The sequence below is a fragment of the Methylomonas sp. Uni0009 genome (assembly GCF_054188105.3).
Genome location: NZ_JBTAFN010000001.1, coordinates 2,755,400 through 2,986,085 on the forward strand (window position 1 = coordinate 2,755,400; position 230,686 = coordinate 2,986,085).

Sequence of the window (230,686 nt, forward strand, 5' to 3'; positions counted from 1 at the left end):
TTGAACTGCCGAGTAGTTTCGTCGAGCCGTTCATTGCCGCGACGATTATCTACGTGGGTATGGAAAACATCATCCGCGGCGACCATCCCAAAGGGCGGCATTGGCTGACTTTCGGATTTGGCTTGATCCACGGTTTTGGGTTTGCCGGGGTTTTGCAGGAAATGGATATTTCGTCCGGCGATACCGGGATTTTGTTGCCCTTATTGTCGTTCAACTTGGGCATAGAAACCGGGCAAATCGCCGTCGCGGCTATCGTGTTGCCGATGATCTGGTGGCTAAATAATAAGATAGAGACGGCCGAGAAGTTTTTGAAAGCCGGTTCGATTGCGGTCAGTTTGATGGGCGCATTCTGGTTGGTGGAGAGAACCATGCTGTAAAGAAAGCCCAAGGCGGGAGGCTAACCCGCAATAACTGGCACAAGGCCGGCTCCCGCTGGCCTGATCAATCCTTATCAAAAAAACGGTTCATAAGAGCCACGGATTGCTATTGCCTGTCGTTTGGGTAAACCGGTGATGGGGCTTTGGGTAAGTGCTTGAGAAAAATAGATTTTTTAATAAAACAACAACAATTTTATAGAGGAGGAAGGCCGTGGAACTCACCCATACGCTAGAACAAATTCTTTACATGATCTCGTCGTCGCTCTACTTGCCGGTATTGCTGATCGTCACCTTGCTGGCAGCGTATTCGATCTACACCTGTGGTCGTCTGGCCCAGGAATGGCTCGAGCGGCGCCAGGCCGGATCGCGTACCGTGCGCTTATTTAATCTCGATCTGGCCGTCGCGCTGGGGCGCCAGCAACGCGCCAATGCCGCGCCGCTGGATGTGGAATTGGAGTTGCTGTTGCAAACCCACGAACATCGGCAATTAATCAAACTGGATCAGGTGCGTTTCGTCATTAAATTGGGGCCAGCGCTGGGCTTGATGGGTACTTTGATTCCGATGGGGATTTCGCTGGCGGCCTTGGCGCAAGGCAACATTCCCAGCATGGCTGGCAGCATGGTCACTGCGTTTACCGCCACCGTCACCGGCTTGGGCTGCGGCGTGATCACCTATCTGGTGGCTTTGGTGCGCGAGCAATGGCTGCGCGCCGATTTCGCGGCTATGCGCCATCAAGCCGAGCTGGCCGCCAGCCGGACTCTGGACGCGCCGGATTTGACAATCGAGGAGGACGGCCATGCGCTATCTGAGACGCTCTAGTCTGCATCGTAACAGCGAGCCGCTGGAAGATCCGATTGCCGGCGTCGCCAATCTGTTCGACGCCAGCGTGGTGTTCATCGTCAGCATGATGGTGGCCTTATTCATGGCCTACAACATGCTGGATTTGATGAATCCGGAATCCACCGTGACGATGACCAAGGAAAACGCCGACGGCACCATGGAAATCGTCAGCAAGAAAGGCTCGCAAATCAAAGTGTCCAAAGTCACCGACCGCAAACTTAGCGGTTCCGGCGAACGATTAGGTACTGCGTACCGCTTGAACGACGGTAAGGTGGTTTATGTACCGGAATAAGTGCTGGCTTTGGCTGCCGGCTCTGCTGCTATGGCTGGCCGCAAGCAGCGCTTTCGCCGAAACGCCGCTCAACCTTAGCCTGATTCTCGGCGATCTGGACTCACAAACCGCTGTCGCCGCCACCGCTAAACTGCAAAATGATCCGCTGTTGCAAGGCGTCAAGTTGCGGGTGTATTCCAGCTCCAAATTGGCGCAAGCCGATCAGGCCGAATTGCAACAATCCAATCTGGTGCTGGCGCAAATCACCGGCCGCGGCATTCTGCGCGAGGGCGGCGAGGTGTTTAAACAGATCGCCGCGCATGGCGGCAAGCTGTACGCGGTGGGTTTGAGTTACGACGCCGATTTCGCCGATTACGGCCTGCAACTGGATAAGGACCTGCAAGCCTATATGTCGGCCGGCGGCGCCGACAATGCCGCCAATATGATCCGGCTGGCCTTGGCCAAATTCAAAAACGTCCAGGCCGACATTGCGCCGCCGCAAGCCCAACCGGAGATCGGCGCCTTCGATGTGCGCAGTAATAAGCTGTTTGCCGATTTCGACAGCTATCAAAAAGCTTACGCGGGTTTCAAAGCAGGCCAACCGTGGATAGCCATTTTGTTTTACCGTTCCTCGGCGCTGTCCGGCCAGACCGATACGGTAAAAACTCTTGCCGAAAATCTGGAGGCCAAGGGCTACAACGTGTTGCCGGCGTTCGGTTATCCCTACGACAAAACCCTGGAAAAAATGCTGGTCGACGGCAACGGCAAATCCCGCGTCGAAGCCATCGCCGCGTTGGCTCTTAAAATCGGTGCCAGCCCGGACAAAACCGTGCCGACCTTGACCCGCTTGGGCGTGCCGGTATTGAACGGCATCGCCTTGAACAGCCAAAGCCAGGCGCAATGGACCGAATCGGCCACCGGCCTGGATGTGATGGAACGGGCTTGGCAAGTGGCCTTGCCGGAATTTGCCGGCGAAATCGCCCCGACCGTAGTCGCCAGCAAAGAAAGCGTGCACGATAAAGCCACCGGCCAGGATTTCGTCCGGGAAACGCCGATTCCGGAACGCATCTCCCGTTATGCCGACCGCCTGGATAAATGGGCGAAGTTGCGGCATACCGCCAACGCCGACAAAAAAGTCGCGCTGCTGTATTACAACTACCCGCCCGGCAAGGAAAACATCGGCGCCTCGTATTTGAACGTGCTGCCTGAATCGCTGTTGAACATCATGCAGCGCATGCGTCAGGAAGGTTACCAATTGGGTGATGCGCCGACAGACGGCGCAGCCTTGAAAGCCGCCGTGAAGAACCACGGTATCAATCTGGGTAACTGGGAGCCGGGCGCGATTGCCGAAGCCGCCGCCAGCGGCCGCGCGGTGTTGTTGCCGATCGAAGATTACCAAAAATGGTTCGCCACGTTGCCGGAAACCTTTAAAGCCGCCATGCTCAAGTCTTGGGGCAAACCGGAAGACAGCAAAATCGGCGCCTGGACCGATACTAAAGGTAAACACTTTTTGATCCTGCCTGCGCTGCAATACGGCAACTTGCTGCTGGCACCGCAACCGTCGCGCGGCTGGGAGCAGGACGTCAAAAAGCTGTATCACGACGTGACCATGCCGCCGCACCATCAATACGTAGCGTTTTATCTGTGGTTGCAAAAAGGCTACCGCGCCGACGCGATGATCCACCTGGGCACTCACGCCACCCACGAATGGCTGTCCGGCAAGGAAGTCGGATTCACCGCCGCCGATCCCGGCGAAATTTTGATGGCCGACGTGCCGCAAATTTACCCCTACATCATGGACGACGTCGGCGAAGCTTTGCAGGCCAAGCGCCGAGCGATGGCCACCATCATTTCGCATATGACGCCGCCGCTGGACAAGGCCGACTTGAATCCGGAGCTGGCCAAACTGGCCGGCTTATTGGACGACTACAATGTCGCTGCGCAAAAAAGCGAGCAACTGGCGAAGATTCGTTTGGACGAGATCAATCAAATCGCCGCCAAGGCCGGCTTGTTGAAGGACCTGAAAATGGAGCGAGCCGAAGACGAGGAGCAACTGGAAGAACTGGAGCATTATTTAAAGGAAATCCGCGAAAAGAAAGTGCCGATGGGTTTGCATACTTTTGGCAAAGCGCCGGACGAAGCGGCCAGGCAGCGTTTCGCCGAAGCCATCGTCGCCCGCGATCCGAAATTGAAAGGCGAGGCTTTAAAGCAAAAAATCCAGGCTACCGCCAAACTGATTGCCGATAGCGCCAACGCCGAAATGAACGCGCTGATGGATGCGCTGGCCGGCCGCTACATCCCCGCTGGCAGTGGCGGCGACCCGTTGCGCAACCCGGACGCCTTGCCGACCGGTAAGGATTTGTACGGTTTCGATCCGTCGCGGATTCCCAGCGAAGCGGTTTACAACGAAGGCGCGCGGCTAGCCGAGCAAGTGGTCGCCGACTTTAAAAAGCAGCACGGCCACTATCCCGAGCGCTTGGTGTTCAATTTGTGGGGCGTGGAAAGCTCGCGCCATGAAGGCGTGATGGAAGCCGAAATCATGCATCTTCTCGGCGTCAAACCGCACTGGGACGAACGCGGCCGTACCCAGGGCGTGGACGTGATTGCTCGCGACAAACTGGGCCGGCCTCGCGTCGATGTCACCATCATCCCGTCCGGCTTGTACCGGGATTTGTTTGCCTCGGTGATCAAACTACTGGATCAAGCCGAAACCGCCGCCCAAGCCCAGGACGAGCCGGATAATCCGTTACGCCGGCATATCCAGGAAACCCAGGCCGAATTGGTCAAGCGCGGCTTGAAGCCGGAGGAAGCGCTAGACATGGCCTCGGCCCGCTTGTTCAGCGTGCCGTCCGGCGCTTACGGCACCAATCTGGACCGAGCGATTCCGTTGTCCAATACCTGGACCGACGAAAAGCAACTGGCCGACGTGTTCTTTAACCGCATGCACCACGTCTACGGCCGCGGTCATTGGGGCGAAGCAGCCAGCAAGGACGCGACGCTGGCGGTGGACTTGTTCAAATTGTCGTTGAAGGATACCGATGCGGTGATCCACAGCCGCTCCAGCAACGTCTACGCCACACTGGACGGTGACGACTTCTTCCAATATCTGGGCGGTACCGCGATGGCGGCAAGGCAAGTGAACGGCAAAACCCCGGAAGTGTTGGTCGCCGATCTGGCTGACCCAACTGCGGCCAAGACCATGAGTTTGGAGCGTTATCAGGGGCGGGAGATGCAGAGTCGCTACCTGAACCCGAAGTGGATAGAGTCGATGTTGAAGGAAGGTTACGCCGGCGCCCGCTTCATCAATATGGTCGCGGAAAACCTGTGGGGCTGGCAGGTGACGGTGCCGGAAGCGGTTGGCGCCGAAAAATGGCAAGCCATGTACGAGACCTATGTCGAGGACAAATACCAGCTCGACATCCAGAAAAAGTTCGAGCAAGCCGACAACTTGCTGGCTTATCAGGCCATGGTGGATCGGATGCTGGTAGCGATCAACAAAGGTTATTGGCAGGCCGATCCGGCGGTGAAAGCCAAGCTGGAGCAGGTTAACCGGGAAGTCATCGCCAAGGCCGGCGTGGCCTGCAACAAGGACACCTGCAGCAGCCCGGAGATCACCAAGCTGGCCGAGCAACAGGATGCGGCCAAAGCCGCCAAAGCCGCCAAAGCCGCCGCGCCCGGTGCGCAAGCGCAGCCACCGGCACCCGTAGCGGCTCAAACGCCACCGCAGCCTACTCAATCTCAACAGCCGCCAGCCGCTCAGCAACCGCAGGCTCAAGCACAAGCCGCGCCGGATGCCGCCAAGCCTCTGGAAGGTTATGAGATGGAAGAGAAAAAAGCCGCCAGCGAAAGCACTGAACAGCAACAAACCTTGAGTTCGGCGCAGAGCTGGTGGTTGAGTTTTGCGATCTTGCTGTTGTTTGTTGCCGGTTATTGGCACGGCAGTTGGGAACAGCGGAAGGACAAAGCCTAGCGCTTGGCTGGAAAAACCCTGGCCTCCTTGTTACAGCGAGGGCGGTAACTCAGGAAATTCGGCAGCCATCATCCCCGTTTTCGTTGGGATGATGGCCACAGGGATTTTAGGGGGCTCACGTAGGCTCGATATGAATAGTAGCGTGGCGCCTCAGGGGGGAAATTCAAGTAGGGGCCTGTTCTTGATGTAAGAAGAATTAAAAATAAATCTAACATGACCATGAAGCGCCGTTTTTTAAAGGTGCATTACCGGAGGAATCAACTTTGTCTCGTTTACACGTAATAACGCTGTTGGCCCTGGCCAATTTGGCTTACAGCAATCAAATCCTGGCAGAAGATAGCGATCAAAGCGCCGTGGGGCCAGCCGAAACCGCTAAGACCGACAATCCGGCCAGCAACGATGAGTCGCTGGGCACGATGGTGGTGACCGCCACGCGCTCGGAAATCAGTGCATCGATGGCGCCGGCCAATGTCAGTGTCATCACCACCGAAAATACCGAAAACCGCCTGACCCAACGGATTGGTGATGCGTTGAAGGACGTGCCGGGGATATATTTGCGGGGTAGTGCTTATGGTACGAGTATGCCAGGCTCCAGCTTAAGTTCCTCAGCATTTCATGGTGTCAGTGGTACCAATCGATCACTGTTCCTGGTTGACGGCTTGCCGGTGAATCTGCCCAATAATGGCAGCGTCGATTGGAACATTCTGAATATGGACGACGCTCAGCAAGTGGAATATGTCCCTGGACCCTTTTCAGCGCTGTACGGTAGTGGCGCGATGGGCGGTGTACTGAATGTGATCTCCAAAGTCCCCACTAAGCGCGAAGGGCTTCTGTCCTTTGGTGCCGGTGGCGCGGCTGTTGATCAATGGGGCATCAAAGGCCGTTACCGGGATCGTTTTGAAAACGGCGTGGGGATTTCCGTGACCTTCAACCACATGGATAGCGATAACTGGGCGGTGTCGGATTACGTGACGGCTTCGCCGGCCAGCTTTACGCCATCGGCTACAGCGATACCGAATGCGGTAGTCAGAGCGAACACGGCTACCGCGTTAAGAAACGCCTCGACACCGGTATTCGGTGCCATTCCGACCGCAACCACCCAAGGTGGCTCGACCTACATCATAGGTGATAAAGGGGATCGCCCTTGGGAGCAGAACACCGCTTCCTTGCATCTATATTACGATTTGACTGATAGCACCGAGATTGATGGCGGGATGAGCTGGAGCCGCAGCGAAACCAGCGCAGGGACGTTTAACAGTTATTTGACCACTGCCGGAGGCTCGCCAATAGCAATCGCTACCGGAAACCCCACTGTCAATTCAGTCGCCAGCGTGGCCGGCCTGGCACAAAGCAACAACCTTAATCTAAATGGGCAGCGACTGAATGTCTACGAGCAGCAATTTCTGCATTTTTTGCCGTCAGTAGAAGACACTCGCCGCTATTTTGCCCACCTGAAACATGATTTTGGGCATGACGTGAAATTGAATGTTGATTTTCAATACATGGATCACGAGACTTATTCGCCTAGCCCAAACAGTGCGGCGTTCGACGATACCTTAAGCGGCGGTAGAGGCCAGCTAACCGTTACGCCTAGCCAACGGATTGACGGTAACGTGGCATTGCGCTTCCCGTTTTTGTGGGATCAACGTAACTTTGTCACGGTCGGTTTTGGTGCTAACCACAATAATTTAGAAGGTCAAAAACGTTTGGCCTTGAGTAATTGGCAAGATTGGTCCTCAGTGACGAATACTGTTTACGATGGCAAGGGCGAGTCGAGTATTTACTCCGCCTTTATTCAGGACGAAATTTGGTTGCGTAAAAACTTGATTGCTCATCTTGGCGTGCGTTACGACGACTGGTCAACTTCCGGTTCCATCGTACAAAAGGCTACCGTCACTTCCACGGGTACCACCACTAACCTGACGCAAACTTACAGCGAACGTTCCGTGTCGCAATTCAATCCCAAATTTAGTTTGACCTGGTTGCCGGCGGATGGCTACAAGCTGTTTGCTTCAACCGGTTGGGCATTCCGTCCACCCACCAACTCGGATTTGTATTCGACATCGCAAACGGCTAGCGGCAGTGTTTTTACCTTGACGCAAGCCGGGCCGAATTTAAAACCGGAAACCATGTATTCATGGGAAGTTGGTGGAGAGGCCACCCCTATTGAGGGTACAACGATTGCCGCGACTTATTTTCATCACTACATTTCTGATTTGATTTACCGCAAAGATACGACATTAAGCGCAACCAATCGACTTCAGGAGCGGCAAAATGCGGGTGAAGCGGAGGTTGAAGGCGTGGAGGCCAAATTAAGGCAGAAATTGTATTGGGACTGGCTGCATTTTACGGGAACCTACACCTTAAACGACTCGATAATTACCAAGAACGAGGCGAATCCACTGTCGGTTGGCAAGCAGATGGTGTTGTTGCCGGAGACCATGTTCAGTGGCGGCTTGGATGTCAAATATGAGCAGTGGAGCGGTGGCATTATTGGGCGCTATGTCAGCCAGCAGTATACGAACGACCAAAATCTGGATCAAAGGGCCGGCGTCCCCGGCAGTTACGACCCTTATTTTCTGGTCGATACCCGTATTGCTTATCAAGCGACGAAAAATATCGATCTGTCGTTTTCGGTGAATAATCTGTTGGATCGGGAATATTCCTCTTTTTATCAACAAGCCGGCCGCACCGTTTATGGGGAAGTGTCTTACAGCTTTTAATGTGTGTGACTGTCGCTCCAGGTGCAATCTGCTCCGGATATTCGCAAAGCGAAGATCCGGAGTAATGGCTGTTGGCAGTTTATAGCCCTCGCTTAGCGTGCACAGTTCACAAAAATTGGCAATGTAAGCGCCGACTTTGTTGTCTTCATCTGTTCTTAATCTTTTCCTAATCAAGACTTAAACATTGCTCTCTAGAATCAACTCATAGATAAATTATTCTCGATAAAGGGGATTTATGTTTAGAGTGGCAAGTGTCGTTGTAATTAGTCTGTTGGTTTCGCCGTTAGCGATGGCAGATGGGCATGGACGAGGTCATCACAAACATCACCACCATGACCGGTACGTCGAGGTCGAGCGGGTGTATGTACCGGGGAGGGTTACGCAGTACGTCCCGGCACCGCCGCCCGCACCGCGCTACAACAGTTACGACCAACGCTCCACTCAGGGCTTGGTAGGCGGCGCGTTAGGCAGTGCGGCGGGTTACGAGATGAGTAGAGGCGACCCGTTGGGAGCCGGCATCGGTGCCGCCGCCGGCGCCTGGATCGGCAACAGTATGAGCCGTTAATCAGCTACCGCCAATCAATTAACCGGTTTTGAATTTTTGGATGACTCATGCGACAGGAGGACAAAATGAGAATAAAAAATGGTAAAAAATATCAACAAGAGCAATACAGCAGAGTAGAAAAGTTATTGAATGTATTGTTGTTTTTTGTCGTTGCCTACTATAGCTACTATGTGTTGTCTTTCTCCCAAATGGGGGCTTGAGACCACTGGCGGTTGCGGTTTATTGGCCGTTTGCGTTCCTGCCATACAGTCCGGATAAGCAAACGCTAGATCGAATTAGAACCCTGCAAGTCCCAGACTTGCAGGGTTTTTTATTGCCGGTTGTTGGGCAATATCGAAGATACATCTAAAAATCGTAATTCCTGAACAAACTGCCCATCGATCCGTTCTCCACGACACGGGGGCTTCGGATATTCAATCCCAGCCCTTGATTGTGCTGGCTGCGCTTAGTTTATTCATAACCTGTTCAAGCCGTTGACAAGGCCGAACCCAGCTGATAGCTTTGCTGTCTGGCACTCACCAATATCGAGTGCTAACGGAATTTGGGGGATGACGTGGCTGGCGGACAAGATTTAAACGAAAGATCGCTGTATTTATTAAAAACCTTGGTTGAGCGTTATATTCAGGACGGTCAGCCTGTTGGTTCGCGTTTGTTATCTAAAGATCCGCAGTTAAAGCTGAGCCCCGCCAGCATTCGCAATGTGATGGCGGATCTGGAAGAGATGGGTTTGATCCATTCCCCGCACACATCCGCCGGCCGAGTCCCGACCGTGAGCGGCTATCGTTTATTTGTCGACAGTTTGTTAACCGTCAAGCCGCTGGCATCCAGCGAATTGGATCAACTGCAACATGGCCTGAAAGGCGAGGCGGATAAAGCCAGCGACGTGTTGAGCAAGGCTTCTAAATTGCTGTCAGACGTGACGAGGATGGCCGGCGTGGTGACTTTGCCGCGCCGAGAAAGCGTCACATTGCGGCATATCGAATTCCTGCCGATGTCCAATACCCGAGTGTTGGTGATTTTCGTCACTGACGACCAGGAAGTGCACAATAAAATTATTCATACCCACAAGCAATTCAGTCCTGCGGAATTACAACAGGCTGCCAACTATTTGAATTCGGTTTATTCCGGCCGCAGCTTGGCGAAAATTCGCGATTTGGTGGTGCGGGAGATGGAGCTCGATCAGCGGCAGGTCAATCAAGGCATGATGGACGCGGTGAACATGGCGCAGCTGACCTTCAGCGAACAACCCAACGACGACTATGTGTTGAGCGGCGAAACCAATCTAATGGGCTTTTCCGAGTTGTCGGATATGGAACGACTCAAACAGTTGTTCGAAGCTTTTAGCCAAAAGCGCGGCGTCATTCATTTATTGGATCAGTGTCTACAGGCCGAAGGCGTGCAGATTTTTATCGGTGAAGAGTCCGGCTATAGCGCATTCGATCATTGCAGCCTGGTGACGGCGCCTTATTCAGTGAATGACGAAGTGGTGGGGGTGTTGGGCGTGATCGGCCCCACCCGAATGGCGTATGAAAAAGTGATTCCGTTCGTGGATGTGACGGCAAAATTATTGGGCGCGGCCTTGAATCCGAAATAAATGGCCCTATCGTTAGGCCAACTAAAAAATTTAGAACCATGGAGTAAGTAATGAGTCATCAGCAATCTAGCCACGAACCCCAATCGGATAGCGATTTGATCGCCGAAGTTTTGGAACAAACCAAGCCAATCGACGCCGACGAACAGTCAACCGAAGCCTCTGGTGCCGCCCCAGTCACTGTGGAAGCCTTGCAGGAACAATTGGAGCAGGCTCAGCAACAAGCTGCTGCGAATCTGGATAAAGCCATCCGCACGATGGCCGAGATGGAAAATTTAAAAAAGCGCGTGCAAAAAGACTTGGACGACGAACGCAAATACGGTCTGGCCAAATTTGCGAAAGAATTGCTGAGTGTTCTGGATAGTTTGGAATTAGGCCTGCAAGCGGCAACCGGCGATAGCCCGGAGATAGTGAAACTACGCGAAGGCAGTGAATTGACCATCAAACAATTCGAGTCGGTATTTGCCAAATTTAATATCGAAACCGTCGACCCCATCGGTCAAGCATTCAATCCGGAATTGCACCAAGCGATGGTCATGCAGCCAAGTGCCACCGCCCAACCCAATACCGTATTAAACGTCTTCCAAAAAGGCTATGTGTTGAACGGCCGTTTATTGCGCCCTGCCATGGTGGTGGTGGCGAAAGCCGAGGACAAACCAGCCGATAGCGCAAAAATCGATGAGCAGGCTTGAAATTAAGACGATCAACCGCATATCGCTAACAACTTTTTAATTTATTACCAATTCAAGTCTGGAGAATATCAATGGGCAAAATGATCGGCATCGATTTAGGAACCACCAACTCCTGCGTCGCAGTCCTGGAAAACGGCACCGCGCGGGTTATCGAAAACAGCGAAGGCGCGCGCACCACGCCTTCCATCATCGCTTTCACCGGCGACAACGAAGTGTTGGTCGGTCAGTCCGCCAAGCGTCAGGCGGTGACCAACCCTGAAAATACCTTGTTCGCGATCAAACGCTTGATCGGCCGCCGTTTTAAAGAAGACGCGGTACAAAAAGACATCAAAATGGTGCCTTATAAAATTATGGAAGCCAATAACGGTGACGCCTGGGTGGAATGTCACGGTAAAAAAATGGCGCCGCCGGAAGTATCATCACGGGTGCTGATGAAACTGAAAAAAGACGCGGAAGCGTTTTTGGGCGAAGAAGTCACCGAAGCGGTCATCACCGTGCCTGCGTACTTCAACGACTCGCAACGTCAAGCGACTAAAGACGCCGGCCGTATCGCCGGTCTTGATGTGAAACGTATTATCAACGAGCCGACTGCGGCGGCGCTGGCGTTCGGTATGGACAAACCGAAAGGCGACACTACCATTGCGGTCTATGACCTAGGCGGCGGTACTTTCGATATTTCCATCATCGAAATTGCCGAAATCGAAGGCGAACACCAGTTCGAAGTATTGGCCACCAACGGCGATACTTTCCTGGGCGGTGAGGACTTTGACTTGCGGATCATCGATTTCCTGGCTGGCGAATTTAAACGCGATAGCGGCATCGATCTGCACAACGATCCATTGGCGCTGCAACGTCTGAAAGAAGCTGCGGAAAAAGCCAAAATTGAGTTGTCATCAGCTGAACAAACTGACATCAATCTGCCGTACATCACCGCCGATGCGTCCGGTCCGAAACATTTGAATGTGAAACTGACCCGCGCCAAACTGGAATCGCTGGTGGACGAGCTGATCGAAAGAACCAAAGGTCCCTGCTTGCAAGCGATTAAAGATGCCGGTATTTCGACATCTAAAATCAACGACGTGATCTTGGTCGGCGGTCAAACCCGGATGCCGAAAGTGCAAGCCTTCGTTAAAGAGTTGTTTGGTAAAGAGCCGCGCAAAGACGTTAACCCTGACGAAGCGGTAGCTCTGGGTGCGGCAATTCAAGCCGGCGTATTGGGCGGCGACGTAAAAGACGTATTGTTGCTGGACGTTACGCCACTGTCTTTGGGTATCGAAACCCTGGGCGGTGTAATGACCAAGTTGATCGAGAAAAACACCACGATCCCGACCAATGCTTCGCAAACCTTCTCGACTGCGGACGACAACCAAACTGCGGTCACCGTGCACGTGTTGCAAGGTGAGCGGGAAGTTGCTGCGGGTAATAAATCTTTGGGTCGTTTTGACTTGCAGGATATTCCGCCAGCGCCGCGCGGCATTCCGCAAATCGAAGTGTCGTTCGACATCGACGCCAACGGTATCTTGAACGTATCGGCGAAAGACAAAGCTACCGGCAAAAAACAATCCATCGTGATTAAAGCCTCCAGCGGTTTGTCGGACGACGAAGTCGAACGCATGATCAAGGACGCCGAAGCGCACGCGGACGAAGACCGCAAACTGAAAGAACTGGTGTCCGCGCGTAACTCCGCTGAAGGCATGATTCACGCCACCGAAAAGTCGCTGAAAGAACTGGGCGATCAAGTAGCCGGCGACGAAAAATCGGCCATCGAATCGGCGATCAAAGACCTGCAAGCAGTGCTCAAATCCGACGACAAAGATGCAATTGAAGCCAAAACCCATGCCTTGACCGAGTTGTCCGGCAAATTGGCGGAGCGCGTTTACGCACAGAAAGGTGCGGAAGGCGGTGCTGAGGGCGGTCATGCCGCAGGCGCGGCGGAAGCTGCCGCGGAGCATGACCACAACGTGGTCGATGCGGAATTTGAAGAAGTTAAGGACGATAAGAAATAAGGTGTAGGGCGGATGGCTGTCAGTCAAGCCATAAGTTGTAAACATAAGCGGAATGCTTAGTAGCTTCCGCTTTATGTGTGTACCAATATAACTGAATATTAACGAAATGAATTCAGAAGTTGAAATCAATGGAAGATTGGAAAAATGTGAGTTTATTTTTTCCAGGAAATCGCCGATTGCAATAACTGGCCCGGGTGGACCGGAGTCTTGGCAACAGAATAATTACGATGCGAGAGTCATTTCGCCAAATGTAAGAGCCCCTGGGAAATACACTATTTATCACAACGGAAAGCGCTTGGTTTTCGAGGCCGTACGACCTTATATACCCGATGGAATGTTAGGTTATGTTTTGGAGTCGACAGACTAGTCCGGTAGGGCGCAATAACCAACGGGCATTGCGCCGTATTAAGCCCTCTTAGGTCAGATTAGTCATGTAGGGTACTCACACCGCGGACCTTTTGCAAACGATGGGCTTCCTGGCGTCAGCCCATCCTACATTGAATAAACCGAATTCGGCAGAAATACAGGCAAGACCGGCAATGCCAAAACTATACGAATATTTCGGTTTAATTGTGATGTTTTATGCCAATGAACACGAACCCGTTCATGTTCACGGCAAATGTCAGGGGCGGGAAGCGAAGGCCGAAATTATTCTGGTAGTTTTGTAGGGTACGCACCGCGTACCTTTTTGACTGTCGGTTGCGAACGAAGGGTTTTGTGACGTCTCGACAATCGAAAGTGAAGCCTGCGTAGGTCCGTTACGCTATCGCTAATCGGAGCTACCTTGATTCCAAATTGGTTGGTATAAATCGATTCGGTGAGAACGCATTTACACGAGGTTGGATGAATCGAAGTATTAATATTTTTAGTGACGTAGGATACGCACCGCGTACTTTTTTGTTTTTGCGAGGTAGATATGCAAACTGCTGTTACGGAAGTCAAAGAATTATTGAATAGGCTGCCCGAAGAAAGCAGTTATGAAGATATTCAATACCATTTGTATGTCATCGCTAAAATCCAACAGGGAATAACTAGGGCAGAAACCGAAGGCGTTATCCCTCATGACGAAGTCGAAAAGCAGTTTGAAAAATGGCTCGAAGATTAAGCTGGTCTCCGGAAGCTATCGAAGATTTAAATTCTATTAGAGACTATATAGCCAGGGATTCCTTGTTTTATGCCCGTTCGGTTGTCCGTAAGGTATTGGGTACTGCAAAGCGAATTCCAGCGGCAGTGGAAACAGGCAGAATTGTGCCTGAAGTTGGCGATAAAAATATCAGAGAACGGTTTGTATACAGCTATCGGCTGGTTTATAAGATTGATGAAATGCAAATTACCGTCGTCGCTGTGATTCATGGTAAACGATTGTTGGAAAATATCTCTGAACGTTTTAACTGATTGAATAATGTTCAATAAAAAGTAATAAAAACTCACTAATTAAAATGGCCGCAAAAGAAGATTTTTACAAACTGCTGGAACTGGATCGCAACGCGAGCGAAGCCGAAATCAAGAAGAGCTATCGCAAGATGGCGATGAAATTTCATCCCGACAGAAACAAGGATAATCCGGAAGAAGCAGAGAAGAAATTCAAGCTGGTTAAGGAAGCATACGAGATTTTATCCGACCCAAAAAAACGCGCGGCTTATGATCAATTTGGCCATGCTGGCGTCGATTCTTCGATGGGTGGTGGTCGAGGCGGCTTCAGTGGCGCGGAAAACTTTAGCGATATCTTCGGGGATGTGTTCGGCGATATTTTCGGTGGCGGTCGGCAGCAGCGCAGCAGTGTGCAACGCGGCGCCGATTTGCGTTACAACCTGGAACTGACTCTGGAAGAAGCGGTTGGCGGGACCGAAGCCACAGTCAAGGTACCGGTATTGGTGGCTTGCACCGAGTGTAACGGCAGCGGCGCTAAAAAAGGTAGCAGCCCGGTCACCTGTAACACCTGTCATGGTCACGGCCAAGTCAGGATGCAACAAGGCTTTTTCTCGGTGCAACAAACCTGTCCGACCTGCCGCGGTACTGGCAAGCAGATCAAGGATCCTTGTCCAAAATGCTATGGTCAAGGCCGCGTGCAGGAAACCAAAACCCTCAACGTCAAAGTGCCGGCCGGCGTGGATACCGGCGACCGGATTCGTTTGGCCGGCGAGGGCGAGGCGGGTGCGAACGGTGGACCAGCCGGGGACTTATATGTACAAGTGCAGGTCAAGGATCATCCTATCTTCACCCGCGACGGTGCCAATTTGTATTGCGAAGTGCCGATCAGTTTCCCGATGGCCTGTTTGGGTGGCGAACTTGAAGTACCTACGCTGGACGGCAAGGTCATGTTGAAAATTCCGCCGGAAACCCAAACCGGACGCATGTTCCGTTTGCGCGGCAAAGGTGTGAAGCCGGTTAGGGGCGGCGCGGTCGGTGATTTGTTGTGCAAGGTGCAACTGGAAACCCCGGTACATCTGACCAAAGATCAAAAAGCCATGATCGAGAAGTTGGGCGAATCCTTATCCGGCGGCGGCAAACACCACAGTCCGCAAGAGCATGGCTGGATGGATGGCGTGAAAAACTTCTTCGACAAATTAACAGGGTAAGCCATGGTGCGGATCGCGATAGTGGGCGCTTCCGGGCGCATGGGTCTGTGCTTGCTCAAAGCCGCGCTGGCGGCGGAAAATGCTGAGTTGACGGTAGCGGTATCCCGCCCCGATAGCTTGGCACTGGGCAAGGATGCCGGCGAACTGGCCGGTGTGTCAGCGGCAGGTATTAAAGTCTGCGACGACTTGGCTGCTCTGACTAATAAATTTGACGTATTGATCGACTTCACCCGGCCCGATGCGTCGATGGATTACGTCGAAATCTGTCGGCAGGCCGGCAAAAAAATAGTGATAGGGACGACCGGCTATAGCGAGGCGCAAAAAGCCGCGATTGCTGAGGCTGCCCAGGATGTGGCAATAGTCATCGCACCCAATTTCAGCGTCGGCGTCAATCTGTCCTTAAAGTTGCTGGAAATGACCGCCAAGGTGATGGGTGATTACACCGACATCGAAGTAATTGAGGCACATCACCGCCACAAGGTCGATGCGCCGTCCGGTACCGCGTTGCGGATGGGCGAGGTAGTTGCCGCAGCCTTGGGGCGCGATTTGAAAGACTGTGCCATCTATGGCCGCGAAGGCGATACCGGCGCTCGCGACCGCAAAACCATCGGCTTTTCCACTATCCGGGCCGGCGATATAGTCGGTGAGCATACCGTGATGTTTGCCGATGAAGGTGAACGAGTGGAAATTACCCATAAAGCCACCAGCCGTATGACCTTCGCCAATGGCGCGGTAAGAGCCGCGGCTTGGTTGGCGGACAAACAAAGCGGCCTGTTCGATATGCAGGATGTGTTGGGTCTGAAAGGCTGATCAGGTCTTAAACATTGTCTGCACGCCGCTGAATCAGCTAAGACTTATATTCGTAGAGGCGTTACCTCGCCAGTCAGTTTATAATGCCGGTAATCCGCGATAACCTGAGCGTGATCGAAAGCCAGCAGGCTGGGCAGATTGTCGAAGTTGAATAAACCAAAGTTTTTAGCATCGTCGGCCGCCATCGGTGTGCCATGCGCTTGCGCCAGGTAGACAGCGGTGACGGTGTGGTTGCGTGGGTCGCGTTGTGGATTGGAGTAAAGGCCCAGCAGTACGGTTAGTTGTGCATCCAGACAGGTTTCTTCCTTAGCTTCGCGGATGGCCGCGTGCTCAATCGTTTCGCCGACATCGACAAACCCGCCGGGTACTGCCCAGCCATAGGGTGGATATTTTCGCTCTATCAACACGAAGGGACGCTGGGGATGGTCGATCAGTTCGATCAAAATATCGGCGGCTAACAAGGGGGTGACGGGCTTTGCCATGGCATTCCTGAAAATGATGAGTTTTAGTGCATTGAAAATAGGCGTGTTCTGCTAAATTTAACCATGTTTTCAAGCGTTGCTGAAATTCTCGATGTTTTTTCCTCGACCAATTAATCATGAATTAATCGGCTTTTCATATCATCCCAGCCGCTTTACACGGCGCTTTTAAAGTCGAATCAAATTTCCAAGAATCTAAACATGAATGAGTTTATTCCCGGCCAACGCTGGATTAGTAATACCGAATCGGAACTCGGTTTGGGTATGGTCATAGACACCGAGTTTAACCGCGTCACCGTGCTATTTTTAGCGACCGGCGACCGCCGGGTTTACGCCAGAGATAACGCGCCGTTGACCCGGGTGCAGTTCAATGAGGGCGACATGATCGAATCGGCGGATTACGCCAAGATTAGCGTGCAGCAGGTGCAACAACACAATGGCTTGTTAACTTACATCGGTATCGATGAAGACGGTCAGCTGCAGCAAATCGACGAGATGGAGCTTAACCATCATATTCAGTTTAACAAACCGCAAGATCGTTTATTTACCGGCCAGTTCGACCCGACGGCCTGGTTTTTATTGCGCTACGAAACCTGGCGGCGCCAGCAACAGCACCAACAAGCCGCGACCAAAGGTTTGAAGGGCGCACGGGCTTCGCTGATTCCGCATCAGCTGTATATCGCCCATCAAGCCGCCAGTCGCGCCTTGCCGCGGATTATGCTGGCCGACGAAGTGGGTTTGGGTAAAACCATCGAAGCCGGTTTAATCATCCAGCATCGCTTGATTAACGGCTTAAGCAAGCGGGTGTTGATTTTGGTACCGGAAAGCCTGTTGCATCAATGGTTGGTGGAGATGCTGCGCCGCTTCAATCTGCGTTTCAGCATTTTCGACGAAAGCCGTTGCTTTGCCAGTCCCGACGAGAACCCGTTTCTCAGCGAACAATTAGTGCTGTGCAGCCAGCGCTTCTTTGCCGATTCTCCGCATCGCCAGCAACAAGCTTTGGATGCAGGTTGGGATCTGGTGGTAGTTGACGAAGCACATCATCTGGAATGGAGCGAAGACGCACCCAGTGCCGACTATTTATTTGTCGAGCAATTGGCATTGGCATCTCCCGGCCTGATTCTGTTGACCGCTACGCCCGAGCAATTAGGTAAGGAAAGTCATTTTGCGCGTTTGCGCTTGCTCGATCCGGATCGCTTTTACCGTTTTGAAGAATTCCTGCGCGAAGAAAGCCAGTTTGAGCCGGTAGCCAGACTGGCGAATTTGCTGATTTCCGGCGAAGCGCTGGATGCCGAACATCAGGAGCAATTGAAAGTTTTATTAAAACAGGACAATGTCGACAAACTGCTGCAACAGGTTAACGACAGCGAAGCGAATGCACGGGAAGAGTTGATCAAGTTGTTGCTCGATCATCATGGCACCGGCCGGATTTTGTTCAGAAACTCACGGCAAACCGTGCAGGGCTTTCCGGACCGGCAACGCCATGCTTATCCGCTGCAAGGTGAGGACACGGCGTACTTAGCCAACAGCCCTTATCTGCATTGGCTGGTTGGGCAGTTGAAGGCCTTGGGCGACGAAAAGGCCTTATTAATCTGCAAACGCGCGGAAACCGCGATCCAGCTGGAGCAATTATTACGGCAGCACGTCGGGCATACCGCCGCAGTGTTTCATGAAGGCATGAGTATCGTCGAGCGGGATAGGGCGGCGGCATTTTTCGCCGATGAAGAGAGCCGCGCGCAAGTGTTGATTTGTTCCGAGATCGGCAGTGAAGGGCGCAATTTTCAATTCGTGCGGCATCTGTTTTTGTTTGATTTGCCGGAAAATCCGGATTTGTTGCAGCAGCGCATCGGTCGTCTGGATCGAATCGGCCAGAAGCATGTGATTCAAATTCATATCCCTTATCTGCTCGATAGTGCTCAGCACGTATTATTCCGTTGGTACGACGAGGGTCTGGACGCATTCCGGCATAATTGTTCGGGTGCCGCACAAGTCTTGAAGTTGCTCGGCGATGCTCGTGACAGCGCATTGCTCAGCCGCGATGTGGCGGTAGTAGACGCTTTGATCGCCCGCACCAAGGCTCTGAACAGCCAAGTTGAAGAGGAATTGCATAAAGGCCGCGATTTGCTGCTGGAACTGAATTCTTGCCGCCCGCAAGAAGCCGCACGCCTGGTGGAAGAGATCAGTGCCGGCGAACGCGACGGTAGTTTGTGGCCGTTTATGGAAGCGATGTTCGACTGTTATGGCGTCGATGTTGAAGACCATTCGCGCGATTGTCATATCCTCTGGCCCAGCGAAAATCTGCGCATCGCCCATTTTCCGATGCTGCAGGACGACGGCCTGACGGTAACGATCAACCGAGACATCGCGTTGGCCAGGGAAGACATGCAATTTTTGACCGCCGAACATCCTATGGTGTTGTCGGCCATGGATTTGGTGCTATCCAGCGAGACCGGCAATGCCGCGGTCAGCGTGGTCAAACATCCAAAACTGAAAGCCGGTCAATTCCTGCTGGAGTTGTTGTTTGTTGCGGAATGCAGCGCGCCCGCCGAATTGCAAATCGGCCGATTTTTACCGCACACGCCGCTGCGCGTTTTGGTCGATCAAAATAAAAAGGATCTAACGGCTGTTATTAGCCACGACAGCTTGGTCGAGACCGGCGATAGCTTTGATAAGGCGCAAATCAGCCAGTTTTTGAACAGTCAACGCCAGCATATTCAGGATATGATCAAAGTCGCGGAGCAGTTGGTGGGCGCGCAAATGCAGAAGTTGATAGCGGAAAGCAGTAATCTGATGATAGCCACGCTAACCGGGGAAATCAAACGACTGGTGCGGCTGAAAAAGATCAATCCCGGCATCAAGGAGCAGGAAATAGAGCAACTCAAGGAGACGACCATGCTCTCGCACGAAAGCATACAGGAAACTCAGTTGCGGCTGGATGCGGTGCGGTTTGTGATTACCAGCTAACTTGCCGACAGCGATTTACGGCGAGCAGGTGCTGTTTTGTGCCGGGATGACGATTAAGCGGTTTTGATCAGCACGGTGGTGTCGTCCAGTTCCACGCATTCAAACATCAGATCGTCGATAGAACCTTCGACGTGGTCTACGTAGTGTAAGCCGCATTCCGAATCGACATGTTGATGTTTCAGAATGCCGTGTACACTGAACGGCGTTCCGGATTCAGGCAATACCATGGTGATTTTAACTTTGCCGGCAACATCGGGACTGATGGGGTCTTGAAGCTTAACCCGGATGCCGCTATAGCTGATGTCCAGAATTTCCGCATTCAGCGAAATTTCCCGGGGTGTTCTGCTATTGAAAATAATGCCGGCCTGCAGGCCTCTAGGTTTTACTCTACGGTGAATTCGTTTTTCGAAACTCATGTGTTGTGGCCTCTGCTGAAGAATTGCGGTAATGCTATTGAGGATTTAGTGTAGGTGCAAAGTCAGTTTTTGCTACTGTGGCGTGCCCATCATGCCATATCTTTTCTATTCATACACCCGTTAATTGCGGGCATAAAATAAGGTTATTGCATGTTATTTTCAGAATTGGGTTTGTCCGAGCAGCTTCTTAAGGCGGTTGCCGAACAAGGCTATGAAACTCCCACACCGATTCAGGCGCAGGCTATTCCGGTCATTTTGCAAGGCCGCGATGTGCTGGCCGGGGCGCAAACCGGCACCGGCAAAACTGCCGGATTTACCTTGCCTCTCCTGCAGCTGTTGCAAGCACAACCGGTTCCGCAGAAGCCGCGTCCGGTTCGGGTCTTGATTTTAACGCCGACCCGCGAATTGGCGATGCAGGTTTATGAAAGCGTCAGAACCTATGGCAAGCATTTACCTTTTTTTGCCGAGGCGATTTTTGGCGGCGTCAGTATCAACCCGCAGATTCAGAAGATCCAGCGCGGCACCGATATTGTCGTCGCCACGCCCGGCCGTTTGCTGGATTTGATTCAGCAACAACATCTGGATTTGTCGAAGGTCGAGCATTTCGTACTCGATGAAGCCGACCGAATGCTGGATATGGGTTTTATCCGCGATATTCGTCGAATCATCGCTTTGCTGCCCAATAAACGCCAGAACCTGCTGTTCTCGGCGACCTATGCCCCGGAAATTAGCGCGCTGGCCGAACAAATACTCACCGATCCAGTTGAAATCGCTGTCGCAAAACGTAATGCCGCCGCCGATACCGTCTCGCAGTTGGTCTACGGCATTCAGCGCGAATATAAACGCGAATTGCTGTCCTACCTGATAGGCAACGGCCATTGGCAGCAGGTGTTGGTGTTCGTCCGCACCAAGCATGGCGCGGATCGTTTGGCCAAGCAGTTGATCAAGGATGGCATCCGTTGCGCGGCCTTGCACGGAGATAAAAGCCAGGGGGCCAGGGTGAGGGCGCTTGAAGATTTTAAAAGCGGTTCCATTACCGCGTTGATTGCCACCGACATTGCCGCGCGCGGCCTGGACATCGATCAATTACCGCATGTGGTGAACTTCGATTTGCCGCAAGTTGCGGAAGATTATGTGCATCGTATCGGCCGTACCGGCCGAGCTGGCGCTGAAGGGCAGGCAATTTCGCTGGTTGATCCGGAAGAGGCGTACTTGTTGGCTGCCATCGAAAAACTGTTGAAAAGGCAGATTCCGCGAGTCGACGATACCGGCTATCCGAGGGTATCTTTGGCTGTGACCAATAGCAAGCCGCAGCCGAAACCGGCTCAGCCGAACAAGCCGGCGGCCAGACGGCCGCATAATGGCCGGGCAGGGGAGTCGGCTAAACGAGCGCCGAATTCGCGCAAACCGCGTGCGCAAACGGCCAAGCCCCGCAAATCAATTTGATTTGTCGTGACCGGTCATGGGCACGGCATTCGTCTCTCCCCGAATGCCGGTTTATTCCGCGACCGGCTCTGCGAACATATGGATTGCCAGCCATATCGACTCAATGTCCGGATGGGTCCAATCCACCCTATGCCGGCAATGCGCTGGAATCAGCAGATAGTCGCCGGGCTTAAGATCGACTGGTGCGGATTGGGCAAATGTCAGTCTGGCTTCGCCTTGTAACAATATTACCCACTCGTCCTGATTTTGATCGTACCACTCGTTTTCGGGGCTGCAATGACCCTTGGAAACGATGCGTTCAATGCGAATAGTAGGCTTGCTAAACAAGGTTTGGCATAATTCTATTGGCAACTGAGCTGGAATGTCTGTAAAAATGCACGAACTGCTAATGTTCATAAAAGCGGGTACATAATAAAAAATTGGGGGAGGGGAATGAAAATGAATAATACGTCTTTTACTGCGTTAATGGCGGTGGTTATCGATAAGCTACCGGGGATTATGCAACTGTCGCAACGCAGTTGCGATACTGCTAAATGCGTGGACTTTTTGGCGCCGCTGTTGCTGCGGCTGTATTTGGCGCCGGTATTTTGGATGGCGGGTACCAAAAAATTTGCCAATTTTTCCGACACGGCCGAGTGGTTTGGTAATGCTGAATGGGGCTTGGGTTTGCCGGCGCCGTATGTGTTGGTGTTTCTGGTCGCGCTATTTGAAATCGTCGGCGCCTTGTTTTTACTGTTAGGTTTTGCCACCCGGCCTATCACTTTGCCATTGATGATCATCATGGTGGTCGCAGCGGTCAGCGCGCATCTCCAAAACGGCTGGTTGGCCATTGCGGCCGGTAGCGGCATTTTTGCCACCGAGCGCACGATAGGCGCGATTGAGCGACTGGAGCGGGCCAAGGAAATTTTACAGGTGCAGGGCGACTATCAATGGCTGACCGAGAACGGCGCCTTGGTGATACTGAATAACGGGATAGAGTTTGCCGCCACCTATTTCGTCATGTTGTTGGCTTTGTTTTTCCTGGGCGGCGGCCGGTTTGTCAGTGTGGATTACTGGCTGGCGCGCAAGTATTTGCCTGAACTAACACCCAGGGCCTGACCACCACAGCCCACACCGAACTGTTGGCACTGATCCATTCGCCGGCCTGTCGATCCGAAACATGACCGATTAGGCCGGCTTCCAGCCATTGCTCAACTTGCGCCTTGTTGTCGCGCGAGAACTGATAAGCCACTTCTACCAGATCCAGATCCTTTGCAACCGAGATTGCCAGGCCGGCCGCGAAAAATCGTTGCAACTCGGCCCAGGGAATGGACGAGGTTTCCAAATTCACCTTGGCTTTTTCCAGATCGGGGAGAGAGTCGTTCATTAACATTTTCCGGTTGGGATGTTGTAGTATGCCCAGCTATTTTATCGTAACCCGGTTTATAAAACAGAAGTGAGGATTCATCGATGTCGCTATTGAGTTCATTTAAAAAGCGTTCCACCCTGGACGCGGCGATCAAGCAAGTTGCCCAGGCCCGTAAAAGCGAAGGCAGCAAAGCCGAGCAACTATACAAGGGTGCGTATCAAGGCTTTGCTAATGTCATCGCCGACCATTTGATTGTTTCCGAAGCGCTGTATCACTGGGGTTTTGGTTTATTGCACGAGGCCCGGACTCAGGAGCCGAAAGCCGCTATTGAAATTTACGAAGACGCCATTTCCAAGTTTTCTTTTTGCTTGCTGATTTCGCCTAACTATTTAGGGGCGGCGATAGACGGCGGCGTAGCGTTTATGGAATTGGCTCGCATTAGCTCGGAAGCAGCCAAACCCGATCTATACGAGTTGGCGGAAGATTTTTTCGAAAAGGCCTGTGCTATTCAAAAAGGCAGTGCGGCTTATAATTTGGCCTGCGTTTATGCGTTGCGCGGCGATAACGATGCCTGCTTGGCTGCGTTGCAAACCGCCAGGGACTTTGGCAGTTTGCCCGACGAACAAAATATATTGCAAGACGACGATATGGCCGGCGTGATTAATGCCCCTTGGTTCAAGGCGTTTATGGAGGAGGTACGCGCTACGCCGGCCCCGGAAAAAACCAAACTCAAGGATATTGAAATCAATGTCGAGCCGGGCTTCAAGATAGAGAAAAAAGAGGATTTTGATTACTACTCATAAGTTATTAGGCCATTCAAACTTGAATACCCTTGCGGGCCAAGGCTTAGCGGGGTTTTAGGTCTGAATGAGCCAGATTGACCATCTGCGCGGTTTTCCATATAGCCAATCCGTTTTTGTCCGCGGATAGGGGACGAAAGCAAGCTATTTGATGCACGTTGGCATTAATCGGGTTTTTCCGTCCAGGTTGTTTGTTGTGCCGGAAATATGAACATTGCTATGTCTTTCAGGATTTAGCTGATAGCGAATGCGCTTTGGTTTCCATGGCAGGCTTGGCGTCGCCGACATCCTTGTAGCGCTGAGCGGTTTCATCGAATGCCTCGGCGATAGCCAAAAAGGCATCGGTGACATCCGGATCGAAGTGCGTTCCCCGGCCTTTAGCGATCAGCCGCACCGCTTCTTCGTGGGGATACGCTTCTTTATAAACCCGTTTGCTGATCAGAGCGTCGTAAACGTCGGCGACTGCCATCAAACGGGCGCTCAGCGGGATTTGCTCTCCGGAAAGCCCTTGCGGATAACCGGCGCCATCCCACCTTTCATGGTGGCAATAAGCGATCTCCACCGCGTAATTTAAAAATGACCAGTCGCTGTCGCCAAAATCCCGCGCCGCCGACAAGATGGCAGACCTTCCCTCCGCGCAGTGCGTTTTCATAATCGTCCATTCATCCGGTGATAGTTTTCCCGGCTTAAGCAGTATCGCATCGGGAATGGCAACCTTGCCGATGTCGTGCAGAGGCGCGGATTTAAACAACAGTTCGATGTCGCCATCGGTGAGACTATAGCGAGCATTGGTGCGCAACCGTTCGGCCAACAACTGCACGTATCGTTGGGTACGGCGTATATGGTTGCCGGTCTCGTTGTCCCTGACCTCCGCCAAGGCACAAAAAGCCGCGATGATGGAGCTTTGCGCGGCGATCAGCTGCCGATCTTTGCGGAACAACTCTGCCGTGCGCTCGGCCACCAATTGCTCAAGATTGTCGTTATGCTGTTTCAGCTCGCGCCTGGTGGTGGCCAGGGCCAGATGATTACGGACCCGGGCCAACACCACCGGCGCGGATGCCGGTTTGTGAATAAAATCCTCGGCGCCCAGTGACAGACCGCACTCCTCGTCCACGGCGCTATCCAAGCTGGTCAGAAAAATCACCGGAATATCACGAGTCGCGAGGTTGGCTTTAAGTTGCTTACAAACCTCGAAGCCGTCGATACCCGGCATGACGACATCCAGTAATATCAGGTCCGGCGCGTCGCGGCCGATCAGCGCCAAAGCCTCGGAGCCATCGCTGGCAAAGCGGGTGCTGTATCCCTTGCCCAAGATGTTGCTCAACACCTCGATGTTATTTAAGGAGTCGTCTACGATCAGTATTTTCGGTCGTTTATCTTGGCTATTCATGGTCTGTCCAGCTATTGCCCTCTAAGAGTTTCTCTAATGCAATCAATGCTGCATCGTAGCGCAATTCTTGTGTCGCTTGCGCAATTTCCGCAAATTCCAAGGCGAGTTCATGATCGCCTATCTTGTGGGCGAGATCGGTGACCGAATACCGGGCATCCAGATTCTTAGTTTTCAATTGGCGAAGCAATTTCTGTAGGTCGGGCAGCAGATTGGCATGTTTAAACTGTTTTTCTGAATTAACCGATAAGGCAAGCCGCCTATCGTCAGCATCTTCTAAGGATTGACTCAATAACAGGAGTGCCGCCTCGCATTCCTGTGCAAGTAGTTCCGTTTGCGCCGTCAAATTCCTCTCCTCTCCGCCTTTGAGCATGCGGCACAGTCGGTCGGCCGAGGCTTGAAGCGCGCCGAGGCCTAAATTGCCGGCCTCGCCTTTCAGGCTGTGAGCGAGTAAAAACAGTTGCTCCGAATCGCCATCGGCAAGCCGTTGGTGCAATAGCGTTGCAGCGTTCCGATGCTGCTCGGCAAACGCCAGCAATAGGCGCCGGTAAAGGGCGATGTTGCCTCCCAGTCGGGCCAAAGCCGCTTGCACCGCCACGCCTGGCAGATTGCTCTCGAGTTTGGCAATTGCCTCGGTATCCGGGCAAATCTCGACAGCTTTTTCCTGTTGCGCCGCAGCGGATTTGGGTTTGATCCACCTCGCCAATGCATTGGCAAGTTCTTCCGGTTCGACAGGTTTGGCGATGTGGTCATTCATGCCGGCCGCAAAGCAGGCCTCTTTATCCTGATTCATCGCCGCCGCGGTCATCGCGATGATGGGTAATTCCTTTAACGCCGCCGATTGGCGAATCCTACGGGCGGCCTCCAGGCCGTCAAGCACCGGCATATGCAGGTCCATCAACACCGCATCGAAATTGGATTTCTCCAGCCAATCCAAGGCCTCCAGGCCATTGTTGGCAGTCGTGACCTCCAATCCGCCTTTAATGAGAAATTCCTGTGCCACCTGTTGATTGAGTTTATTATCCTCGACCAGCAAGATCCGAGCGCTACGGATGGCTGCTAGCGTGGTTCGGGTGGCGTTGAAAACTTCGGCGACGGGAACAGGCTGGCTGGTTTCGTTTCGTTGCAGTTGAACCAGGGTGTTGAGCAGGCTGGAGGGAGTGACCGGCTTGGCGATGATCGCATCCACCCGAATGTTGCCGGCCGACTTGGCCAGCGCCTCGTGCTCATAAGCCGTGATCATGATGGATATTGGCGGCCGGCTGTTATGCTCGCTATCGGCTATGGTCTCGGCCAGTTCCAGACCGTTCATGCCGGGCATTTTCCAATCCAATAACAACAGCTCGAAGGGTTTGCCGGATCGCGCCGCTTCGGTGAACAAGCGCAAACCTGTTTCGCCCGACCGGGCCGTCGCCACCTCGAACTGCCACGCTTCCAAAATCGAGCGCAGTATCGTCAGCGAGGTTTCCTGATCGTCGACTACCAGGGTGCGCATGGGGTGTAAATCCTGCAAACGCCGGCCCGGTGTCTGCACGCTTGACGAAATGCCGGCCGGTAGGCCTAGTCGAACCGTAAAGGCAAAGGTACTGCCGGATTCGGGTTCGCTCTCCAGGGTGATTTCTCCCTCCATCAATTCCACCAGGCGTTTCGAGATCGTCAGCCCCAAGCCGGTGCCGCCGAATTTGCGGGTGATACTGGCGTCGGCCTGCGCGAAAGGCTGAAACAGCTGACCGGCTTGTTCGGCCGTGATGCCGATGCCGGTATCTCTCACCGCAAAACGCAGGCGTATGGCATCGTCCGTCCTTTCCTGTGCCTCGACGCGAAGGTGGACTTCGCCATGTTGCGTGAATTTAATGGCATTGCCGACCAGGTTGTTAATGATCTGGCTGAGGCGGAGCGGGTCGCCCAGCAGCTGATCGGGCACATCTAACGCCATATCGATGAACAGCTCGAGGCCTTTTTCATCGGCACGTAGGGAGAACAAGTCTGCCGTCGCCCGTAGTATTTCTTCCAAGTTGAATTCGATGGCCTCGATGTCTATGCGCCCGGCTTCGATTTTCGAGTAATCGAGAATGTCATTGAGAATACCCAGCAAGGCTCGCGACGAATTCAATACCTTGCCGAGGTAATCGCGTTGCTTCTGGTTCAGCTCGGTATCCAGCGCCAGTTGCGTCAGGCCGATGATGGCGTTCATCGGGGTACGTATTTCGTGGCTCATGTTCGCCAAGAAATCGGATTTGGCCAGGTTGGCATTGTCGGCTTGTTTTCTGGCGTCCAACAACTCCGTCGTGCGCTCATTTACCAAGTGTTCGAGATGATTTTTGTAGTGCTCCAATTCGACTTCGTAGCGTTTGCGGTCGGTGATGTCCATGCGTATGCCCAGGATGCGGGTGACCATGTCGTCTTCGCCTCGCTGCACGCAGAACGCTTTAACACTTATCCAGCGATAGGTGCCGTTGGCATGGCGCATCCTGGCTTCGTAACTGTAGGCATTGGCCCGTTTCGACAGTACGGCACCAATTTTTTCGGCGATGTCGGCCCTGTCGTCCGGATGGAGCCGCTCCAGCCATTCGTTACGATCACCCGGACCGGGTTTCGCCTGGTAGCCTAGCATCGTGAAATAAATCGGTGACACCTCGAAACTGTCTTTTTTGACATCCCAATCGAAAACGCCGATTTGTGCCACATCCATCGTCAAACGCAGACGCTCTTCCGATGTTTTGAGCTGTTCTTCGACTTGCTTGCGTTCGGTAATGTCGAGTGTAAAACCGTTGATCTGTCCGCTTTCTTCATCCAGGTAGGCGGACATCGAGAACCATTTGGTTTGCCCGGTTATGAGCACCGCTTGCGCTTCAAAGCCGCGTACCTCTTTATTTGTCTGCAGCAACTGATAAAACAACTTCAATTGATTGAGATCGGCCCACAGCTTCTCGGCCGGAACATAACGTTGCAGAAAGGTATCGACGGAGTCGCATTCCAATTGGCGTGCCAAAGTGAGATTTAGAAAGCTAAACTGACCTTCAAAATTTCTCTGAAAAATGCCGACCGGTGCATTCTCGATGATGTAGCGGTAATTCCTTTCGTTGTTCTGCCATTTCAAGCGGCTGTGTCGCGCAACCAAGGCCAACACTAACGAAGCGATCAAGATGACGAGTCCGGCCGTGCCGTACCAAACCAAATGTTTTCGCCACTCGGCCAGATAATCCTGTTCGGCGATGGCGGCCAACACGTACAAGGGATAATCGCCGACCCGCCGAAAACTATAGAGGCGTTTGACGCCATCGCCAGGGCCGGGCTGTAGATAGGAGCCGTGGGTCATACCCTGGGCGATGTATTGGTGCAGGGGGTGGTTAGGCATGGTTTTGCCTAGATTGGCTTCCAGATGCGGATGGCGTGCCCAAAGCCTCATCTGTTCGTCGCGGAGTAACACCGCACCTTGCTCGCCAAGGTTCAACGTCGCGTAAAAACTTTCGAACGAACTCAATTGCACGATGACGTTAACGTATCCGGCAAAGCCGCCGTCGGGAAAATCGATACGCCGGGTCAGGGAGATATGCCAGATGCCCAGAGTACGCGATATTTCCGGCGGGGAAATGTGTAAGCCAGTCTGGCGATGATCCCTATGAAATTGAAAGCTTTCTTTGTCGGCGACATTGATGGCTGGCTGAGCATCGATAGAACTGTAGATACAATCGCCGTTGGTATTGAATATCTGGATTCCGCCGATCTCGATCACCGCCGCTTGCTGAATATCGTCGGCCTTTTCCTGCAGTAAGGCTTGCATAGCATGGTTTTCAACGGCGTTATCGAATTGGCTGCTGCGCATATCCTCGGGTCGAATATGCCCCTGAATATCTTTCAGAATCAGATCGATTTTTTGTAGGGTGGCCAGCGCATGCCCCTCCAGAACCAGAGCGATATTTGCTGTTTCGATACGCGCGTGTTCTATGTGGTTATCGCGCTCTTGCTGCAGGCTCAAGCCCATCAGCGCCACAAATCCCAAGATACCGACCAAGCCAGCGGCGATTGCCAACCCAAATGCCGATATTCTTGGAAAACGTTGTTTCATGTGCCCACTCCCGGCTATAAATTATCACCTAAATTCGGCAATTGCTAAAAAGCCGAGGACTCAAAGTGAGCCGTTGAGATGGCCGCGCATAAACCGGCGCGAGTCGAGTTCCCTCGTGAACGGCTCTATGCAATCCTGACGTAACAACAATTCGAAAGACTTATTTTGCGCCGCCTTGCCATATCAGAACTCGGCTAATCTTGAAACGAGAAAACCGAACGCATACGGGTAAAGGTTTTCGCTACTGTTGGTAGCAGGCATTGACAATCGCCCGCAATTTTTCCAGACCCAATTCGCGGGTCAGCGCAATATTTCGGTCTGGAATACCCTCCGGGTCGGGATGGCTGGCGACGGCTTTTTCGATGCTGTTTTCGCGAATCAGATGCAGCATGGGGTAGGGGGAACGGTTGGTGTAATTGCTGGGGTCGTTTGTCGGCGTTTGCGCAAAGCAATAGTCCGGGTGAAAACTAGCCAATTGGTAGATGCCTTCGTAGCCTTGATCAATCAGCAATTGCTCCGCGATAGCCAGCAAATCCAGGAAATCTTCGAAGTCGGCAAACGCCTCATTAAATATCAGCAAGGTGGTTTCGGTGTCGGGCTCGGAATCGAGATGCTCGCACTCGGCAATGACCGCTTCCAGGCTATCCTCAATGCTGTTGCTCGACACGACTTGATAGCGAATACTGCCTTTCTCCTGTTCGCGGCGGGCAAACGGGCAAATATTGTATTCAATAACAAAAGTTTTTAGCCAGGCCTGCGTAGCGGCGATAATCTGTTGGTTAGTCATGGTGATCGAAAAAAATGAAGAAAAGCACTAAACACTGTCTCTGGCTGTTGGCGATATTGCCGGCTTTAGTAAACGCTGAAGTCTATCAGTGGACCGATCCGCAAGGTCGTCGCCATTATGCCGACCATGGCAATGAAAACGCCAAAGTCTTAAGCATCGATCCCGGCGTCGCCTTTTATCGGGTAGAAAAGGTGTTCGATGGCGATACTATCTTATTAAGCGACGGCCAGAAAGTCCGTTTTTTGGGGATCAATACCCCGGAGGTTGCCGGCCGTAACAAGTCAGCAGAAGCCGGCGGCGAGCAGGCCAAGGCCTGGTTGAAGCAAAAGTTGGAGCATCAGAAGGTATTCCTGCAAGGCGATGTGGAAAAACAGGACAAATATCAGCGCACTTTGGCCTACGTGTTTACCGAGGACAAGGAGCATATCAATCTGGAACTGGTGAAACGCGGATTGGCCACGGTGAATATTTTTCCGCCGAATTTCAAATATCTCGACAGCTTGTTGGCGGCTCAGCGCAGTGCCGAGCAAGCCAGGCTAGGGATTTGGGGTGAACAGGCCTATGCGCCACTGGCGGCGGAACTGCTCGATGAGGGTAATTACCAGGGTTGGAAGCGCTTAACCGGACGCATCCTCGCGCTCAAAAACACAGCGAAGCACAGCTACCTGCAATTCTCCGATGCGGTATCCATCAGTGTCGAGCCAATATCGGCCGGCTTGTTTCCGCCGCTGGAAACCTATGTGGGTAAGGATGTGGAAGTGCGGGGGTGGGTGCGGCGCTCGAAACAGCGTTTTGCCGTGCAGGTGCGGCATCCGGCGGACATCGTGTTGCGTTGATGCCGGCCGCCGGGCCGCTTACTCTTCTTCGGCGAATAACGCTTGGATCATTTGCTTTTCCTCGTCGTCGAGGATGTGCTCTGCGGAAAACCAGCGAGTGCGTTGAAACGGGATTTCTCGCTCCGCGTCGCGCAGTCCGGCGCGACGATCAATCTCGCGGCGCTCGGCCCGCCGGCGATCCAAAACCCGCCGGTCTTGTTTTGGCCACAGCACATATTGTTGCTGAACGAAAGCGATCCACTCCGCTGAGTTGAAGGCGAACGGATTAGTCCGGCGTTCTTGCTGACGGCGCGCCCCTCGGCGGCGTGCCGAATCATCGCTAGTCATCATAGTGGCTACCACTGACCTATGCCGCCGCATACACGCATGCTGTAGAGGACAACCGGCGAATTGATGTAAAAAAAATACGACCTAAATAACATTCGACCAAAATAATAAGCTTCTCAAGAAAATCTGAGTATCTAGGTAGGGATTTTAAATGTACCGGCCCAAATGCTCAATCAAACTTAGTTTTCGGATGTCATTTTACTGGACAAAGTTCCCGGTAACCGCGGAAGTTGATCAGTCATCACCAGCATTTGGACGGCGATCCAAAAATCCGGGAGACATTATTGGCTATGTCTTATTCGCCGGACAACGCAGGCCTGCAAGCGCTTTTTATTGTTTTGGCGGCTAGGGCGCTATGCGCCATTCGCACCTGGACAGCTCAGGGAACAATGTATTGATTAATAGCCGCGAATCGACCAAGCCTTTTTTCATCAGCGCAATCAATGTTTTATTAGTGGATCCAACCGGTACGACAGCCCATTCCTTAGGGCATTTATTCAGCAGATTTATTTGAGCAGTAGTCAGTTTTTCTCTAGCCATCGTTACACCTATTTTCGGATTTGGTATTGCTAACGGGTCTTGTATATGGGGTTTTACTTGACGCCGGCATACGGTAAGTCAAAAAACAGGATTTGTTAAATTAGTAATATTCATCAGCTCTATTAATAACGTGCATTTGGGGCTATCGGCCTTCCGCCGGCATAGAAACAAGGGTAGTGAAGGGCGGGGTAACGAGCTAGAGACACTCAAAGCCGGCAGGCCGCATAGATGCGGGCGAGTTCCAGCAGATTCGGCGCGCCGGTTTTCTCCATCACCTTGGCGCGGTGGATTTCAACAGTGCGGTGACTAATCCCCAAACGCCTGGCTATTTCTTTGTTGGTTAGACCAGCCACCACCATCCCCATAATCTCAAGTTCGCGTGACGTCAGCCCGCTTAGCCGATTACACTGCGCTTGCCCTTTTATGGCCTGTGCGTGAGTGTTGACTTCAAGCTGTAGCGCGGCCTGTACTCTGTCGAGCAATAGTTCGGTGCTGACCGGTTTGGTCAGAAAATCAACAGCTCCCGCTTTCATCGCGCGCACTGTCATCGGTATGTCGCCATAGGCGGTCAGGAAAATAATGGGAAGGTGGATGTGGCGGCGGATAAGTTCGGCTTGCAGTTCGTGACCATCCAGACCCGGCATGTTGACATCCAGCACCAGACAGCCTGGCTGCTCCGGAGAATAGCTTTCGAGAAAGCACTCGGCACTGGCAAATGTTTGATACGCAAGGCCCGCGGTTTCAAATACCAAACCCAAGCTGTCGCGGACTGCATCATCGTCGTCCACCACGAATACGCAGGGCTGAGTATTCATTTCGCAAACGGTAAGGTAAAGAACAGGCTAAGGCCGTCGCCGACATTCCGTTCCGCCCACATATTCCCGCCGTGGGCCTGAATTAGGGCTCGGCTGATGGCCAAGCCCATTCCCAGTCCCGCGGGTTTAGTCGAGTAAAAGGGTTGAAACAGCATTTTCAGGGCAGTGGCGTCCGTCAGGCCTTTGCCGCTGTCACAAACACAGACTACTGCCATATCAGGATCGTCGGCGTATCGGCCGGTGGTAATGCGCAATACCTCGGCGAGCTTACCGTGTTCCTGCATCGCTTCCAGACCATTAATGATCAGATTGACCAGCACCTTTTGAATTTGCAGCGCATTGACCGTGGTCTGCGGTAAGTCGGCGGCAAGGTCCAGTTCTATGTTTAAAGTGTCTAGGGTTTTGTCGTTTTTTATAAACGCGCAGGCTTCTGTCACGAGAAAGTTAATATCGACCCGTTCACCGACGGCCTCGGTTTTATTCAAATGGCTAAATAATTGTCTGATGACTTCGCCGGCACGCTGAGCTTGTTGCACACAGGCTTCCAGTACATGGTTGAGTTTTTGGGAATCCGGTTTTTCCGATTGGTAGAGGCGCAACGCCACGTCGGCATAAGAGGAAATAGCGGCCAGGGGTTGGTTTAATTCGTGGGCAATCGCCGCTATCGTCTGCGTCGCCAACGATACTCGAAATGACTGTTCCATCCGATTTCGGCGTTCGCTCAATTCCCGGGTCAGTTTATAGTCGGTGATGTCGAAATTGATGCCCAGCAATCGATAAGGCCGATTATTTTTATCATTCAATAAGCTGCCGCGCGAATGTATCCAGCGGTAGGAGCCATTCTTGTGGCGTAAGCGGAATTCCAGTTCGTAAGCGGATACATGCCCGGACAGGTAGTTTTTGGTGCTTGCCAGGACCCATGCCCGATCATCCGGATGCAATCGAGATTCCCATTCCTCCCAGCGGTTCTGCATCTCATGGTCGTCAAAACCGATTTGCCGTTTCCATTCCGGCGAGAGAAATAAGGTTTGCGAGACCAAATCCCAGTCCCAATAACCGGCGTTCACTTCGTCGATGATCAGTGCCAGGCGGGTCTCGGTATGCCGCAATTCCGCGTGGGTGCGTTTCAGTTCGGTAATGTCTACATGGGTAATAATCATGCCCTGGAAACCTTGGGTAATGCGTTTGGCGTGCATCATAAACCAAAGCTCGCCCAGCGCGGTTCGACAGGGATATTCCATCATAAATTCCTGTTGATGGCCCGCTATCAGGCTTTCAAGGCCGGTCAAAGCCTTCTGTGCGTCCCGGTCGCCTCCCGCCGACGAGCGGCGGCAAACTTCAAGGTAGTTGGCGCCCTCCGACAATTGACTGGACGAACCGCCGTTCTCGATAGCAAAGCAATCCCAGGGCGCGTTGACCGTCGTCACCAAGCCGCTATCATCCAGTACTGCCACATGCGCGGGCAGCGAATTCAGAACGCAGCGTACGAAAGCCTCGTTACGGCGCAGGGCGTCATCAGCGACTTTCAGCGGTGTAATGTCCAAAAATGCGCCAACGGCCCCGCGCGGCTGCCCATTATTGTCCAGCAAGGGCGATGCATTGGACACCACGGTAATCACTTTCCCGTCCGGGCGGACTATATCCAGCGTCTCGTCGCTCACCACTTCTCCCCGGCAAGCACGCTGAATCGGCAGATCTTCAGCGGCCAGCGGATAGCCGTTTTGCAATACTGTGATGGCCGGCGGGGTTGGGCTCGATAGTGAAAGTTCCGAGGTGGGGGGCAGGCCCAGCATCTGCTCATTCGCCCGATTTCCGCGGATATGTTGTCCGCTATTGTCATTGGCGATGGCGAGTCCAATGGGTACCGTGTTGTAAATAACCTGCATTTCCTCCAGACGGCGTTCCAAGCGTTGGTTCAATAGGGCAATTTTCTGCTCGGACAGTTTGCGCTCTTCGATGTCGATCACATGCACCACAATACCTTTCAACCTGCCGGCTTCATCGGCATTGGGAATATAGGTCGCATGCACCCAGCGGGGTTTGCCGTTGCCATAAGGAATTTGCTGGTCAAAACTAACCGGCTCGCCCGCCAAAGCCCGCTCCAGATAAGGGCGGACTATGTCCCAGGCCGCGCCACCCAGAATTTCCGGCACGGTGCGGCCGATAACCTGTTCCGGAGAGATGCCGAACCAGTGTTCATATGTCGCATTTACCCGTACATAGCGAAAATCGACATCCAAATAGGCGATCAGCGCCGGCGTGGCATCCATGATCAGTTGTAGTTCCCTATCCTGGTCGCGATAGACCGATTCAGCCTGTTTTCGCGCGGTAATATCTTGGAGATAGCCATGCCACAAAATACTGCCGCCCTGTTCCCGCATCGGCATGGAATGACCTTCTATCCAGATTTCGCCTTTACTAGGGTGTTGGTAGCGAAAGGTGTCGCGCCAAGGCGTCAGGCTGCGCGCCGATTCGCTGATGGTTTCGTTGATCAGTTTGATGTCGTCGGGATGCACCCTGGCAAATACCGGACTAAAGTCCTCGGCTACCGCTGCGGGCGGCAGTCCGTACAAAGATTCAAGCGCCTGACTGGCATAAGGCATGCTGGCTGAGCCATCCGCAGCCAAACGAAAAGAGCAAATAACGCCGGGTACGGAAGCCGCCACTTTGGACAGCTGATCCTGTAAATGATGTTCGGCTGGTAGTGGGCTGCGTCCGTCTGCATCGCGCAGGACAAGGGAATACAAGGTTTGCTCGCCAATGTCTATCTCGGAAATGATAGCTTCCATTAGAAATTCTTCGCCGTTAGCGCGCACACCGGTCACTGTGCGAAGTTCGTTCGCCTGATGATCGCTATCGCCTTCTGGCTTTGGCGCTGAATAAATGGCCGGAAAACCAGCCGGAATAAAGTGTTCGATCGCGTTGCCAATGGCTTGATCCGCGCGGCAGCCGAACAGCTTGCCGGCTGCGGGATTGCATAATACGACACGGTGTTTTGCGTCTATGCAGACAATGGCATCCCGCGCGGCTTGTATAAGTGCCGCGCACAGCGCCGGGCCTTGCTCCTGCACCGAGGATTCTGCTTGTGTTTGTCGAGTGAGGTCGGTGAGGGTAATGTGCAGTTCCGGCTGGTCGGCGAGACCGGTGAGCATCAGGCAGTCGAGTCTGGCAGGAAATGCAGCGTTATCGTCACGCAGCATTGGCAATTCGCAAGGCTGAATTTCGCTACGTTGCTGAATCTGCGATAAATGCCGTTGCCAAAAGTCGCGGCTTTGATCGGCAATCAAGCTTGAAAAATGACGGCCAATTAAGTGTTGACGCTCACCACCCAATAAGGCGGCGGCCGCAAAGTTGATGGTAGATATTCGCTGGTCCGGGCTGAGTGTGAGGCAGGCGTGCGGGGCGAAATCGTAAAGATGCTGGAAGCGGTCTCGCGCCTGAATCAGCGATTGATTTTGGGTTTCTAATTCAAGCAGACGTACTTGCTGCTCATGCAAAATTTTCTCCGGAGCATCCAGGGAACAGTTGGTTTTGCTTGAGTTTGGGTGTCTGTTCTGAGCTTCTTGTCGAACAGTATTGTCAGGGTGTGCAGACTTACAGCGCTCGTCAGTCATGAGACATCTTCTATTTTGGACAGAATTTAGACCGCTTCAGGCATTCTTTCGATGGTTGTAACACAAGCCCTGTTATACGGATGTGGCTAGCCGAGAAGCCCTGTTTCGGCAACAGCGGGAGGCGGCAACCGGATCTTAACCCGGGCATAAGCCGAAATAGCCGGCCTTAGTTTGTGAAAAGCTATGCCTAGAGTTGGCTTCTTGCCCCAGTTCGCGCGGAAGTATGCTGGCGAAAAATTAGCCCTGTCAAACTTATCTTCAATCTAAGTAGCAGTACGTATTTTTAGCGGATAGCGGCTGTGTTAAAACGCGCTATGTTGGTATGGCTTTACCGTTTCAGCAATATGAATACTTGATTTACCCCTCGCCAAACAATCCGGAAATAACTGATGAGTGAATTGGACCATCCAAGACAAAACCAGCTTCTCGCTATGCTGCCTGAACCCGAGTATGCCCGTGTTTCAAGTTTACTGGAACGGGTTGAAATGGAGTGTGGCGACGCGCTTTGTGAACCGGATGAGTCTTTGCGTTATGTCTACTTCCCTGTGACCGGCGTGATAGCGGAGCTTTACTTTGCTGAGAATGGAGCCTCCCGCGAACTGGCTTTGATTGGTAACGAAGGCATGCTGGGTATATCGCTGTTCATGGGCGGTGAATCCATACCGTATCAAGCCTTAGTAGTGATGCCGGGCTACGCCTATCGTTTGCGCAGGAGTCTGGTTGATGAGGAAATTGGGCGGATAGGCGGACAGCACAGTGGGCTGCAAGGTGTGTTACTCCGCTATACCCAGGCACTACTGACGCATATGACGCAAATAGCGGCTTGCAAGCGGCATCATTCCATTGAACAACAATTCTCGCGTTGGCTGTTGATGATCCTGGACCGGCAGAGCGGGAGCGAGATCGCAATAACGCAGCAATCCATCGCCAGTCTGTTGGGCGTGCGCCGCGAAGGCATCACCGAGGTTGCCGGGAAATTACAGCAAGCCGGGGTAATTCGGTATTGCCGTGGTCAAATCAGCGTGCTGGAGCGCGCCGGCCTGGAAGCGCAAAGTTGCGAGTGTTACCCGATCATCAAAAACGAGTTTGCTCGGCTGCTTGCTGTCAGTGCCAATCCGTCGCCGCTGTCCAAACCCATTACCGCCATTACCACTTATGGACATGCCAAAGATCTCAGGAGACGCTACGCATTTGGCTGATCAAGTCTACCGGCGCTGAAATATCGCCCCGTGGTTTTATCTGGTCAGTTCGGCTATTGAAACCCAGTCACCGTAGGGGGCGATTTTATGAACACTGCATCAGCCAAAGCCCATAGCTGCTCACTTGTTATAGACCACGATCCAGCCAGCCGGATGGCGAACAAACACTCCCTGGCGGCGTTTCGGGATCATGATGCGGCGTTTTGCGAGGGAGAACCCAGTCATCACGGTCTTAAACTCGCCGAAGACCGCCAGCCCGAACAAGTGCGCGGGAATTGGCAATCACCGGATATCCTGGATGCCGGCTACATCGCCAATCAAGTGGAAACGGTCGAGCAGGCGAATGTCTCCATCCTGATGCCGATAGAATGCGATGATGCGGCCTTTGTCACGGTCCACTCTAACAACTGCGCCAGCAACGCGGACGCCGCATCGTCCACTGAAGTCAGCCGAGAGTTGCAGGGACAGCACCTGCTGGCGGAGAAAACCGAAACCCTGGCGCAATTGCGTGAGGCGGAAGCTAAGTACCGGGCCTTGGTGGAACAAATGCCGGTGATCACTTATGTCGCATCGTTGGAAACGCCGGTAAAGCTGTTATATGTCAGTCCGCAAATTGCTCAATTGGGCTTGCCCGAACAAGATTGGCTTGATGACCCGCAAGGTATACTGAAGCGGGTGCACCCGGACGATCTGGCAGTGGCGGTAGAAGCCTATGCCTATACCTATAAACATCATGCGCCTCTGAGGTGCGAATACCGATTACGTAAACAGGATGGAAGCCATCGCTGGTTTCTCGACGAAGCCAACGTAGTGCGGAATGAAGCCGGCGAAAGTTTGTTTTTGCAAGGTGTCCTGATTGATATTACCAAAGACAAAGAAACCGAACAGGAGCTGAGCTATTACCGGCAACGTTTGGAGGAGTTGGTATTTAAGCGTACGGAACAACTGGAAAAACAATGCGCCATCCTCAAGTCCGCCAATGCCAGTCTTGACACCACTTTGGTAAAGCTCAAACACGCCAATACCGAGGCTCGCAACAGCGAGAGGCGCTTTCGCTTACTGCTGGATTCTGCCGGCGAAGGTATTGTCGGTCTTGATGTGGATGGCCGTTGCAGCTTCGTTAACCGGGCCGCGTTGCAGGTTTTGGGTTACGCCGAGATAGACGTGCTGGGACAGGACATCGTTGCCATGATAGCCGGGGATTTGATCTTAGCGCTGGAAGCGCTCAAGTTGCCTGATATGGCCCGCGACATCATCGCTCAGCGTAGTACCGCTAATTTTAAACGCAAGGATGGCCGGTCATTTCCGGTCGAATATTCGTTTTATCCGGTCGCGTTGGATGGATTTGTCGATAGCTTGGTACTGGTGTTTTGGGATATGTCGGCATCTCAAACCAAACGGCAGAGTTTGGCCTATCAGGCCAGTCACGACCCCTTGACCGGGCTGGTTAATCGGACAGCTTTTGAACAACGGGTGGCAAGGGTATTGGCTAGCGCCCGCCCCGGCTATTTTCACCATGCGCTTTGTTATCTCGATCTGGATCATTTTAAGCAGGTCAACGATACCTGTGGACAAGCGGCAGGGGATGAATTACTGCGTAGAATCAGTAGCGTTTTGTCCTCCAAACTGCGGCAACGCGACACGCTGGCCCGATTGGGCGGTGACGAGTTCGCGTTGTTGCTGGAACACACCACACTTGATCAAGCGCGAAATATCGCCCATGAACTATGCAATAGCCTGCGCAATTTCAAATTTAACTGGGGTGATGCTGAATTTACCGTGAGCGCCAGCATTGGAGTGGCTGCGGTGACGTGTACGGTTCGGGATGTCGGGGAGTTTTTAAGTAACGCCGATAGCGCGTGCTACAGAGCCAAGGAAAAAGGCCGGAACCAGGTGCATGTGTTTTTACCTGATAACGTCGAGCGCCTCGATCAATTCCTGCAATGGAAAGCTTGAGGATTTTGCTAAAACGTATTTTGTGTATGAAGAACGGAGCCAGCGCATCACTGAGTGGCAAATCCGGCTCTATTGATTACCGGCTTCCCGCTCCGGCTATGTTTGTCGAAGCCAATTAGGGTGCTTCGCCAACAGGTCCGGAGCGAAAGGTATTAATCGACCGGATAAAAAACTCAGTGTTCAGGATGAATGTCAATCTACTCGGAGTATCGCCATGAAACACTACCTATTGATAATACTGGGTATTTTACAATGCCTGATCGTCGTGCAAGCTATTGAGCATGCGCCTGCCAAACCCATCAATCAAGAACAGTTACAGACAATAGTGCCTTACGCGGTGCAGGGGACGGTACAAACCTTTACCAAAACGGTGCACGGCGGTGTCCAGCATGTGGTGATCAAATCCGCGGACAATGCCTCGCAAATCAAATTAATTCAGGGGCATTTGCAAAAAAGGGCGGAACAATACCAGGCGGGCAATTATGCGGCGACGGAACGTTTGCATGGTGCGGAAATGCCGGGGCTGGCTCAGTTAAAAAAGGCAAAAGTCGATGATATTAAAGTTCAATATCAAGCTTTGGATAACGGCGGACAGATTCATTTTTCTACCGAATACCCTCAATTCGTTCAGGCCCTGCACGAATGGTTCGATGCCCAAGCCGAGGACCACGGCAATCCAGGCATACCTGATCACGATAGCCATCATTCGCCAGCTGCTGAATGATGGCGGAGGCGTGTCTGTTCCGGGCATCCCAGGCGCGCTATAGGGCTTAATGAGTCGGCTCGGTTCGTTGAGCGGTATGAGCCGCGGAGCCTCCGCTCTCCGGACTGGCGACTGCTACTCTTTCAGCGGCGTGTTAGGTCTTTTTACTATCAAAAACAAACCTCTGCGTGTCGGGGCTATAGCTTCGCTTCAATCAGCATCCCGCTGCCAATCCGCAAACCACTCCGGCAATTCGCGCGACTCGCCTAGAGCAAGTAACCGATGATCAATCCCGTCATGGTTGCCCCACACCACTTCGCTCAGCGCACCATCACTTACGCGCGCTTCGATGTCTTTACAGTACAGCCCCTGATCGCGCTGAACATAAAAACCGTAAGTTCGGCAAGCGATAGGGCGGTGTGCATAGACCAGGCAAGCGCCATTGGCTTTGTCCAGCAGCGGGCAGATGACTGGGCGCGCTATTTGGCCGGCCAGAGCGGCTATCTCCCCACTGATTTGCTGAAATTGCTCCGGCGGTAAGGCCATCAGGCCTTGTTGCAGACAATGCCATTCGTCCGCGGTGATCTTGGGTACTGCGGCAAGCCTGCGGCAACAGCCGTCGCAACCCTGGCGGCATAGCCAATCGGGTTGGTTGTCGCGGATGATTTTTACCCGCGTGTCGATATCTGCATGGAGTTGGGTGAGGGTTTTCATTGGAACATACTGCCTGTTTAAGCGGGTTTTGCAAAGCCTTTCCGAACATGACGCCGATTCGTGCGTGCTGAGCAGCCGGCGGCGTTTTAACCGGATTCTAATCAAAGCTTAAGTAGATTTTAAGTCGCCAAACTTAGAATTTTTCGTAAGTGAACAACTTACGGAGTGATTATGTGCGACTCGAATACCGCTATAAATCAACAGCTTGGCGAAAAACACATCGGCGGCGGCATCTATGTTGCCATTGACGGTCTTTTAAAACACTGCATCACCGCGCCCCTACTCGAGCTGCCGATAGATTTTAAGGAATGGTACATACCCTTCGGCAGCAATATCTCGCAACTTTATCCACTCTAATGCGTGCCGGAGCAATCCTCCGCAGCACCAGTCGCTCAATATCTCAACCAGCAATGATGAGATTTTAGCTAACAATTTAAACATGCCTTTTGGAGGAAAAATGACACAAAAATATTTCGGCAGTATGTTGCTACTTGCCACATTAACCAGCGGCTGCGCATCCATGAGTGGCTGGCATCCGATCATCGACCCGCGCTTGGACCAACAGCCGCAAACCACGCAACGCGACATGGTCGAGTGTAAGTCTCTTGCGGAACAAGCGTCGGATATTACCAAGGAAATCGGCATGGGTGCCGGTGTCGGTGCGGTTACCGGTGCCGCGGGCGGCGCGGCAGTCGGTGCGATAGCCGGCAGCGCCGCCACCGGCGCAGCCGGTGGTGCAATATTGGCTATCCCCGCGGGGTTGTGGGAAGGCTATAAAGCGAACGAGAGCTTTAAACGGGCATTTAAAACCTGCATGCGTCAACGCGGCCATACCCTGGTTAACTGAAGAAAATTTCTGAAAATGCCTGATTTTCACCATGGAAGGCGAGGATATTTAAAGGCCGGTTCAATGGTCCATATACTATAAATATCCTTTATCAGGCATGGGCTTGATAATATATCGCCTGGATATTTATCGAACTTAGTTAGAACCGACGATGCGTGAATTAACCGACCGAGAGCTGTATCAGGCCCTGCAATACGCCAAAAGCCAGGATGAAAATGCCGGCCGCAGCATACTTCAGCAATTCCAAGCCGAGCAGGGCGCGTTGGCGCAAACGATCTTTGGCGTGTTTTCGGCTTTGATTGCCGACAAGGATAAAGATTTGGCAAATCTGTTCATGGATCTTTGTTTCGATGTGATTTGTGTATTCCGGCATGCCTTCGGCGATTTGCCGGACCAAAGGGTATTGAACATGGAATGGTTACAGAATACGGCCGCCTTACTCGATGCGGAATTGCAGGCATTCATGCCTGGCAACAAGATGGATACGAAATTTCGCGACAAATTTCAGAATCGATTTACCGAGCGCCTGACCGAGAGCGATTCGCAAGCCGGCTTGGTTAAATTCATGGATGATGCCATCAGCGCCTATGTTGCCGACAGCCCGGCGGAGCCTGATGCGGTTCGTACTGCCAGAACCATGATTTATGTCGTTATTCAGCTATTTGGCGCGATGTACGATCAGGCTGAACGCCAAGCGACGGCTTCATGATTCCGGAGATTTAGAAAAATATTAGACTTTAGCTTGTCGCTTCGCGCCGAGTTGAAAAATCTGAACTCGGCGCTCTGTGTCACGGTTAATGCAGGGCGGCCAAGGCGCTGACGTAGTCAGGCTCGTCCGCAATTTCGCTGACCAACTGGGTGTAGATCACTTTATCGTTTTCGTCGATGATGACGATAGCGCGGGCGGTCAAGCCTGCCAGGATGCTGTCCAACAGCTCGACGCCGTAATCGTGGGCGAAGCTGGAACGGAAGGTCGAGAGCGGCACGACGTGTTTGATGCCTTCGACTTCACAAAACCGCACTTGCGCGAAGGGTAGGTCAGCCGATACCACCAACACCACGGTATTATGCAAATGCGCGGCTTTTTCGTTGAATTTGCGGGTCGAGGTAGCGCAGGTCGGCGTATCCAGGCTGGGGACTATGTTCAACACTTTACGTTTGCCGGCAAATTCAGCCAAACCCACGTCCTGCATTTTACGATTGGTTAATTGAAAATCCGGCGCTTGCGTACCTACCGCCGGTAAATCGCCGATAGTGTTGATCGGTTTGCCTTGGAAAGTGATGGTTGCCATGTGTTGCTCTCTGGGTGTTTTTATTTTTTGCGTTTGCTGAAATCGATCAGGCGCTTGCGTTTTTTCATCTGGCGGTCGCTTAGCGGGTTTTTCTGGCCTTGAAACGGGTTCTCCGGCGATTTGAATACCAAGCGTATCGGCGTGCCTGTCAGCCGCAACTGATCGCGGAAATAATTCATCAAATAGCGTTTGTACGCACCGGGCAGGGCATCGGTCTGGGTGCCGTGGATCACGACAACCGGTGGATTGCGGCCGCCCTGGTGCGCGTACTTCAATTTGATGCGGCGACCACCGACCAGCGGCGGCTGATGCGCGGCCAGCGCGTCGGTCAAAATCCGGGTCAGCAAGGGCGTTGACATGTCGGTCATAGCCGAGTCGTACAGGGTATGCACCACGTCGAACAACTTGCCGACGCCGCTGCCGTGCAGCGCGGAGATCGGATGCTTTTCGGCAAAATCCAAAAACGACAATTTGATCTCGATTTGCTTTTTCACGAAATCGCGGTGTTCGGCGTTCAGGCCGTCCCATTTGTTCAAACCAATAATCAAAGCCCGGCCGGCTTCCAACACCAAGCCCAAAATGTGCGCATCCTGATCGGTGACACCCTCGCGGGCGTCGATCAAATAAATCACCACATGGGCTTTTTCGATGGCTTGCAGCGATTTAATGATGCTGAATTTTTCCACGGTCAGCGATACCCGGGAGCGGCGGCGCATACCGGCGGTATCGATTAAGGTAAATTTCTGGCCGTTGCGTTCGAACGGAATATAGATACTGTCGCGGGTCGTGCCGGCTTCGTCGAACACCACCACGCGCTCTTCGCCGAGCAGCCGATTCACTAAGGTCGATTTGCCGACGTTAGGACGGCCGACGATGGCAATGGCGATACCCGGATCCTGCTCTTCGAATTCGTCCTCGACTACCGGCAATAACTCGTCAATACGATCCAGTAAGTCGTGGACATTGCGGCCGTGGGTAGCGGCAATCCCGATGGGTTCGCCGAGTGCCAGGCTATAAAAATCGTTGGTCACGGTATTGCTGTCGATGCCGTCGACTTTATTCACCACTAGCACTACCGGTTTGCCCAGCTTGCGCAGCATATCGGCAATCGCTTCGTCGGTGGCGTTCAAACCGTCGCGGGCGTCGACCAGGAAGAACACCACGTCGGCTTCCTGCAGCGCAATTTCCACCTGCTTTTTGGCGAAGACGTCTATGCCTTCCTGTTCGTCTGTGATACCGCCGGTATCGACTACCAGACAGTCGCGCTCGCCGCGTTTGACCCGACCGTACTGGCGGTCGCGGGTCAGGCCGGGATAATCGGCAACTAATGCTTCGCGACTGCGCGTCAAGTAATTAAATAGCGTAGATTTGCCCACATTGGGGCGGCCCACCAGGGCGATAACAGGTAACATGAATTTATTTTGCTCTCAAAGCGGCCAGGGTGCCGTCTTTGGCGTAAATGAAAACCGTATCGTCCACGACTACCGGCTTGGCTTCTATTGCCGCTTTACTGACCTGAATCCGGCCCAATTGGCGGCCGTCGCTATTGGACAGCCAATGTACATAACCTTCGAAATCGCCGACTACGACATAATTTTGATAAACCACCGCCGCCGTCAATTGGCGGTTGTGTAAGTCTTTTTGTTTCCACAGCGAGGCGCCGCTACGTTGATCGAGTTGCCAGACATGGCTTTGGGTATCGCTGACATAAAGGTAACGGTAATCCAGACTCAGGCCGGTGTAGGAAGACACCGCTTCGTTGCGCCACAGCACATCGCCGTCCACTTCGGATACCGAAGATGCGCCGCCGGTGAAGCCGGCAATATAAATGGCGCCGCGTGCCGCGACCGGATCGACATCGAGATCGACCAAGCGTTCGACTTCGGACCGACCGCTGGGTATCGCGATAGTGGCTTCCCAGATGGATTTGCCGTCTTTCAATTGCAGGGCTTCCAGCTTGCCATTGGCCGAGCCGGCGATCACGTTGTCGTCGACAATGATGGGCGCACCGGTGCCGCGGATGCTCAGGGCCGGTACGCTGTGTTCGAAGGTCCAGAGTTGCGCGCCATTATCTTCTTTGAGGCCGATGATTTTGCCGTCGGTGGTACGGACGATGACAATACCGTGACTTACCACCGGAGCCGCCAATACTTCGCTGGGTACATCGATTTTCCAGCGCTGTTCGCCGTTGGCTTTGTCAAAACCTATGACTTCGCCGGTACTGGTACCCATCACCACAGTGTGGACACCCAATCCGGGACCGGCTGAGAAGCTGTAATCGGTGTTGTTTTCCCAGCTCAGACTACCGTTGCCGGCGCCACGCGCCTGCAAATGGCCTTTGTTGTCGCCGACGTATACAGTGCCTTCGGCGACTGCCGGTATCAGTTTCAGATATTTTTCATCCGCGCCATTACCGATTGATTCCTTCCACAGCACCTCAAGCTGTACTTCCGGGGTATATTCCTGCAAGGCGGCCGGTGGATCGGCATTGTCGTCGTCGCCGGTGATATATTCCGTTAAGCCCGAGATAAAGTCGCGTCCGGCATCCAAGCCCGCGCAGCCGGCTAGCATCGGCAGGCAGGCAAGCAGCGGGAGAAGTGAGCGGTATCTGATGTTCCTGATTAACATGCTAAAGCGTGTATCCGTTGGCGTGGGCTTAATTGGCAGTCGCCGTGGCAGCGTTGCCAGGCGTTGCGACGTCGTCCAGCTTGAACTGCGTCAGCGGGGTGGCTTGACCGGTTCTGATCGCGCTTTGGTACGCGCTACGGGCTTCGTCCAAGCGGTCCAGTGCGACGTACAGGTCGCCCTGCAATTCGTCGTAACTGGCGGAAAAGCCTTCGGATTTAGCCGGATCGACCGCGGCGATCAGTTGCAAACCTTGTTCGTATTGGCCGGTAGCCAGCATCAGTTGAATCAGGCGTAGACGGGCAACATGTCTTAATTCATCGCTGTCGGCTTCTTTGATGGATTTTTCCAGAATCGCTTTAGCGCCTTCCAGATCGCCTTTTTGCACTTTGCTTTTGGCCAATTGCAGGCCGGCATAGTGGGCGTAAGCGGTGCCCGGAAATTCGATAGGCAAGCGTTCCGCCAGTTTTTCGGTGGATTCGCTGTTGTCCTTGGCCGCGCTATCCAACAATTGTTGGTACATCTGCGAGGCTTGGGCGCGTTTTTCCAGTTGGTGGTTTTGCCAGAGATTCCAGCCGCTCACCAATACTATTGCGGTGACAACACCGGCGATCAATGAAGTCTGATTGGCTTCCCACCATTTTTTCAACTGTTCCAGCTGTTCTTCTTCGGTATCGTAAATTGCCACGCTAGTTCTCTTCTATTATCAGGTTATAAGGGATTATTGGCCGTGCCAGTCTTGCAGGGTTTGCAGGAGTTGGTCGTGATTGTGTGTGCTTTGCTCAGCGTCGATGCGCAAGGGTTTCAAGGCCACTTCGCCGCGGTGGGCTTCGTCGTCGCCGATGATGATGGCGTACTCGGCACCGGACTTATCGGCTTTTTTAAACTGGCTCTTGAAGCTGCCGCCGCCGCAATTGACTTGCAATTTCAGGCCCGGAATCGCATCGCGGATACGTTCGGCTAAGCGCATGCCGACGGCTTCTGCGTTAGTGCCGACGCGAATCATGTAGACATCCGTGGTATTGGCGACCGGTACATTATCCAGCAACTCGAGTAGCGCCAGGATGCGCTCCATGCCCATCGCAAAGCCGATGGCGTGATTCGCCTTGCCGCCCAGTTGTTCGATCAATCCGTCATAGCGGCCGCCAGCGCAGATGGTGCCTTGCGAGCCTAAGTGCTCGGTGACCCATTCGAATACGGTTTTGCCGTAATAATCCAGGCCGCGCACCAAGCGAGTATTCAGTTGGTAGGTAATACCCAGATCGTCCAGCGTGGCTTTCAGGCTATTGAAATGTGCCAGACTTTCTTCTCCAAGATGCTCAAGTAGTACCGGGGCCTGTTGCAACATAGCCTGCATATCCGGATTTTTACTATCCAGGATGCGTAGCGGATTGGTTTCCAGGCGGCGCAAGCTGTCTTCGTCTAAAACTGCCAGATGTTGTTGGAAATATTCGACCAGTTTGCCGCGATAAGCCAGACGTTCTTCGCTGGTACCCAGGGAATTGATTTGCAGCTCGACTTTATCGCGGATGCCCAGTTGCTTCCAGAGCCGGTCGGTCAGCGCGATGATTTCCGCGTCGATGTCCGGGCCGGGCATGCCGTAGGTTTCCACACCCAGTTGGTAGAACTGCCGGTAACGGCCTTTCTGTGGGCGTTCGTGGCGGAACATGGGGCCGTAATACCACAAACGGTGGCTTTGATTGTGCAATAAACCGTGTTCCAGGCAGGCGCGCAAACAGCCGGCGGTGCCTTCGGGGCGGAGGGTTAACGAATCGCCGTTGCGGTCGTCGAAGGTATACATTTCTTTTTCGACGATGTCAGTGACTTCACCGATCGAACGCTTGAACAGTTCGGTCTTTTCGACGATAGGCAATCTGATTTCCTGATAGCCGTAGGCGCTCAATACCTGTTTGGCCTGGCTTTCCAGCCATTGCCATAGAGGCGATTGTTCAGGAAGGATGTCGTGCATGCCGCGGATGGCTTGGATAGCCTGTTGTTGTTTTGCCATGATCTTGTTTGTTGCCGGATTATTTGCTGATCGCGGTTTTGACTTGTTGTGCTTCTTTGGAAGCAGGAAAAGAGCTAATCAATTGCTCGCGGTATTCTTCGGATATTTTGCTGTTACCCAGCGCCCGTTCGGTTTGAAACGCGATCCACAGCGTTTCCGGGGTATGTTTAGCGACGCCCAGGTAGCGCTCCAGAAACGCCCTGGCCGACATGAACTGACCATTCTGGTAACTGATGCGTTGCATCTCCTGCAAGGCCGGCGAGTAATCGGGCTGAGATTGCAAGGCTTGGCGAAAATACTCTTCGGCGCGCTGCATGTCGTTCTGCTTAACGTAACAAACGCCCAGATTGGTTAATGCAAACCAGGGCCGGTTGTTCATTGGCGATGCCATCGAATCTTGCAGCAAGGCTATGCCTTTATCGAATTTGCCTTGCTCGCACAAGAAGCGGCCATAGTTATTCTTGATGCTGAAATTATCCGAATCTTTATTCAAGGCGGTTTGATAGCTGTCGCTGGCTGCTTCGGTTTGTTTGATGCGCTCATAGAAGACGGCCAGGGCGTTATGGGTTTCCGGGTTGCTGGAATCCAGCCGTACGGCGTTTTCCAGTTTTTCCTTGGCGACGTCGAGCATGCCCATGTCCAGATAACGCGCGCCCATTTGTAGATTGAGCTTGGCTTTTTCGGCATTGCTCATCGTCTCGCGGGTGTCCGGCAGCAGGCCGCAAGCGCCTAGCAATAGGCTCATCAGCACTAATCCGCGAGCGGCTTGCCTATTGGCCATGCGAGAGTCCTTGTGCTTGCAGTTTTAAATGTCTGCGGCTTTTATCTTGTACTTGACCGACCAATTGCCCGCAGGCTGCATCAATGTCCTCGCCGCGGGTCTTGCGAACGGTGGTGACGATGCCGGCATTATGCAGAATATCCCGAAATTTCAGGATGGCGGCGTTACTGGAGCAACGGTAAGGCGATTGCGGAAACGGATTGAACGGAATCAGATTTAGCTTGGACGGCACGGTTTTCAATAGCTTGACTAAGGTGCGCGCGTCTTCAGGGCTGTCGTTGATGCCGTCCAGCATCACGTATTCAAACGTAATATGCTTGCGCGGGCCGGTCTTGGCGTATTCGCGGCAGGCTTCCATCAATTCCTTCAGCGGATATTTGACGTTGATCGGTACGATTTGGTCGCGCAAGGCGTCGTTGGGGGCGTGCAGCGAGACCGCCACGCTGACATCGCAAACTTCGTTCAGGCGTTTCATGGCTGGCACTATGCCGGAGGTGCTGATCGTGACGCGGCGTTTGGACAAGCCATAACCGAAGTCGTCCATCATTAAATTCATTGCCGCCACGACATTATCGAAGTTCAGCAAGGGTTCGCCCATGCCCATCATCACCACGTTGGTGATGCGGCGTTCCGGTCCTAGTCTTTGTTGTGCCAGATACAGCTGGCCGATGATTTCGGCGGTGGACAGGTTGCGGTTGAAGCCTTGTTTGGCGGTCGAGCAAAAGGTGCAGGCCAACGCGCAGCCCACTTGCGAGGAGATGCACAAGGTGGCGCGGCGTTCTTCCGGGATGTAAACGGTCTCCACCCGATTGCCGCAGTGCATCTGCACCGCCCACTTGCAAGTGCCGTCGGACGCCAATTGTTCGGCGACGATTTCCGGGACTTTGATCTGGCAGTGTTCTTTTAAATGACTGCGTAGCGATTTGCTCAGGTTGGTCATCTCGTCGAAATCCGAGATGCCTTCCTGATAAATCCATTTCAACACCTGGGTGGCGCGAAACGGTTTTTCGCCGAGCTCGACAAAAAAGGCTTGCAAGCCTTTTCTGTCGAAATCCAGCAGATTAATCAATGCTGGTTTAGCGGATACGGTCGCAGAGTTCATTAGCAGAGAAGAAGTAAGCGATTTCTCTCGCGGCAGATTCCGGCGCATCGGAGCCGTGCACGGCGTTTTCGTCGATGCTGACCGCGAAGTCGGCGCGGATCGTGCCTGGCGCAGCTTCTTTCGGGTTGGTGGCACCCATCAGTTCGCGGTTTTTCAATACCGCATTTTCGCCTTCCAACACTTGGACAACGACAGGGCCTGAAGTCATGAAGCTGACCAAATCTTTGAAAAAGCCACGTTCTTTATGCTCGGCGTAAAAACCTTCGGCTTGATCTTGGGTCAGTTGCAGCATTTTGGATGCGACGATGCGCAGGCCGTTTTTTTCGAAGCGGCTGACAATTTCCCCAATCACATTTTTAGCGACTGCATCAGGCTTGATGATTGAGAAAGTACGTTCGATTGCCATTGTGTAACTCCAGTGAGGATGTTGATTGAAAAATTAATTGCGCATTATAGCGTGTCAGGCAGGACGTTGAAAAACGCCCTGCCGAATAGTGTGTTTCCGAAGCCGTTGAAGCGGCCCGGTTTGTGCTGAGCCGAGACCAAATTTTGGCTAAATGGAAATTTTATCGCTGCGGTGATCGTTGCCGTAAAACCAGTTAACCAACATCCGGGTGCCGGTGACCGCGGTAAATACCGAAGTGGCAATCCCAATCATCAAGACCAGCGCGAAACCCTTAACCGGGCCGGTGCCAAAGCCGAACAACAATACGGCGACGATGAAGTGGGTAACGTTGGAGTCGAGAATGGTGGCAAAGGCTTTTTCGTAACCGACGTATATGCTGGCCTGCCGGCTCAAGCCATTACGCAGTTCCTCGCGGATCCGTTCGTTGATCAATACGTTGGCGTCCACCGCCATGCCCACAGTCAAGACGATACCGGCCATGCCTGGCAGGGTCAGGGTGGCTTGCAACACGGACATGATGGAGATCAGCAGTACGACGTTGAACAACAAAGCAAAGTTGGCGATCAAGCCGAACGCGCGGTAATAAGCGACCATGAAAAACACGACCAGCAGGAAGCCGGCGGTAATCGACATCATGCCTTGATCGATATTTTCCTGGCCCAAACTGGGGCCGACGGTGCGTTCTTCGACGATTTCAACCGGAGCAGCCAAAGCGCCCGCTCTGAGTAATAAGGCCAAGGTGCGGGCTTCTTCAGGGCTGTCCAGGCCGGTGGTTTGGAAGCGTTTGCTGAAACTGTCACGAATGGTGGCGACGCTGATGACTTTTTCGACTTTTTCCTTATGTTGGACTTTCTCGCCGTTAACGACCCGGGTTTCGGATTTGTATTCGATGAACACCACAGCCATCGGTTTGCCGATATTTTCCTGGGTCATCTTGCCCATTTTCTTAGCACCGACGCCATCCAATGTAATGAATACCGCAGGTGAGCCGTCTTGATCCAAGCCCGATGACGCATCGGTGATTTGGTCGCCCGTAACGATAACCGCGCGTTTCAACAGTACCGGCGCGCCGTTTTTGTCTTTATATAAGCGGCTGCCGATAGGTTCGTGACCGCCCAGGGCCGATTGCACATCATGCTCCACGTCAACCAAACGGTATTCCAGTGTGGCGGTGGTGCCTAACAATTCTTTTGCGCGGGTGGTGTCTTGCACGCCGGGCAGTTGTACGACAATGCGGCTGTCGCCTTGTTGCTGAATGATAGGCTCGGCGACACCCAGTTCGTTGACCCGGTTGCGCAGCGTGGTAATGTTTTGGCCCAGCGCCGATTTCTTGATTTCGCGCAGGTTGCGTTCGGGGATGTTTAACGTAAATTCATTCGGACCGCTTTCCACTAAATCCAGACCGCGGAAGTCTTTATTGAGTACTTCTGTGGCGGCAACTCTGGATTCTTCGTTAGGCAGCACGACTTTGATGCCGCCCGCTTCCTTCGAAACGGATTGATAGCGAACTTTTGCATCGCGGAAGGCCGAGCGAATGTCGTTGGTGTAGCGTTCTTCGGCTTGTTTCAGCGCGGAGTCCATGTCAACTTCCAACAGGAAGTGCACCCCGCCGCGCAAGTCTAAGCCCAGATGCATAGGGTTTGCACCGAAAGCGCGTAGCCAAGCAGGGGTAGCGGGCGCTAAATTCAAGGCAACTGTCGCTTTACCGGCCATTTGTTCGCGCAACAGGTCTGCCGCTTTCATTTGCTCGTCGGTATTATTGAACCGCGCCAGGATTTTGCCGTCGGCAAATTCAAAGCTTTTCAACGTGAAACCTGCGTTTTTGATGCTGGCGGCGACTGCGTCAGCCTGAGACTGCTGCAATGGCGTCGGGCTAGACGAAGCCAATTGCACTGCCGGGTCGTTGCCATAAAGATTAGGCAGCGCGTAAATCGTACCGACTAACAGCACGAAAATTACTAGGATGTTTTTCCAGACAGGGAAATGATTTTGCATGGTTATTCCATTAAAAGCAGTGACAGCCAGGCTGTTGCGAATAAAAGCGGGGTATATCGCAGGGTTAAAGCAAACTTATTCTTTGGTTTTTTTGCTGTTCAAGGTTTTGTAGGTACCTTTAGGCATCATGTTGGCGATGGCGTGACGTTGGACCTGAATAAAGCTGTTGTCAGAGACTTCCAGTTTGACGAAGTTGTCGTCCAGCTCGGCCACTTTACCCAAAATACCGCCGGTGGTGACCACTTCGGCGCCTTTACCCAACGCAGCCAGCATTTGTTTTTGTTCCTTGTTGCGCTTGGATTGTGGGCGGATGAACAGGAAATAGAAAAATATCAGAATACCCAATGGGAACAGCATGCCTTCAAAGCCGGGTTGTACGGCGGAGGGCGCTGTTTGGGCCAGCGCATCGGAAATCAAGAAACTCATGGTAATCCTCTTATTGTTATCGTCGTTTTAATGGTCCGGCCGGGCGGACAGGCGCGCATTATGCCACACTAGCAGTGCTTATCACATTACGCTGTCAATTTGTCCGGTTTATGCTAGCGTTCGGCCAATCGCCTCGCCCAGTTGTACCGCTCTGCCGCTGGAGAAGTCATCGTTCCAAGCTATTTTTTCTTTACCGAACAGGACGATAATCGTCGAGCCCATATTGAATCTGCCCATTTCCATGCCTTTTTCAATAATCGGCGCGTCTTTTTCATAGCGCCAAGTCCTGGGAGCACTGATGCTCGGTGGCGTGACGACGCCGTGCCAGACGGTTTCGACGCTGGACACGAAAATTGCGCCGACCAGAATCAAAGCCATCGGACCGGCGGCCGTGTCAAAAATACAGGCTACGCGCTCGTTGCGCGCGAACAGATTCGGCACGGCGCCAACGGTAGTGTTATTCACGCTAAACAGGCGGCCGGGAATATGTACCATTTCTTTCAAAGTGCCGGTCAGCGGCATATGCAGGCGGTGGTAATCCTTGGGTGATAAGTAAATAGTGGCGAAAGAGCCATCTTCAAAGGCCTGCGCCCGTTCGGCGTCACCGCCCAGTAATTCCAAGGCGCTGTAGTCGTGGCCCTTGGCTTGAAAAATTCGGCCGTTGCTGATCGATCCGGCTTGGCTGACCGCACCGTCCGCCGGACAGGCTATGGCGTCGGCGGCGGAGTCAATCTGTCTGGCGCCGTCTATTAATTCTCGGGTAAAGAAATCATTAAAGCTGGCGTAGTGATCCAGTTCTTGAAACTTGGCTTCCTGCATATTTACCCCGTACAACTGCACGATGGATTTGATAAACAGGTTTTTCCAGGCTTTGTTTTGGCAGTGAGTCAGTTTGGACATCACCCCGGAGAGTGCGTGATGCGGCAATGCGTATTGCGGCAACACGGTAAACGTTTCTTTTAAATTCATGATTCGGAATCAGGGGTTTTGCCGCTGATGAAATACGCAAAGGCGATGACTTCGGCGACGGCAATATAAAGTTGTTGGGGGATTTCCTCACCGAGCGGGACTTGCGCCAAAATTCGCGCCAGCTCTGGCTCGTTTTGCAGTGGAACACCGTGTTTTTCGGCGATGGCCAGAATTTGCTGAGCGGTAAAACCTTCGCCTTTGGCGGTTACTTTCGGCGCATTTTTGCCATCATATTGCAGGGCGACGGCAATGTCGCTGTTGTAGAAGGTTCTGCCACTCACGTTGCTTTACGGCAGATTGACCAGTTCAGGCGCTTGCCAGCTTGGGTCGCGATGTTCGGCGATTACCGTGGTGTAAATGCCGCCACGCACATTGAATTCGGCGCGCAGGCGCATAAAATTGGGCGAAATTGCCGCGACGATATGATCCAAAATTTCGTTGGTAACAGCCTCATGAAAGGCGCCACGCTCGCGGAAAGTCCACATATACAGCTTCAAAGACTTGAGTTCCACGCATAATTTATTGGGTACATACTCCAGAACCAATTTGGCAAAGTCGGGCTGGCCGGTCATCGGGCACAAACAGGTAAATTCCGGGATGTCGATGCGAATCGTAAAGTCGCGCGCCGGCCTGGGGTTTTCGAAAGTGGTGAGGTCTGCGCTGGGTTTTGTAGTCATTACTTGATTTGGGTTGTTAGGGATTCCGGAGTGGCGAATGGGATGTCCGCCGGTTAAGTCCGGCAATATTTTACCAGCTAAGATGCGATAACGTATTAAGCATTTAAACTCAATGAGTTATCTTGTTATTTTTGCGTTGGCGGTTGTGTGTGGTTTCGGTTTTGGTTCTCCTGAATCGGCCGAAACAATTAACGGGTGGAATTGTCAACAACTTACGGCGAATGATGTAAACTAGTCGTTAAGGCGAATCGTAAAAACCGTTAAGATGTAAGTCCAACTTGCAGGGGAGTCGACGATGGAAATCAACACTACATACCCAAACCCAAATTCCTTGGCTAGCCAAGGTGTATCCAAAGATCAAAAAGCCGGCGGGATTGAAGCGTTAGCCGAACGCAGAAAGGCGGCCAATTCGCAAAATCAGGCTGAGAGACCCGAGCCCAGCCCAAGTGACACGGTTAGTTTGTCACAGGAGTCTTTGAAATTGGCGCAGGCTGCCAGCGGACAAAATAGTGACAGTCAGGCCAGAATCAATAGCCCTGAGCAGGCGCAACAGGTGCTTGGAAGGTTGATCTCGGATATCCAAAACAATCCCGGTCAAGCGCAATCCGCTGTCGCCAATCGGCGGCCTAACAACTTAGGCGCATTGTTGAATTAGCTGCGGGCCTTTTTAGGCCTGGGCATAGACGACTAGAGCCAGTCTTGATGGATTGGCTCGCTTCTTCCTAATCCGTTAAAACCACGCGGTTTTCCAGAACCAAATACCTGACACGGCCATTTCGAAAGGAATTCACCGTAACAGGCTTCTCGATTAGTTTTTAGATTCCTAGAATCTTGGACTCCCACCTCGACAGGCCAGCACCGGGTGCAGTCAACAGTTTAGAGAGAACCGCTGTTACAGGCTGGGTCAAACTCTAATCGTCATCGTTAACCGCCATGCGATACCCCACCCCCACTTCGGTCAGCAAATAACGGGGCCGCGCCGGATTGACTTCCAGTTTGTGGCGCAATTGCCCCATGTAAATGCGCAGATAATGTTGATCGTGTATGTGTTCCGCACCCCAAACCTCTTGAAGCAGTTGGCGATGGGTCACGACCACCCCGGCATGACGGATTAGAATGCCGAGTAGCCTAAATTCGATAGGGGTGATGCGCACTTCGTGATCGGCAACAAATACTTTGCGCCGCGTCAGATCGACTTTTAACTGACCGGTTTCAAAAGTCTCTTGATTGCTCAGGCTGCGTGCAACCCTGCGCATTAAAGCTTGTAGCCGAGCATGCAATTCGCCGCTGCCAAAGGGTTTGGTCAAGTAATCGTCGGCCCCGGCATCCAGCGCCAAGATCTTGTTTTGTTCCTGGCTGCGCGCCGACAATATCAGAATGGGCAGGTCAGACAATTGCCGCAAGCGTCGGGTCACAGCGATCCCGTCCATGTCAGGTAAGCCCAGATCCAAGATTACCAAGTCGGGATTGGCATTGCTCAGCATCGCCAGGCCGGATTTGCCGCAGTCGGTTTCGATCATGGACCAGCCGCGAAGGCTGAGGCTGGTTTTTAGAAAACGTCGGGTTTGCGCGTCGTCTTCTATTAATAAAATTAAAGGCGCGGTAGTCATGCCAGGCCTCCAAGCGCTTCCGATTCGGCCAGTGGTGGCGGTTCGTGCAGCGGCAGTTCGATAAGAAACTCCGCGCCCTTACCGATGCGGTTTTTCACATAAATCATCCCACCATGTGCCTCGATAATCGCCTTGCACAATGCGAGTCCCAGTCCGACCCCGTTTTGTCCGGTTTCGGTGGTGCCACGATAAAACTTTTCGAAAATCCGAATTTGTTGGTTCTTGGCGATGCCCGGACCGTAATCCGCTACGGTTAAGCGGAATTGATCGCGCAGCGATACGGCCTCAATGTCAATCGGGCTGCCTGGCGACGTGTACTTAACCGCGTTTTCGATTAGATTGACCAACACCTGTTCTATCAGCACCGCATCTATCCAAACTAGCGGCAAGCTATCAGGCAGCAGGGTGCGGACCGGTCTGTCCTGTAATTGTCTATCCAAACGGTTCAGAGCACTGCCGACGATTTCCTCAATGGTGTTCCAGCTTCTGTGCAAAATGATTTGACCGCTACTTAAGCGAGCCATGTCCAGAATTTTGCCGGTCAACTCCGACATGCGTTGCGCTTCTTCCAATACCGATTGATTCAGGTCCTGGCGTTCCGGGGCTGATAATCCGGCATCATTCTCGATAGCGGTGCCGACCGCGCCGATGATGCGGGTCAAAGGCGTGCGCAAGTCATGGGATATGGAGCTTAACAGGGCGTTGCGCAAGGCTTCGGTTTCGGCTTGCAGATTGGCCTCTCGGGCCTGCGCGGCGAGTTGAAATCGTTCCAAGGTTTGCGCGATTAAATGGCAGAAGGTGTTTACTTCCGGCGTTTGTCTAGCCAATGCTTCGGTTTGTAGGACGGCTAGAACTCCTTGCGCAGCGCTAGATCCTTGCAGTGGGTAATAGCTTAATAGGGGCTGAAGTCTGGCTTCACCTGTCTCGAAGGCTTGCTGTGCCAGGGTATGGTCGAGGCTTTGCAATGAAATGGGCAATGCTTGATTCGTTTGAATTTGCAGGCCGTTTTCGGTATTGGCAATCAGCAGAACCGAATCGGTACCAAATTCATTGTCGATATGTTCGGCCGCGATACGTGCTACGGCGTTATGATCCTGTGCCGCCGCCAGGTCGCGACTCAATCGATAGAGCGCATTGGTATGCGATTCACGCTGTTTGGCTAACTCGGCTTGCATGCGCGATTTTTCAAGCAGACTGCCGGTGACATTCGCGACGATGATCATCACCGCCAAGCCGACGATATTTTCCAAGTCGCTAATCGCAAAGGAGAATATGGGGCGGGCAAAATAAAAGGCAAAAGTTGGTGCGCTGAGTAGCGATGCGACGATGGATGCGCTACGGCCGTAGCGGCTGGCGACCAGAAATACGCCCAGTAAATAAGTCATCAGGATGCTGGCCGGTCCCAACAGATCGCGCAAAGGCCAATCGATCAACGTGCAAATGAAGGGGGCGGCGACGCCCCAGGCATGGCCGAGGAAGCGCTCGCGCTTTTGCGGGGATAGCCAAGCTTCGGATAGTGTCATTGGGGCGTCGATATTAGCGCGTGGGGTGCGGTTGTTAGCCATTCGACCGGTCAGAAAGACCCGGCATTGAACAGCATATGCGTACCGATACTGGCGAAGTAAGCCAACAGGATGACCGGGCACCATTTCATGTGGCTAGCAAAGGTGTATTGCCCCTTGGCTTGCCCCATCAAACCGATGCCCGGGGCCGAGCCGATGGCCAGCAGGCTGCCGCCGACACCGAGGGTCAAGGTCAGCAACAACCATTGGCCTTGCGGAATATCCGGGTGCATGGTTAGCACGGCAAACATAAGCGTACCGTTGTCGACGAATGCCGACGATAAACCGATCATCACATTCGCCAGAGTCGGGCTGAATTGTCCGTATAACACCTGAGAAATGGCATCAAGATAACCGATAAAGCCCAAGCCGCCAATTCCCATCATCGCGCCGTAGAAAAACAGTAAGGTATCCCATTCCAGTCGGCCCACTTTATCGAAAATATCCAGGCGCTTGGCTTCGTTAGTCATCAAGTTCACGTCGCCGCCGCCGAAAAATAGGGAAAACTCCGACTGTTGCGGACTGCTCGGTTTATCGGATTTTTGGAGATAGAAATAAAAGAATTGCAACAAGGATAGGCCTGCCATCATGCCGGCCGCCGCCGGTAATCCCAAGGCCATGTCAAAACCAACTGCCAAGCTGATGGTGGCGCCGAACAAGAACAGGATGCGCTTGGCGCCGCGCGGTAACGAAATTTGCTCGGCGTCGACGATGGGTTTGTCTTTGGGCAAGGCAAAATGCATGGCTGCCGCCGGGACTAGAAAATTGACCAGGCAAGGTACGAACAATTTAAAAAACTCGGTAAACCCCAGGATGCCATGCTGCCAAACAAACAGTGTCGATATGCCGCCCAGTGGGCTAAATGTGCCGCCGGCATTCGTGGCAATCACGATGTTCAAGCAGCCCAGCGAGACAAAACGCGGGCTGTTTTTGCCAACGGCTACCACGACAGCGCCCATCAACAAGCCAGCGGTCAAGCCGTTGACGATACAGGAAATGAGAAAAACTAAAAATCCTGTTATCCAAAATAGTCGGCGATAGCTGAGGTCTTTACTGACCAGCCAGATCTTCAGCGCATTAAAAATGCCCATGTCCTCCATCGCATTCAAGTAGGTCATCGAAACCATGATGAACAGCAACAATTCTATATACGCCTGCAAGTTACCTTTAAATGCTGTGGTTGCCGGTAAGCTGTGGCCGTGCTGTTGATATGCCAGGACGATGACGAACCAGATCAATGCCGCCGCCAGCAGCATCGGTTTGGATTTGCGAAGATGGGTTGCATCTTCGAGCATTGCCGAAATATAGGCAACGATCATCACGACCAGCGAAAAGTAGCCAACCCAATGTTGGGTAAGGTCAAGGTGAAAGGTCTGTGGCGCTGCTGGCGCCGATTCGGCAGATACGAGTTCCGGAAAAATCAGTGATACCAATCCAAACAGATAAATGATCCGCAGCATGCGTTCTCCGGCTAACGAGATTAATTAAATGCCGCAAAATTGCTTGGTTTTCGGCAACTTTTGGCTATCTGCGGATTTTATTTTTAGCCGTGTAAAAAAGGCGTAAAGAGCGGATGTTTGTGGGCAATGCCAATGTATGCGCAAAGCTGGCGTCGACTGCAATATCGGGCGGTTTTCGGTTGCTGGATTTGGCAGTCTGACTTTTAGGTCGGCTTGGTCAAGCGATACCCGCAATCTGATTAAGTATTGATTTTCGAGACGAAATCCTGCTTTTGGTTTGAGGCCCTGTGTTAAGCCGATTTAAATTCCATTCGAATCGAAACGGCATTTCGACGATAATAGCGGGCTTTGTAAACGGTCTTGAGCGTCATAAATCAGGCATGAAGCTGGAAAAAATCAAACTTTCGGGTTTCAAATCCTTTGTCGATCCCACCACGATACCGATCAACGGCAATTTGACTGCGATCGTCGGTCCGAACGGTTGCGGCAAATCCAATATCATCGACGCGGTACGTTGGGTGATGGGCGAGAGCTCGGCTAAGCATTTGCGCGGCGGTAATATGGCCGATGTGATTTTCAATGGCTCGTCGGGCCGCAAGCCGGTCAGTATGGCGTCAGTCGAACTGGTATTCGACAACAGCGAGGGCAAGGCCGGCGGTGAGTATTCGCAGTACGCCACCATTTCCATCAAGCGCCAAGTCAGCCGCGACGGCCAATCGCTGTTCATGCTCAACGGCTCCAAATGTCGGCGTAAAGATATTACCGATCTGTTCTTGGGCACCGGTCTTGGTTCGCGCAGCTATGCGATCATCGAACAGGGCACGATTTCCCGAATGGTCGAAGCCAAGCCCGAAGATTTGCGGGTGCATATCGAGGAGGCGGCCGGTGTATCGAAGTATAAGGAACGGCGTTCGGAAACTGAAACCCGCATGCGCCATACCCGCGAGAATCTCGAGCGCTTGAACGATTTGCGCGACGAAGTCGAAAAGCAAATCAAGAATTTGGCCAAGCAGGCCGAGAAAGCCGAGAAATACACGGAACTGAAAAAGCAGGAACGCCAGTACAAACAAGAGTTGCTGGCGATGCGCTGGCAAAATTTTCAGCGTTCCGCACAGAAGCTGGAGGAAAAACTGCAAAGTATCGCCGCCGAGCACAATCGTTTGTTCGTGTTGCTGCGCGATACCGAAAAAGCCATGGAACTTAAACGCGGTGAACAAAAAGCCCAGCAGCAGCATTTGGATAGTACCCAAGCCGAATATTATGCGGTGGTCGCCGAAGTCAGTCGGCTGGAGCAGGCCATCAAGCACAACCAAAAAAGCCACGAGGAAACCCTGGTCGAAATCAATCGCTTGAAACTGCAAGCTGAGCAGGCGCAATCCGAATGCGAGCAGGACCGGCAGCAATTGGAGGAAATCCGTCAGACCTTGCTGGAAGCTGAAGAAACCATGATCGTTGCCCGCGAGCGTGAGGAAGACTTGCTGGGCATTCAGCAAGACGCGCATCTGCAAAAGCAGCAATGGCAGCAGCAGTGGGAAGCTTTTTTGGCGGAAAACGCCGGCTACCGCGAACAAGCCGAAGTACAGCGGACCAAGCTGGTGCAGCTGGAAAACCAGAATCGGCAGTTGCAGACCCGACTGGATAAATTACAGGGTGAGCGCGGTGGTTTGGCCGATACACAGTTGCAACTGGAATTAGAAACCCTGGATAGCAGTATCGAATTGATTGAAGCCGAACGCGAACAGTTGCAGCAGCAACTGGAAGTCGTGCTGCTACGCATCGCCGAACTAAGGCCGGCCATCAAACAACTTCACGACAGCCTGCACGCCAATCGCGCCGAGTTGCAGAAGGTCAACGGTAAGATCAGTTCCTTGGAATTGTTGCAGCAGCATGCGATGGGTAAGGACAAAAAGGAGTTGGGAGTCTGGCTGGAGCAGGTGGGCTTGGAGCAACAACCGCGCTTGGCCGAATTTCTCGATGCGGAAGAAGGCTGGGAAACCGCCGTGGAAACCGTACTGGGTAGTTATCTAGAGGCGATCTGTGTGGATAGCGCGGACTCAATTTTGGGTGAGCTGCAGGATTTGACCAAACAGTCCTTGGTGGTATTTGAGACACATGCAAATCTGGCTGGCGCGAGTGCCGATCCAGTGGCTTTGGCCAGTAAGCTGCGCAGTCGCTGGGATTTATCCAGTCTGTTAAGCGGAATCTATTGCGCGGAAACAATGACTCAAGCTCGGCAAATGAATTTGCAGGCGCATGAGTCGGTGGTATTAGCCGACGGGACTTGGTTGGGCAAGGACTGGATCAAAATCAGCCGGGGCAGCGACAGCAAGGCCGGGGTATTGCATAGGGAAAAAGAATTACGCGAACTGAAGCAGCGGCAAAGCGAATTGCAAATGATGATTGCTGAAGACGAAGAGCAATTGGCCAACTCCGAACAGGAGTTGAAGGCCGCCGAAAGCAATCGCGAGCACTATCAACAAAAGGAAAAGTTGCTCAGCGCCGAGTTTTCCGCGAAGAGCGCCGAATACAGCGCGCAGTCGGCGCGTTTCGAGCAGCAAAAGCGCCGTCTGGAACAGCTTGATCACGAGATCGAAGAAATCAGCCTGCATCTGGCGGAAAATGCCGAAAGCATTTCCGAAGCGGAAATGATCAAGCAGGACGCCGAGCAGGCCTTGGGCGATTTGGGCGACAAGAAAACCGAATTGGAGCAATTGAATCAACAGATTCAAGCGCAACAGCAAAACACCGATGCCTCGGTCGATGAAGCGCGCCGGCACTTGCACCGCTTGCATGCGCAGATCGAATCGCTGAAGTCTTCGGAAGTGCTGACCGCCAAACAGATTGAGCGTTTGCAATTGCAACATCAGCAATCGGCTGACCGTATCGCCGAGCTGGAAAACAAATTGCATTTTTCATTAGCGCCGCTGGACGACGAGAAAATGCAGTTGGAAGAATTGTTGGAGAGAAAAGCCGAATTCGAGGACAACCTGCAGTCCGAGCGCCAGGCTCAGCAGGCTAGCGAGCAGACGGTCAGTCAGTTGGCCGAGCAATATTCACAGACTCAGCGTTCCTTGGAAAAGCAAAAAGAAGCCTTGGATCAGGTGCGTTTCGAGCAACAGGATAGCCGGGTGCGACAGCAAACGATTGCGGAGCAATTGACCGAGGTTGATGCCGATCCGGAGGCTATTCTAACTAATCTAACCGAAGGCGCGAGCGAAACGAAGTGGAAAAATGCCGTCGACGAGCTGACTGATCAAATCGAGCGGCTGGGATCCATCAATCTGACTGCCATCGAAGAGTTCAAAACCCAATCCGAACGGATGAAATTTTTAAACGAGCAGCATGACGATTTGGTCGATGCCTTAAATACTTTGGATCAGGCCATCAGTAAGATCGACAAGGAAAGCCGCCAACGCTTTAAAGAGACTTTCGACAAGATCAATAGTGGCTTGAAAGAAAAATTTCCGCGTTTGTTCGGCGGTGGCCAGGCTTATCTGGAGCTCACCGAAGACGATTTGCTGGAAGCCGGCGTCAACATCATTGCCCGGCCGCCCGGCAAGCGCAACAGCTCGATTCATTTGTTGTCCGGCGGAGAGAAGGCGCTGACTGCGGTGGCCCTGGTGTTCTCGATTTTTGAACTGAATCCGGCGCCATTCTGTTTGCTGGATGAAGTGGACGCGCCGCTCGACGATGCTAATGTCGTGCGCTTTTCGCAGATGGTGGAAGACATGTCGGCAACCGTACAGTTTTTGTATATTTCGCACAACAAAGTCACAATGGAAATTGCAAAACATCTGGCAGGTGTTACCATGAAGGAGCCTGGAGTATCCAGAATGGTGGCGGTTGATATTGATGAAGCAGTGAGCATGGCAGAAAGCTAATGGATAAAGAATTATTAAGAGTCGTGATTATTTTGATCGGCGTGCTGGTGATGATCGGCATGGTGTTGTGGCATTTCGTCAAGTCGTTGCGAGAAAGACGCACCCCTGACGATTATTACGACGAGGACTCTTACGACGACCGAGTGGTTGACGAGTTTTCGGTCGAGGAAGACGACGATGAGATGGATGTATTTGCGTTAGGCAACGAGTTGGTTGATGGAGATGCTCTGTTAGACGATCAAGCCATCAAGCCCAGCCCAAAACCTTCTGCCGATGCTTTGCGCAAGGATGTCGAGAAAAAACAAGCCGCAACCTTGGCTAATTCGCGGCGTTTGGAATTGCCGGCTTTGATCGAGTTCAGCATCGTTGCTCGGGCGGATCAAGGCTTTAATGGCGAAGATCTGTTCGAGGCTTTCGAACGTGTGGGCTTGCGCTATGGCAGTGTGCGGGTATTCGAGCGGGTGGATGCCAATCGCATGGTCGATTTCGCAGTCGCCAGCATGGTTGACCCTGGTACTTTCCCGGACACCGGGCTACAAGATTTTTATTGCCCTGGCATCGTGTTTTTTATGCAACCGCGCGAGGTCGATGCGCCCTTGGCGGTATTCGACGATTTCATGGAAACCATCGATACGTTGGCCGACGAACTTGACGGCGTGGTCTGGGACAACCAGCGGCAACCGCTGACTGCAGAAACCGTCGCGCAATTCAGACAAATACTGGCCAAGGCCGCCTAAAGCAGTACCTCGCGGGGGCAGGGCCGCCGCCGCATTTATTCTGTAAACCTAACGAATTAACTAGAAGCTAAGTGGATCAAAAAAATATCAGAAATTTCTCCATCATTGCCCATATCGATCACGGGAAATCGACATTGGCAGACCGATTCATTCAAATTTGTGGCGGCTTAAGCGACCGGGAAATGGAGGCGCAGGTACTCGATTCCATGGATCTGGAACGGGAACGCGGCATTACCATCAAGGCGCAAAGCGTCACCCTGGATTACAAGGCCAGTGACGGCGTCACCTATCAGCTGAACTTTATCGACACGCCAGGCCACGTGGATTTTTCCTATGAAGTTTCGCGTTCGCTGGCGGCTTGCGAGGGCGCCTTGCTGGTCGTCGATGCGGCTCAAGGCGTCGAAGCGCAAAGCGTCGCTAACTGCTACACCGCCATCGAACAAGGTTTGGAAGTCGTGCCGGTCTTGAACAAGATCGATTTGCCGTCAGCTGAGCCCGAGCGGGTGATGGAAGAAATCGAGAATGTGATCGGCATTCCGGCCGATGAAGCTTTGAAGATCAGCGCGAAGACCGGCATTGGTGTCGAAGCCGTGCTGGATCAACTGATTCAAAAGATTCCGCCGCCAGCGGGTGATGAAAATGCGCCGTTACAGGCTTTAATCATCGATTCCTGGTTCGACAACTATCTGGGCGTGGTGTCCTTGGTGCGCATCGTCAACGGTAGTTTGCGGAAAAAGCAAAAAATTACCGTCATGTCGACCGGAAAGTCATTTCTGGTTGATAAATTGGGCGTTTATACCCCCAAACAATTGGAAAAGCAGCAACTCAACACCGGTGAGGTGGGATTCATTGTCGCCGGCATCAAGGACATTTTCGGCGCGCCGGTCGGAGACACCATTACGGCTACCGACAATCCCGCCAGCGAAGTACTGCCGGGGTTTGAAAAAGTCCAGCCGCGGGTGTTTGCTGGTTTGTATCCGGTCAGTTCCGACGATTTCGGCGCTATGCGCGAAGCGTTGGATAAATTGCGCCTGAACGACTCGGCACTCAATTACGAGCCGGAAACCTCGCAAGCGCTGGGTTTTGGCTTTCGTTGCGGCTTCCTAGGCATGTTGCATATGGAGATCGTCCAGGAACGGCTGGAGCGCGAATACAACATCGATCTGATTACCACCGCGCCGACTGTTATTTACGAAGTGGAAACCCATGGCGGCGAGGTCGTTATGGTCGACAATCCGGCTAAGCTGCCGGACGTCGGCACCATTGTCGAGATTCGCGAACCGATTATTCAGGCCAATATTCTGGTGCCGCAGGCCTACTTGGGTAACGTGATCAATCTGTGTATCGAAAAACGCGGTATCCAAAAAAACATGCAATACGCCGGTAGCCAGGTCTCCTTGAGCTACGAACTACCGATGAGCGAAGTGGTACTGGACTTTTTTGACCGTTTGAAATCCTGCAGCCGCGGCTATGCGTCTTTCGATTACGAATTTTTGCGCTTCGAGCCTGCGCCGCTGGTTAAGCTGGACGTTTTGATCAACGGCGACAAAGTCGATGCCTTGTCTATTATTGTGCATCGGGATTTGAGTCAGAACCGTGGTCGAGATTTAGTCGATAAGATGAAAGATCTGATTCCGCGGCAGATGTACGAAGTGGCGATCCAGGCGGCCATTGGCGCAAAAGTCATCGCCCGCTCTACGGTCAAAGCCATGCGCAAAAATGTCACAGCCAAATGTTATGGTGGAGACATTACCCGCAAGAAAAAGCTGCTGGAAAAACAGAAAGCCGGTAAGAAACGCATGAAGCAGGTGGGTAGTATCGAGATTCCACAGGAAGCCTTCCTGGCGGTGTTGCAGGTCAATAAAGAGTAATAACGATCAATTATGGATTACGATTTTTCATTTTTTCTGGTGGTAGCCAGTTTTGTCACCGGCGTAGTCTGGGGTGGCTATAGCTTATATCTGAAGCGGGCCAATCTGCCTTATCCTACTGAGAACGAGCCGCTACTGGTCGAATATGCCCGTTCGTTTTTTCCGGTAGTGTTGATCGTATTGTTGCTGCGCTCGTTTCTGTTCGAACCTTTCCGGATTCCCTCGGGATCGATGATGCCGACATTGTTGGTCGGTGATTTTATTTTGGTGAATAAATTCAGTTATGGGGTGCGCTTACCGGTGCTGAACACCAAGGTTATAGAAATGGGTGAGCCCAAGCGCGGCGATATCGTGGTGTTCAGGTTTCCGAAACAGCCGGAAGTCGATTACATCAAACGAGTGATAGGTTTGCCGGGCGACCGCGTCGCTTACTTTGACAAAAAGCTTTACGTCAACGGCGTACCCGCCAAGCAAGTGTCGCTTGGGCGTTATCAAGGCGTCGGGCAGGGCAGCAATATGAGCGGTGCCGAGCGGCTGGAAGAGGATTTGTTGGGGGTTGAGCATTCCATCCTGGTAAGTCACGGGGCTTCGTCCGTAGAGGATGTGTTCGTCGTGCCGCAGGGTCAGTATTTCGTCATGGGCGATAACCGCGATAACAGTAATGACAGTCGTTATTGGGGTACGGTACCGGAAGCTAATCTGGTTGGTAGAGCCTTTTTTATCTGGATGAATTGGGACTGGCAAAATAACGGTATTGCTTTCGACCGGCTAGGCACAGTGCTGCGTTGAGCGGTTTGCTGCAAGATAATCCGAAAAAACAATGCTTATTGCGGTGGACTCTCAACAGTCGTCGGTTTATTTCTAATTTTTCTCGGGGGTAGTGTTATGCCGTCATCATTAAAAAAACAACGCGGTTTAACCTTTCTGTCCATTGCCTTTATTTTGGCGTTAATTGGTTTTTTTACCTTATTGATTCTAAAAATAGCGCCGATTTACATCAATCATAGCCGGGTGGTAAACGCCTTGAAAGCGGTGGAAAACACTACCGATATAGTGACTAAAACTAAGTCTGATATAAAGGGTAGCTTGGAAAAACGCTTTGATATGAATTATGTAGAGCACGTCACCAATGACAATATCAAAATTGTCGCGCAACCCGGCTATGTACGGGTTGACATAGACTATGAGCGTGTAGAACCCATCATGGGGAATTTGAGTGTGTTGGTTGAGTTCCACGAGGGATTCGAAGCTGGCAACAAGTGATTAAGAAACCTGAAATTCTTGCCGGCAAGTTGGGTTTAAGGTTTAACGATCCCAGCTTATTTACGATGGCTTTGACTCATCGCAGCATGGGGGCCAGAAACAACGAGCGTCTCGAATATTTGGGCGATTCCGTGCTGGGCTTCGTGATCGCCCAAAAACTATACGAACTGTTCCCCGAGGCGGGAGAGGGCGCCTTAAGTCGGCTGCGGGCCAGTTTGGTCAATCAGAATTCGCTGGCGGAAGTGGCCAGGCAGCACAATATCGGTGATTATCTGATTCTCGGTTCCGGCGAACTGAAAAGCGGCGGTTTCCGTAGAGATTCGATTTTGTCGGATGCGTTGGAAGCCATCATGGGGGCCTTGCTGAAAGACCAAGGCGTTGAGGTTTGTCAGCAGTGGATATTGCGATTATTCGATGACAAGCTGGCCGCGCTGAAAGTAGACGATTGGACCAAAGACCCGAAAACTCGTTTGCAGGAGTTGATGCAAGCCAGCCGTAAACCCTTGCCGATTTACGAATTGGTCAGCATGTCCGGCGCGGATCATGCCCAAACCTTTGAAGTGAAATGCACCATCGCATTAACACCGGAAACGCGCAACGGCGTGGGTATTTCCAGAAAAAAGGCCGAGCAGGCTGCTGCCGAAAATATGTTAAATTTTTTACAATCCAGGGATAAATGAACTGCGGATATGTTGCTTTAATCGGTAGGCCCAATGTCGGCAAATCGACGCTGATGAATCATTTACTGGGTCAGAAACTCAGTATCACCTCAAGAAAACCGCAAACTACCCGGCACCGAATTCTGGGTATCAAGACGACAGCCGCTGGTCAAGCCATCTTCATGGACACACCGGGCATGCACAGCGACGAAAAAAAGGTATTGAATCGTTATCTGAATAAGACTGCGGACAGCACCTTGCTGGGAGTCGATGTCGTGATTTGGTTGTTGGACGGCTTGTATTGGCACGACTACGACGAGAAGATTTTCAAAAAACTCGAGCAAGCCGGACTGCCGGTTATCTTGGCGATCAACAAGGTCGATAAAATCAAGGATAAGGATGCGGTGCTGAAGTTCTTCGCCGAGGCCCAGCAAAAATATCCGTTTCAGCATATCGTGCCGGTTTCGGCCTTGAAAAATACCAATCTTGAGCTGCTGGAACAGCACATTATGGCGTTGCTGCCCGAGGCCGAGCTCATTTATCCGGAAGATCAAATCACCGACAGGCCGGAGCGCTTTTTTGCCGCTGAAATTATTCGCGAAAAACTGACCCGGCGTTTGGGTGACGAATTACCTTATGCACTGACCGTGGAAATCGAACGCTACGAGGAGTTTCCGGAGCTTTGCAAAATATACGCGGCGATTTTGGTAGAGCGGGACAGCCAAAAAAGCATCGTCATCGGTAAACAAGGCGAAATGCTTAAAAAAGTCGGTAGCGAAGCGCGAGTCGATATTGAAAAATTGATCGCCCAAAAAGTCTATCTGGAATTGTGGGTTAAAGTGAAAAAGGGTTGGTCGGATAACGAGCGCGCCTTACAGAGTTTAGGTTTTAGCGATTTTGGCCATTAATGAGCGGCTTGGCCGTTTATTTACAGCCGGGTTTTGTTCTGCAGCATCGGCCATACCGGGAAACCAGTGTATTGTTAGAGGTTTTCACGCGGGATTTTGGCGTGATGTCCATGCTTGCCAAGGGTGTGCGTAAGGAAAAGTCGAAAATAGCCGGATTATTATTGCCTTTCAGTGCCTTGCGGCTGTCGTTTATCGATAAAAACGAACTAAAAATTCTGTCCCAGGTGGAATACGTCGACAGCTACCCTTTAGAGCGCTTGGCGCTTTACTGCGGATTTTATGTGAACGAGCTGGTGCAACTATTCGTGCACAAAGACGATCCCCAGCCCGAGATATTTAGCTGCTACGAGCGCTGCTTGAGTGGTTTATTGCTTGGTGAATGTATCGAGCAGACTCTGCGTTATTTTGAACTGGATTTATTGCAAGAAGCTGGCTACGCCGTTGCGATGGATTCGGAAGCTAACGGTAATCCCATCAAGATAGGTCAGCGCTACAATTTTTTAGCTGATTTCGGCATGGTCGCGGATAACGAAGGTTTGATTGGTGGTGAAACCTTGTCAATATTGGCCGCAAGGGCTCCGTTGGAAGGCCGCGCGCTGCTCGAAGCCAAGCTGCTCTTCAGAAAAATGCTGGATGGACATTTGCAAGGCAGACAGCTGAAAAGCAGGGATGTCCTGGCAAAAATTATTAAGTATTTATAGGCGAAAGACAAAGGTCAGGATGGATTGACCGTCTTTCATCCCTCTTTCTCATCCGCTTGCGGACTCATATTCAATGGAAAAACAAATCATCTTATTAGGTGTCAACATCGACCATGTTGCGACCTTGCGCCAGGCTAGAGGTACTCGTTATCCCGAGCCTGTGCAGGCTGCGCTGATCGCCGAGCAAGCCGGTGCCGACGGTATTACCGCGCATTTGCGCGAAGACAGGCGGCATATTCAGGACAGAGATATTTATTTGTTAAAGGATATGTTGCACACCCGGTTGAATCTGGAGATGGCCGTGACAGAAGCCATGTTGGCGTTTGCGGTTAAAGTAGAGCCGCAAGCTTGTTGTTTGGTACCGGAGCGCCGAGAGGAATTGACGACTGAAGGTGGTCTGGATGTGGCGGGCGCTGCGGATAAGATGCGTTCTGCCTGCCAACAATTGGCGGATGCGAATATAGAAGTCTCCTTGTTTATCGATCCGGATTGTCGGCAAATCGATGCGGCGGTTCAGGTGGGGGCGCCGGTGGTGGAGTTACATACCGGCCGCTATGCCGATGCTGCAAGTAAACTAGAGCGGGAGCAAGAATTGCAACGAATCCGCACGGCTGCGGCTTACGCGCACCAAGCAGGATTGCAAGTGAATGCCGGCCACGGCTTGAATATCGCCAATGTGGAGGCTATTTGCCGGATTGAGCAGATTGTTGAGCTAAATATTGGTCATTCCTTGATTGCGCAAGCGTTGTTTTCCGGCTTGGGTAGCGCGGTCAGGGATATGAAGCGCGTCATGCGGGAGTCGCGTTTACACGGTTGATGTAATGCAGAACGAACTCGAGTTTTATCAATTAACTTCGATAGGCAATCGCGAGGTCAATCAGGATTGCATGGCGCACCGGGTGTGCGCTGATTACGCATTATTTGTGGTCGCTGACGGATTAGGCGGACATTACTCCGGCGAAAAAGCGTCACAATTTTTTTGCCGTAGCTTGATTGCTCTGGCGGAAAAATATCATGCTCATATAGCCTCAGTGAAGGCAGAAACGGTCATGGCTGCTTGGATTGCGGAAGCTGTTAGGAATATGAGTGAACTATTTGCCGACGATCCGTTTGCAAGCGATGCCCACACCACCTGCGCAATTCTGTATCTGGACCAGGAGCGAGCGATAGTGGCGCATTGCGGAGATTCGCGAGTTTATCGGATCAATTCCGAGCAAGTCCTATGGCGTACAAAAGATCATTCGGTGCCCCAACAACTGTTTAACGAGGGAAAAATCAGCGAATGGGAGATGGGGGTTCATCCCGACCAGCATAAGCTCACGCGAAGCATCAATGTGTTGAGTACGCCTGCGGTGGATATTGCCTGTTTCCCACCGATGAAATGCGGCGAAACCTTTCTGCTCTGTAGCGACGGTTTTTGGGAGTTTGTAAAGGAACAGGAATTGTTGGCGTTATCGCAAGAGCGCAGCGGAAAGCCGGAGTTGCAGAAGATGGCAAAAATGGCGGTATTACGCGCTCAAGGTAAAAGCGATAATGTTACTGTGCAGTGGGTCAGGCGGCGAGCTGTTTAAGTGCAGGTTGGGGCTGAACCATGCAGCCCCCGGTAAACCGTATGGCTTAGTGTGTTGCCAAGCCGTGCTTTTGAATCCGGTAAAGCAAGGTGTCTCTGGAAATGCCCAATAAGCGCGCCGATTTGCTGCGATTGCCCTTGGTTCTGTTCAAAGCTTGCAGAATCATATCTGCTTCCAGTGCATCTAGTTGTAGACCCAACTCCGGCAAAGTAAAGTCCGAGCTGACTGTTATTGCGCTGCGGTTAAATTCGTGGGGCAGATTTTCCGGCTCGATTACTTTGCCCGCCAGCAGAATACTTAGTCTTTCGCAAAGATTGCGCAATTCACGTACATTGCCCGGCCATTTGTAGCTGCGCAGCGTTTTTATGGCTTGTCTACTGAAAGTAGGGGGTTCCAGGGAATGTGCGGCCGAGAAGTGTGTGAAAAAGTGTTTCGCCAGTATTTCTATATCTTCGGTGCGCTGATGCAATGCCGGCAATTCCAGCGGCACTACATTTAAGCGGAAATACAAGTCCTGACGAAATTGACCGTTTTCTATCAGCTTGGTGAGGTCGGCATTGGAGGCAGCAATCACGCGCACATTCACCATGTAGGGTTTGGTGCCGCCAACGGGTAAACATTCTCCCGACTCCAGAAAGCGCAAAAGTTTCGCCTGGATTCCCAAGGGTAAAGAATTGATTTCGTCCAGAAACAATGTGCCGCCATCGGCTGCCTGAAACAAACCTTGCTTGTCCGATACTGCGCCGGTAAAAGCGCCTTTCTTATGGCCGAATATTTCTGATTCAACCAGACCCTCAGGGAGTGCTGCGCAATTTAAGGCAATGAAAGGTTTATTTGCGCGCGGGCTATCCTTTTGAATGGCCGTTGCCAGTACTTCTTTTCCCGTGCCGGTTTCGCCTTTGATCAGCACGGTAACGTCGGTCGCCGCAACGATACGAGCGCTGCGAATCAATGCTTCGATTGCGGGAGATTGTCCAATAATAGGATCGAAGTTATCCACTGTAAAACCTCTCAAAACGTCATGATGTGTTCAACGCGCATCGGATAGAGCCATGGGAAGGCTGCCAATAGCGCAAAGATAATAAACAAGGCTGCCACCGCGTGTTTAAAGTGCCGGATTTTCGAAAGCCTCGCCAGTAATGAGGTCATTATACCGACACCCATTACGGCAGGTAAAGTGCCCAATCCAAATGCTAACATCGTGAGCGCGCTGTGGGTAATGCTCCCCGTGGTAACTGCTAGTGCCAATGCCGTATAAATCAGGCCACAGGGTAGCCAGCCCCACACCATACCAAACAATAAAGCTTGGGTGCGGTTTTGTACCGGAATCAATCGGCGGCCGAATGGTTCGATCAGTTTCCAGAAGCGCGCGCCCATTTTTTCTATATAGGCAAAGTACGGAAACCAGCCGCCAAGGTAAAGCCCTGCACCCGCCATCACCACGGCGGAGAGGAGTTGCAAAAATCTGTGCGCTTGACCTTGAGCAAAAGGTAAAGTTAAGAAGGCCTCTAGCACGCCAACCAAGGCACCGGCCATCGCGTAGCTGAGAACCCGGCCGATGTTGTAATTGAGCACGATGCCGAACAGACGGCGCTTATCGTTACGAAGTTCGGGTTTCAGGCTGTAAGTCAGGGTACCGATAATGGAGCCGCACATGCCTATGCAATGCAGGCTGCTGAATAAACCCATTACAAACGCGGCAAGATAGGAAGCATTAAAGTCGAGGTAAAGATGCATAAACAAAAAGCCGAGGTAATAAGGTATCGAGTGTATTAGCGGGGATTATAGACGCTTTCCGAAACGGGAACGACGCGCAGATCTCTAAACTACCTGCCGTTGGACAAGTTATTCGCGCAGATACGATTCCGCCCTTGATGCTTGGCCTGATATAACGCATCGTCCGCTGCTTTCAATAAACTGGCAACGTCGTCGAACGTGTGGGCCTGTAGCGTCGCAACCCCGAGGGATATGGTCACGAAATTGTTGGGATTGTTCTGTGTGTGCCGTATTTTCAGATTCTCTATGGCTTCGCGGTACTGCTCGGCACGCATCAGGGCGCCTATGCTGTCGGTGTTGGGAAGCAGGATGGCGAACTCTTCACCGCCCAATCTGGCTACCAAGTCTTCGGGTCTGTGGGTAATTGTTTGCAAGGCACGCGCCACCCGTTTCAGGCACTCGTCGCCCATAGGGTGGCCAAAGTAGTCGTTAAATTGTTTGAAATTGTCAATATCGGCAATTAACAACGAGAGCGGCATGCCGGTGCGTTTGGACTGGTTCCATTGGCGTTCCAGGGCGGCGTCAAACGCTCTGCGGTTGGGTATCTCGGTCAGTCCATCCAACGATGCCAGTTTTTCCAATAAATCGGATTTAGTTTTTAGCTGTATTTGAGTGCGTACTCTTGCTAAAACAATCGATGGCGAAAACGGTTTGGTGATGTAGTCGCTACCGCCGATTCGAAAACCGTGCACCTCATCTTCTTCCGAATGTTTGGCGGTCAGAAAAATAATCGGAATATTGCGGGTTTTATCCGATGACTTGAGCTGATGGCATATTTCATAACCATCCATGTCGTCCAGCATGATGTCCAGTAGGATCAGATCGGGAAGCTGGCTGGTGGCGATATGTAACGCCAGTTCGCTATGCACGGCTACTTTTACCGTGTAATGGGGTTCGAGAATATTCTTGATAAGATCCAGATTTTCCGGGCTATCATCCACGGCCAGAATGGTATGCGTGTTTCTACTTTCCATTTTCCTATATCCGATGTTCCAGTATGTGGTTGAGAGCTTGCGCGGCATCTACAAACTGGTAATTGGCAATTTGTTTTTTGATGGGCAATAAGATTTGCAGCAGAGCTTTATCATCGATATGGCGCATAATCCGCTCAAGTTGCTGGTCCGAGTCGGAATCGAAGGTTTGCAGTTTATCAATCAATATGGCCAGCTGTTGCCGAGTTTCCAGTGTCGAGTAGCGCAGTTCACCGTCGCTGTGGCTTTCGCTGTTGGCCAAATTACTGTTGATACTGCTGATAACCTTGCTCATCTCCAGTGTGGTGGCGGCAATATTACTATCGATATACGGGACGTCGGCAATATTGGCGCGGAAATCGATTAGCGACTCTTCCAGTCGTACTAAGTGGCTTTGCAATTGTAACGCTCCGAGGGAGCCGACTAAGCCTTTCAAAGTATGGACTAATTGATAGGCCTTGTCGTGCTGGTTATGTATGAAGGCTTGGCCGATTTCGTTCATGGTATCCGCATGGTTTTCAGCAAATTTTAGTAACACTTTTCGATAGACGGCAAGATTCCCGGCCGTATGTTGTAAGCCGGCCGAGGTGTCTATGCCATACAGATAAGGAAGCGGATTGCTTTCCAACTGTTCGCTGTTGGGATCGGTCTGGGGTATCCCGTCGGCTCGCGGTTTAATCCATTTTGCCAGCGTGGCGTAAAGCGTTTCCGGTAATATCGGTTTGCTGATGAAATCGTCCATATCGGCTTGAAAGCATTTGTTGCGATCATTACTCATCGCGTTAGCGGTCATCGCTATGACCGGCAAGGTTTGACAGCCGGGGAGTGTTCGTAGTTGTTTGGTGGTTTGATAGCCATCCATCACCGGCATTTGCACATCCATTAGCACGCAGTCGTAAGTGGTTTGTTGCAGTTTGCCCAAGGCGATTTCGCCGTTTTCGGCCACGTCGACTTGCAAATGTGCTTGTTCCAGCAACTCGATGGCCACAATTCGATTCACTTCGTTGTCTTCAACCAGCAATACTCGGGCGCCGCTGATATGTTGCAATTTCCCCGTATCGAGGGGGAGCTTTTGTTGGTATTGCGCGTTGCGTATCGAAGCAAGGCTGGTAATGCCCAGTTTGACGCTAAAGGCAAATGTCGAGCCCAGGTTTTCTTGGCTGGCGACGCTTATGGTTCCGCCCATTTGTTCAACCAATTGTTTGGAGATGATCAGGCCCAAGCCCGTGCCGCCGTAATGACGTGTGACGCTACTGTCGCCTTGGCTGAACGCCTGGAATAGTTTGGCTTGTTTTTCTGCATTCATGCCGATGCCGGTATCGCTGATACTAAACTGCAAACAAGTCTGTTGCGCAGAGCGCTTAAGTTCGGTGAGCGTGACTCTTACCTCTCCATGTTCGGTAAATTTGATCGCATTCCCGATCAGATTGATAAAAATTTGCCTTAGCCGTTGCGGGTCGCCGATCACCGGGAGAAAAGTTAGCGTCTTAGGTGGGCGAATCAAGGCTATGCCTTTGCTGGCGCAAAGTTCCGACATCGTGGAAAACACCTTGTCCAGCATTTCTTCCAATAGAAAGGGTACGGATTCCAGTTGCATTTTTCCGGCTTCCATTTTGGAAAAGTCCAGAATGTCGTCAATGATGGTCATCAACGAGCGTGACGCGGTTTCCACTCTTTCCAGGTAGTCGCGCTGTTTGGCGGAGATGCTGCTGTTCAGACATAATTCAACCAAGCCGATAATGGCATTCATCGGCGTGCGGATTTCGTGGCTCATATTGGCGAGAAATTCCGATTTTACCCGTGTTGCCTGTTCTGCCTGCTGCTTGGCTTCCAAAAGCCGTTGCTCGGTTTGCAGTCGGTCGGTGATGTCTTGCATGGTGCCTTGAACGCCAGTGGGTTTGTCATTAACGTCGCGAATAACTTGTCCGCGTTGGTGGACATGACGAATTTGGTCGTTACCGAGCACTATCCGATGTCTGAAATCGAGACTGCCGCTACTGATCGCGTTTTGCATCGATGTTTTGAAAAAACTTTGGTCGTCCGGGTGAACCAGCGTGCTTAAAAGGCTGGAAAAGGTGGGAGTAAAAACAGCTTTACTGGTTGCGGTGATCCGATACATTTCGTCCGACCAGCTAAAGTGATTGCCCGGCAAATGCCAATGCCAATCGCCGATATGGGAAATGCTTTGCGCATCCAGTAAGCGCTGTTTTTGGTCTTGCAGGGCATTGATGGCGCGGCTGCGTTCCAGTTCGGCGGTAATTTGCAACGCGAATAATTTCAGGGTGTCTGTGGCAAAGATAGTATCGGGAATGGGCCGACAGTAGGATACCGAGATAAATCCGAAACTATTTTGTTGTTTGTCGTGTAATGGAATGCCCAGATAGCCTTGAATTTGTTGGCGTCGCAGCCAGTCGGCGTCGGGGAATCGTTCCGCTGCATTATGTTCGACACAACAAATAGAGCCCGCGGCCACCTCGCGGCAAGGCGAGTTATCCAGGCTGAATTCGCGGTTACCGACAATTTTGCCTTTTGCGCAAAGCGATAGGCTACGGGCACGCCCATTGCCTGTTGTTTCGGCAATTAATGCAAAATCGGCTCCCAGGGTTTCCGCGGTCAATAGCGTCAGATTATCCAGCAGCGACGTGGCACTTTGCGGCAGGTTGCTGGAGACGATATTCCTAATCACACTGGATTGCTGACGCTGCTGAGTGATGTCACTCACCAGACCCTGATAGTCGATAATCTTGCCTTGCTCGTTGCGCACTACCATCTTGCGGTCTTGCACCCATTTTATGCCGCCGTTTTGGGCGACGATCCGATAGGGTTGATGCGCTATTTCGGAACAGTCCGGATCGTTGCGGCAGGTGGCGATCTCGCGAAGGAAAACCCCGACATCGTCGGGATGGATCAGGTTGAGATAAAACAGATTGCCGGTAATCAATTGTTCGACGCTGTAGCCGAATAGCTGGCGGGCGTTCTCAGTGGCGAATTCTATCGGTAATCCTTCGGAATTATTCCATTTCAATACCACTGCCGCGCTCTGGCTGATAATTTGATACGCGCGTTGCAGATTATGCTCCGACTGCTTCCGCACGCTGATGTCTTGGTGCGTGCCACATAGCCGACTTGGACCACCGCTGACCGGATCGTACGCGACAACGGCGCCGGAACCTTGTATCCATACCCAATGGCCGAGTTTATGGCGCATGCGAAATTCCACGACATAGGGGCGGTCGGAGGCTATATGTTTGGCAACGAACTGTTTCACTCGTTGTCTGTCGTCCGGATGCAGGCGTTTGTCCCAGTCGCTGACATAGTTATCCAATTCGTCATGACTTAGTCCCAACATGTCCAGCCAACGTTGATTCACTGAATGTTCGCCGCTTAGATAATTCCAATCCCAGTAGCCTAGCTGGGCGCCGTCTATGACCAGGGCCAATTGTTCTTCAATTTGTTTTCGCGGCGTGATGTCGATATGGAACTGAATTAATTCGCTGGTGTTCTGCGTGGACAGGCGGGTAAGCGAGATTTGCTGCCATGTTTGATTTGGAAAGGCAAAGTCGCTGGCCTGCATAGCCTTGCCGGCCATGATATGTTGGCATAAGGGGCACTCTGTTTCAGCATGGCTGGTCGGGTGAAACCAGGCGTGTATGGCTTGTCCGGCTAATTCCGCCGGGGACTTGCCCACCGACAAAGCGGCTGCCTGGTTGGCATGGCGAATAATCCCCTGATTATCGACCACGATGGCGGATTGGGCGAGATGGTCGTAAAAGTCGCCGATGGGTGCCAGTCCGGAGGATAAATGTTGCCGATTTGACAGCAGTTCGCTAAAAATCAACAAGACAGCCAGTCCGGGCAGCAAAACTATCAGTATTTTGGTCAGCTCACTCGTGCCGTTTATGTTTTGATAGAGCACAACGGTAATCTCACCTATCAACAGTAAACACACTGCGACCAGCACGAACCGGCGTATCTGATTGGCAGTATTGGCGAGTTTATCTGTCATAGTTTGCTGATGTCGGGGATCTGGCCGGGAGGGACGGGAAAAATCTTAGACCGGGTATCGGTAAATGTGAATCCGTGTCACCGGAAAACTGTCCGGTGCTCAGCAAATTGGGATTTTATAGGCTGCTCCGGCCTGTTCTTTAACCAGCTTGGGAACCAGATAACCGGGTAGATGGCTTTGCATATCTTCGAGCAATTGCCGGGCGGCGATTTCGGATACTTCAAAATGACCGGTGCCGCTGGCGTGGTCCAACAAATGCAGGTAGTAAGGCAAAATCCCCAGATCAAATAGCTTTTCGCTCAGTTCGCAGAGAGTGTGGCCGGCATCGTTAACTCCCTTTAGCAGAACGCTTTGGTTCAATAAAGTGATGCCGTGGCGGCGTAAATCGCCGCAAATAGCTCCAACGGCAGCACTCAGCTCATTCGCATGATTGGCGTGAAATACCATCACAACTTGTTGCGACAGGCTGGAAAAAGAGTTGAGCAGTGGTTGGGTGATGCGCATCGGTAACACGATGGGCACTCGGCTATGAATGCGAATACGTTTGATATGTTCAATGTCACCTAACCGTGCCAACAGCTGGCCGAGTTTTTCGTCATTTAGCAGCAAGGGGTCACCGCCACTGAGGATGACTTCGCTGATTTCCGGATGGCTAATGATGTAGCTAAGCGCTTGTTGAATTTTTTGCGTTGACAACTGCAACTCCGCATAAGGGAAATTGCGCCGAAAACAATACCGGCAGTGCACTGCGCAAGCGCCGGTGCTGATCAACAATACCCGGCCATAATATTTATGAATGATGCCTGCTTCGGCGACCGCGCCAAGGTCGCCTACCGGATCATGGCTGTAGCCCGGATAGTCGATCAGTTCGTTCTGAGTCGGCAGCACTTGTCTCAGCAAGGGGTCATTTGGATCGCCGCGGCGCATGCAATCAGCAAAGCCGCGCGGCACACGGAGCGGAAAGGCTTTGAAATCCGGCAGCAATGCCATGCTGTCTGTTGAAATATTCAAATAGTCACAAAGGGCCTCGACGCTGGTAAATGCGTCGGCCAGCGCTTGTTGCCAGCCGGCGGTTTGGGTGTTCAATGCTGCTCCAGTTTCCGATTAAAAATCTTATCCATTATAATCGTCCGACTATTATTTGTTTCACGAGGAAAAAATGGCGACTTTTAGCACCAACGAGTTCAAGGGCGGTTTGAAAATCATGCTGGACAACGACCCTTGTTCGATTATCGAAAACGAGTTTGTGAAGCCGGGTAAGGGGCAGGCGTTTAATCGGGTCAGGATCAGAAATCTGAAAACCGGCCGGGTGATCGAGCGTACCTTCAAATCCGGCGATACCGTCGAAGGTGCGGACGTCGTTGATAAAGAAATGCAGTATCTGTATAGCGATGGCGAATTCTGGCATTTCATGGTGCCGGATACATTTGAGCAGTATCAAGCCGATAAAAATGCGGTGTCCGATGCCATTAAATGGCTGAAAGAGCAAGACATCTGCACGATGACCTTGTGGAACGACTCACCGTTATCGGTTACCCCGCCCAATTTTGTAGAATTGGCCATCACCGAAACCGATCCCGGTCTGAAGGGCGATACATCTGGCGGCGGCGGCAAACCGGCAACCCTGGAATCCGGTGCCGTGGTGCGCGTACCCTTGTTTGTGCAAATCGGCGAAGTGATTAAAGTCGACACCCGTACCGGCGAGTACGTGTCCCGCGTTAAAGAGTGACGGTAAGCTGGCAGCCTAGCTGCCCAATTGAACATTTGCGCACTCGCGCGCAAATGCTGGCAGCGATACGGCGTTTTTTCGAGGCACGGGATGTGTTGGAAGTCGAGACGCCGCTATTGTGCCCAGCCACCGGTACCGATCCGCAGCTGGATTTTTTCAGCAGTCAGTTTAACTTCCCCCCCAGTCGACCCACCCTGTTTCTGCAAACCTCACCTGAGTTTGCGATGAAACGGCTGTTGGCCGCCGGCAGCGGCAGTATTTATCAGATCTGCAAGGCCTTTAGGAACGGCGAAGCCGGGCGCTACCACAATCCGGAATTCACGATTTTGGAATGGTACCGGGTTGGCTACGATTTGCGGCAATTGATGGCGGAAGTCGCCGAATTAATGTTGCAGCTATTGCAACCTTTTCAGGCGGTATTGCCAACCAAACAAATCAGCTACCAACAACTATTTTTGGACGCCACCGGCTTGGATCCCTTGGCATTTTGCAGCAGCGATTATCAGGCTTATGCGGCTGCGCATGCGCTTCCGGAGGCTGTCGACCTATGCGGCGACGATCATGCCTTGTGGCTGGATTTTATTTTTAGCCATTGTGTCCAGCGGACGATGGATAAAGATACGATTTATTTGCTACATAGCTATCCGGCGATACAGTCTTCGTTGGCGCGTCTGCATGCCGATGACTCTCGGCTCAGTGAGCGTTTTGAAGTGTTCATCAACGGTGTGGAGTTGGGCAACGGCTTTTATGAGCTGGCCGATCCTGTTGAACAGGAGGCGCGTTTTGATAAGGAAATTGCTTATCGGCTAAGCCATGACTTGCCGGTAGTTAGCAAAGATGAAGCATTTTTGCAGGCATTGAAATTCGGTTTGCCGGATTGCAGCGGGGTAGCAATTGGTTTGGATCGGCTGCTGATGATTGCTTTGGGCAGCGAGTCTATCAGTGATGTGCTGGCTTTTCCGGTCCGCGTTTGAGGCTCAATGTTGAAAGGCTTGAAAAAACTCCCCCTTCGCCGAAGGGGGATGTAGTCGGTAGGTGTCCCTAAAAACGATTAATCGATTTGTTTAGTAGGGCCAGCTGAGCGAGCTTTTTTGCTGGTCCGGATGGTCTGCAGCATCTAGCGCTGTTTGTATGTCGTCTACGAAAAAGCGTCTAAGGCCGCGGCCAAGGCGATGGGCTAGCACCGGCAGAGCTTGATCTTTGTCTAGGTAGGCCACGGGTTCGCGACCCTTGCGGTAATGGTGTAGCGCTCTTCTGACTGCGCCGCACAGATAGCACTCTGCACCCTCAGGAAGAGTGGCGTTCAAATCGCGAAGTAGATGTGGAGTTATTTTATTCATAGCATCCCCCTCCTCATTCGGAGTGTTGGGCGGTAATCCTTATGCCATGCGAAGATCCGCAACCAGGATCTGTTATTTAATAAAAATAACGTGATTAACTTATCAATTTGGCAAAAAAAGTCAACGAGTATTTGGTGGGATTTTTTGACGTATATCAATACCTTGGATGACTGCTTCCCAAGGTATCCGGTGGTAAGCTTAGCAAGAACAAAGGGCGGACAAGACAGTCCGCCCTCAGATTTACCTTAATCCTGCTTTTCGGTTTTGCCGGCAGGGGTACGCAGTCTGATACCCAATTCTTTCAATTGTTCTTCGCTGACCAATGCCGGCGCATTGAATAATGGGCAAGCGGCAGTCTGGGTTTTCGGGAACGCTATGACGTCGCGGATCGAGCTGGCGCCGGTCATTAACATCACCAGACGGTCCAAGCCAAAGGCGATACCGCCATGCGGAGGCGCGCCGTATTTCAAGGCATCCAGCAGGAAGCCGAATTTTTCGCGGGCTTCTTCGTGGCCGATACCCAGAATGTCGAATACGGTTTGTTGCATCGCAGTGCGGTTGATCCGGATCGAGCCGCCGCCGACTTCGGTGCCGTTCAACACCAGGTCATAAGCGCGAGACAGCGCGGTGCCGGGGTTGGCGACCAATTCTTCCACCGAGCAGCTCGGTGCGGTAAACGGATGGTGAATTGCGGTGTAGCGTTGGGCTTTTTCGTCCCAGGCGAACATCGGGAAGTCCACGACCCAAAGCGGTTTCCAGGGGCCGGTCAACAAATTGCGATCCAGGCCGAGCTTAACGCGCAGAGCGCCCATGGCTTCGTTGACGATGCCGGCTTTGTCGGCACCAAAGAAAATCAGGTCGCCGTTCTGCGCGCCGACTTTTTCCATTACCTTGGCCCAGACATCAGCCGGAGCGAATTTGACGATAGGCGACTGCAAGCCTTCGACGCCGGCCGCCAAGTCGTTGACTTTGATATAAGCCAAGCCTTTTGCGCCGTAAATGCCGACAAATTTGGTGAGTTCGTCGATCACGCTACGGCTCAAGTCGCCGCCTTCCGGCAATTTCATTGCCACGACGCGGCCGTTTGGATCGTTGGCGGGGCCGGAGAAGACTTTGAAATCCACGCCTTTCATTTCTTCGGCAATGTCTACCAGTTCCAGCGGGATACGCAGGTCCGGGCGGTCCGAACCGTAACGATTCATGGCTTCGGCATAACTCATGACCGGGAATTGGTCGCCCAAATCCACGTCGATAATGTCCTTGAACAAGCGGCGGATCATTTCTTCCATCACCGCCATGATCTCTTGTTCATTCATGAACGAGGTTTCGATATCCAGCTGGGTAAATTCCGGCTGGCGATCAGCTCGCAAATCCTCGTCGCGGAAGCAACGCACGACTTGATAATAACGGTCCATGCCGGCAATCATCAGCAACTGTTTGTAGAGCTGCGGCGATTGCGGTAAAGCAAAGAACGAATTTTGGTGGGTACGGCTGGGTACGATGTAATCGCGCGCGCCTTCCGGCGTAGCCTTGGTCAGATACGGTGTTTCGATTTCGAAAAATTCGTGGTCGTCCAAATATTGGCGCAGGTTGCGGGTCACATCGCGGCGTACTTTCATTTTTTGCTGCATCGCGGTGCGGCGCAAGTCGATGTAACGGAAACGCAGGCGGGTTTCTTCGTTGACTTCGATGTCGCTTTCCAGCGGGAATGGCGGAGTTTCCGCTTCGTTGAGTACCTCTATGTGCTTGCCTAATATTTCAATTTGGCCGGTGGACATATTGGGATTATGCGTGCCTTCAGGCCGGTCGCGGACGATACCTTCGATACGCAGCACATATTCACTGCGCACGTGTTCGGCAATCGCAAAGCTTTCGGCCATATCGGGATCGAACACCACTTGCACCAAGCCGGCGCGGTCTCTCAAGTCGATAAAAATAACGCCGCCGTGGTCACGGCGACGATGAACCCAGCCGCACAGGGCAACGGTTTGACCTAGATGTTGGGTGTTCAATTCTCCACACTTGTGGCTACGCATAGTTGTTCTCGGGTTAATCAAAATACGGGGGTAGGTAAAAATTAGGAAGTGCCAGTCATTTTACAAAAACTGGCAGCTACCAAGGGTTTCCTAATGGTTATGGTTCGGGCAGCCGCTGCAACTGCTGGCTTTTTCCGGGGCTTTGCTTTCGCCGGCGACGTTTTTCTTGTTGCCGCTTTTAAAATCGGTTTCGTACCAGCCGCCGCCTTTCAAACGAAATCCCGCTGCGGAAATTTTCTTTTTTAATTCCGCTTCATTACAGGCCGGGCAAACGATTAAGGGCTCTGCACCCAGTTTTTGCAGGGCTTCGTGTTCATGTCCGCAAGCATTGCATTGGTATTCGTAAATAGGCATCTGCTTCTCCAGTTGAAAGTGTTTAAATCGGCTTACTAAGGGCGGGGTTTTAAATTTTCAAGGCCCTTAATGTTAGAATAACTAGCTATTTTAAATGAAAACGCCCGGAGATTATGGATAAATTGACCATTCGCCAACCTGATGATTGGCATTTGCACGTCAGAACCGGCAGTATTTTAAAAACGGTGATCGGGCATACTGCCAGGCAGTTCGGTCGCGCCATTATCATGCCGAATTTAAAACCCCCGGTCACCACGGTCGCGCAGGCTTTGCTTTACAGGCAGGAAATTTTGGCCGCTTTGCCGCCAGACTCCACGTTTCAGCCTTTGATGACTTTGTATCTAACGGCAAGTACCTCCGTTGAGGAAATCAAAAAGGTGGCCGATGCCGAGCATGTTCATGCCTTCAAGCTATATCCGGCCGGTGCAACCACCAATTCCGATGCCGGTGTCGCCGACATTGAAGCGGCTTATCCTTTATTTGCGGCGATGGAGCAACACGGCGTACCGCTGTTAATCCACGGTGAAGTGACGGATGCGGAATACGATATTTTTGATCGCGAAAAACTGTTTATCGATAACAAGTTAAGCAAGCTCACCCGGCAATTTCCGGCACTACGCATCGTTGTAGAGCATCTGACGACCCAGGAAGCGGTGCAATTTGTCGAAGCTGTATCCGAGAATATCGCCGCGACTATTACCCCACAGCATTTGCTCTATAACCGCAATGCCATTTTGGCGGGCGGTATCCGGCCGCATTACTATTGTTTGCCCATTTTAAAGCGCGAGCATCATCGCCAAGCCTTGATAAAAGCGGCTACCAGCGGTAATCCCAAATTTTTCCTTGGTACCGATAGCGCGCCGCATTTGACCGGCTTGAAAGAAAATAGCTGCGGTTGCGCCGGTTGTTACAGCGCGCATGCGGCATTGGAATTGTATGCCGAAGCTTTCGAACAGGTTGGCGCACTGGACAAGCTGGAAGGCTTCGCCAGTTTTTATGGTGCGGATTTTTATGGTTTGCCGCGCAACTCTGCGAGCGTTACGTTGGAAAAACAAGCCTGGATCGTGCCGGAAGCCTATGCCAATACCGATGACACTATTACCCCATTACGGGCTGGAGAGAGTTTGCCATGGCGCTTAGTGGCCGCCTGATCCCTTGTGATGAGTGGGGCAATTCAACCCGCTTAACGGTTTGTTTCAACCGATCCTCTCGGCCTTTTGATGTCGGCTTGAGATGTCTCGGGCTTTGTCGGCTGTAATAGTGTTGGCATGAAATTGGCTTAAGCTTTTGTCATAACGCTGGCGTGATTCTGGTCGCTTGGATGTCCCATGCCCCGAATCGATATTTTCTCGAAAAATGACCATACCCGATAAACTGATTTACCGCTGGGGCATCCTGCCGCTTTGGCTGCTGTTGTCCGCAAGCGTTTATTTTCGCTCGACCATTCCCATCGATGAAACGCGCTATCTCAGTGTGGCTTGGGAGATGTGGCTGCGCGGCGACTTCCTGGTGCCGTATTTGAATGGCGAAACCTACAGCCATAAACCGCCTTTATTATTTTGGCTGATTCACGCCGGGTGGTGGATATTCGGCGTTAATCAGTGGTGGCCGAGTTTGGTCGGGCCGTTGGCTGCTTTGGCAAATCTGTTGCTGACGCGAAAATTGGCGGAAAAACTTTGGCCGGAGCAAACTGCGGTAGCAATGGCTGCGCCGTGGGTCTTGATTGCAACCTTGCTGTGGACCTTATTCGCCACGTCTATCATGTTTGATATTCTGCTGACTAGCTGGGTGCTGTTGGGAATGCTCGGCTTGCTGGAGGTTGTGCAAGGCGATGAGCGCAAGGGTTGGGTGCTGGTTGCGGCAGCAGTGGGGTTCGGTATTCTAAGTAAAGGGCCTGTGGTTTTTTTGCATCTAATCCCTACCGCAATTTTGGTTGCTGTTTGGGCTCCGCGTTCGATTGTGTTCAGTCGCTGGAGTGCTGGTTTGTTGATCGCGGCCTTGATTGGAGTTTCGATAGCCCTGGTTTGGGCGATTCCGGCTGCCATTGCCGGTGGTGAGCAATACGCCAACGCGATATTGTGGCATCAGACCGCTGATCGCGCAGTCAGCACCAAAATCCATACCCGTTCGCTGTTTTGGTATCTGCCTTTTTTACCGATGTTTTTGTTCCCCTGGTTGTTCTGGCCGCATTTCTGGGGCATTTTGCGCGGCAGCCGATTTTTTAATGATCGCGGTCTACGTTTCTGTCTGGTGTGGCTGGTATCAACCTTTGTGGTGTTCTCGCTGTTGCCCAGCAAGCAGATTCATTATTTGATTCCGATGTTGCCGGCGTTTGCGTTGTTGGTAGCCAGGGTGGTGGCGAATACCCAAAAGCCGAGATTGGGCGGCGAGTGGTTGCTGCCATTGCTGTTCGGCGCAATCGGGGTGTTTTTAGTTTATCTGCCCAAGGTACCGGGTTTGTCGAAATTGAACTGGGTTCAGACTGTGCAGCCGGCATGGGGTTTGAGTGTGTTGGCTATTGCCATGATGTTGGCGCTATTGGTTTGGATTAAGCGCACGTTGTCGGTTGCGGCAATCTCGACTGCGTTGGTGGCGGCAATTTTTGTCGGATTTATATTTTTCTTTCGTTATGCCGGCCCGGCATACGACCTGCAACCCGCTGCGTTAAAAGTGAAAAGCTTTAACGATCAGCATATTCCTTATGTCTATGTTGGCAATTACCAAGGGCAATTCAATTTCTTGGGGCGATTAATCCAGCCACTGCTGGTTTTATCTGCTGAACGGCTTGCCGATTGGGCGGCACAGCATGCGGACGGTTATTTGATTTCCCTGGAAAAAAACCAGCCTAGCGACGTCGTATATCTACTGCCGCATCGGGAATATTGGCTGGTATTTCGGCGCGCGGGGCAGGCTGCTGATGTCAAGCCCCTATAACTCAAACCTGTACAAAATTCTTATCCGTGTATAAGCGTTTGATACAATTCACAACTTTTTCAACTTTTACCAAGATATGAAGATTTCCGTAGTAGTCCCCGTTCACAATGAAACGGACAATGTCGAATTGCTGATCGAGGAAATCCATCGTGCGCTGGGCGATGGGGAAACCTATGAAATGATTTTTGTGGACGACGGTAGTACCGATAACACCGGCCTAAAACTGCAAGGTGCAATGCAGCAATATCCGACTCTGCGCGTGCTGACGCATCAACGCAGTTGCGGACAAAGCCGTGCAGTGCACACCGGGGTGTCGGCGGCGCGTTACCCATGGATTGCCACCTTGGACGGCGACGGCCAGAACGATCCGGCCGATATACCCCATCTGGTCGCGGCCTGGCGCGAGCAAAACGACAGCCAATTGTGGATGCTGGCCGGCTTTCGGCATAAGCGCAACGATACCGGTTGGCGCAAGTTTTCCTCTAAATTTGCCAATGCGGTGCGGCAGTCAATTTTGCATGACGCCACGCCGGATACCGGTTGCGGCTTGAAGTTATTTCTGCGCGATAAGTTTTTGGCCTTGCCTTATTTTGATCATATTCACCGTTTCTTGCCGGCGTTAATCCGGATGGCGGGCGGGAATGTCATTTCCGTAAAAGTAAATCATAGGCCGAGAAATTTTGGCACATCGAAGTACGGAACCTTGGATCGGGCGCTGGTTGGCATCGTCGACTTGCTAGGCGTGGTTTGGTTGAAAAAACGCCATAGCCTGCCGATTGTCAGCGAGATTCAGCGTGGCTAGTTGCTGGTTCAACCCGTTTGTTCCGGAGTATTTTAGGAGTCGTTAACATGGAAAATGGAATCGTTTATTTTTTTACGCATTTGGCGGATAAATGGCAGCACCACTTATCCATCATGGACTCGAATGACATCATTTGGCTCAGCATCGGTTTGGTGGGCCAGACCTTGTTCATGATGCGTTTTATCGTGCAATGGATACACAGCGAGCGGCACCAGAAGAGCATGATTCCGGTAAGTTTTTGGTATTTCAGTTTGTCGGGCGGGGTCATCGTATTGGCTTACGGTATTCACCGAGTGGATCCCGTGATTATTCTGGGTCAATTGCCCGGTACTTTTGTGTATGCCAGAAACCTAATATTAATTCGCCGCGAACATCGCGATGCGTTGGCGGAGATGACCGAGCAAGATCTGGGGACCTAATCGATTTGACTAGCCGGATAACGACATAAGCTATTTTGGCGCAAGGATTTTTCCTAACTATTGAAAACAGACTGAATTTTTACCCTAAACTATGGCCCGTGCAAATGGCGTTTTGGCGAGGTGTGCGATGAGGGTGTTAATTATGCTGGCGATGGTTCTGAGTTATCACTCGGCAAGCGCGGAAGTATTTAAATGTATCGGCAAGGACGGCAAAACCATTTATCAAGCCAAGCCTTGCCAAACCAGCGATAAGACCGTGCAGTTGGATATTCAAGCCAATGAAGCGCAAGAGGCAGCGGCCAAAGCCAAGCTGGAAGCCCTGCAAAACGAACAGGAAGCTGCCAAAGCCGCCAAACTGGAAGCTGAAAGACGCGATGCGATACTGAAAAACCAAACCGAATCGACAAATGCCCTAAAGCAAAGTGCGATTGCTCAGCAGCAGCAAGTTGAAGCGGAACAACGTCAAGCGGCAGCTTTGGAAAGACAAGCGCAACAAAACAGTAATCGGGTGTTGATTGTCGCGCCTCCCACCGCGTTACCGGGCATGCCCGCGCCGGTGACCACCGAAATTTTACGTTAGTCAGTCTCGGGAACCTCATGCTCTGGTTAAAAGCCTTACATTTGATTTTTATGGTGACCTGGTTTGCCGGCTTGTTTTATTTGCCCAGGTTATTTGTTTATCACGCAATGAGCGACGACAGTATCAGCAACGAGCGCTTCAAAGTCATGGAACGCAAACTGTACTACGGCATCATGACGCCGGGCATGATTTGTACCTTTATCTTTGGTGTGTGGATGTTGGGCGATTATGCCTGGATGCTATATGCCGGCAGCGGTTGGCTACATCTAAAGTTGGGTTTGTTGGGCTTGCTGGTGGTTTACCATGTGTTTTGCGGCAAATGGCTGCTGGATTTCAAGCATGATCGCAACCGGCATTCGCATGTGTATTTCCGCTGGATCAACGAGATTCCGGTATTGTTTTTAGTCGCCATAATTTTGCTGGCCGTCGTCAAACCTTTCTAATACATGCCATCCGCGGCATGTCGGCCCCTGAGGCGTGAATGATGCTCACTCAGCTCTGCCAAGCGTTCCGGTGTGCCTATGTCCATCCACAGGCCGGAAAACTTCTCGCCGCTAATCCGCTGTTGTTGCATGGCAAGGTTTAACACCGGTCTCAGTTTTAACGGGGCGACCGGGATGTTGGCAAACAACTTGGGGTGATAAACGCCGATGCCGCTGAAGGTGAGTTTGTTTAAACCTTGTTCCGACAATACACCGTCGGCATTCAGCGAAAAGTCACCTTCCGGGTGATGCGGCGGATTATTGATCATCACCAAATGAGCCAGATCAATGGCTTGGGTTCGCAAGTTGGCCAAGGGATAATCGCAAATAATGTCGGCGTTAAGCACCAGGAACGGCTCATTGCCCAGTAAAGGCAGGGCCTTGGCAATGCCTCCGGCGGTTTCCAGCGCGGTTTCGCCTTCATCTGAATACTCAATCGAAACATTCCAGCGCTTACCATCTCCACAATAGTCTTTAATCTGCGCGCCTAGATGGGCGATGTTGATGACGATTTCGGTAAAGCCGGCGTGTGCCAGGTTTTCCAGGGTGTATTCAATCAGCGCCTTACCGGCGGCTTTCAATAAGGGTTTGGGGGTGTGGTCGGTCAAGGGCCGCATTCTTTCGCCGCGCCCGGCCGCTAAAATCATTGCCTTCATGCAGATGCCTCGACACGCGGCAGCACCTGTTCTTGCAGAAACCGCTGCATCTCGGTTAACTCGGGATAGAGCCCGCAAACCCTGGTGATATAAGCCAAGGTGCGTGGAATGTCGGCCAAATAATCGGATTTTCCATCGCGCAGATGCAGTCTGGCGAAAATACCAACGGCTTTCAGGTGGCGTTGCATGCCCATCAGATCGAACCAGCGTTTGAATTGATTGAAATCGGCTTTCAGCAGTCCGGCTGACAACAGGCGTTGATGATATTGCTGGGCCCAGCTGATGACTTGCTGTTCGGGCCAAGCGATGTAACAGTCGCGCAGCAGCGACACCAAATCGTAGCTGATAGGGCCGACGACGGCGTCTTGAAAGTCGATAACGCCCGGTGAGTTGTGTTCCAGCACCATCAGGTTGCGCGAGTGGAAGTCGCGGTGCACGCAGACTTGCGGCTGTTCAAGTGCCGAATCGATCAAGATAGCGTTGAGAGATGTCGCGAGCGTATGGGGAATCGTAATGCCCAATAGTTTTTCCAAAAACCATTCGTAAAAAATACCGAGTTCCCGCAGTAGCAGAGCGCTGTCGTAAACCGGCAAGCCGCAATCGAGCGGATTTACGCCGGTTTGCAATTTGAACAAGCTGTCCATGGCTTGTCGATACAACAGTTCTGCATCGCCGGTTTGTAAGCGGTCGAGAAAGCTTGTGGAGCCTAAGTCTTCCAGCAACAGAAAACCTTGTCGGCTATTCTGTTGATAGATATTCGGGATATGAATATCGCTCGGTTTCAGCAATCCGGCGATGCGTACGAACGGTTCGGTATTTTCCTTGTCCGGTGGTGCATCCATGGCAATGTGGCAGCCGTCCCGGTGCTCAACTCGGAAATATCGCCTAAAGCTAGCGTCGCTGGAAGCCGGGGTGATTTGTTGTATATCGAGAGCGACGTCGTTATTGAGCCAATCGACAAGCTCCGCCAAGCGGCGGTCTGAGCTGGAAACGTACATTTTTATTAATTGCGGGTCAACCTAAGGTAAAATGATGACAAGCATTTTATTCGATTTCCATTCCGCTAAGTCAATTTAGCCGCATTCGCCAAGACATGAATTATCGGTTTTATACAATTTCTTCAGCATTATTGTTTTTTACGGGCGTCGCCTCTGCTGCCAATAATGCGGCGTGGAATTGTGAGCAAACCAAAAATGGCGAATGGACTTGTCTAAATCAAACACCTGCTGGCAACGAGCCAACTGCTCAGCCGCAAGTGATTAAACCCACCCCGCCCGCCCAAACCCAGCCGGAAACAGTCGCGCAGCCGCCTGTTCCCGTCGTGCCTGCGCCGGTTCAGCAAGCGATCAAACCGGAATCGGAGCCGGAAAAAGTTAAGGTGGTTGAAAAGGCGGTGGAAAAAGCTGTTGCCGAGCCACAAAAGTTGCGGGTTAAAGTCACTGAAAATCAAAAACCGGTGCTGGAAAAAGTCGAGCCCAAAACCGAGACAGCCAATGCCAACACCGGCAAAGTGCCCGGTTGGACTTGCAAAACCGGTGATGATAAGAGCGGTTGGAACTGTAATCTGGTGGGTGCCGATCCGAAAGGCGAGGCCCATGTCGTAGCCGAAGGCAGCGGCAGTGATGAGTCCGGTTCGTCTTGGCTTACGCCGACCTTTGATCGCAAACAAGAGCGGGATTTTCAAACCTTACGGGCCGAGTTTGATAAAGATCCTTGGCAAAGCTGTGAAGTGTGGGGCGCTAAAAAGCGCAAAATCAGAGCCACCTCCGCCGAGGTCCGCGATGCAGCAACTACCGATATTAATGCCGATTTTTCGGAAGTGTTCGACGGCGAAGTGCTTAATTTTGCCGGTAATGTGGATATGGTGCGCGCGGATCAGCATTTGGTTGCCGACAAGGCCAGTTACGATACGGTTGCCGAAACCTTGGACGCACAAGGTAGCGTGTTATACAGCGAAGACCAGCTGGCTTTTTCCAGCGAGACCGCCTCGTTGAGCCTGGGTAAAGACGAAGCACGCTTGCGCAAGGCGCAATTTATCGTCGCGGAGGCGCCGTTTCGCGGCAATGCCGAAGTGGTTTATCGCGAGAGTAAAGGCTTGTCGCGTTATAACGATGCCGCGTTTACCAGTTGTGCGCCGGGCAACCAGGACTGGATTGTGCATGCGTCGCGGATGAAAATTAACCGGGACAGCGGACAAGGTTCAGCGAAAAACGCCTGGCTGGAATTTAAAGGCGTACCGGTGCTGTACACGCCTTATATTTCCTTTCCTACCGACAATCGCCGCCTGTCGGGCCTATTGGCGCCAACTTGGGGTAACACACAGCGGAACGGTTTTGACGTTTCCGTGCCGTTTTATTGGAATATCGCCCCCAACTTCGACGATATCGTCACGCCGCGTTACATGACCAAGCGTGGCGAGCAATTACGTAATAAATTCCGCTATCTGACCGATATATCCAGAGGTACGTTTTCTGCGGAATATATGCCCAACGATCAATTGGTCAACAAGGCCCGTTACTCGGCAAGCTGGAAGGATCAAACCAGTTTGCTACCCGGTTTAAATTCCTTGTTGGATTTGAATTATGTGTCCGACAAAACCTATTTCAACGACTTGAACAATGCCTTGGGTTTCCAAAATACCAGTTATTTGCCCAGTACCGCATTACTGAGTTACGGCGGGGCTGTTGCCGGCACCGCTCTAGGTTTGTCGGTGGGGGCATATCATTATCAATCGGTGGATAAAACCATTCCCGATGCCGCGATGCCCTACGATATGCTGCCTCGCGTCAATTTCAACGTGGCGCATGCGTTTGAAGGTTTGCCGGTTACGCTGGCGATGAATAACGAGTTCACCCATTTTTATCACACCGATCTGGTTAACGGTCAGCGGATTAATATTGCCCCGTCACTCAGCTTGCCATTGGAAAGTAGCGCCGGGTATTTCATCCCGAGAATCACAGGGCAATACACGCAGTATCAATTGAGCAACCAAACCTTAGCCGGGCAGCCCAGTACTATTAGCCGGACCTTGCCGATCTTCTCGGTTAGCAGCGGTATGAATTTCGAAAAAGACCTTAATTTCGGTGGTTCGCAGTATCTGCACACCTTGGAGCCGCAGGCCTTTTACCTGTATATCCCGCGCAAGGATCAAAGCAATATTCCGGTCTTCGATACCGCTCTGTACGATACCAATTTTTACAGCTTGTTCCGGGAAAACCGTTTCGCTGGTGGGGACAGGATTCAGGACGCCAATCAGATCACGCTGGCCACCGTTTCGCGGTTTATCGATTCCAATACCGGTTTGGAGCCTTTAAAAGTCAGTCTGGGACAGATTATGTATTTCCAGGACAGAACCGTGACGATGCCTGGCCAGCCGATTGAGACCAGTAATACCTCCAATTTCGTTGGAGAACTGAGTGGCCAATTCAGTAAACATTGGTCGTATATGACCGGTACCCAGTGGGATCCGGAAGCCAACGGCTTCGCGCGCGGTCAGGTGGCGTTAAAATACAATATGCAACCGAACCAGATTGTGAACCTCGGCTATCGGTACCGTCGTAACCCCTTGGACAGCTTACAAACCATCTCGCAAACCGACGTATCGTTCCGCTTACCTTTGTTTGGCGAATGGTACGGCTTCGGTCGCTGGCAGTACTCTTTGAATTTCGATAAAACCACGGAAAGTTTCATTGGCGTGGAGCGGGAAAACTGTTGCTGGCGCTTCCGTATTCTGGGCAGGCGCTTTATCAACGGTGCCAATACCATCGCCTTTATCGATCCTAGCACCAAACCGGAAACGGCGTTTTTCGTACAGTTGGAACTGAAAGGTCTGTCCAGCTTCGGTGACAATGTCGATACCTTCCTGCAAACCAACCTGAAAGGCTATCGCAAAGCCAGCTATTTTGAGTAAGCAACGCATGATAAAAAATTGGTTAGTGATTTTCTGTTTGCTCCTGTGTGCTTACATGGCTCCGGGTCAGGCCCAGGTGTTGGACCGGATAGTGGCGGTGGTGGAAGAAGATGTGATTCTGGAACGCGAACTGAATAACGAAGTTGGGGCCATCGTCAGTAAATTGCGGAGTAACAATGTAACGATGCCTCCCGAATATGTGCTGCGCAAACAGGTGTTGGAACGCATGGTGGTCGACAAGTTGCAACGGCAACTGGCGGCTAAATCGGGCGTACAGGTCAGCGACGAAATGCTCAGCACTTCAGTTGCTGATATAGCCAGCCGGAACGGCCTGTCTGTTGAAAGTTTTCGTAACGAGTTGGCCAAGCAAGGCATGGACTACAAAGCGTTCGAAGATAATCTCCGCAACGAAATCATCATCAACCAGCTACGTGGTCGGGAAATCGGTTCGCGGGTCAAAGTTACAGATGCCGAAGTGTTGCATTACATGGAAACGCAGAGCAAAGCCGGCCAGAGCAATTCCCAGTATCATTTGGGGCATATTCTGATTGCGGTGTCGGAAGCGGCTTCGGCCTCCGCGATTCAAAAAGCTAAGGACAAGGCCGATCAAGTCATCGCCGATTTACGCGGCGGCAAGGATTTCAAACAAGTTGCGGTTAGTGTCTCCGACGACGATAACGCCTTGAAGGGCGGTGACTTGGGTTGGCGCAGCATCGGCCAGATTCCATCCCTGTTCACGGAAGTCGTGACGACGATGAATCAAGGCGATGTCTCGGAAGCGATCCGCAGTCCCAGCGGTTTTCATATCATTAAAATGCTGGAAACTGAGGGTGCCGGACAGCATATCGTTACCAAAACCAAGGTCAGGCACATTCTGATCAAGACCAATGAATTGGTGGACGACGCCGAAGCGCAGAAGCGTTTGATAGCGCTGAGAGAACGGATCAATGACGGCGACGATTTTGCCAATTTGGCGCGCGCGCATTCCGACGACAAAGGCTCGGCGATTAACGGCGGTTCGCTGGATTGGGTGGGTCCGGGTGCATTAGTGCCGCCTTTTGAGGAAGCGATGAACAAGTTGGCGATTAACGAGATTAGCCAGCCGGTGCAAACCCAGTTCGGTTGGCACATGATCCAGGTCTTGGGGCGCGAAAATCAGGACAACAGCGAGCAATTCAAAAAAGACAAGATTCGCGAGGAAATCCGTAAACGTAAAATCGAGGAAGAAACCGAATTATGGTTGCGGCGCTTGCGCGACGAGGCTTTTGTGGAAATCGATCTGGATAGATTGTAAGGCCCTATGAACGCTTTCTCTGCCGAAAGTCGTAAGGAAGATAAGTTTAAAAGGCGCTTGCAGCGCATAGTCAGCGAAGAAGACCTGACCCAGCAACGGGAGCTGATTCAGCGTACCGCGGCCGAATTGGATATAGACCTATTGACTTGCGCCGCGGCCTTGGTTTACCTAAGCCAACCAAACCTGTATCCCGCGCATACTCAGCAGCCCAGGTTGTTGGTTCCTCTACCGCAACCTCACAGTCGCGGTTCGCATGCAAACGGCAAAATGGTACGTTATCGCCTGGCCGTCGGCAGCCAGCACCAAATCAGTCGCGACGATATTCAAGCGGTATTGGTCGAAGAGTCCGGCGTCGATAAAAAGCGCATTGGCAGGATCGACATTCGCGATACGTATACGTTGGTGGAGTTACCGGACGGCATGCCGGCGGATATTTTTCAGTTATTGACCGAAGCGTCCATAGGACCGCATCGCCTCAACATCAAACGCATCAAACCGAATAAATTCAGGCAAACCCGTAACAACAATCAGCTGGACGAGGAAAACGGCTAATTTCAGCCGTTTTCCTCGTCCAGGTTTGGACTACATCGTCAGGCGAATGCCTATCCAAGCGGCGCGCGGTGCGCCGACCCCAACGAAGCGGCTTTGTTGGTCGCCTGGCAATCCCACGCCGTCAAGTACATCCCCGGTATTGCCCCAGGTGCCGAAATTGGCATATTGGCGGTCGAACAAATTGCTCACTTTACCGAACAGCGCGACGTTTTTGTTGAAGCGGTATTCGCTACGCAAATTAAATACGACGAATCCCGGCAGCTTGGCCGTCAAATTGGCTTCGTCGCCGCGCAGATATTGCGAGCTGTTGTAATTCATATCCATTCCCAGAGTCCAGGCGGAGACGATGTCGAATTCGGTGCTGAACTTGAACTGATGGGCTGGGATGCCGGGTAGCTTGTCGCCGGCCTGTACCTGGATATTGCCGTCGCCATCCGCCAGCGGATTGTTGGGGCTGCTGCCCAGAAACGGCGTTTCGAAGCTGGCATCGATATAGGTGTAATGGCTAGACCAGCGCCAGCGCTCGTAAAAATTACCCGCCAATCCCACTTCTACACCTTGGCGTAAGGTAGAGCCGACATTGTCGAAATAACCGACATTGCTGCCGACACCGCCGGTGCTCTTGAAGATGATGTCGTTATTGTTGATGGTGCGGAATAAAGCCAAATTCCAGTCCATGTAGCCGGGCAGCAAGTTTTTCAACCGGCCGCGCACCCCGGTTTCGAAGGTATTGGCGACTACTTGCTTGAGAGGCGGATCGGATACGAAAGCATTCGGCAAACGGCAAGGGTCGTCCGGGTTGGCGCAGCTTAACTCCATCGGTGTCGGCACCCGCGACGATTCGCTGTAGTTACCGAAAAAGGTCAATTCCGGCATGAAGGCGTAGGTCAGACCCGCCGCCGGATTGAAGCGGTCGAATGAGTGCGAGCCGTTCAGGTCGTCGCCGACATGGTCGCGCAGTTTAATATGGGATTGGTTGTAACGGCCGGAGACGGTCAGATCCAGTTTGTCGGTCAAGGAATAGGTGTCGGTCAAAAATACACCGTAATGATCGGTCTCGGTAGTCAGGCGGACATGGGCGTCTTGCAACGATACCCCGCCCCCGGACACCCCGCGATCAGCGGTTAACGAACCCAGCTGGGTGTCGGCGTGATAGCGGGCGTTGCCGTGGTCGAAACTGGCCCCGCCTACCAGATGGTTGTTGCGGCCGAATATTTTGTGGTCGAAAGCGTTTTGCAAGGCGAAGCCGAACGATTGCTGTAGCGTGCTGGAAGTGTTGATGGTGCCGCCCTCGACCGCTGGTGAGGCAGCTATATTACTGCCGCCTAGATCGAACAAGCCCTCATCGTCCAACTCGCCGCCGGATTCGGCGCACAAAAAGTTGTCCTCGCCAGCGCCTTCATCAATACATTCGCCAAATTCGCTACCATCGCCGTTATAGGTGCCGATCTTATTCCGGCGGTAGTACATCGTACCGGATAATTGATTGTGGTCGTTCAGCCAGGTATCGCCGGCCAGCGACACCAGCATCATCCGGTTGCGGGTAATGTCGGGATGCGTAAATACTTGATCACGGCCGAATGCCAGCATTTCCTGGGGAAGGGCGCCGTTGCCGCGCAAGGTGTTGTCGCTGCCGGCGATGCTTAAGTCCAGGCCGGATTTGACTCCGCGCCAACTCAGGGTGCCGAAGCCTTGTTTGGCTTCGCTCGGGGAGTGGGCGCGCCAGCCTTTTTCGTTGAAATACTTGGCATCAAGGAAATAGCCCCAGGTGCCGTTGTTCCAACCGCTGGTGAGTTCTTCGGAATGGCGGTCCCAGGAGCCGCCTTGGGCTTCGAAACTGTGGCCGGGTGCCGAGAAACCGGTCTTGGTGTTGATGTTGATCGAGCCGCCCAGCGCATTCAAACCAAACGCCGGGTTCGATGCCGGTTGCAGGCTCATATTCTGTATAGCGCCGTTAGGGATTAAGTCCCAGTTGATCATATCGCCGAACGGTTCATTGAAACGAATACCGTTGACATACGTTGCCAGGCCTTGCGGCAAGCCCATCAGCGGGGACGCGCTGAAGCCGCGGTATTGCACATCGGGTTGCAGGGGGTTGTTTTGCGCATCGTTGATGTTGACGCTGCCGAGATAGCGGTTCATATAGTCCGCCAGAGACAGGGCTTGGGCTTCCTGCAATTTTTCGGCTGACACTGTTTGCACATTCGCCGGAATTTTATTGATATCGACGCCGCCGAATTGTAAAGGCGTTACCGCCACAACTTCCACTTCCTCCAGATTGGTCGCAACTTCCGCGGCTATGGCTTCGGCTAAGGGCAGCATGCTGAACAATGGCAGCACGCTGAGCGCAACTTTTTTCATAAATTTACCTGAGAATACAAAACAAAAGCGGCATGGTAAACAAGCAGGGCCGGGGGTTCCATTGTCGGCAATAAAAAGGAAAAATTCCTGATTTGCATCGGGTCGGCCAATGCCGGAATATTTCAGTCAATCACGCCCCGACGGGGTAAAATACGCAGTCACGCCGTTTTTCGGCAAGCCCTGTTAATTGCCATAGCGACTATGACTATTCAATATATCAACCGCCCGGATCAACTCGATAGCCTTTGCCAACTGATCAGCCAGGAGCCCTGGATCGCCCTGGATACCGAATTTCTTCGCGAGAAAACCTATTACCCCAAGTTTTGTTTACTGCAAATAGCCGCGCCGGGCTGGGTGGCTTGTGTCGATCCGTTAGCGATTGCCAATTTAACGCCGCTGTTAGAGGCGATTTACAATCCCAATATTGTCAAAGTGTTGCATTCCTGCCGGCAGGATCTGGAAATTTTTTACCAGATTACCGGCAAAATTCCGGGCCCGATTTTCGATACGCAGATTGCCGCGCCGCTGCTGGGTTTTCAGGAAAATCCGGGTTATGCGATGCTGGTATCCAGCTTTTTAAACGTCAATCTCAGCAAGGCGCATACTCGTACCGACTGGTCGGAGCGGCCCTTGAGCCAGGACCAAATTCAGTATGCCGCCGACGATGTGATTTACCTGTGCAAGATTTACAAAATCATGTGCGAGCAATTGGATAAGTTAGGGCGTGCAAATTGGCTGGAGAGTGATTTTGCGCTGTTGAACGATCCGGAGCTGTACCAACTCTCGCCGGAAAATGCCTGGTTGAAGATTCGTGGCAAAAACAAGCTGACCGGTAAGCAATTGTCTATCATGCAAAGCCTTACCGAATGGCGCGAACGTACCGCCCAGCAAGAAAACAAACCGCGCAGTTGGTTGTTGCAGGACGATTTGCTGCTGGAACTGGGCAAATTACAACCCGTGACCTTGGCCGATCTAGCCAAGATCCGCAACATCAACGACCGTACCGTCAATCGTTACGGCAAAACGATTTGCGAATTGATCGACAGTGCCAAACAACGTCCGCCCAAACCCTTGGCCGAAAAGGATCAAGCCGGCAAGAAAACTCAACAGCATGAAGCGATATTGGATGTACTCAGCGCGGTGGTCAGGATCCGTGCTGAGGAAAACTCACTGAATCCCATTATTTTGGCTACCCGCAAGGATCTGGAACAATTATTGTCCGGCGATGAGGATTGCTTGTTGTTGCACGGCTGGCGTTACAACATGGCTGGCCGGGAGTTGCAGGGCCTATTGCGCGGTGACTTGACCTTGAGTTTGCAGTCGGATGGCGTAGTGATTAGTCCTGTTTAGTATGCAGCGGCCTGTCATACCTCAGCGATACTGCTGATTTATCAACCCGGCTACAAAATCTTGGTGGCCGGCATTTCCGTATAAGCCCGTGTCTCGATTAACAGCCATTGCGGCTACTGCGCTGTCGCCTGTGCGGCAGCGAGTGCGATAACAAAGATAACTGCATCGGCGGCGGGGCGCGGGAGAGTCCGCTATGCTGATTTACCGAATTGTTGTTCAAATGTTGCCGCCGGCAGCGGTTTGGCAAACAGATAACCCTGACCGTAATCGCAGCCGATAGCGGTCAGCAAATCGCGTTGCTGCTCGGTTTCCACACCTTCTGCTATGACTTTCAAGCCCAATTTATGCGCCATCACGATGATGGCTTCGCAAAGTACGAAGTCGTTCGAATCCTCCGTTAAATTGCGCACGAACGACTGGTCTATTTTCAAATAATCAATGTCGAATTTTTTCAGATAAGACAATGCGGAATACCCGGTGCCGAAGTCATCTATAGCGACTTGCATGCCGGCGTCGCGGAACGCCATCAAATGATTGTGTACAGACAGATTGGCGTCCAACAGCAAGCCTTCGGTGATTTCCACCACAATACTTTGGCCAGACAATCCCAGTCGATTCAAATAGTTGAACCAGTCTTGAGGGGCATGCTCGGGGCTTTGAAATTGTACCGGCGATTTGTTGACGCTGATTTGAAATTCGGGATTGATAGTGGTACGCCAGGTTTGTACTTGCCGTGCCGCGGTTTCGAATACCCAATCGCCAATTTCTCTGATTAGACCGGTTTCTTCCGCTAGCGGTATAAATTCTGCCGGGTTAATCAAGCCACGTTTTGGGTGATGCCAGCGCAGCAAGGCTTCCGCTTTATGCACTTCGCCGCTCAGCAAGTCGACGATGGGTTGATAGCACAGCAAAAATTGCGTATTGGCCAGCGCGGTACGTAAGTCGCCGAGCATTGCGGCGCGGGCTTCCAGCGCGTCCTGTAAGGCTTGGGTAAAGAAATGGTAGTTGTTACGGCCCTGGTTTTTAGCAGCGTACATGGCCTGATCGGCATTCTTTTGTAATTGGCTTAAGTCGGTGCTGTCGTTTGGATAAAACGTGATGCCGATACTCGCAGAGACATAAGCCAGTTCGCCGTCCAAGCTAAACGGTGCACTGAGTTTTTGCAGCAGGTTTTTAGCTATCGGTTCGGACACTTCGATACAGTCCAACTCGCTCAAGATAATTGTGAATTCGTCGCCCCCCAAGCGCGCCACGGTATCGGACTCCCGCACGCAGGTCTGTAAACGCCGCGCGGTTTCCTTCAGTAAGTTGTCGCCCATATCGTGGCCCAGCGTATCGTTGATTTCCTTGAAGCGGTCCAGGTCGATAAACAACAGTGCAAACAATTGGCCCATGCGGTGGGCTTTTTTGATTTCCAGTTCCAGGCGGTCGCGGAACATCCGCCGATTAGGCAGACCGGTGAGCGGGTCGAAGTTGGCTTGTCGCCAAATTTGTTCCTCGGACTGTTTACGCTGAGTGATGTCGGAAAACAGGGCGACCCGGCGTAGCGGCTTGCCTTCCGCATCATAAATGGTGTTGATGGCTAGCTCTTCGACAAACAAGTGACCATCCTTACAGCGATTTTTTATTTCTCCGCGCCACGCACCGGTCGTTTGCAGCGTGGTCCATAATTCTCGGTAAAACCCCGTATCATGTTCGCCGGAACTGAGAATATGGGGATTTTTACCGACAACTTCAGCCTCCGTATACCCAGTCATCTTGGTAAATGCGGGGTTGACGCTGAGGATGGTGTTATCGCTATCCACCACTATCATCGCTTCACTGCTGTTGTGATAAACCAGGGCCGCCAGCCGCAGGTTCTCTTCGGTTTTGCGCAACTCGCTGATGTCGCGGGCAAAACCAACCGTACCCAGTAACTGACCTTGCTCATCCATTACAGGCGCTTTATAGGTCTCGAACCATTTGCGCACGCCGCGATCGACAATTTCCTCTTCGACAATCAATTTGTCTCGCAAAGCCATCACGCGCCGGTCATCGGCGACGTAGCTTTCGGCCAGTTGCGGCGGGGCAATGTCGAAATCGTTTTTGCCCGCCAGCGCCTCCGGGTTGACGGCGGAAAATACGTTGGCGAACTCCTGGTTGACGGCCAGCAGGCGGCTATCGGTATCTTTTAGCCAAATCGCATGCGGAATGTTATCCAGCAATGCGCGTTGATAGTATTCTTTCTTTTGCAGCGCTTGTTCCGTACGATGTTGATTACTGATGTCGCGAAAACTCCAGACGCGGCCGACAATTTTGTCGGCGATACTTTGTGGCTTGGAATAGCGTTCAAAAATCCGGCCATCGGTAAACTCGATCAGATCGTAGCTTTCTGCCGCGGGGTGATTGTAAAGAGCCTGAACTTTGTCGAAAAACGCATCGGGATTTTTTAGCTGCTTAACGGCTAAATGCAAAAGTTTTATATCGTCTTTATCTTCTCCAACAGCCGTGCTGGGCAGCTGCCACAGTTCAAAAAAACGCTGATTGTAAGTAACGATCTGACCTTGCAGGCTGACCACCAAAATGCCGTCGGCCGTGGCTTCCAGCGTAGCCTTTAGCAAGGAAACCGATTGGGCTAAAGCGTCTTCGCGAACTTTGTTTTCGGTAATGTCTTCGTAGATCCCCAAAATGCCGATCATTGCATGATCGGAATTGCGCAAAGGTATTTTCGAGGTGCGTAGCCAAATGGTATTGCCGGCAGGTGTGGTTTGGGGTTCTTCATACGCCAGTTTGCCTACCCCCGATGTTATCACCTGGCGATCATCTGCTTGGTAACTTGCGGCTTGATCTCGCCAATTCAGTTGACTGTCGTCCTTGCCGATTAAATCGCTGGAACTGGATTGTCCGGCATCGCCGGCAAATAGCGCGTTACAGCCCAAATAGCGAGAATTCAGGTCTTTCCAGAATACACGGATTGGTAAGGTTTCCAGGATGGTCTGCAACAGTAAATGGGATTCGGTCAGCGCTTTTTCGGATTTTAGTTGCTCGGTAATATCGAACAAAATGGCCAGATTGTCTCCGACATACGATTCGCCCAGGGATACCGAACCGGCGAGCACCGTGCGCCGTTCGCCGTGTTTGCAATGAATTTCCGCTTGGAGGGTTTCGAAACTTTGCACGCGACGGGATTTATCAGTCAACTCCAGCCAGGTTTCCATAATGTTCTGGCGGTAGGCTGGGTCGGGATAGGCTTTGGGCCACCATTCGTCAAGCGTTTCAATGTCTTCCAAGGTGTAACCGAAAGCTTTGCTGAAAGCCGGATTTAGCAATGTGAACTTGCCTTCGGCGTTGTAAATGGCCTGGGGTACTGGCGAGTAGTCGATGATAGCCTTCAAACGTTTTTCGCTATCGCTCAGTCCTGAGGTAATCAGCTGCTGCTTGTGCAGAGTAAGTGCCAAAGTGGTGCCGGTCCAGGACAGTACCAATATATAAAACCAAAGATTCAGCAATTCGCTTTTCTCAAAATCGTCGCCGAAAAAGCCTAGATGATGTGCGGCACCGAATAGCGCTTGGATGGTAATCAAGCCGGAAATCAGGGTCACGCCATGACGATTGAAACGGAGGGCGGCCCAAATGGCAAACAGAAACATCCAGTAACCGCGGGCGATTTTGCCAAAGACAGGCTGGAAAGCTTCGAGGAATACTACTTGGCCGGCGAACAGGGCAACAATGATCAGCAGCAACGCTTCCAGGCCGCGCTTTTCAGCAAACCATTGCTTTGGCCAATTTCGCCAAACCAATAATATCGGCGTAGTCGTGACAATACCGAAAGCATCCGCCATCCACCAATGTAAAATCGCTTGCGGCATAGCCGCTAGCGGTATGAAGCCGGCCTGATGTAAAGCCAAAGGGCCAATGCCTGCACTGATCAACGAGCAAGCGGAGCCGGTCAGGGTTAGCCAGATAAAGTGGCCTGGCTCGGTTAAGTCTAAAGAAAAACGCTGTTGGTGTTTTAGCAGGTAGGCGGCTGTCACCGATTCCAGTGTGTTGCCCGTTGCAATGGCAAAAGACAGTGGGAGCGAGTCGTCTACCATCAAGCCGGCGGCGAACGCGCCCAGAAATATGCCTGGCCAATAGCGAAGGCCTTTCAGCAATAAGGCGGCCAATCCCAATCCGCCGGAAAACCACACCAGGGTGATGTTACCGGTCTCTGAGAAATAAGACAGTACAATTTTGGCTAATAGGCAATATAGCCCCGCCAAGCCGAGTATTGCCGCAACGTCTAGCCAGCGGTAATTGGGAAATGCCATGAATCGCTGCAAGTCTGGAATTTGGTTAAAGTTGGGAGAGCAAACCCGCAGCCAGCAAGCTTTCGTAGGCTTTATAAGCCGCAACTGCCGATAAAATCAGGAAAAACACGCCGCTGGCTTTATGCAGCAAGGACAAGGGGATTTTCTGCAACACGGTGCGGCCAGCCAGCACGCCCAGCGCGGACGTAAACGCCAGCGCCAACGTTGAGCCCAGCCACACTGCAATCGGTTGCGCGGTACTGCTGAATGCAACGACAGCCAATTGAGTTTTATCGCCAAATTCGGCGACGGTGATTAATAAAAAGGTCGTAAAGAAAATGCCGTGGCCACTTTTCTCGACGATTTCTTCGTTGTCATCGTCTTCGTCGTGGTTGAGCAAAGCATGCAGACCGAATGCGGCAAACAGCAGGGCGACGGTGGCCGCGACCAGATATTCCGGTAACCATTTTGCAATCGCCGCACCAAAAACCACCGCCAAAGTGTTCAGCAGCGCGAACGCGGCAATCGCTCCTAATAACACCGGAGTCGGTCTGTGCTTGGAGGCCAGGGTCATGCATACCAGTTGGCTTTTATCGCCAATTTCTGCGGCGGCTATCAGTGCAAAACTGGTGCCGCCGGTCGCGAGCAATTCCGCAAAGTTTAAGGTGCTTATTTGGGTGATGAATGCGGTTAGGTATTCCATTCGGCACTGAGGAGTTTGATCGGAAGATAAAACACCCAAAAAGCTGCTGCTTTTTGGGTGGCGCACTTGGTTTAGGCGGTGTTTATGTCAGTATTTTGTCCAGGATCATCATGATGATGAAACCGGCCATTAATGAAAATGTCGCGATGCGCGAGCGGCCTTTGGCGTGCGTCTCCGGGATGATTTCTTCGCTGATGACGAACAACATCGCACCGGCTGCAAACCCCATGGCAATCGGCAATATCGACGAAAACACCGTGACCATGGTAATGCCCAATAGGCCGCCCACCGGTTCCACCAAGCCTGTCAACGTGGCGATGGCGACGGCTTTCCATTTGTTGTAACCCAGGCCGACCAGGGGCAGGGCGACAGCCAGGCCTTCCGGCAAATTTTGCAAGGCAATGGCAATAGACAACACCAAGCCATTGTTCATATCGCCGGAGCCAAAGCTGACGCCGACCGACATGCCTTCCGGGAAGTTGTGGATGGTAATGGCGATGATGAATAAAGAGATTTTTTGCAGCGAATCCAGGGAATGATCGCTGACTGAATCAAAATGCAGATGCGGCAATCGGCTGTCGGCAAAATGTAAAAACAGCGCGCCTATCAGCATGCCGGCCGATACGATCCATAAGCCTTTGCCGGGCCAGATTTGCTCACCGTAATCCAAGCCGGGCACCAGTAGCGAAAACGCGGTGGCCGCCAGCATTACGCCCGCTGCGGCGCCCAGCAAGCCGTTGAATAACCGGTCGGAAATATTTTTAAAGAACAAGGCCGGCAAGGCGCCGATGCCGGTAGCCAATCCCGCCAGGACGCTGGCCAGAAAGCCGATCACCACTACTTTGTCAAAAATAAGGTACAGGCTGCCGAATACCAGGATTTGCGAGAGCAAAAACAAGCCGATAAACACGCCCCAGCGTTGCATCAGTGGTAGGGTCATCACATGCAGGTATTTAGGATGGGCTTGCAAGCGAAGATAATAGTCTTCGAGCGTTTTTTGAATATTCAGCATATTTTTACCTTTATTGTTCTTGTGGCTAAAGCCAGGATTATACTGAATTCATGCGAATTGCCGATTTTTACCCACAATGTTTGCGGGGAGTTTCTCGGTTATCGGTAGATAACACGCCGTCTTTGCACAGGACGCCGCGGCTGTCCGCCTGCGGCGATAAAAGAGCCCAGGTTGTATCCTGGACCGGTTTCGATTTACAGTGCCGGTTTGGGCGGCCATGATGTGGCTTGGTCCGGTATTTCGGCGTTTTTCAGGAGTTCGACAGAATGAAGGTTTTGCAAGGTTTTACAGCAGTCGGTGTTCTCGCGGTCATCAGCGCTTGCGCACCGGTGCAACAGCAGGTGTCAGATCAGACTTTTGCCTTGGGCGGGTCGCCAGCCGTCTATGGTGCAGCAGGTTCTATCGCCGGTGCGGTGGGGCAGGCCAACCAACTAGGGTTAATCGATATTCTGGTTGGGCAATTGGGCATCAGCCCGCAGCAAGCGCTGGGTGGCGTGGGGTCAATTTTTTCAGTGGCGCAGCAACGCATGAATCCCGGTGACTTTTCGCAATTGAGCAATGCCGTACCGGACATGGACCGCTATTTGTCCTCGGTACCGCAACAGGTTTCCAATTCCGGCTCGCAATCGTTGCTGGGCGCTGCGGGCGGCTTAATGGGCGGGCAACTCGGCAGTCTGGCGAATTTAGCCGGATCGTTTCAATCTTTGGGTATGAATCCGTCCATGGTCAGCCAGTTTGTGCCGGTGGTTTTACAATATGTACAAAACCAAAGCGGTGCTGGGGCTATGAGTTTGCTTCAGCACGCTTTATATTGAACAGCGCGCCCACTTTCCGGTTTGGGCCCCGCTTCTCCGCCCGCGAATATCGTCGTTTGCGCTCAGGCGGGATTGACGACACCAGAAGATATAAGGGCCTGGTGAATGAAATGGCGTGGACCTCAATCTAATTTTTACAATCACAGACTAAAAAATCATGGAAATATTATTGATAGGCGCCGTTTTGATGATCTTCGCCATTTTGTTATCCGCATGGCTGATGACTTTTGCCAAATGGTTTCCGATCAAAGGCATAGACGGCGAGTTTTTAAAAGACTACAAAACCCTGATTCGGGCGCATGTGGACTTTGCGTTGATGGCGCTGTTTTGCCTGGGCTTTTACGGCACAAAAGTGCCGTTGCCGGTCACCGCTTGTTGGTTGGTCGTGATCGGCGGCTTGACCAATCCCGGCGTGTTTGTGGTGGCGGCATTCGATCCGGATTTTTGGTCCAAGCCGATATGGCGGATCTATTCCGCTTTGAGTTTTGTCGTCACCACCCTTGGTTTTGGCTGGATTGGCCTCACTTTACTCAATCATGCTTTGTCGGCATGACCCATGGAGCCGGCTGTAAAAAGCCGGGCCTAAGTTTTCGAAATTCTCGCTTTTTGTTTTCAGGTTAAAAAATGACTGCAGCCTTACCCATACATGATTACGCCCTGCTCGATGATGCCGAATGTGCCGCGCGCATAGAAGCCGCCAAAGCCAAACTCGGCAAACGCTGCATTATTCTGGGCCATCATTACCAACGCGACGAAGTATTCAAACATGCGGATATATTCGGGGACTCATTGAAATTGTCGCGGGAAGCGGCACAATCCGAAGCCGAATACATCGTCTTTTGTGGCGTGCATTTCATGGCGGAAGTGGCGGATATTTTGTCGCGGCCGGAGCAAATCGCGATTTTGCCGGATTTGGCGGCCGGTTGTTCGATGGCCGACATGGCTAATAAGGTCAAAGTCCAACAATGCTGGGACGAGTTGGCGAAAGTGATTGATGTGGAAAATATCGTCACCCCGGTGACTTACATCAATTCCGCCGCCGATTTAAAAGCGTTTTGCGGGCAGCATGACGGTATTGTCTGTACCTCTTCCAACGCCGAAAAAATCCTCAACTGGAGCTTTGCCAAACGCGAAAAAGTTTTGTTTTTCCCGGATCAGCATTTGGGCCGCAACACCGGCTACCGGATGGGCATCCCGCTGGAACACATGGTGACCTGGGATTTCAATAAGCCGCAGGGCGGTTTGACCGAACAGCAAATCCGCGATGCCAAGATTATTCTTTGGAAGGGTCATTGTTCCGTACATCAAGCCTTCCAGCCGGAGCAAATCGACAATTTTAAGGAAAAATACCCGGAAACCCTCGTCATATCTCACCCGGAAGCCTGTTTTGAAGTGTGCGAAAAATCCGATTACATCGGTTCCACTGAAATGATTTTGAAAATCGTCCGCGAAGCCGAAGCCAATACCCGTTGGTTGGTGGCGACCGAGCTGAATCTGGTTAATCGCCTGAATCAGGAATGCAAGGCACAAGGCAAAAGCGTGCATTTCATGGCGCCCACTTTAAGCATGTGCTCGACGATGTTCCGCACTGACCCGCAGCATCTGTGTTGGGTGCTGGAAAATCTGGCGGCCGGGCATGTGGTCAACCAAGTCTCCGTGCCTGCCGAGCAGGCGGCGCTGGCGAAAAAGACTTTGGATAATATGCTGCTGGCGTCTTAACGCCTTCTAAGCTTGCGCTCGCTGGCGGTGCTGGCGAGTACAAGCAGGTTAATAATCTGAATGCAGTGCAGGCTGTAACAGAATTTTTCTGACGCCGGCTTGGGCGGCGTGATCGAATGCGGCAAGTCCATCGCTCAGTGGGTATTGGCCGTCTATCATGGTTTCCACGGGTAGCTTGTTTTCTGTCAGCAGCGCTAATGCGTCTGCGAAGTGGCCGCAGCGGGAGCCGATGATGTTGATTTCGTAAACCACCACTTTGCTTAAATCCAGCGCCGCGTTGGCTGCAAAGGTGCTTTTTAATACCAAGGTGCCGCGCGGTTTGACGATGCGTAAGGCCTGCGCAAAACCTGAGGCTTGGCCGCTGGCGTCGACAACGCAGCCGAAGCTGTTGTCTGGAATCTCGTTAGTCAAGCCGGTCGCCAGTTGCCACTGTTTAGGTAATGCCAAGGATGCCGCCGACCGGCCCAACACCGTGACTTGGTAGCCGGCCAGACTTAACACCTTGGCGATCAACAAACCCAAGCGCCCAGGGCCGACCACCGCGATGTCGGTGATGGGTAGTGCGGCTATTTGTTTCACTACTCGTCGCGCAGCGGCCAGCGGCTCGGTAAACACGGCGGCTTCGTCAGTCACTGCGTCGGGGACGGCGTACAAGTTGGCAACCGGCAGGCTGAAATAATCGGCAAATACCCCCTCCTTGCCGCGTATTCCCAGCACTTTGCGATTCAAGCAATGTGCGGGGCCGTCGCGTCGGCACACTTCGCAGACGTTGCAGCCGATATTGATGGAACCGACCACTCGCCGGTTCAGCCAGTCGCGGTGTTTGTCGTCGGCAACGGCGCTTACCGTGCCGACAAATTCATGGCCGAGGATGCCGGAAAATCCGGCATAACCCTTCACCAGTTCCAGGTCGGTGGCACAAATGCCGGCCAGGCGCAGTTCAATCAAAGCTTCGCCGGCAGCTAATTCGGGTATCGGCATATCGTTGCGGTAGGATAATGACTTGTCTAATCTCAATGCTTGCATCGGTATGGGCATGGTGTTGTGCAGAGTTAACTTTTTACCAGACATTCAGCCCAAGAATATACCTTTAGTGTTTTCCCAGCATTTTTCAGGTGGTTTGCGATGAGCTATTTACCAACGACGTCTTCTGCGGCAGCATTTCAGTATTTTCTGTCCACGCCATTGGATACCTTGCTTAACAAGCATCAAGCGCTTAATCCGCAGCAAAAAATGCTGGCGTTATTTCAGCGCTGCGCGGCAGAGGTTCCCGCTTATCGGCAGTTTTTGCAAGCCCAGCAAATCGATCCCGTGCAGATTAATAATTACGCGGATTTTCAAAAGCTGCCGTTAATCAGCAAAGCTAACTATATGCAAGCCTACCCGTTGCCGGCGCGTTGCTTCGGCGGTAGTTTAATCGGTGCGGATAGGGTTGCGGTGTCGTCAGGCTCGACCGGCGTGCCAACTTTCTGGCCGCGTTCGGCGGCATATGAGTTGGATGTGGCGCTGCGCTTCGAGCAGGTGTTCAAGGACAGTTTCCAGGCCGATAAACGCACTACTTTGGCGGTGGTATGTTTTGCCTTGGGCAATTGGGTGGGCGGCCTGTTCACGACCTCCTGTTGCTGGCATCTGGCGCATAAGGGCTATCCCTTGCTGGTGGCAACGCCGGGCAATAACAAAGCCGAGATTTTTCGGGTGGTGCGCGAACTGGCGCCGCACTTTGAGCAAACCGTGCTGTTGGGGTATCCGCCGTTTGTGAAGGACGTGATCAATGCCGGCGCCGCCGAGGGCATAGACTGGGCGCAATTCAAACCCAAACTGGTGTTTGCCGGCGAGGTGTTTAGCGAGGAATGGCGCAGCTTGCTGTCCGAGCGTATCGGCTCGCAGTCGGTTTGTTTCGATTCCGCATCGTTATACGGTACCGCTGATGGTGGCGTACTGGGTAACGAAACGCCGCTTAGCATTGCCATTCGCCGTTGGCTGGCGCAACGACCGGAAGCGGCCCGAGCTTTGTTCGGCGAATCGCGGCTGCCCACCCTGGTGCAATACGATCCGTATAGCCGATTCTTTGAAGTACACGAGGGAACGCTGGTGGTCTCCGGCGAGAACAGCGTACCTCTGCTGCGCTATCACATCGCCGACAAGGGCGGGGTGTTGAGCTATGCGCAAATGTGGGATTTTTTGCGCGAGCACGGTGTGCATGCAGTCGAGGATTTAGGCCTGGATGCGCGTTATCAAGCTCGCCAATTGCCTTTTGTGTATGTGTTCGGCCGCGCGGATTTTACTGTGTCGTTTTACGGTGCCAATATCTATCCGGAAAACGTCACGGTAGGGCTGGAACAGCCGGAGATCATGGCTTGGGTGACCGGGAAATTTGTTCTGCAAACCCCGGAAAACGCGGAGGGCGATAAGCATCTGCATATTGCCGTGGAATTATTGCCGGGCGTGGTGGCGGAAGCGGAGATGGCGTCGACGATAGCCGTTGCCATCCGCACGCAACTGCTGCGCCTGAACAGCGAGTTTGCTAATTACACCCCAGCCGAGAAACAACTGCCGATGATTAGCTTACATAGTTTTGCGGATGCTGATTATTTCCCCGCTGGGGTAAAACACCGTTATACCCGGCGCTAAATAGTATATTTGTCGGCGGCGGGTGCTGGGGCTCTAATAGTGAGAGCCCCAAAACTGCCAGGGTTGTGAAGTTGCTGGCCCCGGAATTAACGTTTTTCGTCAACCTCTTCGCCGATTTCCCATTCCTCGGTGGCGGTTTCGATGATTTTGCCGCTGGCGGCATCCACTTCGATTTTGGTTTCTAAGCCTTTGTCATTCACGATGTCGAATTCGTAAGACGAGCCGCCGTTTTCCTCCACTTCGTATTCGACTTCCTCAATCTTGCCGGGGTTGGCTTTTAACGCAATTGCCGCGGCATCTTCCTCGGTGACTTTGACATTCTTTTTGAATGCCTGGCTATTTGGGTCGGCTACTTCAGCTTCTTTTTCAGTCAGCTTGCCGCTGTCGGCATCGCACATGTATTCCCATTCCTGGCGGTTGTTGTCGCGCAGTTCCAGTTCATAGGCGCCTTTACCGGCTACGTTGAGCTTTTCCAGTTTGACCAGCTCGCCTGCCTTTTCTTTTTTGACGGCCTGGATGCAATTTTCCAAGCCTTGATCGGCTGCTAAGGCACTAGCGGATAACACGCCCAAACCGGCTAATACAGATAATGCTAACACTGACTTTTTCATAAACCACCTCGCAAAAATAGGAAAAATTCCCGAATATCGGGAATCATACGCCTTTATGCATAATCAAGCCATGGCTATTGGCAAATTTTGTCAGTGTGTCCCGACTGTCGATAGCCAGTTTCAGCTTGATTTGAGTTTGGCAATTGGAGACCGTTTTACTGCTGATACCGAGTTGCGCGGCTATCGTTTGCAATGAGCAACCTTCGGCTAACAGGCAAAACACATCAAACTCGCGGGAGCTCAGAGAAGCAAAGGGTTCTAACTGTTGTTTGATTTGCCGCATGGCCAGCAATTGGGCAATCTCTTGGTCCAGGTAATATTCACCCTGCACAATCGTGCGGATGATCTCAGCCAACTTGGCCGCGTCGGGAAACCATCGCAGCAATCCGGTCACTCCAACCTGCATATAGGTCAGGGCGTGGGCGCTGGAATGGCGAAACAGGACTGTAAACTTACAGGATGGAGCAATGGTTTTTATTTGATCTATCAGCCTCAGATTGTCATGCAACGCTGTATCACCATCGATCAGGACGACGTCTAAAGCCAAAAAATTCATTGGTTTCGGAGTATTTGGCTCGATTGTTAAGACCGCAATGCCCTGGTTTTCCAATTCTTTAGGATTAAGGCTAATTTCTGCAAACCCTTGCGCGGGTAGCAATAACCTGATGACTGACACGATATATTGCCTATTGTCTAAACGGGTGGAATGGCAAACCTAGGACCTTTTGGTAAATAAGGTATTGCCGTTTTTGGTTTGAGCCTAGCTAAACTTGGAGATTAACGGAAACCGGGCGGTTTAGCGCCGATTCAATGACTCTCGATGTTTTTCAGCATCCGTTCGATAGATTGCATGTAGATCTGCACACTGCTCTCAAAAGTCGGCGAAATGGCGGTAAATTGAAAACCTATGCGATGCGCGGTGGTTATCGTATTGGTTTTGACGTCGATGCTGTATTTGGCCTGCATTCCGATGTCGGCGTGATGATGTTCATTGTCGTGCAGAAACAGCATGCCACTAGCGGCTTCAGTGCTAAGCAATTCCTGCTGCAAATTATGATCAGGATTCAATAAAGCCAGTCCACACAAGCCAATATCCATCAGTTTGAAGGTTTTAACGACAGATGTTTGTTTGCCATCCGCACCGCTTAGCTTAAAACCGAATTGGCAATACGTGCCGGCATGCGACTGCGGCACTTTCACCCGGTAATAATTGCGCCGTTGCCGCCAGTACAGCCTATCGGGCAAGGGCATGGTCAGTACCGCACCATGCGTGCTTTGCGCCAGTTTGATGTTCACCCCTTGAAAAGCCGCATCAATCCCATCCACCTGTGTGAAGAAATGCGCGCGCTTGCTCAGTAACAAACGGTCCGTCAATTCCTGGGTGGGCGCAATGTCTATCGCCAAGGTATTGTGTTTAGGGTCGATTTGCACAATCGCAGTTAAAAACGCCTGATTATCCGCGCCATAGCGAGCCGACAAAATGCAATTACGCTGCTGGATCTCCGTTAAATAATTGACAATCTGTTTCGGGCTAAAAATCGCGTAGTCGTTTTCCATTGCTAGTGATCATCGGTTTTGCAAATATGCGGAAAATATACGTTAAAAACCGGATTGTTGCCTTGTTGGAAATAAGGAGGGGCTTAAGCTTTTTAGGGCGGGGACGTTTAGGTCTAGTGGGTGTGACGCTGGAGCAATGAGTGAGTGACTATGTGACAAAGCCAGGCTAAGTTGTCAGGGAAGCATAGCGCGCACCTTGATCTATCTAGCTTTGGTATTGACATCTGCCGGGGAGCGGTAAAGGTATTTGAAGGCGGGGATCGACTGCCTGATGCGGAAAACAGTCTGACCGGTGGTAAGACGAGGTGACGGGCGTAATCCCGTCACTCCAATTCAATCTTTACAGCATCTCCGCGATCTGAACCGCCGCTCGCTTAACATCAAGAAATATCAAGCCCAATTTGGCCGATGACTTGGTTAAAACGGTGAGAACACCCTCAGAACCGGCATAGGTCATTAACACATAGCCGGCCTTGCCTTTGATCAGCACTTGCTCCAACTCGCCTCTCGCCAGCTCTTGCGCAGTCCGGTCACCCAATGACAACATGGCGGCGCTCATCGCACCTACCCGGTCTTCGTCCATGGAAGCCGGTAATACCGAGGCCATCATTAAACCATCAGTCGATATCACGCCACTGGCTTCGATGTCGGCCGATGAACCATTCAATTCCGTCAAAACAGATATTAATAAATCCGCGCGCATAGTGATCTCCTTATTTGTCTCTGTAGGCCAAGGCCAGATTGGTGAATAACGTGCGGCTCATGCCGGAAATTTTCAAAAACTTTTCCAGTTCTTCCGCCAGGCTCGAGGCTTGATAGGATTGCTGCATCACCAGCAATGAAAAGCCGGTTACCGAGTTAACTGCGGCAATCGTCCGAGCGCAATATTGCTTATCGTCACCAAAGGTTTCAACTATCAGCGTGAAAAGACGGTTATTGATCAAAGTCATCGCTCCGGCCATGAATTCGACAGGCAATTTAACCTTGACATGCACATCACCGACCTTGAACATCTGTGCGGTAAAGTCTTTATCATAGGGGCCTGTGAATAGCCCTTCCATCCATAGGCGGTGGGTTTTTTTCAAACCCTCGACTCGTCCTTCCAGAAACGAAGCCGTTTCCGGTATGGTGGCCAACTGTTGATAAAATTCGTCGGTTACCGCCGCCAGATACGGCTTAATTTGCGACCCAACCTCTAGCAACAAAGCTTCCTTATCGGGGGTAAACCCGCTAAACGATTTGCCGTATACGGTCAGCTTTTCGAAATCCAGTGACATTAAACACTCTCCTCGTGAACTAAAAAAAATGCAACCGACTTTGTGGGGGTGTTTTTAGTGCGGCCGCATGGTCTTGCTAGTTAGACTCAGCGAGGAAAGCATATACCAGGTTTTTTTTTGGGTATTTTTCTGCGTTGCTTATTTGCGGTTTATGAGAATTGGCTCGCAAACCATAATGTTATTAATTTTTCGAGCGTCTATCGCCAAAGCATTGTGCTTAAGGTCAATTTGTACCATTGCGGTTAAAACCGCTTGATCATTAACCGCATAGCGAGCGGACAAAATGCAATGACGCCGCGGGATTCCCGTTAGGTAATTGATAATGTGTTTTGGGCTGGAAATCGCGTAATTGTCTTCCATTGATAGTGATCGCCGGTTTTGCAAATATGCGGAAAAAATACGTTAAAGACCGGATTGTTGCTGGCTGGAAACAAGTGATGTCTAGGGCGGGTTGGCGATAGTGGTTGCGTGACAAATCGAAGCTAAATTGTTAGGGGACACTTTCGCGCACTCAGGCCTAAAGGGCTGTGAGGGGATCTAAGCCGACATCGCGCGCGCGTTTGTTTGATGAATTGGATTCCTTGAGGCGTTAACTGCATGGCTTTTGCTCAGTTGTAGGTCACGGCAGCTTATTCGCACAACTTAGCGCCAGCGGCAAGCGGATCGAATCCTTCCGGCCATTTACTCTTAACGTCGAAACACAGGCCTGTAAGCTTCGCTTCTTCCAGATTCGCCGAGGAAAAATCCACCTCTCTCAGCTTTGCGTTGGATAAATCGGCATGGGCAAACGAAGCTTCGGTAAAATTCACTGCCGTAAAATGGGCATTGGTGAGATTGGTGTACTCGAAGTTAGCCTTATTGTAGCTGCCACCTTGAATATCCAAGCCGATCAGCGTGGCATGAGAAAAATCACTGTTATCGAAATTGGATTGCCAGAACCAGAACCCCGAAAACTCTTGATTTGCAAAGAAGGAGTTCTGTGCATTCAGATTTTGCACTATCGGCCCTCTCCGAAAGGGATACCCGCCAAGTGATTTCGTTTTCGGAGGCATTCCTTCGCAATTGGTCCAAACCGGAAAAACCGGCAAACTGGTCAAATCTAAATTGCTAGGCAGTTTGGTGCGACAATCAGCAATAACAGCCACACCCCAATCAACATGACTAAGGTTTGCTTCCGATAAGTCTACGCCTTGTAGATTAGTCATTTCCCCTGACATGATGCTGTTAATATTTGATGCCGCAACTCCGAAAGCCGTGCCGTCGATATTAGTGCTGCGGAATGTCGAGCCACGCAAATCAGCGCCTCTCAAGTCCATGCCCGATAGATCTTGATTCAAGAATCGTAGGTTTCGAAGCTTGGCTTGTATTAAACTCTTACCGTTTAGTTTCGCGTTTTTGATTGAAGCACCTTCAAAGGAGGCGTGTTCCATATTGGCTTCTGAAAAATTGGCATTATCAAGGATGGCGTTGTCGAAGTTGGCTAAAACCAAGTCGGCTTCGCTAAAGTCGGTATGCTCAAGATCGGCGTGATTGAACTGTGTTTCATATGCGCTTTTCAGGTTACGGAATTTCGCACGGCTGAGTTTCGCCCCTATGAAACTACAGTTACGAATATCGGCTTCTGAAAAATCCGAGTTTGTTAAGTCGGCGCTTGAAAAATCGATTCCCTTGAGCTTGGCTCCGCGAAAATTCGCACCAACCAGGTTTAGGCCTACAAAAGACGGATGTTCTGACTTGTTTTCGTATCCGCTAAAGTCCCTGTCATCGCCAAGTTCTTGAGTTCTGCCAAGTTTTAACAATGCCAGAGTTTTTCCATGTCTAGCAGCATTATTCTGTTTATCCAGCTTTTGGATAGACTGATAGTCTGACAAAGCAAGCTCATATAGCGCTTGTTTATACCGAGCATCGGCACGGCCCTCCAAAGCTTTCAGGTCTTTGGGCCTAAGCTGGAGTAAACGACTAAACGCAGCCTCCGCTGCGTCGTAATCCTGGTAATGCACAAGGAATGTCTTTTATTACGATAAGCTTCAATCGCATCCTGAAAGCGTGTATCGCCATTGCCAATAGCAGATGCGTACGGAATCATGCTGCACATGCCGGTTCCGAAACCATCCCGAACATTGCCGCCAGCAAACACAGTGACTTCTTGACCGACCGTAAACCCCCAGCCGCAATTCACTCCATCACTTGGCCTGTACTCAATATCCACCTCAATGACCTCCGGTCCTTTATACGAGGTCGTCAGCCTGAATTTCGCTCGTCTTGAGAAATACTGTTCTGGGAGTGTGGCAATATCGTATTCGTTCGCCAACGTATTCGGCACGACTTTCTCAGTCGACACTACCGTGCCTTTAAAAATCAATGCACTGGCTTGAAGATATTCTTCCGGCTGCGGATGCCAACAACTGCAAGCTAGTGCCGGAGTTGGTATTGTCGCCAAACCCAAAACCCATGCCCCAAGGATCATATTTGCCAGCTTGCCATGCTTGTCTGATCTTAGGATACGAATATTCTTTATTGCCATTGCGGCTTTTAGCTGACGGACATAGAAATTGATGGCTGCAATTGTCGATGTATTCATTTTTCTTCCATTTGGTAGTCAGAATTCAGGAGTTTGGAATGATGATCAGACAAAGGTAAATCGGTCGTCGATTGCGCTGTTTCTCAATCACTTGCCGACAAATTCAACACCGCCTCAGCCCCGCCGCCCGCGACATTGCAGACTTTGATCTCGCCGCCATGCAACAAAGCCACTTCCTTAACGAAGGCCAAGCCTAACCCGGTGCTCTTTTGGCCAGTGTTGGGGCGCGGTAGTGAGTAGAAGCGTTCGAACACTCGCGCTAGCGCGTAGTCGGGGATACCTGGACCGTGGTCGCGGATGCTTAAGGTGATTTGCTTGTCGTCGTGGTGGCCGTCGATTTCGATTGTGGACTTGGCAGGCGCAAAGGCCATTGCGTTATCCAATAAATTGGAGATGGCTTGCCGCAATAAAAACTCTTCCGCCAGCACTGGTAGCGGTTCGTCTAGCGACACGGCGGTTTGCAAATGCAGTTGCAGCAATTGCGGGGCTTTTTCCGCCAGGACGCTATTGACAATCTCACCTAAATCCAATAGTTGTGGATCCGATAATTGCTGACGCTGCTCTAACTCCGCCAGTCCCAATAGCCGTTCGATTAACTGGTCCAGGCGTTCGGCTTGTTCGCGGGCGTTGCCGGCGAAGCGGCGGCGGTCGGCATCCGGCAGCGGTTCCTCCAGCAATTCCGCCGCGCCGCGAATGGCGGCCAACGGGCTTTTCATTTCATGAGTCAAGGTTTGTACGTATCGTTCGACGTATTGTTTGCCTTCCAATTCCTGGCGCATGCTTTCCAGTGCGTGCGCCAGTGTGGAGAGTTCGACGCTGCGCAATTTGGGTGGGCTGGCTTTGCCGCCGGACGCGACGCTGCGGGCGTATCCGACCAGTAAATCGATGGCGCGGGTCAAGCGCCAGTTGAATATCGCGCCGAATAGCATAGCGCCGCCGAACAGCCAGAAGGCCCCGCGTCGTATGGCATTCTTGCTGGCGTCGACGATGGGTTGCAGCAGGGCGGTGGGGTAGGCGACGGTGACCACACCTATCAATTTATCGCCGTCGCGCACCGGTGCCGCGACATGCATGGTCGAACTGGTCTTGTCGCCGGGATTGGCCTGCGAGGAGCGCGCGCCGTATTGGCCTTGCAGAGTCAGATAAACATCGTTCCAGCGCGAGTAGTTTTCGCCGATTGCCGTTCCCGCCGAGTCGAAACGGACGATGCCGGCCGCGTCGGTGACGTAAACCCGGTAATCCAGGCTTTGTTTCGGAAACCCGAAAATACTCGCCGATACCGGCCGCTTGCTGTAGCGTTTGACCGCTTGAGCGAAATGGCCGTCGGCGATGCTGCCTTGCCGTAAATCCGGTGCGGCCAGTTCGGCCAGCAGGTTGGCGGTATCGACCAGGCTGGCTTCCAGCGCGGTACGCACGCCTGGGCCGATTTGTTTTACCACCAGCATTAACACCAGTTGCCCGGTTACGGCCACCAGCAGGAAGTAGCCCAGAAATAAACGTACCGAGAGTTTCATCGGCTTTGCAAGCTATAACCCAGGCCGCGATGAGTGCGTATCGGATCTTGATCGGCGGCGGCCGAGCGCAGTTTGGCACGCAGGGTTTTGATGTGGGTATCGACGGTGCGGTCGAACACATCGCCGGGGTCTTGCCAGATTCTTTCCAGCAGTTGTTCGCGGGAGAAAATCCGCTCGGGGTGTTCGATGAATAGTTTCAGCAACAAAAATTCGTAACGGGTCAAATCCAGCAATTGTCCGTAATAGCGGATGCGGCCGGCTTGGCTGTCCAAATCAAACTGGGTGTTAGGCGGCGCTGCTGGCTTATTAGTATCCGCTGTACCAAGTCGGCGCAGAATTACGCCAACTCTGGCCGCCACTTCGCGCGGACTAAACGGCTTGGTCACATAGTCGTCGGCGCCGATTTCCAAACCGACGATGCGGTCGATTTCGTCGCCGTGAGCGGTCAGAAAAATCACCGGAATATCCGAGAATCGGCGGAGCTGTCGGCACAAGTCAAAACCGTTGCCGTCCGGCAGGCCGACATCGAGAATAGCCAAAGAGAACTCGGCGGATTGTAGTCTGGTCAAGGCAGTTTGCAGCAAACCGACGTGCTCGGTTTGGTAACCGCTTTGATTCAGCACATAAATCAAGGTGTCGGCAATCGCCGGTTCGTCTTCGACGATTAAGATGCGTTTGCTGGAATTCACGGCGTCAATAGGTCATGCAAGCCGCGCTTAACAAGCCCGCCGCCAAAGCAAAACCTGCCAGCATGATGGCTGGCCCCAGTTCGTCGGCGGCGATGCGTTTGCACAGGTCCGCGAAAGCCAGCCGCAGCCCAACAAACACCAGCACCTGCAAAAATAAAGCGATGCCGGCCCAGATCAACATATCGATAAACGACACGCTGTTGGCGACGGCTCCGGACAGCGCCAATACAAAGCCCAGCAGCGCCGCGCTAAACGCCACGGCCGGGGCGGTTTTGCCCTCGCGGATCAGTTTGAATTCCGCGTAGGGCGTAATCCACAGATAACAGAAAGCAAACGCGCCGGTTAGCGCGGCGGCCGCGACGAAGTGCAGAAAAAAGCCGTTGGCGCCGGCCAGGATGTGAGAGAGGTCTAGCGATTCCATAGTCAATTTTCGACGAAATAATGCGGGATGAAGCGGCTATTGTTGCCGGTGATTTCGGTTTTGTCTTCCCGGATGCCGATGCCGGCCGGTTGATCGGCGATGATCCAGGAGCCGATCACCGGGAAATTGCCGGCAAACTCGGGCAGCGGGGTATAGCGTTGATAAATGCAGGCCTCGCCGCCGTAACTGCCGCCGGTTTCGACGAGGCTGGCGCCGTGGCGAATCTGAATATTGGCGCCTTCGCGGGAATACAGCGGCTTGCGCACGTAATTGCCCAACAAGGGTTTATCGGCGAAGCTGGCCTCCAGCAAATTGGGGTGCTCGGGAAACAGCTCCCACAAAATCGGCAACAGGCCTTTGTTACTGAGCAGTATTTTCCAGGGCGGTTCCAGCATCGCCGGTTGGGCTTGCGGCAGGTAAGGTCCAAACTCTTCTTGCAACAGCCATTCCCAGGGATAGAGTTTGAACAGCGCATCAATGGGGTTATTGCGCAGATCGACAAAGCGTTGCCGGCTGGGGTCCCAGCCGATTTGTTCGATAGCCAGACGTTGGGTTTGCAGGCCGGCTTGTACAGCGGTATCGCGCAGATATTCCAGATTGCCGCTGTCTTCGTCGCTGCTATCAACGCCGGCAAAATGCAGGCTGGGCTGGCGCTGCCGGTACAGTTGCCAAAAGACCAGCAGTTTTTCGTGTATCGAATTGAATTGATCGGCATCCGGATTGCAATCCCGCAACCAGAACCATTGCACTACTGCCGCTTCCAGTAGCGCGGTGGGTGTGTCGGCGTTGTATTCCAGCAGTTTGGGTTGGCCGATACCGTCCCAGGCCAGATCGAAGCGGCCGTAAACGTTGGGTTCGCGGCGTTCCCAGGAGTCGACAATATAGGGCACGACCCAGTCCGGAATTAGCAGTTTGTTGAACAGATTGCGGTCGATGATGGCTTGCACGGCTTGTAGACACAGTGTATGCAATTCGGCGGTGGCATCATCGAGAGTATCGATCTCGCTGGCCGTGAAGCGGTAGCAGGCCGATTCGTCCCAATAAACATCGCCGTCCAGGGTGTGATAATTCATCCCCACGGCTTCGACCCGCTGTTGCCAATCGGCGCGGGGCCTTATCTCGATCCGTTGCATGCTTAGCCGCCGAAGGAACTGTGCGAACCGCCGAAGAAGCCAAAGCCGCCGCGTCTAACCGAACTATGGCTGTCCGCGCTGCCATTGCCGCTATAACGGGAGCTCGAGCCGCCGCCGTGGCCACCGCTGCTTCGGCATTCAATCGGGTTGCCCTGGTCGTCGACGCAATCTTGTTGGCGGATCCGAAAATCGTCGGGGTTGGCGTGATAATTGGCTAACGATAAGCCGCCCAACAAAGCCAGTGACACCTGCATGGAACGCCGAGGGACTGCCGCTTGCACCGGCCGGGTTTCCGGTGCGGCTTGCAACACGCTTTCCCAGGTGGATAGCCGGGGATAGAAGTCGTAGTGATAAAGCGCGCCTATCGACAACAGCAGATAAAAGTCCAGCCTGTTTCCGCACAGCAGAAACAGCGGTAAGCCCAACCAGGCCACGCCATTGGCGATTAATGCGGAGCGGAAGGCTCGTTGCTGGGCCAGCGCCACGCGCACCGTATAGTTCGAAACGCCGATGGGCGGCTTGGCCAGCGTTTGCAATAACGGATAGGCCGCCAAGGCGATGGCAACAAACAACAAGCGCACCGGCCAGGCCGGCAATTGGGGCGCGTAACCGGCAAATAGCGGATATTGCCAGTGCAGCATCGTTGCATAAATCACGTACACCAGCAGATAGACGCCGGTCTGCACGGCCATGAAACGAAAGGACGACACCGCTTTATCGAACTCCACGCAGACAGCGCTGTTGCTACTCAGCGGGCTGCTGGAAAAGCTGCCGAGCCGATAGATGTTACGTCGATACGAATCCACCCATAGTCGCAGCTCCGCCGACAAAAAATTGCCTGCTATTTGAATGGACTCACGTTGGTTTTTGTTGGAGCCGTGAAAAAAGCGCCAGGATTTCGCATTTCCTTGATCTTGGCTATCAGCCACCAGCAAGGCATGGGTTGGAATAGTAGTTTGGCCGAGCCAGCTGTGTTTGACGATTTTGTCGGGATACAGCGTAATCGATTGAGTCGAGATGATGCCAAGCAGCGCCCAAGCAGCATACGCGCCGAATAAAATAAAAATAACTTCGACGATGAAAAAGTTACTTAGAAATCCCGCCCAAGCCATTAGGAAGGCCAGCGCTAATCCCAGTAGCGCAAGTAGTTGTCTCCAAGCGCTGTAAGTAAGAACCAGTTTTTTATTAAGCGACGACGATGGCATGGGCTCGGCTAAATAGGGCGATGGAATTAGATGCTGGATAATCGTCGGCGAAGCATAGCCGCTACTCGGTGTTTTTGCTGAAAATAGCCGCAAGGGGCCGGTTGCTGGAAGCTGATTGCTGGCATTGGCTTCGCATCTGTCTTCGGGCTTGTCTCAGATTGGTGTTTTCCTGTTTTGGTGCGGTGGCAGTCCGTTTTGGTGCGCGATGCTGATTTAGCTTGCTGAGGTTGGCAGCGCAAAGCTTGGTTGGGCTGCATTCAAAGCGCTGGCACAATCCGTGCTGCAATTTTCCCGGTGCAATGGCGCACCCTCGGTTCCCTTCAACAACGGCGTTGAAACGTTGCTGGTTTTATAACCCGCAATACTGTTTGCTCGGCCGTTGTCCTGCTTTTATCCCTTCAGGACTTTCGCTGACCACAAACACGCCGTTTCCAAGGGAGCTTTAGCTTGCGCATACAGGCTTAATCAAACGAATGTCGGTGCTTGATAACCACCGACATTCAAGTCGTTCCCACAATTTAAAGGTGAGTTATGTCCTATCTGATCCCTTCGGAATTCGTCACAAAAATGGTCGATGCCGGTGAATCCAAAATTTTCATGTCTACCCGCGACACGTTAATCCGCGCTTACATGGCCGGGGCGATCCTGGCTTTGGCGGCGGTATTTGCGGTGTCGATTACCGTGCAAACCAACTCGCCGATCTTTGGGGCGATTTTGTTCCCGGTCGGTTTTTGCATGTTGTATTTATTGGGGTTTGATTTGCTGACCGGCGTGTTCGTATTAACGCCGCTGGCCTGGTTGGACAAGCGCGCCGGGGTGACGTTGAGCGGCGTGCTCAGAAACTGGGGCTTGGTGTTTTTAGGCAATTTTCTCGGCGCGTTGACAGTGGCGGTGATGATGTCGGTGGTCTTTACTTATGGCTTCTCCGTGGAACCGGACGCCGTCGGTAAAAAACTGGCCGGCATCGGCGAAGCGCGAACCCTGGGCTATGCCAAATACGGCATTGCCGGCTGGCTGACCATTTTTATCCGCGGCATGCTGTGTAACTGGATGGTATCCACCGGCGTGGTCGGGGCGATGATTTCCACCTCGGTCAGCGGTAAGGTGATCGCAATGTGGATGCCGATCATGCTGTTCTTCGGCATGACCTTCGAGCATTCGGTGGTGAACATGTTTTTGTTTCCCTCAGGTTTGATCATGGGCGGCAATTTTTCGATCATGGATTATTTTGTCTGGAACGAGATCCCCACCGTGTTGGGTAATCTGGTCGGCGGTTTGGCGTTTACCGGTTTGACGCTGTATTCCACGCATGTCAAAACTGCGCCGAAGCGCTCTTTCAACTAAGCGCCAAGCGATCCGGCCCCGATGCCGCTGAGCACGGGGTTTTTTCTCGCTGTTAACCTAGCTAAGGAGTTAAACATGACACGCAACGAAGTGACCGAATTGGTCGTTACGCAAAAACTGGCCAAGCAATTGAGCTGGGCACAACTGGCTGAAGCGATTGGGTTAAGTAAGGAGTGGACCACCGCTGCATTGCTGGGGCAGATGACCCTGAATGCCGAACAAGCCGCGATCATTGGTGCGTTGCTGGAGCTGCCGCCCGCGGCTATCGCCCAACTGCAAGTGGTGCCGTACAAAGGTTCGTTGCCCAGCGCTGTGCCGACCGATCCATTGATTTACCGTTTCTACGAGCTGGTGAATGTCTACGGCACTACGTTTAAGGCTTTGATCCATGAAGAATTCGGCGACGGCATCATGAGCGCCATCGACTTTAGTATGGATTTGCAGCGTGAACCCGATCCGAAAGGCGACCGGGTCAAAATCGTCATGAGCGGGAAATTTCTGCCTTACAAGAGTTACTGAGGCTGTTTTGCTGTAAGTCATGTCCGGGAAACTAAGCATCACCGTCGGCCAATTTTCCGACAAGGGCCGCAAACCGCTAAATCAGGATTTTCATGGCATGTATATCGCCAAGGAACCGCAGTTAAGCGCCAAAGGCATTGCTATAGCCTTAGCTGACGGCATCAGCAGCAGCGAGGTTAGCCACATCGCCAGTCAGGCGGCGGTGACCGGGTTTTTGGCGGATTATTTTTGCACCTCGGAAGCTTGGTCGGTGAAGAAGTCGGTGCAACGGGTGCTGACGGCCACCAATTCCTGGCTGTATGCGCAAACCCGGCAAAGCCGCGATTGCTATGACATGGATCGCGGCTATGTCTGCACCTTGAGCGCGCTGGTGATCAAATCCACCACCGCGCATCTGTTTTCTGTGGGCGACACGCGGATTTATCGGGTAAGCGGCGACGAACTGGAACAGCTGACCCACGACCACCGTTTGTGGCTGTCTCAGGAAAAAAGTTACCTGAGCCGGGCCATGGGCATGGATTCGCATCTGGAAATCGACTATCAAACGCTGACTGTCAGCTTGGGCGACATCTTTGTGCTGGCGACCGACGGCGTCTACGAATACGTCAGCCCGCGCTTCGTTACCCAAACTATCCTGCAAGCCGGCGACGATCTGGACGTTGCGGCGAAAGCCATCGTCGAGGCGGCCTACGCAAATGGCAGCAGCGATAATCTGACCGTGCAGATTGTGCGTATCGACCAACTGCCGCTACCCAGCGCCAACGAGTTGTATCAGTCTTTAACCGACTTGCCGTTTCCACCGCCGTTGGACGCCAGGATGGAATTCGACGGCTACACCATCGTCCGGCAGCTACACGCCAGCAGCCGCAGCCATATCTACTTGGCGGTGGACAACGACACCCAGGCGCAGGTGGTGCTTAAAACCCCGTCCATCGATTTGCGCGGCGATCCGGCGTATCTGGAGCGCTTTCTGATGGAGGATTGGATTGCCCGGCGCATCAATAACGCCCATGTGTTGCAGCCGTGCGCCCAGACGCGCAAACGTAATTTTCTTTATGTGGCGACCGAGTTCATCGACGGCCAGACCCTGAAGCAATGGATGATCGATCATTCGCAACCGGACCTGGAAACCGTGCGCGGCATCATCGAACAAATCGCCAAGGGCTTGCGCGGCTTTCATAGGCTGGAAATGCTGCATCAGGATTTGCGGCCGGACAACATAATGATCGACAGCACCGGCACCGTGAAAATCATCGACTTTGGTTCAACTAGGGTAGCCGGCGTCATGGAGATGGGCGCACCCATCGGCGGCAATGCTATTCTCGGTACCGCGCAATATACCGCACCCGAGTATTTCCTCGGCGAGCCGGGCACGGTGCGCTCGGAGCAGTTTTCCCTGGCGGTGATTACCTATCAAATGCTGACCGGCAAATTGCCTTATGGCGTGGAAGTGGCCAAATGCAAATCCAGGGCCGCCCAAAACAAACTCAATTACGACGCTACTTTGTATCGCAACCGGGATATTCCGAGCTGGGTGGATGATGCGATTCGCAAGGCCGCGCATTCCGATCCGTATAAGCGCTACGAAGATTTATCCGAATTCATTTTTGACTTACGCCATCCCAATCCGGCGTTTTTGACCAAAACCGGTCCGGCATTGCTGGAACGCAATCCGGCGGCGTTCTGGAAGGGCGTGTCCTGCATATTGGCGGGGGTTATCGTGGCCTTGTTAATCGGGCAATCCGCAAATACCGATCAAGCCGAGTCTGTTAGCTGCGCCCGGAACAGCCGGGTGGAAGAGGGTGGCCGGTCCCCCGCGCCTGCGGCAAACAGGGCCGGGTCACCCCACACTCGCTAGCCTGCCCATCGGTATCGCCGGCCCGAATTTGCTTGTCTCTGCTATCCTTTCGGCTGTGCCGGAAAACCTGGAAGAATTGATCTGAGTTAATCGATAGGCTGAAAATTAACAAACATCGCCCGCTCCTTGGTATCCTTCGGCAAAATTAGCCCCAGTGTTAATGCATAACTTCCGAAATAACTAGAATTCCAAACTGGAGTTAGCCATGTTGGTCCGCCCGCTGTTTGTCACTTGTTGCGCTTGCCTGATCAGTGCGTCCACGCATGCGCAACCGGTTTCCACGGAAGAGGAAGAAAGAGCTTTGTCGCAAATCTACGGCACCGAGGATATGGTCAGTATCGCCAGCGGTTACAAACAACCGATTTCCAAAGCCCCGTCGATTGCCACCGTTATCACGGCCGACGACATCAAACAAATAGGCGCCACCGACATAGACGAAGCGTTGGAAAGCGTGCCCGGCCTGCACGTCGAACGCAACACGATAGGCTATAACCCGATTTACACGTTTCGCGGCATTTATTCGCAGTTCAATCAGCAAGTGCTGATGATGATTAACGGCATCCCGATCACCAATTCCTATACCGGCAGCCGCAGCGAGGTGTGGGGCGGCATGCCGATCCGCGACATCGCCCGTATCGAAATTGTGCGCGGGCCGGGATCGGCGGTATACGGTGCCGATGCCTTCGCCGGGGTAATCAACGTCATCACCAAAACCAAACAGGACATTGAAGGTACTGAGGTCGGCGGCCGGGTCGGAAGCTTCGATACCTATGACGGCTGGGCCTTGCATGGCGGCGAATGGGCCGGTTTTGACGTTGCCTTGGCTTTCGAATACCACAAGACTGCCGGGCAGGACGCCAACGTCGATGCCGACCTACAAAGCCAGTTTGATAGCTTGTTGGGGACCCGCGCTTCGCTGGCGCCGGGGCCGTTGAACATGTCGCGCGACAATCTCGACGCCCGATTGGATTTGTCGCGCGGCCATTGGCGGTTTCGCGGCGGGCTGCAACACCGCAGCGATTTCGGCAACGGCTCCGGTATCGCGCAAGCCCTGGACCCGGTCAACCGTTATGCCAGCGACCGTTGGAACGCCGACGTCACTTACCATAACGCCGACATCGAAAACTGGGATTTGACGACGCAAGCCAGCTATTTCGAAACCAGTCAGGAAATCGAGCGCAATCTGACGCTATTTCCGGCCGGCACTACCTTGCCTATCGGCGCCAACGGCCAGATCGGCGCCGGCGCGCCGGTGACGTTTCCCAATGGTTACATCGGCAACCCTGAGGTGTGGGAACGCCATGTCCGCATCAGCCAGACCTTTGCTTACGGCGGTTTTCAGGGACATCAGTTACGCAGCGGCATCGGTTTTAATTACGACAGCCTGTTCAAGGCACGGGTCAGTCAGAATTTTGGTATCGATCCCGCCACCGGCGCGCCGATACCGTCGCTGCCGGGGATTCCGCTGACCGACGTTTCCGGCACCTCCGCGACCTTCATTCCGGAAGTGGATAGGAAAGTGGCATACCTGTTTTTACAAGACCAATGGAATTTTGCCAACGACTGGAGTTTGACCGCCGGTGCTCGTTACGACCGCTATTCGGACTTCGGCAATACCTTCAATCCGCGCGCGGCCTTGATCTGGGAAGCCCGCTACGATTTAACGGCAAAACTGATGTACGGTTCGGCGTTTCGGGCGCCGTCGTTTCAAGAAATGTATATCATCAACAACCCGGCGCAACTCGGCAATGCCGCCTTACGCCCGGAAACCATGGAAAACGTCGAGCTGGGCTTCGACTATCGGCCGACGGACAGCCTGCGCCTGGGTTTGAATTTCTTTAACTTCTGGTGGAAGGACATCATCCGTTTTGTACCGGATGCCAATGCCACCACTTCGACGGCGCAAAATACCGGTGTCCAGCAAGGCTACGGCACCGAACTGGAAGCGGAATGGCAGGCCGCCGACACTTTGAAAATTATCGGCAACTACGCCTATCAACGTAGCCGCGACCAGGCTCTGGATCGTGATAGCGGGTATGCGCCGCACCATCAGGTCTATCTGCGTCTGAATTGGGAGTTTTTGCCGGATTGGCAGCTCAGTCCGCAAGCGAAATGGATAGTGGGCCGCGACCGTAGTTTCGGCGATACCCGCAAGCCGGTCGCGGATTATACTTGGGTGGATGTGACGCTACGCCGGCAGAATTTGGCCAAGCATCTGGAAGTGGCGTTTTCGGTGCGCAATCTGTTTGATGTCAGTGCCCGGGAACCCAGTCTGGCCGGCAATCCGGCCGCCATTCCCAACGATTTGCCGTTGGCGCCGCGCAGTTTTTACGGCGAAATCAGTCTTCATTTTTAGCCGAGGCGCCGTTGCTTGGGTCTTGCTTACACCGTAGTTCGGGAGTCATTTTGTTCTATAGACTATTTTTTCAGCTGGGGTTGGCCTTATGTCTGCTGTGGCCTTTTTGCGGTGGCGCCTGGGCGCAAGCGCCGACCGTTGCCATCGTTTATCCCGATGTGCGCGAGCCCTACCGCTCGGTGTTCATGGAGATCGCGCGCGGTATGGAACAGGAGCTGGGTAAGCCGGTTGGGCATTACCTGCTGAGTGAGCGCGACAAGTCGGTCGAAAAATTGATTCAGGACCTGAAAAGCGACAGGATCGATGTGGTCGTGACTCTGGGCCGCGCCGGTTTGGCGGTCGCTAAATCGGTATCTTCCCAATTTCCGGTGGTGATAGGGGCGACCATGATCCGGCCGGACGAAGTGCAAGGTTTGGCCGGTATCAGTCTGACGCCGGCCCCGGAAGCGATGTTCGACCATTTGAAAAAATTGGTGCCGGAGGTGAAAAAAATTACCGTGATCTACGATCCTCGGCAAACCGCTTGGGAGATCGAGCGTGCCGGACGGGCGGCTCTGGAACGTGGCTTGACGCTGGTGGCGCAACCGACCGGCAATTTACACGATTCCTCGGATCAGTTCCGGCAGATTTTGCTGGAGATTAAAGACAACTCCATTGCCCTCTGGCTGCCGCGCGAAAACGCCGCCATGGACGAGCAATCCTTGTTACCGGAAGTACTGCGCGAAGCCTGGGAGAAAAATTTCGTGGTGTTTTCCAGCAATCTCGACCATGTGCGCAAAGGGGCATTATTTTCCTTATACCCGGACAATTTCAGCATGGGCCGCAGTTTGGCCGGTCTGGCCGTCCAGCAAGTACAGGCGGGCGGCAAGTTCGAATCGGTCGAATTGCTGCGGGATTTGCTGGTGGCCGTTAATTTACGCACCGCGGAACATCTGGGTTTGCGTTTTTCCAGTCAGACACGCCGCGAATTCGCGATGGTTTTCCCGGTCCCTTAAACGCAATGAAGCGTTTGCGATGGCCCAGGTTCAAGCGGGCGAGCTTCCTGCAACAGCTGGCCGTGACCTTTTGTTTCGGTCTGGTAGTGATCTCGATACTGTCGGCATTCGGCATTTCCACGCTGTCTTACTACATCGTCCGCGATAAATGGGTCGCCCAAGGCCTTCAATCCACGGAAGCCTTTGCGGCACAGAGCACGCTGGCTTTGCTGTATGCCAGCCGGGAGAACGCCGAGGAGCCGGCCCGACGCTTCCTGGCGTTTCCCGATGTGCACGGCGTAGCCATTTACAACAACGCCCTGGAGCCCTTATTCGAACGCGGCGAACCGGCCATGCCCGCTGCCGACGCGGCGCGCTGGCCGGAATCCCTGGCCTTGGTGCATGAGAACGAACAAGCCTGGTATTTTGCCGCGCCGGTATACGCGCGTAACACCGCGGAGCAAGAGGCGTCACCGTTCGAGGCGCAAACGCCGACGCCGGAATTGGTCGGCTACGTGCGCTTGGTGATGGGCAAGCAATCGCTGAATGTCATGAAAGAAAAAATTCGCTGGACCACTTTGATGGCCTCCAGCGGCTCGGCCACGGTGTTTCTGCTGTTTTTATTGGCGATGTCGCGGCGCTTGACTTTGCCGATTCAACAACTGGCGCTGAGGATGCGTAAGGCCTCGGCCGGCGCGAAAAACGTGCGGGCCCGGTTGAGCGGGTCGCGCGACATCATCGAAATGGGTGAAGCCTTCAACACCATGATGGCGGTGTTGGAAACCCGGGAAAAGCAGTTGGAGCGGGCTCGTGACACGGCTTTGGAATCGGCGCGCCTGAAGGGCGAGTTTGCCGCCAATGTCAGCCACGAACTGCGCACGCCGCTGAATGCGGTACTGGGTATGCTGGAGTTGCTGCAGGACATGGGGTTGACGCCGAAGCAACTGGAATACTCGATGGTAGCCCGCAACGCCGGCGAAGCACTGTTGAAGTTAATCGAAGATATTCTGGATTTCTCGCGCATTGAATCCGGCATGATGAAGCGGCAGCCGGTTGACTTCGTGCTTTACGAAACCTTGGACGAAGTCGTGGAATTGATGTCTGCGCAGGCGCACCGAAAAAATCTGCAGCTCACCTACTCGCTAGCCGACGATATACCGCTGGTGTTGAACGGCGAAGCGTCCAGGGTGCGGCAGGTGCTGATTAATCTGGTAGGCAATGCGCTGAAGTTTACCGAACAAGGCGGCATCACCATTGATGTGCACACCGAAGCGGCGGAGAGCGATACCATCCCGTTGCGGTTTTGCGTGACCGATACCGGGATGGGTATACCCGAGGCGGCACAAACCAGTATTTTTGATGCCTTTGTCCAGGCCGACGGCTCCAGGACCCGTCATTACGAAGGCGCCGGCCTGGGATTGGCGATTTGCCGGCAGTTGGTGCAACTGATGGGGGGGCAAATCGGCGTCCAAAGCCGGGAAGGGCAAGGTAGTTCGTTCTGGTTTACCGTACCCTTCAATCCGCCGCGCGGTACCGAGGGCATCTCTGAGGCTCGGCAAGCCTATTTCGCCAATCTGCGGATATTGGTCGTGACCGAGAACGACAAAATGCGCCAGTTTTTGGCGCAAAGTCTGGCGCGTTGGAAAATTCACTACCGGCATAGCGGCTACGGCATCAAAGCCGTGGATATGTTGCGTTCCGCCAATGATCAAGACCAGGCGTATCATTTTGTCATCATCGATCTGAGAGATGCCGGCGATGCCACTTGGGTGGATATGATCGTTGACGATCCGGCGCTGGCCGATGTCAAAATCGTGTTGCTGTCCGACCCCGTTAATGCCGTCAATCTGCCGCGCTTGCCAAACGTGGCCGCGCAGTTGGCGAAACCGGTACAGGTTTCCAAACTGTACGATTTCATATTAACCGCCGGTCAGGATTATCAGGAACCCGCGTCCGACTTGGCGCCCGAGGTCGAGCAAAGCGTCGTGCTCGGGCGGCGGATATTGATCGTCGAAGACAACCGTGCCAGTCAAATGGTGGCCGCGGGCATGCTGGAGCGGCTGGGTTGCCGCTACGAAATCGCCGGCTCCGGCGTCGAGGCCTTGTCCTGGCTGGAGCATCAGGCTTTCGATTTGATCCTAATGGACTGCCACATGCCGACTATGGACGGCTTTGAGGCGACTCGACGCATCAGGCTGCTGCCCGAACCCGTGGGCCGGCTGCCCATCGTGGCGATGACCGCCAACGCTCAGCAAGGCGATAGCGATTTATGTCTGGCGGCCGGGATGGACGATTATCTGGCCAAACCGATCAAGCTGAAGCCGTTGCGGGAAAAACTGCTGAGTTGGTTCGAGGGCAGGCCGTACCTGACCGCCGAGCCGCTCTCGCCGGAGCCGTCGCTGGAGGCGCTGGATCACGTGGTTTTACGGCAATTGCGCGAGGAAATCGGCCAGGGTTTTGTGAAGATGGTGGGCTATTATCTGGAAGACGCGCCGGCGCAAATCGAGCAAATCGCCCAGGCGCTGGCGACGGACAATCACGCGCAATTGCGTGAATCGGCCCATGGCCTGAAAGGTGCCAGCCGCAACCTGGGCGCAGAAAAGCTGGCGCTGATCGCCCGGCAACTGGAAGAGCAGGCGGCTGAAGCGCAGATTGAAAACGGCGAGGCCTTACTGCAGCAATTGCGCGACGAATACCGGTTCATCGAACAACTGTTGAGTTTGGAAATAGGCGCGGAAACGGCTGCTGACCCGGTCCCGCAGGCCGGCCCCAGAATTCTGGTGGCGGACGACGATAGAGCCATGCGGTTTGCCTTGCAAGATGTTTTGGAGAAAGATGGCTACCGGGTGGATTTGGCCGGCACCGGCCGGCAGGCGCTGGCGTTGTGCCAGCGGCAAATGGCGGATTTGATCTTGATGGACGCGATGATGCCGGAAATGGACGGTTTCGAGGCCTGCCGCAAAATTCGCGCGCTGCCCCATGGGGCGGAGGTGCCGATACTGATGATTACCGCTTTGGAAAACGACCATTCTGTGGAATTGGCTTTTTCGATAGGGGCTAACGATTACATTCCCAAGCCGATTCATTTCGCGGTGCTGCGTAAACGTATCGCGCATTTGTTGGAAGCCAGCCTGACGCAGCGGACCTTGAATCGCCTGGCTTACCACGATCCCTTGACCAATCTGGCCAATCGCACGCAATTCATCGACCGGCTGAACTCGGTGATCGCCGTCAGCGCGGATCAAAATCAGCTGCATGCCGTGCTGTTTCTGGATTTGGATAGATTCAAACTGACTAACGACACTTTGGGGCACGATGTCGGCGACCAGTTGTTGAAAGCCGCGGCAGAGCGGATTCAAGGCTGTGTGCGGCGGGAAGATATGGTGTCCCGGTTCGGCGGCGACGAATTTACGCTGCTGTTGGAAAATATCAGCACTCCGCAAGTCGCTGCTGCCGTCGCCGACAAGATCCGTATCGCCATCGCCCAGCCATTCGCGCTAATGGAGCAAGAGTTTTACGTCAGCTCCAGTATCGGCATTTCGCTGTATCCCGCCGACGGCGCCGACAGCGGTTTGCTGATCAAACACGCCGATACCGCGATGTATCGCGCCAAGGAGCAGGGCAATACCTATTGTTTTTATGAAGATAATATGGAATTTGTCGTGTCGACCAAGCTGCGTCTGGAAAGCGACTTACGCCGGGCGCTGCAACGCGACGAATTTTTTCTTCACTACCAGCCGCAAATCGATCTGGATTCCGGGCGGATCGTCGGCGCCGAGGCGCTGATCCGCTGGCGACATCCTGAATTGGGCTTGATTCCGCCCGATCAATTCATTCCGGTCGCCGAAGAAATCGGCCTGATCGAGGCGATAGGTGCGTGGGTGTTGGGCGAGGCGTGCCGGCAGAGCCAAATTTGGCGGCAAAGCGGCTATCCGGCGTTCACGATGGCGGTCAATGTCTCGGCGCGGCAATTGGATCAGGAAGACTTTGTCGCGCAAGTTATCGACATCGTCAATGAAACCGGCTTGCCCGCCGAATACCTGGAATTGGAGTTGACGGAAAGTTTGTTCATCCGCAATCCGGGACGGAAGCGGGCTATCCTGGCCAAGCTCAGGGAAGCCGGCTTGCAAATTTCGATAGACGATTTCGGCACCGGTTATTCCAGTTTGAACCAACTCAAGCAGTTTGCCTTCGACAAGCTGAAAATCGACCGCTCATTTGTGGCGAACATACCCGACGACGCAGACGCCGCCGCGATTGTGATGGTGATTATTTCCATCGCCAAGATCCTCAAATTCAAGGTGATAGCGGAAGGCGTGGAGACCGAGCAGCAGGCGCAATACTTGTTAAGAAACGACTGCGACGAGGCGCAGGGTTATCTGTTTGGCAAGCCGATGGCCGCCGACGAGTTTACGGCCTTGTTGGCGCGAGCAAAAGTGGCCGTGGGTTAGTCATCAACCGTTTGCGGGGGCTTCGCCGGCCAGCCAGATTTTCGCTCATCCATCATTCCCGGTTCACCGGTAAGGCCGCGATACGCCGTTCTATGTCTTGCATCAGTTGTTTGTACGCTTCGCCGTCGGTACCGCCAAAACGGCGGATAAACTCGGCTTCGCTTAGCGATTCCGGTAAATCGGCGGTAGCCGGCATCATTTGATTTTCATCGGCGTTGGCTAATATTGATTGGATTTTCCGTGCCAGCGCCGGACTGGCGACAGCTTGTTCGCCCATGCGCGTGCCGGCCCGGTCGGCGGCGAGGTCGTTAAACGAAAAACCGCTGCCGCCGCGCGAATCTTCTATTTCCTTAAACAAACCCACCGCGTCGGCCAACGGGGTGCCGGAATAGGCCGCCAGCATCGCCGAAACCAGGTAATGTTTCGCTAGGTCGTCGCGGCCGTTCAGCGTTATTTGGCGCCAAATCGGGCGGGGCCACAGTCTGGATTCCGGGAGAATTTTCGTCAGGCGCTGTTGATTGGCATAAAGTGTCAATATCAGAATCAATGCCCGGTTTTCCTGAATCGGGTCGTTGCTGGCGCTTCGTTGTGCGGCCAGCTGAAACAGTGGCTTGCTGAAATCAGTGAGACTGAGGCTTTTGTTATCTGTCCGGCTTAGTTCCGCTAAATGTCGCTGATAAGCCTGCAGACGCTGCTGATCATCAGGCGTTAGCAAGGCGCCGCGCAATTTGCCGGGCAAGTCAGCTTGCCAACGATAGGTTAGCGTCAGGCGCTGGGGTTGAAACAGCACATGCTTGACAATATCGGCGAAGGCTTGCCGATCCGCTGCCGGTTGCAAGGTGTTGAGCGCCCATTTCACCAAGGGTTTGGCTAGCATGCCGGGCAGCCGGAGTTGCCCCAAAGACAGGTGGTCCACTTCCGGTAAGTCACTGGTTTGCTTAAGCGCCAGCGTCAAATTCAGATATTGGCCTACAGGATTTCGAGGTAAGGGCAAGCTGGCGTCGATGTGGGCGCGGCCTTGATAGAGCCGTAAACCCGCTACGCCGTTAGCGTATTGATTGGCTAGATAATTGATCGCCAGGTCCAATTCCTGTTCATCCAGTGCCACTCGGGCGATCGCGCCGGATTTTAGACGGCGCGGATCGTTTTGCCGAAAAATCAATTTGCCGCGGGCAATTTGTGCCGGTGTCAGGTCGGCTCGGGTTTGTAATTTTGGCTTGTCATCAATTGCCAGCCATAGCGCCATTCCCGACAATACAGGCAATAGCAACACCGCCAGCAATACGCTTTTTGTAATCCATTTCATCGGGCGTTCTGTTCAATCCTTGCTGTGGACCATGGTCGTGTTAAATGCTTAAAAACCTTAGGGCAGGCGTTGGGCTAATGTGGTTTGTTGCGCTGTTCTTCATACGCGGAAGGACTGACGCCGGCGCTTGCCAGATATTCGCGCAGATGTTTGACTTCCTGTTTAGTGCATATGCCGCTGTGGTGTGGATGATGCAACACGCCTTCGACATTATTCAGTATCACGCGAAAGCGCGCGCCATGGCTGGGTTGCAGGTTGGCGCCCAGGTGATGCAACAGCGATTCTATTTCCCGCCAATGGATGTTACCGCTAAGCGGATCCTGGAATATGGCGCGCAGTAGATTTAAATGGTGGCTCATGACTACATCCTCCTGCATCAATATCGGTAGCTTAAGTTTGAACCGAGTTGAGGTTCAATTTGGCTGGTGAAGGGTGGTGTGCAACTAAATTTGTTTCAAAATAAGAAACAAATAATGCAATAAATGCCTTATTGTAAATAAACAGCAAAGGTTTATAGTTAAACCGTCTTCAATGAATCGACTGAAACCCAGTCAAGGTGGAAAAAATGAACCAGTCAAGCAATCTGTATAAAGACATTGTCACCGGATTGTTTTTTGCAACCGGTATGTTCAGCTTCCTGTCCGGTCAGTTTGTTCTTTCCACTCTGTTTTTTGGCGCTGCTTCGCTGTTTAGCAATATCCAAGTGGCTAAACCGGTTCGATTTTAAGTTTTTTCGTAGTACCTCCTCGTTGTAAAGCTACACATTCCACAGCCTCCACCCTGCTCAAGGTGGAGGCTTTTTTTGTTGTTAACGGAGCGTTATTCCTCAGTCGGAATCGGATTTTTTTGAGGTGTCCGAGACCACTGTATATTCGGCTTCCAGGCTTTGCTCGTCGCCCCGCGCATTTTTAAGTTTTCGCAGCAACCACCAGCCTCTGATGCCGATTATCGCTACCGGAATCAGCAGTAAGGCAAAAAACGCCGAAAACACCACTGTGCCCAATATCGCGCCAGCGATCATTGCCGGAATGCTCAGCAGATTGTATAGCTTGCTCTGCGGCGGTGACTCGAGGCGGGGATGTGCGCCGGAGCCGTCGATGCGGATGGTTTTTCTGTAAATTTTTAACATGTCGGGCACCTATTGAAATGGGCCGAGGCCGGCCTCGTACCCGAAAAGGACTAACGGGTCGTCAGTTTTCCAGGGCGGGTATTTTCGCATAACCGCTGCAAACAGATTGGACCTTAAAAAAGTGTCCAGCCATTGTTGCAGGGCTGGATACGGCGAACTTTCAAACCACGCATTATCCACTGCAGCAAACTGGCGGATAAATGGTAGCGTGGCGGCATCTGCCAGGCTGAAAGACTCGCCGCATAAGAATTTGTGCCGCTGCAAGCGCCTTTCCAGCTCGGCTAAAAACACCTCGCCTTGTTGACGATAATCGGCTGGTGTTTGTTCCGGATAGCGGTCTGCGTATTTGTAACGGTCTAAATAGTATTTGAAATCGCCGTCGTTCCAGTCGATTAATCGCTGCGTATCTTCCGGCGCTTGGTTTAGCCAGTCATGCGGATCGTGTTGCGCCAAGGCCCACAGCATAATATCCAGACTTTGTTCGATGACTCGGCCGTCGGGCAACAACAGCACCGGCACCGTGCCTTTCGGCGAAATGGCCAGCATGGCTTCGGGTTTATTGCTGAGTTCGATCTCTCTGAGCGCGACGCTTACTCCCGATACGGCAATGGCCAAACGTGCCCGCATCGCATAGGGACAGCGGCGGAAACTATACAAGATCGGGTAAATTTGTTCTGTGGTGGCGGGCGGTGTGTTCATGTGGGGATTGTCAGTGACACATTACTGTAAATGATCGTCGATTAAAGTCTGGTAAAATAACCGATTTTCGCGCCAACTCATTTATTTCGTCACAAGCTTCAAGCGGCGGCGACGCTCTTTTTACTCTTAATCTTCGGACACTCTCTTGATTTCTACCGCCAATATCACCATGCAATTCGGGGCTAAGCCCCTGTTTGAAAACGTTTCCGTCAAATTCGGCAACGGCAACCGTTACGGCTTGATCGGCGCCAACGGCTGCGGCAAGTCTACCTTCATGAAAATCCTTAGCGGCGACTTGGAACCCACCTCGGGCAACGTCAGCATAGACGCCAACGAGCGCGTGGGTATCTTGCGCCAAAACCAATTTGCCTACGAAGAGCAAAGAGTGCTGGACGTGGTGATGATGGGCCACGCCGAAATGTGGGCTGCGATGTCCGAGCGCGACGCCATCTACGCCAATATGGAGGCCAGCGAAGACGATTACATGCGCGCCGCCGATCTGGAAACGGTATTCGCCGAATTCGGCGGCTACACTGCCGAAGCCCGGGCCGGTGAATTATTGCTGGGTTTGGATATTCCGCTGGAACAACATAACGGGCCAATGAGCGCGGTGGCGCCGGGCTGGAAATTGCGGGTGTTGTTGGCGCAAGCCTTGTTCTCCAATCCCGACATCATGCTGCTGGATGAGCCGACCAACAACCTGGACATCAACACCATCCGTTGGCTGGAAAACGTCCTTAACGAGCGCAATTCGACGATGGTGATCATCTCGCATGACCGGCATTTCCTGAACAGCGTCTGCACCCACATGGCCGATCTGGATTACGGCGAATTGCGGGTGTATCCGGGCAATTACGACGATTACATGACCGCTGTGACCCAGGTACGCGAGCAATTGTTGGCCGGCAATGCTAAGAAAAAAGCCCAGATCGCGGAACTGCAAACCTTCGTGGCGCGCTTTTCCGCGAACGCTTCCAAGGCTAAGCAGGCTACATCGAGGGCGCGGCAGTTGGAGAAAATCAAGCTCGACGAAGTCAAGCCGTCCAGTCGAGTCAATCCGTTTATTCGTTTCGACCAAGCTAAAAAACTGTACCGTTTGGCGGTGGAAGCTAAAGATTTGGCCAAAGGCTACGGCGCGGAGCCCTTGTTCAAAAACTTGAACATGATGATCGCGGTCGGCGAGCGGGTGGCGGTGATCGGCCCTAACGGTATCGGTAAATCGACTTTATTAAAAACCCTGGTCGGCGATTTGACGCCGGACAGCGGCGAAGTGAAATGGGCGGAGAATGCCGACGTCGGCTATTTTGCCCAGGATCACGCCGAGGATTTTGCCGAAGACATGCCGCTGATCGAATGGATGGGCCAATGGCGCAAGGAATCCGATGACGACCAAACCATTCGTGGCACGTTGGGGCGGTTGCTGTTTTCCAATGATGAAATCAACAAATCCGTGAAAGTGATTTCCGGTGGTGAGCAGGGCCGGATGCTGTTCGGCAAATTGATTCTGCAAAAAAACAATGTGATGGTGTTGGATGAACCCACCAACCACTTGGATATGGAATCTATCGAATCGTTGAATGCGGCATTGGAAAATTATCCTGGCACCTTGATTTTCGTCAGCCACGACCGCGAGTTTGTCTCGTCACTGGCGACCCGTATCATCGAACTGACCCCGAACGGCATCGTCGATTTCAGCGGTAATTACGAAGACTATTTAAACAGTCAAGACATCAACTAAGGCTAAGCCGCCAGGGTATTCCGGCGCGGATAAACCGTTCAGTAATCTCTGCCGCCGCGCACGAACAGCGTCGCACCAATGTCGGTATAGACCTCGCGGTGCGCGCTGCCGGCCGGCGCCAATTGGTAGTCGCCGGCGCGCAGCAAGAGGTCGTCGATAAACAAATCGCCGTCCAGCATCATGCATTCCTCTTCCAGACGATGGTCGTGTGCCGGGCATTTGGCGCCGGCCTCCAAGCGGTAAAAGCTGGATTCGCGTTCCCCGTCCTGCCACAGCGGTTTTTTCCAGACGCCGGGGGCTATTTCCTGCCAGTCGTCTATTTGCTTGGTAAACACGCTAAACGACTCAGCCTTGCCAAACGGCAGCAGACCGCCCAACACTTCCCGCAATACCTCGCGGTTATCGCCCAGCGATGTACCGCGCAAATAGGCCAGGGCGCCATTCGTCGAACTTATCCCGCCGTGCCGGCTGCCGGCCGGCGCTGCATGGTAATCCAAGGGGCCTAGCCGCAAGTCGCCCATTTGCAAATCGCCGTGCAAGACGATGCCTTCTTCCAGACAGTTGTGCCGATGCGCTATCAGGCTGGCGCCGGGGGCGAATTCGATCAACACCGAATGGCCTTGCAGGCCGCCGTCCCAGAGTGGTTTGACACGGATGCCGGTTTTCAGGGCTTGCCAGACGCCGTGTCCTGCGCGCACGGTGAGTAAGCCGGCCTGTTTGGCAAGGCTGGCCGTGACTTGCTTCATTAGGCCTTGGCGTAACGAATTGCGGCGTGCGCCGGCAACCGGAATCGGCGCCAAACCGTCTGCCAGCAGCATTTCGAGTTGCTGCAAGTCGGTGGCGTCTGCACTATCCAAAGGCGGGAATTTGTCTGTCATATTGCTTAGTTAACCTCGCCGGTATCGGCTGTCAAAAATTGCTGCATCGTCTGTAGGGCCCGACGGATATGCGACTTGACGGTACCCAAGGGCAAACCGCTGCAAACGGCGATTTCGTCGTGGCTCAAACCCCGGAAAAACGCCAACGACAGCAATTGCCGGGGCAATGGGTCCAAAGCCGCCAGGGCCGTTTGCAAGCGATGGCCTTGCTGCACTGCTGATAGTAAATCCGGCGGCATTTGGTCGGCTGGGGCTTCAATCAACACCAGAGCCTCCGGTTCCAGCTCGCTTAGATTGCCGTCCAACTGCCGCAAGGCGTCCAATGCGCGGCTGCGAGCCATCGTCATCACCCAGGCTTTTACCGAACCGCGTTCGGCATCGAAGCGCGGCGCCTGCCGCCAGATCTGCCAGAACGTATCTTGTACCACTTCCTCAGCACACTGCGCCCGCCTGGTGATCCGCAACGCCAAACCGTAGACCTGATCGACCAAGGTGTCGTACAACTTGCCCAACGCGGCTTGATCCTGGTCCACGACGCGGCCAAGCCATTCCCGTAATAAGGCTTCGTCGGCAGGTGTTGTTGGTTGTCGGTTCTCGTCATCGTTCAAATCGCTATCCGCCATCGCTCTCGTGTCCCTTTAAAAAGCTATACGCTGCATCGGTTGGTTTGGATGCACGGCGGTGTGGGGGATAACGCTTAAAGTGTGAATCAAGCGACATAAGGCATAGGGACTTTTCTTGGTTTGCCGAGATTTGGTGGCCGCATCTAAGGGGCGCAGAGAGTGGGGGTGGCTCACTATAAAACAGCGGTTTGCCTATGGCAAACAGTCAAGCGGCCGATTTTGCAAGAGGTTAAGACTCGTGTGGTTCGCTATCGAAAGATGCTGATGTGCCAAGTACGAACCAAGCCCGTTGTACAAACACTGCCACCAATATTTTTTACCTGTTTTGCATCCACTGCCGAGTTTGCCGCGTATCAGTCATCGCAAGCCGGCGCGAATGCCGAGTATCGCCATCCGCATCTGGAATCCGTCGCCGGCTTGCCATTTCTAACCACAGACTGAGAGGAAACCACGATGAAAAAGCTATTTCCGGTTGCGTTGTTGGGCGCCTGCCTGGCAGCAGCCACGGCGGTTGAGGCCGCTGACTTTGATTTTAACGGCAACTTTGCCAACGATAACGATAAGTTGAGCTTTGCCTTTTCACTCGGTTCACCGGGCACGGTAACCTTGTTTACCTCGTCCTGGCTGGGCGGCGGTTTCGATCCGATTTTGACGCTGTGGGACGGCTTAGGCAACCAACTGGCCGAGCAGGATGACGGCGGCTTGGGTGGTAACCAATTGTCGAACGGGGTTAATTTCAATTACGGCGAATTCGACAGTTATTTAGCCATCAATCTGGTCGCCGGGAATTACCTGGCGACCTTGACGCAATACGACAACTTTTCGGTCAGCACCGCGTTGGTCGATGGGTTTTTACGGGACGCCGATCCGCAATTTACCGCGGCCTTCGGTTGTTCCAATGGCCGGTTTTGCGAAGGTTCGTTAACCGATAGCCATGGTGATCCGGTGGAACCAAATCGCACGGCAGCTTGGGAATTACACATTATGAATGTCGCCAATGCTCAGATCGCCAGTGTGCCGGAACCGCCCACCCTGATGCTGCTGAGCTTGTCAGGCTTGTTTTTGCTTGGAGGCCGGCTGGGCAAGGCTAGATCCACGGCGCGAGCCGACGCGGCAAGCCCAGTCCGCTTGGCATAAATTCTATTTACCCGCATCCGTTTGCCGATTTCCCGCGTATTCCCTAACGCAGCTGCTTGAAGCTGCGGCTTTAATTAATGAGGAATTAGACTATGAAAGACTTACACCACTACAGCCGTTGGCCGCTGACCATGTTCGCCAGCGCTTTATTGTTGATGGGCGGCCTACCGCCCGTTGATGCGGCCAATCACCGCGAAGCACCGTTAACCGCATTGGATACCAAGGCCGACATCACCGATTGGTACGCTTTCGTTAGCTATAACGATCCCAGCAAGGTAACGATGATATTGAATGTCGATCCCTTGCTGGAGCCCAGCAACGGCCCGAATTATTTTCCGTTCGATCCGGAAGTTCTGTATGAAATGAAGGTGGATAACAATTTCGACGCAGATGAAGACATTACCTTGCAGTTCAGGTTTAAAACCGAAACCCGCTTGCCCAGCGTGTTTACCGGTTTTGTCGGTGCCGGCACCGGCATTGTCGCCCCGGCCAATTCGCCGGCTCCGGTCGCGCCAGGCAGCTTGATCGTGCCGCCGGCGATTACCGCATTGGATGGCCCTGGCTCGGAAGGATTGGGTTTGCGGCAGAGTTATACGGTGACGCTGATCAAGGGCAAGGGCGCCAATCGCCAAGTCATCGATCTAACCAATCAGCAAAAGCTCTATGCCGTGCCCTCCAACGTCGGACCGCGCACCATGCCCAACTACCAAAATCTGGCCAGCCAAGGGATTTACGATTTAGGCGGCGGGGTTAGCGTGTTTGCCGGTACCGTCGACGATCCGTTTTACATCGATTTGGGCGCGACTTTCGATACCTTTAATTTCCGGTCCGGCGCGTCCGGCGCCGGTGTGCCGGGCGTGTTTGCCGAGAACCAAAATGATGCGGAAAACCAAAACTTCGCGTCGGACGATGTGGCCGGTTACAACGTTAATTCCATCGCTATCGAATTGCCTATCGCCATGCTCACCCAAGACGGCAAGCAACATAGCGCCGGCGAGGCCTTGGCGGTGATCGGCACTTATGCCATCACTTCGCGGCCGCGCACCAAAGCGTATGCAGACAGACCAGGCGGCAAGCCTAAACTCGCCAATGCCTATGTGCAGATTCAGCGCATGGGTAATCCCTTGGTCAATGAGGTGTTAATCGGTACCGGCGACAAAGACCGGTTCAGTATGAGCGAACCCAAGGACGACGCTAGTTTTGCCGGTTATGTGTTGGATCCGTTATTGGCCAGAGTCGTCAACGCCGCATACGGCGGTGCGGTGCCGATTCCGGCGCCGCCCAGGGTAAATCCGGCCAATCCTAGTTTTGATCTGGGCCCCTTGGTGTTTTATGCGGCGCCCATTTGCCCCGGCTGTTCTTCAGCCCAACGTGGACCAGTGGCGGATTTGCTGCGCTTGAACACCGGCATCGGCCCCGCGCCTGTCAGCGCCCGCAAACGCATGGCATTTCTGGCGGGCGATAGCGCCGGCTTTCCGAACGGGCGGCGGGTGTCCGATGATGTGACCGATATTGCCGCGCAAGCGGTGGTTGGGGTGTTGAATCCGGCATTCAACAGCTTCCCGAATAACCGGGTCGCCGATGGCGTTAACACCAACGACAGAAGCTATCAGGAAGTATTTCCGTACGTGGCCTTTGCCAATAGTGGTCGGCAAAGCCGTCATGTCGATCCTGGCGAATCCGGTTGTTTCGATGCTGTTTCCTTAGCTGTGGGTAGTTGTCCAAATAATTAGCAGAGGTCAGGGGGCGGCTGTGCTCGCCCCCTGTCTGGTAAACATCCAAAGGAGGAGCCGATGAAACACTGGCTTACATTAGGTTTGGTAATGTCTGTTGCTGTGTTCAGTGACGCCGGGGCACAAGCTTATTTACCCAAAACCGATGACGAAATCGTCGAAGTCTTGCCGGCCAGGGGCAACAGTTGGCTGGAAATTCGTGACTTGCGCAAACAAGTCGCGGCTCAGCCCCATGACTTGGAACCGGCTTTAGCTTTAGTCCGGCGCTATATAGAACTGGGCCGCGCTGAATCGGATCCGCGCTATTTCGGTTATGCGGAAGCCGCATTGACGCCTTGGCTGGCGGTAGCGCCGCCGACAGCCGAAGTGCTGACGTTGCGAGCGACCTTGTTTCAAAATCGCCACGAATTTCCGGCGGCCCTGGACTATTTGCATCGGGCTTTGGCGCGTCAGCCGCATTTGGCACAAGCCTGGTTGACGCGGGCGGCCATTTTGGAAGTGCAAGGCCAACACGCCGAAGCGCTGAACAGTTGCATACCTTTGCTGAAATTAGCTGAGCCGCTGATTAGCCAGGTTTGCCTGAATTCCATTCTGAGTGTTTCCGGCCAGCTCGACGCTGCTTATCGCCAGTTGGCGCGCGCAGTAAGCACTGCGCACAGTCCCGCACCGGCAGATCAACAATGGGCCTTGACCACGCTGGCGGAAATGGCCGAGCGCATGGGCAATACCGATGCGGCCGACCGTTATTACCGGCAGGCGCTACAAATACCGCGCCGCAATGGTTATCTGTTGGCTACCTATGCCGATTATTTATTGGACCGGAATCGTTTCCAAGACGTGGTGGAATTATTAGCCAACGATACGCGCGCCGATGGCTTATTACTGCGCCTGACTTTAGCCGAAATAGCACTGCGGCTGCCGACTGCCGCTGTGCATATAGATGCGCTGACTGCTCGCTTTGCCGCCAGCCGCATGCGCGGCGATAGCAGTCATCAAGGCGATGAGGCGCGCTTTTTATTGCATGTGCTTAATCAGCCTGAATCGGCGCTGGCGCTGGCGCAAAAAAATTGGGACGCGCAGCGCGAGCCGCGGGATGCGCGCATTTTCTTGGAAGCAGCGCTGGCGGCCGGCAAAAATCCGCAGCCGCTGCTGGCTTTTTTAACCGAGTCCAAATTGCAAGATGCCCGATTGCAAACGCTGCTCGCGCAAATTGGCGGGGGCAGAATATGAACGGGCCAGCGAAATTCATCGCCCTCTTAGATACTTTTTGCCCTGAATCTCCAGGCTGCACTCAAGGCAGGCTTGTCGAAGGTTCGGCCCCGCCAAGCTTTGAAAGATTAAGCTCGAACGTGATGATTTGGGCCGGTTTGATCATGGTCTTGCTGCTGACAGCAAGTTTTAGCGCTTTTGCCCATAAGGCCAGCGATAGTTACATGACGGTGCAGGTTGACGGGCAGCAAATCTCCGGGCAATGGGATATTGCCTTGCGCGACCTGGATTATGCCTTGGGTTTGGATGCCAACGACGACGGTAATATTACCTGGGCCGAGTTGCGAAATAGTCGGGATGTTGTGTATGCCTATGCGCTGAGTCGTTTGCAAATGACGACGGCTAAGCAAGTCTGTTCGCTGCATGCAGGAGATTTACGAGTGGACGAACACAGCGATGGCCATTATGCCGTATTAGATTTCCAGACGATTTGTCCGTCTGCGTCCGCGCCGTTGTCCATAGACTATCGCTTGCTTTTCGATCTCGACCCACAGCATCGCGGGCTGATAAGCGTCAAGCATGCCGCTAAAACCGACACTGCGATCTTTAGTCCTGACCAGCAACGTAGCGAATTTGTGCGGGACGCAAATTATGCCGGGTGGCGGACCGTGGCGCGATTCGGCTACGCCGGGCTATGGCATATCTGGATCGGCTTTGACCATATTCTATTTTTGTTAAGTCTGTTGCTGCCGGCAGCTTTGGCGTGGGAGCAGGGAGCTTGGCAGCCAAAACCAGGCTTTAGACCGGTATTTTTCGACGTGCTGGGCGTGGTCACCGCTTTTACGTTGGCGCATTCTCTGACCCTGAGTCTGACCGTGTTGCACTACATTACCCTGCCGTCCCGCTGGGTGGAATCGATGATTGCCGCGTCGGTGGCGTTGGCGGCGCTGAATAATATTTATCCGCTGTTGGTAAAACGCCGTACCTGGTTTGCCTTTGCTTTCGGCTTGATCCACGGCATGGGCATCGCCAGCGTGTTGCTAGATATGGGTTTGCCGGATACGCAGCGGTTGTTACCGCTATTGGGTTTTAATTTGGGCGTGGAAGCAGGGCAGTTGGCGATTGTCGGCGCGGTTTTGCCGTTGATAGTGGGCTTTAGCCGCTATCGCTATTATCCGCTGCTGGTCATGAAAACCGGTTCCGCTTCCATCGTCACCGTGGCTTTGGTCTGGCTAGCGGAACGGAGTCTGGATTTTCAGATGAACATATTTTGAGCAACTTGGCGTATATCGCTGCGGCTTACTTATCGTCGCTCCAGCCAGGGCGGGAGACCAGTGGCTATAGTGGATTCGTAGGGTAGTCTTATTGAAAATCAAGGTACGGCGCGGACTTTTGCGTATATGAGTTGGCGGCCAGCACTGCTGTTTCGATGCGAGCTATCAGCGCCACAATTTGCTCGTCCAGCATAAAGCGTAGCTGCCATTCCACCGCCAAATCGTCTGCCAGATTGTCGATACCATGATGTTCGGTATAACTTTGCTTTAGACGTGCTTGGTGCTCGGCAAGCTCGACGGGTTTGCCGACTGGTTCGCCTTGCAGGAGGCTGGCGGCATATTCCAGGGCGGTTGTCAGCGCGGCATCGAAGGCCCGGCTGAGTTGTTGCAATTCGTCGGGAAAATGACTGAAGCGCTGGCCGCTGAGTAAACGGTAGCGTTTGCGGACTTGTAACAAACCGGATAAATGGCCGGCGTCCCTGACAATAGTCCGCAGCGCCGCTCGTTCATGCACTTTTTCGGCTAAGCGCGCATCCGGTTCCAATACCGCGTGCGCCAATAAGTCTTGCGCGGCGGCCAGCTGTTTTTCCGCCGATAGCCGTAAGGGTAAGGTGTAAGTAAAAAGCTGGCTGACATCGGGTAGGCGGCTGGTGAAATTGGCAAGGGTGCGTAACGCCGCAATGCTGTGATGGCGCGCCAGCACTGTCGAGCGCCGCGGCCATAGCGCGTAATCGATAACGCCCATCACGATCAGTCCGAGCAAAATGCCGATGACCCGGTCGCGCGGCAGATACAGATCGGTGACTTGACCGAAATCGTGCAGCACAAACAACGCAAACGAAAACCCCAGCTGCCGGCCCAGGTAGGCGATGCGTTCGCTGCCGGCGGTAATCCAGGCCGCCAAGGCCCAGAACGGCGCTGTGGCGAAAGCAAAGCCGACCACGGTATCGAGCTGAGATTGAAAGACCAATACGTAAAAATAAGCGCAAATGCCGCCGACAGCAGCGCCCGTCACCCGCAACAGCGAGAGCCGGTAGTCGGCGCCGAGACTGGTTTGCGCCGCGACCAGACAGGTGGGAATCGCGGTGTTGATGTCGGGCCAGTCCAGGCTTTCCACGATCAGCATGCACAGGATCGCGCCCAGTGAGAATTTGATACCAAATTGCACGCTGTCGGCATGGCTGGCCCAAAACTCGTAACCCAACCAGGCCGGCAGCCAGCCATGTTCAGGCTTATCGTCGGATTCCTGGTCGATGTCCTTACTGTCCGCAGCATCCAAAGGTTGATGTAAAGCCTGCATCAAACCGGCAATGCGTTGCAAGGCCCGCCACAAGGCGGTTAATAGCGAAGGATTCGATTCTCGGGCATAAGCTTGCAACACTTCCTCGTTTAACAAGCCCGTGACGTCTGCGGATACATCGCGTGATTCCGCCAGGCCTTGTCGCAAATGGGCGCAGGCGGTTTGTAAGGCCCGATAAACATTTAATTTTTCCGGCGTCAGCGGCTGGGCTCGATATTCCGCGGCCAACACTTGATTCAGCCAATCCGCCAACTGCCGCAGACCGTCAATTTCCAACAGCAGTGCCCGGTAAATCTGGTGGCGTTCGTGCAAACCGGGATGGATCAATTCGGCGTTGGCTAACAAACCCAGCAGTTTGCCGAGGCTGCCGGCAGCGGCATGCATAGAGGCATCAGGTCTGGGGCTATACGCGCCGGCATCGGCCAGACGGACGCTGAGGATGTATTCCACCGCTGCCAACTGCGTGGCAATCTCGGCTTTTAACAGTTTCAGCGGGTCTTGCGGTTTGATGGTCAGGTGCACGACCGTCCAGGTTCCCAGCGCCAATACGCCGATGATCGGGATGTTCCATAAGGCATGGTAAATATTTTCATCGGGCGTGCTGGGGCTGTACAGCACCGCCACCGAATACCATAACGCGATGCCCGTGGGCCAAGCGATCAGCCGGGCGTGGAACAGCGACAAGGCCAAGATGACGAACGACAGCGGCAACAATAACCAAGGGTCGTTGCCGGCCAGCATCAGGGTCAATACCGATACCAAGGTCGTGACTATCAGGTAACCGAGCTGGCGTATACCAAATGCCAGGGATTGGCCGGCGTTGGCGTAAGCGTCGTAGCTTAGGCAAATCAAGATGGAAATTGCCCCCAGCGGTGGGATATGCAAGGTTTGGCTGACGAGTGCGATTGTCAGGGTGACGACGAATAAACGCAGGGCGGCGACGCGCCGTGCCGGTGTATCTTTGAGTTCGGCGGTTAGGAATTGCCCCAGGCTGGTGCCAAACCAAAGCCGGTTGGGTTTTGACTGTGTGCTTGAACCAGTCCGGCTGTCGCCTCGGGTCATGACGGCGGCAGAGCTGTACCGGTTGCGTCGGCAGTGACTTTCCGTACCGTCACAAACGCGGTCATGCCCATACGGAGCGGATGCGCGGGGTCATGCTGTTTAATCTCGATTCTTACCGGAAAACGCGAAGCCAGAATGACCCAGTTCAGCGTGCGATCTATCTCCGGCAACACGCCATGCTGTTTGATATTGTCGGGCGAATTGGCCCAGCCGATCCCGGTCACCACGCCGCGAAAGCGCTTGCCCGGATAAGCAACCAGAAACACCTCGGCTTCCTGGCCGGGTTTGATCGACTGCAAATAAGTTTCCTTGAAGTCGGCGATCACATACCACTGGCGGTCATCGACCAAAGCGAACATTTGCGTACCGGCCTTGGCGTATTCGCCTTCGCGGGTATTCAAATTGGTGACGTAGGCATTGAAAGGCGCTCGCACGTAACAGTATTCCAGATCGAGCTCGGCGGCGGTGACCAGGGCTCTGGCGGCTTCGATACGGGCATTGACGTCGCCGACCTGGGCGACTAACGATACCGCTCGCCGGCTATCGCTCTTGGCTTCCTCGATGGCACTGCGAGCCGACAGTTCTTTAGCTTTCGCATCCGCCAGTTCGGCGCGCGAAGCCGCATAACGCGAGCGCGCCTGTTTGAGCTGGTCGGCGGTGACGTATTGCTTATCCGCCAACGGTTCCAGCCGTTCCAGATAGTTATGCAGATATTCGTCTTCCGCCTCGATTTTTTTCACTTCGGCACTGGCGGCAGCGCGCTGGTGTTCCAGGCGTTCGATAGCCATTTCCGCGGAACCGCTGGAGGCGCGCCGGGAATCCACGTCTTTTTCCGCCAGCAGCAATTCGGCCTTGGCTTTGTCCAATCTGGCCTGATAAGGCTGCGGGTTAATCACATACAGCAAGTCGCCTTGTTTGACGTACTGATTGTCTTGTACATGCAGTTCCACGATGCGGCCGCTGACTTCCGGCGCGATGCCGACGATGTTGGCCCGCACCATCGCATCGTTGGTGCGCGGATTTTGATAGTTGATATGCCAAACCAGCGAGCCGGTCGCCACCGCACCCAGCACGATGGCTATGCCAATGAGGCGACCCAGCAACATCCGATTTTTCAGGCTTAACCCTTGACTATCGTTTTGACTGTTTTCCATCAGGCACCGCCGTTTTCATGCTGCATAAAACACCAGCCAGATGCTAAAGGTGCACAAAGCCCACAGGCTGGGGGCGATCAGCAGCGGTGGCCCCAAATGCGGTGCCAGGCGATAGTGTACCAATTGCCACATCAGCAGCATGCTGGCCGCCAGCCCGCCGAGGATGCAGATGATCCAGGCTGGCCAGAACGAACCTTGCACGCTGAGCAGCGGATCGCACGCGGTCAGGAAAATCGGGAGACTCGCCGGGAAAAACGTTTTAAGGGAACCTCTAAACATTCCCTCGCCCTTAGGGAGAGGGCTAGGGGGGTAAGTAATTGATTTTAATTCCCTCATCCCAACCTTCTTACGTGAGGAGAAGGAGGTGTTTTTATTTTTAGAGGCCCACTTAAGTAATGGCCCGGAGATCATTGTGCGCTTCACTTCAAACGTATAAAGATTTCGGTACTCGTTAGAATTCATCATCGACTTGTTCGATATGATTGCCGCGAGCGGCGATGACCGCTTCATGCAGCCGCTGTAAATCCGCCTCCAGTCTTTCGATGTCCTCGGGCGCATAATCGTCGAATAGGCGGCCGATATGGGCCAAATGCTCGGGAAAAGTTTGTTCGTATACGGCGCGGCCCGCATCGGTCAGGCGGATGATCTGGCTGCGGCCGTCTTTTTTTGAGGCCAACCTTTCCACTAGGCCCTTGTCCTCCAAACGGCTGACTACGCCGGTGAGCGTGCCTTTGGTAATCAAGGTTTCTTCGCCAAGTTTCTTGGGCTGCATGCCGGCGGTTTTGCCTAGCGTGATGATGACATCGTATTGCGGCAAGGTTAATTCGAGCCGGTGAACGTGGCGGGCCGCATAAGACAAAAAGGCCTGGTGGGTGCGGAGTAACTGGCGCAAAACGGTTGGAAAGGTAGAGTCGGAGGACATAATGTGAAAATAATTGTTCTAATTAGGATTCGATGATAACCGTAAGCTCATTCATGCTCAAGACCATCCCGGCGCATGGGTTTGGGGTTACTGGCTGTGTGGTCATGAAAGACGGCCGTTTAAGGCTCATTTGACACGTCCTGGTTTTGCTTGCCTGACACATAAACCAGTGTCGCGGCGGACCGCAATAAGCCCGCACGACTGTCGATTTCGGTAAAGCGGGCCCGCGCCAGATCTTTTTGCGCCGATAACAGTTCGATTACCGTCGAAAAGCCGTGTGTATAGGATTCCTGGGTGGCGGCGTAGGACTCTTCGGCGGCTTTCAACAGCGCCAAGGCAAACTCGCGTTTTTCCAGCGCGGTTTTGGTGTCGGCGTAAGCTTTCCAGATGTCGCGCATGATTTCCAGACGCAAGGCCTCCAACTGGGCTTGGGATGCCGACCTTTTGGCCTCGGCTTCCCGCACCGCATTGCTGCGTTCAAAACCGTCGAACAATGTCCATTCCACATTCAACATGGCCGTATCGACCATGGCGTTGGCGGAATAATTCTCTCCGCCGCTCGGTTTGGTCTGCACGTCACCCCAGTATTGATTGCCGACCATGCCGCGTAGCGATATTTTCGGCCAGAATTCCGCTCTGGCTTTTTTAACCTCCGCTTCGCGGGCGCGCAATTCGGCGAGGCGCGCCAGCAAATCGGGTCGTTGTTCCAAGGCCTGATCGACGATTTTTTCCACCGATTGCGCCAGTTCGGCGGGTAAGGGCAGCTGGCTCAGGTCAACCAGATGCAGGCTATATGCCGGCGAAATACCCAAATTATTGGTCAAATCGGCGCGTGCCTGAGTCACCGAGCCACGCGCATCTTGCAAGTCATAACTGGATTTTGCCTGCTCTTGCAAGGCCAGCAACAAGTCGGGCTTGGTGGCTAGGCCTTGTTTGAGTTTAGCTTGCACCGAGTCGGCGTTGGTCTTGGCCGACTCGAACGTTTGCTGCGCCGCCGTCACCTTGGCCAAGGCGGCCTGATAGGCAAAAAAACTGCTGGCCACCCGATAGGCAATTTCCTGGTGTTTACGGTCGAAGGCAAAATTAGCCGCGGTCAGACGCTCCGTACCGGCATCGACCAGTGCCTCCCGGCGCCCGAAATCGAATAAGGTCCATGCCAAATCCAAACTGGCGAACGCCGCGTAACCGTTGCTGACCAGCGCGCTGCCGGGGATGGGAAAGCTGCTGGTAAAATGTTGGCCGAATGCCATTGCCGTTAGCGTTGGATACCAGGTACTGCGATTTCTTTCCAGGCGCGCGGCAGCGGCTTTTGCTTCCTCCCAGCTAATCCGGGTTTCCGGATGGGTGCGTAAAGCCAAATCCACCAAGGCCGGTAAATCGTAGGTTTGTTGGATATCGATTCCGGCGTCCACAGCGCTGGGACTGGATGTATCAGGTGCTGGCGGCCGGTTTTGGGCTTGATAAGCGCGCCAAGACACAGCCGACTGGGCGGGGACTGGCGGAGTGTTTTCTGCATGCGGTAGCGGCGTCGGCACGCTGCAGGCTGTCAACACTGTCAATGTTGCAGTCGCCGCGCTGCGATAGCTTGGCGCTAAGTAAGCCGATAGTGCCGAATTGGAAACGAATTTTTTCAAGCGTTTATTGGGTTGTCGAATCACTCTAATTTGGAAAAAATCCTCTGGTCATTGCTGTATTGTTTAAACCCGACTCTATCATTTATTTGGGGCCGGCGAGAAACAGTTCATTGATGCAGTTAAGTTTTATAAAGTCGTCGCACGTCAAATTTCGGTTTTTTGATCCCTCGCCCAACCCCGGCCGGCGGGGAGAGAGAGGATCTGCCGAAATTTGCTGTGCGAAGGGGCTGTCAGGTCTTGAGATCACGACAAAGCCGGTATTTTGCCGATAGGAGCTACCGTTTCAGTGGTCGGTCTGGGCGATTTGCCGTTGTCGCAGTGCCGTTTTGCCGGCTGGGCTGCCTTGGGTGGTGCGATCTTGCGGCCCTGCATCAGCTCGTCGATCTGATATTTGTCCAGCGTCTCCCAATCCAGCAAGGCTTGCGCCATATTGTGCAGAATATCCATATGCGTTTTCAGGATGGCTTCGGCGCGTCTGTAGTTATTCGCCAGGGTTTGTCTGATTTCATGATCGATCAGGCGGGCCATTTGCTCGGACATCGGTTTGGTTGAACCCATAAATCCGCTGTCGTTGTCGCCGCAATCCATGGGACCCAGGCGATCAGATAAGCCCCACTTGGTCACCATATTCCGGGCCAATTGAGTAGCACGCTGAATGTCGTTTGAGGCGCCGGTGGTGACTTTGTTTTTGCCGTAAATTAAGGCCTCGGCAATCCGACCGCCGAACAGGCTGGAAATTTGGCCCTCCAGTTTATCTTTGCAGGCACTGTATTGGTCGTGTTCCGGCAGAAACATGGTAATGCCCAGCGCGCCGCCGCGCGGCATGATACTGACTTTGTAAACCGGGTCGTGCTCAGGCATCAAACGGCCGACGATGGCGTGGCCGGCTTCATGGTAGGCCGTCATCAGCAAATCCTCGCGACTCATGATCATGGTGCGTTTCTCGGCACCCATGATGGCTTTGTCGCGGGCGCTGTCCAGGTTGTGCATCGTCACTTCCCGTTGGTTGTTACGGGCAGCGAACAAGGCGCCTTCGTTAATCAGATTGGCCAGTTCGGCGCCAGAAAAACCCGGTGTGCCGCGCGCCAGGTCGGTGATATTCACATCGTCCGCCAAGGGAACGCGGGTGGCGTGGACTTTGAGAATTTGTTCGCGGCCTTTGATGTCGGGCAAGCCGATTTGCACTTGGCGATCAAAACGGCCCGGCCTCAGCAAAGCTTTGTCCAGCACATCGACCCGGTTGGTCGCGGCGATGACGATAATCCCTTCGTTGCCGCTGAAGCCGTCCATTTCCACTAATAACTGGTTAAGAGTTTGTTCGCGTTCTTCGCCGCCGCCGATATTACCGCCGCTACTGCGCTGGCGACCGACGGCGTCGATTTCATCGATAAAGATAATGCAGGGCGCGCGCTTTTTAGCTTGCTCAAACATATCTCTTACCCGGGAGGCGCCGACACCGACGAACATTTCCACGAAGTCGGAACCCGAGATGGAAAAGAACGGTACGCCAGCCTCGCCGGCAATCGCTCGAGCCAGTAGGGTTTTACCGGTACCGGGAGGGCCCACCATCAACACGCCGCGCGGAATTTTGCCCCCCAAAGCTTCGTATTTGCCCGGATCTTTCAGGAAATCGACCATTTCAGCCACGTCCTGTTTGGCTTCCTCGGCGCCGGCCACATCATTGAATCGTATCTTAACTTGATCTTCAGTCATCAATTTGGCCCGACTTTTACCAAAGCCGTTTTGCGCGCCGGCACCCTGTTGCTGCTTACGCATGAAATAGATCAATACCCCGATCAGCAGCAAAGTGGGGGCCCAAGAGAATAACAGTTGCGTCAGGGTGGATTGCGTCTCAGGCCGCTCGACTTTGATCTTGACGTCATATTCCAAAAGATCGTCTATGATCCGCGCATCACCAGGGTTGTAAGTGGCAAAGCGGGTGCCGTTATGGCGGCGGCCGTCGATGGATCTGCCGTCGATCACTACTTCGGCAACGGATTTGCTGCGCACATCCTTAATGAAATCGGAATAGGAAATGTCGTTTTGCGAATTGTAGGAAGACAGCCTGGGATTGAATACCGCGAACATCACGATAGCAATGCCAACGGTTATGGATAGAGCGATGAAGAGCTTTTTCATGATTGCGATCTCCTGTTTAGGATGCAAGGTTCAAGTGATACGCTTCGGCAAGACTTGGGTTGGAGCACGGACGTTTGCCGCATCGAACCAGGCGAGAATAGAGAACCCTGGTTCGACATAAAAAAATCAGCAACTTTTGCGCCATTAATTCGATATAAAAAAGACCCGCATCACCGCTTCGCCAGCTGGCGAACAAGTTAACTGTCACGTTTGTCTTTTCGGAGGTAAGAAAACGCTTGGTCCATAGGTCCAAGGCCGACGCACGCGCATCAAATGCGCCGGCGTTATCCGCAATGCGGGTCGTAAATGGCAGTCTTTACATACAGCTTGAGCCCTACAATGCTCTAGCCTGTGTCCAATTTGTACACAAAACGCCCCGATTTTGTGCGCCGCTCGGCCCTTTGAGGCGTGGCTCAACCGGCGGTTTTACGCGGCTTAATGGCTGGAAATATAAAGAGTGTGCATTTCCTCGTAGCGACTTAAAGCGTCTTTCAAGGATTCGCCGGCCAATTGCAAATCGCCGCCGCGGGCTGCTTTCCATGCGGTATTCAGGCGTTTACCGGCATGCTGGCGTTTGACTTCGAGATCGTTGTTCTCGATGTCTTTTTGCTGTTGCTTGGCATGGCTGACCAGTTCGGCTACCGTTTCCTTGTCCGCCCCGTTTTCTACTGCGGAGATGGACGCTTTGACTTTGGAAATGGTGCTTTCCAGAGCGGCTCTTACTTCTTCGTGGCTAAAAGTCGCCGCGGAGACCGGAAAACTCAGCGCGCTGATAAGGGGGATTGCGATAGAGAAAGTTATGAATTTTTTGCATGACATCATGATGTTAGCCTCGGTAAACCAGAAAAAAAATCGATAGCGGCTTGCGCCTCGGCACTTCAGGATCAAAACGAACTTATGTTTCGAGAGCTTCGTTTCAATTGATAGTGTGGGTAAAGTCTATCAGACTATGGTTCTGATTAGAACTTAATTTGTTTTCATAAGAACTATATGTGTGCTTTTCGTCACACTTTTTATTGCCCCGGATCTTAAATATTGTTCGGATTGAGTGTGTCGAAGGACGCGCGGCATAAGGCTTCGAAGCGCTCAGTCCGAACGGTGTACCCGTGTGAAATAGGGCCGGGTTTATAATTGAGTATGCATAAGCGTGCCAGCCGTAAAGGGCGCGCTGGCGTTTGCTTGATTGAATTGAACACCTGCAATGTGCGGTTTTATTGGTAAGCTAAGGGCATAACTATTCTTATAACCACGCCTCGGAGAAAATAATGATCACGCTATTAAAAATTGCCGCCGCCACTTTGTTGAGTTTGAGCGGCACTGCGGCACATGCCTACGGCAGCAGCCAGAGTTCTCAGCACTGCGATAAACCGGTGTTTTCGGAGTTTCAGCCGGCAACCAATAAATATTTGCAATCGTTCAGCGAGTTTTCGTTGATGGCTTCCGCGAACACCACACCGACATCGGTGGTGGTTAACGTGAGTGCCGGCGAAACCAAATACCATTTCACCTCAAAGCAACTGCAAATCACCCAACAACCTAGCGGCCGCTTGGAGATAAAGGGCAAAGTGGATAGACCTATAGAAGGTGGATTTGCGCGCTTGAGTATTACCGCCCACAGCAAACCCGGTTGTGAAAAAACCGACGGCTATCTGATTCGCATTCATTAATCGCTAATTAATTCGGCCGTCAAACATCGTCGCTCCCGCGCAGGCGGGAGTCCCATTCTTCATGCGGCCGCCGCAATTTCCAAGGTTAGGAATAATCTACACCGGGCATTCAGAGCCTTCCCTTGCGGAATGCTGTAATCACCAAAATCAACGAACAACGCGCATCCGGCAAGACTTGGTATCTGGTCTATAGTTGCGATTGACCGGCATATCCAGTGCTGGGACGTTAGATGCGCTCAGTGTGGCGCCTCATTCCGGTATCGCCACGAGTCGGACGGCCAGTTTTATCCCGCTTGCTGCGCGGTAATTTTCGGAACGACCGGATAGCGTTGACCGCAGTTCAAGCGATTAAAAGGGTGATAACAATGACTAAAAAGCCTGGGTTTTATCTGTTTCCGATGTTGTTTTTCACATCCGCTGCCGCCGCTGATTACAAAGCCGACATCGGCTATCAAGCCTTGCTCACGCAATTAGGTGCAAACACGCCGACCGGCGCTGGTGTCAATGTGGTTCACGCCGAAGCGTCATTAGTCGAATCGCGGGATCACTCGGATTACCCCATCTATGCGCCGAATATTCGTAACACCCAATTCGCCGGTAAGACGTTCAGTTTTCCGGGAAAAAAAGCCAGTACCGCACCATCGGGACATGCTGACAGCGTCGGTGCCAGATTTTACGGTAAGGATTCCATTGCCAACGGCATCGGCAACATTGCCAGTTATGATGCCAACGCCTGGATCGATAGTCTGATTAGTCCAACGGCCTTGGCTCCCTTCAACGCCAGTCGGATTGCCAACCATAGCTGGGTCGGCAAAGGCGACACCGTTCCGGAAACGGCGATGATTTTGCGTTTGGTTGATCGACAGGTGCAGCGCAACCAATTCATCCAAGTGGTTGGTATGCACAATAGCCTCAGCGACTCGCCGCTGTTGGGCAGCACTTACAATGCAATTGCGGTAGGGCGCACGGACGGTAGGCAGGATAGAGGATCCGATGCGGTCGACTCGTTATATATATCGGGGCGGACGCGCCCCGATTTAGTGGCGCCGCAAACCACCACTAGCGGAGCCACACCCATAGTAGCCGCTGCTGCCGCGTTATTAGTTGAGACCGGCCACAAGGGTGGGGCTAATTTATCGCAGGGATCGATTAATATTGAGGGCGTGGGAACCGTTTACAACGCTGAACGCGCCGAAACCGTTAAAGCTGCGTTGCTGGCGGGTGCCGACAGAGCGACGCAGAATACTGCAACCACGGACAACATCGTCGACTATCGCCGCAGCGGGCATCAAACACTGAACGGCCTGGACGATAGATTCGGTGCCGGCCAACTGAATATTTTGCATAGTTACCAAATCATCGCCGGTGGCGAACAAGATAGCCTGGAAGATGGCGGTGCTGCAAACGGCATCGGCTTGGCTGGATTTGATGTCGATACGGCGTTCGGCGGCTTGGCTAGTAATAGTTTGGCGACATACAAATTCGCCGCCGCGACGGCTTTGAATTTGCAGGCGTCTTTGGTTTGGAACCTTGGGGTATCGAACGATCTGAATCTAACAACCACTTTATACGATCTGAATCTGGAGTTATTCGACGCCACGGCGCAAAACATCGCCGCTTTCTCGGCGAGCAGCGCCGACAACAGCGAGAACCTGTGGCTTAGATTGGTCACCGGTCATGACTACGAATTGCGGGTCAAATCCGGCGAAGCCAGTCCGTTCAGTTGGGATTATGCGTTGGCCTGGTATATGAGCCCGCTGCAATCGGCACCGGTGCCTTTGCCGGGGGCGTTTTCCCTGTTTCTTTCCGTACTCGGCGGGTTTGGCTGGCTGGTGCGCGGGAAACGGAGAAATACCGAAGTTTTCTGATTGAAGGAACCTCTGCCCAAGCAGTTTTCATCAGCGGCTGCGCACCCTCTCTTCAGCTTATTCAGTAGACCCTTAAAATACCGGGTTCCGCTATTCCCGCGTTGGCCGGAGCGACGATATTTGAGGGCCGGGTTAATAAGCGGCTTCAGTTAAACCAAAAAATCCGTCATGCCTATGCAGATACCCAAAGGGCATAAATTGTGGCAAATAACTTTGTGCGTAAGTTATTTCACGGAAAATTCACCGCGCATTAATACTGGTCATCTACGTATCTTTCTGTATTTAAACAAAAATGTTTTGTGGTCTGAATATTGTATAGGGATCGCCGTGCTTAGCCATAGGCGTGGAAACGGCTAACACGATGAAGGACTTCCGATAATTCATACTCGTTTCTATAGGCGACTTAGCAAACTAAGTACGCCGCGGCCTACCTGCTTTCAAAGACGAGGGAACGGCGAATTTTTAGAGGCTCCTAAAATCAAGATCCCTACGCGCTTTAACTTCAATCAACATAAAGGTTGTAATCGTGAATAAACTAATAAAATCAATCGGTGTCGCCGGATTGGCGGGGTGTGCGCTCTTTGCCGAGGCCCAAGCAAATACACTGCAAGTGTCAGGCACCATTTATAAAGTAAGCGGCGGTACTACTTACGACACTTGGAAAATCAATATGCTGAGTGGAGGTACATTCAAAGTTGATGTGTTGGCTTATGAGGCTACGCAAAAGCAAACATCCACCGCCGGTTACCAGGAAGTAGACCTGAACAACGACGGTGAAATTACATTTCTGGATCCGGATACTTATATCTACCGCGATGACGGCTTGCTGGATGCCGGCGATATGTTGGCGCGTTGCGACGATTCCGACGGCAATCACTGCCCCGATAGCAGCAATCAGCCGATTTTGACTAACACCGACGGTTCGGCGGACGGTTCGCTTTTCTTGCGCGATCCGGCATTTAACGTAACCTTGCAGGCCGGCAATTATTTGTATCTGGTGGCCGATTACACCTTATCGACCAGTGAAGCCGTCGCGGGTATCAATACTAACGATAACTTGACCTTACCGACCGGGCTTCCCGCCCGCGATCATGGCGACTATCGGCTCACCTTGAGCTCCGATACCCTGAATTTTTCTCTGGCTGGCAATACCATCACCGTCTCGCAAGTGCCGGTTCCCGGCGCCGTTTGGTTATTCGGCAGTGCGCTGGCCGGATTGGCGGCGGTAGGGCGGCGTAAGATAGTTGCGGTTTGACCTTGGTTAACAGCGGGAAGCTTCGGCTTCCCGCTATTTTACGGTCTGGTATCGCACCAAAACTAGCGAACTCCTTACTCGCTGATGTTCCGAAATTTCCCTGAAAGCCTTTGTTTACGGCAAGCCTAGCCATGCGTTGGTTAGGTCTGTATTTGGATTTTTATATCTCAATATAAGATATTTAATTCTAATTATATCGTTTTTGTTGGTTATCGGCTTTGCGTAGCATAAGCCCCGTGGTCAACCAACATTCAGCTTGCCGCAAGCAGATCGATAACTTTTTTCAGGAGCACCCATGAGATTCACCCATACCTTCAAGCCCTTACTCTTCGGCATCGCCCTGGCCCTCAGCGGCAATGCGCTGGCCGAACGCACCCTGCTGAACGTGTCATACGACCCGACCCGCGAGTTGTATAAAGAATATAACCAACTGTTTACCCAATACTGGAAAACCAAAACCGGCGAAGACGTCAGTGTCCAGCAATCCCACGGCGGCGGCGGCAAGCAAACCCGCGCCGTGATCGACGGCCTGGAAGCCGACGTGGTGACCTTGGCCCTGTCCGGCGACATCGATCAAATCCACGAGAAAGCCAATCTGTTGCCTAAAGATTGGCAAAGCAAATTGCCCAACAATAGCCTGCCTTACACCTCGACTATCGTGTTCCTGGTGCGCAAGGGCAATCCCAAAACCATTAAAAATTGGGACGATCTGATCAAAGACGGCGTCTCCGTCGTCACCCCCAACCCGAAAACCTCCGGCGGTGCCCGCTACAACTACTTGGCGGCCTGGGCGTTCGCGGAAAAGAAAAACGGCAGCAAGGACGCCGCCAAGGCTTTCGTGGAGAAACTGTTTAAAAACGTACCGGTATTGGATTCTGGTGCGCGCGGCTCCACCACTACTTTTGCCGAACGCGAAATCGGCGATGTGTTAATTACCTGGGAAAACGAAGCGTATTTGGTGCTCAAAGAATTCGGCGCCGATAAATTCGAAGTCGTCACCCCGCCGTTCAGTATCCTGGCCGAACCGCCGGTCGCGGTGATCGAAGCAGTGGCGAAAAAGAATGGTAACCAGGATCTGGCGATCGAATACCTGAAATATCTCTACACCAAAGAAGCCCAAGAGATTATCGCCAAAAATTTCTACCGGCCCACCGACAAAGACATCGCAGCTAAATACGCCAAACAATTCCCGACCTTGGAACTAGTCAGCGTAGGCCAATTGGGTGGCTGGGGTTTGATTCAAAAAGAACACTTCGACGATAACGGCGTGTTTGACAAAATTTACGGGCGCTAAGAAGGTTTAGGCAGAGGAGGGTGTAGCCATGGTGGAAAATACCATCGAATTGCTCCGTGACGATTTGGAACGGGCCTTGTATCTGGATTTGGACGAATTCAAACTGGAAATCGAGCAACAGGAAGTACTGAGCCGGTTTATCGGCCTGAAATTGCGCAGCGAGTTTCAACCGATATTCGATGCCGGCAAATCCCAGGGACTGCTTGGCTACGAAGCCTTGCTGCGCACCTCCACCGGCTTGGAAGCCGTGGGTCCGGATTTTGCGTTCAGTTGGGCGGACAACCAGGGCAAATTGGTGAAGCTGGATAGGGTGGCTAGAACCCTGCACATGCTGAATTATCTGAATCTGCCGGCGGACAAAGGCTTGTTGTTTTTAAACGTGCACCCCAAATTGCTGGTTAGCGTGAATACGCACGGCAAGGTGTTCGAGCACATTTTGCATCTGCATTCGGTGCCGACCACCAGGGTGGTGCTGGAGATCATGGAAAACGCGGTGGAAGCCGATCAACAGTTGCTGGAAGCGGTGGACAATTACCGCGACCGCGGCTTCCAGGTGGCTATCGATAACTTCGGCAGCCGGCATTCCAATCTGGACCGCTTGTGGCGCTTATCGCCCAGCTTTGTGAAATTGGATTTAAGCATCATCCATCAGGCGCAAACCGATGCCAAGATCCGCCGGGTGTTGCCGAAATTAATCGAAATCATCCAGGCTCTGGGCGCGCAAGCGATTATCGAAGGCATTGAAAACGAGGTGCAACTGGATATTGCCTTGGATGCCGGCGGTAAATTGCTGCAAGGTTATTTCCTGGGCCGGCCTGCTGCGGCTGGGTATTGGCAAAAACCCAGGCTGGCGGCGCAAGAGAATCTGTTAATGCCCGGTGCGCCGATGCATTTCGGCAGTTTCAGCGTCCCGGCTCAGCACGGTATGTAGTGTGTAGCGACTGCAAGATAGTTTGATGGTTTACCGAAAACTCGGTGAGATGTGCTCTCCTGTGGCAATCCTGCTAACCCCGCCTTCTCGGCGGGGGCTTTTTTGAGGTTGGGTCAGGGCTGAAAACCTTGCGATTTAGTATCCGTAACTCAAATTGCTGATTTTTTTCAACTCCCCATCTTCAAACTCCAGCAACTGCTGAAACTTGCGTGGCCCGAAGTTGTAAATCCATTCTTCGATCAGCACCTCTTCAAATTGATCTACCTCCAACGCGCCGTAGGGATGCCGTAAGCGGCTGCCGCGGATTGCGCGGCGCTGTTCGACCGAATCCGGTTCCCCGCATTTGTCCAAGACTTCGGCTTTATAATCACCCACCTGGACCAGTTTATGTCCACAGCGCAGCGCAAGCGCATCGCCGGCAAATACCAGCATGCCCAATCCCAACAAAATGCCTCTGATTGGCGAACGGGTCATTAAGGGCTTACCGTATAACTTTGCGAGTAGCTACCGCCTTTATTGCAAACGTTTCGGCTGGTGGGCGATTCACAGGATACATCGGTAAATTCGGCTTTTAACTCGCCGGCCTTATCCGGCACAAAGTAGAAGCGGAAATTAGGGTCGGCGCTAATCGCAATATCGATTTTGGCGTTAAGCACGGGCTTGTCGTTAAAAGTCACTTTTAGTTGATCGATAAAGTGCGATTTTCGGATGAATCGGGTCATTTGATCCATCTGCATGCCCGTAAGGTTGGGATGGCTGATCATCAATTGCGTCAAAGCCGGTTGGCCGCTTTGAATACCGTCGTCAAGCCGAAACTTAACTTTGCCTAGCCGCTTCATGGCTTCATCCAGGTCCGCACCAATCGGCGCAGAGCAACCGCCGCTGGCTTTGACAAATTTTTTGGTCATGCTGAACTTGCCGTCATTGGTTTCGGCAACCGCGCGAATGTCGCTATAGGTATTGACGCGCACTCGCAAAGCCAGATCGGCTTTACCGCTCTCCGGAAAGAACTCGAATTCACCAACAAATGGAAACGGATTTTTATCGACAAACAGCCAGATTTTTTTGATGTATTTGTCTTTGCTTTGTGCAAATTTGCTGGTGACTTTAACCGGTACAATCGCCGGATCTTCCGCCCGATAAGGCGCATCCAATTCGATAACCGCATTGGATTCGTCGATATTTTTACCGGCGAAAAACTGGCTTTTCAAAACCGTGTTCCAGGTAATGTCATCGCCTTCCGCAGCAGCGGTCGCGGGCAAAATCATTAAAGCCAGCAGATAAATAAGGTTGTAAGGTTTATGCATGCTTTTACTCTCCTCTGTTTAATCTTCCCATTCCAGCTCGGCAAATGCGATAGTCACGTTTTTGCGGTGGAATTGTTCAAATAGCTGCCAATTTTTTTTAGCAGGCAAGCCGACGGTATTCACGGCCTGCTCGAGGGTTTTGCCCTGTTTGATCATAGCCCTTACTTCGGTAGCCAGACTGTTCAAATAGGCTTTTTGCGGCTGCAGACTTGCCGGCCAATCTTTAACTAAAAGACCGTGACCGGGGACGACCAGTTTGTAGTGATTTTTCTCCAAGCGCTCCATCTCAGACAACCAGCCTTTGATGCTGCCGTCTATCACCGGGATATGCTCTAAAAACAACAGATCCGCTAGCCACATAGTATCGGTGGTCTTGTCGTAGACGCTTAAATCGTTATCGGTATGCGCACTGGGATGGGCGGTCAGCAGCAGTTCACGATTACCGATGTTCAGGGTCATGCTGTCATTCACCTCTATATCGGGCGGAATAATGTTGTCGTGATTGACGTGAATATCCAGCAATTCCGCTGCGCGACCGAGATAATGGTCGCCGCGCGTGGCCATGGCTCGCGCCAGCTTATAATGGCCGACAAACTGGACGCCCGGTTCCTTGAAAGCGATATTGCCGTAGATATGGTCGGGATGCACATGGGTGTTGATCACATAGCAAACCGGTTTGGTGGTCACTTGCTTGATGGTATTTCGCAACGCGGCACCCTGCTGTGGACTGCCGCCGCTATCGATCACCGCTACGCAGCGCTCACCAACAATAAAGCCGATATTGGCAATCTCGCCGTGATTATCTCGATCCGGCCAATGATGTGCTGAGATATGCAGATAGATGCCCGGCGCCACTTGGCTGAAAGACAGCGGCGGCAGAGCCATACTGCTGTAACTAGTCAATAGACCCACTAATAACAACACAAACTTCATCCAATCGACTCCTATGCGGCGATACGTTTGAAAAATTCGGTTTCGGCGATAATATCTTGGTTATTTTCCACCCTATCCAGATAGACCAATCCCAATAGATGATCGAACTCGTGTTGGAAGACGCGGGCTGGAAAATCCTGCAAGGCCAAGCGGTGGGTTTCACCTTGCCGATCTTGATATTGCACTTCGATAGCCCGGTAACGCGGCACTAGCGCCCGGATACCCGGCACGCTTAAACAGCCTTCCCAGTCTTTATGCAATGAGTTATCGACAATCTTAAAACTTGGATTGACCATCAGAATCGGCGGCATTTCCGGAGCATGGGGATAACGGGCTGTCGGCCGGGAAGCGATGATCAAAATTTGCCGGGAAGCACCCAACTGCGGGGCGGCTATGCCGACACCATTAGCCTCCAGCATAGTCTCATGCAGGGTTTCAATCAGTTTATGGAACTCCGGGCAGGCAAAGTCGTCAACAGGCTGCGCCTGCTGCCGCAATACCTCGGCTCCCAGTTGGGCAATCGGTGTTTTCGAAGTCATGGTTGTGCCGGATAGCGTATAGGCAGGTTGCGGAAATAAGTCGTTTCGGGCGAGAGTATACTGCCGATTGGCGTAATCTTCCTGCCTTTACTTTACAAGGCTTTTTTGTGATATTAACAACAGGCCAGTTGCCGGAAATGCAGGGCTCCGGTTGCAAACCGCTTATTAGAACAATTCGTTTTTTCCACAGGAGATAGTATGAAGAAAATCAACAAAACCCCGTTCGCCATTGCAATCGGCGCATCTCTGCTGCCAACGCTGGCGGGCAATTTTGCTCAAGCTGACAGCAATCCGTTTGCGTTGTCTGAGTTAAGCTCAGGCTATATGCTGACTGCCGAAGCCAAACCTGAAGCCGGTGCCGATAAAATGAAGGACGGTTCTTGCGGCGAAGGCAAATGCGGTGCGTCCATGATGAAAAAAAGCACTGATAGCAAAGCCGCTACCGAAGGCAAGTGTGCTGGTAACAAACCGGCTGCTCCAGCCGCCGACAAAGCCGCTGACGGCAAAAAAATGGAAGGAAACTGCGGCGCTAATATGAAATAAGTGCCGATGACGCCGGCTTTATTGAGATTGCAAAGCCGGCGTTTTTATAAGCTAAACCGAAAAACTCTCCCCGCAACCGCAAGTCCCTTTTACATTGGGGTTGTTGAATTTAAAGGCCTCGTTAAAACCTTCCTTGGCATAATCCAGCTCAATGCCGCTCAATTTATCCAAATCAGCCTGTTTTACTAGCACTTTTACGTCGTGTTGATCGAATACCACCTCATCGGCTTCGGCCTGATCGGCATAATCCAACACGTAGGCATAGCCGGAGCATCCGGAAGTTTTTACGCCCAATCTCAAGCCTAAGCCTGTGCCGCGCTTTTGTAACTGTTTTTGGATTTGCCGGGCGGCACTTTCGGTCACGGTAATAGCCATTACTCATTCTCCTAATTAATTTGCTATCAATGTTTTTAACACATCGACGAATTGATCGATTTCGGTTTCTTGGTTGTCTTTACCCAAACTGACGCGGATAGCCGATTTAGCCAAAGAGGCTTCCACGCCCATAGCCGTCAATACCGGGCTGATTTCGCCGGACGATGCTGAACAGGCGGAGCCGCTGGAAACCGCGATATTGCGCTGATCCAACTGCATTAATAACATTTCGCCGCTAATGCCGGAAATACCAAACTGCATGGTATTCGGTAATCTTGGGGCGTGTTCGGCAAAGATCACCAAGCCCGGAATGGTGCGTAGAGCTTGTTCCAAATGCATTCTCAGCGCCAGCGTACGAGCTTGTCTTGCGTCTATTTCTGTCTTAGCCAACTCGGCTGCTTTGCCAAAACCCACTATTGCCGCGACATTTTCTGTTCCGGCCCGCCAGCCATACTGCTGATCGCCACCGCGTAGCCAAGGCTTTAGAACAAAATCTTCTGCCACGACCAACGCCCCGCAGCCTTTTGGACCGTATATTTTGTGGCTGGATAAACTCATCAATTTAACGCCCAGCTTTTTGAACGAAAATGAGATTTTACCCAAGGCCTGGACGGCGTCGGTATGCAGGTTGACACCTCGCTCAGCCAAACGTTCGGCGATGGCTGCAAGGTCTTGAACAACGCCGGTTTCATTATTCGCTAACATCACCGAGGCCATGTCGCCGGCTTGCCAATTTGCTTTGTCCAGCGCGAGTAAGGGCATTCTTCCAGCGCCATCCACCTCAAGCGTTTGCAAGTCGCGAAAACACTGCCGGAAGTATGCGGCGTTTTCGAATATGGAGGGGTGTTCGATTGCAGAAATTGCTAGTCCGCAGTCACGGGCGTTGGCTAGTGCCAAGGCATTTGCTTCAGTCCCGCCACTGGTAAATACAATCTGCGCTCCTGATGCATCTATCAGCCCCGATATTTGCTCCCTGGCGGTGTCGATGGCGCTACGGGCTATGCGGCCAATCTTATACAAACTGGACGGATTGCCGTACATGCCATGCAAATAAGGCAACATGGCTTCCACCACTCGCTCGTCACAACGGGTGGTGGCGTTATGATCCAGATAGATCATTACGCGATGCGTTTTTCCTGCCGAGGTTGCATTTCGATGACATGTTCGACTTGTTTGCTCTGTCTTTTTGCCACGTCACTGACAAAATCGCGCTCCAGTAATTGTCCAAGACTAATTTCTTTTAAGTAAGCGCGAATTTGCTCGCTCAAGCCCATCCACAAATCGTGGGTCAGGCAAGGCTCATCGTTGTGGCAATTGGCCTTGCCACCGCATTTGGTCGAATCGACAGGTTCGTCGACTGCTTCGATAATGTCGGCAATATTAATTTCCCGGGCGCTACGACTAAGTGTGTAACCGCCGCCGGGCCCTCTAACGCCTTTCACCATGCCGGCCTTGCGTAAACGAGCAAACAATTGTTCAAGATAAGACAAGGAGATGGTCTGCCGAGTCGCAATGTCAGTCAAAGTAACCGGGTTGGCTTGACTGTGAAAAGCCAAATCCAGCATCGCGGTGACCGCGTAACGCCCTTTTGTGGTAAGCCGCATTTCAAACCCCTTACAAACTAATGAAAATAATGCTGACTATAAATAAACCCAGTAATTTGGTCAAGTATTTACCGTGGACTAACCTCTCACATCCTAATTTGCGAGTTACACCATTATCCGAATCGTTTTTTTGCCACGAGTTGGTAGCTGTAGGGCATAAAGTCATCTTGCTGGCCGAGGCTGCTAATTGCTTTAGCAAGCAAGTTGATGAATAAAATGATGATGGGTGCCAATATAGAAAAAATTAGGGCTGGTTTTTTTTGAGCGATCCATCCGAATACAACTTTAGTAATGGCGATATTCGTCAGCAACGCAGCTGTTTCAATTGGCAGGCCTTGAGCATTACAACACTCAATATCCAAACCATGTTTATCCGCAAGTTCGGCAAAACCATGGCGAGTTAATCGCGAATAATCCCTGGGTTCATCGTGTAAAGGATACAAGAACGGTATTTGAACTATCAAACTGCCACCAGGCCGTAACACTCTACTGATTTCACAAAGAGCATCTTCGGCGGAGGGTAAGTGCTCCAACACGTCTAACAGCAGTGCCACATCGATTGTCGAAGTTTGTATTGGTAAATGACAAGCATCACCGAAAACATCTGGTACCGAGCTATACCAATCAGTAGCTGTCTCGAAATAGTCCAGACCTATGTAGTGGCAATTTTTTGGTAATAACTGACGAGGCCATTTGTTAAAGCAGCCTATGTCTAGTACGGTCTTGTCGTTACCAATTGATTTTAAATGCTCGGCAGTTTTATTTATGCCTTGCGTAAACAACCACTGCGGGTGAAAAGGCGTGTTGGCCAGTGGCTTGAGGAGGTTTTTCAACGCTCTGATATTCATTTTGCAGACCTTTTTTTGCTTTCTGAAGACTGCCCAAGAGAAATGCCCAAGCCATCTATAAGTTATTGTTTGTCCTTAATTTCACAATCATCCAAAGCCGACATGGCCTGGCGGTGGCAATTGATGCCAGCATCGTTTAGCACCTGTTGCATATCGGCTATTTGCTTGTCGAGCTGATGGATATGGTCAAGCATCAGATTGATAGCGTTAGCGATAGGATCCGGCATATCACCCGTGGCGCCGTATGCATCGAAACCCATTTTCTGTGCCATTGCATCGCGCCGGGCTTTTTCTTGTTTGGCTTTTGGGTCGACGATATGTGCGGGAATCCCAACTACCGTCACCCCCATTGGCACCGATTTTACTACGACCGAATTCGAACCGACTCTCGCGCCATCGCCGACCTCAATCGGTCCCAGCACCTTGGCCCCAGCCCCTATTACTACGCCATTGCCCAGGGTCGGGTGGCGCTTACCCTTGTTCCAACTGGTGCCACCCAAGGTCACGCCATGGTATAGCGTGCAATCGTCCCCAATCACGGCAGTTTCACCGATCACCACCCCCATGCCATGGTCGATAAAGAACCGCCGGCCGATTTGCGCGCCGGGATGAATTTCGATACCGGTTAGCCACCGGCCCAAGAACGATACATAACGACCGGCCCACCTAAAGCCACGCAACCATAACCAGTGGCTGCAACGGTGAATCAATACGGCGTGAAAGCCGGGGTAGGTGGTTATCACTTCAAAAGCCGACTGCGCGGCCGGGTCCCGGGCAAATACGCAGTTAATATCTTCTTTGAGTCTGGCCAGCATGGGTTTATTTGGCGTTGTGATTTTGTGAGAAGCGCAGTATGCCCCTCAGGATATCCAGCTCCTTGGTATCAAGCTGGGTCCGATTAAAGATGCGCCGCAAGCGACGCATGATTGATTTAGAACGCTCCGGGTGCAGAAAACCAATATCCGCCATGGTCTGATGGAGATGCACATAAAAGGCTTCCATCTGTTCGGCCGTCGCCAGAGGTTCTTCACCCATATCGCCCACATTGCTGACCATTTCCTGGCCGGATGCGACGAATAGCTCGTAGCACACAACTTGCACTGCGGCCGCCAAGTTCAGCGAGCTATATTCTGTGTTGCACGGAATCCGCAACAAATAGTGGCATAAGTCCAATTCATGGTTTTTTAAACCGGAGTTTTCCCGGCCGAACACCAAGGCGATATTTTGCTCCGGTGATGTAACTACCCATTTTTCGGCAGTTTGCCTGGCAGTCAAGCTTGGCCAGCTGATGGTTCTATCGCGTGCGCTGGAGCCCAATACTACCTGGCAATCGGCAATAGCATCTTGTAAAGAACCGAAGACAGTTGCCGATCTAAGCACATCGTCGGCCCCGGACGCTCTGGCCGTGGCATCGGCATGCGGAAAGCTTTTTGGAGACACCAAGCGCAGTTGGTCCATCTGCATATTTTTCATGGCTCTAGCCACCGCACCGATGTTGCCGGGATGGGAAGTCTCCACTAAAACCACTTTAAAATGTGATAGCAATGCCCGGCCTCTGCGGCTAAAAAAGCAGCGATTCTAGCAAAATTTGCTATCCTATCCGAGTTTTCTAACTGCTCATTTTCAATTCGATCTATGCATCCGATGCTTAATATTGCCGTCCGCGCAGCGCGGAACGCCGGCGACCTAATCCAACGCTCTTCACAAAATATCGAGAAACTCACTATCGATCAAAAAAGCCGTAATGACTACGCCTCCGAGGTTGACCGGGCCGCCGAGCAGGAAATTATCAAAGTCATTCGCGCCGCGTTTCCCGACCATGGCATTCTCGCCGAAGAAAGCGGCGAACACAAAGGTAACGACTACACCTGGATAATTGACCCTTTGGATGGCACCACTAATTTTTTACACGGCTTTCCACAATATGCCGTGTCTATAGCGCTAAAAAACAAAAATAAACTAGAGTTGGGTGTGATTTACGACCCTAGCCGCGACGAACTCTTCACTGCCGAACGTGGCGGCGGCGCTATGTTGAACAATCGTAAAATCCGGGTCACCAAACAAAGCAGTATGCGCGGCGCCCTGATTGGCACGGGTTTTCCATTTAAAACCATGGAAAATATCGAACCCTATTTGGGCATGTTTAAAGCCGTTTGTGCCGACTCAGCAGGTATCCGCCGCGCCGGAGCCGCCGCACTGGACATGGCTTATGTGGCCTGCGGTCGTCTGGATGCGTACTGGGAAATCGGCGTGAAGGAATGGGATATTGCCGCCGGCGTATTGCTGGTGCAGGAAGCTGGTGGTGTCGCCACAGATTTTTCCTTTAACGACAAATACTTACAGTCCGGCAACATCATTGTTGGCAACCCTAAGATGCATCAATTGATGTACCACGCCATCGAGCCGCATGTGCCGGCGCGCTTAAAATAATGCGCAATTCGGCATTTAGCCTAAAATTGTTATCGTCTTGCCTTTTCTTTTATACTTACCGGCTAATCAAATTATAAGAGGCCATCATGGAAAAACCCTTTATCCTGCACATGCTGACTACAGCCAAGAACTTAAGCCCGTTCGACGTCAATATGGCGATGGACGCAGGCTGGATTTCAGCAATCCCCTACATCAATGTTGAACCCAGCGAAGTCAGGGGCTTGGTCCAAGATGCTATTTTTTCGCGCAGCCCGAAAGGTCTGTTGCGCACCGCCATCTTTATCGGTGGCCGGGAGACCAAGCAAGCAATGGATATGTTGAAAATGGCCAAGAATTCCATGGTCCCGCCTTTCGAAGTATCGGTATTCGCCGATCCTAGCGGTGCATTCACTACGGCAGCCGGTATGGTCGCAGCAGTTGAAAAAGAACTGGCTGAAAAATTCGACACCACCTTGGAAGGTAAAAACGTGATCGCCCTGGGCGGTACCGGTCCGGTCGGTCAAGCGGCTGCGGTGATTGCAGCTCAAGCAGGCGCTAAAGTCAGAATTATCGGCAGGCAACTCGATAAAGCCGAGCGCACCGCAGAGCTATGCAGCGAAGAATTTGGCGACGGCAAAATTACGGTGCTGGCAGGCGCCGACGCCGATAAGGCCGAATACATGAAAACCGCCGATGTGGTTTTTGCAACGGGTGCGGCCGGCATTGAATTGCTCAGCACAGAATTAATCTCCCAAGCTGCGCAATTGAAAGTAGCCGCTGATGTCAATGCGGTGCCGCCGGCCGGCATTGCCGGTGTGGATGCGTTCGATAACGGCAAACCGTTAGCCGGATCCACCAGCGGTGCGGTAGGTATAGGCGCGCTAGCGATAGGCAACATCAAATACCAAGCGCAAAGTCGTTTGCTGAAAAGAATGCTGGAAAGCGATCAACCGCTATTCTTACATTTCGAACACGCTTTTGAAGTCGCTCGCGAATTCATCAAATCGTCTAAGTAATTAGCTAAGCTCCCCAAAGTCTGCCTATCACAGAGGGTAAGGTAAAAATGGCAAAACGCAGCATACTTCACATGTTCGACCCGATGCCAAACAACAGTCCGTTTGACATTAACATGGCACTCGACGCAGGCTTTGATGTGCTGATGCCGTATTCCAACGTCAAATTGGAGACCATTCACAATTTGACCCAAGATGCGATTTTTTCGCGTAGTCCGTCGGCCAGTAAGAAAACCGCTATCTTTATCGGCGGCAGGGATATGGGCATGGCTATTGACATGCTGCAAGCCACCAAGCCGGCCATGGTGCCGCCGTTTGAGGTTTCAGTATTTGCCGATCCGAGCGGTGCTTGCACCACCGCAGCAGCTTTGGTGGCGTGCGTGGAAAAGGCGCTTAAACAACATCATGGTAAGGAATTGAAGGGCAGTAAAGCGGTAGTGTTCGGCGGCACCGGTCCGGTCGGCATCGCCACCGGCGTGATAGCGTCGTTGCAAGGCGCGGAAACAATCTTGGTGGATCATCTATCAATAGATTCCGCAAAAGACGCGGCCAAACAATATAACCGGCGTTTTGGTGCCACCATGAGTGGCGGAGTTGCCCGCAATGACGAAGAAAAAGCCGCGTTAATAGCCGATGCAGACTTAGTATTCTGCACGGCAAAGGCCGGTATTCGAGTTATCAATGCGGCCGTTCTGGCGCAAGCCAAGCAGTTGAAAGTAGCCGGTGATGTCAATGCCGTACCGCCTTCCGGTATAGAAGGCGTAGAGTTAAATGATTTATCAGCACCATTAAGCTTGGCGAATCAAGCGACAAATGCGGTCGGTGTCGGTGCGCTGGCGATAGGTAATGTCAAATATCAGTTGCAACATGAATTGTTGAAAATGATGCTGGAAGCGGAAAAACCGGTCTTTCTGGATTTTCGGGAAGCCTTTACCAAAGCCCGCACCTTGGTCTGACTACTCTAGGGATGTGTGGCAAACAGCCTCGCATCCCTGTTTTTTAAAGGGCATCAAGATAATTAAATTTGACTGCCAATCTGGTCAACTCCACATCGTTCTTTATATTCAATTTGCGATACAAGCGATAGCGGTAGGTGTTGATGGTCTTGTCGCTCAGTTGCAAAGCCTCCGACATTTCCTGAATGCTCCTGCCACGCAAAATCAGACGTACTACTTCAGCCTCACGCTGGGAAAGCTGTAAAAAAGGCGAGACATCCGCGCCAGGCAAAAACTGAAAAGCCAAATTACTGGCCACGTCCTGGCACAAATAGCGCTTACCGGAAATTACCGATTTAATTGCCGCCACCATTTCGCTGACCGGCGAAGCCTTGGATACAAAGCCGACCACACCTAGTTTCAGCAACTGTTGCGGTATGGGGCCGTCGTTATGCACCGACAAGGCGATGATTTTAATCGATGGCTGCGATTGCAGTATGCGCCGGCACGCTTCAAACCCGCCTATGCCGGGCATATTAATGTCCATCAAAATGACATCGGGCGGCTCTTGTTCGACAATCCGCAAAGCCTCCTCGCCACAATTACAGACGGCGACCACCACAATATCCTTTTCAGCTGCCAACAAAGCTTCTATACCGCTTCTGACAAGCTCATGATCATCAACCAGCAATACTTTAATCATAACTTCCTTTTTCTGGGGCTTCTATCAGGTCAAGTTTCCCAAATTTCATCAACAACAGCAATGCTAAAAGTTAGTAGGATAGACTCAAATAGTGTCGTTGATTCGTGGTTTTGGCGTTTAGCCGTTAAAATAGCGGTTTTGATAAAACAACTTCAGGGCCAATATGCGCACTTCCCAATTTCCTCTTAGTACCGTCAAAGAAATACCGGCCGACGCCGAAATAGCCAGCCACAAACTCATGATACGCGCCGGCTTGATCCGTAAACTTGCCGCGGGCGTCTACACCTGGCTGCCACTGGGTTTGCGGGTATTGCGTAAAGTGGAGCATATTGTACGTGCGGAAATGAATAAAGCGGGCGGTCTGGAAGTACTGATGCCGGCTTTGCAACCTGCGGAGCTATGGCAAGAAACCGGTCGTTGGGAAAAATACGGACCGGAATTGGCGCGGCTGAAAGACCGCCACGACCGCGAATTTTGTCTGGGCCCGACGCACGAGGAAATTATTACTGACCTCGCTCGTCATGAGTTGAAAAGCTACAAACAGCTGCCAGTAACGTATTACCAAATTCAGAGCAAATTCCGTGATGAAATTCGTCCGCGTTTCGGTGTGATGCGCTCGCGCGAATTTATCATGAAAGATGCTTACTCGTTCCATCTCGATCAGGAATCGTTACAGGCGACTTACGACGTAATGTATCAAGCCTACACCAATATTTTTAACCGCTTTGGTTTGAAATTCCGGGCCGTGATAGCCGACTCGGGCTCAATTGGCGGTGCGGTTTCCCATGAATTCCACGTATTAGCCGACTCCGGCGAAGATGCGATCGCCTTTTCTACCGCCAGTGATTACGCTGCGAATGTCGAAAAAGCCGAAGCCTTAATGCCGGAAGGCACACGCATCGAGCCGAGCCAAAGCAAAACGTTGGTTGATACGCCAAATCAGCACAGCATAGAGGATGTCAGTCGGTTCTTCAAAGTTGATGAACGACAAGTTCTGAAAACTTTAATTGTCCAAAAGGAGGAAGGTGGATATGTAGCTCTATTACTACGAGGTGACCATACGGCCAACGAAGTTAAATTGAATAAGTTAGGCATAAGCACACCGCTGATTTTTCCTTCAGAGTTAGAGTTACAAGACATTTTAACGGGTAACGAAACTAGCCGAGCTGAAGCTACTTTGATTTTTGGTGAAACAGAAATTCAAAGGCAAAATCGCGAACAAAACCGAAGAGATACAAGAAGAGAAAATTTTGAACATTTTGCGGGATCGTTGGGGCCTATAGGTCTAAACATTCCAATAATTGCAGATCGCAGCGTGACAGTTATGAGTGACTTCATATGTGGTGCGAATATTCCAGGCAAACATTATCAAGGCGTCAATTGGCAACGCGACTTAGAACTGCCGGAGCACATTGCAGATTTGCGCATGGTGGTTGAAGGTGATCCGAGTCCCGACGGCAAAGGGCAAATTACCATTGCTAGAGGTATCGAGGTGGGGCATATTTTCCAGCTGGGTACAAAATACAGTGAAGCGATGAACGCCTCCATCATTAACGAAGCCGGTAAAAACCAGATCATGATCATGGGCTGCTATGGGATTGGTATCTCGCGGGTGGTTGCGGCGGCCATCGAACAAGGCCACGATGAGCGCGGTATTATCTGGCCCAATGAGCTGGCGCCATTTCAAGTGGCTATTTGCCCGATGAATATGCATAAGTCGGATCGCTTGATCGATACGGTCGAGAAGATCTATAAGGATTTAACCGATGCCGGCATCGAAGTGTTGCTGGACGACAGAAAGGTTCGCGCGGGATTTATGTTCTCGGACATGGAGCTGATCGGCATTCCGCACCGGATTGTAATCGGTGACCGCGGCCTGGATAGTGGTACCGTCGAATATCAAGGACGGATGGATAAAGAAAGCCAAAATGTTGAGTTCGGCAATCTAGTCGGTTTTATAAAGGACAAACTTGCTTAGCGTCGATTAGATTAATCAGACGAAAAAGGGCGCAAATTGCGCCCTTTTTATTGACTGCACTAGACGCTTGTTAGCGTACCAGAGTAAACATGGATTTTACCGCGCCGCATTTAGGGCAGCCCCAATCTTCCGGTACGTCTTCCCAACGAGTACCGGGGGCGACGCCGTTGCGTGGATCGCCCAACTGCTCGTCGTAAATGTGGCCGCAGGTTTTGCATTTGTATTTTCTATACTCTGCCATTGATAGATTCCTCGAATTGTAATCACGGTTTAAAGAAAGCCCGGCGATTGTAGCCGATGCTCCGCGCACAAAAAACCACGAAGATTTGGAGGGGATTGTTCGGACTGCCTGAAAGTCGTCCGGCCGGGCTTAATCAGTCTATCCTTAAAACCATCTAATGGCATGATTTTGATAAATAAATGTCATCTTTGTTCTGTTCAATATTTGGCTGGTTTACGGCGCACACCATGATGGGATGGTATTCATTCCGTCGTATTGGCAATGATCTTGTGAATTCGCTTAGTACTTATGCCGATGATCACCAAAATAAACGGAATCGATGCGCCTTCCACCAACTCGGCGTCTACGTGCCATCCTAAACTGTGTAGTGCTTCGGCGATTTTGCCGATTAGGCTCGCGGCATAATAGGTGATAGCTACCATCGAAATGCCTTCCACCATTTGTTGCATGCGCAACTGCATTTTTGCGCGCAGGGCCATGGACGATAGCAAGCCCTGGTTTTGCCGCTCGATAATAATGTCGACTTTGGTGCGTAACAACTGGCTGGCATTGCTGACGCGCTCGGAAACCAGGGTGAAGCGGTGGGATACGGAATTGCAGGTATGCATCGCTGGTTCCATACGTCGTTTCATGAATTCGCCCAAGGTTTGAATGCCCTGAATCCGCACTTCGCGCAAGTCTTCCAGGCGTTGGCCGACCAATTGGTAATATGCGCTGGCTGCGGCAAAGCGAAATTGATGGGTGGAAATATGGTTCTCCACTTCAGCCGCCAACGCCGTTAACTCATCCAGTAGTTTGGCGTCATCGTTATCCGGCTGGGTCATGGAATTGGTGATGGTATACAACTGCCGATCAGCCTTTTTTAATTCCGGATATAGTTTGCGCGCGATAGGAAACGCTAACAGCGCCATCACGCGGTAAACTTCGATATCGAACAAACGATGCAATAAGCGTCCGGCCTGCGCGGTTCTCAAGTTTTGATTGACCACCAAAAATCGGCTAAAGCCATCGACATGAATCCGAAAATCGGTAAATACGGCTGCCGCGCCGCCAGTTACTTTTGAGCCGACGATCGGGTTGCCGGCAAAGTAGGTGGTTAGTGGCGATAAATCCATTTCGTCTTGGTAATTAACGTCTGCTGCTGAGACGACGCTGGCATGAGCGGCAACGATCACTTTTCCGCTGATCTGCGATAACCAATCGACTGGGACTTTTTTTAAAGCAGGGTCTGCAAACGGCTCCGCGGCGGTGTCGTAGGCATAAAAGCTGTAGGTACTGAATTCGCCGTGTTGCTCCCAACTCATCTGAAACGCATCGAAGCTGGCGCTAAAGTGGTCCGCATCCAGGTCGGGCGGTGCAGTTCCAAACCGTTCGCAGAGTGCTTTCAAATGCCGACGTTCTTGCATTTTCTCGTCGCTTGTTAGCGATAATGCCAAGTAACTGGCCCTGACCGGCAAGCTGAGAATAGACGAGGCCCTAGCATGGACTTCGTTGTGCAAGATAAACCGTTGCGGATGATTTTCCGGGATCTGAAATAGAGTAGTCACAAGTAAATTGGGTAGCATCAAAGGTTAGCGTCTATCGCTTTTACCGATGAATATAACGTAGAGAAGGGTAGGTTGCTACTGCCCAAGCGGATGCGGGCAACGGGCGATAAAAAATCCGAGTATCAGAAATGTGTGACGCCCTTATCCAGGTGTGTTGATAAAACGGTTTGCGCCAAGCAAGTTATTGATTTTAAATGGATGTCTATATTGGAAAGCCCATTGGCTCTGACGCAGGCCGTTTTTTGACAGCGATGTTTGTCGGGTTTGAGTAATCGGTTGCGACTTTTAGGTCCGCGGTTGAGTATTACTCCAGTTTGGTAAATTTGCTCACAAAGCTGATTTGGCAGTTTTGACCTGTTATCCCGGATGCAAAACTCCTTTGGTGGCGTAAATAAGAGTCGTACATGGCGCAGCCATCGTGCGAATGAAAGTTTATGAAGGGGTCGTAGCCTTTTTGGGAAAAAAAGGAATGACAGAGCTGCTGAGATAGTGTCAGTTGATTTTGGGGTTTAATGAGCTTTTCCATGTCGTTCTCCAATGATTTGCAGTCGAGATACCATACGCTTTCTAGCAAAATGCTTCTGTGATACGCGGTTCGTAGTTAAAAATATTTTGCGTTTTTATTAAAAAAATGGCGAGAAAAAAGCCTGAGTCACAAAGCTGGTGTTTTCGTTTTATGGGGGCAGTTTGTCCCTCGCAAGTTTTAGCGTCTTAATTTTCAAGTCAGCTTTTACAGTACTTTGCGGACAGCAACTGATTATTTCGATAGGGCGCGGCTTGGCTGGCTTCGCATATCAAAACGGTGACATTGTTTGGGTTTGTCCGCAGTTGTCAGGCTATTTCTGGTGCTTTTATTGCTGTCCGGAAAATTCTAAGAGCGCGAATAGTAAGCGGAGAAAGTGAGGTTTCAAGCTGAATTGATTGGCAGTTTAGTGTGGGTTGAATGTCTGCAAGCTTCTCCTGTGTAAGCAATCCTTGTGGCAAAATGTCGGCAAAAGCAAATTTGAAATGTGACAGAGTGCTATAATTACAAAACACCGATAGGCATTAGCCTTCGGAATCATCACTATCCGAATGATGTTTAATCAGGAGATTATGGATGCTGAGACATAATTTAGAAAATCAAGACAATAAGCAAGACGACGTAGAGCTGTCTCGACGCAGTTTCTTTGGGCGTCTGGCTGTTGGTGCGGTTTTATCTATTGCGATGCCCGGCGTAGTGCATGCTGCGAAAAGCGTAGCGGTAAAAGCGGATAAAAACCATCGATTGGCGAAGTCGGCAAGGAGCGCAGTGCGTTTGCCTAAACATGGAGTCATTCAGGCTACCAAGGCTGTTCGTCAACCTGCCAAACTAAGCAAAAGTGCTGGCGGCAACAACCTTAAACCTGCTGCCGGCGAGCATGGTCACCTGCATACCGCCCATGCGGAACGCCACTCCCTGCATGAGTCTCGTGTGCGAGATATTTACACAGGCAAAAAGCAACACGTAAACACGGCGTCATACCATGCCAATCGTCATGGTAATCAGGGCGGTAGAGTACATTCTATTATTCAGCCGGCGCCAAGAGAGTCATTCATGGAATCTAGCCAAGATTCGTTGTTCTTGGCTGATCACGGTCGCTTGGCGACACATCGGGCGTTGGCGTTTCAAAATCCGCACACTGGGGACAAATTAAGCCTGACGTATTTTGAAAGAGGCCGTTATCTTACTGATGCGTTGGATGAAATCAGCTTTTTGTTGCGCGATTATCGCACCGACGATGTGCATCCTATCGATCCGGAATTACTGGATCAATTACACGATTTGAAACAAATTTTGGGTTTAAATCAACCGTTTGATGTTATTTGCGGTTATCGTTCGCCATTGACCAACGCTAAACTGCATGCCGAGAATTCCGGGGTTGCGAATAACAGCTTCCATATGCACGGTCGGGCTGTGGATATTCGCATCGAGCGCTTCGATCTTCGGCGTATTCATAGTGCGGCGCTGGCTATGCATCGTGGCGGAGTCGGATATTACCCTGAGTCAAACTTTATTCACCTGGATACCGGAACCTTCAGAACCTGGAAGTTATAGAGTCGTTCGCTCATAAAAAAAGCGCCATTTGCGGCGCTTTTTTTATGTCTGCTCGATTTTCCTGTTTATGGATTAGTGCCGACGTCCGTGCTTTTGCTCATCACTAATTGATTATTCGCTGTCGAACTAGCAGTTGTCGGCGCATGGATTTTGTCCAAGGCCTTTTTCAGTTGTTCGTCCTGGCCGTAAACGTCCGGGTAGAAACGTAACTGGTTTTGATGGTCGACAAATGTCGTGCCGTAATAAAACAGTACCGGTACGGCACGTTTTAGCGTCACGTGGCGGGTTTTAGGGGCCGACATTGCTTGCTTGATGGATTCTTTGTCCCAGCCGGCCTGATCACCCAAAACAAATTCGGCTAATTGTTCCGGCGCCGATACCCGCACGCAACCATGGCTTAAATCCCGACGAGGGCGGTTAAATGCGGCATGGCCTGGGGTGTCGTGTAAATACACATCGGCGGTATTGGGAAATACGAACTTAACCCGTCCTAACGGATTTTTCTTGCCAGGCCGCTGGCGCGCGCGTAAATAACTGCCACCGCCTTTCTCTTCACTGTTTTGGTGTCTTACCAGTTCTATTTCCTGGCTGGCTAAATAGCCTTGGTTATTGGTTGCTTTTGGCAGAATTTCTTTTTCATAAATAGTTTTTGGAATGTTCCAGTAAGGCATAAACTCCAAATATTTCATTTCTTCCCATAGTACCGGCGTTTGGTTGCTCGGAGACTTACCGACTACTACTTTCATGTTCAGCGGGTTGGGGTCGTCAACTGAATTGAACGCCCATAACTCAAATGCTGGGATATTAACCACAATCATCGGCCCATCGGTGGTGTCCGGAATCCAGCGTGCGCGCTCCATGGCCAGCGCGATCTGGGCGATTTTTTCGCTCGAAGATTGATTGAATAATGCCGCAGTGGCCGAACCAATCACGCCGTCGGCCGTTAAACCTTGTTGCTGCTGAACCTTTTTGACGGCGGCAACCAAATCGTTGTCGTAAGTTTTACTGTCGGCGGCATTATTATTGTCCAGTAAGGCCATGTCCCGTAGCCGTTGGCGCAAATGCACGATATGTGGATGTTTATCGCCGGGACGTAGCATTTTGCCGGGCTTGAATTCCTGAGCCCCCGTTTGATTTCCCAACCGCTGCAAGCGGGTGAAAATTTGTTTGAGTTGTTGGTATTGTTTGGTTTTAGGCTCAAACTGACCGACTACCTCGGTCAATGTTTGCGCTGCCAAGTGTTGTTTCAACAAGCCAGCCAAGTCCAAAGCGGGTTTGGGGGCGATGTGTACCGGATACTCAACATCGCGTGGATCTACTTGGCCGTGCCGCAAATCGTGTAGATAACGCGCCAAAGATACGGTCAAAGCCACATCGTATCCCGCAACGGCCGCACTATCCGGATTTGGTTCATTGATCAGCTGTTTCAGGCGGTCAACATCATAATTGGCAGGATTCAACGCATCATTGGATGCATTGTTTAATATGCTCAATAAATCGTTCAGGTTTTTTTCCGAGCGATTTGCCGTAAACCAGATCGGTTGAAATTGAGTGCTCAGGTAGATTTGGCTAACAAGTTCGCTAACGCGGCTAAAGTCGGCGCGTAACAATAGCGGATGTCGTTTGCTAAGCAGAATGGCGCCAATCGGGTTGTCGGCAGGGATAGGATTAACGACTTCAGGAACGCTGTTTATCGAAGGCAGACTGGTTTCCGGCACTGTAGCCGGCATATCTGCGCTCCATGCCTGCTCCGTTCCCGCATAATAAATACAGGCCGCCAACGCTAACCTGGCATACCTATGGCGCGAATTTTTCAGGGCGTGCGATTGAGTTGTCATGGTTACACGAATAGGGTTCGAATTGGGTGTTTATTGTGTGCTTTGCGCTCAAGTCTGGCCGCAAAGCTAATCAATATAATGTTAGTCTAATTGTACCCTGTTATGACAACAATTGACGCGAAAAGCTTGCCAAAGCTTTGTAATGTGCGGTACCAGGAGAAGGGCGGGGTTGTTTTCAGAGTTCCCTACATCTCCTCCCTCTACTTTAGCTTTCAAAAGACAGTTTATCGGCAAATGCCGATTGCCAGTCGTGGCTGAATTTCTCAACGGCGGTGTCGGTAGCTGGGGTGGTCAAGATTTGCTGGGCGATGTCCAGCGGCAAAGTGACTGCGCCAACGCCAAGTTTTAACACCTGCAACACCTGATTGACATTCTTGAAGCTGGCAACCAAAAGTTTGCTGGGCAATTGGTAGCGGTCTATTAAAGCCTGCAAATCGCTGACGACAGCAATGCCGTCAAAGCCTTGATTGTCGATGCGGTTGAGATAAGGCGCCAAGTAATCCGCGCCATGCAGCGCAGCAAGCATCCCTTGCTGCACGTTGTAAATCGCAGTGGCTAATAGCGGGATATTAGCTTTTTTCAGCTGTTTGATAGCACTCAAACCAGCGGTATGCGCGGGTATTTTGACGATAATGTCGAACGGCAATTCATGAAGTTTATGCGCTTCCGCAATGATACCGTCAACCGAGGTACTAAGCACTTGCACATGAAACCGCGTTTGTGGGCCCATGATGTCTGTCAGTGCGGGCAGCAATTCCTGTAGGCCTATACCGTTCGCCGCCATAATCGACGGATTGGTAGTAACGCCCGCCAAGGGCAAAGCTGGGCAAAGGTTTTTGATGCTGGCGACATCGGCGCTGTCTAAATAAATTTCTAACATGGAACGGCGTGTGGTTTTACGGATAAAAGCGGCCAGTATAACCAGTGCTGTTGCTTATCTTTAGAAAATTACCTCGGTAAATCGCGCGTTCGGTGTGATTACTTGCAGTTTTGCCAGTTGATCCAGCGCGATTTTCCCGGTCGGGCTATCTTCTACCAATAGAAATTCGCGTCTTTCTTCGGTCACTACATTCAGCGCCAGGCCCTCGACGATTCTTTGATCCTTTAATGTCAATCTAACCCGATAGCCGTATAGACAGGCAATTTCGATATAGTCGTGCAAATCGCAAGCAATTCGTGATTCGCTCATGGCATCTCTCCCTTGAGTTTTTTGTTCATCGATCTTACCCTCCGCGTTTTCGATAAGCCAATCATCTGGGGCAAATTATTTTGGATAGCAATTCATCTTCAACACGCTTGGCGTCTATCGACATCTTGCGCGGCCTGGTCATGGTATTGATGACGTTGGATCACACTCGCGATTTTTTCAGCGACAGCCGTTTTAGTCCCACCGATCTGGATAAGACCTCAGTGGCCTTGTTTCTGACCCGTTGGATCACGCATTTCTGCGCGCCGGTGTTCGTGTTTTTGGCCGGTACCAGCGCGTATCTATGGCAGAGTCGCCGGGGAGCGGATGCACCGTTGAGCCGGTTTTTGCTGGAACGTGGCCTATTGCTGTTGGTTTTAACCTGCACCGTGGAAGCCTGGTCGTGGAATTTTCGCGCCGATCTGCGGCATATTGACGGCGGTGTGTTATGGGCAATTGCTTGGTCGATGATCGCCTTGGCCGGGCTGGTGAAGTTGCCGCTGGCTTGGTGTGTAGCCTTCGGTGCGGCCATGATCGTCGGGCATAATGCCTTCGATGCAGTCAAGCCTGCCGACTTGGGTGGTTTTGGTCCCTTATGGGCCGTGCTGCATACCGGTGACGATGTGCCGTTCGGTGACGGCTGGCTATTAAATCCTTATTACCCGTTGATTCCGTGGATAGGGGTGATGGCGGTTGGCTTCGGTTTTGGAAACTTATTGATTGACAATGTCTGGCGCACGCGGCGCCGGCTGTTTACTTTAGGTCTAAGCCTGTTAGGGTTGTTTTTGGTTTTGCGTTTCAGCAATGTTTACGGTGACCCCAAGCCATGGCAAAGCTATCCGGACCCCGTATTTAGCGTATTGTCGTTTATCAACTGTCATAAATACCCGCCGTCCTTATTGTATCTGTTAATGACTTTGGGACCGGCGCTGCTGATTTTGGGGATGGCTGAGGGCAAGTCCGCGGAACGCTTCGGTGTTTTGCAAGTATTCGGCAGGAATCCGTTGTTATTTTATCTGCTGCACTTGTACCTGATTCATGGTCTGGCAGTATTGGTGGCGACGGTCACAGACGGACCTGTATCAGCAATAATCGGTGGCGGTATTTGGGTGCCGGAGCTGCCGCAAGACTACGGCTATGGTTTGCCGGTGGTTTATGGCATTTGGGTGTTAGTGGTGCTAACGCTGTATCCGGTTTGTCGAAGTTTTGAAGCCCTAAAAGCCCGCAAGCCTGATTGGCGTTGGCTCAAATACCTGTAACCTGCATGGCGTGTTTTCACGAGGCGGCAATTTTCCATTAAGTTTTCGCGGCAAGTTTGGCAACTGCCAAATGGCTGTGACCCGTGCTCGGTAAAATTTTAAACCGCTATTAACCGGGTGTGGCTTCCTTAGCCTGCTTTTGCTTGTTCAACTGATTTAAAAAATAGCTTTGATAATTCCAGCCGGGACGGGGAGGCGGTGGTTGGTGAGCGAACGGCATAATAAACCTCTAGTGGTGCGTTGATTAGGGATAAAAGTGCTCCCGCCGGCTCAGCAACGATGCGCTGTATTGCTTTGATCGAGCCGGCGGGAGCATTAACTAGGAAATATTGAAACTAATCCACTGCGAGCAAGAATCTACCAGCGAAAAGCCGACAAGCAAGTGCGGGTATGATTTTACTGCGATGAAATACGGCCCAATCTGCCTCGCCGTTCTGTCGATAAAGTGACTGACGGAACAGCGAGGCATCCTAGGTTTTTGCACGCTCAACCACATGACAGGCTGGCGAGCGGGGATTGACTTAACTTAAGCGGCCGCGAAGCCGTCTACCTGCTCGCGGGGAATTTGCAGGCCTATCAGTTTTTCCACCAGACGCAAGGCCTGATATTCGTCTTGCGATACCAGCGAAACTGCCTGACCGTTTTGTCCGGCCCGGCCGGTTCTGCCGATGCGGTGTACATAATCGGCGGAAGAGCGCGGCAATTCGAAATTGACCACATGCGGTAATTGGGCGATGTCGATGCCGCGCGCTGCCACATCAGTGGCGACCAATACGCGAATCTCGCCGGCTTTGAAACCGGCCAAAGCGCTGGTTCTGGCGCCCTGGCTTTTGTTGCCGTGTATCGCCGCGGCTTTGATATTGGCCGTGTTCAGCTTTTCGGTGAGTTTATTCGCGCCGTGCTTGGTGCTGGTAAACACCAATACTTGTTGCCAATCTTTGGTTTTGACCAAATGGGTTAACAGCGCGGTTTTGGCGGTTTTACTGACCGTATAAACCCGCTGCTCAATGGTCTCGGCAGCGGCGTTTTCCAAAGCCACTTCGATTTTGACCGGGTTGACCAGCAAATCGCCGGTTAGCTTGCGGATGTCGGCGGAAAAAGTCGCGGAAAACAGCAGGTTCTGGCGTTTTTTCGGCAGCATCGCCAGAATTTTGCGGATGTCTTTGATAAAGCCCATGTCCAACATGCGGTCGGCTTCATCCAGCACCAACATTTCCACCTTATCCAGTTTGACGGCGTTTTGACTGACCAAGTCCAATAGCCGACCTGGTGTTGCAGTCAAGATGTCCACACCGCCGCGTAAACGCATCATTTGCGGATTGATCTTCACGCCGCCGAACACTACTTCCGACTTTAAACGCGGTTGCTGATGCGCGCCGTATTTATTAACAGATTCGCCCACTTGCGCGGCGAGTTCGCGGGTCGGTGTCAGAATCAGCGCGCGGACTGGGCGATTGCGGCCATGGCTGGTTTGCGCCAAGCGCTGCAATATCGGCAAGGTAAAGCCGGCGGTTTTGCCGGTGCCGGTTTGTGCGGCGGCGAGTAAATCGCGGCCGGTTAATACGGCGGGTATGGCTTTATTTTGAATAGGGGTAGGGGTGGTGTAGCCGGAATCGGCGATTGCTTTAATTAAAGCCTCGGATAAACCGAGATTGGAAAATGGCATTAAGGGTCTCAAAGGGGAAAATAAGGGGAGAAATCTGTGTGCGGCAGTAATGCTGTCGCGATGTCCGCCCGGGGACTAAGGGAATTACATATTGAAGATGAACTTTCAGGCAGCAGTCTATCACGGTTAGTGGTTTAAGGTTAGGAAACCCGTGTTAGCTTGATCTGACGCTTGTTCGTTGCGGCGAAATTGACGTGCAAAAGCCGTGTTCAAATTGTCAAACTGGCCAGATCGATCAGTATCTCGCGGATTTTCTCCGCCGCGCCCAAATGGTTGGCAATGCGTATGTCGATTTTTGGATGTATATCGTGAATCCTTTGCACTTGTTCGGGAATATCGATGCTGACGTGGCGTCCCGCCGACAGGAAATAAGGCATCACGACAATCTGCCGCGCGCCGTGGGCTATTTGTTGGCGTAAGCCTTGGGCAATAGTCGGTTCGGCGATTTCTAGAAAAGCATAGTCTATTGCGGCGAAGCGGGTAGGCGCCAGCCGCAGTTGTTCTATCAGCTCGCGAATCTCAAGATTGGAATCCTCCCGGCGGCTGCCGTGCGCTACCACTAGGGGCTGTTGCCGTTTCACATCGGTAACCATATAAATGCACAAGCCAGGGCGATAGCACCTTCAAAATTGCGTTTTAGTTTGTCATATCGGGTGGCAATAGCTCTAAAATGTTTCAGTCGCGCAAATACGTTTTCAACGAGGTGGCGATATTTATAGAGACACCAGTCCATTTCCTCATTCCCGACTATTGAATTTTGTTTTCTTGGGATGATGGGGACTGTGCCTTGGTCTCGAATTTGAATCCGTAACGGCTCGCTGTCATACCCTTTGTCTGCAATCATGTAGCCCGCCTGGGGGAGCTTGGCCACAAATTCCGGCGCTTCTTTGCAGTCATGTACTTCGCCCCCCGTAATCGAGAACTGGATGGGAAGTCCACCGGCATCAACCGCCATATGGATTTTGGTCGTGTTGCCTGCGACCGATTTCCCGATGGCTGTTGGGTTTTCATGGGCGCCGCCGCTACTGTGTTGATGGGCTTTAATAATGCTGCCATCAATAAATAGCCATTCCAAATCAGGCTCAATCACTAGCGCTTGAAAGATACCCCTCAGCTTTTCTTGCAGTGACCAGGCATTGAAGCGCTTGTACACGGCATTCCACTTGCCAAAAGCGACGGGCAAGTCTCGCCAAGGGCAGCCAACACGCAAGCGATAAAAAATCCCTTCGACCGTTTGCCGAAGACCGGGTTTGTCGTAAATGCTGAAACTCAACATAATCGTTTTTAGCTTTTCCCAGTGGGTATCTGTAAGCAGTTGGCGTGGCATTCGCTAGTTATCGTTTGATTGAAAACTCAATCAATATGGCTCGCCAATCGATTTTCAAAGGGATTATGACAAAATGGCAACAGCCCCTAGTAAATGCGTCACCGGACAGCCTTATTCGATGTCGATATGAATTTCGTTGCGGCGCAGGGCTGGTAGCGTCCAAGGCGGATCATAGGCCGCCGAACGCGCGGCAGATAAGGCAGTGAGCTGTTGTTGTTCGATCCAGGCCATCAGGAGGCTGCTTTTTTCGTTAATTTTTTCCAAAGTCAGACTGCCGGAATAGTGCAACACCGCGACTTTTTTCGCGGGTAAAGCTTTGATAGTCACTTGGGGATCGATTGGCGTTGGTAAGGTTTCGAGGCTATAGCCGGCCGGCATCACAAAAGCCATAGTCCATTTATTATCGACTGCCTGCTGTAACACTGGCGCGGTCATAGGGATGTGTTCGCCGGCATTTTCCCGAAACACCGGGGCGGTCATGGCCATCTGTTGCTTTTGCTGATTCCCACCAAAAATATAGCCGGCCAAGCGATTGAAACCGATATTGCCGGCTTGCGCATAATCGGCGTCGATCACGGTTTCGGCAATCAGCAAGGATGGATATTGCCTGATTTGCACGTCTCCCTGTTCCGAGAGCAATTGGTATTGCGGTTCTGCGCTGCTTCTAATGCCCATCACCGTACATCCAGTCAAAATCAGGCTGCCGAGTAGTGCTAAGGGGTTTTTCATATAAGCGAGTCTCGTCAGATAGAGTCATGTTTTTCCATGACCGGAGCGAATGCTGCAACTGGCATCTTGGCAGGGTTTGGCGCCAAACAAAGTACCTAAGCGTAAACGGTGCCGGGCAAACCCTGCATACAGACGGTCAAACAGCGGTTTTAGCAGAGGCCAGCGGGTGAGAGCCATCAGCCATCCCAAGCCGACAGCGCTGTAAGCAGCGTAAAATACCGGCATGCCCTTGATTAGGCGGCCATCGGCATCCACGCCATGGATTTCCGCCATCAATTCGTCCAGCGATTTACCATAGTCCGCCGGATTAAACCCCTCGGCATGAATATCTTGCAAACCCAGCTTGTTTTGCTTGTTTCGCGACTGCAACCAAGTCACTTCCCTTCGGCAAATGGGGCAGTGGCTGTCGTAAAGTAGCGTGAACACGTGTTCATTATTCATGGGGTTGTTCCGGGAAGTTTTGCGCTAGCAGGCTTGTCATAATCAGGCTGGCAGCCGGATCCAACATACGCTTCCGCAAAAAAGTCCCCTTACGATGCGGGACTCGCGCAGTTGGCGAGAAACTCGCATCGAAGGGGATTACGGGCTATCAAGCACCCCTCTGAGGACGGAACGTGTGTCAGGAATCAACAAATTTAGCACTCCGCAATCTACCAGCGGATGTGGCGGAAGCAAGGGGGCGAATGCTAAAAAAAGGTAGGGTGATCTCGCCACATTCCCGCTTTCTGGGCGGCAGGGACAAAAACGATGTTGATAGGCTATTCCAGCGATAGTTCCCGTTTTATTGTTTATGAAAAGGGAATTATGAATAACATAAATGGCTAATTGTAAATTTTCGACAGGGGATTATAGTGAAGCCGTAGTTTAGAGCCACTGCAAACGCTTGATGCAGAGCAGATAAACGCTTCAGGTAAGCTTAGGAAAAACAGTATTGCCTATCCTCAGTTTACTGTGGGTATTTGGAACTTTTCGATGGATGAGTTGGTTATATCTACGCTGTCGTTCGCTGCTGCGAATTTTCAGTACTTTGATTTTTGTTGGACCCGCTAGTGCTTTATGTTTTATGTGTGACCTCCCTCGTAAGCAGTGACTCCGGCACTGCACACTCTATAGCCTCTATCGTGGTATTCGGTAGAGGCTTTTTTTATCTACATGACGGGCTATTTGCTCCGTACGTGGTAAATCGCGTAGCCGGCAAAAAACATGGTTAAAAGGTAAATTGACACTGTAATCATTTTGTACTCCTGGTTATCTTTATTGTTGTGCGGCATTTATAACAGAAATCCGGGTACATAATCCGGTAATTGCTTTGGCAACAGCTTTTGCGTGTTAGTGTTGTCGGCGCTGATCGGGGTTTTCCACAAAAACTGTGGATAAGCTTGTTGGTAGGCTGGTAAAAGTTAGCGCAAGTTGCTGTATTTAAGCAGGCGCTCGTAAATTGGCTAATAATTGACCACGGTTACCTGATTCATCAATTACTCAACACCGGAAATCGATAGCTGCAACCTTTGTTTGCCGATCATTTTGACGGAAAATTTTCTAAGCTCTTAGCTGCTCTTCGCCTAGAATGTCTAATCTGCATGGCAAACTTTCAGGATATTTTATGCAAATTCTTGGTGTGGATATTGGCGGTTCGGGTATCAAAGGTGCGATTGTCGATACCTTAACGGGCGAACTGGTCTCCGAACGGCACCGGATCGATACGCCGCAGCCGGCAACCCCGGAGGCGGTAGCCGCAGTGCTGGCGCAATTGGTATTGCATTTTGGCTGGACTGGACCCATGGGCTGCGGTTTCCCGGCAGCGATTCAACAGGGCGTTGTGCGCACGGCCGCCAACATCTCCAAGGCCTTTATCGGCACTAATATCGATAAATTGTTTTCAGAAGCCACTAACTGCGAGTGTCACAACTTAAACGATGCGGACGCGGCAGGTATTGCGGAAATGCATTTCGGCGAGGGTGCCGACCAAAAAGGCGTGGTTCTGTTGATTACCATCGGCACCGGTTTGGGAACAGCGCTATTTACCGACGGCAGTCTGCTACCTAATACGGAGCTGGGTCATGTGTATCTGGAAAATGGGCTGGAGGCCGAGCGTTACGCATCCGATGCCGCCCGTAAACTACAAGATTTGGGTTGGAAAGCTTGGGGCAATCGCTTCAACGTTTATTTGAATACGATGGAAAAACTGTTCTGGCCCGATCTGATCATTTTGGGCGGCGGTGCGAGTAAAAAATTTGATAAATTCAAAGAGCAGATAGGCATAAAAACGCCGGTGAAGCCGGCGGCATTTCTAAACCAGGCCGGTATTGTCGGCGCGGCTTTATTTGCTAAATCGAAAGTTACCTGAGCGATGGCGCTTCAGGACAGAAAACCTTGTTATTGAAGACGGTAAAACAAGAGTTTTTTCAAGTAGCGCTAATATTTTTACCTTCGATAAATTCTGTTTCCAAGTCACCTTGACTATGAAATTACCCGCGGTAACCTGAGCTCATGAGGTTGCTGGCAGTGAAAAATTTATTTTTCCGTGAGAGCAATCAGACAAGATAGTCGGCAGCCTCATATTTCCCATATGTAGTAAAAGCTAATTTTCTGACTTCTTGTATCGCAAGCTTGTCGGAGATTGGTGCAAATCATGGGTGGTGCTGGTGACGCAAGCCTCTAGGTCGGGAGATAGCTAGAGGCCCGTCATCAGTATCATTCCTGGTAGTTTCTTTATCCGCAAATGACTAAAACGCCATGTACCAGCGTTTTAGTTTGTTCCAACGCCAAGTGCCTTTACTGCCCAATCCCGCCCGTGTACCATGCTGCGAACTATCGCGCCGATATTGCTGATGGATGTGCCGGCGCCGTTATCAACCGCCGACCGAAGCGAGAAAACTCATGACAACGCTCAATATCAACGGTAAAAGCCGCAAGATAAATCTGCCCGCTGACACACCACTGCTTTGGGCGCTGCGCGACCAATTAGGGTTGACCGGCACCAAATACGGTTGCGGTATGGCAGTGTGCGGCGCCTGTACGGTGCATATCGACGGCGAGCCGACCCGCGCTTGTGTCACGCCTATTTCGGCTGCGGTGGGCAAAAAAATTGTCACTATCGAAGCGATAGAACAGGATCAGACCGGTAAAAAAGTCCAGGACGCTTGGTTGAATTTGGGCGTGCCGCAATGCGGTTATTGTCAAGCGGGGCAAGTGATGGCGGCTACGGCTTTGCTCAAAAATCATCCGCAACCCAGCGATGCCGACATCGATAAAGCCATGAGCGGCAATTTATGCCGTTGCGGCACTTATCCGCGGATTCGCGCAGCGATCAAGCAGGCTGCCGGTTTGCCGGAGGTACAATCATGAAAAACTCAGCCGAATTTCTGCAAGCCAATAACAAGCCAAGCGATACCGACGACGATTATTTGATCGACAACGTCAGCCGCCGGACCTTTATCAAGCAGTTTGCTTTGAGCGGCTTCGTGTTGGCCGTCGGTCTGCCTACTTTGCTCAGAGCGGACGAAGCCGCCGCACCGGCAGCCGCCGGCAAGTTCGGGGCCGACGCAATGCCGCACGGTTGGGTCGATAATCCTTTGGTGTTTGTGGCTATCGCCGCCGACGGTGCGGTCAATATCATCTGCCATCGTTCCGAGATGGGGCAGGGCATACGCACCAGCTTGCCGATGGTGGTGGCTGACGAGCTGGAAGCCGACTGGTCCAGGGTGCATGTGGTGCAGGCGCCCGGCGACGAAAAGCGCTTTGGCAATCAAGACACCGACGGTTCACGCAGCATGCGCCACTTTTTCATGCCGATGCGCCGGGTCGGCGCGGCCGCCAGACAAATGCTGGAAGCTGCGGCGGCAGCCCGTTGGCGCGTGCCGGTAACAGAAGTCCGCGCCGAGCAGCACCGGATACTGCACATCCCCAGCGGCAAAGCCTTGGGCTACGGCGAATTGGCCAAAGCAGCGGCGAAATTGCCGGTGCCAGACCGCGATAGCTTGCGTTTGAAGAATTCTGCGGAATTTCGTTACATCGGTAAAGGCCGGCAAGGCATTTATGATGGCCGGGATATTGTGTCCGGACGTGCCATGTATGGCATCGATACCCAACTGAAGGGCCTGCTCTACGCCGTCGTGGCACGACCGCCGGTATTGGGCGGCAAGGTTTTAAAATATGACGCCAGTGTCGCGCTGAAGGTGCCGGGGGTTGTCAAAGTCGTGGAACTGCCCAGCAGTCCGCTGCCGGCCGAATTTAATCCGCTTGGTGGCGTCGCGGTGATTGCCAGCAACACCTGGGCGGCTATTCAGGGCCGCAACGCCTTAAAAATCGAGTGGGACAATGGCGAACACGCCAGCTACGATTCTCTAGCTTACAAAGCCGAACTGGAAGCAGCAGTCCGCCAACCAGGCAAAGTGGTGCGCCAACAAGGTGATGTCGATGTTGCCTTGCAAGGCGCGGCCGAACGTCTGGAAGCGGAATATTATTTGCCGCATCTCGCCCAGGCACCGATGGAACCACCGGCAGCGACGGCCCGAATCAGCAAGGGCCATTGCGAAATTTGGACTTGTACCCAGGCGCCGCAGTTAACCCGGGATAAGGTCGCGAAATGGCTGAAACTGCCGGAAGACAAAGTGACGGTGAATGTTACGCTGCTGGGTGGTGGATTTGGCCGTAAATCCAAGCCCGATTACGTCATCGAAGCGGCTTTGTTATCGCAAGCGATGCAAGGCAAACCGGTCAAAGTCACCTGGACCCGCGAGGACGATTTGCATCATGCCTATTTCCACACGGTGTCCTTGGAGCGTTTGGAAGCGGGTTTGGATGCGCAGGGCAAACCGATAGCCTGGCTGCACAGAACTGCGGCACCGAGCATTTCATCTACTTTCGGACCGGACAGCAAGCAACAGATGCCGGTGGAATTGGGGATGGGGGTGATTAACGTGCCGTTTGCCATCGACAATCTGCGTATCGAAAATCCGCCGGCCGCCGCGCATACCCGTATCGGCTGGTTTCGCTCGGTATCCAATATTCCGCATGCGTTTGCCGTGCAGTCCTTTGTGGCGGAAATGGCGACCGCGGCGGGACGCGATCATCGGGATTTTCTGCTGGACTTAATTGGCCCGGCGCGGCGTATCGATCCGACCAGTCTAAACGACACCTGGAATCATGGCGAATCGCCCGCGCTTTATCCGGTCGATACCGGCCGTCTGCGCCGCGTGATCGAAACGGTGACTCGCGAAGCCGGCTGGGGCCGGCAGTTGCCCAAAGGCCAAGGCTTGGGGTTGGCTGCACATTACAGCTTTGTGACTTATGTGGCTGTCGTTGTGGAAGTGGTAGTGGATGAAGCCGGCAAATTAAGCATTCCTAGGGTCGATGTGGCGGTGGATTGTGGGCCGCAAGTCAATCCCGAGCGGATTCGTGCGCAGATCGAGGGGGCTTGTGTCATCGGTGTCAGCTTGGCGACGCTCGGTGAAATCAGTTTTAAAAACGGCGCCGTGCAGCAAGACAATTTTCATGCTTATCAACTCACGCGCATCGACGACGCGCCACGCGAAATCAAAGTGCATCTGCTGCCGCCCGCCGAATTCGATACGCCCCTGGGCGGGGTTGGCGAACCGGGCGTGCCTCCGATTGCGCCGGCACTGTGTAATGCGATTTTTGCCGCCACCGGGCAGCGGATCCGGCAGTTACCGATAGGCGATCAGCTGCTGAAAGACTGAGAATTTATGGGCATGGCGGTGAGCTGAATTAGCTTGCCGCACCCGTTTAAAGCTTTGGTAAAACCGGTCGATAAATGGATGCCAGCCGAAACATGGCGGGTACTATTCAATCCAGAGGAGATAAATCATGTCATCCGTATCGGGAGTAGGTTCAACACCGTATTTCCCTATCACCAACCAAGCGAAACAGCCCGCAGCCAATCAGCAAGCAGCAACGCCGCCCGTGCAAGCGGTTGTGAAAGACACAGATGGCGATAATGATGCAAGAATAGGCAGCAAAATCGACACCTATGCCTGATAGGCCAGCGGTGCCAAGCAGTAAGAAAAAGCCGGGTAACACCGGCTTTTTCTTTTTTAGGGCTCAGGGCTATGGAGTTTGGAGAAAACGCTGCTTGGCTTCGTTGTCTTCGCGTGCGGCGTCTATTTCGCGGATCACACTGCGTAGATCGGCTGGTTTATTACTGTCTGCGAAATGCCCGGTCAGCTGAGTTTCCGGGTGCAAATCGCCGCTTTGGTATAGCTTCCACATTTCCTTACCAAAGTGTGTCGTCAACAATTCCGGCGCGAACTGGCCGAAGTAGGCGGCCATATTAGCAACGTCGCGCTCCAACATCGCGCGGGCGTTGTTATTGCCGGCCGCGTCCACCGCTTGCGGTAAATCGATAATCACCGGCCCGTCGCTGCCGACCAGCACGTTGTATTCCGACAAATCGCCATGCACCAGACCATCGCAGAGCATGCGCACGATCTGGCCAATCAGAAACGCATGGTATTCGCGGGCCAGCTCGGCCGGCATTTCCAGATCGTTCAGCCTAGGTGCCGGGTGGCCGTCGGCATCTGCGACCAATTCCATCAACAGAACGCCGTCAATAAAGTTATAGGGTTTAGGTACTCGCACGCCGGCATCCGCCAAGCGGTATAAAGCCGTCACCTCGGCATTTTGCCAAGCCGATTCCTGCTCTTTACGGCCATAGCTACTGCCTTTTTCCATGGCTCTGGCGCGGCGGCTATTGCGCACTTTGCGGCCTTCCTGGTAAAGCACGCTTTTCTTAAAGCTGCGTTGGTCGGCTTCTTTATAAACCTTGGCGCAGCAGATTTCCGCGCCGCAACGCACCACATACACGGCGGCTTCCTTGCCGCTCTTCAGCGAGCCTATGACCTCGTCGATCAAGCCGCTATCGATTAGGGGTTCAAGTCTTTTCGGTGTTTTCATACTGCCTATTATGCCGCGCTCGCATGAATATCGCGCAAAACTTCTGCCAATCGATGCACTTTTAGCCGCGAGAACAATCCTTATAGTCCCCTCCGGTTCAAATCAATATGTAGTGGTCAACTTTTTTCGGACAGCCAAATAGGTTGTTGATCTGCCATTTTCATTTCATAGCCATTGGGCGGCAGGTAGCCCAGTGACGAATGCAAGCGCCGACTGTTGTAGAAATTGACGATATAGTCGGTCACGTCGCGGCTGGCTTCGGTATGGTTGGCATATTGGCGACGCCAGACGCGCTCCATTTTCAGATTGAGAAAGAAGCGCTCCATCACCGCATTGTCCCAACAGTTGCCCTTGCGACTCATGCTGCCTTGAAAGCCATGGCGTGCCAGTAAATCCCGGTATTCGTGACTGGCGTACTGGCTGCCCCGGTCGGAATGCACGATCAGGCCCGGCGGCGGTCGGCGCTGGGCGATGGCAATCTGCAAGGCCGTGCAAACCAGCTCCGCCGGCATGTTGGGCGCCATGGCCCAGCCCACGATTTTGCGCGAATACAGATCCAACACCACCGCCAGATACAGCCAGCCGCTCAGGGTCCGAATATACGTGATGTCCGAGACCCAGGCACGATTAGCCTCAGTCTGTTCAAACTGGCGATCCAGCACGTTCTCGTACACCGGCAGATTGTGATTGCTGTCGGTGGTATGCACGAATTTGGGCTTCCAGATCGGCTTGAGCTGGAGTTCCTTCATCAGGCTGCGCACACGATAGCGGCCGATCTCAACGCCCTGTCCCGCCAATTCTTTACGCAGACGGCGACTGCCATAACATTGACCCGTGGCGTCAAACAGGCTCCGCAGCCGAACCCGCGTGCCGCAAAGCGCTTGCGGCTGCCGAACGCGCCGTCGGGCCGCATACAGTCCAGATCGACTGACGCCCAGCAATTGGCAGCTCTGTTGTACGGTGACGGCCTTCTCTGCTGTTAGCTGCTGAATCACTTGGTGTTTCATCGCAGTTCTCTGGCAAAGAAGGCCGAAGCCTTTTTGAGCAGTTCGTTATCCGAACGCAGTTGCCGATTTTCCTGTTCCAGCTGCCGAATCCGCTGCTGGTCCGGGGTTAACGGCTTGCCCATACCCGGCTGACCGGATTGCTCCGCCTGCACCTGCTTCAACCAGCGACGCACCGCCGTCTCACCCAGTTTGAGTTCCTGGCAAACCTGAGCCACCGTCAGTCCTTGCTCCTGGATCATCTTCACTACTTGCAGCTTGAACGCCGCATCAAAACTTCGTCTTTCTTGTTTCATTAGGTTCACCTTCTAGATTGATAGTTTATCAACCTATCTCGGTGTCCATTATTATTAGACCACTACAATAAGCGCCGATTCGTAAAGGCTATCCATTGAATCGCCGTTGATTTCTCGGTGGCTACAACCTTAGATAAAATCGGGTTTGCCGGGCTCGCGTAGCGTCTGCTAGTGCGCTTGGTTTTACTTTGGTGTTGGTGAATAGGTCGCTTTTTGACATTTTGCTGTTACATTAGCGCTTTTATAAAACGACTCGGCAAGCACCGCTCATCTCATATCATGGCAGATTCAAAACATATCATCATCGTTGGCGCTGGCCCGGGCGGCTTGTGCGCCGGCATGTTACTCAGTCATCGCGGCTTTAAAGTATCCATTTTCGATAAACATCCCAATGTCGGCGGCCGCAATCGGGCTATCACCATGGATGGTTTTACCTTCGATACCGGCCCGACCTTTTTGCTGATGAAGGGTGTTTTGGACGAAATGTTTGAGTTGTGCGGCCGGCGTAGCGAAGACTATATGCAGTTTATGCCGCTGAGTCCGATGTACCGCCTGTTGTATGACGACCGCGAGATCAATGTGTTTTCCGACCGGGAAAACATGCGCGCCGAACTGGAGCGGGTATTCGATGAAGGCAGCGCCGGCTACGAGCGTTTCATGGATAACGAGCGCAGCCGCTTCAATCGTTTGTACCCGTGCATTACCCGCGATTACTCGAATTGGTCTTCGTTCTTCTCGCTGGATTTGATCAAGGCCTTGCCTTGGCTTGCCTTTCCAAAAAGCGTGTTCAACAACCTGGGCCAGTATTTTGACAAGGAAAAAATGCGCCTGGCGTTTTGTTTCCAATCCAAGTATCTGGGCATGTCGCCCTGGGAGTGTCCGGCACTGTTTACCATGTTGCCGTACCTTGAGCATGAATATGGCATTTACCATGTGGCCGGCGGTTTGAATAAGATTGCGACGGCGATGGCGCAAGTGGTGACCGAGTCCGGCGGCGAGATTCATTTGAATGCCGAAATCTCCTCCTTGATCGTCGAAGACGGCGCGACCAAGGGTGTGAGACTGCAAAACGGCGAGGAAGTACGCGGCGACGAAGTGATCGTCAATGCCGATTTTGCCCACGCTATGACGCATTTACTGGAGCCCGGTACCTTGCGCAAATACGATCATCAGCAATTGCAAAAGCGCGAGTATTCCTGCTCGACCTTCATGCTCTATTTGGGCCTGGATAAACAATACGATTTGCCGCACCACACCATCGTATTTGCCAAGGATTACCGTACCAATATCCGTAATATTTTCAGCAATAAAACTTTGACCGAGGATTTTTCGTTTTACGTGCAAAACGCTTCGGTCAGCGATGCCAGCCTGGCGCCGGCCGGCAAGTCGGCGCTATACGTGCTGGTGCCAATGCCGAATAACGACAGTGGCGTGGATTGGCAAGCTCATTGCGCCGCTGTGCGCGAGCAAGTGCTGGATACGCTGGGCGCGCGTCTGGGTTTGAACGATCTTCGTGAGCATATCGAATGTGAAAAGATCATCACCCCCGGCACCTGGGAAAGCGAGGAGCACGTTTATAAAGGCGCGACCTTCAGCCTGTCGCACAAGTTCAGCCAGATGCTGTACTGGCGGCCGCATAATCGCTTTGAAGAGTTAGATAACTGCTATCTGGTTGGCGGCGGCACCCATCCCGGTAGCGGTTTGCCGACTATTTACGAGTCGGCGCGGATTTCCTCGAATCTGATTTCCCGCAAGCACCGGGTGCATTTCAAGGAAATCCAGCAAAGTACCTGGCTGAAAAAAGCCAAGGCCTAAGTGATGGCGACGATGCAGGCCGTTTCACCGGTCGATGGCCGCGTGTTGGGTGACTTTCCGGTTAGCGATTTAGCGGCGATTCAGCAGCAGATGCTTGCTGCGCGTGCTGCGGCGCAAATCTGGGACAAACGGCCGGTAGCCGAAAGGGCGAAAATTCTAGCCAAGCTGGTGCCTTTATTGATGGCCGAATTGGACGCGATTTGCGAGCAAATCAGTCTGACTACGGGCAAAGTTCGTACCGAAGCTTTGCTGGGTGAGATTTACCCGGTTTTGGATTTGGCCCGCTATTACCAAAAGCACGCCGCCAATATCCTGGTCTATCAAGGCATTCCCACGTCACCGTTTGCCTTTCCTGGCGCCACTGCCGGTATCGAGCGGCGGCCCTACGGCGTGGTGGCGGTCATTTCACCGTGGAATTATCCGTTTCAACTGTCGGTCGGGCCGATGCTGACCGCATTGTTTGCCGGCAACGCGGTGATTCTGAAACCCTCCGAATTAAGCTTGCCGGTCGGTCAGCTGATTTTCGCTTTATTTAAGCAATTGGATTTACCTGAAGGTTTAGTGCAATGGTTGGTTGGCGACGGTGTGACCGGGGCGCAGCTGATCGACGCCGGTCCGGATTTGGTGTTTTTTACCGGAGGCCTGACTGGTGGTAAAGCCGTCATGCAGCGCGCCGCGCAGCATCCGATTCCGGTGTTGCTGGAATTGGGCGGCAAAGACCCGATGCTGGTATTCAACGATGCGGTATTGCAACGCGCGGCCGATGCGGCTTTGTACGGTGCGTTCTGCAATAGCGGCCAGGTCTGCGTGTCGGTCGAGCGTTTGTATGTCCAGCAGGACTGTCACGATGAATTTTTAAGCTTGTTGCAACAGGGCGTTTCGCAATTGCAGGTCGGGCACCGCCCGCACGGCGACTTGGGTGCAATGACCAGCGAAAGGCAAATTGCAGTTGTCGAGGCGCATTACCAGGATGCCATTGCCCAAGGCGCGCAAGCCTCCGGGCCGCTGGAACGGCAGGGTAATTACCTTAAACCCGTCGTGCTATGGAATGTCCATCACGGCATGCGGGTAATGCGCGAGGAAAGCTTTGGGCCCTTGCTGCCGGTGATGGCCTTTAGTGACGAAGCCGACGCCATCCGTCTGGCTAACGACAGCGAGTTTGGTTTGAATGCCAGTATCTGGAGCCAGGACATAGCCAAAGCCGAGCGGGTCGCCGGCCAGCTGCAAGTGGGCAATTGGGCAGTCAACGACGTGATCAAGAACATTGGTCATCCCGGCTTGCCGTTCGGCGGCGTGAAAAAAAGCGGCTTTGGCCGTTATCACGGCGCGGAAGGTTTGCGCAGTTTTACCTATCCGGTGGCCGGCATGACCAGCCGCAGCCATTTACCCAAGGAACCTAACTGGTTTCCGTATTCGGAGCAGCGCTACCAGGATTTCAAAGGCTATATGGACTTTGTCTACGGCGAAGGTTCGCTGTGGCAACGCATCAAGCGCAACTGGCCGGCGTTACAAGCTTTTCGGGAATATTCAGCGTTCGATTTAACCCAGCGCTGGCAAAATCTAAAATTACTGTTGTCATGGAAACGGGACTACTGATGAAGCAAAACAATAACAATAAACGTGTCGTCGTCATCGGCGCCGGTCTGGGTGGTTTGTCGGCGGCTATTTCGCTGGCTAGTGAAGGTTTCGCGGTGGAGTTGGTCGAAAAGAACGACAAGGTCGGCGGCAAGCTGAACATCATGACTAAAGACGGTTTTACCTTTGATTTAGGACCGTCGATCCTGACCATGCCGCATATCTTCGAAGCACTGTTTACCAAAGTCGGTAAAAACATGGCCGATTATGTCGGCATCGAAAAAGTCGAGCCACACTGGCGCAATTTCTTCGAAGACGGCACGCACATTGATTTATGTGAAGACCCGGAAAATCAGCGCCGTGAACTGGACAAATTGGGGCCGAATACTGCTGCCGAATTCGCCAGCTTCATGGCCTATTCCAGAAAGCTGGGCACGGAAACCGAAGCCGGCTATTTTGCCAAGGGCTTGGATACCTTCTGGGAATTGCTGAAGTTTTACGGCCCCATCCGCGCCTTGAATTTCGACGTATTTCGGTCGATGGATCAGGGCGTCAAACGCTTTATTTCCCATCCCAAACTGATCGACATCCTGAATTACTTCATCAAATACGTCGGCTCGTCGCCTTACGATTCGCCGGCTTTGATGAATCTGATGCCCTACATTCAATACGAATACGGCTTGTGGTATGTGAAGGGCGGCATGTACGGCTTGGCGCAAGCCATGGAAAAGCTGGCTATCGAGTTGGGTGTAACCATTCGTTTGAACAGCGAAGTTGAGGAAATTCAGTATCAGGCCGGTAAGGCTACCGGCATCAAACTGCAAGGCGGCGAGGTATTGGCGGCGGACATCGTGGTATCGAATATGGAAGTGATTCCGGCGATGGACAAATTGCTGCATAACTCACCGGCGGAACTGAAAAAAATGCAGCGCTTCGAGCCGACCTGTTCCGGCTTGGTGTTGCATTTGGGTGTGAACCGGTTGTATCCGCAATTGGCGCATCACAATTTCTTTTATTCCGATCATCCGCGCGAGCATTTCGACGCGGTGTTTCGTAGCGGCAAATTGTCCGACGACCCAACGATCTATTTGGTCGCGCCGTGCAAAACCGATCCGAGCCAGGCGCCGGACGGTTGCGAGATTATCAAAATCCTGCCGCACATCCCGCATATTAACCCGGACAAACCGCTGACGGCCGACGATTACTGGGCGTTGCGCGAGCGGGTGTTAGCCAAACTGGAGCGCATGGGTCTCACCGATTTACGCCAGCATATTGTTACTGAGGAATACTGGACGCCGCTGGATATTCAGGCCAAGTATTATTCCAATCTGGGTTCGATTTACGGCGTGGTGGCGGACCGTTGGAAAAATCTCGGCTTCAAGGCCCCGCAACGCAGCAAGCAATTAAGCAATCTGTATTTCGTCGGCGGCAGCGTCAATCCGGGCGGCGGCATGCCGATGGTGACCTTGTCCGGGCAGTTGGTGCGGGATAAGATTTTGGCGGACTTGGGGCAGGCTTAGCCCCAGGCAGACAAAAAATAGGATTTGCATAAGCCGGTTAAATTTAAGCCTACACTTAAGCGGCGTTTGCATGGCTTGGGGTTAGCCCGGCATAAACCCATTCGCGCCGGAGTGCAGTGTTCACGCGCCTTTGGCTTATTTCGTATGCCTACTGTTAGCTAGATTTTATGCTGCTTTTTTTTCGGAATATCCCGGCATCGACCCGGCCCAACGAGTTGTATTCTTACGTGGCGATGGCGGTCAGTGAAGATTTAATAGAACAGGCCAAGCACGTGATAACCGTCGACGTGATGGTGATTCGGGACAAGCGCAGCAATCAGCTGGAGCATCACGGCCTGGTGTCAGTGAATTCCGATGAAGCCGGTATTCGCGCTATTAAGAATCTGAACGGCCTGTTGTTTAACGGTTGCGAGGTTTTGGTGCGAGTTTACAAACAGCGCGACGTCAAAAATGACCGGCGCCGCAATGGGGTGCCGGTGCCGAGTGAGATTATCGAGAAACGCATTCAGGATCGGCGCCGCGGCGCTAGCGTGGAAATTTATGTCGATTTTTCCAATGTGTTCTATCCCATCACGCTTTAAAGGCGCTTTGCAGTTTTGGCATTAGACCGCTAAAGCCAGACGCGTACGCAGTTCCTGCCATTTTCCTTAGCGGTGTATAGCGCTTTATCAGCTTTGGTCAATACGCAATCCGCCGTACCGCTATCGGCATGCATTAAGGCAATTCCGATACTCACGGTTATCGGAATTGTATGCTTATCAATAACCAACGGTGTATCGGCCAGCACTTTACGTAAGCGTTCGGCAATTATCATGGCTGGTTCGGCGTCGGTCTCAGGCATGAATATCGCGAACTCCTCGCCGCCAATCCGGCCCACGACATCGATCTCGCGTAATTCCGCGCGCATAATCCCGGCAAAGTGTTGCAACATTGCGTCGCCGGTGGGGTGTCCGTAGCCGTCGTTAATCTGCTTGAAATGATCCAGGTCCAGCATTAATATCGCTACCCGGTGATTATTGCGCTTTACTCTGGCAAATTCGTTTTCCAGACGGGCCATAAAGTGCCGGCGATTTAAAAAACCGGTCAAACCGTCGGTTGTTGCCAATTCCCACAGCTCGGTTTGCATCCTTTTGCGTTCGCTAACATCCTGTTTAACGCCGACGAAATGGCGTATGCAGCCTTGCTGGTCCTTGACTGGGGAAATCACCAGTTCTTCGTCATACAGTTCGCCATTTTTGCGCCGGTTGACGATTTCGCCGCGCCAGGTATTTCCAGCTAGTATGGTCTCCCATAAAGCCTGATAAAACGCCTGGTCTTGCTTGCCGGATTTAACCAGCTCGTTGGGCCGCATGCCGGTGGCTTCTTGGCGACTAAAGCCGGTCAGCGTTTCAAAGGCTTTATTGGCCCATTCGATATTGGCATTTATGTCGGTAATCACTACACCATGTTCCACCGTTTCCAGGGCCGATATTAACAAGTGGTCGCGCAACTCCGACGCCTTGCGCAAGCTGATATCCTGATGGATACCGACCGCGCGAATCGGTTGGCCCTGAAAATCCCACTCCAGCACGCGGCCGGTATCGTGTACCCAAACCCAATGGCCTTGCTTGTGCAGTAAGCGATGTTCAGCAGAGTAAAGCTCGGTTTCGCCGCGCAAATGCGGCTCCAGAGAGGCTGTGATTAAATGCCAATCATCCGGATGCACCAAGCGTTTCCAAATGTCGATATCGGATCCCACCTCGTCAAGCGTGTAGCCCAGCATAGAGGCCCATAGGTCGTTGAAAATCACTTTCCCGCTGGGAATATGCCAATCCCATAAGCCTAAGCTTGCGCTCTGTAAGGCCATACCCATCCGTTGCTCGGACTCGTGAAGCCGTTTTTCCAAGCTTATCCGCGTCAACGCGTAGCGTATTGCCCTGACCAGGCTGTCGGTGTCTATGCTGGATTTGATCAGATAATCCTGCGCGCCGCAGTCCAGAGCCTTCAGAGAAAACTCGGTATCGTCGTGCCCGGTCAGCACGATAATCGGCAGTAGTCGGGTCGCTTTGCGAATGCGTCTGACGGTATCCAAGCCTCGCGAATCCGGTAGGCTTAAATCCACCAGCACCACGTCGATTTTTTGTTGGGCAATAATTTGTTCGCCATCCGCCAAATTCTCGCGCCAGATCAACTCAAAACGCAGAGTAGGCGAGGCGCGCAAATATTGACGAACCAGGCTGGCATCGCCCGGTTCGTCTTCGATTAATAAAACGCAGCAATTTGTCGCTTCGGTCATAATTATTGCTTGCTTGGTAAGCGCACTACATTGAACCAATAGCCTTCGATTTGCCGAACCGCCGCGATAAATTGTTCGACATCCACCGGTTTGGTAATGTAGCTATTGGCGCCTAGTTGATAGGTTGCGACCACGTCGCGCTCAATATCGGAAGTGGTCAGGACAATAGCCGGAATGCTGGAAAAGTCCGGTTCCGACTTGATTTTAGCCAGAAACTCGCGGCCGTTCATGCGCGGCATATTCAGATCCAGTAAGATCAAATCCGGGCGCGGCACGTCGGCATAGTCGGCGCCTTGCCGCCGTAAAAACGCCAGCGCTTCGACACCGTCCCAGACATGATGCAGATTGCAACGCACCCGGTTTTCCTTGAAACTCATTTTCACCAGATGGGCGTCGGCGGGTTCGTCTTCCACCAGCAACACATCGAACAGCGGCGTTGATTTATCCGTCATGCTTATTTCCTTCTATATTGGGTAGCTCGAACACCACTGCCGTACCGTTCTGCGCTGTACTTTCAATCCAAATTTTGCCGCGACAACTGCTGACGATGCGGCGGGCTATCGACAGACCAATGCCGGTGCCGGCCTCGTTGTCGCGATAATGCAGGCGCTCAAAAATTTCGAAGACCCGTTGCCGGTATTCCGCATCTATCCCATCGCCGTTATCGCGCACATAATAACGATTTACGTCCAGATCGGATACGCCGCCAATTTCGATCCGTAAGGGTTGTTCAGAATTGGCTGGCCGGCCGTGTTTGAGTGCATTGTCCAAAAGCAATCTAAATAGCTCGGCCATGCGGGGGAGATCGATATAGGCATGCGGTAGTTCGCCGACGCTGACACTTGCGCCTGCAATCGCTATCGCGTCCGCTAAAGCGTGGATAGCCGCTTGGGCAGCGGTTTTGGCGTCCACATGAGTCATTTTGTCGCGGGCTTGATCGGCCGTCACATACAGTTGAATGTCACGTACCAGACCGATTAAACGCTGTGCGTCGTGTTCCAGATAATCCAGGCTACTATTAATGTCTTCGTCGCCCAAGGCCTCCGGATACGCCTTCAATGAGTTGCGTAAGCGTTGAGTAAAACTGCTGAAGCGGCGAGTCGGCTCCATCAAATGATGGGCGGAAATTTCTGCGAAACGGCTCAGGTCGGCGTTGCTGGATTCCAGAGCCATGCTGATTCGTCTACGCTCGGTAATATCGATGCAAGAGCCGATATAACCGACGAATTCGCCGTGGTCGTCGTAACGGGGAATACCGGTGTCGAACAACCAGCGATATTCACCATCGTGGCGTCTCATACGATATTCCATGCTGAAAGGCAGGCGTTTTTCAAAGTGTCCGGTGTAGTAGTTTAGACAATACTCCAGATCATCCGGATGCACTGTTTCTGTCCAGCCATTATCTAGTTCTTGTTCAATACTGCGCCCGGTAAAGTCTAACCAGACTTTGTTGAACCAGTAACAGCGCTTGGCTGAGTCCGAGAGCCAAATCATCACTGGCGCCGAGTCCGCCATGGCCCGGAACCGGCTTTCGCTCTCGCGCAATTCGGCGGTCATGTTTTCTGCCAGGACCATTGCTCGGCTGCGGCTATTCACCAATTGCCAAGTCAACAGACTTAATAGCAGGCTCAGGCTTACGCTGTTGCCGGCGATAATGAATGGCTTGTCTTGATCGACACGCGCTTGGAAATTCGGTTCGGCATGAATCAATAAGGTCCACGGGTGGCAAGCCAACACAATCTGTTGTTTGGAAGTCAATAGTGGTTGAATGTTTGCCGGCGGTGCGGAGCCGTACATGCGGCTTTCTTCGTTTAATGTTTCTCCGTCGAATATTTCCAATCCCAAATCGCTTTCTAGTTCGCCGCCAATTCCGGCCATTAAGTCCTTGGTGCGGAATGGTGCGTAAACCCAACCCAGCAGATCGGCGCGGCGTTGCTCCAGCGTATCGTGCGGCACGTCCTTTTTATACACTGGCAGGTACATTAAAAAGCCGGCTTGCACGTCTTGTTCGGTTTCCTGCAATAAGATTACTTTGCCGCTGATGCCCAGGCTATTGTTGTCGCGGGCATAGCTCATCGCGCGGTTTCGAGTTGGCTCAGAGAACATGTCGAAACTGAAGGCGCGTAGATTGCGACCTAAAAAAGGTTCCAGATAAATTATCGATGTATAAAAATCCCGCTCGCCGGCGGGATGGATGTCGTAATCGGCAAAGCCTTGTTTGCGCATCTCGGCAACATGCCGGTCTTTCTCGGTTTTCGGTATCCACAGCGAAAAGCCCACGCCCTGGATGCCGGGAAAGCGTTGGTCAAGGTTCAGTGCGGAGACATATTCCCTATATTCGCTGCGTTCTACCAGTCCTGATGCGGCAAACAAACCCCGGGCGCCATATAACATTTGCTCGTAAGTTTGTAATCGTTGCTCAATACTTTGCACCAATTGCCGGACGCGGAAATCGAAATAGAGCTGGCGTTCGTGTGCCAAGTCTTCAACCGCAATCCGCCAAGCCTGATAGCTGGTGAGCAATGTAATCAGCAGGACTGCCACCGTCAGCCAGTGGCTGTAATACCGCGGTTTGCTCAGGCTTGAGCGTGGCTGGGCGCCGACCGAAGTTTCAGGGTGCTTATTCATGTCGGCTGGCTGTCGGTTGTGGGGGTATAGCCCAAGGGAATTTCAAACGTAAAACAGGAGCCCAGGCCTTCGCCGGCGGAATCCACCCATATTTTGCCGTTGTGATGTTCTATTATGCGCCGGCACAAAGCCAGGCCCATACCGGTGCCTTCGAAGCGCGTGCGGGCTTGCAGGCGGCTAAAGAACTGAAACAGCCTATCAAATTGTCCGGGGTCTATACCGATGCCGTTGTCGCGCACGCTGAGCCGCCAACAGCCGTCAATGACCTCGGAGTTAACATCGATAATGGGAGCTTGGTATTCTTGCCGGTAGTGCAGGGCGTTAACCAACAGGTTTTGCAGCAGGCGGCTGAGCTCGTCGCGGCTGGCATACAGGATAGGCCAGTCGCCTTGGCAACGGATGTTGGCTTGGCATTGTGTTGCCAAGGGTTCGACGAATTGCAACACTTCGTCGCGGACCGCGTCGCTGGCAATCCAGGATTTTTGTTGAGTCTTGCGGCCGACGCGCGAATACTCGAGCAGCGAGACGATCATCGCATCCATCCGTTTGGCACCCTCCAGCGCAAAATTCAGATTTTGCCGCGCGTCTTCATCCAGTGATTCCCTGAGATTGCGTTCCAAAAATTGCAAATGGCCGGAGACCATGCGCAAAGGCTGGCGCATATCGTGGGAGACACTGTAAGCGAACTGTTCCAGATCGACATTGGAACGCAACAAGGCGTCGTGGCTTTGCCTTAATTCTTGTTCTATCTGTTTTTGCTTGTCGATATCGACATGCGTACCCAACATCCGTTGCGGTTTGCCTTCGGGCGTGTGCGCCACCACCATGCCCTTGGCGAGTATCCACTTATAGCGTCCATCCTTGCAGCGCATGCGAAACTCCACCCAATACAATTTATTCTTGCCGTCGAAGTAGTCGGACAGGGTTTGCAGTACCCGGTCGGTATCGTCCGGATGCAGGCTGTCGCGCCAGGCATCGAAGTTATTGGCGAATTCTTCGGGTTGATAACCCACCATTGATTTCCAGCGCGGCGAGAAAAACACCTCGCCGCTGACAATGTCCCAATCCCATACCCCTTCGTCGGCGCCTTCCAGAGCAAATTTCCAGCGATATTCGCTATCCGCCAGTCGAATATTCTGTTCGCGGACTCGGCGCCGTTCCGCAGCGAGATAACGGTTTACCCAGAACAAACTCAAGCTGAGTAACACTACCAGCATGACACCGGCGCTGAGTGCCAGTATCGGTGTCGGGTAGCGTTGCCAAATATCCGTCAACGTGAATGACGGAACGGCGTCGAAGGGCTTGGCACGCACGTTCCGCAGTAGTTGTTCCACCGAATTGTAATCGGCCGGGATGGTAAAGCCTTCAATCCCCGGAATAAGGTCGGGGCTCATCAGCAGCAAACAGCCGGCGACTTTTTTGGCCAGCGCGCGGTCTACGTTGGGCATAGCTAAAAACGGCCACTCGGGATAAAGCGCAGTCGATAGCAGCTTGAATTCAGTAGAGGGTTGGACGTTGAGGATTTTGATTTGCCGCAGATCGAGCTTGCCATTTTTGGCCAAATCCTCCAGAACTCCGGTGCGGACAAAGCCTATATCGGCGTGCCGGGACAATACCGCTTCCGTTACCGCATCGTGCGGCATACCTGTGATGACCAATTGGGATGCCTTGACTATGTCTATGCCAGCTTGGGCGGCTTCGTAGGCTTGCATTTGAAAGCCGCCCAGGGAGTCTTGACTGGTAGCGGCGATTTTTTTGCCGCGCAGGTCGCCGAGTGCGTTGAGATCCAAACGCTCGGCTTTCGCAAAGATGACGCCGCCGAACTTATCCTGAGAGCCGCCGTCCTCGTGTCTGAGCAATGTGGCCAGCGGTGCTGAAAAGCCGTGTTGATAGCTGATATGGACATAGTGGCCGGGATTGGTCAGCACAAAGTCCAATTGGCTACTGTCCACACCGGCCTCCAGTTCGTCGTAGTTCAAAGCTTCGACGATGAATTCGCGCTCCGGTATAGCCTGGTGCAAGACTTTACTCAGTGCTTGCCATTGTTCCAGGGTTTGCGGCTTGGGCCGATAGGCTAATACACCGATCCGCACTGGTGCGTCGGCCAGCGCTGAAAAGCTGACCAGCACGCAACAGCCCAGTAACAGAAATTTAATCCGGTTAAGCAAAGCGTTTGTAATCATTAATAAATGGCCACGGCTCATTTAGGTAAAACCCAATACTCAGCTGTTCAATGTCCCAAACATTCTCTAATGTTCAGGCGGGTTGCCTTGCGCGCCGGCCAGAAGGCGGCTATCCAGGCCACGATTAACATGATCATCAACCAGTACAGAACAGCCCACCAGTCGAAGCGGAAATCCAGTTGTATGCCAAGCATAGTTCGTCCGAGTTGTTTCGCTAGCGGTTCGGCGGCCAGATAGGCGAGCGGAATACTCAGTAACCAAGCCATGCCGCCATGCAGCAGGCCTTCCAGTAAAAACATGCGGAATATTTTTTTGGACGGGGCGCCGATGGCGCGCAACACGCCAATTTCGCGAATGCGCTGCAATACGCTAATGGCTAATGTGCCTGATAAACCGATACCGCCGACCGCTGCAATCATGCAGGCCAGGCCCAGCAGGGTGTTGAGCACTGATTTGAACTGGTTGCGGGTAAACTGGCGTTGTTCCAGTTTGGCAAGCGTGGTGTAAACATCCAGTTGTACATCATGGTCCTGAAACTGTTGTTGCAAGTTGCGTAGGTAGTCGGCCTCCTGATGTAGGTCGGCGACCGGCGCATCGAGCAGTGCAAACGACGCCATTTTCCGGTTTTGAGTAATCTGCCGTAGGGTTTCCAACGGCGCATAGACCGGTTCCACTGCATAACTATTGCCGGCCAACCAACGATAGATGCCTATCACTTGCCATTTCTGGTGATCGGCGCCTAGCGCGACGTCCAGCATGTCGCCGGCTCGGACAGCGTTCAATGCGGCCGTATCCGCACTCAGCACCAGTACGCGCTGGCCGGCGTCGCTGGCTTGGAACCAGCGTCCGGATTCAATCAGCGGTTGGTACATCGTCGAGTTGGCCGGCAATGCCAGCATCTGCAGACCCAGGCTGCCTTTTTGCGGCAACGCTAGGCCGTCCTTGGCAATTTGTATGCTGGATCGTTGCCAGAATTCAATTTGTTCCGTGCCGGCTACTGCTGCGGCAATATCGCGAATTGTTTGTTCGGATTGGTCTTGGGTAAAACCCAGCCGCACGGTATAACGGCTGCGGGCCATTTCCCGGTCCAGTGTTAAATTCAGCGAGGCGATCAAGCTGGTCAACACCAAAAACATCACGCCGGCGCAGACCAATACGCTTTGCGTCAAGACCAGCCTGGCTTTACGGCGGAACAAATTCCCTAAAGCTGCGGCGGATAAAGTCGGTAGAAAGCGCGCGCCGAACTTTTCTATTAGTAGATCGAAACGGTTGTAGCCAAAATCGGCGCCCACGCCGTAACTGGCGATTGCTGCACGTACCGTCATTCCCGCACCGCGCAGAATCGGCGGTAAACCCGCCAGCAAGGGCGCCAGCAGGCCGCCGAGTAGCATGTAATTAACGGCGGGCACTGAAATGGCGAATGCGCCGCAGTCGATATTGAATAAAGCCAGCAGTCGGCAGGCACTGAAATAAGCGGCAGCCAGGGCGGGTGGTACGGCGAAAACTATCGCCATCAACGATAAAAATAGGATTTCCAGCAGATACAGTTTGGCAATCGTGATGGTCTTGGCGCCCAGCGCTTTCATCACGCCGATCTGATCGGTTTGCTGGGTAATATGGGCCGATACTGTGTTTAAAATTAATACGCTAGCCAGGGCTAACGAGACCAAGGCCATGATTTGCAGTACACCGTTGATCCCGGCTAGAAACGGCCGGCCCCAATGTTGTTCCGGGTCTTGCAATAAGGTGACATTGACGCCGATATGCTGCGCGCTCAGCAGGCTGCGAATTTGCCCGGCAACGTTGCGGGCGGATTCGCTGCTGTAAGGTTCGGCGATTTGCACCAGCAACTGCCGGAAACTGTGTGCCGGAATCCCGAATTGGGTAGCTTGCGCGGTGCCGGCAAAAAAATGTATTTGGCCGCCGAATTTGGGCGGTTTAACGAAGGGATGGCGGACGATACCGCCAATCGGCAAGGTCTGCGGGCCTTGGGCGGTTTCGAATTCTATGTCGCCGCTTTGCATGCCGCTGGACAGGGCGGACAGGTTTTCTATCACAATCCGGTCAGCACTCGGCCAATCGCCGGATTGCAGCGCGGTTTTATCGAAATGCTGGTGTTCATAATCGGGGCGAATAATCAGCGTGCCCAGATGCCAGTCGGTCTCGCCCGGTCTGCGGAAGTGTACGCTCAGCGGCGTCATGGTATCGACGCCGGCTACGCCGGGTATGGCTTTGATTTGCGCCAACAAACTAATATCGGCATCATTGCGCAAGATCAGATTGATATGCGAGGGTTGCGATTGCCGATGCGCGGCATCCATTTTGTTCAGCAGTAAATCGATCATGCCGAATAAAGTCCCGACACAACAGACGCCGACGGCGATGCTGATAATCGCCAAGGTAGTGCGGCTTTTGGTCAGCCATAAGTCGGCCCAGACTTTATGCCACAGCGTATTCACCTGCTGCCTACCGGTTGGCTGTCGGCGTGGATTCGTCCGGAACGAATTTCCAGTTTGCGGCTGGCGGCGTCGGCCAGGGTTTCGTTATGGGTGACCATTACCAAGGTTTTGCCTTGGTCGCGCAGATGCGCAAACAAATCGAACACCGAATCGGCGGTGGCCGCATCCAGATTGCCGGTGGGTTCGTCGGCGACGATCAGCGGGGGATCGTTGGCCAGCGCGCGGGCAATCGCCGCCCGTTGTTGTTGGCCGCCGGAAACCTGGCTGGGCAAGCGCTCCGCAGCATCGGCCAATCCGACCAGTTCCAGTAAATACATGGCCCGCTCACGGCGCTGGCTTTTGCTTAATCGGCCGAGAAAATCCATGGGCAGTACGATGTTTTGCAGCAGATTTAAGGTAGGCAATAACTGGAAGAACTGAAACACGATGCCGACATTGGCGCCGCGCCAGATGCTGAGTTTTTCGTTACTGAGTGTTTGCAGCTCGGTGCCGTTGACGCTGACTTGGCCTTGGCTGGGGTGGTCGATGCCGGTGAGTAAGTTTAAAAGGGTGGATTTGCCGTTGCCGGACGGGCCGACGATAGCAACAAATTCGCCGGGGTAAATATCCAGATTGATGTCGTGCAAGACAGTTTGCAGCGTGCCAGCTTGCGGATAGTCCTTATAAACCTGTTTCAGTTCGATGATCTTTTTCATAACAGCCGGCAAATTGCGGTATGTTACACGAGGCGCGGGGATCCTGGCATACCCGTCATTTCACGCACACTGCGCCGGAGGGCGATTAATGACATCGGTACGGATTTTGTGGCTAGTGCTTTGCCTGGTTTGGATAGCGGCGGAAATTGCTTTGGCCCGCCGTACTGTGCTGCAAGCCGGGCCGGTCGTGAATACGGAGCGGCGTTCGCAGCGCATTTTGTGGATCAGTATTTTGGCAAGTCTGGCGCTGGCATTGTGGTTTAAAAATCTGGCGTTGGCGCCTATAAGGATTGATTATCTGCCTAGGCAAATGTTGGCCATGCTGTTGTTTGCTTCGGGGCTTTATTTGCGTTACGTGGCGGTGATGAAATTGGGCCGATTTTTCACAACTAACGTGCTGATACAGCAAGAACACAGATTAATCAAAGAAGGGCCTTACCGTTGGCTACGGCATCCGGCCTACACCGGCTTGTTGATAGCCTTGTTTGCCGCCGGAGTGGCGATGGGTGATGTTCTGGCGTTGGCGATGTTGCTAGGGCCGACGGTTTGGGCGTTTACCCGGCGCATTGAGATAGAAGAGCGGATGTTGCTGGCTGAGTTCGGTGCGGTTTATGCCGATTTTTGCTTATCGACCTGGCGGTTGTTGCCTTGGATATATTGAAAGCGTATTGGGGCGGTTTTAACCGCCCCAATAGCGCATAGAGCTAGCCGGTCAATTCGTCCAAATATTTTTCCACGTCCAAAGCGGCCATACAGCCGGCGCCAGCCGAGGTGATGGCTTGTTTGTAATGTGAATCCATCACGTCGCCAGCCGCGAATACGCCGGGTACACTGGTGGCCGTGGCATTGCCGTGGATACCGCTTTTAACGACAATGTAGCCGTGGTCCATCTCCATCTGGCCGGCAAAAATGTCGGTATTGGGAGTGTGGCCGATGGCGATAAACACGCCGTGCACGTCCAAATCTTTGGTGCTACCGTCCTGCGTGCTCTTGATACGCAGACCGGTAACGCCCATGTCGTCACCCAGTACTTCGTCCAGCTCGTGATTCCATTCGATACGCACGTTGCCGGATTTTGATTTTTCGATCAGCTTGTCCGACAAGATTTTTTCGGAGCGGAATTTATCGCGCCGGTGCACTACGATCACCTCGGAAGCGATGTTGGACAAATACAGGGCTTCTTCCACAGCAGTATTGCCGCCGCCAATCACCGCGACCGGTTTGTTGCGGTAAAAGAAACCGTCGCAAGTGGCGCAGGCAGAAACGCCTTTACCCTTGAACGCTTCTTCGGATGGCAGACCCAGATATTTTGCGGAAGCGCCGGTGGCAATGATCAACGCATCGCAGGTATAGACGCCGGCATCGCCGGTCAAGGTAAACGGTTTTTGCGAGAGATCGGCGGTATGGATATGGTCGAAAATGATTTCGGTATTGAAGCGCTCGGCGTGTAAGCGCATCCGTTCCATCAAATCCGGGCCTTGCAAGCCTTCCACGTCGCCGGGCCAGTTGTCCACTTCAGTGGTGGTGGTCAATTGGCCGCCTTGTTGCATGCCGGTGATCATCACCGGATTCAAGTTAGCGCGCGCGGCGTAAACGGCTGCGGTGTAACCGGCCGGGCCGGAACCTAGGATTAAGAGTTTGCAATGTTTTGCGGCAGCCATTATGTCGAGTCTCCATGCGGGTTAGGGTAGCAAAATTATAAGGGCATTCCCCCCGCGATAAAACCGATTTACCAACTGGTTTTTAATGGCGTGGCCGGTAAAGCTAATGTGAAATCGATTTACATCATCTATAATCATGTTTTGTGACGCTTTTATTGTGAGCCGACAACTATGGTTGCTGTTGTGGAAGAAAGAGCCTCGCGAGGCTATCGCGAAATCGCATTACTGGGATTTTCGAGTTGTGCGTTGTTTTTTTTAATTGCCCTGGTCACTTTTAATTCCAACGATCCGGGTTGGAGTCATAGCACATCGTATCAATCCATCAGTAACGCCTGCGGTTTGTTTGGTGCCTGGCTGGCGGATTTTGTACTGAGTTTTCTGGGGTTGATGGCCTACCTGATTCCGGTCATGATTTTCTGGTATGGCTACATCCTGTTTCAAGGTTCCCGCCAGACCGGTGGGCAATGGGCGCTGGCGTCGCGCTCGGCAGGTTTTCTGGCCACTACAGTGTCCGGCTCGGCGATTCTGTTTTTGCACCTGCATTTTCTGCGTACCAAGATGGATTTGCCGGAAAGCCCGGGGGGTATTCTGGGGCGGGAAATTGGCGACGCCTTGGTGCATCTGTTAGGCAACTCCGGTTCTACCTTGTTGTTACTGGCCATTTTTATGACCGGCGTGACCTTGTTTACCGGCTTGTCCTGGCTGACGATGATGGCCTTTATCGGCAAATGCGCGATGACGGCCTGTTCGGTCGTGGGCAGACAGGCAGTTGAGGTGCCCGAGCGTTACCGCGCAGATAGACCGGCGCGACCTGAGCCAGCAAAAGAAGCCAAAAAATCGCGTAATCAGCAACCTGAAGCTAAAACCGAAGAACGCGCGAAAAAATCGCAGATTCAAGTGCTGGAAACCGCGCAACCTTCTGCCGCTGCTGCGGTTAGACCCTTGCGTAGAAAAGACAGCAAACCCGTGGACGATATGGAGCCCGGCGCCTATGTCAACGCCTTGCCAACCTTGTCTTTGCTGGACAAGCGTGAAATCAAGGTGAAGCGCTATTCCAAAACCGAGCTGGAAGAAATTTCCCGCCAAGTCGAAGATGTATTGCAGGATTACGGTATTGCCGCCGAAGTGGAAGCGGTATTGCCTGGGCCGGTGATTACCCGGTTCGAATTACGCTTGGCGGCCGGCGTGAAAGTCAGCCGCATCAGCAGCCTGGCCAAAGATTTGGCACGCGGTTTGTCTGTGACCAGCGTGCGTATCGTCGAGATTATCGAAGGTAAATCGGTCATCGGCCTGGAGATTCCGAACCAAGAACGGGAAATGGTTTCGCTGCGCGATTTGCTGGTATCGGACGAATTCGAACGCGCCAAATCCAAGCTCAGCATCGCGATGGGCAAGGATATTTCCGGTACGCCGGTCGTCGCCGATTTGGGCAAAATGCCGCATGCGCTGGTGGCCGGTACCACGGGTTCCGGTAAGTCTGTAGCGATCAACACCATGATTCTGAGTTTGCTATACAAAGCCAAGCCCGAAGATGTGCGAATGATCATGATAGACCCGAAGATGCTGGAATTGTCAGTGTACGAAGGCATTCCGCATTTGCTGACGCCTGTCGTTACCGACATGAAGGATGCGCAAAACGCCCTGCGTTGGGCGGTGGCGGAGATGGAGCGCCGCTATAAATTGATGTCTAAAGTGGGCGTACGGAATCTGGCCGGTTATAACCAGGCCGTCAGAGAAGCGGAAGCCGCGGGTCAACCTATTCGCGATCCTTTATTCCGGCCGGAAACGCCGGTAGCCTTGGAAGATTATCCGCTGTTGGATACGCTGCCCAGCATCGTCATCGTTATCGACGAGTTGGCTGATATGATGATGGTGGTTGGTAAAAAGGTTGAAGAACTGATTGCCCGTCTGGCGCAAAAAGCCCGAGCCGCTGGTATTCATTTGGTGTTGGCAACCCAGCGTCCATCAGTGGATGTCTTAACCGGTTTGATTAAAGCCAACGTGCCCACCCGGATTTCCTTCCAGGTATCGTCACGGATCGACTCCCGGACCATTATCGACCAAGGCGGTGCGGAAGCCCTACTGGGTAATGGCGATATGCTGTTCCTGCCATCCGGCACCAGTATTCCGTTGCGCGCCCACGGTGCGTTTGTGGACGACCACGAGGTGCATCGCGTAGTTGAGTTCTTGAAGAAAACCGGTCCGACCAATTATTTGGACGAAATCACTCAAGAGCGCACCGATAGCGGCGAAGTGGCCGGTTTGGACAGCGAAGATAGCGAATCCGATACGCTTTACGACGAAGCGGTGGCGTTCGTTACCGAATCGCGCAAAGCGTCTATCTCCAGCGTGCAGCGCCGTTTCAAAATCGGTTACAACCGCGCGGCGCGGATTATCGAAGACATGGAAAACGCTGGCGTGGTCAGCATGCCGGAAACCAACGGCTCCCGCGAGGTATTGGCACCCCCGCCGCGCTGATTGCAATGAGTATTATCATAATAGGCTTGCTGGTCGTCGCTGCCGTTTCCGGCATCGGCGGCTGGTTAGTCAGCTCTAAACAAAGCCAGGAAACGCCGGTTAAAATCATGATGTTTGTGGGTTATTTCTGGCTGTTGGCTTTCGCGCAATTATTGCTGGTCGCCTTAAGCTACTTTGGCTGGCAACATTTCTTGGTTTGATTCTTCCGACATGAACCTAATTCCCGAGCTAATCGGTTATCTGGCGGCGACCTTGACGACCGCTTCTTTTCTGCCTCAAGCAATTAAGACCTTCAAAACCCGCGACACCGAATCCTTGTCACTAGGCATGTACAGCATGTTTACGTTGGGGGTGTTGCTGTGGTTGATTTATGGTATCTATTTGGTGAATATAGCTATCATAGTAGCCAACGCTATTACCTTTTTGCTGGCAGCGGCTATCTTGGGCTTTAAGATTCACAATCTGCTGCGTAAATGAATATGCCGGGTCAACCACAATGTCTTCCAGTGCTTCCAGCCATATCGAAATAAAAGCCGATACTTCCGCCGCCAATGATAGCAGTGCTTTCATTGAGAAGATTCGCCCGAATACCGCGATTTCCGAGCCTGTCTACAAGCAACTGCAAAGACGTATTACCGATATGATTCAGTCCGGCGAGCTCGGAGATGGTTTTAGTCTGCCATCCGAGCGAGCTTTGGCGGAAGCGCTGGATCTTAGTCGCACCACGGTGCGGCGTTGTTATGAAGAATTGCGGGCTCAGGATTGTATTGCTACTCATGGTCGCGCCGGCGTCACGGTTAAGGCGCCACCTTCGCGGATTAATCCGGAGATGGGTAAACTGAAAGGTTTTACCGAGGAAATGCGCGAGTTGGGAGTTATCCCGTCTACGCAAATTCTCGAGCACAAGATTGTCGTCGATAGAACTATCGCGTCTATTTTTAATCGTCCGGCGTCTACGCGATTTCTACGTTTGGTAAGGGTGCGCTTGGGCGATGGCATGCCGCTGTCGCGGGAACTGGCTTGGTACGATCTAACGGTAGCGCCGGCTTTGGCTGATTGGAACGGCGAAGGCTCCGCCTATCAATACCTTGAGGCCCAATGCGGCTTAGGCTTGGTGCACGCCGAACAATCCATCGAAGCGGTGCTCAGTGATGATGTGGAAGCCGGCGTATTCGGTTTTGACCAGCCGGGTCCTTGCTTGTTGTTGAAGCGCAAGACCTACGCCGACAACGGGCAGATCGTGGAGTATGTCGAAGGCACGTTTCGCGGAGACGCCTATACCTACCGGGTTAACCTGAAAATCCGGCCGAACTAGACTGATTTTGGTATTGGATTGGTTTTTATAAAGTGGTCGATCTCGGCTGGCGTCGGCAAGCACCTCAATACGCCATGATGCTTGGCGACCCAGGCACCGCTGGCACTGGCTAGGCTCAAAGCCTCGGTTAAACTCAGATTATTCAGCAAGGCAGTCGCCAGGCCGGCGCTAAACGCGTCGCCGGCGCCGGTGGCGTCCAGTGCGGCTACTGGCCAAGCCGGTTGGTGAAGAACCATGCCTTTCGTTAACGCCACGCATCCCGCCTCACCCAGTGTGACCACCAGCAATTCCCCGGACCAGGCAATTTTTTCCGCCCACTTGCATAAGTTACTCAGCCACTGCGCCAGACTAATCACATTGTTGCCTAGGCCGAATAATGCAGCGGCTTCGGTTTCGTTTACCACCAAAATATCGGTCAGCTTTAATAAGCCGGGATCAGGTTGCCGCCAGGGTGACGGATTTAACATGGTGCGGATGCCGCGCTGACGTGCAATCTCGAACGCTTTGCGGATTGGTGTTTCCGGGATTTCAAACTGGGCGTAAATCAAATTTAGGTCTGGAAGGGCGGCCAGGGTCTGTTCGACATGTTCCTTATTCAACAGGGCGTTGGCGCCCGGATAGACTGCCAAAAAATTCTCGCCGGTCGGGCTGATAAAGCCCACGCCAAAACCGGATTGCGGGCCTGTTTTCAGCAGCCAGCGGCTGTTCATGCCCGCGTTCTTGATGAGCTCAATTACTTCATCCGCCGCCGAGTCCATTCCCAGCGGCAATAGCATTGCCACCTCAGCGCCAAGCTTATGCGCGGCTATGCCAACATTCAAGCCTTTGCCGCCGTGTTCCTCGATCATGCCGGTTGCTTGCAAGGATTCGCCCGAACAAGGCAAGCGCTCAACGTTCAGGCAATGAGCATGGACATAGCTGGCTAATACTAGGATGGACACGAAATCTCCGTTTTAGGAAAAAAGTCTGTGAAATAGTACCGAAATAAAACCAATAATTTACGATTGACGCAAAAAAATCTAAATGGTATCTATATGGTTACTTAATTAAATACCAAAAAGATGGAGTATTAGCTATGACCCAGCAAGTTCTGAATATCAATAACACCCAAATCGTCAGCGGTACGGAAAACATGACACCAGGCGAGGGCGGCGCGCATACCCGATTGCTTTGGGCCAGTGTGCCACCTTTTTCGGCCAGACCTGATGTAACCGTTAGTATCTATTCCGCCGAAGGTATGCCAAACGCCGGTACTACGTTTGTTCCTTGGTCTATCGAGTACGTTCCGGGTGGTGCGGCTGGTGGCCGAGACCTGATAGCCATTTCGGCAGCCAATACCGAAACCGGTTTGGAAACCGATGTCGATGTAGTTTGCAGTTATCTGGCCATCGGTCCAAGTGAGTAGCCCCTTATTTATGCTACCGATTTCAGTTCGTTTAGAAATTCGAACTGACCGGTGAAGCCAAGCTTCGCCTTTTCAAAGGAAATATTATGAAAGTCAAAACTGCATTACTAACCCTGTCCATCCTCGATCTGCTGGTCTTCAATACAAATGCCGTCGCGAGTGCAAACGCAACTGCCGAGGTTAGCGTTGACTGGGGGAGTTTCCGAGTGACGTCTGGAACCAATGTGAATGCCGGCATCGCTTGGTACGACAAATCTTCTGGCGTGGGCACGCGCCTGGACACGCCGTATGGCACCGGTACCTATTCGTCCGATTGGGTGACGCCGCTAACCAGCCTGCAAACGGGTAGCGGTATTCGCTCGCTTACCTCGCGAGCTGATGTTGATCCCAACGTCCTATATAGCTATTCCCAGGATCTCGATCCAGCGTTTGGCGATGCTGTCGTTACCGAGTCGTCCCGCACCGGTAGCTTTACTGGTTCCGGCAGCGGGGTGACGACCTTCTCGGTCGATTACAGCATGAATATCAGTTTGATACCCGGTAGCGAACCGAGTGATGTGGCATCGGCGTCCGTAGTGCTGGTGGTCAATGATTTCGGCGACCCTAACCAATCGCTGCTAGCCCGAAAAGATCTGTTTCTTAACGCCAATTTTGTCGGCAGTTTGCCGGACAGCGCTGGAGGTACCTTATCGGTCACTTTGCCAACCACGAGCACCGGGCGCATATTTTTTAGGGTTACCACTCATGCTTACGCAAACGTTTCAGGGATTTCTCAAGTGCCGTTGCCAGCCACGGCTTGGCTATTCGGATCGGTATTATTGGCGCTAATTGGAGCGATGCGTCCGCAATGGGCTGCTGCGGCCGGTACCTGAAACTTTTCTGACTTCCCAAGTAGCGTTTAAGCGCTCCGGCACTCGTTTTGAGCTTGGCCGGTAGTTGTGACATCCGCCATTTTTAACAACTTTAATCAATTAGAGGACTTTTATGAATCGCTTCTCGTCTTTGCTGGCGCTTTGTGCAGTGTTGGCTTATGTACCAACAGCAGCTGCGTACACCACATCCTTGACCGTGATCGCTAGCGCGAACGCCGCTTATGGCAGTCAGTCCTACGATGCGGATTCCAAGGTGTTAAACAACATCAATAGCCCTTCATCGTCTGCGGTAGATGCGTTGTATCAAGTACCCAATGCGGGTGGGCCGGGTAGTTACGTTGAGACGTACCGCTCAGCCGCTGCCGGTTTTGTCACTCCCGGCGTAATGAAAGCCAGTGCCAGTGCCAGTGCGACAGCCTATGCCGCGAATGTCGCCAGTGCCAGCAGCAGGGTGTCATTTGCCGATAACTTCAAGTTGGTGGGCCCCAGCGGTCGAAATATCGATCTGACTTTGACTTATTTGGTGTCGGGAGCACTGTCCGGCACCGCGGCCGCCAGCGGTGCTGTGCAACTAAGTACGGGTGACAGTATTTCTTTCACGGAAAATGGTTATACACCGCGCAGCTTCAGTTGTTCATGGCTGGCGTCGTGTGCCGGCGTGGCGACATTTTCGGTGCCAGTCAATAACTTGATTTCACTGGATGCTTTTCTGGAAGTCGGCGCGGGTGCCAGTAGCTATTTCAAACCTACTCTGACCCAGTCGTCCGCTAATTTCGGGAACACCGGTTTGGTGTATCTCGGTATTGCCGATAGCCGTTATCAGCTGCTGAGCGGCAGCGGTTTTAGCTACGCCCCCGTGCCGTTACCTGCCGCGTTTTGGACTTTTGTTGCCGGATTGCATACGTTGGGCTATTCCGTACGGCGCAAGTCGTGCCTAGGCTAGATCGACACGCCATTGCCTTTAAGCAGGCGCGGCAAAAGTATTCTTCACTGCGGCTTTGCCCTTCGCCTGACCGGTTGCGGTACGGCATTCCTGCTTCTGTCTCTTAGCAGCTACGAAGTTGTTACAATGCCCGGCCAATTTGAACGAGCGGCTGCTAAATCGGCCAGAGAAGCATAATTAATGAAAACCAGAGATAGAAGGCACGGTGTCGTACTGGTACACACCGGCGAAGGTAAGGGGAAGTCCTCAAGTGCGTTTGGCATGGTATTCCGCGCCGCCGGGTGGGGCATGAAGGTCTGCGTGATTCAATTCATCAAAGGCCAGTGGCAAACCGGCGAGCAACGGGCGGCGACGCGATTCGAAGAAATCGAGTGGCATGCCTTGGGCGATGGTTTTACCTGGGATACCAAGAATCCGGAACAAGATATTAAAACCAGCCGGGAAATTTGGGAGTTTGCCAAACAAAAAATTCTCTCCGAAGAGTTTGATTTGGTAATCCTCGACGAAATCAATTACTGCTGCGGCTATGGTTGGATCAGCGGCCAGGAAATCGCCGATTTCATCAAAAACGATAAACCCACCTGGCTACACTTGGTGATGACCGGCCGCAATGCGGCACCGGAAGTCATCGAAGCAGCCGACACGGTCACCGAGATGACCCGAATCAAACACGCTTTTGCCGCAGGCATCAAAGCCGAGCAGGGCGTGGAATTTTAAGCTGAAAAAAAACCGGGCTTCTGGCAGAATTGCCGGTTTTTAATCCAGGCACCAATACCACTATGCAACAAGCAAAAAAACTTATCGAACAGTACTATCAAGCATTCAACAGCGGCGACATGGATACCTTTCTGAGCTTGTTGACCGACGATGTGGTACATGACATCAACCAGGGCGACCGCGAGCAAGGCAAGGCCGCTTTCGGCGAGTTCATGAAAAAAATGAATCACCACTACAAAGAACAGTTGGTGGATATGGTGATCATGGCTAACGAAGACGGCACCCGCGGCGCAGCGGAGTTTGTGGTATTGGGCGAATATCTGAATACCGACGAAGGTCTGCCGGAAGCCAACGGCCAAACTTATCGTTTGCCGGCCGGCGCGTTTTTCGATATTCGCGACGGTAAAGTCGCGCGCATCACCAACTACTATAATTTAGGCGATTGGATTGCGCAGGTGGATCCGCAGTAAGGCTTTTGTCAGGCGCATTGCCGATACCGGTCGATTGGCATAGAATCCGAAGGGTAACAATTCGGATTCGCCGAAAAAATAACTACAAAACAGAGGAGAGCAACAATGGGTGAAACACAGAAATTGATGATCGCTGTGGTGGGGGTGTTTGTAGCCGGTTTTATCTTGGTGGGTGTCAGCAAGGATCAATCCAACGAGGAAAAAGAGGCCGCTGCGCAAATCCGCACGTTGGTAGCCATGCAGGAAATGGCTAACCAAAAATGTCCGAAATTGATCGAAAACAAAACCGGTACCCAAGTGTATTTCCCGTCCAAAACCGATACCGATAAAACGACCTATGTCACGATGGAATGGGTAGGCGAGAAAGACTCTAACTTCAAAACCGCATCCTGCACCCTGCATTTGGCATTGGGAGGCGTGTCGAAGCTGGTTATCGATGATAAGGTTTTGATTGACAAGAAATTTTAATCAAAGGCGGCGTTTTGCGCGATAGCTGGAAACGTCGCCTTGTCTCCCATTGATCGGTTAGCGGTGAAAGATTTCGTTAGCCGATTTGTCAGTGCTTTTATGAATATCGACGCCGGGTGTGGTCGTCGTCTTCTTCGCAAATTAACCATCCAAACAGAACCGGCAATACCGTCTGCCGTTTGCCAGGCACGTTGGCTGGTAAAACAGCTAACGCATCGTAGTAGCGGATGCCAGGTTTACCGGGAATCGCAAAGTCAGGCGGCGTAATCGATCAAAAGCGCCCAGGCCGGGTTTTATGTTTTCGGGATTTTTCAGACAAAATACACAAAAATAATAATTAACTAGAGGTGAAAAGATGGCGGATACGACCATCCTGAAAGGTGTTTTAAAAACCTGGAAAGACGATAGAGGTTTTGGCTTTATTCAGCCGGATAACGGCGACAAAGATATTTTTGTACATATTTCCTCTTTAAAAGGCATGGCTCGCCGTCCGGTGCGCGGCGATGTGTTGTTTTATGAAGTCGCCCGTGATACGGGCGGTAAATTGAAAGCAGTGAATGCGCGCATCGAAGGCGTGCCTTACGAGCAAAAATCCGGTAAGCCTAAACTGTGGGTATGGTTGCTGGCGGCGGCACTTGCTCTGATAAGCGGGGCAGTAGCGGCTTATTTCTTCTAGCGCGCCGAAAAGTTGTCATTAGTAGCAGATATTATTGACCGAGATTTTTCAACCAAACGAGTAAAACATGGACTGGCTACACTATTTGACCGACATTCTGCTGCACATCGATAAACATTTGGCCAATATCATCAGCGACTACGGTACGCTGACCTATGCCATTTTGTTTTTAGTGATTTTTGTCGAGACCGGTTTCGTAGTGATGCCGTTTTTGCCCGGTGACTCCCTGTTGTTTGCCGCCGGTGCCTTCGTGGCAATGGATGCTTTCAATTTGCCGATATTGCTCGGCGTCTTGGGAGCTGCGGCGGTGCTGGGCGATACCGTCAACTATTGGATAGGCCGCAGCATTGGTCAACGCGCCTATTCGCTCAGTTGGGTAAACCGCGAACATCTTGACCGCGCCCAGGCGTTCTACGATACCTACGGCGGCAAAACTATCGTACTGGCGCGCTTTGTGCCTATCGTGCGCACCTTTGCGCCGTTCGTGGCCGGGATAGGGAAAATGCCTTACAGCACTTTCATTTTGTATAACATTATCGGCGGAGTGGCATGGGTGTTAATTTGCGTGTTTGCCGGCTATTTCTTCGGCAATATTCCGCTGGTGAAGAAAAACTTTGAGTTAGTGGTGTTAGGCATCGTGCTGATTTCGATCTTGCCGATAGTGCTGGAAGTTTGGAAAGCCCGTAAACAATCCAAGCAATAAGGTCGCATGATGGTAGAGATGAACGATTCGCAAAAATGGTTTGTACTGGCTTTTATACTGGCTTTCGGCGGCCTATTGTATGTGTTGGCGCCGGTGCTGATGCCTTTTGCGTTTGCGGCCATTCTCGCTTACCTAGGCGATCCTGTTGTGGATAGGCTGGAAACTTTGCAATTCCGTGGTTGGCGTTTAAATCGGACGCTGGCGGTCATGGTGGTGTTTTCCGGCATCATTTTTTCGATAGCGGCGCTGCTGATCGTCATCATTCCTGCCCTGGAATATCAAATCAGCGAATTCATCGACAAACTGCCGTCTTATTTAAACTGGATAAACAAATCGGTCGTGCCGGTTTTGCAAAAATATCTGGGACGCACGATTAGACCGTTGCGCGAAGATCAATTGATTAATCTGATCAAGAGTCATTGGCAAGACGGCGACGGCGTTGCCGAGAACCTGATTCAATCGGTCTCCCATTCCGGTGCGGTGATCGTTGGTTGGGTGATGAATCTGGTTTTGATTCCGGTGATTACCTTCTATTTACTGCGCGATTGGGACGACTTAGTGGCGCGAATCCACGATTTGTTTCCACGCCGCGTTGCCGGCACTGTCGCCAAATTGGCCGGCGAGGCCGACGTGGTGTTGGGTGCGTTCATGCGCGGCCAGTTTTACGTGATGCTGGCGCTGGGCGTGATTTACAGCGTCGGCTTATGGTTGGTGGATCTGGAACTGGCCTTGGTGATCGGCATGCTGGCCGGCTTGGTCAGTTTCGTGCCGTATATGGGCGCTATAACCGGTATCGTCTTTGCCTGCATCGCGGCCTTGCTGCAATTTCAGGATGCGATGCATTTACTGCCGGTGTTGATCGTTTTTGCGGTGGGTCAGAGCATGGAAGGCATGCTGTTGACGCCGTGGTTGGTCGGAAACAAAATCGGTTTACATCCCGTAGCAGTGATGTTTGCTGTACTGGCGGGTGGTCAGCTGTTCGGGTTTTTAGGCGTCTTGTTGGCCTTGCCGGTGGCGTCGGTGATTATGGTGCTGTTGCGGCATATCCATGAGCGTTATACCTTTAGCGGTTTTTACAGCAAAGGTTAGTGTTGGCTATGCGCAATGCGTCGTTATTTACGGCATTATTGCTAGTTTCGACATCGGTGTTTGCGACCGATAGCCGCAGAGAGCAGGACTTTGCTGCGGCTATTCAGCAACAATTGCCCGTGGGGCAGGCGACTTGGTTGAAATCCGCCGACAAGACCTTTCTGGCGCTCTTTACGGAAGCCGAAAAGACCGACAACAGCCAAGTGGCAATCGTACTGCACGATATGGGCGAACATCCCGATGCCAAGCCCTTGATTCATCGCTTGCGAACCACGTTGCCGATGCATAATTGGGCGACGCTTGCCTTACAAATGCCTATCAGGGAAAGCGGCGCGCAGGCTGAAGACTATTACCCGCTGTTCGAGGAAGCACGTGGACGGATTGATGCGGCTGTCGAGCATCTGCTGAAAAACGGTGCGAAACATATCGCAATTGTCGGCTACGGCATGGGCGCTTTGATGGCCGCGTCCAGGCTTGCCGATAAACCCAATGACGTGACGGCGCTGGTATCGATTAGTTTGCCCGTGCCGCAAACCACTGCAACACAGGCGCAAAGCCTCGATTTGATTAAAAAAGTGCAATTGCCTTTTTTGGATGTCTATGCCGAGTTTGATTTACCGGCAGTGCTCAATAGCGCCCGGCAACGGCGTATGGCCGGTAAAGATAATCCGGTGTATCGGCAGATAAGAATGGATGGCGAGGATCACGGCTATCAACAAGATTACGATTTGCTTGTAAAGCGCGTATACAGTTGGCTGACTACGACGGTCAGCGAAGATTAATAATTATTACAAAGGGTGTAACACATGCTTTTAACCGAAGAATTGGTCGCGGAAATTAAATTTTTATCCTTGTTCAATCTGGAGTCCGTACAAGAAGGCGTCAAGGTGCATGGCAATGCTGAGCCGGTATTGATTGCTGCGGCGCAACGTCTGTTCGACAAAGGTTTGGTTACCCAGCATGACGGCGGGTATCTGACCGACCTGGGTATAGAAGTGGCGGAACACGCCCAACGGATGTTGACGATATTGCAGTCTAACTAACGACAATTCAAAGGCCTAGGCCCAGCTCGAACAACCATTTCAAAGAGACGTAAAAAATCAGGACTATGAGCAGGCTATAGCCGAGAAATCGGATGGGCTTGTTCAGATTGTGGCGGAAAAAGCCTTGGTATTCGCCTTGCGCCTTCAATTGCCGGTACAGTGCGCGTTGGTTTAGGGCGCGTTCTTGTTGGTATTTGTTGAATAATTGTCTGGCTTTATCGACGTCATCGCGTTGATAAAGCCAGATAGCCGGCATGGAAATGCCCCAGTTGCCTGCTGACGTTTCGTAAAATTCAATATCGTTGTCGGCCAGTAACTGCCGAACATCGTCCGCTTCGTCCGTGGGTACCCCTCTTAGCGAGAAAAATAAAATCGTCATAGCCAGTCGCATGGTGTAAGAAGCACAAATTATAAATCAATAAGCGTGCATCGAGCGGCGAGCAAACTCTTCAGAATGAATCATCCGAACTCATTTCCACTGCCTGCTCAGACCTCTGTTGTTTTGCTGGAGGATGCTGGAGCAAAGCCAAGTGCAGATAGTTTGCAAGGCGTGCTGCGCGCGCAGGATTTTCGCTGTGCGGTGGCGTCGAGTGTGGAAGAGGTGATGGAGCTGCTGACAAATGCGCCGGTGGATTTACTGATTATTGCCTGTCGAGATTGGCCTTGGCGGCAGGTAGCCGATATGCGCGATGCGGCCGACTCCTACCTGCCTATCATATTGATTGCCGATGATTTAACCGACACGCTGCTGGACCATTGCGCTGCGGTTGAGATCGACGCCGTCATTTGTCGACCGGTCAATCAGCATTTATTGCTGTTAAAAATACGGTCGTCGTTAAAACTGCGCATGTTGTATCAGCACGAGCACGCGCAAAAAACGCTGTTGCTCGATTATTGGCAGACTTCCGACCTGGAACATGAAGTCGCGGCCAAACTGTTCAACGACGTGTTAAAAGCCGACTTTCTGGAAACTGAAGCCGTGGAAGTGGTGATGTCGCCGATGGCCTTGTTTAACGGCGATTTGGTGTTGATTGCCAAAACCCCGGAAAATCATTTGCATGTGCTGTTGGGCGATTTTACCGGCCACGGTTTGTCGGCATCGATAGCCGCTACGCCGCTGGCGGATATTTTCTATGGCATGACGCGGAAAGGTTTCGATATTAACGAAATCGTTACCGAAATTAACGCCAAACTGTATCGGGTGTTGCCGGCCAACCGCTTTTTGGCGGCGACGGTGGTGGCGCTGTATCCCGAGTCGTCGTCGATGAAAAGCATTACCTGCGGGCTACCCGAGCATTTTTTAGTCAATCATGCCGACAACAGTTTTTTGGCGATACGCTCTTTGAATATTCCGCTGGGTATTCAGCCTTCGATTGACATCGAAGAGCAACTGCATCGGGTAAGCGAGAATCAGCGTTTATATCTGCTCACGGATGGCATTTTTGAGGCGGAAAATGCTGAAGGTGAGCTTTTCGGCGGGGAACGCATTCTTAATGCTATCCGGCAAAGTAAATCCGACGCCATCAAAAATTTGCAGGCCAGCCTTGAAGCGCACACCGGCGGTGCGATTCAGAAAGATGACAATACCCTGGTTATTTTGAGCTGTGCGGTCGATAGCGTGCCCTGGGGGCGGCGAGAAGTCCGGCTTCCCCGGCAGCGGACCGCCGCGACGACCTGGAAGCAGGTACTGGAATTTGACATCGATAGTTTGCGCCTGATCAATCCGGTGCCGGTCATGGTCAACACCGTCATGGAAATCCAGGGTTTACAGAATTATCGCCAGGATATTTTCATGATAGTCAGTGAATTGTTCGCGAATGCGCTGGACCATGGCGTGCTGGGCTTGGATTCGGCTCTGAAGAGCAGTCCGGAAGGCTTTATGCGCTTTTATGCGATGAAGGACGAACGCTTGCAACAGCTACAGCGCGGCAAAATCCGCTTATCGTTTATCCATCATGCGACCGAATACGGTGGCCGCTTGATCGTTAAAGTCGTCGATAGCGGCAATGGCTTCGATTGGCGACGGCGCATCGGTTTGCGGAAGAGTGATGAGGCTTACTGCGGCCGCGGCATTATCATGCTGGAGACTTTATGCAGCAGCCTGAGCTACCACGGTTGCGGCAATCGCGTAACCGCCGTTTTCGATTGGCGGCATTAACGGGCTTAGTGTTGGCAATTGCCGCAATAGTAGCTGGCTCGTTGACCTATTTTGAGTTGCTGAATTGGTTCCTCGCAGCGCAGGCAGGCTTGTCCGCCGCGACCGTACACATTTAGGGATTGTTTGAAATAACCGGGTTTGCCCTCGGCATTGCTAAAGTCGCGCAACGTGGTGCCCCCTTTATCGATGGCTTGTTGCAATACGGTTTTGATCGCCGCCACCAACGCTTCGCACGCCGGCGTATCCAGTTCTCCGGCGCAGCGCATCGGCTGTACGCCTGCTAAGAACAAGGCTTCGCTGGCATAAATATTTCCCACGCCCACCACGACATGGCTGTCCATAATCAATGATTTGATCGGCACCGCGCGGTTTGCCGCCCGCTGCCGCAAATAGTTAGCGTCGAATACCGCGGAGAGCGGTTCAGGCCCCAGCGTGGCCAGCAAGGGATGCAACATCGGATCTTCGGCAGTCCACAAGGCCGCGCCGAAGCGCCGCTGATCGTTAAAGCGCAGTACCGTATCGTCGGCAAAAATGAAGTCGATGTGGTCGTGCTTGCGCAGCGTTTGCTCGGGTGTGGTGATGCGCAGATTCCCCGACATGCCCAGATGCAGGATCAGCGTGCCGCGCCCCGTGCCGAGTAATAAATATTTGCCGCGCCGCTCGACAGCGTCCAGACGCTGGCCCGGCAAATCGGTGGTCAGGGACTCAGGAACCGGCCAACGCAACTGCGGGTGACGCACAATCACGGCTTTAAAGGTTTTGCCGGTAATATGCGGCGCTATGCCGCGCCGACTGGTCTCGACCTCGGGTAGTTCCGGCATGTTGGCGTCAAATTTGGGTGAGTAAAAACTGGGCTTCGTCCTGGATTTTTTTGCGGAAGAACAATAGCTTCCAACGGCTGCCGCCGCATTGCCGCCACAATAAAGTGGCGCGTATGCCAGCCAACAGTAAGGCGCGTATTTTATTCACAGTACTTTGGTTGCCCAGATATTGCTGATCGCCTTGCACCATGATCCGCGGTTGCAGGGTACTGATGGTGCTGTGGTACACATCGGCCAGATTGGCCAGCACATTTTCATGCAGCACGCCGAAATGTTCGGTTTGAGCTTGAGCCTTGCTGACGCCGGCTTGTATGGTTTTTTGCATGTCCGGCTGTTTGTTCAACTGTTTTTGCAAATAGACAATCTGTGCTGCGTATCGGGCCTGTTCCGGACTGGCCAGCACCCGGCTGCCGAGCTGGGTCGTGAGCTGTTGTAAGCCGTGTTCGATACCGATCAAGCCGCCGTAGACATCAATCACGCTGTCCGCGTCTATTTTCAGCAAACTGCTGATGCTGGCTTCCAATGCGGCGTTTGGACAAGTGCCGGTGCCGGCAAGCTGATGCACCAAGGAGCAGGCTTGGGCGATGCCGGCCAGCGCGATGGTTTGGTTACTGAGCGTGTTCAGGGACATGTTACTTACAGGCGGTAGTCAAACAATCGGCTTTAACCGGGCGGCCGTCTTTGATCCATGACTGGATTCCGTTAGACAAATGATAGACATTTTTCATACCCAGCTGTTCGGTGAGGATTTGGCCGATCTTGCCGCTCCGATTCCCGGAACGGCAAACCAAAATGATTGGTTGGTCGGGCGACGATTTCAGTTTTTCCAAGTTGGCCAGCCATTTTTCCTGGTCGAAGTAGCCGTTGCCGTCAAAGGATTCCAGTTTTTGGCTGTTGGCGATGACGCCGGTGGCTTGCCATTCCGGCGCGGTACGCACATCCACGACCAGCGCATTCTGATTTTGCTGCATGTTTATGAGTTGTTCTGCCGTCACCACGCCTAGTTCGGTGGCGTAAAGATGGGCCGCGAATAGACAGCCTAGCCAGAATAAAGTCAGTCTCAGTTTCATGATGATGTCGGTAGGTGGGGTAAATGGCTCAAGCGGCCAAGAAAGGTAAAATGCGCGTCGCCCACCAGTCTATGCTCTCCAGATAGATATTGGCGATACACTCGGGATTTATGCCGCGGAAGGTGCCAAGGCCAGGCTCCCAGCGCTCGTAGGCGATGCAGAATTGTAACGCTTCGCCAGCGTTGCCGCGATATTTCAAAATGGCATCGTCAACATCTTCCGCCAGCGGCAATTGTTCCAATACTTTGTTCGCCGGCATGTCCAACAGGCTGTCCAAACCCGACAGCATGCCGATTAAAAAATAGTGTTCCTGATCGTCTTTAAGTTCTCGCGCTATTAATTCACACATTTTGGCGCGGATCAGCACGTTTTGCAGCACCGAGGACGGTTTGCCGGACATGGAAGATAAGGCCAGAATATTCACCCAGCGTTTGATCTCGACCAGTCCCAGGCAAGCTATGGCATGCTGAATGGATTCTATTTTTTGCGGCAAGCCGAAAAACGCCGAATTTAAATAATGTAGCAATTTAAAACTCATCCCAACGTCTTGCGAGATAATCTTGCCGATTTCCGCAAAACTGGCGTCCGCCTTGTTCACGGCCGACAGTAATTGGATGGCGGCGGTTTGGCTGACGCCTAGCCGTTTACCTTCCACAATATTGGGTTTACTGAAGAAAAAGCCTTGAAACAGCTCGCAACCCCATTCGCGTAGGGTTTCAAACTCCTGATGCGTTTCGACTTTTTCCGCGAGCAATTTGAGTTTATAGGGTTTTAGCTGTTCAATCAGTTGCCGGGTGCCGTCCAGGCCGTCGGCCATCACATCCAGCTTGATAATATCGGCAAACTCCAGCAAGGGCAGCCACTCCGGGGACAAGACGAAGTCGTCCAGCGCGATGGTATAGCCCAGTTGTGATAATTCTTTCAGGTTGGCGACAATGTTGTCATCGATAGTAACGCTTTCCAATACTTCGATGACGATACGCTCTTTGGGCAGATGCAGCGGCGTTTTGTCTAGGATGTTTTGCGTGGTGAAATTAATGAAGGCTTTGTGGGGGCCGACCAGTTCGTTCAGGCCGATTTCCAGCAGCGTATCGGTAATAACTTGATTTGTGGCGTTGGCGGCACCATCTTTCAAACTGAGATCGAAATCTTTGCCCCTGAATAAAATCTCGTAGGCGAAAGTGTCCAGATGGCGGTCCAGAATTTGCTGTCTGCCAATCAGAAAATCTGTCATTTATTTACGGGCTCCCGATCATTGCACTATCATGCGAATAGGTCGCGCCTTATACCATGTTCAAACAGTTTAAGTCGAGAATGGCCGGCCAGTCTTAATTTCAATCATAAGGAGATCAACATGTCCGAATCAGCAACGTTAACAGTAAGCGGTATGAAATGCGGCGGTTGCGAGAGCAGCATCGTCAGTAAAGTATCGGCGATTGCCGGTGTGGTGACGGTGCATGCTTCGCATAAAGACAAACGGGTCGAGATTGAATTTGATCCGGCGCAAACCGACTTGGACGAAATCGAAGACGTTATCATCGACGCCGGTTTCAAGGTCGAATAAAACCGCATCGGCGTTTGCCTACGGATCAACACGATATTGCTTGGGAATCGTCATGACTTTAGATCAATCGACTAATCAGCAGCAGGAAATACGCCTTTCCATACTCGGCATGCGTTGCGCCGGCTGTGTCAGCGCAGTGGAAACCGCCTTGCAATCGGTGCCGGGGGTTGCGTCCGTCACCGTCAATTTTGCCGACCACTCTGCTACCGTCGGCGGCGATCCCGATCATCAAGCCATGAAGCAGGCCTTAAAATCCGCCGGCTACGATGCGGCGGTGATGGAAGGCTTGGAAGACCCGAGTGAAGAGGAAAAGCAGGAAGAAGAGCGTTATCGCGACCTGCTGCGAAAAGCTGGCGTGGCCGGCGCATTGGGTCTGCCTTTGATGCTGGGCGCACATCTGGACTGGTTTCCGGCCATGGGCAGTGCCGCCGGCACGGTGTTTTGGTCCGAGGTGGCCTTGCTGACGTTGGCGGTGATGTTTTATTCCGGCGGACATTTTTTTCACAGCGCGCTGAAATTGCTGCTCGTTAAGCAAGCCAATATGGATACCCTGATCGCGCTGGGTACCGGTTCGGCGTGGTTGTATTCCTGTATTGTCATCGATTATTCCAGTCAGCTGCCTTCGTTGTCCGCGCATGCTTATTTCGAAGCCTCTGCGGTGATTTTGGCCTTCATCAATCTGGGCAGTGCGCTGGAAACTCGCGCACGGGGCAAAACCTCGGCGGCGATACGCGCATTGATTGGCTTGCAACCCCGCACCGCTCGCGTGGTGCGCGAAGGGCAGGAGATCGATATTCCTATCGAACAAGTCGGTCTGGGCGAAATCTTACGGGTTAGACCCGGCGAAAAAGTCGCCGTGGACGGGGTGGTGCTGGAAGGCCACTCGACTATCGACGAATCCATGCTCACCGGCGAATCGATGCCGGTTGAGAAAGTCGAAGGTGCCAGTGTCGCCGCCGGCACGATTAATCAGCAAGGCAGTTTTTTATTCAGCGCGACCCGCATCGGCCGTGATACGGCTTTGGCGCAGATTATTCAAAGTGTGCGGCAAGCGCAGAACAGCAAACCGGCGATTGCCAAACTGGCGGACAAGATTTCCGCGGTATTTGTCCCCACCGTGGTGGGCATATCGGTACTGACTTTTTTAATTTGGTTGAGTATCGGCCCAGACCCGGCTCTGGGTTATGCGTTTGTCACATCGATGACGGTATTGGTAATCGCTTGCCCGTGCGCGCTGGGTTTGGCGACGCCGATTTCGGTGATGGTCGCGGTCGGTCGTGCCGCGCAAATCGGTATATTGATCCGCAAGGGCGAAGCCTTGCAAAGCGCGGGCAAGCTGACTTGCCTGATTCTGGATAAGACCGGCACCGTCACCGCCGGTAAGCCCAGTCTGGCTGAAGTGATCGCTTTTGGCGATGTCGACGAAGCCCAGGTGTTGCAGTATGCCGCCAGTCTGGAATCGGGGTCCGAACATCCCTTGGCCGCAGCGATACTGGCGGCTGCCGAACAAAAACAGCTTAAGTTGGAGAAGGTCAGAAAATTTCAGGCCGTGGCCGGGCACGGTATCGCCGGCCGCATCGCGGATCGGCAATGTTTGTTCGGTAATGCCGCGTTGCTAGCGGAACATGGCATCGACGATAGCAAGCATCGCGATAAAATGGCCGAGTTGGCGGCAAAAGGCCAGACACCAATGTTTTTGGCCGTCGAAAATTCGGTGGTTGGCATCGTGTCGGTCGCAGACCCGATTAAACCCGATTCCGACACAGCGGTGAGGCAATTACGGAAGCAAGGTATCCGCGTGCTGATGGTGACGGGCGACAACGAGATCACCGCGCAAGCGATAGCGGCGCAAGCCGGAATCAGCGAAGTCCGAGCGCAAGTCTTGCCACAAGACAAAGCCGCCGTGGTAAAAGCCTTGCAACAGCAAGGCGAAATTGTCGGCATGGTCGGTGACGGTATCAACGACGCGCCGGCCCTGGCGCAAGCGGATGTCGGTTTTGCGATTGGCACCGGCACCGACGTGGCTATCGAAAGCGCCGACATTGTGTTGCTGCAAGGCTCCTTATTAAAGGTGTCCGAGGCGATGGCGCTGTCGACATTGACGGTGGCCAATATCAAGCAAAATCTGTTGGGTGCGTTTTTTTATAACACCATCGGCATTCCGGTTGCAGCCGGTTTGCTGTATCCGCTATTTGGCTTGTTACTCAACCCAATGATTGCCGGCGCGGCCATGGCCATGTCATCGGTCACGGTCGTCAGCAACGCCAATCGTTTGCGCTGGATTAAGCTGGATGTTCAGTAGGGGCGAAGAATGAATAGCGTGCCTAAAGCGTCGGTACAAACCTTCAGTATCGCCGACTATACGGGATGGCCGGACGACGAGCGCTGGGAGTTAATCGACGGCGTTCCTTACAATATGAGTCCCGCACCCAGCATCAAACATCAGACGGTTGCTGGACGTGTTTTTAGCCGGATGGAACAATTTTTAAAAGGTAAGCCCTGCAAGCCTTTCATCGCTCCTGTGGACGTCATTCTCTCCGAGCATGACGTGGTGCAACCGGATTTGTTAGTGGTCTGCAATCCGGAAAAGATTGGCGAAAAAGCCATACACGGGGCGCCGGATTTGGTGGTAGAGGTTTTATCCCCCAGCACGGCGCTGAAAGATATGCGTGAAAAGAAAGCGCTCTACGAGCGTGCCGGCGTGAGGGAATATGTGGTCATCGACCCGTTGGAAAATTATGTGCAGCGTTTTTTTCTGGGCGCAGACGGTCGCTATGCCAATGCCGACGTTTTTGGGGTTGAGGAAGATTTGCCCCTATTGAGTTTGCCGGAGTTGATTTTGCCCTTGGCGGAGGTTTTTGAGTTGTAAGGCGCTATTGGCTTGCAGACAAACCGAATAGCGCGCTGGGTGGCTTATAGTTTGAATTGGGAAATCGTGGTATGTAAATTACCGGCGATTTTTTGCAAATGATGGGCTTCTTCCGCGGTTTGCTCGGCGTCCTTCGAGTTGTTGATGGTGACGTCATTAATCGAATTGATGTTTTGATTAATGTGCTCGACGACGATTTTTTGTTCCTTCACCGCGTCGGAAATATGCGTATTCATGGTGGAAATTTGCGCCACCATGCTGGAAATGTTGTCCAGCAACTCGCCGGTACTTTCGATGACTTCAACGGTCTCCTTAGCCTGATTTCGGCTTTCCGACATGGCTTTCACCGCTTCCCGCGAGCCTTGCTGCAAGCGTTCTATCATCGCTTGAATTTCATGCGTGGAATCCTGGGTTCGGCTGGCCAGTGTGCGCACTTCGTCCGCCACTACCGCAAAACCACGGCCTTGTTCGCCGGCTCTGGCCGCCTCTATCGCCGCATTGAGCGCCAATAAATTGGTCTGATCGGCGATGCTCTGAATCACATCCAGCACCGAGCTGACATTCACGCAGTTTTGCTCCACATTACCGATTACGGTGCTGGCCCTGTCGATATTGTTAGACAGCGCATGAATCGATTGCACCGTATTGGTCACCACCGCCTTGCCGTGGTTGGCCGCCACGCTGCTTTTCTGCGCCGTTTGCGCGGCGTTAGCCGTGTTGTTGGACACTTCCGTCACTGTCGCGGATAGTTCCGTTACCGTTGCCGCGACCTGATCCGTGCCCATCTGCTGTTTCAAAATATCCTCTTGTACCCGCTCGGACATTTGGCTCAAGCGGTTCGAGGCGGTGTTCAACTGGTTGGATTCCGTCGCCACTTGCCGCATCAGGCTGTGTAACACGCTTAAAAATTCGTTGAACTGGGTGACGATAATGCCGACTTCGTCACTGCCTTCGTGCGGAATGCGCCGGGTCAAATCGCCGCCGCCCTGTCTAAGCAGATACAGCGATTTTTGCAGCTCGGTCAATGGCGGTTCTATTTTGAAATAAAGCATGCTCAAACAGACCGTCACAAACAGTAGCAACACGATGGAAAAAGCAATACGCGATAGGCTGTAATCGTGCAAAGACGAACTTAATTGTTGTTTGGCGAGGGCTAGCTCCCGATCAAGTTGCTCGGTAATTCTGATTAATTCTTCGGTCAGCGTGGCAGCTGTGTCGTCAAGACCTGAGCCCGGCGCCTTCATGGTAACGGTGCCTGCCTCGGTGCCCAACTTAATGTAATCCCAAGCCATCTTTACGCCGGCATCGTGCATTACTTGAATTTCCCGTTTCAATGTTTCGACTTGCGCGTGCAATGCCGGGTGAGATTGTTCGGCTTTGTCCAGATTTAACAATGCGGCGTCCAGGTTTTCTTTGGCTTCGGCAAAGCCGCCATCATCATGCGTCGCGCCGACGTCGGTCAGAAATTGTTGAATCTGCACGACATGAAAACGCACATGAGACAAATAGTCCGAGGTGTTTTGTTTTTGCGCTGCTGCTTGCAAGTTGTCGTCTATGGACTGAAATGCATGCCACAGCGACAACACAAACAGCAGATTGGCAAATGCCAAAGCGGAAGCAATTA

General features: G+C 52.5%; 212 protein-coding genes and 2 pseudogenes (2 of these 214 cut by a window edge). 106 read left to right on the forward strand and 108 right to left on the reverse strand.

What is annotated here, in order from left to right:
* The 15 genes from ACWAU0_RS12985 to dapB form a co-directional block, all read left to right on the forward strand.
* Positions 1-377 carry the 3' portion of a HupE/UreJ family protein gene (locus ACWAU0_RS12985; RefSeq protein WP_458136916.1) on the forward strand. The gene continues 730 nt to the left of window position 1, outside the view, so the window shows 377 of its 1,107 coding nt (coding positions 731-1,107); its start codon lies beyond the left edge, outside the window; its stop codon occupies positions 375-377.
* 211 nt (positions 378-588) lie between these two features.
* Positions 589-1,197, forward strand: coding sequence for a MotA/TolQ/ExbB proton channel family protein (locus ACWAU0_RS12990; protein ID WP_033155583.1), 609 nt, complete (start codon positions 589-591; stop codon positions 1,195-1,197).
* Complete coding sequence (locus ACWAU0_RS12995; RefSeq protein ID WP_026147208.1) at positions 1,175-1,510, forward strand: DUF2149 domain-containing protein; 336 nt, start codon at positions 1,175-1,177, stop codon at positions 1,508-1,510. The genes ACWAU0_RS12990 and ACWAU0_RS12995 overlap by 23 nt, the downstream gene beginning before the upstream one ends.
* A complete protein-coding gene (locus tag ACWAU0_RS13000) occupies positions 1,497-5,459 on the forward strand; it encodes a cobaltochelatase subunit CobN (protein WP_458136917.1) in 3,963 nt (1,320 codons plus the stop codon). Before ACWAU0_RS12995 ends, ACWAU0_RS13000 begins: the two co-directional genes overlap by 14 nt.
* Before the next feature lie 263 nt (positions 5,460-5,722).
* Positions 5,723-8,182 (forward strand): TonB-dependent receptor, encoded by a 2,460-nt coding sequence (locus tag ACWAU0_RS13005; protein ID WP_458136918.1) that lies wholly within the window; start codon positions 5,723-5,725, stop codon positions 8,180-8,182.
* 235 nt (positions 8,183-8,417) lie between these two features.
* Positions 8,418-8,747 (forward strand): glycine zipper 2TM domain-containing protein, encoded by a 330-nt coding sequence (locus ACWAU0_RS13010; RefSeq protein ID WP_458136919.1) that lies wholly within the window; start codon positions 8,418-8,420, stop codon positions 8,745-8,747.
* Positions 8,748-8,812: 65 nt separating this feature from the next.
* A complete protein-coding gene (locus ACWAU0_RS13015) occupies positions 8,813-8,947 on the forward strand; it encodes a hypothetical protein (RefSeq protein WP_256438894.1) in 135 nt (44 codons plus the stop codon).
* Between the two features lie 353 nt (positions 8,948-9,300).
* Positions 9,301-10,341 carry a heat-inducible transcriptional repressor HrcA gene (hrcA, locus tag ACWAU0_RS13020; RefSeq protein WP_458136920.1) on the forward strand — a complete coding sequence of 347 codons (1,041 nt, stop codon included), beginning with the start codon at positions 9,301-9,303 and terminating at the stop codon, positions 10,339-10,341.
* A 50-nt stretch (positions 10,342-10,391) separates the two neighbouring features.
* Positions 10,392-11,030 carry a nucleotide exchange factor GrpE gene (grpE, locus tag ACWAU0_RS13025; protein WP_319963102.1) on the forward strand — a complete coding sequence of 213 codons (639 nt, stop codon included), beginning with the start codon at positions 10,392-10,394 and terminating at the stop codon, positions 11,028-11,030.
* Between the two features lie 71 nt (positions 11,031-11,101).
* The gene (gene dnaK / locus ACWAU0_RS13030) at positions 11,102-13,036 is read left to right on the forward strand and encodes a molecular chaperone DnaK (protein WP_319963103.1); all 1,935 of its coding nucleotides are present in this window, start codon (positions 11,102-11,104) and stop codon (positions 13,034-13,036) included.
* A 575-nt stretch (positions 13,037-13,611) separates the two neighbouring features.
* Positions 13,612-13,704, forward strand: a complete 93-nt coding sequence (locus ACWAU0_RS13035) for a DUF4160 domain-containing protein (protein ID WP_458139229.1) — start codon at positions 13,612-13,614, stop codon at positions 13,702-13,704.
* Positions 13,705-13,952: 248 nt separating this feature from the next.
* Complete coding sequence (locus ACWAU0_RS13040; RefSeq protein ID WP_458136921.1) at positions 13,953-14,141, forward strand: hypothetical protein; 189 nt, start codon at positions 13,953-13,955, stop codon at positions 14,139-14,141.
* Complete coding sequence (locus ACWAU0_RS13045) at positions 14,126-14,431, forward strand: type II toxin-antitoxin system RelE/ParE family toxin (RefSeq protein ID WP_458136922.1); 306 nt, start codon at positions 14,126-14,128, stop codon at positions 14,429-14,431. Before ACWAU0_RS13040 ends, ACWAU0_RS13045 begins: the two co-directional genes overlap by 16 nt.
* A 44-nt stretch (positions 14,432-14,475) precedes the next feature.
* Positions 14,476-15,615, forward strand: a complete 1,140-nt coding sequence (gene dnaJ, locus ACWAU0_RS13050; protein ID WP_101054857.1) for a molecular chaperone DnaJ — start codon at positions 14,476-14,478, stop codon at positions 15,613-15,615.
* Positions 15,616-15,618: 3 nt separating this feature from the next.
* Positions 15,619-16,425: a 4-hydroxy-tetrahydrodipicolinate reductase gene (gene dapB / locus ACWAU0_RS13055; RefSeq protein WP_458136923.1), complete on the forward strand. Its 807-nt coding sequence runs from the start codon at positions 15,619-15,621 to the stop codon at positions 16,423-16,425.
* A 44-nt stretch (positions 16,426-16,469) separates the two neighbouring features.
* On the opposite strand, the gene ACWAU0_RS13060 is transcribed toward dapB, so the two are convergent.
* Positions 16,470-16,907: an NUDIX domain-containing protein gene (locus tag ACWAU0_RS13060; protein ID WP_458136924.1), complete on the reverse strand. Its 438-nt coding sequence runs from the start codon at positions 16,905-16,907 to the stop codon at positions 16,470-16,472.
* 198 nt (positions 16,908-17,105) lie between these two features.
* On the opposite strand from ACWAU0_RS13060, the gene rapA reads away from it, so the two are divergent.
* Positions 17,106-19,868, forward strand: a complete 2,763-nt coding sequence (gene rapA / locus ACWAU0_RS13065; RefSeq protein ID WP_458136925.1) for an RNA polymerase-associated protein RapA — start codon at positions 17,106-17,108, stop codon at positions 19,866-19,868.
* 53 nt (positions 19,869-19,921) lie between these two features.
* Here rapA and ACWAU0_RS13070 read toward each other — a convergent pair whose 3' ends face one another.
* Entirely contained in the window at positions 19,922-20,284 is a 363-nt protein-coding gene (locus ACWAU0_RS13070; RefSeq protein ID WP_033155569.1) for a PilZ domain-containing protein, read from the reverse strand.
* A gap of 150 nt (positions 20,285-20,434) precedes the next feature.
* On the opposite strand from ACWAU0_RS13070, the gene ACWAU0_RS13075 reads away from it, so the two are divergent.
* Entirely contained in the window at positions 20,435-21,730 is a 1,296-nt protein-coding gene (locus ACWAU0_RS13075) for a DEAD/DEAH box helicase (RefSeq protein WP_458136926.1), read from the forward strand.
* 51 nt (positions 21,731-21,781) lie between these two features.
* Here the strand turns inward: ACWAU0_RS13075 and ACWAU0_RS13080 are convergent, their stop codons facing one another.
* Positions 21,782-22,057, reverse strand: a complete 276-nt coding sequence (locus ACWAU0_RS13080) for a cupin domain-containing protein (RefSeq protein WP_523070800.1) — start codon at positions 22,055-22,057, stop codon at positions 21,782-21,784.
* A 111-nt stretch (positions 22,058-22,168) separates the two neighbouring features.
* On the opposite strand from ACWAU0_RS13080, the gene ACWAU0_RS13085 reads away from it, so the two are divergent.
* Entirely contained in the window at positions 22,169-22,828 is a 660-nt protein-coding gene (locus ACWAU0_RS13085; protein WP_240618108.1) for an HvfX family Cu-binding RiPP maturation protein, read from the forward strand.
* On the opposite strand, the gene ACWAU0_RS13090 is transcribed toward ACWAU0_RS13085, so the two are convergent.
* On the reverse strand, positions 22,770-23,096 hold the full coding sequence (locus tag ACWAU0_RS13090) for a DUF2288 domain-containing protein (protein ID WP_445368359.1): 327 nt from the start codon (positions 23,094-23,096) through the stop codon (positions 22,770-22,772). The genes ACWAU0_RS13085 and ACWAU0_RS13090 overlap by 59 nt on opposite strands.
* Positions 23,097-23,179: 83 nt before the next feature.
* Between ACWAU0_RS13090 and ACWAU0_RS13095 the strand changes: the two genes are divergently transcribed.
* The gene (locus ACWAU0_RS13095) at positions 23,180-23,881 is read left to right on the forward strand and encodes a TPR end-of-group domain-containing protein (RefSeq protein ID WP_458136928.1); all 702 of its coding nucleotides are present in this window, start codon (positions 23,180-23,182) and stop codon (positions 23,879-23,881) included.
* A gap of 223 nt (positions 23,882-24,104) precedes the next feature.
* On the opposite strand, the gene ACWAU0_RS13100 is transcribed toward ACWAU0_RS13095, so the two are convergent.
* The 3 genes from ACWAU0_RS13100 to ACWAU0_RS13110 all read right to left on the reverse strand — a co-directional run bounded on the left by ACWAU0_RS13100 (position 24,105) and on the right by ACWAU0_RS13110 (position 30,121).
* Positions 24,105-25,268: an HD domain-containing phosphohydrolase gene (locus ACWAU0_RS13100; protein WP_458136929.1), complete on the reverse strand. Its 1,164-nt coding sequence runs from the start codon at positions 25,266-25,268 to the stop codon at positions 24,105-24,107.
* A complete protein-coding gene (locus ACWAU0_RS13105) occupies positions 25,261-29,334 on the reverse strand; it encodes a response regulator (protein ID WP_458136930.1) in 4,074 nt (1,357 codons plus the stop codon). Before ACWAU0_RS13105 ends, ACWAU0_RS13100 begins: the two co-directional genes overlap by 8 nt.
* Positions 29,335-29,575: 241 nt before the next feature.
* Positions 29,576-30,121: a DUF1415 domain-containing protein gene (locus tag ACWAU0_RS13110; protein WP_458136931.1), complete on the reverse strand. Its 546-nt coding sequence runs from the start codon at positions 30,119-30,121 to the stop codon at positions 29,576-29,578.
* Between the two features lie 14 nt (positions 30,122-30,135).
* Here ACWAU0_RS13110 and ACWAU0_RS13115 point away from each other — a divergent pair, with 14 nt between their 5' ends.
* Entirely contained in the window at positions 30,136-30,957 is an 822-nt protein-coding gene (locus ACWAU0_RS13115) for a thermonuclease family protein (protein WP_458136932.1), read from the forward strand.
* Between the two features lie 18 nt (positions 30,958-30,975).
* On the opposite strand, the gene ACWAU0_RS13120 is transcribed toward ACWAU0_RS13115, so the two are convergent.
* The 4 genes from ACWAU0_RS13120 to ACWAU0_RS13135 all read right to left on the reverse strand — a co-directional run bounded on the left by ACWAU0_RS13120 (position 30,976) and on the right by ACWAU0_RS13135 (position 36,136).
* Positions 30,976-31,287 carry a hypothetical protein gene (locus ACWAU0_RS13120; protein ID WP_051669669.1) on the reverse strand — a complete coding sequence of 104 codons (312 nt, stop codon included), beginning with the start codon at positions 31,285-31,287 and terminating at the stop codon, positions 30,976-30,978.
* Positions 31,288-31,629: 342 nt separating this feature from the next.
* Positions 31,630-31,824, reverse strand: coding sequence for a hypothetical protein (locus ACWAU0_RS13125; protein WP_165385980.1), 195 nt, complete (start codon positions 31,822-31,824; stop codon positions 31,630-31,632).
* 206 nt (positions 31,825-32,030) lie between these two features.
* The gene (locus ACWAU0_RS13130; RefSeq protein ID WP_458136933.1) at positions 32,031-32,639 is read right to left on the reverse strand and encodes a response regulator transcription factor; all 609 of its coding nucleotides are present in this window, start codon (positions 32,637-32,639) and stop codon (positions 32,031-32,033) included.
* Complete coding sequence (locus ACWAU0_RS13135; protein WP_458136934.1) at positions 32,636-36,136, reverse strand: PAS domain-containing sensor histidine kinase; 3,501 nt, start codon at positions 36,134-36,136, stop codon at positions 32,636-32,638. The genes ACWAU0_RS13130 and ACWAU0_RS13135 overlap by 4 nt, the downstream gene beginning before the upstream one ends.
* Before the next feature lie 506 nt (positions 36,137-36,642).
* Here ACWAU0_RS13135 and ACWAU0_RS13140 point away from each other — a divergent pair.
* The 3 genes from ACWAU0_RS13140 to ACWAU0_RS13150 all read left to right on the forward strand — a co-directional run bounded on the left by ACWAU0_RS13140 (position 36,643) and on the right by ACWAU0_RS13150 (position 40,132).
* Positions 36,643-37,452 carry a Crp/Fnr family transcriptional regulator gene (locus ACWAU0_RS13140; RefSeq protein ID WP_458136935.1) on the forward strand — a complete coding sequence of 270 codons (810 nt, stop codon included), beginning with the start codon at positions 36,643-36,645 and terminating at the stop codon, positions 37,450-37,452.
* Between the two features lie 87 nt (positions 37,453-37,539).
* Positions 37,540-39,408 (forward strand): diguanylate cyclase domain-containing protein, encoded by a 1,869-nt coding sequence (locus ACWAU0_RS13145; protein WP_458136936.1) that lies wholly within the window; start codon positions 37,540-37,542, stop codon positions 39,406-39,408.
* 214 nt (positions 39,409-39,622) lie between these two features.
* A complete protein-coding gene (locus ACWAU0_RS13150) occupies positions 39,623-40,132 on the forward strand; it encodes an aspartate carbamoyltransferase (RefSeq protein ID WP_445368366.1) in 510 nt (169 codons plus the stop codon).
* A gap of 189 nt (positions 40,133-40,321) precedes the next feature.
* Here ACWAU0_RS13150 and ACWAU0_RS13155 read toward each other — a convergent pair whose 3' ends face one another.
* On the reverse strand, positions 40,322-40,825 hold the full coding sequence (locus tag ACWAU0_RS13155) for a YkgJ family cysteine cluster protein (RefSeq protein ID WP_458136937.1): 504 nt from the start codon (positions 40,823-40,825) through the stop codon (positions 40,322-40,324).
* Between the two features lie 171 nt (positions 40,826-40,996).
* Between ACWAU0_RS13155 and ACWAU0_RS13160 the strand changes: the two genes are divergently transcribed.
* The 3 genes from ACWAU0_RS13160 to ACWAU0_RS13170 all read left to right on the forward strand — a co-directional run bounded on the left by ACWAU0_RS13160 (position 40,997) and on the right by ACWAU0_RS13170 (position 42,381).
* Entirely contained in the window at positions 40,997-41,182 is a 186-nt protein-coding gene (locus ACWAU0_RS13160; protein WP_458136938.1) for a hypothetical protein, read from the forward strand.
* Positions 41,183-41,282: 100 nt separating this feature from the next.
* Positions 41,283-41,672, forward strand: coding sequence for a glycine zipper family protein (locus tag ACWAU0_RS13165; RefSeq protein WP_033155556.1), 390 nt, complete (start codon positions 41,283-41,285; stop codon positions 41,670-41,672).
* A gap of 151 nt (positions 41,673-41,823) precedes the next feature.
* On the forward strand, positions 41,824-42,381 hold the full coding sequence (locus tag ACWAU0_RS13170; protein ID WP_458136939.1) for a hypothetical protein: 558 nt from the start codon (positions 41,824-41,826) through the stop codon (positions 42,379-42,381).
* An 85-nt stretch (positions 42,382-42,466) separates the two neighbouring features.
* On the opposite strand, the gene tpx is transcribed toward ACWAU0_RS13170, so the two are convergent.
* From tpx to queF, 13 genes are all read right to left on the reverse strand, one after another.
* Positions 42,467-42,964, reverse strand: coding sequence for a thiol peroxidase (gene tpx, locus ACWAU0_RS13175; protein WP_445368371.1), 498 nt, complete (start codon positions 42,962-42,964; stop codon positions 42,467-42,469).
* A gap of 20 nt (positions 42,965-42,984) precedes the next feature.
* Positions 42,985-44,376 (reverse strand): ribosome biogenesis GTPase Der, encoded by a 1,392-nt coding sequence (der, locus tag ACWAU0_RS13180; RefSeq protein WP_171696095.1) that lies wholly within the window; start codon positions 44,374-44,376, stop codon positions 42,985-42,987.
* Between the two features lie 4 nt (positions 44,377-44,380).
* Positions 44,381-45,592 (reverse strand): outer membrane protein assembly factor BamB, encoded by a 1,212-nt coding sequence (bamB, locus tag ACWAU0_RS13185; protein WP_205450988.1) that lies wholly within the window; start codon positions 45,590-45,592, stop codon positions 44,381-44,383.
* 28 nt (positions 45,593-45,620) lie between these two features.
* Entirely contained in the window at positions 45,621-46,277 is a 657-nt protein-coding gene (locus ACWAU0_RS13190) for a YfgM family protein (protein WP_205450987.1), read from the reverse strand.
* A 33-nt stretch (positions 46,278-46,310) separates the two neighbouring features.
* The gene (gene hisS / locus ACWAU0_RS13195; RefSeq protein WP_458136940.1) at positions 46,311-47,597 is read right to left on the reverse strand and encodes a histidine--tRNA ligase; all 1,287 of its coding nucleotides are present in this window, start codon (positions 47,595-47,597) and stop codon (positions 46,311-46,313) included.
* Positions 47,598-47,616: 19 nt separating this feature from the next.
* Complete coding sequence (pilW, locus tag ACWAU0_RS13200) at positions 47,617-48,378, reverse strand: type IV pilus biogenesis/stability protein PilW (RefSeq protein ID WP_415880260.1); 762 nt, start codon at positions 48,376-48,378, stop codon at positions 47,617-47,619.
* Entirely contained in the window at positions 48,368-49,480 is a 1,113-nt protein-coding gene (gene rlmN, locus ACWAU0_RS13205) for a dual-specificity RNA methyltransferase RlmN (RefSeq protein WP_415880261.1), read from the reverse strand. The genes pilW and rlmN overlap by 11 nt, the downstream gene beginning before the upstream one ends.
* Positions 49,455-49,886, reverse strand: coding sequence for a nucleoside-diphosphate kinase (ndk, locus tag ACWAU0_RS13210; RefSeq protein ID WP_458136941.1), 432 nt, complete (start codon positions 49,884-49,886; stop codon positions 49,455-49,457). Before ndk ends, rlmN begins: the two co-directional genes overlap by 26 nt.
* A gap of 147 nt (positions 49,887-50,033) precedes the next feature.
* Positions 50,034-51,881 carry a protein translocase subunit SecD gene (gene secD, locus ACWAU0_RS13215; RefSeq protein ID WP_415880263.1) on the reverse strand — a complete coding sequence of 616 codons (1,848 nt, stop codon included), beginning with the start codon at positions 51,879-51,881 and terminating at the stop codon, positions 50,034-50,036.
* 75 nt (positions 51,882-51,956) lie between these two features.
* Positions 51,957-52,307: a preprotein translocase subunit YajC gene (gene yajC / locus ACWAU0_RS13220; protein WP_084153212.1), complete on the reverse strand. Its 351-nt coding sequence runs from the start codon at positions 52,305-52,307 to the stop codon at positions 51,957-51,959.
* Positions 52,308-52,415: 108 nt separating this feature from the next.
* Complete coding sequence (gene asd, locus ACWAU0_RS13225; RefSeq protein WP_458136942.1) at positions 52,416-53,276, reverse strand: archaetidylserine decarboxylase; 861 nt, start codon at positions 53,274-53,276, stop codon at positions 52,416-52,418.
* Positions 53,273-53,557 carry an EscU/YscU/HrcU family type III secretion system export apparatus switch protein gene (locus ACWAU0_RS13230; RefSeq protein ID WP_026603899.1) on the reverse strand — a complete coding sequence of 95 codons (285 nt, stop codon included), beginning with the start codon at positions 53,555-53,557 and terminating at the stop codon, positions 53,273-53,275. The genes asd and ACWAU0_RS13230 overlap by 4 nt, the downstream gene beginning before the upstream one ends.
* Positions 53,558-53,563: 6 nt before the next feature.
* Complete coding sequence (queF, locus tag ACWAU0_RS13235) at positions 53,564-53,953, reverse strand: preQ(1) synthase (protein WP_171696088.1); 390 nt, start codon at positions 53,951-53,953, stop codon at positions 53,564-53,566.
* Positions 53,954-54,248: 295 nt separating this feature from the next.
* On the opposite strand from queF, the gene ACWAU0_RS13240 reads away from it, so the two are divergent.
* Entirely contained in the window at positions 54,249-54,608 is a 360-nt protein-coding gene (locus ACWAU0_RS13240; RefSeq protein WP_445368378.1) for a hypothetical protein, read from the forward strand.
* 256 nt (positions 54,609-54,864) lie between these two features.
* Here the strand turns inward: ACWAU0_RS13240 and ACWAU0_RS13245 are convergent, their stop codons facing one another.
* From ACWAU0_RS13245 to nhaD, 3 genes are read right to left on the reverse strand one after another with little or no spacing between them, the layout of a single operon-like run.
* Complete coding sequence (locus tag ACWAU0_RS13245) at positions 54,865-55,563, reverse strand: response regulator (protein ID WP_458136943.1); 699 nt, start codon at positions 55,561-55,563, stop codon at positions 54,865-54,867.
* Positions 55,560-57,086 (reverse strand): DUF4118 domain-containing protein, encoded by a 1,527-nt coding sequence (locus ACWAU0_RS13250; protein ID WP_494523226.1) that lies wholly within the window; start codon positions 57,084-57,086, stop codon positions 55,560-55,562. Before ACWAU0_RS13250 ends, ACWAU0_RS13245 begins: the two co-directional genes overlap by 4 nt.
* A gap of 50 nt (positions 57,087-57,136) precedes the next feature.
* Positions 57,137-58,585, reverse strand: coding sequence for a sodium:proton antiporter NhaD (nhaD, locus tag ACWAU0_RS13255; protein ID WP_458136945.1), 1,449 nt, complete (start codon positions 58,583-58,585; stop codon positions 57,137-57,139).
* A gap of 380 nt (positions 58,586-58,965) precedes the next feature.
* Between nhaD and smc the strand changes: the two genes are divergently transcribed.
* The 10 genes from smc (at position 58,966) to ACWAU0_RS13305 (ending at position 70,176) form a co-directional block, all read left to right on the forward strand.
* Positions 58,966-62,466, forward strand: coding sequence for a chromosome segregation protein SMC (gene smc, locus ACWAU0_RS13260; RefSeq protein WP_458136946.1), 3,501 nt, complete (start codon positions 58,966-58,968; stop codon positions 62,464-62,466).
* Positions 62,466-63,203 (forward strand): cell division protein ZipA C-terminal FtsZ-binding domain-containing protein, encoded by a 738-nt coding sequence (locus ACWAU0_RS13265; RefSeq protein ID WP_033155538.1) that lies wholly within the window; start codon positions 62,466-62,468, stop codon positions 63,201-63,203. Before smc ends, ACWAU0_RS13265 begins: the two co-directional genes overlap by 1 nt.
* A gap of 71 nt (positions 63,204-63,274) precedes the next feature.
* Positions 63,275-65,074, forward strand: coding sequence for a translation elongation factor 4 (lepA, locus tag ACWAU0_RS13270; RefSeq protein ID WP_101054918.1), 1,800 nt, complete (start codon positions 63,275-63,277; stop codon positions 65,072-65,074).
* Between the two features lie 12 nt (positions 65,075-65,086).
* Positions 65,087-65,863, forward strand: a complete 777-nt coding sequence (lepB, locus tag ACWAU0_RS13275) for a signal peptidase I (RefSeq protein ID WP_033155536.1) — start codon at positions 65,087-65,089, stop codon at positions 65,861-65,863.
* A 96-nt stretch (positions 65,864-65,959) separates the two neighbouring features.
* The gene (locus tag ACWAU0_RS13280) at positions 65,960-66,337 is read left to right on the forward strand and encodes a DUF4845 domain-containing protein (protein ID WP_033155535.1); all 378 of its coding nucleotides are present in this window, start codon (positions 65,960-65,962) and stop codon (positions 66,335-66,337) included.
* Complete coding sequence (rnc, locus tag ACWAU0_RS13285; RefSeq protein ID WP_033155534.1) at positions 66,334-67,017, forward strand: ribonuclease III; 684 nt, start codon at positions 66,334-66,336, stop codon at positions 67,015-67,017. The genes ACWAU0_RS13280 and rnc overlap by 4 nt, the downstream gene beginning before the upstream one ends.
* Positions 67,014-67,904 carry a GTPase Era gene (gene era / locus ACWAU0_RS13290; RefSeq protein WP_101054920.1) on the forward strand — a complete coding sequence of 297 codons (891 nt, stop codon included), beginning with the start codon at positions 67,014-67,016 and terminating at the stop codon, positions 67,902-67,904. Before rnc ends, era begins: the two co-directional genes overlap by 4 nt.
* Complete coding sequence (gene recO / locus ACWAU0_RS13295) at positions 67,904-68,605, forward strand: DNA repair protein RecO (RefSeq protein ID WP_101054922.1); 702 nt, start codon at positions 67,904-67,906, stop codon at positions 68,603-68,605. The genes era and recO overlap by 1 nt, the downstream gene beginning before the upstream one ends.
* A 73-nt stretch (positions 68,606-68,678) precedes the next feature.
* Positions 68,679-69,422: a pyridoxine 5'-phosphate synthase gene (pdxJ, locus tag ACWAU0_RS13300; RefSeq protein WP_101054924.1), complete on the forward strand. Its 744-nt coding sequence runs from the start codon at positions 68,679-68,681 to the stop codon at positions 69,420-69,422.
* Positions 69,423-69,426: 4 nt separating this feature from the next.
* The gene (locus tag ACWAU0_RS13305) at positions 69,427-70,176 is read left to right on the forward strand and encodes a PP2C family protein-serine/threonine phosphatase (protein ID WP_101054926.1); all 750 of its coding nucleotides are present in this window, start codon (positions 69,427-69,429) and stop codon (positions 70,174-70,176) included.
* Between the two features lie 46 nt (positions 70,177-70,222).
* Here ACWAU0_RS13305 and ACWAU0_RS13310 read toward each other — a convergent pair whose 3' ends face one another.
* The 5 genes from ACWAU0_RS13310 to epmB all read right to left on the reverse strand — a co-directional run bounded on the left by ACWAU0_RS13310 (position 70,223) and on the right by epmB (position 78,015).
* Positions 70,223-71,176, reverse strand: a complete 954-nt coding sequence (locus ACWAU0_RS13310; protein ID WP_033155529.1) for a sigma-54 interaction domain-containing protein — start codon at positions 71,174-71,176, stop codon at positions 70,223-70,225.
* Between the two features lie 11 nt (positions 71,177-71,187).
* Positions 71,188-71,913: a sulfite exporter TauE/SafE family protein gene (locus ACWAU0_RS13315; protein WP_020485298.1), complete on the reverse strand. Its 726-nt coding sequence runs from the start codon at positions 71,911-71,913 to the stop codon at positions 71,188-71,190.
* A gap of 89 nt (positions 71,914-72,002) precedes the next feature.
* Complete coding sequence (locus ACWAU0_RS13320) at positions 72,003-72,926, reverse strand: diguanylate cyclase domain-containing protein (RefSeq protein WP_033155528.1); 924 nt, start codon at positions 72,924-72,926, stop codon at positions 72,003-72,005.
* A gap of 4 nt (positions 72,927-72,930) precedes the next feature.
* Positions 72,931-76,929, reverse strand: coding sequence for a PAS domain-containing protein (locus ACWAU0_RS13325; RefSeq protein ID WP_458136947.1), 3,999 nt, complete (start codon positions 76,927-76,929; stop codon positions 72,931-72,933).
* A gap of 99 nt (positions 76,930-77,028) precedes the next feature.
* Positions 77,029-78,015, reverse strand: a complete 987-nt coding sequence (gene epmB, locus ACWAU0_RS13330) for an EF-P beta-lysylation protein EpmB (protein WP_458136948.1) — start codon at positions 78,013-78,015, stop codon at positions 77,029-77,031.
* 73 nt (positions 78,016-78,088) lie between these two features.
* On the opposite strand from epmB, the gene efp reads away from it, so the two are divergent.
* Both efp and epmA read left to right on the forward strand, forming a co-directional pair.
* Positions 78,089-78,658, forward strand: coding sequence for an elongation factor P (gene efp, locus ACWAU0_RS13335; RefSeq protein WP_033155525.1), 570 nt, complete (start codon positions 78,089-78,091; stop codon positions 78,656-78,658).
* On the forward strand, positions 78,655-79,632 hold the full coding sequence (gene epmA / locus ACWAU0_RS13340) for an EF-P lysine aminoacylase EpmA (RefSeq protein WP_458136949.1): 978 nt from the start codon (positions 78,655-78,657) through the stop codon (positions 79,630-79,632). The genes efp and epmA overlap by 4 nt, the downstream gene beginning before the upstream one ends.
* A gap of 611 nt (positions 79,633-80,243) precedes the next feature.
* On the opposite strand, the gene aspS is transcribed toward epmA, so the two are convergent.
* Positions 80,244-82,034: an aspartate--tRNA ligase gene (aspS, locus tag ACWAU0_RS13345; RefSeq protein WP_458136950.1), complete on the reverse strand. Its 1,791-nt coding sequence runs from the start codon at positions 82,032-82,034 to the stop codon at positions 80,244-80,246.
* A 90-nt stretch (positions 82,035-82,124) separates the two neighbouring features.
* Positions 82,125-82,388, reverse strand: coding sequence for an FmdB family zinc ribbon protein (locus tag ACWAU0_RS13350; RefSeq protein WP_026603920.1), 264 nt, complete (start codon positions 82,386-82,388; stop codon positions 82,125-82,127).
* Between the two features lie 113 nt (positions 82,389-82,501).
* Here ACWAU0_RS13350 and pyrC point away from each other — a divergent pair, with 113 nt between their 5' ends.
* The 6 genes from pyrC to hemJ all read left to right on the forward strand — a co-directional run bounded on the left by pyrC (position 82,502) and on the right by hemJ (position 87,566).
* Complete coding sequence (pyrC, locus tag ACWAU0_RS13355) at positions 82,502-83,539, forward strand: dihydroorotase (protein WP_458136951.1); 1,038 nt, start codon at positions 82,502-82,504, stop codon at positions 83,537-83,539.
* Between the two features lie 205 nt (positions 83,540-83,744).
* Entirely contained in the window at positions 83,745-85,322 is a 1,578-nt protein-coding gene (locus ACWAU0_RS13360) for an ArnT family glycosyltransferase (protein WP_458136952.1), read from the forward strand.
* A gap of 76 nt (positions 85,323-85,398) precedes the next feature.
* Complete coding sequence (locus ACWAU0_RS13365; protein WP_458136953.1) at positions 85,399-86,124, forward strand: glycosyltransferase family 2 protein; 726 nt, start codon at positions 85,399-85,401, stop codon at positions 86,122-86,124.
* Between the two features lie 47 nt (positions 86,125-86,171).
* On the forward strand, positions 86,172-86,543 hold the full coding sequence (locus ACWAU0_RS13370) for a lipid-A-disaccharide synthase N-terminal domain-containing protein (protein ID WP_033155518.1): 372 nt from the start codon (positions 86,172-86,174) through the stop codon (positions 86,541-86,543).
* Positions 86,544-86,670: 127 nt separating this feature from the next.
* Positions 86,671-87,123 carry a DUF4124 domain-containing protein gene (locus ACWAU0_RS13375; RefSeq protein WP_458136954.1) on the forward strand — a complete coding sequence of 151 codons (453 nt, stop codon included), beginning with the start codon at positions 86,671-86,673 and terminating at the stop codon, positions 87,121-87,123.
* A gap of 17 nt (positions 87,124-87,140) precedes the next feature.
* Entirely contained in the window at positions 87,141-87,566 is a 426-nt protein-coding gene (hemJ, locus tag ACWAU0_RS13380) for a protoporphyrinogen oxidase HemJ (protein WP_458136955.1), read from the forward strand.
* Here hemJ and murU read toward each other — a convergent pair.
* Entirely contained in the window at positions 87,563-88,261 is a 699-nt protein-coding gene (murU, locus tag ACWAU0_RS13385) for an N-acetylmuramate alpha-1-phosphate uridylyltransferase MurU (RefSeq protein WP_458136956.1), read from the reverse strand. The two genes, hemJ and murU, sit on opposite strands and share 4 nt — an antisense overlap.
* The gene (locus tag ACWAU0_RS13390; RefSeq protein ID WP_458136957.1) at positions 88,258-89,259 is read right to left on the reverse strand and encodes an aminoglycoside phosphotransferase family protein; all 1,002 of its coding nucleotides are present in this window, start codon (positions 89,257-89,259) and stop codon (positions 88,258-88,260) included. The genes murU and ACWAU0_RS13390 overlap by 4 nt, the downstream gene beginning before the upstream one ends.
* A 257-nt stretch (positions 89,260-89,516) precedes the next feature.
* Between ACWAU0_RS13390 and ACWAU0_RS13395 the strand changes: the two genes are divergently transcribed.
* Genes ACWAU0_RS13395 through ACWAU0_RS13405 form a run of 3 tightly spaced genes read left to right on the forward strand, consistent with a single transcriptional unit; the run spans position 89,517 to position 94,017 of the window.
* Positions 89,517-92,171, forward strand: coding sequence for an LPS-assembly protein LptD (locus tag ACWAU0_RS13395; protein ID WP_494523238.1), 2,655 nt, complete (start codon positions 89,517-89,519; stop codon positions 92,169-92,171).
* Between the two features lie 7 nt (positions 92,172-92,178).
* The gene (locus ACWAU0_RS13400; protein WP_458136959.1) at positions 92,179-93,465 is read left to right on the forward strand and encodes a peptidylprolyl isomerase; all 1,287 of its coding nucleotides are present in this window, start codon (positions 92,179-92,181) and stop codon (positions 93,463-93,465) included.
* 6 nt (positions 93,466-93,471) lie between these two features.
* Positions 93,472-94,017, forward strand: coding sequence for a DbpA RNA binding domain-containing protein (locus tag ACWAU0_RS13405; RefSeq protein ID WP_458136960.1), 546 nt, complete (start codon positions 93,472-93,474; stop codon positions 94,015-94,017).
* A 30-nt stretch (positions 94,018-94,047) separates the two neighbouring features.
* On the opposite strand, the gene ACWAU0_RS13410 is transcribed toward ACWAU0_RS13405, so the two are convergent.
* Positions 94,048-96,378 (reverse strand): TonB-dependent receptor, encoded by a 2,331-nt coding sequence (locus ACWAU0_RS13410; RefSeq protein WP_458136961.1) that lies wholly within the window; start codon positions 96,376-96,378, stop codon positions 94,048-94,050.
* Between the two features lie 201 nt (positions 96,379-96,579).
* On the opposite strand from ACWAU0_RS13410, the gene rnd reads away from it, so the two are divergent.
* Entirely contained in the window at positions 96,580-97,728 is a 1,149-nt protein-coding gene (gene rnd, locus ACWAU0_RS13415; protein WP_458136962.1) for a ribonuclease D, read from the forward strand.
* Positions 97,729-97,919: 191 nt separating this feature from the next.
* On the opposite strand, the gene ACWAU0_RS13420 is transcribed toward rnd, so the two are convergent.
* The 3 genes from ACWAU0_RS13420 to ACWAU0_RS13430 all read right to left on the reverse strand — a co-directional run bounded on the left by ACWAU0_RS13420 (position 97,920) and on the right by ACWAU0_RS13430 (position 103,711).
* On the reverse strand, positions 97,920-102,017 hold the full coding sequence (locus ACWAU0_RS13420; protein WP_458136963.1) for an EAL domain-containing protein: 4,098 nt from the start codon (positions 102,015-102,017) through the stop codon (positions 97,920-97,922).
* A gap of 25 nt (positions 102,018-102,042) precedes the next feature.
* Entirely contained in the window at positions 102,043-102,699 is a 657-nt protein-coding gene (locus ACWAU0_RS13425; protein WP_458136964.1) for a TMEM165/GDT1 family protein, read from the reverse strand.
* Positions 102,700-102,781: 82 nt separating this feature from the next.
* Positions 102,782-103,711, reverse strand: coding sequence for a ZIP family metal transporter (locus tag ACWAU0_RS13430; protein ID WP_033155506.1), 930 nt, complete (start codon positions 103,709-103,711; stop codon positions 102,782-102,784).
* 266 nt (positions 103,712-103,977) lie between these two features.
* On the opposite strand from ACWAU0_RS13430, the gene ACWAU0_RS13435 reads away from it, so the two are divergent.
* The 3 genes from ACWAU0_RS13435 (at position 103,978) to nadA (ending at position 106,245) form a co-directional block, all read left to right on the forward strand.
* On the forward strand, positions 103,978-104,526 hold the full coding sequence (locus tag ACWAU0_RS13435) for a DUF2780 domain-containing protein (RefSeq protein ID WP_458136965.1): 549 nt from the start codon (positions 103,978-103,980) through the stop codon (positions 104,524-104,526).
* Between the two features lie 157 nt (positions 104,527-104,683).
* On the forward strand, positions 104,684-105,079 hold the full coding sequence (locus tag ACWAU0_RS13440; protein ID WP_415880287.1) for a hypothetical protein: 396 nt from the start codon (positions 104,684-104,686) through the stop codon (positions 105,077-105,079).
* A gap of 71 nt (positions 105,080-105,150) precedes the next feature.
* Complete coding sequence (nadA, locus tag ACWAU0_RS13445) at positions 105,151-106,245, forward strand: quinolinate synthase NadA (protein ID WP_458136966.1); 1,095 nt, start codon at positions 105,151-105,153, stop codon at positions 106,243-106,245.
* A 48-nt stretch (positions 106,246-106,293) separates the two neighbouring features.
* On the opposite strand, the gene ACWAU0_RS13450 is transcribed toward nadA, so the two are convergent.
* Complete coding sequence (locus ACWAU0_RS13450; RefSeq protein ID WP_523070801.1) at positions 106,294-107,283, reverse strand: MDR/zinc-dependent alcohol dehydrogenase-like family protein; 990 nt, start codon at positions 107,281-107,283, stop codon at positions 106,294-106,296.
* 87 nt (positions 107,284-107,370) lie between these two features.
* Here ACWAU0_RS13450 and ACWAU0_RS13455 point away from each other — a divergent pair, with 87 nt between their 5' ends.
* A complete protein-coding gene (locus ACWAU0_RS13455; protein WP_458136968.1) occupies positions 107,371-108,876 on the forward strand; it encodes a phenylacetate--CoA ligase family protein in 1,506 nt (501 codons plus the stop codon).
* 86 nt (positions 108,877-108,962) lie between these two features.
* Here ACWAU0_RS13455 and ACWAU0_RS13460 read toward each other — a convergent pair whose 3' ends face one another.
* From ACWAU0_RS13460 to ACWAU0_RS13520, 13 genes are all read right to left on the reverse strand, one after another.
* The gene (locus ACWAU0_RS13460; protein WP_458136969.1) at positions 108,963-109,487 is read right to left on the reverse strand and encodes a PepSY domain-containing protein; all 525 of its coding nucleotides are present in this window, start codon (positions 109,485-109,487) and stop codon (positions 108,963-108,965) included.
* A 43-nt stretch (positions 109,488-109,530) separates the two neighbouring features.
* Positions 109,531-110,043 (reverse strand): LuxR C-terminal-related transcriptional regulator, encoded by a 513-nt coding sequence (locus tag ACWAU0_RS13465; RefSeq protein WP_523070802.1) that lies wholly within the window; start codon positions 110,041-110,043, stop codon positions 109,531-109,533.
* Positions 110,044-110,294: 251 nt separating this feature from the next.
* Entirely contained in the window at positions 110,295-111,044 is a 750-nt protein-coding gene (locus ACWAU0_RS13470) for a flagellar brake protein (protein ID WP_458136971.1), read from the reverse strand.
* Positions 111,045-111,384: 340 nt separating this feature from the next.
* The gene (locus tag ACWAU0_RS13475; protein WP_033155499.1) at positions 111,385-111,747 is read right to left on the reverse strand and encodes a roadblock/LC7 domain-containing protein; all 363 of its coding nucleotides are present in this window, start codon (positions 111,745-111,747) and stop codon (positions 111,385-111,387) included.
* A gap of 10 nt (positions 111,748-111,757) precedes the next feature.
* Positions 111,758-112,321: a protoglobin domain-containing protein gene (locus tag ACWAU0_RS13480; protein ID WP_205450894.1), complete on the reverse strand. Its 564-nt coding sequence runs from the start codon at positions 112,319-112,321 to the stop codon at positions 111,758-111,760.
* 138 nt (positions 112,322-112,459) lie between these two features.
* Entirely contained in the window at positions 112,460-112,681 is a 222-nt protein-coding gene (locus ACWAU0_RS13485; protein ID WP_458136972.1) for a flagellar regulator YcgR PilZN domain-containing protein, read from the reverse strand.
* Positions 112,682-112,950: 269 nt separating this feature from the next.
* Positions 112,951-114,321: a pentapeptide repeat-containing protein gene (locus ACWAU0_RS13490; protein ID WP_458136973.1), complete on the reverse strand. Its 1,371-nt coding sequence runs from the start codon at positions 114,319-114,321 to the stop codon at positions 112,951-112,953.
* Entirely contained in the window at positions 114,249-114,902 is a 654-nt protein-coding gene (locus ACWAU0_RS13495) for a netrin-like domain-containing protein (RefSeq protein ID WP_458136974.1), read from the reverse strand. The genes ACWAU0_RS13490 and ACWAU0_RS13495 overlap by 73 nt, the downstream gene beginning before the upstream one ends.
* A gap of 83 nt (positions 114,903-114,985) precedes the next feature.
* Complete coding sequence (creC, locus tag ACWAU0_RS13500; protein WP_458136975.1) at positions 114,986-116,416, reverse strand: two-component system sensor histidine kinase CreC; 1,431 nt, start codon at positions 116,414-116,416, stop codon at positions 114,986-114,988.
* The gene (gene creB / locus ACWAU0_RS13505) at positions 116,413-117,105 is read right to left on the reverse strand and encodes a two-component system response regulator CreB (protein WP_458136976.1); all 693 of its coding nucleotides are present in this window, start codon (positions 117,103-117,105) and stop codon (positions 116,413-116,415) included. The genes creC and creB overlap by 4 nt, the downstream gene beginning before the upstream one ends.
* Before the next feature lie 4 nt (positions 117,106-117,109).
* Positions 117,110-117,526 carry a DUF350 domain-containing protein gene (locus ACWAU0_RS13510; protein WP_458136977.1) on the reverse strand — a complete coding sequence of 139 codons (417 nt, stop codon included), beginning with the start codon at positions 117,524-117,526 and terminating at the stop codon, positions 117,110-117,112.
* Between the two features lie 2 nt (positions 117,527-117,528).
* Entirely contained in the window at positions 117,529-118,659 is a 1,131-nt protein-coding gene (locus tag ACWAU0_RS13515; protein WP_458136978.1) for a glutathionylspermidine synthase family protein, read from the reverse strand.
* 2 nt (positions 118,660-118,661) lie between these two features.
* Positions 118,662-119,864 (reverse strand): hypothetical protein, encoded by a 1,203-nt coding sequence (locus tag ACWAU0_RS13520; protein WP_458136979.1) that lies wholly within the window; start codon positions 119,862-119,864, stop codon positions 118,662-118,664.
* Between the two features lie 531 nt (positions 119,865-120,395).
* Between ACWAU0_RS13520 and ACWAU0_RS13525 the strand changes: the two genes are divergently transcribed.
* The 6 genes from ACWAU0_RS13525 (at position 120,396) to ACWAU0_RS13550 (ending at position 131,366) form a co-directional block, all read left to right on the forward strand.
* Complete coding sequence (locus ACWAU0_RS13525; RefSeq protein WP_033155490.1) at positions 120,396-121,208, forward strand: formate/nitrite transporter family protein; 813 nt, start codon at positions 120,396-120,398, stop codon at positions 121,206-121,208.
* 75 nt (positions 121,209-121,283) lie between these two features.
* Positions 121,284-121,727 carry a cyanase gene (gene cynS, locus ACWAU0_RS13530; protein WP_101054970.1) on the forward strand — a complete coding sequence of 148 codons (444 nt, stop codon included), beginning with the start codon at positions 121,284-121,286 and terminating at the stop codon, positions 121,725-121,727.
* Between the two features lie 19 nt (positions 121,728-121,746).
* Positions 121,747-123,585: a bifunctional protein-serine/threonine kinase/phosphatase gene (locus tag ACWAU0_RS13535; RefSeq protein WP_458136980.1), complete on the forward strand. Its 1,839-nt coding sequence runs from the start codon at positions 121,747-121,749 to the stop codon at positions 123,583-123,585.
* Between the two features lie 205 nt (positions 123,586-123,790).
* Entirely contained in the window at positions 123,791-125,941 is a 2,151-nt protein-coding gene (locus ACWAU0_RS13540) for a TonB-dependent receptor plug domain-containing protein (protein WP_458136981.1), read from the forward strand.
* A 50-nt stretch (positions 125,942-125,991) separates the two neighbouring features.
* The gene (locus tag ACWAU0_RS13545) at positions 125,992-126,936 is read left to right on the forward strand and encodes an ABC transporter substrate-binding protein (RefSeq protein ID WP_205450872.1); all 945 of its coding nucleotides are present in this window, start codon (positions 125,992-125,994) and stop codon (positions 126,934-126,936) included.
* A 5-nt stretch (positions 126,937-126,941) separates the two neighbouring features.
* Positions 126,942-131,366 carry an EAL domain-containing protein gene (locus tag ACWAU0_RS13550; RefSeq protein ID WP_458136982.1) on the forward strand — a complete coding sequence of 1,475 codons (4,425 nt, stop codon included), beginning with the start codon at positions 126,942-126,944 and terminating at the stop codon, positions 131,364-131,366.
* Positions 131,367-131,418: 52 nt separating this feature from the next.
* On the opposite strand, the gene ACWAU0_RS13555 is transcribed toward ACWAU0_RS13550, so the two are convergent.
* Entirely contained in the window at positions 131,419-132,672 is a 1,254-nt protein-coding gene (locus tag ACWAU0_RS13555) for a hypothetical protein (protein ID WP_458136983.1), read from the reverse strand.
* A 74-nt stretch (positions 132,673-132,746) separates the two neighbouring features.
* Entirely contained in the window at positions 132,747-133,031 is a 285-nt protein-coding gene (locus ACWAU0_RS13560) for a hypothetical protein (protein WP_101054980.1), read from the reverse strand.
* A gap of 206 nt (positions 133,032-133,237) precedes the next feature.
* Here ACWAU0_RS13560 and ACWAU0_RS13565 point away from each other — a divergent pair, with 206 nt between their 5' ends.
* Positions 133,238-133,399 carry a hypothetical protein gene (locus ACWAU0_RS13565; RefSeq protein WP_458136984.1) on the forward strand — a complete coding sequence of 54 codons (162 nt, stop codon included), beginning with the start codon at positions 133,238-133,240 and terminating at the stop codon, positions 133,397-133,399.
* Positions 133,400-133,498: 99 nt separating this feature from the next.
* Here ACWAU0_RS13565 and ACWAU0_RS13570 read toward each other — a convergent pair whose 3' ends face one another.
* Positions 133,499-133,801 carry a hypothetical protein gene (locus ACWAU0_RS13570; protein ID WP_458136985.1) on the reverse strand — a complete coding sequence of 101 codons (303 nt, stop codon included), beginning with the start codon at positions 133,799-133,801 and terminating at the stop codon, positions 133,499-133,501.
* Positions 133,802-133,810: 9 nt separating this feature from the next.
* Positions 133,811-134,500, reverse strand: a complete 690-nt coding sequence (locus ACWAU0_RS13575) for a glutathione S-transferase (protein WP_458136986.1) — start codon at positions 134,498-134,500, stop codon at positions 133,811-133,813.
* A 145-nt stretch (positions 134,501-134,645) separates the two neighbouring features.
* Between ACWAU0_RS13575 and ACWAU0_RS13580 the strand changes: the two genes are divergently transcribed.
* Positions 134,646-136,238, forward strand: a complete 1,593-nt coding sequence (locus ACWAU0_RS13580) for an ABC-F family ATPase (protein WP_458136987.1) — start codon at positions 134,646-134,648, stop codon at positions 136,236-136,238.
* 38 nt (positions 136,239-136,276) lie between these two features.
* Here the strand turns inward: ACWAU0_RS13580 and ACWAU0_RS13585 are convergent.
* The 3 genes and pseudogenes from ACWAU0_RS13585 to ACWAU0_RS13595 all read right to left on the reverse strand — a co-directional run.
* A pseudogene (locus ACWAU0_RS13585) lies at positions 136,277-136,492 on the reverse strand (cupin domain-containing protein); the annotation flags it as partial.
* Positions 136,493-136,684: 192 nt separating this feature from the next.
* A pseudogene (locus ACWAU0_RS13590) lies at positions 136,685-137,116 on the reverse strand (cupin domain-containing protein); the annotation flags it as partial.
* 5 nt (positions 137,117-137,121) lie between these two features.
* A complete protein-coding gene (locus ACWAU0_RS13595) occupies positions 137,122-137,739 on the reverse strand; it encodes an RNA polymerase sigma factor (protein WP_458136988.1) in 618 nt (205 codons plus the stop codon).
* 165 nt (positions 137,740-137,904) lie between these two features.
* On the opposite strand from ACWAU0_RS13595, the gene ACWAU0_RS13600 reads away from it, so the two are divergent.
* From ACWAU0_RS13600 to ACWAU0_RS13620, 5 genes are all read left to right on the forward strand, one after another.
* Positions 137,905-138,180 (forward strand): hypothetical protein, encoded by a 276-nt coding sequence (locus ACWAU0_RS13600; protein WP_458136989.1) that lies wholly within the window; start codon positions 137,905-137,907, stop codon positions 138,178-138,180.
* A gap of 12 nt (positions 138,181-138,192) precedes the next feature.
* Complete coding sequence (locus tag ACWAU0_RS13605) at positions 138,193-138,876, forward strand: DVUA0089 family protein (RefSeq protein ID WP_458136990.1); 684 nt, start codon at positions 138,193-138,195, stop codon at positions 138,874-138,876.
* Positions 138,877-138,968: 92 nt separating this feature from the next.
* Positions 138,969-140,609, forward strand: a complete 1,641-nt coding sequence (locus tag ACWAU0_RS13610) for a DUF4331 domain-containing protein (RefSeq protein WP_458136991.1) — start codon at positions 138,969-138,971, stop codon at positions 140,607-140,609.
* Between the two features lie 60 nt (positions 140,610-140,669).
* Positions 140,670-141,839, forward strand: a complete 1,170-nt coding sequence (locus tag ACWAU0_RS13615) for a tetratricopeptide repeat protein (protein ID WP_458136992.1) — start codon at positions 140,670-140,672, stop codon at positions 141,837-141,839.
* Between the two features lie 122 nt (positions 141,840-141,961).
* Positions 141,962-143,092: a HupE/UreJ family protein gene (locus ACWAU0_RS13620; protein WP_458139230.1), complete on the forward strand. Its 1,131-nt coding sequence runs from the start codon at positions 141,962-141,964 to the stop codon at positions 143,090-143,092.
* A gap of 88 nt (positions 143,093-143,180) precedes the next feature.
* Here the strand turns inward: ACWAU0_RS13620 and ACWAU0_RS13625 are convergent, their stop codons facing one another.
* The 7 genes from ACWAU0_RS13625 to ACWAU0_RS13655 all read right to left on the reverse strand — a co-directional run bounded on the left by ACWAU0_RS13625 (position 143,181) and on the right by ACWAU0_RS13655 (position 152,125).
* Positions 143,181-145,454 (reverse strand): FUSC family protein, encoded by a 2,274-nt coding sequence (locus tag ACWAU0_RS13625; RefSeq protein WP_205450840.1) that lies wholly within the window; start codon positions 145,452-145,454, stop codon positions 143,181-143,183.
* Complete coding sequence (locus tag ACWAU0_RS13630) at positions 145,451-146,608, reverse strand: HlyD family secretion protein (protein ID WP_458136993.1); 1,158 nt, start codon at positions 146,606-146,608, stop codon at positions 145,451-145,453. The genes ACWAU0_RS13625 and ACWAU0_RS13630 overlap by 4 nt, the downstream gene beginning before the upstream one ends.
* A gap of 15 nt (positions 146,609-146,623) precedes the next feature.
* Positions 146,624-147,073, reverse strand: a complete 450-nt coding sequence (locus ACWAU0_RS13635; RefSeq protein WP_240348019.1) for a YtcA family lipoprotein — start codon at positions 147,071-147,073, stop codon at positions 146,624-146,626.
* The gene (locus tag ACWAU0_RS13640) at positions 147,060-147,530 is read right to left on the reverse strand and encodes a MarR family winged helix-turn-helix transcriptional regulator (protein ID WP_205450832.1); all 471 of its coding nucleotides are present in this window, start codon (positions 147,528-147,530) and stop codon (positions 147,060-147,062) included. Before ACWAU0_RS13640 ends, ACWAU0_RS13635 begins: the two co-directional genes overlap by 14 nt.
* 119 nt (positions 147,531-147,649) lie before the next feature.
* Positions 147,650-149,164, reverse strand: coding sequence for a TolC family protein (locus tag ACWAU0_RS13645; protein WP_240348017.1), 1,515 nt, complete (start codon positions 149,162-149,164; stop codon positions 147,650-147,652).
* Positions 149,165-149,407: 243 nt separating this feature from the next.
* Complete coding sequence (ftsH, locus tag ACWAU0_RS13650) at positions 149,408-151,303, reverse strand: ATP-dependent zinc metalloprotease FtsH (RefSeq protein ID WP_458136994.1); 1,896 nt, start codon at positions 151,301-151,303, stop codon at positions 149,408-149,410.
* Positions 151,304-151,738: 435 nt separating this feature from the next.
* Positions 151,739-152,125 (reverse strand): hypothetical protein, encoded by a 387-nt coding sequence (locus tag ACWAU0_RS13655; RefSeq protein ID WP_458136995.1) that lies wholly within the window; start codon positions 152,123-152,125, stop codon positions 151,739-151,741.
* Positions 152,126-152,568: 443 nt separating this feature from the next.
* On the opposite strand from ACWAU0_RS13655, the gene ACWAU0_RS13660 reads away from it, so the two are divergent.
* The 5 genes from ACWAU0_RS13660 (at position 152,569) to ACWAU0_RS13680 (ending at position 158,318) form a co-directional block, all read left to right on the forward strand.
* On the forward strand, positions 152,569-152,970 hold the full coding sequence (locus ACWAU0_RS13660) for a hypothetical protein (RefSeq protein ID WP_026603983.1): 402 nt from the start codon (positions 152,569-152,571) through the stop codon (positions 152,968-152,970).
* 365 nt (positions 152,971-153,335) lie between these two features.
* Positions 153,336-154,838, forward strand: a complete 1,503-nt coding sequence (locus ACWAU0_RS13665) for a hypothetical protein (protein ID WP_458136996.1) — start codon at positions 153,336-153,338, stop codon at positions 154,836-154,838.
* Positions 154,839-155,364: 526 nt separating this feature from the next.
* Positions 155,365-156,093, forward strand: a complete 729-nt coding sequence (locus ACWAU0_RS13670) for a VPLPA-CTERM sorting domain-containing protein (RefSeq protein WP_458136997.1) — start codon at positions 155,365-155,367, stop codon at positions 156,091-156,093.
* A gap of 295 nt (positions 156,094-156,388) precedes the next feature.
* A complete protein-coding gene (locus tag ACWAU0_RS13675; RefSeq protein WP_458136998.1) occupies positions 156,389-157,387 on the forward strand; it encodes a sulfate ABC transporter substrate-binding protein in 999 nt (332 codons plus the stop codon).
* A 28-nt stretch (positions 157,388-157,415) separates the two neighbouring features.
* Complete coding sequence (locus ACWAU0_RS13680; protein WP_458136999.1) at positions 157,416-158,318, forward strand: EAL domain-containing protein; 903 nt, start codon at positions 157,416-157,418, stop codon at positions 158,316-158,318.
* A 135-nt stretch (positions 158,319-158,453) separates the two neighbouring features.
* Here ACWAU0_RS13680 and ACWAU0_RS13685 read toward each other — a convergent pair whose 3' ends face one another.
* From ACWAU0_RS13685 to def, 4 genes are read right to left on the reverse strand one after another with little or no spacing between them, the layout of a single operon-like run.
* Positions 158,454-158,792: a DUF2845 domain-containing protein gene (locus tag ACWAU0_RS13685; RefSeq protein ID WP_101055009.1), complete on the reverse strand. Its 339-nt coding sequence runs from the start codon at positions 158,790-158,792 to the stop codon at positions 158,454-158,456.
* The gene (locus ACWAU0_RS13690) at positions 158,792-159,625 is read right to left on the reverse strand and encodes a quinoprotein dehydrogenase-associated SoxYZ-like carrier (protein ID WP_458137000.1); all 834 of its coding nucleotides are present in this window, start codon (positions 159,623-159,625) and stop codon (positions 158,792-158,794) included. Before ACWAU0_RS13690 ends, ACWAU0_RS13685 begins: the two co-directional genes overlap by 1 nt.
* An 18-nt stretch (positions 159,626-159,643) precedes the next feature.
* The gene (locus ACWAU0_RS13695) at positions 159,644-160,558 is read right to left on the reverse strand and encodes a quinoprotein relay system zinc metallohydrolase 2 (protein WP_101055011.1); all 915 of its coding nucleotides are present in this window, start codon (positions 160,556-160,558) and stop codon (positions 159,644-159,646) included.
* A gap of 11 nt (positions 160,559-160,569) precedes the next feature.
* The gene (gene def, locus ACWAU0_RS13700) at positions 160,570-161,097 is read right to left on the reverse strand and encodes a peptide deformylase (protein WP_458137001.1); all 528 of its coding nucleotides are present in this window, start codon (positions 161,095-161,097) and stop codon (positions 160,570-160,572) included.
* Between the two features lie 198 nt (positions 161,098-161,295).
* Here def and ACWAU0_RS13705 point away from each other — a divergent pair, with 198 nt between their 5' ends.
* Entirely contained in the window at positions 161,296-161,640 is a 345-nt protein-coding gene (locus ACWAU0_RS13705; protein WP_101055015.1) for an HvfA family oxazolone/thioamide-modified RiPP metallophore, read from the forward strand.
* A 51-nt stretch (positions 161,641-161,691) separates the two neighbouring features.
* Here ACWAU0_RS13705 and ACWAU0_RS13710 read toward each other — a convergent pair whose 3' ends face one another.
* The 6 genes from ACWAU0_RS13710 to ACWAU0_RS13735 all read right to left on the reverse strand — a co-directional run bounded on the left by ACWAU0_RS13710 (position 161,692) and on the right by ACWAU0_RS13735 (position 166,012).
* Positions 161,692-162,015 (reverse strand): HesB/IscA family protein, encoded by a 324-nt coding sequence (locus ACWAU0_RS13710; protein ID WP_033155458.1) that lies wholly within the window; start codon positions 162,013-162,015, stop codon positions 161,692-161,694.
* A gap of 15 nt (positions 162,016-162,030) precedes the next feature.
* The gene (locus tag ACWAU0_RS13715) at positions 162,031-163,134 is read right to left on the reverse strand and encodes a cysteine desulfurase family protein (protein ID WP_458137002.1); all 1,104 of its coding nucleotides are present in this window, start codon (positions 163,132-163,134) and stop codon (positions 162,031-162,033) included.
* Positions 163,134-163,619, reverse strand: a complete 486-nt coding sequence (iscR, locus tag ACWAU0_RS13720) for a Fe-S cluster assembly transcriptional regulator IscR (RefSeq protein WP_033155456.1) — start codon at positions 163,617-163,619, stop codon at positions 163,134-163,136. The genes ACWAU0_RS13715 and iscR overlap by 1 nt, the downstream gene beginning before the upstream one ends.
* Positions 163,620-163,732: 113 nt before the next feature.
* Complete coding sequence (locus tag ACWAU0_RS13725; protein ID WP_458137003.1) at positions 163,733-164,467, reverse strand: class I SAM-dependent methyltransferase; 735 nt, start codon at positions 164,465-164,467, stop codon at positions 163,733-163,735.
* Positions 164,468-164,529: 62 nt separating this feature from the next.
* Positions 164,530-165,282, reverse strand: a complete 753-nt coding sequence (cysE, locus tag ACWAU0_RS13730; RefSeq protein WP_171696016.1) for a serine O-acetyltransferase — start codon at positions 165,280-165,282, stop codon at positions 164,530-164,532.
* A 4-nt stretch (positions 165,283-165,286) separates the two neighbouring features.
* A complete protein-coding gene (locus ACWAU0_RS13735) occupies positions 165,287-166,012 on the reverse strand; it encodes an RNA methyltransferase (protein WP_458137004.1) in 726 nt (241 codons plus the stop codon).
* Positions 166,013-166,102: 90 nt separating this feature from the next.
* On the opposite strand from ACWAU0_RS13735, the gene ACWAU0_RS13740 reads away from it, so the two are divergent.
* The 3 genes from ACWAU0_RS13740 (at position 166,103) to ACWAU0_RS13750 (ending at position 168,845) form a co-directional block, all read left to right on the forward strand.
* Complete coding sequence (locus ACWAU0_RS13740; RefSeq protein WP_033155453.1) at positions 166,103-166,897, forward strand: inositol monophosphatase family protein; 795 nt, start codon at positions 166,103-166,105, stop codon at positions 166,895-166,897.
* 86 nt (positions 166,898-166,983) lie between these two features.
* Positions 166,984-167,892, forward strand: coding sequence for an NAD(P)-dependent methylenetetrahydromethanopterin dehydrogenase (locus ACWAU0_RS13745; RefSeq protein ID WP_101055021.1), 909 nt, complete (start codon positions 166,984-166,986; stop codon positions 167,890-167,892).
* Positions 167,893-167,939: 47 nt separating this feature from the next.
* Entirely contained in the window at positions 167,940-168,845 is a 906-nt protein-coding gene (locus ACWAU0_RS13750; RefSeq protein WP_101055023.1) for an NAD(P)-dependent methylenetetrahydromethanopterin dehydrogenase, read from the forward strand.
* A 43-nt stretch (positions 168,846-168,888) separates the two neighbouring features.
* Here ACWAU0_RS13750 and ACWAU0_RS13755 read toward each other — a convergent pair whose 3' ends face one another.
* Together ACWAU0_RS13755 and ACWAU0_RS13760 are read right to left on the reverse strand one after the other, a co-directional pair.
* Entirely contained in the window at positions 168,889-169,527 is a 639-nt protein-coding gene (locus tag ACWAU0_RS13755) for a response regulator (protein WP_033155451.1), read from the reverse strand.
* A 117-nt stretch (positions 169,528-169,644) separates the two neighbouring features.
* A complete protein-coding gene (locus tag ACWAU0_RS13760) occupies positions 169,645-169,767 on the reverse strand; it encodes a hypothetical protein (protein ID WP_494523482.1) in 123 nt (40 codons plus the stop codon).
* Here ACWAU0_RS13760 and proS point away from each other — a divergent pair.
* Entirely contained in the window at positions 169,748-171,505 is a 1,758-nt protein-coding gene (gene proS, locus ACWAU0_RS13765) for a proline--tRNA ligase (RefSeq protein ID WP_494523463.1), read from the forward strand. The genes ACWAU0_RS13760 and proS overlap by 20 nt on opposite strands.
* A gap of 70 nt (positions 171,506-171,575) precedes the next feature.
* Here the strand turns inward: proS and ACWAU0_RS13770 are convergent, their stop codons facing one another.
* The 3 genes from ACWAU0_RS13770 to ACWAU0_RS13780 all read right to left on the reverse strand — a co-directional run bounded on the left by ACWAU0_RS13770 (position 171,576) and on the right by ACWAU0_RS13780 (position 173,819).
* A complete protein-coding gene (locus ACWAU0_RS13770) occupies positions 171,576-171,746 on the reverse strand; it encodes a rubredoxin (RefSeq protein ID WP_020485394.1) in 171 nt (56 codons plus the stop codon).
* A gap of 242 nt (positions 171,747-171,988) precedes the next feature.
* On the reverse strand, positions 171,989-173,293 hold the full coding sequence (locus ACWAU0_RS13775; protein ID WP_503428534.1) for a DUF3422 family protein: 1,305 nt from the start codon (positions 173,291-173,293) through the stop codon (positions 171,989-171,991).
* Between the two features lie 304 nt (positions 173,294-173,597).
* Complete coding sequence (locus ACWAU0_RS13780; protein ID WP_458137006.1) at positions 173,598-173,819, reverse strand: hypothetical protein; 222 nt, start codon at positions 173,817-173,819, stop codon at positions 173,598-173,600.
* Between the two features lie 573 nt (positions 173,820-174,392).
* On the opposite strand from ACWAU0_RS13780, the gene mepK reads away from it, so the two are divergent.
* Positions 174,393-175,370, forward strand: a complete 978-nt coding sequence (mepK, locus tag ACWAU0_RS13785; protein ID WP_458137007.1) for a peptidoglycan L,D-endopeptidase MepK — start codon at positions 174,393-174,395, stop codon at positions 175,368-175,370.
* A 65-nt stretch (positions 175,371-175,435) separates the two neighbouring features.
* Here the strand turns inward: mepK and ACWAU0_RS13790 are convergent, their stop codons facing one another.
* From ACWAU0_RS13790 to ACWAU0_RS13800, 3 genes are all read right to left on the reverse strand, one after another.
* The gene (locus ACWAU0_RS13790; RefSeq protein ID WP_523070803.1) at positions 175,436-177,208 is read right to left on the reverse strand and encodes a L,D-transpeptidase family protein; all 1,773 of its coding nucleotides are present in this window, start codon (positions 177,206-177,208) and stop codon (positions 175,436-175,438) included.
* Between the two features lie 205 nt (positions 177,209-177,413).
* Positions 177,414-178,088, reverse strand: a complete 675-nt coding sequence (locus ACWAU0_RS13795) for a transaldolase family protein (RefSeq protein ID WP_171696009.1) — start codon at positions 178,086-178,088, stop codon at positions 177,414-177,416.
* Between the two features lie 60 nt (positions 178,089-178,148).
* Positions 178,149-178,397 (reverse strand): Rho-binding antiterminator, encoded by a 249-nt coding sequence (locus ACWAU0_RS13800; RefSeq protein ID WP_458137009.1) that lies wholly within the window; start codon positions 178,395-178,397, stop codon positions 178,149-178,151.
* An 80-nt stretch (positions 178,398-178,477) separates the two neighbouring features.
* On the opposite strand from ACWAU0_RS13800, the gene ACWAU0_RS13805 reads away from it, so the two are divergent.
* The gene (locus ACWAU0_RS13805; protein ID WP_458137010.1) at positions 178,478-179,653 is read left to right on the forward strand and encodes an acetyltransferase domain-containing protein; all 1,176 of its coding nucleotides are present in this window, start codon (positions 178,478-178,480) and stop codon (positions 179,651-179,653) included.
* 526 nt (positions 179,654-180,179) lie between these two features.
* On the opposite strand, the gene ACWAU0_RS13810 is transcribed toward ACWAU0_RS13805, so the two are convergent.
* From ACWAU0_RS13810 to ACWAU0_RS13830, 5 genes are all read right to left on the reverse strand, one after another.
* Positions 180,180-181,319 (reverse strand): DEAD/DEAH box helicase, encoded by a 1,140-nt coding sequence (locus ACWAU0_RS13810; protein WP_458137011.1) that lies wholly within the window; start codon positions 181,317-181,319, stop codon positions 180,180-180,182.
* Positions 181,320-181,528: 209 nt separating this feature from the next.
* Positions 181,529-181,900: a sirohydrochlorin chelatase gene (locus ACWAU0_RS13815; protein ID WP_458137012.1), complete on the reverse strand. Its 372-nt coding sequence runs from the start codon at positions 181,898-181,900 to the stop codon at positions 181,529-181,531.
* Positions 181,897-182,646 (reverse strand): IS5 family transposase, encoded by a 750-nt coding sequence (locus ACWAU0_RS13820; protein WP_129871393.1) that lies wholly within the window; start codon positions 182,644-182,646, stop codon positions 181,897-181,899. Before ACWAU0_RS13820 ends, ACWAU0_RS13815 begins: the two co-directional genes overlap by 4 nt.
* 111 nt (positions 182,647-182,757) lie before the next feature.
* Complete coding sequence (locus tag ACWAU0_RS13825; protein ID WP_458137013.1) at positions 182,758-183,375, reverse strand: SOUL family heme-binding protein; 618 nt, start codon at positions 183,373-183,375, stop codon at positions 182,758-182,760.
* A 24-nt stretch (positions 183,376-183,399) separates the two neighbouring features.
* Positions 183,400-183,816: a thiol-disulfide oxidoreductase DCC family protein gene (locus tag ACWAU0_RS13830; RefSeq protein ID WP_458137014.1), complete on the reverse strand. Its 417-nt coding sequence runs from the start codon at positions 183,814-183,816 to the stop codon at positions 183,400-183,402.
* A gap of 1,162 nt (positions 183,817-184,978) precedes the next feature.
* Between ACWAU0_RS13830 and ppgK the strand changes: the two genes are divergently transcribed.
* From ppgK to ACWAU0_RS13850, 4 genes are all read left to right on the forward strand, one after another.
* Complete coding sequence (ppgK, locus tag ACWAU0_RS13835) at positions 184,979-185,722, forward strand: polyphosphate--glucose phosphotransferase (RefSeq protein ID WP_458137015.1); 744 nt, start codon at positions 184,979-184,981, stop codon at positions 185,720-185,722.
* Between the two features lie 533 nt (positions 185,723-186,255).
* Entirely contained in the window at positions 186,256-186,723 is a 468-nt protein-coding gene (locus ACWAU0_RS13840) for a (2Fe-2S)-binding protein (RefSeq protein ID WP_033155785.1), read from the forward strand.
* Complete coding sequence (locus ACWAU0_RS13845) at positions 186,720-189,077, forward strand: xanthine dehydrogenase family protein molybdopterin-binding subunit (protein ID WP_458137016.1); 2,358 nt, start codon at positions 186,720-186,722, stop codon at positions 189,075-189,077. Before ACWAU0_RS13840 ends, ACWAU0_RS13845 begins: the two co-directional genes overlap by 4 nt.
* A gap of 127 nt (positions 189,078-189,204) precedes the next feature.
* A complete protein-coding gene (locus ACWAU0_RS13850; RefSeq protein ID WP_165385976.1) occupies positions 189,205-189,375 on the forward strand; it encodes a hypothetical protein in 171 nt (56 codons plus the stop codon).
* A gap of 69 nt (positions 189,376-189,444) precedes the next feature.
* Here ACWAU0_RS13850 and ACWAU0_RS13855 read toward each other — a convergent pair whose 3' ends face one another.
* Both ACWAU0_RS13855 and ACWAU0_RS13860 read right to left on the reverse strand, forming a co-directional pair.
* Positions 189,445-190,290, reverse strand: coding sequence for a PA4780 family RIO1-like protein kinase (locus ACWAU0_RS13855; RefSeq protein WP_458137017.1), 846 nt, complete (start codon positions 190,288-190,290; stop codon positions 189,445-189,447).
* Between the two features lie 116 nt (positions 190,291-190,406).
* Positions 190,407-191,590, reverse strand: a protein-coding gene (locus ACWAU0_RS13860) for an IS3 family transposase (protein WP_458137018.1) whose coding sequence is annotated in 2 segments (ribosomal slippage) — positions 190,407-191,326 and positions 191,326-191,590 — 1,185 coding nt in all. Because the reading frame shifts where the segments join, the coding sequence is not laid out codon by codon here.
* 279 nt (positions 191,591-191,869) lie between these two features.
* Here ACWAU0_RS13860 and ACWAU0_RS13865 point away from each other — a divergent pair.
* From ACWAU0_RS13865 to ACWAU0_RS13880, 4 genes are all read left to right on the forward strand, one after another.
* Positions 191,870-193,405 carry a phytoene desaturase family protein gene (locus tag ACWAU0_RS13865; protein WP_458137019.1) on the forward strand — a complete coding sequence of 512 codons (1,536 nt, stop codon included), beginning with the start codon at positions 191,870-191,872 and terminating at the stop codon, positions 193,403-193,405.
* A 3-nt stretch (positions 193,406-193,408) separates the two neighbouring features.
* Positions 193,409-195,001, forward strand: coding sequence for an aldehyde dehydrogenase family protein (locus ACWAU0_RS13870; RefSeq protein WP_458137020.1), 1,593 nt, complete (start codon positions 193,409-193,411; stop codon positions 194,999-195,001).
* The gene (locus tag ACWAU0_RS13875) at positions 195,001-196,500 is read left to right on the forward strand and encodes a phytoene desaturase family protein (protein WP_523070804.1); all 1,500 of its coding nucleotides are present in this window, start codon (positions 195,001-195,003) and stop codon (positions 196,498-196,500) included. The genes ACWAU0_RS13870 and ACWAU0_RS13875 overlap by 1 nt, the downstream gene beginning before the upstream one ends.
* A gap of 167 nt (positions 196,501-196,667) precedes the next feature.
* Complete coding sequence (locus ACWAU0_RS13880; protein WP_101055079.1) at positions 196,668-197,081, forward strand: RNA recognition motif domain-containing protein; 414 nt, start codon at positions 196,668-196,670, stop codon at positions 197,079-197,081.
* Positions 197,082-197,110: 29 nt separating this feature from the next.
* Here the strand turns inward: ACWAU0_RS13880 and ACWAU0_RS13885 are convergent, their stop codons facing one another.
* The 6 genes from ACWAU0_RS13885 to ACWAU0_RS13910 are packed head-to-tail and all read right to left on the reverse strand — an operon-like array spanning position 197,111 to position 206,740.
* Positions 197,111-198,775: a diguanylate cyclase gene (locus ACWAU0_RS13885; RefSeq protein ID WP_458137022.1), complete on the reverse strand. Its 1,665-nt coding sequence runs from the start codon at positions 198,773-198,775 to the stop codon at positions 197,111-197,113.
* A 2-nt stretch (positions 198,776-198,777) separates the two neighbouring features.
* A complete protein-coding gene (locus ACWAU0_RS13890; protein ID WP_033155432.1) occupies positions 198,778-199,227 on the reverse strand; it encodes a response regulator in 450 nt (149 codons plus the stop codon).
* Positions 199,217-201,403: a CHASE domain-containing sensor histidine kinase gene (locus ACWAU0_RS13895; protein ID WP_458137023.1), complete on the reverse strand. Its 2,187-nt coding sequence runs from the start codon at positions 201,401-201,403 to the stop codon at positions 199,217-199,219. Before ACWAU0_RS13895 ends, ACWAU0_RS13890 begins: the two co-directional genes overlap by 11 nt.
* A complete protein-coding gene (locus ACWAU0_RS13900) occupies positions 201,400-203,586 on the reverse strand; it encodes a PhnD/SsuA/transferrin family substrate-binding protein (protein ID WP_458137024.1) in 2,187 nt (728 codons plus the stop codon). Before ACWAU0_RS13900 ends, ACWAU0_RS13895 begins: the two co-directional genes overlap by 4 nt.
* 47 nt (positions 203,587-203,633) lie before the next feature.
* Positions 203,634-206,045, reverse strand: a complete 2,412-nt coding sequence (locus tag ACWAU0_RS13905; protein ID WP_458137025.1) for an ABC transporter permease — start codon at positions 206,043-206,045, stop codon at positions 203,634-203,636.
* The gene (locus ACWAU0_RS13910; protein ID WP_205450798.1) at positions 206,042-206,740 is read right to left on the reverse strand and encodes an ABC transporter ATP-binding protein; all 699 of its coding nucleotides are present in this window, start codon (positions 206,738-206,740) and stop codon (positions 206,042-206,044) included. The genes ACWAU0_RS13905 and ACWAU0_RS13910 overlap by 4 nt, the downstream gene beginning before the upstream one ends.
* 88 nt (positions 206,741-206,828) lie before the next feature.
* Here ACWAU0_RS13910 and ACWAU0_RS13915 point away from each other — a divergent pair, with 88 nt between their 5' ends.
* Positions 206,829-207,401, forward strand: a complete 573-nt coding sequence (locus ACWAU0_RS13915) for a methyltransferase family protein (RefSeq protein ID WP_240348015.1) — start codon at positions 206,829-206,831, stop codon at positions 207,399-207,401.
* Positions 207,402-207,444: 43 nt separating this feature from the next.
* On the opposite strand, the gene trxB is transcribed toward ACWAU0_RS13915, so the two are convergent.
* Positions 207,445-208,401 carry a thioredoxin-disulfide reductase gene (trxB, locus tag ACWAU0_RS13920; protein ID WP_458137026.1) on the reverse strand — a complete coding sequence of 319 codons (957 nt, stop codon included), beginning with the start codon at positions 208,399-208,401 and terminating at the stop codon, positions 207,445-207,447.
* Positions 208,402-208,572: 171 nt separating this feature from the next.
* On the opposite strand from trxB, the gene ACWAU0_RS13925 reads away from it, so the two are divergent.
* The 4 genes from ACWAU0_RS13925 to ACWAU0_RS13940 are packed head-to-tail and all read left to right on the forward strand — an operon-like array spanning position 208,573 to position 212,194.
* A complete protein-coding gene (locus ACWAU0_RS13925; RefSeq protein WP_458137027.1) occupies positions 208,573-210,879 on the forward strand; it encodes a DNA translocase FtsK in 2,307 nt (768 codons plus the stop codon).
* A 5-nt stretch (positions 210,880-210,884) separates the two neighbouring features.
* Complete coding sequence (locus ACWAU0_RS13930; protein ID WP_458137028.1) at positions 210,885-211,079, forward strand: hypothetical protein; 195 nt, start codon at positions 210,885-210,887, stop codon at positions 211,077-211,079.
* Between the two features lie 10 nt (positions 211,080-211,089).
* Positions 211,090-211,356: an SWEET family sugar transporter gene (locus ACWAU0_RS13935; RefSeq protein ID WP_033155423.1), complete on the forward strand. Its 267-nt coding sequence runs from the start codon at positions 211,090-211,092 to the stop codon at positions 211,354-211,356.
* Between the two features lie 19 nt (positions 211,357-211,375).
* Positions 211,376-212,194 (forward strand): GntR family transcriptional regulator, encoded by an 819-nt coding sequence (locus ACWAU0_RS13940; protein WP_458137029.1) that lies wholly within the window; start codon positions 211,376-211,378, stop codon positions 212,192-212,194.
* On the opposite strand, the gene ACWAU0_RS13945 is transcribed toward ACWAU0_RS13940, so the two are convergent.
* Entirely contained in the window at positions 212,191-213,135 is a 945-nt protein-coding gene (locus ACWAU0_RS13945) for a ribokinase (RefSeq protein WP_458137030.1), read from the reverse strand. The genes ACWAU0_RS13940 and ACWAU0_RS13945 overlap by 4 nt on opposite strands.
* 134 nt (positions 213,136-213,269) lie before the next feature.
* Between ACWAU0_RS13945 and ACWAU0_RS13950 the strand changes: the two genes are divergently transcribed.
* From ACWAU0_RS13950 to ACWAU0_RS14000, 11 genes are all read left to right on the forward strand, one after another.
* Entirely contained in the window at positions 213,270-213,599 is a 330-nt protein-coding gene (locus ACWAU0_RS13950) for a hypothetical protein (protein WP_033155420.1), read from the forward strand.
* Between the two features lie 86 nt (positions 213,600-213,685).
* Complete coding sequence (locus ACWAU0_RS13955; protein ID WP_458137031.1) at positions 213,686-214,471, forward strand: hypothetical protein; 786 nt, start codon at positions 213,686-213,688, stop codon at positions 214,469-214,471.
* 112 nt (positions 214,472-214,583) lie between these two features.
* Positions 214,584-215,414, forward strand: coding sequence for a hypothetical protein (locus ACWAU0_RS13960; RefSeq protein ID WP_458137032.1), 831 nt, complete (start codon positions 214,584-214,586; stop codon positions 215,412-215,414).
* Positions 215,415-215,594: 180 nt separating this feature from the next.
* A complete protein-coding gene (gene cobO, locus ACWAU0_RS13965; RefSeq protein ID WP_033155417.1) occupies positions 215,595-216,131 on the forward strand; it encodes a cob(I)yrinic acid a,c-diamide adenosyltransferase in 537 nt (178 codons plus the stop codon).
* Between the two features lie 62 nt (positions 216,132-216,193).
* A complete protein-coding gene (locus ACWAU0_RS13970) occupies positions 216,194-216,601 on the forward strand; it encodes a ketosteroid isomerase-related protein (RefSeq protein WP_064007374.1) in 408 nt (135 codons plus the stop codon).
* 105 nt (positions 216,602-216,706) lie between these two features.
* Positions 216,707-217,069 (forward strand): hypothetical protein, encoded by a 363-nt coding sequence (locus ACWAU0_RS13975; protein WP_033155415.1) that lies wholly within the window; start codon positions 216,707-216,709, stop codon positions 217,067-217,069.
* A gap of 355 nt (positions 217,070-217,424) precedes the next feature.
* Positions 217,425-217,745 (forward strand): cold shock domain-containing protein, encoded by a 321-nt coding sequence (locus ACWAU0_RS13980; protein ID WP_051669653.1) that lies wholly within the window; start codon positions 217,425-217,427, stop codon positions 217,743-217,745.
* 67 nt (positions 217,746-217,812) lie between these two features.
* Entirely contained in the window at positions 217,813-218,448 is a 636-nt protein-coding gene (locus ACWAU0_RS13985; protein WP_033155414.1) for a DedA family protein, read from the forward strand.
* 6 nt (positions 218,449-218,454) lie between these two features.
* Positions 218,455-219,537, forward strand: coding sequence for an AI-2E family transporter (locus ACWAU0_RS13990; protein WP_084153206.1), 1,083 nt, complete (start codon positions 218,455-218,457; stop codon positions 219,535-219,537).
* Between the two features lie 8 nt (positions 219,538-219,545).
* Positions 219,546-220,319: a DUF3530 family protein gene (locus tag ACWAU0_RS13995; RefSeq protein ID WP_458137033.1), complete on the forward strand. Its 774-nt coding sequence runs from the start codon at positions 219,546-219,548 to the stop codon at positions 220,317-220,319.
* Positions 220,320-220,343: 24 nt separating this feature from the next.
* A complete protein-coding gene (locus tag ACWAU0_RS14000) occupies positions 220,344-220,580 on the forward strand; it encodes a TIGR02647 family protein (protein ID WP_171695983.1) in 237 nt (78 codons plus the stop codon).
* 7 nt (positions 220,581-220,587) lie between these two features.
* Here the strand turns inward: ACWAU0_RS14000 and ACWAU0_RS14005 are convergent, their stop codons facing one another.
* A complete protein-coding gene (locus tag ACWAU0_RS14005; protein WP_458137034.1) occupies positions 220,588-220,959 on the reverse strand; it encodes a DUF6164 family protein in 372 nt (123 codons plus the stop codon).
* 75 nt (positions 220,960-221,034) lie between these two features.
* On the opposite strand from ACWAU0_RS14005, the gene ACWAU0_RS14010 reads away from it, so the two are divergent.
* The gene (locus ACWAU0_RS14010; protein ID WP_458137035.1) at positions 221,035-222,738 is read left to right on the forward strand and encodes an ATP-binding SpoIIE family protein phosphatase; all 1,704 of its coding nucleotides are present in this window, start codon (positions 221,035-221,037) and stop codon (positions 222,736-222,738) included.
* A 5-nt stretch (positions 222,739-222,743) separates the two neighbouring features.
* On the opposite strand, the gene mutM is transcribed toward ACWAU0_RS14010, so the two are convergent.
* From mutM to ACWAU0_RS14030, 4 genes are read right to left on the reverse strand one after another with little or no spacing between them, the layout of a single operon-like run.
* Positions 222,744-223,559, reverse strand: a complete 816-nt coding sequence (gene mutM / locus ACWAU0_RS14015) for a bifunctional DNA-formamidopyrimidine glycosylase/DNA-(apurinic or apyrimidinic site) lyase (RefSeq protein WP_458137036.1) — start codon at positions 223,557-223,559, stop codon at positions 222,744-222,746.
* A gap of 7 nt (positions 223,560-223,566) precedes the next feature.
* Complete coding sequence (gene hflD, locus ACWAU0_RS14020) at positions 223,567-224,190, reverse strand: high frequency lysogenization protein HflD (protein ID WP_171695979.1); 624 nt, start codon at positions 224,188-224,190, stop codon at positions 223,567-223,569.
* Position 224,191: 1 nt separating this feature from the next.
* Positions 224,192-224,629, reverse strand: coding sequence for a rhodanese-like domain-containing protein (locus ACWAU0_RS14025; protein ID WP_458137037.1), 438 nt, complete (start codon positions 224,627-224,629; stop codon positions 224,192-224,194).
* A 28-nt stretch (positions 224,630-224,657) separates the two neighbouring features.
* Positions 224,658-225,863, reverse strand: a complete 1,206-nt coding sequence (locus ACWAU0_RS14030) for an EAL and HDOD domain-containing protein (protein ID WP_445368490.1) — start codon at positions 225,861-225,863, stop codon at positions 224,658-224,660.
* Positions 225,864-225,983: 120 nt separating this feature from the next.
* Here ACWAU0_RS14030 and ACWAU0_RS14035 point away from each other — a divergent pair, with 120 nt between their 5' ends.
* From ACWAU0_RS14035 to ACWAU0_RS14045, 3 genes are read left to right on the forward strand one after another with little or no spacing between them, the layout of a single operon-like run.
* A complete protein-coding gene (locus ACWAU0_RS14035; protein WP_458137038.1) occupies positions 225,984-226,193 on the forward strand; it encodes a heavy-metal-associated domain-containing protein in 210 nt (69 codons plus the stop codon).
* Between the two features lie 52 nt (positions 226,194-226,245).
* On the forward strand, positions 226,246-228,495 hold the full coding sequence (locus tag ACWAU0_RS14040) for a heavy metal translocating P-type ATPase (protein ID WP_458137039.1): 2,250 nt from the start codon (positions 226,246-226,248) through the stop codon (positions 228,493-228,495).
* 9 nt (positions 228,496-228,504) lie between these two features.
* Positions 228,505-229,062 (forward strand): Uma2 family endonuclease, encoded by a 558-nt coding sequence (locus ACWAU0_RS14045; protein WP_458137040.1) that lies wholly within the window; start codon positions 228,505-228,507, stop codon positions 229,060-229,062.
* A 44-nt stretch (positions 229,063-229,106) separates the two neighbouring features.
* Here the strand turns inward: ACWAU0_RS14045 and ACWAU0_RS14050 are convergent, their stop codons facing one another.
* Positions 229,107-230,686 carry the 3' portion of a methyl-accepting chemotaxis protein gene (locus ACWAU0_RS14050; protein WP_415880366.1) on the reverse strand. 37 nt of this gene lie beyond the right edge of the window, so only the last 1,580 of its 1,617 coding nucleotides appear in the window; its start codon lies beyond the right edge, outside the window; it ends in the stop codon at positions 229,107-229,109.

Bases quoted from the DNA above. Each gene is read 5' to 3' on its own strand.
- ACWAU0_RS13605 (WP_458136990.1), top strand. From the start codon at position 138,193: ATGAAAAAGCTATTTCCGGTTGCGTTGTTGGGCGCCTGCCTGGCAGCA.
- ACWAU0_RS13750 (WP_101055023.1), top strand. From the start codon at position 167,940: ATGGCAAAACGCAGCATACTTCACATGTTCGACCCGATGCCAAACAAC.
- ACWAU0_RS13665 (WP_458136996.1), top strand. From the start codon at position 153,336: ATGACTAAAAAGCCTGGGTTTTATCTGTTTCCGATGTTGTTTTTCACA.
- ACWAU0_RS13280 (WP_033155535.1), top strand. From the start codon at position 65,960: ATGCCGTCATCATTAAAAAAACAACGCGGTTTAACCTTTCTGTCCATT.
- ACWAU0_RS13625 (WP_205450840.1), bottom strand. From the start codon at position 145,454: ATGACCCGAGGCGACAGCCGGACTGGTTCAAGCACACAGTCAAAACCC.
- ACWAU0_RS13440 (WP_415880287.1), top strand. From the start codon at position 104,684: ATGGAAATATTATTGATAGGCGCCGTTTTGATGATCTTCGCCATTTTG.
- ACWAU0_RS14045 (WP_458137040.1), top strand. From the start codon at position 228,505: ATGAATAGCGTGCCTAAAGCGTCGGTACAAACCTTCAGTATCGCCGAC.
- der (WP_171696095.1), bottom strand. From the start codon at position 44,376: ATGTTACCTGTTATCGCCCTGGTGGGCCGCCCCAATGTGGGCAAATCT.
- ACWAU0_RS13305 (WP_101054926.1), top strand. From the start codon at position 69,427: ATGCAGAACGAACTCGAGTTTTATCAATTAACTTCGATAGGCAATCGC.
- ACWAU0_RS13830 (WP_458137014.1), bottom strand. From the start codon at position 183,816: ATGAATAATGAACACGTGTTCACGCTACTTTACGACAGCCACTGCCCC.
- ACWAU0_RS13630 (WP_458136993.1), bottom strand. From the start codon at position 146,608: ATGGAAAACAGTCAAAACGATAGTCAAGGGTTAAGCCTGAAAAATCGG.
- pyrC (WP_458136951.1), top strand. From the start codon at position 82,502: ATGGATAAATTGACCATTCGCCAACCTGATGATTGGCATTTGCACGTC.
- ACWAU0_RS13745 (WP_101055021.1), top strand. From the start codon at position 166,984: ATGGAAAAACCCTTTATCCTGCACATGCTGACTACAGCCAAGAACTTA.
- ACWAU0_RS13520 (WP_458136979.1), bottom strand. From the start codon at position 119,864: ATGCCATCGTCGTCGCTTAATAAAAAACTGGTTCTTACTTACAGCGCT.
- ACWAU0_RS13880 (WP_101055079.1), top strand. From the start codon at position 196,668: ATGCTGCTTTTTTTTCGGAATATCCCGGCATCGACCCGGCCCAACGAG.
- efp (WP_033155525.1), top strand. From the start codon at position 78,089: ATGGCGACTTTTAGCACCAACGAGTTCAAGGGCGGTTTGAAAATCATG.
- ACWAU0_RS13915 (WP_240348015.1), top strand. From the start codon at position 206,829: ATGACATCGGTACGGATTTTGTGGCTAGTGCTTTGCCTGGTTTGGATA.
- ACWAU0_RS13885 (WP_458137022.1), bottom strand. From the start codon at position 198,775: ATGACCGAAGCGACAAATTGCTGCGTTTTATTAATCGAAGACGAACCG.
- ACWAU0_RS13955 (WP_458137031.1), top strand. From the start codon at position 213,686: ATGAAAGTCAAAACTGCATTACTAACCCTGTCCATCCTCGATCTGCTG.
- ACWAU0_RS13695 (WP_101055011.1), bottom strand. From the start codon at position 160,558: ATGAAGTTTGTGTTGTTATTAGTGGGTCTATTGACTAGTTACAGCAGT.
- ACWAU0_RS13160 (WP_458136938.1), top strand. From the start codon at position 40,997: ATGTGCGACTCGAATACCGCTATAAATCAACAGCTTGGCGAAAAACAC.
- ACWAU0_RS13375 (WP_458136954.1), top strand. From the start codon at position 86,671: ATGAGGGTGTTAATTATGCTGGCGATGGTTCTGAGTTATCACTCGGCA.
- ACWAU0_RS13265 (WP_033155538.1), top strand. From the start codon at position 62,466: ATGGATAAAGAATTATTAAGAGTCGTGATTATTTTGATCGGCGTGCTG.
- hemJ (WP_458136955.1), top strand. From the start codon at position 87,141: ATGCTCTGGTTAAAAGCCTTACATTTGATTTTTATGGTGACCTGGTTT.
- grpE (WP_319963102.1), top strand. From the start codon at position 10,392: ATGAGTCATCAGCAATCTAGCCACGAACCCCAATCGGATAGCGATTTG.
- ACWAU0_RS13350 (WP_026603920.1), bottom strand. From the start codon at position 82,388: ATGCCTATTTACGAATACCAATGCAATGCTTGCGGACATGAACACGAA.
- ACWAU0_RS13990 (WP_084153206.1), top strand. From the start codon at position 218,455: ATGATGGTAGAGATGAACGATTCGCAAAAATGGTTTGTACTGGCTTTT.
- ACWAU0_RS13980 (WP_051669653.1), top strand. From the start codon at position 217,425: ATGGCGGATACGACCATCCTGAAAGGTGTTTTAAAAACCTGGAAAGAC.
- ACWAU0_RS13855 (WP_458137017.1), bottom strand. From the start codon at position 190,290: ATGAAAACACCGAAAAGACTTGAACCCCTAATCGATAGCGGCTTGATC.
- ACWAU0_RS13360 (WP_458136952.1), top strand. From the start codon at position 83,745: ATGACCATACCCGATAAACTGATTTACCGCTGGGGCATCCTGCCGCTT.
- ACWAU0_RS13950 (WP_033155420.1), top strand. From the start codon at position 213,270: ATGACCCAGCAAGTTCTGAATATCAATAACACCCAAATCGTCAGCGGT.
- ACWAU0_RS13725 (WP_458137003.1), bottom strand. From the start codon at position 164,467: ATGAATATCAGAGCGTTGAAAAACCTCCTCAAGCCACTGGCCAACACG.
- pilW (WP_415880260.1), bottom strand. From the start codon at position 48,378: ATGGCCAATAGGCAAGCCGCTCGCGGATTAGTGCTGATGAGCCTATTG.
- ACWAU0_RS13120 (WP_051669669.1), bottom strand. From the start codon at position 31,287: ATGATGACTAGCGATGATTCGGCACGCCGCCGAGGGGCGCGCCGTCAG.
- rnd (WP_458136962.1), top strand. From the start codon at position 96,580: ATGACTATTCAATATATCAACCGCCCGGATCAACTCGATAGCCTTTGC.
- cynS (WP_101054970.1), top strand. From the start codon at position 121,284: ATGACACGCAACGAAGTGACCGAATTGGTCGTTACGCAAAAACTGGCC.
- ACWAU0_RS13770 (WP_020485394.1), bottom strand. From the start codon at position 171,746: ATGGCAGAGTATAGAAAATACAAATGCAAAACCTGCGGCCACATTTAC.
- pdxJ (WP_101054924.1), top strand. From the start codon at position 68,679: ATGGAAAAACAAATCATCTTATTAGGTGTCAACATCGACCATGTTGCG.
- ACWAU0_RS13035 (WP_458139229.1), top strand. From the start codon at position 13,612: ATGTTTTATGCCAATGAACACGAACCCGTTCATGTTCACGGCAAATGT.
- rapA (WP_458136925.1), top strand. From the start codon at position 17,106: ATGAATGAGTTTATTCCCGGCCAACGCTGGATTAGTAATACCGAATCG.
- ACWAU0_RS13895 (WP_458137023.1), bottom strand. From the start codon at position 201,403: ATGAATAAGCACCCTGAAACTTCGGTCGGCGCCCAGCCACGCTCAAGC.
- ACWAU0_RS13245 (WP_458136943.1), bottom strand. From the start codon at position 55,563: ATGACTACCGCGCCTTTAATTTTATTAATAGAAGACGACGCGCAAACC.
- ACWAU0_RS13795 (WP_171696009.1), bottom strand. From the start codon at position 178,088: ATGTTAGAAATTTATTTAGACAGCGCCGATGTCGCCAGCATCAAAAAC.
- ACWAU0_RS13740 (WP_033155453.1), top strand. From the start codon at position 166,103: ATGCATCCGATGCTTAATATTGCCGTCCGCGCAGCGCGGAACGCCGGC.
- ACWAU0_RS13975 (WP_033155415.1), top strand. From the start codon at position 216,707: ATGGGTGAAACACAGAAATTGATGATCGCTGTGGTGGGGGTGTTTGTA.
- ACWAU0_RS13560 (WP_101054980.1), bottom strand. From the start codon at position 133,031: ATGAGCCACCATTTAAATCTACTGCGCGCCATATTCCAGGATCCGCTT.
- ACWAU0_RS13840 (WP_033155785.1), top strand. From the start codon at position 186,256: ATGACAACGCTCAATATCAACGGTAAAAGCCGCAAGATAAATCTGCCC.
- ACWAU0_RS13370 (WP_033155518.1), top strand. From the start codon at position 86,172: ATGGAAAATGGAATCGTTTATTTTTTTACGCATTTGGCGGATAAATGG.
- ACWAU0_RS12995 (WP_026147208.1), top strand. From the start codon at position 1,175: ATGCGCTATCTGAGACGCTCTAGTCTGCATCGTAACAGCGAGCCGCTG.
- ACWAU0_RS13010 (WP_458136919.1), top strand. From the start codon at position 8,418: ATGTTTAGAGTGGCAAGTGTCGTTGTAATTAGTCTGTTGGTTTCGCCG.
- murU (WP_458136956.1), bottom strand. From the start codon at position 88,261: ATGAAGGCAATGATTTTAGCGGCCGGGCGCGGCGAAAGAATGCGGCCC.
- ACWAU0_RS13925 (WP_458137027.1), top strand. From the start codon at position 208,573: ATGGTTGCTGTTGTGGAAGAAAGAGCCTCGCGAGGCTATCGCGAAATC.
- ACWAU0_RS13960 (WP_458137032.1), top strand. From the start codon at position 214,584: ATGAATCGCTTCTCGTCTTTGCTGGCGCTTTGTGCAGTGTTGGCTTAT.
- ACWAU0_RS13710 (WP_033155458.1), bottom strand. From the start codon at position 162,015: ATGGCTATTACCGTGACCGAAAGTGCCGCCCGGCAAATCCAAAAACAG.
- ACWAU0_RS13325 (WP_458136947.1), bottom strand. From the start codon at position 76,929: ATGACAGATAAACTCGCCAATACTGCCAATCAGATACGCCGGTTCGTG.
- ACWAU0_RS13790 (WP_523070803.1), bottom strand. From the start codon at position 177,208: ATGACAACTCAATCGCACGCCCTGAAAAATTCGCGCCATAGGTATGCC.
- ACWAU0_RS13890 (WP_033155432.1), bottom strand. From the start codon at position 199,227: ATGACGGATAAATCAACGCCGCTGTTCGATGTGTTGCTGGTGGAAGAC.
- ACWAU0_RS14035 (WP_458137038.1), top strand. From the start codon at position 225,984: ATGTCCGAATCAGCAACGTTAACAGTAAGCGGTATGAAATGCGGCGGT.
- ACWAU0_RS13390 (WP_458136957.1), bottom strand. From the start codon at position 89,259: ATGTACGTTTCCAGCTCAGACCGCCGCTTGGCGGAGCTTGTCGATTGG.
- ACWAU0_RS13455 (WP_458136968.1), top strand. From the start codon at position 107,371: ATGAGCTATTTACCAACGACGTCTTCTGCGGCAGCATTTCAGTATTTT.
- bamB (WP_205450988.1), bottom strand. From the start codon at position 45,592: ATGTTAATCAGGAACATCAGATACCGCTCACTTCTCCCGCTGCTTGCC.
- ftsH (WP_458136994.1), bottom strand. From the start codon at position 151,303: ATGAAAAAGCTCTTCATCGCTCTATCCATAACCGTTGGCATTGCTATC.
- ACWAU0_RS13465 (WP_523070802.1), bottom strand. From the start codon at position 110,043: ATGAATTTTTTGGCTTTAGACGTCGTCCTGATCGATGGTGATACAGCG.
- ACWAU0_RS13075 (WP_458136926.1), top strand. From the start codon at position 20,435: ATGTTATTTTCAGAATTGGGTTTGTCCGAGCAGCTTCTTAAGGCGGTT.
- ACWAU0_RS13845 (WP_458137016.1), top strand. From the start codon at position 186,720: ATGAAAAACTCAGCCGAATTTCTGCAAGCCAATAACAAGCCAAGCGAT.
- ACWAU0_RS13715 (WP_458137002.1), bottom strand. From the start codon at position 163,134: ATGATCTATCTGGATCATAACGCCACCACCCGTTGTGACGAGCGAGTG.
- ACWAU0_RS13130 (WP_458136933.1), bottom strand. From the start codon at position 32,639: ATGAATACTCAGCCCTGCGTATTCGTGGTGGACGACGATGATGCAGTC.
- ACWAU0_RS13105 (WP_458136930.1), bottom strand. From the start codon at position 29,334: ATGAAACAACGTTTTCCAAGAATATCGGCATTTGGGTTGGCAATCGCC.
- ACWAU0_RS13155 (WP_458136937.1), bottom strand. From the start codon at position 40,825: ATGAAAACCCTCACCCAACTCCATGCAGATATCGACACGCGGGTAAAA.
- rlmN (WP_415880261.1), bottom strand. From the start codon at position 49,480: ATGAACTCTGCGACCGTATCCGCTAAACCAGCATTGATTAATCTGCTG.
- ACWAU0_RS13615 (WP_458136992.1), top strand. From the start codon at position 140,670: ATGAAACACTGGCTTACATTAGGTTTGGTAATGTCTGTTGCTGTGTTC.
- lepB (WP_033155536.1), top strand. From the start codon at position 65,087: ATGGATTACGATTTTTCATTTTTTCTGGTGGTAGCCAGTTTTGTCACC.
- nhaD (WP_458136945.1), bottom strand. From the start codon at position 58,585: ATGCTGCGGATCATTTATCTGTTTGGATTGGTATCACTGATTTTTCCG.
- aspS (WP_458136950.1), bottom strand. From the start codon at position 82,034: ATGCGTAGCCACAAGTGTGGAGAATTGAACACCCAACATCTAGGTCAA.
- dapB (WP_458136923.1), top strand. From the start codon at position 15,619: ATGGTGCGGATCGCGATAGTGGGCGCTTCCGGGCGCATGGGTCTGTGC.
- yajC (WP_084153212.1), bottom strand. From the start codon at position 52,307: ATGAGTTTCTTGATTTCCGATGCGCTGGCCCAAACAGCGCCCTCCGCC.
- ACWAU0_RS13640 (WP_205450832.1), bottom strand. From the start codon at position 147,530: ATGTCCTCCGACTCTACCTTTCCAACCGTTTTGCGCCAGTTACTCCGC.
- ACWAU0_RS13515 (WP_458136978.1), bottom strand. From the start codon at position 118,659: ATGCAACGGATCGAGATAAGGCCCCGCGCCGATTGGCAACAGCGGGTC.
- ACWAU0_RS13705 (WP_101055015.1), top strand. From the start codon at position 161,296: ATGAAGAAAATCAACAAAACCCCGTTCGCCATTGCAATCGGCGCATCT.
- creC (WP_458136975.1), bottom strand. From the start codon at position 116,416: ATGAAACTCTCGGTACGTTTATTTCTGGGCTACTTCCTGCTGGTGGCC.
- ACWAU0_RS14000 (WP_171695983.1), top strand. From the start codon at position 220,344: ATGCTTTTAACCGAAGAATTGGTCGCGGAAATTAAATTTTTATCCTTG.
- ACWAU0_RS13510 (WP_458136977.1), bottom strand. From the start codon at position 117,526: ATGGAATCGCTAGACCTCTCTCACATCCTGGCCGGCGCCAACGGCTTT.
- ACWAU0_RS13850 (WP_165385976.1), top strand. From the start codon at position 189,205: ATGTCATCCGTATCGGGAGTAGGTTCAACACCGTATTTCCCTATCACC.
- ACWAU0_RS13930 (WP_458137028.1), top strand. From the start codon at position 210,885: ATGAGTATTATCATAATAGGCTTGCTGGTCGTCGCTGCCGTTTCCGGC.
- smc (WP_458136946.1), top strand. From the start codon at position 58,966: ATGAAGCTGGAAAAAATCAAACTTTCGGGTTTCAAATCCTTTGTCGAT.
- ACWAU0_RS13170 (WP_458136939.1), top strand. From the start codon at position 41,824: ATGCGTGAATTAACCGACCGAGAGCTGTATCAGGCCCTGCAATACGCC.
- ACWAU0_RS13620 (WP_458139230.1), top strand. From the start codon at position 141,962: ATGATTTGGGCCGGTTTGATCATGGTCTTGCTGCTGACAGCAAGTTTT.
- ACWAU0_RS13660 (WP_026603983.1), top strand. From the start codon at position 152,569: ATGATCACGCTATTAAAAATTGCCGCCGCCACTTTGTTGAGTTTGAGC.
- ACWAU0_RS13060 (WP_458136924.1), bottom strand. From the start codon at position 16,907: ATGGCAAAGCCCGTCACCCCCTTGTTAGCCGCCGATATTTTGATCGAA.
- ACWAU0_RS13900 (WP_458137024.1), bottom strand. From the start codon at position 203,586: ATGATTACAAACGCTTTGCTTAACCGGATTAAATTTCTGTTACTGGGC.
- secD (WP_415880263.1), bottom strand. From the start codon at position 51,881: ATGCAAAATCATTTCCCTGTCTGGAAAAACATCCTAGTAATTTTCGTG.
- def (WP_458137001.1), bottom strand. From the start codon at position 161,097: ATGACTTCGAAAACACCGATTGCCCAACTGGGAGCCGAGGTATTGCGG.
- ACWAU0_RS13240 (WP_445368378.1), top strand. From the start codon at position 54,249: ATGGAAATCAACACTACATACCCAAACCCAAATTCCTTGGCTAGCCAA.
- ACWAU0_RS13095 (WP_458136928.1), top strand. From the start codon at position 23,180: ATGTCGCTATTGAGTTCATTTAAAAAGCGTTCCACCCTGGACGCGGCG.
- tpx (WP_445368371.1), bottom strand. From the start codon at position 42,964: ATGGCAACCATCACTTTCCAAGGCAAACCGATCAACACTATCGGCGAT.
- ACWAU0_RS14040 (WP_458137039.1), top strand. From the start codon at position 226,246: ATGACTTTAGATCAATCGACTAATCAGCAGCAGGAAATACGCCTTTCC.
- ACWAU0_RS13540 (WP_458136981.1), top strand. From the start codon at position 123,791: ATGTTGGTCCGCCCGCTGTTTGTCACTTGTTGCGCTTGCCTGATCAGT.
- hisS (WP_458136940.1), bottom strand. From the start codon at position 47,597: ATGGCAAAACAACAACAGGCTATCCAAGCCATCCGCGGCATGCACGAC.
- ACWAU0_RS13565 (WP_458136984.1), top strand. From the start codon at position 133,238: ATGAACCAGTCAAGCAATCTGTATAAAGACATTGTCACCGGATTGTTT.
- ACWAU0_RS13470 (WP_458136971.1), bottom strand. From the start codon at position 111,044: ATGGAAAACGACTACGCGATTTTTAGCCCGAAACAGATTGTCAATTAT.
- ACWAU0_RS13100 (WP_458136929.1), bottom strand. From the start codon at position 25,268: ATGAATAGCCAAGATAAACGACCGAAAATACTGATCGTAGACGACTCC.
- ACWAU0_RS13675 (WP_458136998.1), top strand. From the start codon at position 156,389: ATGAGATTCACCCATACCTTCAAGCCCTTACTCTTCGGCATCGCCCTG.
- ACWAU0_RS13125 (WP_165385980.1), bottom strand. From the start codon at position 31,824: ATGGCTAGAGAAAAACTGACTACTGCTCAAATAAATCTGCTGAATAAA.
- ACWAU0_RS13655 (WP_458136995.1), bottom strand. From the start codon at position 152,125: ATGATGTCATGCAAAAAATTCATAACTTTCTCTATCGCAATCCCCCTT.
- ACWAU0_RS13870 (WP_458137020.1), top strand. From the start codon at position 193,409: ATGGCGACGATGCAGGCCGTTTCACCGGTCGATGGCCGCGTGTTGGGT.
- ACWAU0_RS13400 (WP_458136959.1), top strand. From the start codon at position 92,179: ATGATAAAAAATTGGTTAGTGATTTTCTGTTTGCTCCTGTGTGCTTAC.
- era (WP_101054920.1), top strand. From the start codon at position 67,014: ATGAACTGCGGATATGTTGCTTTAATCGGTAGGCCCAATGTCGGCAAA.
- ACWAU0_RS14005 (WP_458137034.1), bottom strand. From the start codon at position 220,959: ATGACGATTTTATTTTTCTCGCTAAGAGGGGTACCCACGGACGAAGCG.
- ACWAU0_RS13140 (WP_458136935.1), top strand. From the start codon at position 36,643: ATGAGTGAATTGGACCATCCAAGACAAAACCAGCTTCTCGCTATGCTG.
- ACWAU0_RS13145 (WP_458136936.1), top strand. From the start codon at position 37,540: ATGAACACTGCATCAGCCAAAGCCCATAGCTGCTCACTTGTTATAGAC.
- ACWAU0_RS13610 (WP_458136991.1), top strand. From the start codon at position 138,969: ATGAAAGACTTACACCACTACAGCCGTTGGCCGCTGACCATGTTCGCC.
- hflD (WP_171695979.1), bottom strand. From the start codon at position 224,190: ATGTCCCTGAACACGCTCAGTAACCAAACCATCGCGCTGGCCGGCATC.
- ACWAU0_RS13460 (WP_458136969.1), bottom strand. From the start codon at position 109,487: ATGAAAAAGTCAGTGTTAGCATTATCTGTATTAGCCGGTTTGGGCGTG.
- ACWAU0_RS13085 (WP_240618108.1), top strand. From the start codon at position 22,169: ATGAATAATACGTCTTTTACTGCGTTAATGGCGGTGGTTATCGATAAG.
- ACWAU0_RS13320 (WP_033155528.1), bottom strand. From the start codon at position 72,926: ATGGAAAGTAGAAACACGCATACCATTCTGGCCGTGGATGATAGCCCG.
- ACWAU0_RS13780 (WP_458137006.1), bottom strand. From the start codon at position 173,819: ATGGAAAAGCTCATTAAACCCCAAAATCAACTGACACTATCTCAGCAG.
- ACWAU0_RS13800 (WP_458137009.1), bottom strand. From the start codon at position 178,397: ATGAGCGAATCACGAATTGCTTGCGATTTGCACGACTATATCGAAATT.
- ACWAU0_RS13365 (WP_458136953.1), top strand. From the start codon at position 85,399: ATGAAGATTTCCGTAGTAGTCCCCGTTCACAATGAAACGGACAATGTC.
- ACWAU0_RS13420 (WP_458136963.1), bottom strand. From the start codon at position 102,017: ATGGCATTTCCCAATTACCGCTGGCTAGACGTTGCGGCAATACTCGGC.
- dnaJ (WP_101054857.1), top strand. From the start codon at position 14,476: ATGGCCGCAAAAGAAGATTTTTACAAACTGCTGGAACTGGATCGCAAC.
- ACWAU0_RS13165 (WP_033155556.1), top strand. From the start codon at position 41,283: ATGACACAAAAATATTTCGGCAGTATGTTGCTACTTGCCACATTAACC.
- ACWAU0_RS13405 (WP_458136960.1), top strand. From the start codon at position 93,472: ATGAACGCTTTCTCTGCCGAAAGTCGTAAGGAAGATAAGTTTAAAAGG.
- ACWAU0_RS13525 (WP_033155490.1), top strand. From the start codon at position 120,396: ATGTCCTATCTGATCCCTTCGGAATTCGTCACAAAAATGGTCGATGCC.
- mutM (WP_458137036.1), bottom strand. From the start codon at position 223,559: ATGCCGGAACTACCCGAGGTCGAGACCAGTCGGCGCGGCATAGCGCCG.
- trxB (WP_458137026.1), bottom strand. From the start codon at position 208,401: ATGGCTGCCGCAAAACATTGCAAACTCTTAATCCTAGGTTCCGGCCCG.
- ACWAU0_RS13985 (WP_033155414.1), top strand. From the start codon at position 217,813: ATGGACTGGCTACACTATTTGACCGACATTCTGCTGCACATCGATAAA.
- ACWAU0_RS13250 (WP_494523226.1), bottom strand. From the start codon at position 57,086: ATGACACTATCCGAAGCTTGGCTATCCCCGCAAAAGCGCGAGCGCTTC.
- ACWAU0_RS13480 (WP_205450894.1), bottom strand. From the start codon at position 112,321: ATGTCACTGGATTTCGAAAAGCTGACCGTATACGGCAAATCGTTTAGC.
- ACWAU0_RS13810 (WP_458137011.1), bottom strand. From the start codon at position 181,319: ATGCCATTTTCCAATCTCGGTTTATCCGAGGCTTTAATTAAAGCAATC.
- ACWAU0_RS13865 (WP_458137019.1), top strand. From the start codon at position 191,870: ATGGCAGATTCAAAACATATCATCATCGTTGGCGCTGGCCCGGGCGGC.
- ACWAU0_RS13110 (WP_458136931.1), bottom strand. From the start codon at position 30,121: ATGACTAACCAACAGATTATCGCCGCTACGCAGGCCTGGCTAAAAACT.
- ACWAU0_RS13995 (WP_458137033.1), top strand. From the start codon at position 219,546: ATGCGCAATGCGTCGTTATTTACGGCATTATTGCTAGTTTCGACATCG.
- ACWAU0_RS13555 (WP_458136983.1), bottom strand. From the start codon at position 132,672: ATGAAATGGATTACAAAAAGCGTATTGCTGGCGGTGTTGCTATTGCCT.
- ACWAU0_RS13475 (WP_033155499.1), bottom strand. From the start codon at position 111,747: ATGCGCGCGGATTTATTAATATCTGTTTTGACGGAATTGAATGGTTCA.
- ACWAU0_RS13825 (WP_458137013.1), bottom strand. From the start codon at position 183,375: ATGAAAAACCCCTTAGCACTACTCGGCAGCCTGATTTTGACTGGATGT.
- ACWAU0_RS13635 (WP_240348019.1), bottom strand. From the start codon at position 147,073: ATGATGAATTCTAACGAGTACCGAAATCTTTATACGTTTGAAGTGAAG.
- ACWAU0_RS13875 (WP_523070804.1), top strand. From the start codon at position 195,001: ATGAAGCAAAACAATAACAATAAACGTGTCGTCGTCATCGGCGCCGGT.
- ACWAU0_RS13550 (WP_458136982.1), top strand. From the start codon at position 126,942: ATGAAGCGTTTGCGATGGCCCAGGTTCAAGCGGGCGAGCTTCCTGCAA.
- ACWAU0_RS13760 (WP_494523482.1), bottom strand. From the start codon at position 169,767: ATGAGTTTGTGGCTGGCTATTTCGGCGTCGGCCGGTATTTCTTTGACG.
- ACWAU0_RS14030 (WP_445368490.1), bottom strand. From the start codon at position 225,863: ATGACAGATTTTCTGATTGGCAGACAGCAAATTCTGGACCGCCATCTG.
- ACWAU0_RS13410 (WP_458136961.1), bottom strand. From the start codon at position 96,378: ATGAAAAAAGTTGCGCTCAGCGTGCTGCCATTGTTCAGCATGCTGCCC.
- ACWAU0_RS13690 (WP_458137000.1), bottom strand. From the start codon at position 159,625: ATGCATAAACCTTACAACCTTATTTATCTGCTGGCTTTAATGATTTTG.
- ACWAU0_RS13755 (WP_033155451.1), bottom strand. From the start codon at position 169,527: ATGATTAAAGTATTGCTGGTTGATGATCATGAGCTTGTCAGAAGCGGT.
- ACWAU0_RS13040 (WP_458136921.1), top strand. From the start codon at position 13,953: ATGCAAACTGCTGTTACGGAAGTCAAAGAATTATTGAATAGGCTGCCC.
- ACWAU0_RS13820 (WP_129871393.1), bottom strand. From the start codon at position 182,646: ATGCCACGCCAACTGCTTACAGATACCCACTGGGAAAAGCTAAAAACG.
- ACWAU0_RS13570 (WP_458136985.1), bottom strand. From the start codon at position 133,801: ATGTTAAAAATTTACAGAAAAACCATCCGCATCGACGGCTCCGGCGCA.
- ppgK (WP_458137015.1), top strand. From the start codon at position 184,979: ATGCAAATTCTTGGTGTGGATATTGGCGGTTCGGGTATCAAAGGTGCG.
- nadA (WP_458136966.1), top strand. From the start codon at position 105,151: ATGACTGCAGCCTTACCCATACATGATTACGCCCTGCTCGATGATGCC.
- ACWAU0_RS14025 (WP_458137037.1), bottom strand. From the start codon at position 224,629: ATGAAACTGAGACTGACTTTATTCTGGCTAGGCTGTCTATTCGCGGCC.
- ACWAU0_RS13315 (WP_020485298.1), bottom strand. From the start codon at position 71,913: ATGCATCTTTACCTCGACTTTAATGCTTCCTATCTTGCCGCGTTTGTA.
- ACWAU0_RS13535 (WP_458136980.1), top strand. From the start codon at position 121,747: ATGTCCGGGAAACTAAGCATCACCGTCGGCCAATTTTCCGACAAGGGC.
- ACWAU0_RS13970 (WP_064007374.1), top strand. From the start codon at position 216,194: ATGCAACAAGCAAAAAAACTTATCGAACAGTACTATCAAGCATTCAAC.
- ACWAU0_RS13425 (WP_458136964.1), bottom strand. From the start codon at position 102,699: ATGGAATACCTAACCGCATTCATCACCCAAATAAGCACCTTAAACTTT.
- cobO (WP_033155417.1), top strand. From the start codon at position 215,595: ATGAAAACCAGAGATAGAAGGCACGGTGTCGTACTGGTACACACCGGC.
- ACWAU0_RS13115 (WP_458136932.1), top strand. From the start codon at position 30,136: ATGAAGAAAAGCACTAAACACTGTCTCTGGCTGTTGGCGATATTGCCG.
- ACWAU0_RS13090 (WP_445368359.1), bottom strand. From the start codon at position 23,096: ATGAACGACTCTCTCCCCGATCTGGAAAAAGCCAAGGTGAATTTGGAA.
- ACWAU0_RS13680 (WP_458136999.1), top strand. From the start codon at position 157,416: ATGGTGGAAAATACCATCGAATTGCTCCGTGACGATTTGGAACGGGCC.
- iscR (WP_033155456.1), bottom strand. From the start codon at position 163,619: ATGCGGCTTACCACAAAAGGGCGTTACGCGGTCACCGCGATGCTGGAT.
- ACWAU0_RS13575 (WP_458136986.1), bottom strand. From the start codon at position 134,500: ATGAACACACCGCCCGCCACCACAGAACAAATTTACCCGATCTTGTAT.
- ACWAU0_RS13000 (WP_458136917.1), top strand. From the start codon at position 1,497: ATGTACCGGAATAAGTGCTGGCTTTGGCTGCCGGCTCTGCTGCTATGG.
- ACWAU0_RS13595 (WP_458136988.1), bottom strand. From the start codon at position 137,739: ATGGCGGATAGCGATTTGAACGATGACGAGAACCGACAACCAACAACA.
- cysE (WP_171696016.1), bottom strand. From the start codon at position 165,282: ATGCTGGCCAGACTCAAAGAAGATATTAACTGCGTATTTGCCCGGGAC.
- ACWAU0_RS13940 (WP_458137029.1), top strand. From the start codon at position 211,376: ATGTCTTCCAGTGCTTCCAGCCATATCGAAATAAAAGCCGATACTTCC.
- ACWAU0_RS13430 (WP_033155506.1), bottom strand. From the start codon at position 103,711: ATGCTGAATATTCAAAAAACGCTCGAAGACTATTATCTTCGCTTGCAA.
- asd (WP_458136942.1), bottom strand. From the start codon at position 53,276: ATGAATTTAAAAGAAACGTTTACCGTGTTGCCGCAATACGCATTGCCG.
- ACWAU0_RS13450 (WP_523070801.1), bottom strand. From the start codon at position 107,283: ATGCCCATACCGATGCAAGCATTGAGATTAGACAAGTCATTATCCTAC.
- ndk (WP_458136941.1), bottom strand. From the start codon at position 49,886: ATGGCAATCGAACGTACTTTCTCAATCATCAAGCCTGATGCAGTCGCT.
- ACWAU0_RS13435 (WP_458136965.1), top strand. From the start codon at position 103,978: ATGAAGGTTTTGCAAGGTTTTACAGCAGTCGGTGTTCTCGCGGTCATC.
- ACWAU0_RS13495 (WP_458136974.1), bottom strand. From the start codon at position 114,902: ATGAATACATCGACAATTGCAGCCATCAATTTCTATGTCCGTCAGCTA.
- ACWAU0_RS13935 (WP_033155423.1), top strand. From the start codon at position 211,090: ATGAACCTAATTCCCGAGCTAATCGGTTATCTGGCGGCGACCTTGACG.
- dnaK (WP_319963103.1), top strand. From the start codon at position 11,102: ATGGGCAAAATGATCGGCATCGATTTAGGAACCACCAACTCCTGCGTC.
- ACWAU0_RS13150 (WP_445368366.1), top strand. From the start codon at position 39,623: ATGAAACACTACCTATTGATAATACTGGGTATTTTACAATGCCTGATC.
- ACWAU0_RS13045 (WP_458136922.1), top strand. From the start codon at position 14,126: ATGGCTCGAAGATTAAGCTGGTCTCCGGAAGCTATCGAAGATTTAAAT.
- ACWAU0_RS14010 (WP_458137035.1), top strand. From the start codon at position 221,035: ATGAATCATCCGAACTCATTTCCACTGCCTGCTCAGACCTCTGTTGTT.
- mepK (WP_458137007.1), top strand. From the start codon at position 174,393: ATGCTGAGACATAATTTAGAAAATCAAGACAATAAGCAAGACGACGTA.
- ACWAU0_RS13485 (WP_458136972.1), bottom strand. From the start codon at position 112,681: ATGGAAGACAATTACGCGATTTCCAGCCCAAAACACATTATCAATTAC.
- ACWAU0_RS13685 (WP_101055009.1), bottom strand. From the start codon at position 158,792: ATGACCCGTTCGCCAATCAGAGGCATTTTGTTGGGATTGGGCATGCTG.
- recO (WP_101054922.1), top strand. From the start codon at position 67,904: ATGAGCGGCTTGGCCGTTTATTTACAGCCGGGTTTTGTTCTGCAGCAT.
- ACWAU0_RS13910 (WP_205450798.1), bottom strand. From the start codon at position 206,740: ATGAAAAAGATCATCGAACTGAAACAGGTTTATAAGGACTATCCGCAA.
- queF (WP_171696088.1), bottom strand. From the start codon at position 53,953: ATGACTACAAAACCCAGCGCAGACCTCACCACTTTCGAAAACCCCAGG.
- ACWAU0_RS13070 (WP_033155569.1), bottom strand. From the start codon at position 20,284: ATGAGTTTCGAAAAACGAATTCACCGTAGAGTAAAACCTAGAGGCCTG.
- ACWAU0_RS13015 (WP_256438894.1), top strand. From the start codon at position 8,813: ATGAGAATAAAAAATGGTAAAAAATATCAACAAGAGCAATACAGCAGA.